This window comes from Thiothrix winogradskyi (genome assembly GCF_021650935.1).
GTDB classification, from domain to species: domain Bacteria; phylum Pseudomonadota; class Gammaproteobacteria; order Thiotrichales; family Thiotrichaceae; genus Thiothrix; species Thiothrix winogradskyi.
Window position 1 is genome coordinate 4,168,794 of the sequence record NZ_CP091244.1, and the last position, 163,707, is coordinate 4,332,500.

General features: G+C 50.1%; 125 protein-coding genes, 2 tRNA genes, 5 rRNA genes and 3 pseudogenes (2 of these 135 running past the window's edge). 72 read left to right on the forward strand and 63 right to left on the reverse strand.

Translation table 11 applies throughout. From position 1 onward, the window contains the following. The 9 genes from L2Y54_RS20695 to L2Y54_RS20735 form a co-directional block, all read left to right on the forward strand. A protein-coding gene (locus tag L2Y54_RS20695; RefSeq protein WP_236498738.1) for a polysaccharide biosynthesis protein crosses the window boundary here: on the forward strand, positions 1 to 362 show its 3' portion. It extends 1,573 nt beyond the left edge of the window; 362 of the gene's 1,935 nt are visible here — the last part of the coding sequence; its start codon lies off the left edge, out of view; its stop codon occupies positions 360 to 362. Positions 363 to 425: 63 nt separating this feature from the next. After that, the gene (locus tag L2Y54_RS20700) at positions 426 to 1,238 is read left to right on the forward strand and encodes a tyrosine-protein phosphatase (protein WP_236498740.1); all 813 of its coding nucleotides are present in this window, start codon (positions 426 to 428) and stop codon (positions 1,236 to 1,238) included. A gap of 41 nt (positions 1,239 to 1,279) precedes the next feature. After that, the gene (locus L2Y54_RS20705) at positions 1,280 to 2,017 is read left to right on the forward strand and encodes a polysaccharide biosynthesis/export family protein (protein WP_236498742.1); all 738 of its coding nucleotides are present in this window, start codon (positions 1,280 to 1,282) and stop codon (positions 2,015 to 2,017) included. Between the two features lie 19 nt (positions 2,018 to 2,036). Continuing rightward, positions 2,037 to 4,355: a GumC family protein gene (locus tag L2Y54_RS20710; RefSeq protein ID WP_236498744.1), complete on the forward strand. Its 2,319-nt coding sequence runs from the start codon at positions 2,037 to 2,039 to the stop codon at positions 4,353 to 4,355. 3 nt (positions 4,356 to 4,358) lie between these two features. After that, entirely contained in the window at positions 4,359 to 5,627 is a 1,269-nt protein-coding gene (locus L2Y54_RS20715; protein WP_236498745.1) for a hypothetical protein, read from the forward strand. Next, a complete protein-coding gene (locus L2Y54_RS20720; protein ID WP_236498747.1) occupies positions 5,614 to 6,999 on the forward strand; it encodes an O-antigen ligase family protein in 1,386 nt (461 codons plus the stop codon). Before L2Y54_RS20715 ends, L2Y54_RS20720 begins: the two co-directional genes overlap by 14 nt. 86 nt (positions 7,000 to 7,085) lie before the next feature. Continuing rightward, positions 7,086 to 7,403, forward strand: a complete 318-nt coding sequence (locus L2Y54_RS20725; RefSeq protein ID WP_236498749.1) for a hypothetical protein — start codon at positions 7,086 to 7,088, stop codon at positions 7,401 to 7,403. 523 nt (positions 7,404 to 7,926) lie between these two features. Continuing rightward, positions 7,927 to 9,579: a serine/threonine-protein kinase gene (locus tag L2Y54_RS20730; RefSeq protein ID WP_236498751.1), complete on the forward strand. Its 1,653-nt coding sequence runs from the start codon at positions 7,927 to 7,929 to the stop codon at positions 9,577 to 9,579. Between the two features lie 92 nt (positions 9,580 to 9,671). Then, entirely contained in the window at positions 9,672 to 10,520 is an 849-nt protein-coding gene (locus L2Y54_RS20735; protein WP_236498753.1) for a 2OG-Fe(II) oxygenase, read from the forward strand. A 52-nt stretch (positions 10,521 to 10,572) separates the two neighbouring features. Here L2Y54_RS20735 and L2Y54_RS20740 read toward each other — a convergent pair whose 3' ends face one another. From L2Y54_RS20740 to L2Y54_RS20785, 11 genes and pseudogenes are all read right to left on the reverse strand, one after another. Next, complete coding sequence (locus L2Y54_RS20740) at positions 10,573 to 10,911, reverse strand: hypothetical protein (RefSeq protein ID WP_236498755.1); 339 nt, start codon at positions 10,909 to 10,911, stop codon at positions 10,573 to 10,575. Positions 10,912 to 11,069: 158 nt separating this feature from the next. Further along, positions 11,070 to 12,108 (reverse strand): annotated as a pseudogene (locus L2Y54_RS20745) (IS5 family transposase). Between the two features lie 440 nt (positions 12,109 to 12,548). Then, the gene (locus L2Y54_RS20750) at positions 12,549 to 17,249 is read right to left on the reverse strand and encodes an Ig-like domain-containing protein (protein ID WP_236498756.1); all 4,701 of its coding nucleotides are present in this window, start codon (positions 17,247 to 17,249) and stop codon (positions 12,549 to 12,551) included. Between the two features lie 162 nt (positions 17,250 to 17,411). Continuing rightward, positions 17,412 to 18,941 carry a class I SAM-dependent methyltransferase gene (locus tag L2Y54_RS20755; protein WP_236498758.1) on the reverse strand — a complete coding sequence of 510 codons (1,530 nt, stop codon included), beginning with the start codon at positions 18,939 to 18,941 and terminating at the stop codon, positions 17,412 to 17,414. A 254-nt stretch (positions 18,942 to 19,195) separates the two neighbouring features. Further along, positions 19,196 to 19,685, reverse strand: a pseudogene (locus L2Y54_RS20760) (ISNCY-like element ISAtsp9 family transposase); the annotation flags it as partial. A 243-nt stretch (positions 19,686 to 19,928) separates the two neighbouring features. Beyond that, complete coding sequence (locus tag L2Y54_RS21730; protein ID WP_255697800.1) at positions 19,929 to 20,060, reverse strand: hypothetical protein; 132 nt, start codon at positions 20,058 to 20,060, stop codon at positions 19,929 to 19,931. Then, positions 20,036 to 20,347, reverse strand: a complete 312-nt coding sequence (locus L2Y54_RS20765; RefSeq protein ID WP_236498760.1) for a hypothetical protein — start codon at positions 20,345 to 20,347, stop codon at positions 20,036 to 20,038. Before L2Y54_RS20765 ends, L2Y54_RS21730 begins: the two co-directional genes overlap by 25 nt. Before the next feature lie 35 nt (positions 20,348 to 20,382). After that, positions 20,383 to 20,565 carry a hypothetical protein gene (locus L2Y54_RS20770; protein WP_236498761.1) on the reverse strand — a complete coding sequence of 61 codons (183 nt, stop codon included), beginning with the start codon at positions 20,563 to 20,565 and terminating at the stop codon, positions 20,383 to 20,385. A gap of 99 nt (positions 20,566 to 20,664) precedes the next feature. Further along, entirely contained in the window at positions 20,665 to 22,059 is a 1,395-nt protein-coding gene (locus L2Y54_RS20775; RefSeq protein ID WP_236498763.1) for an HlyD family type I secretion periplasmic adaptor subunit, read from the reverse strand. Beyond that, positions 22,056 to 23,729, reverse strand: a complete 1,674-nt coding sequence (locus L2Y54_RS20780) for a type I secretion system permease/ATPase (RefSeq protein WP_236498765.1) — start codon at positions 23,727 to 23,729, stop codon at positions 22,056 to 22,058. The genes L2Y54_RS20775 and L2Y54_RS20780 overlap by 4 nt, the downstream gene beginning before the upstream one ends. Positions 23,730 to 24,025: 296 nt before the next feature. Beyond that, on the reverse strand, positions 24,026 to 26,851 hold the full coding sequence (locus L2Y54_RS20785; protein WP_236498766.1) for a DUF4214 domain-containing protein: 2,826 nt from the start codon (positions 26,849 to 26,851) through the stop codon (positions 24,026 to 24,028). A 254-nt stretch (positions 26,852 to 27,105) separates the two neighbouring features. Here L2Y54_RS20785 and L2Y54_RS20790 point away from each other — a divergent pair, with 254 nt between their 5' ends. Further along, positions 27,106 to 27,795: a Crp/Fnr family transcriptional regulator gene (locus tag L2Y54_RS20790; RefSeq protein ID WP_236498768.1), complete on the forward strand. Its 690-nt coding sequence runs from the start codon at positions 27,106 to 27,108 to the stop codon at positions 27,793 to 27,795. Positions 27,796 to 27,801: 6 nt separating this feature from the next. Here L2Y54_RS20790 and L2Y54_RS20795 read toward each other — a convergent pair whose 3' ends face one another. The 4 genes from L2Y54_RS20795 to L2Y54_RS20810 form a co-directional block, all read right to left on the reverse strand. Then, positions 27,802 to 29,088, reverse strand: a complete 1,287-nt coding sequence (locus L2Y54_RS20795; protein WP_236498770.1) for a tetratricopeptide repeat protein — start codon at positions 29,086 to 29,088, stop codon at positions 27,802 to 27,804. A gap of 29 nt (positions 29,089 to 29,117) precedes the next feature. Next, positions 29,118 to 30,998: a CHASE2 domain-containing protein gene (locus tag L2Y54_RS20800; protein ID WP_236498772.1), complete on the reverse strand. Its 1,881-nt coding sequence runs from the start codon at positions 30,996 to 30,998 to the stop codon at positions 29,118 to 29,120. 89 nt (positions 30,999 to 31,087) lie between these two features. After that, complete coding sequence (locus L2Y54_RS20805) at positions 31,088 to 32,653, reverse strand: FecR family protein (RefSeq protein ID WP_236498774.1); 1,566 nt, start codon at positions 32,651 to 32,653, stop codon at positions 31,088 to 31,090. Positions 32,654 to 32,738: 85 nt separating this feature from the next. Then, positions 32,739 to 33,641, reverse strand: coding sequence for a decaprenyl-phosphate phosphoribosyltransferase (locus L2Y54_RS20810; RefSeq protein WP_236498776.1), 903 nt, complete (start codon positions 33,639 to 33,641; stop codon positions 32,739 to 32,741). Positions 33,642 to 33,670: 29 nt separating this feature from the next. Here L2Y54_RS20810 and L2Y54_RS20815 point away from each other — a divergent pair, with 29 nt between their 5' ends. From L2Y54_RS20815 to L2Y54_RS20825, 3 genes are read left to right on the forward strand one after another with little or no spacing between them, the layout of a single operon-like run. Then, positions 33,671 to 34,060, forward strand: coding sequence for a GtrA family protein (locus L2Y54_RS20815; protein WP_236498778.1), 390 nt, complete (start codon positions 33,671 to 33,673; stop codon positions 34,058 to 34,060). Continuing rightward, a complete protein-coding gene (locus tag L2Y54_RS20820) occupies positions 34,047 to 35,393 on the forward strand; it encodes an FAD-binding oxidoreductase (protein ID WP_236498780.1) in 1,347 nt (448 codons plus the stop codon). The genes L2Y54_RS20815 and L2Y54_RS20820 overlap by 14 nt, the downstream gene beginning before the upstream one ends. Beyond that, the gene (locus L2Y54_RS20825) at positions 35,393 to 36,130 is read left to right on the forward strand and encodes an SDR family oxidoreductase (protein WP_236498781.1); all 738 of its coding nucleotides are present in this window, start codon (positions 35,393 to 35,395) and stop codon (positions 36,128 to 36,130) included. The genes L2Y54_RS20820 and L2Y54_RS20825 overlap by 1 nt, the downstream gene beginning before the upstream one ends. Before the next feature lie 46 nt (positions 36,131 to 36,176). Here the strand turns inward: L2Y54_RS20825 and L2Y54_RS20830 are convergent, their stop codons facing one another. Genes L2Y54_RS20830 through L2Y54_RS20865 form a run of 8 tightly spaced genes read right to left on the reverse strand, consistent with a single transcriptional unit; the run spans position 36,177 to position 49,398 of the window. Then, the gene (locus L2Y54_RS20830; RefSeq protein WP_236498783.1) at positions 36,177 to 37,790 is read right to left on the reverse strand and encodes a hypothetical protein; all 1,614 of its coding nucleotides are present in this window, start codon (positions 37,788 to 37,790) and stop codon (positions 36,177 to 36,179) included. Between the two features lie 14 nt (positions 37,791 to 37,804). Further along, on the reverse strand, positions 37,805 to 42,208 hold the full coding sequence (locus L2Y54_RS20835) for a glycosyltransferase (protein ID WP_236498785.1): 4,404 nt from the start codon (positions 42,206 to 42,208) through the stop codon (positions 37,805 to 37,807). 38 nt (positions 42,209 to 42,246) lie between these two features. After that, positions 42,247 to 43,506, reverse strand: coding sequence for an FkbM family methyltransferase (locus tag L2Y54_RS20840; RefSeq protein WP_236498787.1), 1,260 nt, complete (start codon positions 43,504 to 43,506; stop codon positions 42,247 to 42,249). After that, complete coding sequence (locus L2Y54_RS20845; protein WP_236498788.1) at positions 43,503 to 44,726, reverse strand: ABC transporter ATP-binding protein; 1,224 nt, start codon at positions 44,724 to 44,726, stop codon at positions 43,503 to 43,505. Before L2Y54_RS20845 ends, L2Y54_RS20840 begins: the two co-directional genes overlap by 4 nt. Next, a complete protein-coding gene (locus L2Y54_RS20850) occupies positions 44,723 to 45,517 on the reverse strand; it encodes an ABC transporter permease (RefSeq protein WP_236498790.1) in 795 nt (264 codons plus the stop codon). The genes L2Y54_RS20845 and L2Y54_RS20850 overlap by 4 nt, the downstream gene beginning before the upstream one ends. Then, positions 45,514 to 46,365, reverse strand: a complete 852-nt coding sequence (locus tag L2Y54_RS20855) for an NAD-dependent epimerase/dehydratase family protein (RefSeq protein ID WP_236498792.1) — start codon at positions 46,363 to 46,365, stop codon at positions 45,514 to 45,516. The genes L2Y54_RS20850 and L2Y54_RS20855 overlap by 4 nt, the downstream gene beginning before the upstream one ends. 24 nt (positions 46,366 to 46,389) lie before the next feature. Beyond that, the gene (locus L2Y54_RS20860) at positions 46,390 to 47,541 is read right to left on the reverse strand and encodes a glycosyltransferase family 4 protein (protein WP_236498793.1); all 1,152 of its coding nucleotides are present in this window, start codon (positions 47,539 to 47,541) and stop codon (positions 46,390 to 46,392) included. A gap of 6 nt (positions 47,542 to 47,547) precedes the next feature. Further along, the gene (locus L2Y54_RS20865) at positions 47,548 to 49,398 is read right to left on the reverse strand and encodes a peptide-binding protein (RefSeq protein WP_236498795.1); all 1,851 of its coding nucleotides are present in this window, start codon (positions 49,396 to 49,398) and stop codon (positions 47,548 to 47,550) included. A 65-nt stretch (positions 49,399 to 49,463) separates the two neighbouring features. Here L2Y54_RS20865 and L2Y54_RS20870 point away from each other — a divergent pair, with 65 nt between their 5' ends. The 4 genes from L2Y54_RS20870 (at position 49,464) to L2Y54_RS20885 (ending at position 54,593) form a co-directional block, all read left to right on the forward strand. Next, the gene (locus L2Y54_RS20870) at positions 49,464 to 50,255 is read left to right on the forward strand and encodes an enoyl-ACP reductase FabI (protein ID WP_236498797.1); all 792 of its coding nucleotides are present in this window, start codon (positions 49,464 to 49,466) and stop codon (positions 50,253 to 50,255) included. A 91-nt stretch (positions 50,256 to 50,346) separates the two neighbouring features. Next, positions 50,347 to 51,606 carry an alpha/beta hydrolase family protein gene (locus L2Y54_RS20875; protein WP_236498799.1) on the forward strand — a complete coding sequence of 420 codons (1,260 nt, stop codon included), beginning with the start codon at positions 50,347 to 50,349 and terminating at the stop codon, positions 51,604 to 51,606. A gap of 65 nt (positions 51,607 to 51,671) precedes the next feature. Continuing rightward, positions 51,672 to 53,714: a DEAD/DEAH box helicase gene (locus L2Y54_RS20880; protein WP_236498800.1), complete on the forward strand. Its 2,043-nt coding sequence runs from the start codon at positions 51,672 to 51,674 to the stop codon at positions 53,712 to 53,714. Positions 53,715 to 53,723: 9 nt separating this feature from the next. After that, the gene (locus L2Y54_RS20885; RefSeq protein ID WP_236498802.1) at positions 53,724 to 54,593 is read left to right on the forward strand and encodes an ATP-grasp domain-containing protein; all 870 of its coding nucleotides are present in this window, start codon (positions 53,724 to 53,726) and stop codon (positions 54,591 to 54,593) included. Here the strand turns inward: L2Y54_RS20885 and L2Y54_RS20890 are convergent. The 8 genes from L2Y54_RS20890 to L2Y54_RS20925 all read right to left on the reverse strand — a co-directional run bounded on the left by L2Y54_RS20890 (position 54,590) and on the right by L2Y54_RS20925 (position 66,410). Next, positions 54,590 to 56,929: a FecR family protein gene (locus L2Y54_RS20890; RefSeq protein WP_236498804.1), complete on the reverse strand. Its 2,340-nt coding sequence runs from the start codon at positions 56,927 to 56,929 to the stop codon at positions 54,590 to 54,592. The genes L2Y54_RS20885 and L2Y54_RS20890 overlap by 4 nt on opposite strands. Before the next feature lie 148 nt (positions 56,930 to 57,077). Next, positions 57,078 to 58,298 (reverse strand): hypothetical protein, encoded by a 1,221-nt coding sequence (locus L2Y54_RS20895; protein ID WP_236498806.1) that lies wholly within the window; start codon positions 58,296 to 58,298, stop codon positions 57,078 to 57,080. Next, the gene (locus L2Y54_RS20900; RefSeq protein WP_236498808.1) at positions 58,282 to 60,249 is read right to left on the reverse strand and encodes an adenylate/guanylate cyclase domain-containing protein; all 1,968 of its coding nucleotides are present in this window, start codon (positions 60,247 to 60,249) and stop codon (positions 58,282 to 58,284) included. Before L2Y54_RS20900 ends, L2Y54_RS20895 begins: the two co-directional genes overlap by 17 nt. Continuing rightward, complete coding sequence (locus L2Y54_RS20905; RefSeq protein ID WP_236498809.1) at positions 60,239 to 62,527, reverse strand: FecR family protein; 2,289 nt, start codon at positions 62,525 to 62,527, stop codon at positions 60,239 to 60,241. The genes L2Y54_RS20900 and L2Y54_RS20905 overlap by 11 nt, the downstream gene beginning before the upstream one ends. A 124-nt stretch (positions 62,528 to 62,651) precedes the next feature. Further along, positions 62,652 to 63,455, reverse strand: coding sequence for a DUF4340 domain-containing protein (locus L2Y54_RS20910; RefSeq protein WP_236498811.1), 804 nt, complete (start codon positions 63,453 to 63,455; stop codon positions 62,652 to 62,654). Between the two features lies 1 nt (position 63,456). Continuing rightward, entirely contained in the window at positions 63,457 to 64,890 is a 1,434-nt protein-coding gene (locus L2Y54_RS20915; RefSeq protein WP_236498812.1) for a GldG family protein, read from the reverse strand. 6 nt (positions 64,891 to 64,896) lie between these two features. After that, on the reverse strand, positions 64,897 to 65,658 hold the full coding sequence (locus L2Y54_RS20920; protein ID WP_236498814.1) for an ABC transporter permease: 762 nt from the start codon (positions 65,656 to 65,658) through the stop codon (positions 64,897 to 64,899). Further along, positions 65,655 to 66,410 carry an ABC transporter ATP-binding protein gene (locus L2Y54_RS20925; RefSeq protein WP_311196211.1) on the reverse strand — a complete coding sequence of 252 codons (756 nt, stop codon included), beginning with the start codon at positions 66,408 to 66,410 and terminating at the stop codon, positions 65,655 to 65,657. The genes L2Y54_RS20920 and L2Y54_RS20925 overlap by 4 nt, the downstream gene beginning before the upstream one ends. 199 nt (positions 66,411 to 66,609) lie before the next feature. Here L2Y54_RS20925 and rfaH point away from each other — a divergent pair, with 199 nt between their 5' ends. Beyond that, positions 66,610 to 67,125, forward strand: coding sequence for a transcription/translation regulatory transformer protein RfaH (gene rfaH, locus L2Y54_RS20930; protein WP_236498816.1), 516 nt, complete (start codon positions 66,610 to 66,612; stop codon positions 67,123 to 67,125). An 8-nt stretch (positions 67,126 to 67,133) separates the two neighbouring features. On the opposite strand, the gene L2Y54_RS20935 is transcribed toward rfaH, so the two are convergent. Continuing rightward, on the reverse strand, positions 67,134 to 67,877 hold the full coding sequence (locus L2Y54_RS20935) for a pteridine reductase (RefSeq protein WP_236498817.1): 744 nt from the start codon (positions 67,875 to 67,877) through the stop codon (positions 67,134 to 67,136). 47 nt (positions 67,878 to 67,924) lie between these two features. Here L2Y54_RS20935 and L2Y54_RS20940 point away from each other — a divergent pair, with 47 nt between their 5' ends. Continuing rightward, positions 67,925 to 69,151: a class I SAM-dependent methyltransferase gene (locus tag L2Y54_RS20940; protein WP_236498819.1), complete on the forward strand. Its 1,227-nt coding sequence runs from the start codon at positions 67,925 to 67,927 to the stop codon at positions 69,149 to 69,151. Between the two features lie 21 nt (positions 69,152 to 69,172). Further along, positions 69,173 to 69,940: an undecaprenyl-diphosphate phosphatase gene (locus L2Y54_RS20945; protein ID WP_236498821.1), complete on the forward strand. Its 768-nt coding sequence runs from the start codon at positions 69,173 to 69,175 to the stop codon at positions 69,938 to 69,940. Positions 69,941 to 69,952: 12 nt separating this feature from the next. On the opposite strand, the gene L2Y54_RS20950 is transcribed toward L2Y54_RS20945, so the two are convergent. Genes L2Y54_RS20950 through L2Y54_RS20965 form a run of 4 tightly spaced genes read right to left on the reverse strand, consistent with a single transcriptional unit; the run spans position 69,953 to position 74,629 of the window. Further along, complete coding sequence (locus tag L2Y54_RS20950; protein WP_236498822.1) at positions 69,953 to 71,008, reverse strand: acyltransferase family protein; 1,056 nt, start codon at positions 71,006 to 71,008, stop codon at positions 69,953 to 69,955. Positions 71,009 to 71,010: 2 nt separating this feature from the next. Then, a complete protein-coding gene (locus L2Y54_RS20955; RefSeq protein ID WP_236502075.1) occupies positions 71,011 to 72,522 on the reverse strand; it encodes a tRNA(Met) cytidine acetyltransferase TmcA in 1,512 nt (503 codons plus the stop codon). Positions 72,523 to 72,581: 59 nt separating this feature from the next. After that, the gene (locus L2Y54_RS20960; RefSeq protein WP_236498824.1) at positions 72,582 to 72,920 is read right to left on the reverse strand and encodes a P-II family nitrogen regulator; all 339 of its coding nucleotides are present in this window, start codon (positions 72,918 to 72,920) and stop codon (positions 72,582 to 72,584) included. Positions 72,921 to 72,922: 2 nt separating this feature from the next. Beyond that, complete coding sequence (locus tag L2Y54_RS20965; protein WP_236498826.1) at positions 72,923 to 74,629, reverse strand: NAD+ synthase; 1,707 nt, start codon at positions 74,627 to 74,629, stop codon at positions 72,923 to 72,925. A gap of 62 nt (positions 74,630 to 74,691) precedes the next feature. Here L2Y54_RS20965 and L2Y54_RS21935 point away from each other — a divergent pair, with 62 nt between their 5' ends. The 6 genes from L2Y54_RS21935 to L2Y54_RS20990 all read left to right on the forward strand — a co-directional run bounded on the left by L2Y54_RS21935 (position 74,692) and on the right by L2Y54_RS20990 (position 79,382). Further along, a complete protein-coding gene (locus L2Y54_RS21935) occupies positions 74,692 to 74,934 on the forward strand; it encodes a PP0621 family protein (RefSeq protein ID WP_374048252.1) in 243 nt (80 codons plus the stop codon). Further along, on the forward strand, positions 74,892 to 76,520 hold the full coding sequence (locus L2Y54_RS20970; protein WP_236498828.1) for a two-component system sensor histidine kinase NtrB: 1,629 nt from the start codon (positions 74,892 to 74,894) through the stop codon (positions 76,518 to 76,520). Before L2Y54_RS21935 ends, L2Y54_RS20970 begins: the two co-directional genes overlap by 43 nt. Positions 76,521 to 76,539: 19 nt before the next feature. Further along, positions 76,540 to 77,973, forward strand: a complete 1,434-nt coding sequence (locus tag L2Y54_RS20975) for a sigma-54-dependent transcriptional regulator (RefSeq protein ID WP_236498829.1) — start codon at positions 76,540 to 76,542, stop codon at positions 77,971 to 77,973. Between the two features lie 171 nt (positions 77,974 to 78,144). Then, a complete protein-coding gene (locus L2Y54_RS20980; RefSeq protein WP_236498831.1) occupies positions 78,145 to 78,354 on the forward strand; it encodes an AbrB/MazE/SpoVT family DNA-binding domain-containing protein in 210 nt (69 codons plus the stop codon). Next, on the forward strand, positions 78,354 to 78,749 hold the full coding sequence (locus L2Y54_RS20985) for a type II toxin-antitoxin system VapC family toxin (protein WP_236498832.1): 396 nt from the start codon (positions 78,354 to 78,356) through the stop codon (positions 78,747 to 78,749). The genes L2Y54_RS20980 and L2Y54_RS20985 overlap by 1 nt, the downstream gene beginning before the upstream one ends. A gap of 54 nt (positions 78,750 to 78,803) precedes the next feature. Beyond that, entirely contained in the window at positions 78,804 to 79,382 is a 579-nt protein-coding gene (locus L2Y54_RS20990; RefSeq protein WP_236498834.1) for a Uma2 family endonuclease, read from the forward strand. Here the strand turns inward: L2Y54_RS20990 and L2Y54_RS20995 are convergent. Further along, positions 79,379 to 79,690, reverse strand: coding sequence for a BrnA antitoxin family protein (locus tag L2Y54_RS20995; protein WP_236498836.1), 312 nt, complete (start codon positions 79,688 to 79,690; stop codon positions 79,379 to 79,381). The two genes, L2Y54_RS20990 and L2Y54_RS20995, sit on opposite strands and share 4 nt — an antisense overlap. A gap of 342 nt (positions 79,691 to 80,032) precedes the next feature. On the opposite strand from L2Y54_RS20995, the gene L2Y54_RS21005 reads away from it, so the two are divergent. From L2Y54_RS21005 to L2Y54_RS21055, 10 genes are all read left to right on the forward strand, one after another. After that, positions 80,033 to 80,587 (forward strand): pilin, encoded by a 555-nt coding sequence (locus tag L2Y54_RS21005; protein ID WP_414718481.1) that lies wholly within the window; start codon positions 80,033 to 80,035, stop codon positions 80,585 to 80,587. A 79-nt stretch (positions 80,588 to 80,666) separates the two neighbouring features. Then, the gene (locus tag L2Y54_RS21015; protein WP_311196213.1) at positions 80,667 to 81,212 is read left to right on the forward strand and encodes a pilin; all 546 of its coding nucleotides are present in this window, start codon (positions 80,667 to 80,669) and stop codon (positions 81,210 to 81,212) included. 243 nt (positions 81,213 to 81,455) lie between these two features. Further along, positions 81,456 to 82,223 carry a TfpX/TfpZ family type IV pilin accessory protein gene (gene tfpZ / locus L2Y54_RS21020; protein WP_236498838.1) on the forward strand — a complete coding sequence of 256 codons (768 nt, stop codon included), beginning with the start codon at positions 81,456 to 81,458 and terminating at the stop codon, positions 82,221 to 82,223. Between the two features lie 302 nt (positions 82,224 to 82,525). After that, positions 82,526 to 82,903, forward strand: coding sequence for an HVO_A0114 family putative DNA-binding protein (locus L2Y54_RS21025; protein ID WP_236498840.1), 378 nt, complete (start codon positions 82,526 to 82,528; stop codon positions 82,901 to 82,903). 67 nt (positions 82,904 to 82,970) lie between these two features. Continuing rightward, on the forward strand, positions 82,971 to 83,801 hold the full coding sequence (locus tag L2Y54_RS21030) for an RpnC/YadD family protein (RefSeq protein ID WP_236498842.1): 831 nt from the start codon (positions 82,971 to 82,973) through the stop codon (positions 83,799 to 83,801). 37 nt (positions 83,802 to 83,838) lie between these two features. Next, positions 83,839 to 85,377 carry an ATP-binding protein gene (locus L2Y54_RS21035; protein ID WP_236498843.1) on the forward strand — a complete coding sequence of 513 codons (1,539 nt, stop codon included), beginning with the start codon at positions 83,839 to 83,841 and terminating at the stop codon, positions 85,375 to 85,377. Between the two features lie 49 nt (positions 85,378 to 85,426). Next, a complete protein-coding gene (locus L2Y54_RS21040; protein ID WP_236498844.1) occupies positions 85,427 to 86,983 on the forward strand; it encodes an ATP-binding protein in 1,557 nt (518 codons plus the stop codon). Positions 86,984 to 87,064: 81 nt separating this feature from the next. Beyond that, positions 87,065 to 88,786 carry a type IV-A pilus assembly ATPase PilB gene (gene pilB / locus L2Y54_RS21045; RefSeq protein ID WP_236498846.1) on the forward strand — a complete coding sequence of 574 codons (1,722 nt, stop codon included), beginning with the start codon at positions 87,065 to 87,067 and terminating at the stop codon, positions 88,784 to 88,786. Positions 88,787 to 88,878: 92 nt separating this feature from the next. Beyond that, complete coding sequence (locus L2Y54_RS21050) at positions 88,879 to 90,129, forward strand: type II secretion system F family protein (protein ID WP_236498847.1); 1,251 nt, start codon at positions 88,879 to 88,881, stop codon at positions 90,127 to 90,129. An 8-nt stretch (positions 90,130 to 90,137) separates the two neighbouring features. Further along, a complete protein-coding gene (locus L2Y54_RS21055; protein ID WP_236498848.1) occupies positions 90,138 to 91,013 on the forward strand; it encodes a prepilin peptidase in 876 nt (291 codons plus the stop codon). A 10-nt stretch (positions 91,014 to 91,023) separates the two neighbouring features. Here L2Y54_RS21055 and L2Y54_RS21060 read toward each other — a convergent pair whose 3' ends face one another. Further along, complete coding sequence (locus L2Y54_RS21060) at positions 91,024 to 91,428, reverse strand: hypothetical protein (RefSeq protein ID WP_236498850.1); 405 nt, start codon at positions 91,426 to 91,428, stop codon at positions 91,024 to 91,026. 81 nt (positions 91,429 to 91,509) lie between these two features. On the opposite strand from L2Y54_RS21060, the gene ubiE reads away from it, so the two are divergent. Beyond that, on the forward strand, positions 91,510 to 92,262 hold the full coding sequence (ubiE, locus tag L2Y54_RS21065) for a bifunctional demethylmenaquinone methyltransferase/2-methoxy-6-polyprenyl-1,4-benzoquinol methylase UbiE (protein WP_236498851.1): 753 nt from the start codon (positions 91,510 to 91,512) through the stop codon (positions 92,260 to 92,262). A 17-nt stretch (positions 92,263 to 92,279) separates the two neighbouring features. Here ubiE and opgC read toward each other — a convergent pair whose 3' ends face one another. After that, positions 92,280 to 93,455 carry an OpgC domain-containing protein gene (gene opgC, locus L2Y54_RS21070; RefSeq protein WP_236498852.1) on the reverse strand — a complete coding sequence of 392 codons (1,176 nt, stop codon included), beginning with the start codon at positions 93,453 to 93,455 and terminating at the stop codon, positions 92,280 to 92,282. 189 nt (positions 93,456 to 93,644) lie between these two features. Here opgC and L2Y54_RS21075 point away from each other — a divergent pair, with 189 nt between their 5' ends. The 5 genes from L2Y54_RS21075 to L2Y54_RS21095 all read left to right on the forward strand — a co-directional run bounded on the left by L2Y54_RS21075 (position 93,645) and on the right by L2Y54_RS21095 (position 98,396). Next, positions 93,645 to 95,171 carry an OpgD/OpgG family glucan biosynthesis protein gene (locus L2Y54_RS21075; RefSeq protein WP_236498854.1) on the forward strand — a complete coding sequence of 509 codons (1,527 nt, stop codon included), beginning with the start codon at positions 93,645 to 93,647 and terminating at the stop codon, positions 95,169 to 95,171. A gap of 66 nt (positions 95,172 to 95,237) precedes the next feature. Beyond that, positions 95,238 to 95,609 carry a hypothetical protein gene (locus tag L2Y54_RS21080; protein WP_236498855.1) on the forward strand — a complete coding sequence of 124 codons (372 nt, stop codon included), beginning with the start codon at positions 95,238 to 95,240 and terminating at the stop codon, positions 95,607 to 95,609. Further along, positions 95,606 to 97,636 (forward strand): glucans biosynthesis glucosyltransferase MdoH, encoded by a 2,031-nt coding sequence (mdoH, locus tag L2Y54_RS21085; protein ID WP_236498857.1) that lies wholly within the window; start codon positions 95,606 to 95,608, stop codon positions 97,634 to 97,636. The genes L2Y54_RS21080 and mdoH overlap by 4 nt, the downstream gene beginning before the upstream one ends. A 51-nt stretch (positions 97,637 to 97,687) precedes the next feature. Beyond that, positions 97,688 to 97,978 carry a hypothetical protein gene (locus L2Y54_RS21090; protein ID WP_236498859.1) on the forward strand — a complete coding sequence of 97 codons (291 nt, stop codon included), beginning with the start codon at positions 97,688 to 97,690 and terminating at the stop codon, positions 97,976 to 97,978. Next, on the forward strand, positions 97,956 to 98,396 hold the full coding sequence (locus tag L2Y54_RS21095; protein ID WP_236498860.1) for a type II toxin-antitoxin system VapC family toxin: 441 nt from the start codon (positions 97,956 to 97,958) through the stop codon (positions 98,394 to 98,396). The genes L2Y54_RS21090 and L2Y54_RS21095 overlap by 23 nt, the downstream gene beginning before the upstream one ends. Positions 98,397 to 98,651: 255 nt before the next feature. Here the strand turns inward: L2Y54_RS21095 and L2Y54_RS21100 are convergent, their stop codons facing one another. The 3 genes from L2Y54_RS21100 to L2Y54_RS21110 form a co-directional block, all read right to left on the reverse strand. Next, positions 98,652 to 99,806: a hypothetical protein gene (locus tag L2Y54_RS21100; protein WP_236498862.1), complete on the reverse strand. Its 1,155-nt coding sequence runs from the start codon at positions 99,804 to 99,806 to the stop codon at positions 98,652 to 98,654. 477 nt (positions 99,807 to 100,283) lie between these two features. Next, complete coding sequence (locus L2Y54_RS21105) at positions 100,284 to 102,455, reverse strand: nitric oxide reductase activation protein NorD (protein ID WP_236498863.1); 2,172 nt, start codon at positions 102,453 to 102,455, stop codon at positions 100,284 to 100,286. Between the two features lie 9 nt (positions 102,456 to 102,464). Next, positions 102,465 to 103,301 (reverse strand): CbbQ/NirQ/NorQ/GpvN family protein, encoded by an 837-nt coding sequence (locus L2Y54_RS21110; RefSeq protein WP_311196214.1) that lies wholly within the window; start codon positions 103,299 to 103,301, stop codon positions 102,465 to 102,467. 179 nt (positions 103,302 to 103,480) lie between these two features. On the opposite strand from L2Y54_RS21110, the gene L2Y54_RS21115 reads away from it, so the two are divergent. The 4 genes from L2Y54_RS21115 to L2Y54_RS21130 are packed head-to-tail and all read left to right on the forward strand — an operon-like array spanning position 103,481 to position 107,044. Beyond that, positions 103,481 to 103,999 carry a hypothetical protein gene (locus L2Y54_RS21115; RefSeq protein WP_236498865.1) on the forward strand — a complete coding sequence of 173 codons (519 nt, stop codon included), beginning with the start codon at positions 103,481 to 103,483 and terminating at the stop codon, positions 103,997 to 103,999. Between the two features lie 3 nt (positions 104,000 to 104,002). Beyond that, entirely contained in the window at positions 104,003 to 105,478 is a 1,476-nt protein-coding gene (locus L2Y54_RS21120) for an OmpA family protein (RefSeq protein ID WP_236498867.1), read from the forward strand. Between the two features lie 17 nt (positions 105,479 to 105,495). Beyond that, complete coding sequence (locus tag L2Y54_RS21125) at positions 105,496 to 105,999, forward strand: Rab family GTPase (RefSeq protein WP_236498868.1); 504 nt, start codon at positions 105,496 to 105,498, stop codon at positions 105,997 to 105,999. Beyond that, positions 105,992 to 107,044, forward strand: coding sequence for an HD-GYP domain-containing protein (locus tag L2Y54_RS21130; protein ID WP_236498870.1), 1,053 nt, complete (start codon positions 105,992 to 105,994; stop codon positions 107,042 to 107,044). Before L2Y54_RS21125 ends, L2Y54_RS21130 begins: the two co-directional genes overlap by 8 nt. Here L2Y54_RS21130 and L2Y54_RS21135 read toward each other — a convergent pair. After that, positions 107,019 to 107,645, reverse strand: coding sequence for a protein-methionine-sulfoxide reductase heme-binding subunit MsrQ (locus tag L2Y54_RS21135; RefSeq protein WP_236498872.1), 627 nt, complete (start codon positions 107,643 to 107,645; stop codon positions 107,019 to 107,021). The two genes, L2Y54_RS21130 and L2Y54_RS21135, sit on opposite strands and share 26 nt — an antisense overlap. After that, on the reverse strand, positions 107,645 to 108,559 hold the full coding sequence (msrP, locus tag L2Y54_RS21140; protein WP_236498873.1) for a protein-methionine-sulfoxide reductase catalytic subunit MsrP: 915 nt from the start codon (positions 108,557 to 108,559) through the stop codon (positions 107,645 to 107,647). Before msrP ends, L2Y54_RS21135 begins: the two co-directional genes overlap by 1 nt. Before the next feature lie 102 nt (positions 108,560 to 108,661). Between msrP and L2Y54_RS21145 the strand changes: the two genes are divergently transcribed. Next, a complete protein-coding gene (locus tag L2Y54_RS21145; protein WP_236498875.1) occupies positions 108,662 to 109,321 on the forward strand; it encodes a ubiquinone biosynthesis accessory factor UbiJ in 660 nt (219 codons plus the stop codon). Here L2Y54_RS21145 and L2Y54_RS21150 read toward each other — a convergent pair. Next, entirely contained in the window at positions 109,318 to 109,995 is a 678-nt protein-coding gene (locus L2Y54_RS21150; protein WP_236498877.1) for a cytochrome b/b6 domain-containing protein, read from the reverse strand. The two genes, L2Y54_RS21145 and L2Y54_RS21150, sit on opposite strands and share 4 nt — an antisense overlap. A gap of 212 nt (positions 109,996 to 110,207) precedes the next feature. Between L2Y54_RS21150 and L2Y54_RS21155 the strand changes: the two genes are divergently transcribed. From L2Y54_RS21155 to L2Y54_RS21165, 3 genes are all read left to right on the forward strand, one after another. Next, positions 110,208 to 110,411, forward strand: a complete 204-nt coding sequence (locus L2Y54_RS21155; protein WP_236498879.1) for a cold-shock protein — start codon at positions 110,208 to 110,210, stop codon at positions 110,409 to 110,411. A gap of 138 nt (positions 110,412 to 110,549) precedes the next feature. Beyond that, the gene (locus tag L2Y54_RS21160; RefSeq protein WP_202716129.1) at positions 110,550 to 110,813 is read left to right on the forward strand and encodes an RNA recognition motif domain-containing protein; all 264 of its coding nucleotides are present in this window, start codon (positions 110,550 to 110,552) and stop codon (positions 110,811 to 110,813) included. 51 nt (positions 110,814 to 110,864) lie between these two features. Beyond that, positions 110,865 to 111,965 (forward strand): hypothetical protein, encoded by a 1,101-nt coding sequence (locus L2Y54_RS21165; RefSeq protein ID WP_236498881.1) that lies wholly within the window; start codon positions 110,865 to 110,867, stop codon positions 111,963 to 111,965. 13 nt (positions 111,966 to 111,978) lie between these two features. Here the strand turns inward: L2Y54_RS21165 and L2Y54_RS21170 are convergent, their stop codons facing one another. After that, positions 111,979 to 113,079 carry an RNA-guided endonuclease InsQ/TnpB family protein gene (locus L2Y54_RS21170; RefSeq protein ID WP_236498883.1) on the reverse strand — a complete coding sequence of 367 codons (1,101 nt, stop codon included), beginning with the start codon at positions 113,077 to 113,079 and terminating at the stop codon, positions 111,979 to 111,981. Between the two features lie 215 nt (positions 113,080 to 113,294). Between L2Y54_RS21170 and L2Y54_RS21175 the strand changes: the two genes are divergently transcribed. The 6 genes from L2Y54_RS21175 (at position 113,295) to ubiB (ending at position 119,007) form a co-directional block, all read left to right on the forward strand. Further along, positions 113,295 to 113,525 (forward strand): DUF6364 family protein, encoded by a 231-nt coding sequence (locus L2Y54_RS21175; protein WP_236498885.1) that lies wholly within the window; start codon positions 113,295 to 113,297, stop codon positions 113,523 to 113,525. Further along, positions 113,515 to 113,958: a PIN domain-containing protein gene (locus tag L2Y54_RS21180; RefSeq protein WP_236498887.1), complete on the forward strand. Its 444-nt coding sequence runs from the start codon at positions 113,515 to 113,517 to the stop codon at positions 113,956 to 113,958. Before L2Y54_RS21175 ends, L2Y54_RS21180 begins: the two co-directional genes overlap by 11 nt. A gap of 44 nt (positions 113,959 to 114,002) precedes the next feature. Continuing rightward, positions 114,003 to 114,569 carry a DUF2058 domain-containing protein gene (locus tag L2Y54_RS21185; protein WP_236498888.1) on the forward strand — a complete coding sequence of 189 codons (567 nt, stop codon included), beginning with the start codon at positions 114,003 to 114,005 and terminating at the stop codon, positions 114,567 to 114,569. A 69-nt stretch (positions 114,570 to 114,638) separates the two neighbouring features. Continuing rightward, on the forward strand, positions 114,639 to 115,781 hold the full coding sequence (locus L2Y54_RS21190; protein ID WP_236498890.1) for an ATP-binding protein: 1,143 nt from the start codon (positions 114,639 to 114,641) through the stop codon (positions 115,779 to 115,781). Between the two features lie 37 nt (positions 115,782 to 115,818). Then, positions 115,819 to 117,426: a hypothetical protein gene (locus L2Y54_RS21195; RefSeq protein ID WP_236498891.1), complete on the forward strand. Its 1,608-nt coding sequence runs from the start codon at positions 115,819 to 115,821 to the stop codon at positions 117,424 to 117,426. Positions 117,427 to 117,435: 9 nt separating this feature from the next. After that, positions 117,436 to 119,007 carry a ubiquinone biosynthesis regulatory protein kinase UbiB gene (gene ubiB, locus L2Y54_RS21200; RefSeq protein ID WP_236498893.1) on the forward strand — a complete coding sequence of 524 codons (1,572 nt, stop codon included), beginning with the start codon at positions 117,436 to 117,438 and terminating at the stop codon, positions 119,005 to 119,007. Between the two features lie 57 nt (positions 119,008 to 119,064). Here the strand turns inward: ubiB and L2Y54_RS21205 are convergent, their stop codons facing one another. Then, positions 119,065 to 122,067, reverse strand: a complete 3,003-nt coding sequence (locus tag L2Y54_RS21205; protein ID WP_236498895.1) for an Ig-like domain-containing protein — start codon at positions 122,065 to 122,067, stop codon at positions 119,065 to 119,067. Positions 122,068 to 122,299: 232 nt separating this feature from the next. On the opposite strand from L2Y54_RS21205, the gene L2Y54_RS21210 reads away from it, so the two are divergent. From L2Y54_RS21210 to L2Y54_RS21225, 4 genes are all read left to right on the forward strand, one after another. Next, positions 122,300 to 122,710 carry a hypothetical protein gene (locus L2Y54_RS21210; RefSeq protein ID WP_236498897.1) on the forward strand — a complete coding sequence of 137 codons (411 nt, stop codon included), beginning with the start codon at positions 122,300 to 122,302 and terminating at the stop codon, positions 122,708 to 122,710. Positions 122,711 to 122,757: 47 nt separating this feature from the next. Further along, positions 122,758 to 125,304, forward strand: coding sequence for an OmpA family protein (locus L2Y54_RS21215; protein WP_236498899.1), 2,547 nt, complete (start codon positions 122,758 to 122,760; stop codon positions 125,302 to 125,304). Positions 125,305 to 125,366: 62 nt separating this feature from the next. Continuing rightward, positions 125,367 to 126,155, forward strand: coding sequence for a 16S rRNA (adenine(1518)-N(6)/adenine(1519)-N(6))-dimethyltransferase RsmA (rsmA, locus tag L2Y54_RS21220; protein WP_236498900.1), 789 nt, complete (start codon positions 125,367 to 125,369; stop codon positions 126,153 to 126,155). A gap of 124 nt (positions 126,156 to 126,279) precedes the next feature. Beyond that, entirely contained in the window at positions 126,280 to 130,671 is a 4,392-nt protein-coding gene (locus tag L2Y54_RS21225; RefSeq protein ID WP_236498901.1) for a tetratricopeptide repeat protein, read from the forward strand. 149 nt (positions 130,672 to 130,820) lie between these two features. On the opposite strand, the gene recQ is transcribed toward L2Y54_RS21225, so the two are convergent. Beyond that, positions 130,821 to 132,653, reverse strand: coding sequence for a DNA helicase RecQ (gene recQ, locus L2Y54_RS21230; RefSeq protein WP_236498902.1), 1,833 nt, complete (start codon positions 132,651 to 132,653; stop codon positions 130,821 to 130,823). A 17-nt stretch (positions 132,654 to 132,670) separates the two neighbouring features. Next, a complete protein-coding gene (gene crcB / locus L2Y54_RS21235; RefSeq protein WP_236498903.1) occupies positions 132,671 to 133,114 on the reverse strand; it encodes a fluoride efflux transporter CrcB in 444 nt (147 codons plus the stop codon). A gap of 52 nt (positions 133,115 to 133,166) precedes the next feature. Here crcB and L2Y54_RS21240 point away from each other — a divergent pair, with 52 nt between their 5' ends. The 6 genes from L2Y54_RS21240 to L2Y54_RS21265 are packed head-to-tail and all read left to right on the forward strand — an operon-like array spanning position 133,167 to position 137,886. Next, positions 133,167 to 133,730 carry a Uma2 family endonuclease gene (locus tag L2Y54_RS21240; protein ID WP_236498904.1) on the forward strand — a complete coding sequence of 188 codons (564 nt, stop codon included), beginning with the start codon at positions 133,167 to 133,169 and terminating at the stop codon, positions 133,728 to 133,730. A 3-nt stretch (positions 133,731 to 133,733) separates the two neighbouring features. Continuing rightward, a complete protein-coding gene (locus L2Y54_RS21245) occupies positions 133,734 to 134,891 on the forward strand; it encodes an RNA-binding domain-containing protein (RefSeq protein ID WP_236498906.1) in 1,158 nt (385 codons plus the stop codon). A 4-nt stretch (positions 134,892 to 134,895) separates the two neighbouring features. Beyond that, on the forward strand, positions 134,896 to 136,128 hold the full coding sequence (locus L2Y54_RS21250; RefSeq protein WP_236498908.1) for an ATP-binding protein: 1,233 nt from the start codon (positions 134,896 to 134,898) through the stop codon (positions 136,126 to 136,128). Continuing rightward, positions 136,095 to 136,538 carry a hypothetical protein gene (locus tag L2Y54_RS21255; RefSeq protein WP_236498909.1) on the forward strand — a complete coding sequence of 148 codons (444 nt, stop codon included), beginning with the start codon at positions 136,095 to 136,097 and terminating at the stop codon, positions 136,536 to 136,538. The genes L2Y54_RS21250 and L2Y54_RS21255 overlap by 34 nt, the downstream gene beginning before the upstream one ends. Further along, positions 136,535 to 137,683 (forward strand): radical SAM family heme chaperone HemW, encoded by a 1,149-nt coding sequence (gene hemW, locus L2Y54_RS21260; protein ID WP_236498911.1) that lies wholly within the window; start codon positions 136,535 to 136,537, stop codon positions 137,681 to 137,683. The genes L2Y54_RS21255 and hemW overlap by 4 nt, the downstream gene beginning before the upstream one ends. A gap of 5 nt (positions 137,684 to 137,688) precedes the next feature. After that, on the forward strand, positions 137,689 to 137,886 hold the full coding sequence (locus tag L2Y54_RS21265) for a CPXCG motif-containing cysteine-rich protein (RefSeq protein ID WP_236498913.1): 198 nt from the start codon (positions 137,689 to 137,691) through the stop codon (positions 137,884 to 137,886). Positions 137,887 to 137,891: 5 nt separating this feature from the next. On the opposite strand, the gene L2Y54_RS21270 is transcribed toward L2Y54_RS21265, so the two are convergent. From L2Y54_RS21270 to L2Y54_RS21280, 3 genes are read right to left on the reverse strand one after another with little or no spacing between them, the layout of a single operon-like run. After that, a complete protein-coding gene (locus L2Y54_RS21270) occupies positions 137,892 to 139,202 on the reverse strand; it encodes an FCSD flavin-binding domain-containing protein (protein ID WP_236498914.1) in 1,311 nt (436 codons plus the stop codon). A 12-nt stretch (positions 139,203 to 139,214) separates the two neighbouring features. Then, complete coding sequence (locus tag L2Y54_RS21275; protein ID WP_236498916.1) at positions 139,215 to 140,480, reverse strand: DUF1552 domain-containing protein; 1,266 nt, start codon at positions 140,478 to 140,480, stop codon at positions 139,215 to 139,217. Between the two features lie 12 nt (positions 140,481 to 140,492). Next, positions 140,493 to 142,907: a DUF1592 domain-containing protein gene (locus L2Y54_RS21280; RefSeq protein WP_236498918.1), complete on the reverse strand. Its 2,415-nt coding sequence runs from the start codon at positions 142,905 to 142,907 to the stop codon at positions 140,493 to 140,495. Between the two features lie 78 nt (positions 142,908 to 142,985). On the opposite strand from L2Y54_RS21280, the pseudogene L2Y54_RS21285 reads away from it, so the two are divergent. After that, a pseudogene (locus tag L2Y54_RS21285) lies at positions 142,986 to 144,130 on the forward strand (ISAs1 family transposase). A 22-nt stretch (positions 144,131 to 144,152) separates the two neighbouring features. Here the strand turns inward: L2Y54_RS21285 and L2Y54_RS21290 are convergent. From L2Y54_RS21290 to L2Y54_RS21305, 4 genes are all read right to left on the reverse strand, one after another. Continuing rightward, on the reverse strand, positions 144,153 to 146,837 hold the full coding sequence (locus L2Y54_RS21290) for a cellulose binding domain-containing protein (protein ID WP_236498920.1): 2,685 nt from the start codon (positions 146,835 to 146,837) through the stop codon (positions 144,153 to 144,155). Positions 146,838 to 146,924: 87 nt separating this feature from the next. Next, positions 146,925 to 147,614: a phosphatase PAP2 family protein gene (locus tag L2Y54_RS21295; protein ID WP_236498921.1), complete on the reverse strand. Its 690-nt coding sequence runs from the start codon at positions 147,612 to 147,614 to the stop codon at positions 146,925 to 146,927. Continuing rightward, a complete protein-coding gene (locus tag L2Y54_RS21300; RefSeq protein WP_236498923.1) occupies positions 147,611 to 149,011 on the reverse strand; it encodes an ArnT family glycosyltransferase in 1,401 nt (466 codons plus the stop codon). Before L2Y54_RS21300 ends, L2Y54_RS21295 begins: the two co-directional genes overlap by 4 nt. 19 nt (positions 149,012 to 149,030) lie before the next feature. Then, positions 149,031 to 149,969 (reverse strand): lysylphosphatidylglycerol synthase transmembrane domain-containing protein, encoded by a 939-nt coding sequence (locus L2Y54_RS21305; protein WP_236498924.1) that lies wholly within the window; start codon positions 149,967 to 149,969, stop codon positions 149,031 to 149,033. A gap of 56 nt (positions 149,970 to 150,025) precedes the next feature. Between L2Y54_RS21305 and L2Y54_RS21310 the strand changes: the two genes are divergently transcribed. From L2Y54_RS21310 to lptG, 5 genes are read left to right on the forward strand one after another with little or no spacing between them, the layout of a single operon-like run. After that, on the forward strand, positions 150,026 to 151,024 hold the full coding sequence (locus L2Y54_RS21310; protein WP_236498925.1) for a glycosyltransferase family 2 protein: 999 nt from the start codon (positions 150,026 to 150,028) through the stop codon (positions 151,022 to 151,024). Further along, on the forward strand, positions 151,024 to 152,595 hold the full coding sequence (locus L2Y54_RS21315) for an ArnT family glycosyltransferase (RefSeq protein WP_236498926.1): 1,572 nt from the start codon (positions 151,024 to 151,026) through the stop codon (positions 152,593 to 152,595). Before L2Y54_RS21310 ends, L2Y54_RS21315 begins: the two co-directional genes overlap by 1 nt. Continuing rightward, positions 152,592 to 153,353 carry a phosphatase PAP2 family protein gene (locus L2Y54_RS21790; protein ID WP_311196215.1) on the forward strand — a complete coding sequence of 254 codons (762 nt, stop codon included), beginning with the start codon at positions 152,592 to 152,594 and terminating at the stop codon, positions 153,351 to 153,353. Before L2Y54_RS21315 ends, L2Y54_RS21790 begins: the two co-directional genes overlap by 4 nt. A gap of 6 nt (positions 153,354 to 153,359) precedes the next feature. Next, complete coding sequence (gene lptF, locus L2Y54_RS21325; protein ID WP_236498928.1) at positions 153,360 to 154,430, forward strand: LPS export ABC transporter permease LptF; 1,071 nt, start codon at positions 153,360 to 153,362, stop codon at positions 154,428 to 154,430. Further along, positions 154,427 to 155,494 (forward strand): LPS export ABC transporter permease LptG, encoded by a 1,068-nt coding sequence (gene lptG / locus L2Y54_RS21330; RefSeq protein WP_236498929.1) that lies wholly within the window; start codon positions 154,427 to 154,429, stop codon positions 155,492 to 155,494. Before lptF ends, lptG begins: the two co-directional genes overlap by 4 nt. Positions 155,495 to 155,562: 68 nt before the next feature. Here lptG and rrf (L2Y54_RS21335) read toward each other — a convergent pair. The 7 genes from rrf (L2Y54_RS21335) to L2Y54_RS21365 form a co-directional block, all read right to left on the reverse strand. Then, a 5S ribosomal RNA gene (gene rrf / locus L2Y54_RS21335) occupies positions 155,563 to 155,678 on the reverse strand. 168 nt (positions 155,679 to 155,846) lie between these two features. Further along, positions 155,847 to 158,673 (reverse strand): 23S ribosomal RNA (locus tag L2Y54_RS21340). Between the two features lie 329 nt (positions 158,674 to 159,002). Further along, a tRNA-Ala gene (locus L2Y54_RS21345) sits at positions 159,003 to 159,078 on the reverse strand. A gap of 24 nt (positions 159,079 to 159,102) precedes the next feature. Beyond that, positions 159,103 to 159,179, reverse strand: a tRNA-Ile gene (locus L2Y54_RS21350). A gap of 87 nt (positions 159,180 to 159,266) precedes the next feature. Then, positions 159,267 to 160,754, reverse strand: a 16S ribosomal RNA gene (locus tag L2Y54_RS21355). A gap of 312 nt (positions 160,755 to 161,066) precedes the next feature. Continuing rightward, positions 161,067 to 161,182: ribosomal RNA gene (gene rrf, locus L2Y54_RS21360) — 5S ribosomal RNA — on the reverse strand. Positions 161,183 to 161,350: 168 nt separating this feature from the next. After that, positions 161,351 to 163,707 (reverse strand): 23S ribosomal RNA (locus L2Y54_RS21365) (it continues 470 nt past the right edge of the window). The 16S, 23S and 5S rRNA genes sit together here with 2 tRNA genes alongside, the layout of an rRNA operon.

The following is a 163,707-nucleotide window of genomic DNA, read 5'->3' on the forward strand; positions in this document are numbered from 1 at the left end:
CCAAACGCATGATCCATCTTTCTGGCTTGCGTTTACAAAATGACGCCAACCCTCACGGTGACATCCGTATTGAAGTGACTGGCTTGCGCCCCGGTGAAAAACTTTATGAAGAACTTTTAATTGACAGCGATGCCGAGAAAACCGAACACCCTCGTATTTTCAAAGCAAACGAAAACTGCCTGCCTTGGCTAGAACTCGAAGCAGTACTGGACAAGTTACGCCATGCTTGCGAACAACGTCACTTAAGCATGGTCTACCAACTTCTCAGTGAAAATGTGCAGGGATATGTTAATAAATCTGCGGCATCCATGCCCTCTTCTGCGGTTGTATTAACGTTACCGATGAAAAAAGTAGGCACATAAAAATAGTTAAATGACGTGATGAATCTCACACCCATCAGGCAATAAATACTTTATACTAAATGGATGATAGATTTACACAGCCACCTTTTACCTGCACTCTGTGACGGTTCACAAAACGTAGAAACGTCATTGGCAATGGCGCGTCTCGCAGTTGCTGATGGCACCACTCATTTGGCATGTACCCCGCATATTTATCCGGGCGTGTATCCAAATTCTACGGCTACTATCGCACCGGCTCTGCGTAATATGCAAGCGGAACTGGACGCACGTAACATTCCCCTGACATTGATCATGGGGGCTGATGTCCACATGGTTCCAGAGGTTATGGACGGTTTGAAACAGGGCAGAATTCCCACGCTGCACGATTCGCGCTATTTCTTGCTTGAACCCTCACACCATGTACCAGTACCGCACTTTATTGCGCAAATTGAAAATTTTTTAAATGCCGGTTACATCCCGGTGATTACTCACCCCGAACGGCTACGCTGGTTGGATGAACATTATCAAGAATTTATTCAGGCAGCACGTATCGGCGCTTGGTTGCAAATTACGGCTGGAGCCATCACCGGAAATTTTGGACCATCTGCCAAAAACAGGGCTGAACGTTTGTTGCGCGACGGTGTCGTACACTTGATTGCCTCAGATGCACACAGTATTGAACATCGCCCCCCGATTCTGTCGGCAGGCGTAGCCAAAGCCATTGGCATCATTGGCGATGAGAGCGAAGTAATGCGCATGGTTCAAGGTCGCCCACAAGCGATTTTGGATAATGCTGAACCTGACACATTGCCTTTACCTGCTGGGTTATTGAGGCAAACAACACAACCAATACAGCGACCAATCAAGCAAAATTGGTATAACCGTTTGTTTCGCTGATTAGATGACTGAAAATAAATCAAGTTTAAATAGGGTTTCTTATGAATGCGTCTGTACAACACACAAGATTTTCGCTGGCGGTAACGGCGCTAATCTGCTGCTTAGGGTTATCCGCCTGTAGTACAACGGGGGGTAGCGCATCAACGGCTGATAGCAATAATGATGCGGTGACAGCTCAACTTTTTTCAAATGCCAATGAATTGGATTACACCTCATCCTCTGAACAAGCCAGCATCGCCGCTGGTGATATGCTCGATATCAAAGTGTTTCAAGCCGATGAGCTATCTGGCAAAGTGCGCGTTGATACCAACGGGCAAATTTCTTTACCCCTGATCGGCGCACTCACAGTAGCAGGCTCAACCCCTATTGAAGTAGAAAAAAAACTCACTGTATTGTTAGGTAAGAAATATTTGCAGAACCCACAAGTGACTGTTTTTATGGAAAGTTTTACTAACCAGCGCGTGACCGTGGAAGGCGAGGTAAAAAAACCCGGTGTTTACCCTATCACGGGTGCTGTTACTTTATTGCAAGCTATTGCGATGAGTGAAGGTTTATCAGGGTTGGCAGACTCTTCTAAAATCGTCTTATTTCGACGCAGTGCTGATCAAACCAAAGCTTATAATCTCAACATTGATGCTATTCGTGATGGAAGAATGCGTGATCCTTATTTACGGGGCGACGATCGTGTGATTGTACACCGTTCTGATAGTCGCTACTGGTTACGCGAAACCGCTAGCCTGTTAAGCCCCTTCTCCGCGATCAACAATATTCTAAGATAACGTAATCGGGATTATTACCATGACACACCGAAATATTCATTCTGAACCCGAAGCGTTACAACCGAATCAAGGGCTAGTTCCCGTGCAACAGCGGGCGCTGGTAGCTACTCAATACGATTCCCTCAATCGTCAGGATGACAACAATGATGATGAAATTGATCTACGTGAATTATGGTCAGTCATCAAGCGGCGCAAAGGTACGATATTTTTAATATTTGTACTGGTTTCCTTGATTAGTTTACTAGTAACGCTGAGTATGACACCCATTTACCGTGCCAGTGTTACCCTAGAAATCAATACCGAAGAAAAACGAGTACTGGATTATGATGTTGAAGCGGGTGCACAACGTCCGACCGACAATAAAGACTTTTACCAAACCCAGTATGAATTATTAAAAAGTCGCAGCTTAGCAGATCGGGTTATTAATACCATGGGGCTGGAGTCTCGTTTGAAAGGGGATGAAATTGCACGCCCGTTTTATGCAGATACCCTGGATACGATCAAAAGCTGGTTCACTCCGGTAGCCGATACTGCCGCTGATGCGACAACCGACAAAAATGATTCGGATATGGCTTCTAAACGCGGGGAACGCCCACTGTCTAGTGTGTTCTTAGCAAATGTCACGGTAGCTCCTGTTAAAAACTCTAAAATCGTTACCGTCCACTACGATGACCCTGACCCTGAAATGTCTGCCTTAGTCGTCAACACGTTGGCTGATAGTTATATTAATATGAATTTGGAACGTCGCGCTGGCTCAACCGACTACGCGAAAAAGTTTCTCGAAGAACAATTGGTACAAACTAAAAGCAAACTAGAAGAGTCCGAAGGGAAATTGGTTCAATACGCAAAAGATAAATCTATTTTTAACACCGATGACAAAACCAGCTTGGTTTCCCAAAAACTACAAGGGCTTAGCACTGCACTGACGGAAGCGGAAAAGAATCGTATTACGGCAGAAAGTGACTTCAAACAAGCACAAGCTAGCAAAAGCCTCAACCGCGTGCAAGGCAGCATGGTCATTCAACAACTCAAAACCAGCAAAGCTAAACTACAAGCAGATTATCAGGAAAAACTGCAAATTTATAAACCTGACTACCCATTAATGCAACAATTGCAACAACAAATTACTGAATTGGATCAGGAAATTCGCCGTGAATCATCTCTGGAAACAAATACAGCACAAAGCGCACTTCAGTCAGAATACATGGCTGCCAAACAAAAAGAAACGCAATTAACAGCAGAAGTAGAGAAATACAAACAGGAATTATTAAACAGTCAAGATAAAAGCATTGGTTACAATACGCTGCAACGTGAAGTGGAAACCAATCGCCAGTTATACGAAGGTTTACTCCAACGGGTTAAAGAAGTTAACGTCGCAGGTTTAGCGAATACTAACAATATCGCCATTGTTGATACGGCATTAGTACCCTATCAGATTCACAAACCTAACAAACGCTTGAATTTGGCTTTAGGGGCAGTATTAGGAATCTTCATTGGTACCGTGATTGCCTTCCTGCTGGAGTTTCTGGATGACCGCATCAAAAGCACCGAAGATTTAGAAAAGGTGCTGCCTATCCCTGTACTCGGCATAGCACCAACCGGTGGTAAAGAAGTCAAGCAACATAATTATGCATTACTGACCATAGAAAAACCGACATCCGCCGTAGCGGAATCGTTCCGCTCATTGCGAACCAATCTGATGTTTGCCACCCGTGAGGGCGCACCAAAAGTAATGAACGTTACCAGTTGTGATGCCAGCGAAGGCAAAACCAGTACTACTGTTAATTTAGCAACCGCATTCGCTCAAGCAGGTAAAAGAGTATTATTGATTGATGCTGACTTGCGTAAACCCACATTGCATAAACATTTCAAGCTGGATAATTCCAAAGGTTTTTCACATTACTTAGTGGGTCAAGAACATCTGGAAAGTGTTATACAAGAGTCTTTTATTCCAGAGGTGTATGTCATGACCTCCGGTCCGCTTTCACCTAATCCAGTTGAATTACTATCCAGTGAACGTTTAAGCGAGTTAGTGGCTTTTATCGACAGTCCTGCCTGCCATTTTGATATTATCTTACTCGATTCCCCGCCCGTCCTAGGTTTAGCGGATGCCCTAGTCATTGGCAATCGCACTCACGCAACATTGCTGGTAGCTGCTTGGAATCAATCGCATAAACGTCCATTGCAAGCGGCATTCAACCGCCTGCGGCAAGCACGCAATAATGTCATTGGTGTTGTCATGACCAAAGCCAAAGGCAATACAGGCGGCGCTTATTACAATTATGACTACTATTACACCTATGGCGACAAGAAAGCGCTAGACAATAGAGCGGCTTAAGGCGTGATGGTGAATATCTTGCTCTGGCGCGGCGCATTAATACTGTTCGCACTGCTAACAGTGTACTTCAGTGTTAGCTACCGCGCAGGACACGTCGGGCCAGATGATTTTATTGATACCCGACGCTCCACTGCTGATATTGCCCCTACTGGTTGGGTACAATTGGACAGTGATGACTGGTTTCAATTAGCCGAGCAGTCACAAGCAAAAACAGGGGACTTAACCCTTGATCAGACTTACACATTAAAAGCATTGGCTGCCAATATTACCAGTGGGCGGGCGCTGGCTCGCCTAGCTGACATTTATTATGAACAGGGTAAACAGAAACAAGCCGAAGAAATAGCACGCTTGGCCTCCCGACTGGTCACAGCGCAGTCGGAAACCCACCTACCCTTATCATTTTTTTGGGGGAAAACCGGGAAAACAGAGGAAATCGTTCAAACATGGCACGTTCTATTCATTCGCGAACCACAGTTACGTAATGCGTTATTTCCGCATATGCGAGCAATGGCTCGTGATAAAACCACCGCGCATTTAGTCGACGTGTTTGCAAAAAACCCACCTGTTTGGTGGGAAGCATTTTTTAATTATTTAGCACGAAATGAACAAACCCCCATCGAGTTGTTAGCACATTTATATCAAGTGCGTTTAAACTCGACTACACCTCTCAACGATAATGAAATGAAGGTTTATATTGATCGTCTAATAAAAGATAAACGATGGTCAGACGCTCACAATGTTTGGCTAAAAAGTTTACCAACCGATGCAAGTCATTATACTGACTTGATTTATGATGGCGGTTTCGAGAGTGAATGGTACAACATGGGTTTTAGCTGGTTTTTTCAAACTCATAAGCAAGTTAAAATCACCCCTAGCATCACCTTTGGCATGGAGGGAAAGCGGGCGCTCAAAATCCATTTCAGCGGCACCAAACATATAAAATTTCAGCATCTCTGGCAGCGTTTACTATTAAACTCGGTACCCTATGAATTAACTATGCGTTTCCGTGCAGATCAATTCATCACAAGCGAAGGCTTGAAATTACGAATATACTGCACCGAAAATAATCAAATTATTGCCGAGTCTCGTGCATTAAAAGAAAGCAAACAGTGGATTACGGAAACCATGACGTTTGAAATCCCCCCCGATAACTGCGAGTCACAACTATTGCGTTTAGAAGCCGCCAGTACATACGCTCATGACCAAGTGTTTAAAGGTACTGTTTGGCTTGATTCGATTCAATTACGTGAAACCATTCATGCCGAACAATAAGCTTATGCATCAGGACTCCATACAAACACCTCATTCAACACAAGTTCAATGGATATTTGTACTGAGTGCTGCTCTATTGTGTTTCGCCCCATTAATGCGGGGTGGCAGGATGTATCCTGCATTAATGATAATAGAAACTCTCAGCATTCTCTTATTGGTAATAGTTCTGTGGTATCCCCACCATAAGAAACACGTGCCTTTGTTAGCGTGGTTATTCATAATTATTGGCACCGCCATACCATTAATTTATTTAATCCCCATGCCACTTAACGTATGGCAGCAGCTACCCGGTCGAGCACTTTATGTTGAAAGTTTAGAAATATTGCAAGCAGCAGGCGTAACGACTCATTACCTGACGTTATCAGTCATTCCTTCACGCACACTAACCAGCCTGCTGGGTCTGTTGCCTGTCATCGCTATTTTTATTGCAACCTTACAACTACCCAAGCTCTATATTATACGGCTTGTGTATATCTTTTTAGCTGTAGCAACCTTTCAAGCGTCTATTGGTTTAATTCAATACGGCAGTGGTGCTGAATGGGCATTTTGGTGGCAAATCACAGACAGCAATAATGCAGTTGGCACGTATCCCAATCGAGATCATTTCTCAGCATTAATGGAACTTGCCATACCGATTGCTCTGGGGTTAACCGCCTATAACTTTCGGAATAAAAAACACGATAAAGAGCATAGAGAACAACGTGTTAATCAAACGTTGGTATTTTTCACCATTAGTTTAGTCTTAATTTTAGCAGGTATATTTGCCCGTTCGCGTACTGGGGTTGCGTTGGTCATGCTGGCTTTACTATTGTCTTCCGTAATATTTGCTCGACATATTGGAGGCAAACGTGCTTTAGGCTTTGGTGCGGCTATTACCGTTATCGCATTGGGCATTGCCACCAATATTGGGCTGATACCTGTCTTAAACCGTTTTGCTGTCGACCCGTTAGAAGACTTGCGCTGGGAAATTTTCGCCCAAACTTGGGAAGCCACTAAGCAATTTTTTCCTTGGGGTAGTGGACCGGGCACGTTTCAATCAGTATTTATGGCATTTCAGCCGTTAGAAGTACATAATTTTGTCAATCATGCACATAATGACTACTTGGAATTGCTGTTAGAAATTGGCATTTTCGGTATCGCATTGATAATGCTATTTTTAATGTTATACCTAAAAGGCTGGATTCAATTATATAAACGACGCAATAGCAGTGAAGCATGGGGGTATTTCTACTTCATTCAAATATCTGCTGGCATTAGTTTATTACTACTCTTATTACATGGCGTCACTGACTTCAATTTTCATACGCCTGCTAATACTATCTTTTTTGCTTTTTTAGGCGGTGTTTTTTTATTTAATTCTAAAAGACAATAACTGCATTTATTTTGATTCTGCTTTTATAGAAAAAAGCCCTCTTTCGAGGGCTTTTTTCATGGGAACAAGAGCTTATCCACCGCTAATTGGCGTTGGCGTTGGCGTTGGCGTTGGCGTCGGCGTTGGCGTTGGCGTTGGCGTTGGCGTTGGCGTTGGCGTTGGCGTTGGCGTTGGCGTTGGCGTTGGCGTTGGCGTTGGCGTTGGCGTTGGCGTTGGCGTTGGCGTTGGCGTTGGCGTTGGCGTTGGCGTTGGCGTTGGCGTTGGCGTTGGCGTTGGCGTTGGCGTTGGCGTTGGCGTTGGCGTTGGCGTTGGCGTCGGCGTTGGCGTCGGGTCAGATGAACCACCGGAGCCAGCCGCAATCACAACAGCAGCCACACCCGCACCTGCTAGTGCCAGCACACTAAAAGAACCACCTGCAAGTATACCGCCGCCCGCAGCGGATACTGCTGGAATGACGGAGATAGCTGTACCAACTCCAACACCTGTAACCGTTGCAGCCTGAGCTGCCGCAATAGCCGCAGTCACACCAGCAATGTTTGCAGCCGCTGCGGCTTGTAATGTTGCGGAAGCAACAACTGAAGCCAACTGACTACCAGCCAAACCAGGGATGGATGCTGCCACACCATTTGCAGCTTGAGCGATCATTGCCGCTGCTGCTTCACCGGTCAAACCGGCTGCGGCTGCACGTTGCGCGGCAGCTTGCGCGGCACTAAAAACAGCACTTTGCGCGTTAGACAATGCTGGACCTGACAAATTTGCAAACACTGGGGTTGTTAGCCCGCCCGCCAGTGCCACGGCAACCATTGCCGACATAGACAACTTTTTAACCACATTCATTTGGAAGCCTCCTTCCATACTATTCATTAGTGAAAATATATTATTTACTATAGCATCAGACTACCGCTATAATAAATTTTAGTTATTATAGTGCAGTTCGCCCATAAATCCAAGAATTTCAGCATTAATAATGTTAGGAATCAGCTTAAAGTGTATACTCAAATTGAGTTCGCCGTAAACGTTATGATAGATCGCCACGTAGATATGCCAGCTAGTCGTCATTTTCTTATTGCCGATCGCTATGAATTGGGGGAAAAACTCTCCTCAACGGCTCTCGGTAATGTTTTTCATGCACACGACTTCATCAGTGCTGATGAAAATGAGTCATTACGTCAAGTAATCATGTTCGCAGTGGAGCCACAAATCGTGGCTTATCCACACTTCTATGATGTGATGACGAAGATAATAGAGGAGTTTAGCAGGAAAAACCCTCTGTTACAGGTCATTGGAGCATGTGAAGATCAAGGAATTTACTGGATAATAATAGACGAACATTATCAAGAACTACTAATAAATAAATTGGCAAATGTGAGGAGTGCTGACCCAACCCTAGCGATGGACAATCTACGCCCCTTATTGCTCAAAACATTGGATGCAGTAAAACAGCTTAGGTCCAAGCACGGTTTTGGATTTATCGAACCTGGGGCAATTTTATGCATGAATAATGCATTTAAGCTTGTAAATTTACCAGTCGTATTGGCGTTACGGGTTTTAATAGCTATTGACTCTGACCAAAAACCTACTCTGGCACTACACTCACGCTATTGCAGCCCTCAAGTGGCTCACGGTCTGCTACCAACTTCACAGGATGATACATTTGCGATAGGGTGTATCGCTTATCACGTACTGCATGGCGCTCCTCCTTTTGCAGAATTAACTACCTTAGAAGCTTATGCCCAACACAAAACGCCACACTCACTGACTTACTTAAATCCAGAGTCACAAAAAAGTCTGCAACGCGCTCTAGCGTTGGAACGTTATGAGCGACAACTTTCCCCTTATGAGTTAGTACATGCGTTTATTAGCGTCCCAGTCGAGAACTTAGCCGATGATTCATCGTACATTTCACACATTCACCATCCGGCAACCATTACAGTGTCACTTGCATTGGTACTGTTACTAGGCTTAGGTATTTATCAAACTTATCAACAACCTGAAATATTTCTGACTGCACCAGCGAGCATTACCACCACAAATCAACATTTATCAGTGACTTTTAAGCCAAGCGTAGAACCGCAAGTTGATGAGCACAACATTCTCACCACAGCCACTTCACCTGAATCACCACAGACTGTGTACATTCAAACGGCTGAAACCACAACATCTGCTCCAGCGATTAAAACCACGCCTAAACCAACTATTAACCAGCCAATAACAACACCAAACGCTGCCACACTGGCTGCTAATGCACGCCCCAAACCAGCAACGCAACCCGTAACAAATACCACCTCCCCAAGGATCAAAGCTCCCTCTCCAACTACTGAAAAACCAACCATAACACATACTAATTTTGAAACCATTATAAGCGCACCCAAGACTACGGTAGCACCCAGTATGACTACGCCACCACAAACGGTGAGCCGAAATCCACAACCAGCAGTAGTTGTTATTCCTGTTGCCGAAAACACTTTTATCGTGGGTCAAAAACCACTGCCAACCATAGCCCCCCAACCCACAAGGAAGGTAAAAACCTCTCCAGCAGATTCTGCAAACGAACATATTTTCATTGTAGTCTCCGATTAATAGCAATTATTTTGACATAGGCCATAGAAATCAAAAGATTATATAATTACCATAATCGACATGACTGTGGATAAATGATAAAGAGGGCTGCTATGTTAGCAATGGATCAAAAGTGGAAAGACTGGCTAGATCTTAATATCTCACGTGGTAGTGAGGTAAAAGATTTGTACAGAATCATGCGAACTAATGGGTTCGATCCTCTCAGCATTCAACGCATGATGGGGGATAGGTATCCGACAGGTATTGAAGCCCAACCAATCAGCCATGCTGCCAATGTTGACTATCAAAATCTCGCCAACTTAATGGAAGTACGCGGTATTGCATTAGGTGCTCAACGCTTGAATACTGAGTTGATTCAACTGTATGCCATTGATAATTTTCTCACTGCTTATGAGTGCGAAAAAATATTGCAGCTAACAGCGCACAACCTCTCCCCTTCTTTAGTATCACACGATAATGGCGATAATGCATTCCGCACCAGCATGACCTGTCGCTTACACTGTCATGACGATCCTTTCGTTGGCTACATAGATGAAAAAATTGCACGCACGCTAGGTGTTTGCCTCTCTTATTCAGAACCCATTCAAGCGCAGCACTATGCGGAAGGCAAAGAATTCAAAGCGCATCATGATTATTTCACCCCGGATGCCCCTGTACACAGTGAATACACTCAAGAACAAGGTCAACGCACCTGGACTTTTATGATCTACCTGAATACCACCCTCAGAGGCGGGAGTACTTACTTTCCATATTTAGACTACGCTTTCCACCCCAAACAAGGACAGGCGGTCATTTGGAACAATTTATATGCAGATGGTTTACCCAACCGTTATACCTTACACCACGGAATGCCTGTCGAAGAAGGTTACAAAACCATCATAACCAAATGGTTTCGTGACCAAGGGGAGGGGAATATGTTTTGCGAGCAAATGACTCAGTGAACCTGATGGCTACCCTAGATAAGCAAGGGTAGCCCGCTCGAATAAAATACCATTAATTGGTACAGAAATACCCGCCCCCCGTCATGGGCTTACCATCTACATTCAATGCGGCCGGATGATAACCACTCGCTTTCTCAAAACCGCCAGCTCGGCAAGCCGCATCGCCGGTCGCTTGCAAATTAGCGGGAACCGGACCAAATGCACCGGGACGATCCCAGATAACATTATCACGCTTGCCTTGATTCACACCACCAGCATTATCAGACTTTAGCAGCTTTGGGGGATTTCTATCCGGTGCATTTCCGATTGTCGCCGTGGCACAACCAGAGATCATAAGCACAATGGCACATCCAAACACCGCAATTGAAGATTTTGATAAATTCATAGACATAGATAAGGGAACCTCTAAAAACCCGGCGTATTGCAACGGTTAGCGTTGGCCTATCGGCATTTTGTTAAAAAAACACCAACCCATCTCAATTTTTAGCACACCAAGCCACAATCAGGTTGTTTTTCCGCATTTTTGCTGTTTTTTCGGGAATTTCTCCATCAAATGGGCACAACTCCGCCCTCTCTGAGCGAACAGAGCCGACGCAGGTTATACACGGTTGCTTTGATGCTGAGGCCGAATACTGCCCGTGCCAACCCAATGCTGCGGATGGCTTTGCCACCCATCGCACAGATTGACCCAAACACATGCTCAACCCGTGCGCGGGGTCTGGCGATGCGGGTGTTGCGGCGTTTCTGGCAGTCGGATTGCGGCTTGCCTTTCTTGGCTTTGTGCTGGATGTGTAACCGCCAGCTACCTTGGTTGAGGCGTTGTTCACGGGATTGGTCTTCATAACCTTTGTCCGCCCATACGTCACGGCTGGTGTTGGCTCGGTCAAGCACCGCTTCAAAATGGTTGGTGTCATGCTCTTTGGCGGTGCTGATGTGGCGTTTGCGGATGAGTTTGTATTTCCGATCGGCACTGATACTGAGTTTGTAGCCGTGGTAGCTTTTGCCGTGTTTTTTCGTCCAGCTTGCTTCCGTATCCTTTTGGCGACGTTGGGCAGGTGTCCAGCCAGCGGGTGTTGCCGCTTGTTCCAACAGCGCTTTTTCTTCTTTGTGGAAATGTTGTTTAGGGGCTTCCACCAGCGTGGCATCGACGATTTGACCACCACGGGCAATAAAACCGTGTTGTTGTAATTGCCGTTGGACGGCATCAAACAGGGCATCCGCACCACCTGCCGCACTGATCCGTTCACGGAATACCCACAAGGTATTGGCATCCGGGATCGTGCTGGAATGACAGGCCACAAAACCGTTGGAACGACAGCCGGTCAAGCAATTGGTATTCCAATGCCTCGTCCGACAGGTTGTACAGGTGTTGCAACACCAAGACCCGTACCATCAGTTCCGTTGGGTAGGGTGGACGGCCTCCTCGCTTGTCACTTGGGCGTGGGGCGATGTGGTCGATTTCTGCTGCCAAGGCGACAAAGTTGACGTGCTGGTTCAGCGTGGACAGCAGGTCGCCCTTGCGGTCGAGTTTCTGTTCACGCTCTTCGGCGGCAAACAGACTGGTTTTGATGGCACTTTTCTTGGGCATGGCTAGTAACGGGGCGGTGGCTCAGATGAGCATTTTCTCACATTTGTGTGGGTATCAGTGGGTTTTTAGAGGTTCCCATAACTCCATTTCTGATTAAAGCAGCTATAAAAAATCGCAAAAGCCCTGCGTTTTGCCGTTAATGCAAAATTATTAATCACGCAAAATGCTAGATATATTCACATTAAATAATAGTACTTAATCAGAAAATATGTAAAAAATAATAAGGAAACACCCAATAATTTCAAACTGTTGAATGTATCAAACAGGTGATATTCACCGTATTTCAACATCAACCGTTGAGATTAACGGTAACGCTTGCAAAATATTTTTTATAGCTAATTAATGACGACCTGAAGCAGAATCTCGATGAACTGTACTGCCACTTTGCATGGCAGTTGAAGGCACGCCTCTCTCAAGTGGAAAGACGTGCTGCCGCTTTGCTAAGGTGCAACCGGGCAAACCCCGCTGACTAGCGCTCGCTGACTTGTCCAAGACACATTAGGTGGTGGTGAATTAGTGTGCGTTAGCGGCGCACTGCTCAAACAGTTGCGATTAGCTGACAGTAAACTCAAACTTCCCAAACGTGGCACTGCAATGCTACTCAGGCGATTAGCATTAACAGACAACTCCGACATACCCGGCATCGGTAATGCTGTAGACGCAGCCGGTGACAGCGCAGCAATGTCCATAATGTTATTGTCATCCAACAGCAAGGTGCTAACCCCTGCCAGATGCAGCAATGGTTCAATGCTGGTAATGCTGTTATTGCGCAATACCAAATAATACATGCTACTTAACTTAGGGGCTGCTGCCGTCCCAAACAAAGCCGTCAAATCCGCATTATCCAACTGCGAATTATCGAGGAATAACATAATCAAATTGGGCAAATTAGTGCCAAGTGCGGTGAAATCAGCCGTATCAAAGGTATTGCCACTCAAATTCAAACGAATCAACGCTGGGAAATTTTGCGTGGTTAAACCGCTAATATCTGTGAGCTGATTATCATCCAGCAACAACGTCACTAACTGCGTCATTCCCGCTAAACCACTCGCATCGCTGATCTGATTACCGCTGAGAGTCAGCTTGATCAAATTCGGCAACGCTTGCGCCAATGCAGCCAAATCCGTATTGGTCAGGCTGGCATTTTCCATGGATAACTCGGTCAAATTGGGCAAATCACTTAAGTCAGCGAAATTAGCACCAACCAAATTTCCACCCGAAGTACAATTTAACGTGGAAGTCACGACTAAGGTAGCTTCAGAAGGCTCACCCCCACCGAAACAATGCTGCACGAGTAAGGCATCGGTCACACTGGGAGGTGGCTCACTGATTTGCAAGGTAATGGTCGCCAACGACGATTGCAAACCACCATTATCCGTCACTCGGAATTTGAAACTGCCCGCACTCCCCACGGTCGCACTGGCAGTAAAGCTTACTGAGCCATTGGACAGATTGCCGGTGTTTAACGTGCCGTTGGATACATTAACATCAGATAGCGCATAGATCAGGGTATCGCCGCTATCGGGGTCAACCGCATCCAAGGTAATCACTGCCGTCGTACCTTGAGTAATCACCGACGTTTTATCATACGCTACTGGGGCATTATTCTCGCCTGCGGTGGAACAACGTGATGCTAGGAATTGCCAGCTTCGTCCCACCACCTTAATGCGGCTTGGCAAGGAAACGCTGCCAAGGCAGTTATCTTCTAAAGTCAGGGCGAGATTATTGCTGCCACCCAGCGTGGTTAAGCCATTCACATCCAGCAAACGATTATGCTCCAAGCGAATCAGCGTATTAAGACCGGTGAGGGTTTTCAGGGTGTTAATAGTGGCGGTGTTGCTGGGAATTTCATTGTGTTCCAAAAATACGCTTTTCAGGCTGGTTTTACCCGACAAGGCGGTGATGTCAGTGAGTGCGTTATGTTCTAACCCTACGTGTTGCAATGCCGTCATGCTGCTCAGGCTTGGCAAGGTGCTAATCGTATTAAAGCCCAGTTCCAGTGTTTTTAGATTCGCCAAGCCGGAAATCGCCGCAACATTACTGAGCAAATTGCCGCGCAGGTACAGAGTTTGCAGACTGCTCAGCCCTGACAGACCGCTGATGTCACTTAAGTTATTGCCGTCTAACGCGAGTACTTGCAGGGTGCTCATGCCTGACAATGTGGTGATAGTGCTGAGCTGATTATGGCTTAAGCCCAGTTCCGTCAGGTTGGATGAGCTGGCTAAGGCGGTAATGGCGGTGAGCTGGTTAGCATCGAGGTACAACTTGGTGAGGGCTGATTTGTTTGCCAAAGCACTGATCGTGGTGAGGTTGTTGGCATCCAAATACAGCGCTTGCAGGTTATTCATACCCGTCAGAGCGCTAATGTCGCTGATGGCATTGAAACTGAGGTTCAGGGTTTGCAGTTGGGTCATGCCCGCTAACGCGCTGATATTATTAATGGCATTAAAGCCTAGGTTTAGGTTGGTCAATTGCGTCAGACCGGCAAGACCGCTGATATTGCTTAGCTTGGTATGGGAGAGGTCTAGGGTGCGCAAGTTAATCAATTGCGCCAACTGCGAGAGATTAGCAGTGGAAAGGTCAATACCGTCACAAGTGAACGTGGTGAGTGCCTTTAGCGTTGCTTCACTAGGAACACTCGTACCGAAACATTTCAGCAAGGCCGCGTCATTAAATGCAAAGTTTTTGACTGTTACCACGACTGTATCCGTTGCTATTCCGCCTTTGCCATCGCTAACTTCCAGCGTATACGTGTAAGACTGGTCTGCTGTTACCGTAGGTGCTGTAAAGGTATAGCTTGCTGTCGTTGCTTTGACAGTTGTACCTTGTAACCAGTTGTAGCTAAGGGTATCCCCCTGATTGGGATCTGTCCCTAAACCATTGAGCGTGACAGAAGTACCTTCTATAACCGTAATATCTGCACCTGCATTTGCAGTAGGCGGGTCATTGGGTGTTTGCGTAACCGTGATATTCACCTTCGCGGCAACAGCGGAAGTCAACTTGGCATCTTTTACCTTAAACATAATCGCATCGGTCAACACACCTGCTTTTGGGGTGTATTCAAGCGTATTCACCCCAACAGTGGTGCCAAAACCTGTGGCTAACGCTACTGTACCCTTGGCTGCTGGTGTGTTCATTAAGTACGTTAACGGATCACCATCCACATCCGTACCTGACAATGTAATAACCGTTGAGCCAAAAGGTGAAACACTGATGCTTTGTGATACGGCCAATGGTGCATCATTCACGGGCGTGATCGTCAGACTCACGATGGCTGCGGGTGAAACCAGGCTGCCATCCGTGACGGTGAAGGTAAAACGGTCAGTGCCCACGTAGTCTTTGTTGGGAATATAACTCATGGAGGTACTGCTGAGTAGCACACCCACATCGGTCGCTGTCAGCACCTTGGTGCCACTTTTCAGGATGCCATTGGCGGGCAAGCTGGCTAGGGCGTATTTCAGGCTGCTGGCACTGCTATCGGGATCCGTCGCTGTCAGCGTAATTGCTTTTGTGGTGTCTTCCACCATGCTGATCAATTGCGGTGTGCCAGTCGGCGCATCAGGGATCGAGGCGACAACAATGGAAACTGTCGCCGCCGGGGATACCTTACTCGTCGTGTCCTTCACCGTAAACGTGAATGAGGCGGTACCGTTGTAATTCAGTTTAGGCGTGTAGAGATAAGTGGCTGTTTCACCCGCAACCGCTTGTAGCGTGCCGTTCAGGCTGCTGGTGCTGCCTAGATGGTAGGTGATGTTATTACCATCCTCCGGGTCACTGCCCGACAAGGTAATCCTGACCGGTGTGTCTTCATCCGTTCTGACCGGGCTGGTGCCTGTCTGTGCAGTCGCTGTCGGTGCATCATTCACGGGCGTGATCGTCAGACTCACGATGGCGGCGGGTGAAACTAGGCTGCCATCCGTGACGGTGAAGGTAAAACGGTCGGTACCCGCGTAGTCTTTGTTGGGAATATAACTCACGGCGGTACTGCTAAGTAGCACACCCACATCGGTCGCTGTCAGCACCTTGGTGCCACTTTTCAGAATTCCATTGGCGGGCAAGCTGGCTAGGGCGTATTTCAAGCTGCTGGCACTGCTATCGGGATCCGTCGCGGTCAGCGTAATCGCTTTTGTGGTGTCTTCCACCATGCTAATCAGTTGCGGTGTGCCAGTCGGCGCATCAGGGATCGAGGCGACAACAATGGAAACTGTCGCCGCCGAGGATACCTTACCCGTCGTGTCCTTCACCGTAAACGTGAATGAGGCCGTGCCGTTGTAATTCAGTTTCGGGGTATAGAGATAAACGGCTGGTTCACCCGCAACCGCTTGTAGCGTGCCATTCAGGCTGCTGATGCTGCCCAGATGGTAGGTAATGTTATTAGCGTCCTCCGGGTCACTGCCCGACAAGGTAAGCCTGACGGGTGTGTCTTCATCCGTTCTGACCGCGCTGGTGCCTGTCTGTGCAGTCGCTGTCGGTGCATCATTCACGGGCGTGATCGTCAGACTCACGATGGCGGCGGGTGAAACCAGGCTGCCATCCGTGACGGTGAAGGTAAAACGGTCGGTACCCGCGTAGTCTTTGTTGGGAATATAACTCAAGGCGGTACTGCTGAGTAGCACACCCACATCGGTCGCCGTCAGCACCTTGGTGCCACTTTTCAGAATTCCATTGGCGGGCAAGCTGGCTAGGGCGTATTTCAGGCTGCTGGCACTGCTATCGGGATCCGTCGCGGTCAGCGTAATCGCTTTTGTGGTGTCTTCCACCATGCTAATCAGTTGCGGTGTGCCAGTCGGAGCATCAGGAATCGCGGTGATCATTACACTCACCGTCGCGGTTGCTGACACACTCACAGCATCTTTTACCGTGAAAGTAAATTTGTCACTACCAAAAAAGTTGGCTTTGGGTACATAAGTCGCTTGATTACCCACTAATGTGAGTGTCCCGTTGGCAGGTCTACCGACTAACGTATACGTTAAGGCATCCCCATCGGCATCCACACCTTCCAAGGTTAGCGTTTTGGACTCATCTTCCAGTAGTGTCGCGGCTTGCGGTAAGGCAATAGGTTTCGTGTTAGCGGCATAAACACTAGAAATCAGTGAACAGCATAACAGCAACAAAAAAACTGACAGGCGAGTAAACCCCATGACCTGTTCTCCCAAAAGCGGCAAAAGATTAGCTTATTCTATAAGCCAACCTTTTTTTGCACAGTGATAAGCATCACTATTGGATTGATAATATTATATAATATTTAATCAGTTTATGGGTAAACAGCCATTATTGACCAATAATTGTCATGTCACATGGGATTATAACAACGCCCCACCATCACGCAGAACGGGCAATGCTGAAGTACACCATACACTTTCTAGCTCGCGTAAACGCTTCATCATAGCCTCACCCGTTAATTGCTGACCATTATAATTAACATGCAAGCCGCGTGATTCTAAAGCATGAGCAACCTGTTGAATAATATGATCCGAGTCATCCGCATTGCCTGTCTCCAAAGCCACCTGGAAAAACAGCATATCCAGCACAGATAAAGCAATACTTCCACAGACTGCCGGTAACGCAATATAGCTGCTGCGCTTGGTATTAAACGTTTGACTGGCTAGTGCCTTGTTCAAAGCAGCCACGGAAGCAACACCCTGTTTCCCATGACGTAGTGCTAACAGATCCTCTTGAAGCATAAAAATCAAGCATTGCAATAAATCTGTTATCGACATGCCAGACTTTACACGCAACTCGGAAAATGTCATTGACTGCTGTTCTAATAATTCCACTAGCGGGCGATACACATCCGCTTTACCCTGCACTCTGCCGATGATGGGTAGATCAAAAGTAAACTCAGCTTTTTCTTGCTCACTCATGCGCTTACGCAATGCCCAAACCGTATTGTGCAAATAAGCTGCCTGATCTTCACTACTCATGCGCCCGGCAATACCGCGCATAAAAATATCTTTACGGAATCCCGTATTAAATAACATATCCTTGAATAATTCGCGGACATTGGTATCAGGAATTTGTGTTAATAAATTTTGTGCATCGGCTGAAATCAGCGAAGGAACGTAAGCCGATGATGCCGTTGCATCACCAATGAAATCCAATTTAGCCGCACTCATATAGCCTGCGACCTCGGTAAAATAAAATGCCCGCCAGCCCTCATGAAAATACTCATGCACCAGATAATGCTTATCTTTAGATTCCAACGTTTCCAATCGCGTTTTAATCATGTCGCGGTTAATTGCAAAGAAACGGGAATCTGCCTCATGGAGTTTTTTGAGCAAGCCCACCGCCTGTTCCATGCGTGCAATACTATTGCCTGAGTACAATTTACTGGCTTCATACACCAATTTTTGCAATGGCTCGCCCATAACCCAACCGGGTTTAGCGTTATAGCTGTTATAAACCATCCCCCCTGACTTCAGGTGACGCTCACAAATATCAATAATATGCTGGCGATTTTCATCCGAAACCCAAGTAAAGATACCATGCAGTGCAATAAAGTCACATTCAGGCAACAAATTGGGGTTTTCCGCAATCTGTGCAAAACTCTTCTCATAAAACGTAATATTCGTTAGACCGGCTGCCTCGGCTAAACGCCGCGCTTTAGCAATATGGGAAGGGTTAAAATCAATCGCATAAAAATGCCCTTGAGGATAATTCGCAGCCATAATCAAACTGGTAATCCCCTGACCACAACCTAGCTCACAATCAGCAATTCCCGCTATCCATCGGTAATCAGAGCTTCGCAGGCTTGCGAGGGCTTTGATTTTTACGGGCACAACCATACCCTCCAAGCCCTGAAAGCCTGCCCGAATACCGCCTGACTTTTGCATAACCCAACACCCTGTTGGAAAACTCCAGCGTACCCTCAAGCCTGATTTTCATCCGCTGCGAATGCCTTTGGGTGTCAGGTCGGCATGTTCGTAACCCCAAATGATGGCAGCATAGAAGGACTCCCAATCGCTAATCAGATGCTCACGGAACATCCCACGCATCTTCTCCCACAATGCGGTACGGCTCTGTAAGCGGGTGCGGGCGGCTTGGAAGTACTGGCAGCAAGCTTCCTGAATCTGGTCGATCAGGAAGGCCAACATCATCAGGGTGGCGAACACAGTGGAAAGATGTTGCTTGCCATGACCGTAATTATGTTCGAGGTTGTAACCGAGGTTTTTAAGGGTGTTAAAGGTTTCGTTCTCCACCTTCCAGCGGGAACGGCCTGCGCGTACCACATCCGCCACGTTGTCGGCGGTGAGGGGGATGTCAGTCACGCAGTCATAGATAAAGGTTGTACCGTCGGGGCGTTCCTCCCAGTAGTCGATGTAGTTGACCCGCACGTCTTGGTTGGCATGATTGAGCGGGATGTCGTTGGCATAACGGTAGCCACACCGTAACTTTTTGCTTGTCGTGCCTGCCAATTCTTGGGTGCTGCCATTGGCTAACCCGTCCAATACCGTCTTCAGTAATAGGCTGCCACTACGGGCTTTGGCGGTAATGATAAAGCTGTAACCGTTTGACTTCAGAAGACGGATGTGCGGTGCATTGCAGGAAAGGGCATCTTGCAGCAGGATCATCTCCATGCGCGGGAAGTCTTGGCGCAACTGGGGGATGAGCCGTTTAGAGGCATTGTGTTCGCAATCATTTTTCTTGCTGCCATCCTGCTTGGTGATGGCCTCTGGAAAAAGGGTAATACGGTATCTCTGTCAGGGTGAACCAGCACTGCCGCCAGCATCTGGTGGTAATACTCCTCACGTCCGTCCTTGTGTGTCTTAATGCAACAATCCGGGCAAGAGATAGCCCCAGAGCTAAAAATACCTGTTCCATCAATACTGACTAAATACTTTCCTGAGAAAACGGTAGCCTTCCAGTATGCCTTGCCGTTGCAGTTCCTGATGGATGGCGCGGAATACCGGGCGCAGACGCTGCGGTTTTACCCCGTCCAATACCGTGCGCATTTGGCTGTCACAGGAGCATCGGGGATGCCAAACAGGGTTTTCAGGTTGTGCCGTCGTGCCTTGTCCCCGCGCTGTTTGTCAAACTGCAACAGTGAGCCGTCTTTCAACGAAAATAGGGCAAGCCCTGACATCAACACGTCAACCAAGGGATAGTCGGGTTTGGTTTTGCGGTGGTCAGTGACTTCACTGAAACAGCCGCGCACACGTTCCAGCAATCCGGGGGCTGAGAGAGTCTTGCGTAGCTTCAGGCTACCGACAAGAGGCAGGGGAGGTGGTTTTGCAGGCATTTCGTTGCACAGTGACTCGTTTTACAAGACCATGATTATACAGTCATTTTAAGATCGGCGGGAATTGCTGGCTCACAATACGTAAAGCCACGCTCTAGATTCACTGGTATAACCTTCTGCATCACCGCACACAGGTTTAAGAAATCCGGCGTTTGTTCACGGTAATAGCCTGCCGTATATTCCACGTCTGATGTATAACCCTCCATCCATGCTTGCATTAATTAATCTCCTCGATGATTGCAATAATCCTTCAAACAAATTGATACCAACAGCAAATGCGCATTCGGTAATGCCGTCGGTATCATTAAATACTCTCACTATTCCTCATTGAACGCATGATTAAACATATTACTGATCGGCTTCAGTAAATAATCGAGGAAAGTGCGCTCGCCGGTTTTGATTGACGCTTCAGCGGGCATCCCCTGCATGAGTTGCAACCCGTTCTTTTCTAACTGCACAACCCCTTCTGGCGTAATGGCTATCCGTGCTTTATAAGCCATTTCCCCGGTTTGCTCATCTTGTACGGTGTCGGCTGACACCAACTTCACTTCACCCGGTGTTACTTTCAAGAACGAAGACGAAGCGAATGCAGGAAAACGGATGTCAACTGCCTGACCAGCTTGTACTTGGTCAATATCACTAGGCCCGACATTGGCTTCAATCTGGAAGCTATCAATACGCGGCACAATTTCCAAAATCGGCGAACCCTGTTGCACCACGCCACCAACGGTGTGATAGTTCATGTTCACCACCGTACCGCTTTCCGGGGCGACCACTTCAGTACGCTGCAAACGGTCTTCCGCCGCCCCCAAACGGTTACGCACATCCGTCAGGCGTAAACGTGTATCGCTCAATTGTGCTGCAATCGCTTTATTTTGCTCATTCTGCTGTAACAACAATTGCTCTTCGACTTGGCTGGCTTGCACTTTCAGCTCAGTGGCTTTAGAAGAAAGTTCTGCCACCCGTGCAGAGGTCGCCAGGCGTTTCCGGTCAGTTTCATTTAACTGCAAATTGCTGATCAATTGTTTTTCAAACAAGCTACGCAACTCTTTCGCCTCTTTCGCGTAAGACGCTTCTAAGGCTTTTTCGGCGACAATCTGCTGATTGACTCCCTGAATCTGCTCGCGGGTTTGCGCCAAACGCTGTTTGAGAATGGTTTGCTCAGACACCGATGCCGATTGACGTACCTTAAATTGCTGGGTTTCGTCTTTGATAATCTCTGCTGCACGCTCAGGGTTACTGGTATTGGCGGTGATTTCGGCGGGGAAGCTCAGCTTAATGCCCTCTAATTCGGCATTTAAGCGTGCTTCCAAGCCGACATAGCCCAGTAACTGATCGTATAACGTACCTTGATCGGCTTGTGCTTCGGCGGCACTTAACACCATTAAAGTCTGACCTTTATGAACCAGATCGCCATCATCCACCAAAATCTGTTGGATAACGCCGCCCTCACGGTGTTGCACCACCTGTTTTTTGACATCCACCACAATGCGCCCTGAAGCCACCACTGCGCTGTTGAGCGGAGCAAACGCCGCCCATATCATGAATACACCCAGCACACCAATCAAGACGGTTAAGCCCATCAGTTGATAACGGCGGTCCTCAATATCCAATTTAGCCGTACTATCGTTGGCAGCAGGCTGAGCAGCAGGTGCGGCAACCAGAGTGGACGGCACTTTCGCCGTGGGTAGTTTTGCAAGTGTCTGTGTCATTTTGTGTTTGCCTCCCGTGTTGGCAACTGCGTGGTTTTTTGCGCCATTTTGGCCAGGACTTGTTGGCGATCACCAAACATAGCCACCGTGCCGCCTACCATCACTAGAATACGATCAACCAGTTTCAGAATGCCGGGGCGATGCGAAATGATTAATACCGTGGTATTACGCTCTTTAAGGATTTCGAGTGCGCGGTAGAGCGCGGCTTCACCCAAATCGTCGAGGTTGGAATTTGGCTCATCCAACACCACTAGCGTGGGGCTGTCGTACAACGCTCTGGCTAAGCCGATGCGCTGGCGCTGCCCACCCGACAATGCGCCACCGGAAGGGCCAATCAAGGTTTCGTAGGCATTCGGTAATTGCAGAATCAATTCGTGTACTCCTGCCAAATCAGCGGCTTCCAGCACTTTTTGCGCATCCACTTCCCCAAAGCGGGCAATGTTTTCTGCCACTGTGCCATCGAACAATTCCACATCTTGTGGCAGATAACCGATGTGTTTGGAGAGTTGGGCGCGATCCCAATGGCGCATATCCGCATTATCGAGACGCACCTCACCGCTGGCTTGCGGCCATAAACCAAGCACCGCACGCACCAAGGAGGATTTGCCTGAGCCGCTAGGGCCAATAATCGCCAACGATTCACCCGGGCGCAGGGCAAACGTAATATTATGTAACACCGGTGCGCGGCTGCCGGGTGGCACTACCGTCAGGTGCGACACATCCAGCTTGCCTTGCGGAGCGGGTAGCGCCATGCGGGCTGGCTGGTCGGGGAACGCTGCCAATAACTGATTCAGACGATCCCATGATTGCCGCGCTGATGAGAAACCTTTCCATGCGCCGACCAAGGAGTCTAACGGTGCTAATGCCCGTCCTAAGAGAATCGAACCGGCGATCATCATCCCACCGGACATTTCCATCTGAATAACCAAATACGCGCCCACCCCAAGAATCAAGGATTGCAAGAACATGCGCAGACTTTTGGACATATTCGACAATAATCCGGCTTTATCGCTGGCTTGTGCCTGCCAGTGTAATGACTCGTTGTGATTGGTTTGCCAGCGGCGGAAGATACCGTCTTTCACGCCTAACGCGGTAGCGACTTCGGCATTGCGCAAGCTACGCTCTAACAGCAAGCGGGATTGCATCCCTTTGCCGTGTGATGCCTGAAGCAGCGGCTTGGTGGAATGGTCGACCAAGATACCCAGTATCAAAATGATCACGCCACTGATTAAACCAAACCAGCCAAACCAGGGGTGGAACATAAACATAATGGCGATGTAGATGGGAAACCAGGGTGCGTCAAAAAACGCAAACGTGCCGTTACTGGATACAAAGTTACGCACGCTGTTTAAGTCGTTGAGCGGTTCAATCGAGGCATTGCGGGGGTTGTGCAGGGCGTGGCGGAACATCACATCCACGACCCGTGATTGCATTTCCACATCCATGCGGGTGCTGATCCTCGCTAGAATACGGCTACGCACGAATTCCAATATCGCCATTACCGCAAACAATACCGCGACGATCACGGTCAGCATCACCAGTGTGCTTTCACTGCGGCTGGCAACGACCCGGTCGTAGACTTGCAACATGTAGATTGACGGGGTGAGGAACAGCATATTGATAAAAAAGCTGAAGACCCCGACGTAAATAAATGAGCGCCGTGACTGCATGAGCAAGCTCTTTAGCTCGGAATTCGGAGATTGACTAGAAGCCATGTGAGCGAAACCCTGAATGAAGATAAAAATATGGTTATCGTGGCGGTTAGACCCTGTACCACCGTTTAGGTAAATTTATCATCGGCATAAAATAAACGCTGTGATTACGGTCACGTCGCCACCCGATTACACATTGTTTTTCATAGAATTTATTTATTATAGTTTCGCTCAAACAAAAAAAGAGCCGAGTCTTGCGACCCGGCTCCCACCTATGTCAGCTTCAAAGAAGCTTAATCAGGCTGTTTTAGCACTTACGCTGCTGGAGCTTCAACGCCATCGAAGGCTAAGTTTTTCACATCCAGATCATCAGTAACACCATCCAGCTTAACCACGAAGTCAATAGTTAATGACTTCTCAACAGTACCGGTACCTTTATCAAGGTTTGCCAATACATCTACAGCAACATAGCTCTTACCACCATAAGTGAACTGTGCAACCAACGCTTTAGACGCATCAGTAGCACCAATGCCTGAATCCTCATACGCTTCTTCCAAGGCAGCCATAGCAGCGGCAGACAAGCTCGCTTCGCTAGCAAACAGGGCTTCATAGTTGAAGATGTTACCGGTCGCATCAGCAGCCTGAGCAGCAGCAAGGTTGGTACTATTAGTGACCAGCGTAAAGTTGAGGATGTCTGCGTCAGTAACGGTAGCAGTATCGCCCACCTTGAAGTCTGTGATGATGTCAACACCGGTCAAGGTAGCTAGAGTATCACCAGTTTCAAAGTAGAAGTTATCACCATCGGCACCACCGGTCATGATGTCTTGACCTTTACCACCAGTGATTTCATCCACGCCTTTGCCACCGTTGATGGTGTCATTGCCTTCGCCACCGTTCAGTGTGTCTACAGCATCGCCACCGATGATGGTGTCATGACCTTTACCACCGTCGATTTCCATCTTGAAAGTTTTGCTGCCAGTGATGAAATCATCGCCGTCAGAACCAACGATCAATGGACCATCACCGTTTGGACCTTCACCATCCTTGATACCGCTGAAGTCGTAAGAACCAGCTTCATCCAGAATGACAGTACCCCAGATTTCTGACAATGGTGTAGAGCTAACACCTGCACCGTTTTGAGCAGCGATAGGACCAAACATTGTACCCAAATCAAACAAGAATTCTTGCGTTGGAGCAGCAGAATCACCCAAACCAGTGATGTCACGCAGCTTAGTATCAGTCAGATCTAACGGCGGAATAGGAGCACCCACTGGTAGTGCCGGGGCAACGTTACCATTCAGCAAGTAAGTCTCTGTTGAACCATCACCAGCGATATTGTTGACATCAGTCAGAACTTCGTCAGTCAGGGTTGCATTCTCAATTTCATTGAGAATCAGTTCTTCAACTGCAACAAGAACCAAATCAGTCAGGTCTACATCTTCAGGAGTTCCCGCAACTGTAGCTTCAATAGTCAGTGAATCAAACAGACCTTCAGAACCAATGATCTCGGTTCCAGCAGCAGCTAATGCTTCAGCTTGAGCCACTGTCAGCTTCAGATCAACAGCATCACCGTACACGATTGCTTTAGGTGCAGCAGTGAAACCGGACAAACCAAGATCAGTTGCGTCGATTGCACGACCAGACAGTTGGAGCGTTACGTTAGAGAAGTCACCAACAAAATCCAAAGTATCGACTAAAGACTGGTTAACAATGATAGTTGCTTTAATTTCATTACCGGCTGCATCAACAGGCGCTAACAACTGAGCAATTTCGGTAAACTTAGGCACTTGCAGGTCAAACACATCATCATCTTTACCAACTAAGGCTAGCTTTGTATCAGTCTTGCCAATTACCTGTTTAACGGTTGCAAAAGTATCAGCACCGATTGTGATAGTACCACCATCAGTAGTTACCTTAACAATTTCAAAACCAACCAGCTCAACACCAGTCAAATCAAGGTTGTTACCTGTTGACAGAATAGTGTCGTCCAACTCTTTGTTACTGCGATCTTTCGCAGGGGTAGAGTTTGCCATGATCTTTTTGAACTTGGTCAAACCTTCACCTGGTGCTTCAGTACCCGCTACAGTGATAGTCGCAGCAGCTGGTTTGCCATTATCGCCTTTAGCGTAACCTACATCTAACACTTCAATGCTAGTGATCATACTAGTGTTAGTCAGATTGATAGCGGAGTCCAGAACACGCAGGATGTCAACACCAGTACCACCGTTGATAGTGGAAGCCAATACGTTAGCCATATCTGCTGCAACGATGATGTCATCACCGATACCAGCATTAACAACGTCCTCGCCACCTTCCAGTCTGATGATGTTGTTGTTACGATCGCCAGTCAGTACGTCGTCATTCGCAGTACCAACTACGTTTTCGACCCACTGCACTGCCATTTTAGGAGTAGCTGCGGCAATACCCGATGTCGCTGTAGTATTTTCAACTGCTGTACCGGCTGCCAGGTTGACAGTGACACCAACATCTTTGTAGTACTGTGAGAAGTCGAGCGTATCGCTGCCTTCTTTACCATCAACGGAGCTTTTATCTTTGAAGATTTCAACAATGAAGTTGTCGTCTTTAGCAGTACCGACTTCGGTGTATACTTTGTCATCAACGAATACAACAGTTTTGCCAGTTTCTTCAACTGGTTTCACTGGAGTGCCAGTCATGATCAAGTGCTTAGCATTTTCAACAGAACCGCTTTCAGCAGTAACGCTTTCTAACGCTTTGAAGTAGTCAGGTGAGCTAGCGTTGTTGTTTTCAGCCCAGTACAGACCAACATCAGCCAAGTTTTCCAGACGAACACCATCAGTACCTTGAGCTGCTTTAACGATTTCAACAATCGCGGTATCACGTGTTACACCACCGCTGTTCAGGGCGTTTACCCAGAAGGTCAAACCACCTGCTTCAGCAGGGCGACCCAAAACGTTCATGTAGATAGTGTTGATGAATGTTGCTGCATCCTGACCCGCTGGGTATTTAGCAGTAACTTCTGGATAGTTGCCAGACAACCACTCAGTTGCGAGTGCTTCGGCGCTCATTCCAGAATTCGTCCAAAACTCCAGACCACCTTTGTCCGGTGCACGGTTGAAAAATGCGATATAAAGTTTTGCGACTTCTTGTGTAGTTGCCATGAGATTTCTCCTTAAAAGAAATTAGTGTGTTGACTTGGTTGAGAACAATTTTTGGTCATCAGTTATTTGTATGCTGACCATGAAGCGTAATTTATCAGCCTGAGACGGGGTTTTCTGTGACTCCAATCACAAAATTTTATTATTTCGCGACTATGGATAAAATTTATCACTAAAATCTCAGCTTTGTGTCAGTGGCCTATGCTAATCTTATGCACAGAAACCTTGATGAACCCTGCATAACACGACCACCAATCATGAAAAACGCATCGTTAAAGCTATTAACCCAAGTTCCCTTACTGGTTGACCTACCGGAATCTGCTATCGAGTGGCTGGCGAAAGTGGCGCGATCAGAGCAAGCCAGCCGGGGTGAGTACATTATTGAACGCAATGACACCTCACAGCGCTTGTTCTTTTTGCTGAGTGGGCAAGTGAGAATGTTAGACATGAACCGTCAGGGGCAAGAGATAGCACTGGCGATTATTGATGCCCCTACTCACTTCGGCGAATTAGCCGTCATTGACGGCTACCCGCGTTCCGCCGCCGTGCAAGCCACCACCCGCTGTGAAGTTGCCTCCATCAGCGTGAAAGAAGCGGAAACCCTGATTTATACCATTCCGCAAGTCTCACAACGGGTCATGAAAAACCTAGCAGCGGTGATCCGCAAAAACAATTTGCATCGCATGGTGCTGCAACAACAAAACATCGTGAACCGCTTAGCCTCTTATTTATTAGGGCAGCTCCCCCCGAATCTGGAACCGGAGCATAAAGTCTTTATTAGAAACTTACCCACTCAATACGACTTAGGGATTTTGCTGGGCACTACCCGTGAAAGCATTTCCAGAGCGCTCAGCCAGTTAGCGGAGGAGGGTTTGGTGCGTAAAGATGGCAAAAATCTGGTGCTAGAAGACGTGGCAGGCTTGCGTAGCCTGATTGATGAGCCGTAATGAGCTTTAATCCAATTGCCAGCGAATCCCCGTGGTGAGGTCAACCGCCTTACTTTCAAACAGGGGAATATCTGAATCTTGCTGGCGAGCTTGCAACCGAGCCTCCCACGTTAAATCAGGCGTTACCTGCCATGACCACCCCAGATTCACCACCTGTTGGGTAGGGTCGCGCCGCTTATCAGGGAAAGCGACTTCATTATAGACCTCACGATCACGCTGTTGTGAAACACGGTAACTGGCGGTTAGCCCATATTTGCGCTCTGGCGGTTGATAATTAGCCCGAAAACGCACGGAGGTTTCTGAGTAGTCTGCTAAACGTTCCGCACTGCTTGGCCATTGATGGCTCATATCCACATTCAAATGCAATGGCTTTGCAGGGCTTGGCAATGGAACCCCCACACTCACACGGTGAGAAACACTATTATTATCAACCACTTTGGGCGTTGTATAATGGCTGTCGGTTAACTGGTAACTCAGCGCAATTTTTCTATCCAACAACGGGTTAGGAACCTGAACTTGAGCAGCAACGGCAGCATCTTGTCGATAAGACTCATTATCTAAGCGTACCGCGCCGCCTGATACGACGAAGCGTGGCTCTACGTCACTCATCCACTCACCGGGTTTCATTTCAACCATGCCGCGCACTACGGCAAGATCCAAATGGTCGTTTTGATGATTATCTCGCCATGTAACGGTCAATTGTGCCTGTGTTTCCAACTTATCCACTACCGGCAGGGTTTTATTTACCGCGACTTCTACATCATGCCAACTGCCAGAATGGGCTTTGGCGTTTTCACCCAACGACAACATCAGGGGTTCATCCCCTCCCCCAATCGCTAAACGGTCAAAACCCAAGCCATTATTGACATTATCACTTACACCCAAACCCGCTGACACTTGTAAGCGCGGCAATTTACCCAACGTTGCGGTAGTGGATACCGATGTTTTCTCATCAATAACGAGAAGAAAGCCTTCACATTGCTGGCGTATACCTTCAGCGATACCCGGAGTCGTCAGAATCTCTTGGAATAAACGACGGGCAAGCGCGTACTGCTCCAACCGAAAATGAGTCACCGCGATGTCTAGTTTTGCGCCAATACAGAACGGCTCTTGTGCATAAACATGTTCAAACAACGGTAGGGCTTCAGCATAAGCACCGCTATCAAATAAAGTAATTGCTTGTTGATAAGTTTGTGCTGTAGCAGCGTCTTGCCCACAAGCAAGCGCTCTATTCCCCCCCAAGACCCAAAACATGAACACAAAACCTGACAAAGCATGTTGCTTGAGAAACATCCATTATCCTTGCTGGTAAAGTCGCCGCGCTAGTGCAGCTTAGCGCTACCTACCGCAAAGACTCGAATTTTATAAGGGAGCTTTTTACTGCCGATTAAACCCAGATCAATAGTTGCACTCTGAGGCAGTTGTGCAGCCGTATTTTCGCCAACCAGTATAGCATAACCTTGTTCACGGGTAAGCTGCTGAATAGCAGATGCTTTATTGACCTCAGACCCCATAACGGTATAGGTATGGCGTTGTGATGAGCCTAAATTACCCACTACCATAATCCCGGTGTTGATCCCAATACCCAATTGAATATGCAGATTTTTTGCGTTAAAAATCTTGGTGTTCATGTTTTCAATCGCCGCTTGCATGGCATGTGCAGCATCAACAGCGTGTTCTGCATGGGTTTGATCTGGCAGCGGTGCGCCCCAAAATGCCATCACAGCATCCCCCATGTATTTATCGACCGTGCCACCGTGAGCGTGAATCACGCCCGTTAACCCGGAAAATAATTCCCACGTAATCGCCGCGACTGCTTCTGGCTCCATTGAATCGGCTAATGTGGTAAACCCTTGTATGTCCGCAAACATCACCGTCATTTCGCGACGTTCGGCTTTTAACCAATCGTGATTGCGTTGTTCACTGGCGAGGCGCTGTGCCACCGGTTCGGGCAGGTAATAACTGAATAAACGCCGCACATGCTGATGACGCGCTTGAATATCCAGCAAATCACTGATTAACAAATAACTTAGCACCATGACAATCAATAAAACGGGGGGCAATATAGCCAGAGCAATGTGCCATTGTGACCATAAAGCAACATTTCCCCCCAACCATGCCACTAACAGCAATGGTCCAACCACTAACACCAGCCATGCACTACGCTGCCTTGCCCATAGCAACAGACTAGCAATCAGGGTTATCAGTAGCGTTTGCAATAGCGGGGCATGATAGGGTTCTACTTTGAAATGCGCATCTGGATTCAGCATCGCTGCCAACATAGAGGCGTGTACTTCGACACCCGGTAATGCCGGATTCAATGGGCTGGCGACAATATCCATTTGTGCTGTCGCCGATGAGCCAATCAGTACAAATTTTCCCCACAGATCAATATCAGGGTCTTGTTGCAAAATTTTGTACGCCGAAATGCGTGCGTAAGGCGAATAATCCTTATATTGCGTATACGGAATTAATACCTCGCCAGCACGGTTAACCGGAATACTGAGCTGTGTATCGGACGCTTGCACCCGCAGCCGCTGCGAATCAAACCAATGGGCAAGATCCTGTTCCCATGCCAGTGTTTTGGTTTGGAAACGCTGACGTACTATCGCCAATGCCAAGGTATCGTAATAGGCGTTTTCCCATTGATAAATGGGTTTGAGGCGGCGCACTTTGCCATCCACATCGCGCTGCGGTGAGATATGCCCGGTATACACATCGGGGGTGAGAAACTGCGCGAGGTTGGCGACGTAACCCGTTGCTTGCCCCCACCAGGGTTCGACATTCGCAATACCTTCCAAGGCCACGCCTGCGCCTAACTGCCCATCACGCAACAGTGTTTCGGTCAATTGGCTTTGGAAGGATACAGCCATGACGGGCAAATTGGCTTGTAATGCTTGTTGGAGTGCAATATTGTCGGTCTCACCTTGGCAGGTTTCATCCGCAAATAAGACATCAAGCCCAATGCCATCGACTTGGTAATCCTGACGCAAACGCTGCACTAGCGTCGCAAAGGTATCCCTAGGCCAAGGCCAACGCCCTATCTTGTCTAAACTGGGGTTATCAATATCAATGACCACGACTTGGGAATTTAGCGCAACAGGCGTATCGCCATGCGTGATGTACGCGGTTAATGCCATCCGTGAATCGTAGGCAAATAGCTCCAAATGCGTCAAAACGGCGGGATGCCACTTGGAGGGCATCCAAACATACCCCCCAACGAGACAACCCAGCAGCGCAATAATGATAACGCGTTTCAACAATGGCTATACCCGCCCGCTAACACAGGCGCTTATTGCGCTAACCATGTGGTCGCACCGGAAATACCGACATCATTTTTCTCGTAAATGTAACCTGCTTGTGTAGCAGAGCTGTCTATTGCCCCAGACACTGACATGTTAGACGTGCCTGATTCACTGCGTAGCAACCCCGTTTCGCCCAGCGTGCCTTGAGCTGACAAATATTCTGTTCCCCGATCCAAACCAGCCGAGGTCACGTCCAGCCGTGTACCAAAGCGATTGGTGTCAAAGTCAATTTGCAACGTGGGGTTACTGATTGTCGCGGGAATGATTCTATCACCACGACGCACCACGGCTTCCCCTGCATCCAATCTAAAATCAACAACACCTGCTCTATTTTCAGGTATGGGCAAGCTACCTGCGACTTTTTCGGCGCTACCAATCAAGTGTACGCTGTTAGCTGCGAATACCTGACGGTTACGGGTTGGGTCACGCACAATGTCTTGAGCCGTGTTCTCGACATAGCTTGACCAACGCCCATAATGGAAAACTTGGGGTTTTGCTGGCACTTCTACTATTGGCGGCACAGGAACGCGAGGAGCGCTAGAATCAGTTGCACTCACTAAACCCAATTGATTGCTTACCGTATCGCTGATGACCTTGCTACTGTCACCGGCACGCTCTTGCACAATAATATTGCTAGCCAATTCAGACGTGACGGATTCCTTGGGGCCAATCTCAGTACTCACTGGCGATAACGAGGCAACAGACGCAGTGGCGCTGCTAGACAAGCGCTCTGTACCCGTTGTATTGGCAGCAGTCGCGGGTGTGGTATTGCTGGCTTTATCAGATGTCTGTGTCTGTTTTTCAGACTCAACCGCAGGATTGGCTGAAACAGTGTTTTGGGAAGTCGGCATTTCACGAGACTCTTGGACATGCTTATCTTCAACTGGGTGGGCAGGCTTAATAGCATCGGGAACCCGCGTGGCACTTTCTTTAGGAACCAAACTAGCCTGTGTTACATTAACTTCTGCGACGACTTGTTGATCATAAGCAGACAACATAACTGCCTGACTACCACCACAAGCCCCCAACGTTTGGCGGCTACAAACCGAACTAAAGGGTGCAACCACGACACCACCTTGACGCACACTCACACTGGAGGACATCGCGTCGGTGAAGACGGTAAAATCGGTTCCACGAATACCAATCGCGGCGACGGGTGTATTCATACGGAAACCGGGGCGATTGGCTTCACCTGCCTTACCCGTTACCGAACGCACCGCACCGCGCTGAACATCCAGACGAATTTGGTTAGCGGCAGGGTTCTGTGCATCCACATTGTATTGAACAATGCTGACAACAGAATCGGAACGCAAACTTAGGAAAGCACCGTCTATCGTGCGGATGTGTAAATGCCCAATGGCGTTGGTTGCTAAGGTGTAGCCGACAAAAATAGGCATTCCCACCTGCAAATCAATTGAAGGCTTCTGCCCCTGATGAACCTGTGCGGAACCTGTCACAAACACAACCTCACCGACCAACTGACCGTTGCTAGCCATTGCTGTCGAACCGAATACAACCATACTCCACAGCACGAGTACTTGAATGATCCGCATGGAATACCTCCGTCGCGCTTATTAACGCATCATTTCACCCAAAACTTATTATAAAGAAATTCTTTCAAAAGAAATGTGACGATTATCACATTAGGTCAGGAACCACTGCTTTATTCACTGCCAATAACCAAGCACACAGCACCACCCACACCAGTAGCGTCAGTTGCAATTGCCGATCACTGAACAGTGCATCGGTAGGAGATTCCCCACCCTCCAGCATATCCACCACATACCAGTAGCGGAAAAAACCAAACAAGACAACAGGAATGGTCATAATCATGTCTGGTTTTTCCGACATAATGAATAAGCTGTAGAAAATTAACGCCACAGTTGCCGACATTTCAGCATAACGCTCCACCAGTGCCACTGAATATTTTTCCAACACCTTACGCCCTTCATTGCCACTTTGTAATAACTCCTGACGACGCTTAACAGAGGCTAAGTAAAGTGCTAAGCACAAGGTTGTGACAAACATCCAGCCAGATACAGGTGCATCTAACGCCATTGCACCAGCGTACACCCGTAACACAAAACCACTGGCAATGGTAAAAATATCCAACACGGGTTCGTGCTTCATCCAAAACGTATAGCCCAGATTCATAACAATATAGCCCAATAACACTGCGCCAACGTTAGGCATCGACAAGCTACCCAGCAATACGATTAGCCCCAAGAAAGCCAATAAAATCATTGCGTCACGCGGCGAAACTGTACCCGCAGCCAGTGGTCGACTCTTAGACTTCAGCGGATGCTGTCGATCACGTTCTACATCATGCATATCATTAACAATGTAAACCGCAGAAGATGTCAGGCAAAATAATAACGTTGCCCACAACGCTTTAATCACCTCTACACCATCCAAAAATAGTCCTGAAAACAATAACGGTGCTAAAACAAATGCATTTTTCACCCACTGACGTGGACGCATCAAGCGGATTAAGGGAGCGAGTTTTGATAGCAAAGCATGAGGTGGCACTATATTATTCACAACCAGTTCTACCTTTTGGATAAGCATTCATGACGTTAGCCCTTACCTACGCACTGTTCGCGTTGGTTGCCATCATAGCAAATATTGGCACACAAGCAGTCATCATGTATCTTTATAGCGGGAGCTTTCAGCTTGAGTTTTCCGTATTAGGTGGCACAGCCATTGGCTTGATTATAAAATACATACTCGACAAACAGTACATCTTTCATTTTAAAACCAAAAACTTAGCACACAATAACAAAACATTTTTACTTTATACCTTCACGGGTATTTTCACGACGCTGATTTTCTGGGGATTTGAATTCGGCTTTCACTACCTGTTTCAGAATGATTTGCTACGGTATGTGGGCGGTATTATTGGCTTACTTATTGGTTATATCATCAAATATAGGCTAGACAAAAAACATGTCTTTATCTAAGCAAACGAGACAGTCAACCGCAATGTTAACTAGGTTATCCGGTTGGGGGCGTTATCCACAGTATCAAAGTAATATTTTCACACCTATTTCCCTCACAACGTGCCAATCACACCTCGCCACGCACACCATGCCACTAATTGCTCACGGCATGGGGCGTAGTTATGGGGATAGCGCGTTAGCCGAATACGTCATCAACACCCAAGAACTCGACTGCCTGCTAGACTTTGACACACATAGCGGTCAGCTAACCTGCCATGCGGGCGTGAGCCTAGCAGCATTGCTGGCGGTGTTTGTTCCCAAAGGCTGGTTCTTACCCGTAACGCCGGGTACACAATTCGTCAGTATCGGCGGTGCAATTGCCAGTGATGTTCACGGTAAAAATCATCATCAACATGGCTGTTTTAGTGAATACATCGTAAGCCTTGAATTATTGTTGGGTGATGGCAGTCGCCTACGCTGCTCGCGCAGCGAACATCCCGAATTGTTTCATGCCACGTGTGGTGGCATGGGATTAACTGGGCTAATTATAAACGCAACGTTGCAATTAACGGCGATTCACAGCGCCTATATTAACCAAATCACCTATAAAGCTGCCAATCTTGAAGAAGTGCTAGCACTTTTTGCCGAACATCACGCAGCAACTTACTCGGTTGCTTGGATTGATTGCCTCGCCAATAATGAGGCGTTAGGTCGCTCGCTGTTAATGCTAGGAGAACATGCACCGGAAGGAGAACTGCATACCAGACACCGCAGCAAGCTTAGTATTCCTATGGAGATGCCCAAGCAATTGCTTAATCACTATTCAATTCGAGCGTTTAATACATTTTACTACCAACGTATTCGCCAACAACAAAGCACACAATGTATTCATTATGAACCTTTCTTTTATCCATTAGATGGTATTCTTCACTGGAATCGGTTGTATGGGCGCAATGGCTTCATCCAATACCAGTTTGTCATTCCCCAAGCGGCGGGCATGGAAGGCTTACGCACTATCCTAAAACGTATTGCCCGTTCAGGTCGTGGCTCTTTCCTTGCTGTACTCAAAGCATTTGGAAAAGCCAATGCCAATTTGCTCTCGTTTCCTATCGAAGGATACACCTTGGCATTGGATTTTAAATTAGCCCCCGGTTTACTGGAACTATTGCATGAATTGGATGCAATGGTATTGGATTTTGGCGGACGGCTCTATTTAGCGAAGGATGCTCGTATGCATGAAACCACCTTCAAACGCAGTTACCCCCAGTGGGAAAGGTTTCAAGCAGTGCGTGAACAATATGGCGCTATCGGACATTTCGCATCCCTGCAATCACAACGTCTAGGACTAAACTAATGCAAAAAATCCTTATTATTGGGGCAACATCTGCCATTGCCAAAGCGACTGCACGTTGCTTTGCTGAGCGTGGCGACCAGCTCTATTTGTTAGCACGGGATCAAGAACGATTGAGTGATTTAGCTAACGATCTGCGCATACGGGGCGCAAATACAGTCGCTTATGCCAAGTTTGATACAGCGGCGATTGAGCAATACCCAAGCCTATTGGATAAAGCCATTGCTGAACTCGATGGTTTGGATGTGGTATTAATTGCACACGGCACACTCAGTGATCAAACTGCTTGCGAACGTAGTATTGAGCTAACACTGCAAGAATTAAATACTAATGCTATCAGTGTTATTGGCTTACTCACGCTACTAGCCAATTATTTTGAGCAACGCAAGCAAGGTTGTATTGCGGTGATCAGTTCAGTGGCGGGTGACAGGGGGCGTCAATCCAATTACATTTACGGAACTGCCAAAGGTGCAATTACCATTTTTATGCAAGGTTTACGTAACCGCCTAGCTAAAAGTAATATACAAGTACTGACAATCAAACCCGGTTTCGTGAATACACCGATGACCGCTGCTTTTAAGAAGGGAGCGTTATGGGCGGAACCTGAAGCAATTGCGACAGGTATTGTGACAGCTATTAGCAAACAGAAAGACATTGTTTATCTGCCTTTTTGGTGGCGCTATATAATGCTGATTATTCGCACTATTCCCGAACATATTTTTAAACGTTTATCGCTATGAAGCATAACCCACCTAATTTGGCTCTCCAAATCTGACAGTTAGAGAATTAGCGCGAATCCCATCCCGGCAAATGTTTCGCTATGTTTTCAGCAAACACGTACATTCTGTAATCGCCGAATGCAAGCTCACGAGTAGGCTTCACAGCATACGACGCTAGATGTCCCCAATCAATTGCGGTAGCTTCTTGCTGTGAGAGGAGCAGAAAGGTTTCACCTTGCCAAGCACTAGGGCGAAACCAACGCTTAGACGACAAAAGATGCATTGGCTTAGGAATACCCTCATCAATAAGAATTTGTCTGACTAGCACATTTTCATTACTTAAAACGCTAATCACCCCCGCATTCCAGTATGTACCGTAGCCATACTTTAAATTCTGCTCTGCCAGAAACTCGATCAATGCAGTGTGTTGACTAGTGTATTGTTTAGATGTATTCCAATTAGTATTTGAATATGGATCTGATGCAACATATGTCGGATAGGCACTAGTCGCAAATATCACCGATATAAAGGCAACAGAAACAGTAAACAAGTCTGGTTTTTTTAAGTTAAACGGTTGTACGAGTACAATAACCATCACTAAAACAAGAGAAGGCACAAGATAGCGCGAACTCTGAATGCTATCATTCATATCCGGCACGGTAGTTGTCACTTGAAAGAAAAAAGCCCCCAAAAATGCAATTAGGGTAAATAGTCCTAAAAAAGCCAACCCGTTTTTTTGCTGCAATGCTCGAAAAATCGCAATCGGTATTAACCCCAACAAAACCAACGCAGCGATTAGGCGAATCGCCTCATAAAAACCTGTAGCGCTAACCACGGGAGTACCAGCCATTGGTAATCCACCAAATATGGCAAAATACCCCCGTAAAGCCAATGCGAAATTTCTAAGCATCAAATCATAGGAGAGCCAATGCGCATTTCCTGCTCCCGACACATTATTGACACCAGATAGTGTCTGTAAATGTATCAACGTGCCAATGACAATGCCTGTAAAAACAATACTCATTAGAAGCCTAACACCAGATTGCTGGTAATCTGTATTTGAATCACGCCCCCTGAGCCAAAATATCAAAGCCGCCACCAGCAGTGGAATGCCATACGAAACCAATCCACGCTGCGGATTTGACCAAAAAGCAAGCGAGATAACCACAAACAGCGCCACACCCCATAGCCATTTTCTGCCTTGAGGTGCTTCGATAAATCGCCAAGAAAAGTACACACAATAACAAGAAAAATACACGATCGTGCCGTAAGCAACTTGACCAAATAAGTTTTCTGCCATAAGCCCAGAAATGCCTGCCGTGACTATTGCAACGACTAACAATCGATGCGCCATGCTGAGAGCCATTATGCTCGTCAACAACCATATACCGGACAGAATCAACATCGACGACACTAATCCAGATAGAGCATGTGCCGTATACCCTGCTGGCAGAAAGGTCAACAAGGGAATAACAAAAGTGTGACCAAATAAAACAAACAGGTCTTTATTGACGTAATTCCAATCGCTCGGAAAATAATCCCCCACCAAAATAATTTCCCTAGCGAGAAGCACCTTGATAGCACTATCAGAATGAAAGTATGCCTGATAACCTACAAATAAATACCAGCAAAGAAAGCCAATATTAATCAGCAGCAGCACCAGCGCAGCAGATGTTAGCATTTTCCTATGCATGACTACACATTTCCGACTACAAACGCCTTTAACTGCGCGGCACTTTCAGCCCACGTCAACCACGAAATACCCGCAGATTGTGGGGCAGAATCGGCTTGCCACAAGGTTAACCATTGCTGGATTGCATCCGCTAACGCCTGCGGCTCTTTACCCTGAAAATAAAAGGCATGTTCACCCGCAATTTCACGAAATACCGGTAAGTCCCGCGCAATAATCGGTAAACCATGCTGTGCCGCTTCAATCAAGGGCAAGCCAAACCCTTCCCCTTCCGCTGCTGCCAGTAATACTGTGCAATGTTCATAGAGTTTCAGTAGCATTTCATCACTGATACCCGCAAACCAGAACAAACGTTTACCTAATTCGGGATGAGATTTGATTTTTGCCTGTAATGCCCCTGTTTTCCAACCTGCTTGACCCACAATCACTAGCGTTATCTCAACATCTTTACGCCATAATTGCTCAAAAGCTGACAATGTTTGCTGATAGCCCTTTCGAGATTCCACCGTACTCACCATTAATACTGCTCTGGTATTCTTCAGTATATTGAGAATCTCCACATAATTAGCGGGCAAACCAACTGAAGGAAGGCTGTGGTTTATATCTGCACCCATATGGAAATGCCCAATATGCACTTTATCAGAACGGTTCAGTACCTGACCATCACACCAGGTTTTTAATTCATCTGCCACAGTAGCTGAAATGCATAACAAACCATTGGCAATCTTGGTGACACTTCTCAACCAATTATTATAATGAAACACCACATCATTATTAAAATGTTCTGGCATCGATACTGGCAGCATGTCATACACCACCCAATAAATCTTTACTCCACGCACTCGCTGTAAAGATAACACCGGCTCCATTAATGGTAAGTTATGTAACACAAGATCCAAGCCTAAAAAAACATCGCCCGATTTAAACGCAACAGCTTCATCCATTAATGGGATATTTTTTAATCCGAGAAGATGCCCAGTTAGATTTCGCGCATAAGAATACGCTTTACCCTGCGCATAAACAGGCTCAACACGATAACCCGATGGCGGGTTAAGTAAAAGTTCTCTAAGAATTGCTTTGGTCACTCGATGTACACCAGAACCAAAATCTTTCCACTGCAAGGATGAGACATCTACCAACAGACTCTTTTGATCGTCTGAAAATTGCCGATTAAGAATAAATTCTGTCGCTGCTGCCATATCTTGATCATTTAGTGGCGCAACAGCAGGTACAGTCTCAACTGCCTCGATGACTGGATCACCACAGGAATCTACCACCTGAGTAGATTCCAATAATGATTGACGCTGCTCCTCATTCAGCAACACCAATAAACGCTTCATCAATACAGAGCCAGTATCTTGCCCTGAATTAGAAACATCTACCCCAGAAATACCCAGCAAATCGTCGGCGAGTGGTCTAATACTGTTAAGCCACTGCTGGTATTGGGACACCATTTCACTATCAAAACATTCAGGCAATGCCTCATATACTACCCAATATAATTTTATTCCACGGACGCGTTGAAGCTGTAAAACATCTGTCATCTGCGGCATCGAATGGAGAGCAGAATCTAATCCCAGAAAAATATCGCCTCGTTTGAATTCTACCGCTTCATCGGGTAATGACAGATCGTCAAATCCTAATAACTGACAAGTAAACCTTCGTGCGTAACGGTATTGCCCCACATCCGCGTAAATAGGTTCGACACGATAACCAGCAGGTGGATTCAACAGCATCTCAGATAGAATCGCTTGTGTTGATGGGTTTACGTGCGTTTTAGAATCACGTTTCACCCCATTCGACACATCCACAAACCATGTTTTCTGCCCTTGGGTAAATTGACGATTGGCAACGATACTGTTCGCTAGCTGAATGAAATCCTGATCAGAGAGTGATGGATTCAAACAAATATTTTGAATATCCTGCACCAAATGGTCTTCCTGAAGGCGCGGATCAGTCAGATAAAAACGCTCAAGGGCATCACGATACATAACACCCACGCTAGTAGGCGCGTGATGCTGCTGCAAATAAGCTCGACCTGCTTCAGCAAACGTTCGCCGTACTGTCTCATCCCCAAACATCAACTCCAGCGCTGCCCCCAACTCATCGTCAGCGAAGTCGGCGGTTAATTTTATTGCCAATCCATCGGGGATTTCCGTCGCCGAACCGTAGGCATTGAAAATGGTGGGTAAACCACTTGCCAAGCAATCCAAAATAGCCGCAGAGGTTTCTCCGCGTGTATCAGTACGCAATTGTACCGCCACATCCGCTGCTGCCAGCCAGTTGTCGTAATCTTCCTGCGCGGCAAAGCCGGTAATCTGAATCCGCTCTTTGGCATGAGCTGAACGAATAATTTGCTGAATCGCCGGGGCATATTCCTTGCCACCCAACTCACCAACAAACACCAGTTTACAGCGAGAATCATGAGATAACGGGCTTGCCAACCATGCATTCAGCAGCCGTTGGTTCTGCTTACTAGGGGCTAACATCCCAAACGAACAGATAATCATGTCATCAGCACTGACACCCAGTTGACGACGAGCTTCCGCACGACTGTTATGCCGTTTAGGGGCACGCACCAGCGGGATCACCTGCCAGTGCTCCGGGTAATCTTCCCCATACCATTGCTGCGCTAATTGTTTGGGAAAATGCGAGTGAACCACGACTCCACGTGCACTCTCCAAAACCCGTAGGTTGGCTGGATAAGTATTCATCACGCAATCATAATCAGCATTCACCAACAGGTGCAGTGCAGCGTAACCGTGTGACGCATACAATGCCCGCATCAAGGTACCTGCCTTGTACCCCGTCACATCCATGTGACCTTTGACATTGACCAGATAAAAATCATGCAGGGTAATCACCCCTGGAAATGCCTGTAACAACTCAAACATGTGCTGGTGAAATGCACTATTGCCCACCTGATACAAACACCGCTCATATCGCCGATGATTTTCCTTAAACCACGCCACCGAACGTACCGGAAAATTCGCCTGAATCCACGCATCTTCGATCACCGGCTGATCCGTGACCACTTCAATCTCGTAATAACGCGCTAACTCTGGCAACAACATGGCACTATACGCTGCAATCCCCGTCTTTTCCGGTGGCAGCGGGGAGATGAATGCCAAACGCGGGCGTTTAGCCGCAACAGCCACAGGGACAAGCACCCTGGCTGCGGCTTGTTGCTGCGCATGGTGCGCCTCAAACGCATCCAATGCTGTGCGAGCAGACTTATCCCACGAAAACTTTTGCGCTTGCGCCAAACCGTGTTCACGCAAAGCATTGTAAAAGCCCTGATCCTGCAACGCTTGCGCCATCTTAGCGGTAATGGATGCCGTATTGTGCGGGTCAAACAAAGCATCAGCGCACCCCATAATCTCTGGAATGCTGGAACAGTTAGACCCAATGGCAGGCAAACCGCACGCCATCGCTTCCAATACAGGTAATCCGAAACCTTCACGTTTGGAGGGGAACACAAACAGCTTCGCCATATTGTACAGCGCAATCAGATCTTCATCCGGCACAAACCCGGTAAACACCACATCAGCACCTTGCAACCCGTGCTGCTGCGCCAATACCTGAAATTGTTGCCGATCTCGCTCATTGACTTTACAAACCACCACCAATTGATACTGCTGACGCAATGCCAATGGTAACTTAGCAAAAGCTTCCACCAACCCTTCAATATTTTTGCGGTGATCAATTCCCCCCGTATACATAACGAAGGGTTTGCTTAAACCGTAACGCTGGCTGATCGCTTGACGCTGTTCTGGCTTTAAATCCAACACCTGAAAATCAGCCGTCATCGCCCCCGACAAGTTGATCACCTTATATTCTTCGATCCCCAGAAACTCAAACGCTTCCTGCCGGGAATGCTCAGAAATGGAGAGCAACAACGCCGCATTGCGCAGCGATTGCAGCTTACGGTAATACCAATGCTGCGTTGCTTCGTTAGCCAAATAAATATTGGCATACGCCAGTGGGATCAAATCATACAGCGTCACCGCCGAACGACTGGCAATTTCCCCACTATGCACCGATGCCACTGCATCATCCCCAAGCCCCTCGAACAAGCTGGAAACGTGAATAATGTCGGGGCGCAGGCTGGCTAAAAAATCTTCTCGCACTCGTTCTGCTGCCCGAATGCGCCAAGCATTTTCAGGCAGACATTCCGCGAGTCTACTTGGCACACTAAACACATGAATATGTTCTGCTGGGATATAAGCCGAAAATTCCGCTTTGACATCCGCCAAGGTATTGGCGAAATTCGCATTCAGAGCGAGATGGATCTCATGTGTCCCCGTCTGTTTCACCATCGCCTGCGCCAAGGCAAACGAATAGCGTCCAATCCCACGCTCACGACTTCCTGTTGATTGACAAGCCTGTAAATCTAAAATAATCCGCATAATATTCCGCCGCTATCTAACCTTAGCCATTGCAGGCTTTAGGTGTTGCTTTTCATCTTGGTATAGAGGGTATTCGCCGCACTCCCGATTTGGGAAGGGCTTAACGTTTGCCTATCCGGCACATGGTGGGAGCGCAACAGCATCCGTGCCAATCGCTTGTGTATGCTTGGAAAACGCTGAATCAGTTTTTTAACAAAGTGTGCAAATAGGGGATTGGTATCAGCAAAATATTTTGTTTTGCGCACCAGTTTTTTCAATAGACGTACAGCTAATCCTTTCAACTGATAGGTGGTACGACGCAGACGGCTTTCCGGTTTCAGACTAATCCAAGCACTGCCGCCCTTAACAACTTTACGCAACAATGGCTTGCCATGATCGGCCAGCAAACGTAAAGGCTTGGTGATACGCCATGCAGTTCCAGCATACACGCCCATCAGCTCTTGCTGTATCGACGTTTTCTCACGTACAAGCGCAATATGTTGTTGCTGCATCTGCTCATGCTGCTGGTGCAAGTGCTGATACGCTAGTGCTTGTTGCTGTGTTTCTTGCTGTGCTTGTTGTACATCATGAGCCAACCGTTCCTGCAAATGCGCAATCATGTCACGGAGAATGACTTCACGGTATGGCATGAAATCATCCAGTACATTGGGAGGTGCGATGAACACCTCGCGCAAATGTCCGACTTCCTGCGCTACATAAAAGCGATTCAGCCCATCAAAATACACAAAATCATAACGTTTGCCAGTAATCAGCATCTCCCACTCCGCATAACGGACTTCAGTGGAATTCGGCAACGTGGCTTCGACCAGAATGATTTGCGGGCGGTAACGCTCAAGATCGATGCTTCTAATAACTGCTGTCTCCACGCCTTCCACATCAATTTTCAGGAAATGGATAGTATTAGGCGCGTATTGCTTGCATACAGCATCCAACGTAACAGCCGGAACACTACATTCCGACAGTTTGAATCCCTCCTGCCGATGACGTTCTGCAATCTCAGGATCAGCCGTCGCCAGACCAGTATCTGGCACGTCATACAGAATCAGCGAATCAGCCGTATCGGAAATAGCAACATTCAAGTTGATGTCAGCTACCCTAGATTCAGCCAACATAGCGAACCACTGCGCCACAGGCTCGATATTGATACCACGCCAGCCACGTTCGTAAAATAAGTAAGTGACCGAATCCGCTACCGGCGCATTCGCTCCCACATCAATAAAAAAGCCCTTATCCACAGCATGGAAAGCACGCCATAACATCACATCTTCATAATTCTGGGCATACGACACAAATTTCATGCGCGTTGAATCTCCAATCCTGGCAACATCCAGTTACACCCCTCAAAATAAGCATGGTTCATATTCGCCACCTCGAATACCAGCGCCAAATCACGCCATTCGTAATTGTTAACTAGGTGGGTATCGGTACTCACCAAAGCAGTGGAAATCGAATAGCTCCCATTCCCCAAATTCGCCGAGAAGCGAAAGGAATAAGTGATCAATTCCCCAACCTCTACGTTATCCAACGGGCATTGCAACGCATCGGTATTTATCCCAAAAATAGGGCATCCGAGCCGATCTCTAATCATATAACCCAATATCAAACGAGGAATGGGTGCATGAACCTGCACCACAATCCGCAACTCAACCGCTGCACCAACGGACACGATCTCAAGCGGCTTACCGGCTGAATCGGTTAGCGTGATCTCAACCACTCTCGCTTCGCCTGTTCCCGACACTGTACGAGTTTTTCCCATATCGGTCTGTTCTTGGCGAATCGTTCCTTGCCCCTCTTTCTCACCGATCATGGCGTTATAAAAATCCACCACATCGTTCGGTTCACCTTGCTTCAGTAACCTACCCTTTTCCAGCAAGACAGCGCGGTCACATACCGAACGCACCAAGTTATGGTCATGTGTCACCAACAATAACGTCGTGCCTTGTTGCTGAAATTCACGGATACGGTTGAAACTCTTATGCTGAAAATACGCATCGCCCACCGACAATGCCTCATCCACGATCAAAATATCGGGGCGAAACGCTGTTGCCACCGCAAACGCCACACGCATCTGCATCCCGCTCGAATAAGTGCGCACAGGTTCATTGAAATACGCACCGATTTCCGCAAATGCCTCGATCTCCGCCATCTGCGCCAGTACCATTTCATGGGAAAAGCCCATCAGCCCCGCTGTGTGCAAAACATTGTCCCGCCCGCTTAACTCTGGGCTAAACCCCATCCCCAATTCCAAAATCGCCGAGACTCGCCCATTCACCCAGACATTGCCAGTAGTTGGAAACTGTGTGCCCGTGATCAACTTGAGCAGAGTACTTTTACCCGCGCCATTCTGCCCGACAATCCCCACAGCTTCACCTTGACGAACACTGAAACTGACATCTTGCAGCACCCACTGTTCTGACGACGGTGGGATGTGACCACCAAACCAGTTAAACACCCGCTGCCATTCCGAAGCGTAATGCCGATAAGCCTTACCGACCTGCTGCACATCTAACACGTTCATAGCATGTCCACCATTTCCGGGCTGGCCTTGCGGAACAGGATTATCGCCATCAATGACAACAACACTGCCAACACCCCGATCACGATAACTCCCCCCAGAGCGGGAGGCTGATTAAATACCAACACTTGATGGTAAGCCTCGACCACCGAATACATAGGATTCAGCACCAACCATTGGCGGTAGTTTTCCGGGATAATGCTCGACATATACACAATTGGGGTAAACCAAAACAAAAATTGCAACACAATTGGCACTACCTGCCCAATGTCACGCATAAACACATTCAGCACACCGAGAATCAGCCCTAAGCCTAACCCAAACCCCAATGTCACCAATATCAACAGCGGCAACCACAAAATTTGCACACCGGGGACATGCCCTAACAGCAAAAAAATAAAAAGAATAGCCAATAATAACAAAATGTTATTTAACAATGCCCCCCCTGCTACGATGATCGGCAAACTAATTCGTGGAAAAGAAATCTTTTTCAGTAAGTTACCATGATCAATAAACAACGTAAGGGAACGCTGTATCACCTCAGCAAATAGATTCCAAGCCAACGTACCTGCCAGCAGGTAAATCGCATACGCATACGGATTGTCGATCCCCGGCAGTTTGCTAGCCAACACATGCGAGAGAATAAAAGCAAAAATCGCCACCTGCATCAACGGCTGAAGAATGCCCCACAAACCGCCCAAGCTGCTACGGATAAAACGCACCCGAAACTCATTGAGGATGGACGAAATAATAAAATGCTGGAAACCCCACGCTGCCAGCAACATACCTTTCATATCGACTCTCCGCTCAACATCCAATCCAACGTGGACTCGAACGGATACGGCTTAATGCCCACCCACGCATCCAACTTGGCGTGATTACCGACCTGTAACAGGCATTCTTTACGGATCAAATCAACCTTCTGATTAAGCTGAATCTCATGCCCAGTTTTTTGCTGCAAATAATCCAAAATGTAGCGAATCGTCACCGCCCGACCGGAACACAGATTCACAACGCCTTCGTATTCACTGTCTAACAACGCACGATAGACTTGAGCCACCCAACGCACGTCAGAAAAATCTCGCGCCACATCAATATTCCCCAGCTCAATGGCTGGCAAACGCTGTTTAAAATGGCTGACTAACTTTGGCACGAGGAAACGCCCCGCCTGACCATAGCCGGTGTAATTAAACGGACGGGTAATAATGATCGACAAATCATCTCGATAGTTTTCAGCAACACACTCCATCGCGTACTTGCTAACGGCGTAGTGACTGCGCGGTGCGACTGGAAAGTCTTCATCCAGCGGCTCACCATTGCCAAAACCGTACACATGCGAGGTACTCACTAAAATCACTTTCTGCAAATTCTCACGAATCTCCATGCAGGCTTTCAGCAAGTTTTCACTGCCAATCAAATGGACTTGATAAATGTTGATGTCTTTGCCATCCAACGTAAAGCTTATACCCGCCAGATGCACCACATGAGTAGGATTGACACTTGTGACTTCAGCCGTCAGCGCATCCAAATCGCGGATATCTGCTTGTAATCCGTAGACCTCATGCCCCAGTTGCCGCAGCAGTTCAACCAAATAATGCCCAGTAAAACCTTGCGCACCAGTGACCAACACCCGTTTTATCATTTAACAATACCTAGCGGTTATATTTTAGCGGATTGTTTCGCAGCAATCCAAAAAGTGACTGGCAGATACCTGCCAACTAAATTGATTTGCTCGTGCCACACCTAATGCCTTCAAAGCAAGCCGTAGGTCATCATCAAGCAGTAAAGTGCGCAAGCTATCAGCAATATCATCAACACTCAAGGGGTTAACTAATATCGCAGCCCCCCCCGCCACCTCTGGCAGTGAACTGCTATTCGAAGTCAACACTGGCACGCCGTTTGTCATTGCTTCCAACACCGGCATCCCGAAACCTTCAAACAAGGATACATAAGCAAACACACCAGCGGCTTGATACAGCCCTGTCATGTCGGCATCCGGCACATAACCTATCCAACGCACATGACTTTCCTGTGCTAAGGTCGCTGCCAAGGTTTGCGTTAGCCAGCCTGAATCTCCCACTAATAACAGTGGCCATGCTGCTTGTAGTGCAGGCTCTAATTGTTTATATGCCTCAAGCAAACGGGCGACATTCTTGCGTGGCTCTAACGTACCCACGGAAAGAATAAATTGAGGCGGCAATGCATACCTTTCACGTACACCTTCTCGCACGACGCTATCAGCGGCAGCAGGTGAGACCACGAAAACAGGCGGTAGTTTTACTGTTTTACCCAATGTGGCGTATAAATCCTCACGGGTTGCTTCGGATATCACCGCTACCGCGCTGGCACGCACCATCACACCGGGCAGATGTGCTTTTAAAAACTTGACCCGATCGGCTGGATGAAACTCAGGGTAATGCAGATGGGAAAAATCATAGACAGTGACGATACTTTTTAAACCGTGCAATCGTGGCAAGGTGTAATTCCCGCCCCAGAATACATAATCGTGGTAACGCGCCCATTCCAGCTTGAGGCGTAGGGCTTGGACTGCACCACGGATTTGGCGCAAGTAAGGGATGTGGCGTAGCAAAAAAACCCCTCCTAACCTCCCCTTATCAGGGGAGGGACAAGAGGTGGCGTTGGAAAACAGCAAACTCATTAGCTCGTCACGCTGATAAAAACGCCAGCCACTGACGCCGACAACATCCTCTACTCGCGCATCATTCAACAATTCCCGCAACAAGTAAAAAATGTAATTCCCTACCCCCGTTCGGCGGCGCAGCAACGGCTGTATATCCACCAGCAATTTGATTCCCATACCGTCCTACTGCGTATACTTCTGCATCGCCGCAGGCACGTAATTTTCCAACGGCAAACTGCCCCGATTCAGCCCCAGCTTGGTCATTTGCAGGTTCTGAATGCGCTTATCCACAAACGATAATGACTGTCGCCGCATTAAAAACGTGTACGGCTGATCGTCCACCATAATCCGCTCGGCTTGTTGCCACAACGGCATCCGCTCCGCCTCATTGACGGTTGCGCGTGCTTGATCAATCAGCTTATCCAGCTCAGGATTTTTATAGCTAATGCTGTTATCGCCATCGGTTTTCGCTTGGGTACTGTGGAACATCTGAAAAATGTCGGTTTCAATCCCACTCGTCCAGCCCAAGGTGATCGCGTCGAAATCTTTTTTGTTCAACGCTTCCAACATCACCGGCCATTCTTGTGGGAATGGCTCTAATTTCACCCCTGCTCGCGCATACAAATCCTTCAGCAACAACACCATGCGCTTGGTGTCTTCATTCGCTTCAAAGTAAGTCAGCTTGAATTCAAACGGCTTACCCGCCTGATCCTCCAGCAAACCATCGCCATTGCGGTCTTCATAACCCACTTCCTTCAGCAGTGCCTGCGCTTTTTCCAGATTGAATTCCCACGGCTGCAAGCTGGTGTTGTGCTGCTTACTGGTATTGCTGAACGGGCTAACCGCTGGCTCGGCGTAACCGAGGAAAATATCCTGAATCACCCGCGACACATCGGTCAAATGCGACATGGCTTGGCGCACCCGTTTATCCGCAAAGCGCGTGGGCTTACCGCCGCGCTCCTGATTCCAGCCAATGTAGCTGTATCCTGCCACTGGCGGCATGTATTCAAAGTTATGGCTCTTATCCATAATTTGCGCGTCATTTTTCAAACTGGCGTATTCATTCGGGCGAGCGCTATACGCATCAATTTGCCCATTGCGGTAGGTAGTCAAACGCGCACTGTCATTCTGAATGATTTTCCATAACACACGGTTAAACGGCGGCTGCACATCGCCCCAATAACGTTCGTTACGCACCAACTCCACACTCCCCGCATCCGGTCGCCAGCCCTTCGGGTCGCTCATGCGATAAGGGCCACTGCCCAGTAATAAACCTTTGGATTCATTGAACTCTTGCGGCTTTTGCAAATACGGCTCGTAAAAATGCTTCGGCAAAATGCTCAAGCCGCCCGCCAAATCAAACGCCTCGAAGTATGGCTCTTTGTAAACAAACACCACTTCGTATTTGCCATTCGTTTTGACTTCTTTGATTTTATCGAGGTAAGCGCGTTGACGCGGCGCTTGAATCGCCTCGGTCATAATAAATTGGAAGCTGAACACCAGATCGTCCGCCGTCAGCGGCACACCATCGGAAAATGTCACGTCATCGCGCATCTGAAAGGTAATCGTTAAACCGTCGGGGCTAACTTGCCAGCTTTTTGCGATCAAACCCTCCCATGCCAGTGTATCGGGATTGCGCGTCACCAAACTTTCCAGCACGTAACCTTGCACTTCCGACGCATACGCATCGCCGGAAACCAGCGGTGTCAACGTTTTAAGGTTAGTGCCAAACGCCTCCACCGACCAATCGCCTTGCGCATAATCCGGCTGTTGTGTCATGGCGTGAGCGCGTTGGAAAGCGGGGGAAATGCCGGATGCCTCACCCGCTGCGGCACTTTGTTGACGCACCGCGCCACTGGCTAAAGCTGCCCGCAATTCACGAATGTCTTTCGCTTGTTCCGTCATGGTGGCTTGCACGTCGCCCAATTTTAGCCATTGCCGATCAATCTGGTACATGGTCAACAGCATCAACACGATGACCAGGGTGATCAGCACATACAACAAGCCGTTGGTGGCACTCGATCGTTTTTGCATACGCTTGTTCATTTACTGCATAATTCAGGGGATTACAGCATAACATTAACGCAACAGGAGTTCACATGGGTTTTCTGACCGGCAAACGCGCATTGATTACCGGGGTCGCCAGCGACCGTTCCATCGCCTATGGCATTGCACAAGCCATGCACCGCGAAGGCGCGGAACTGGCGTTCACTTACCAAAACGATAAATTGAAAGGTCGCGTGGAAAAATTCGCGGCGCAATTCGGTTCCAGCATCGTGATTCCCTGCGAAGTGGCGGAAGATGCCAGCATTGAAGCCGCCTTCCAACAATTGGCTACCCATTGGGATGGCTTGGATATTGTGGTGCATTCCATCGCATTCGCTCCAAAAGAGCAGTTATCGGGCAGTATCGTGGATAACACTACCCGCGAAGGTTCAACCATTGCTCACGACATTAGTGCTTACAGCTTTTTAGCACTGGCACGTTACGCGAAGCCGATGATGGCGGGGCGCAATGGATCAATGTTAGCACTCAGCTATCTGGGTGCTGTCGCCGCTATCCCCAACTACAACGTGATGGGCATGGCGAAAGCGAGTCTGGAAGCGGGTGTGCGTTTCATGGCAGCCGATTTGGGGCCGCAAGGGATTCGCGTGAATGCGATTTCCGCAGGGCCTATCCGCACACTGGCAGCATCTGGTATCGCCGGTTTCCGCAAGATGTTGGATCATTTCGAGAAATACGCACCACTGCGCCGTAATGTGACCATTGAGGAAGTGGGCAATGCGGCGGCATTCCTGTGTTCTGATCTAGCGTCAGGGATTACGGGTGAAATCACCTATGTGGATGGCGGTTGGAATATCCTCGGCATGTCAGGGTTAGGCGAGGAATAATGACGGCGGGAAACACTTGAACCAAATGCTTTACTTATTCGACAGATAATCTATATTTTTGTCTACTATTGGTAAATTTGGAGTGTTCCCCATGCGTTTAACACCCTATCGCGGCTTATTGCGACATATTTATGTGTTATTGATAAGCAGCTTACTCATCAGCGCGTGTGGTGGTGGGAGTAATTCCACCACAGCGGGACAAGCTAACCTCTCTGATAATGCGAGTGACCAAACCCCAATAATTACGCCCGTTCCCGCCCCCATCCCCCCACGCATTACCAACGCACGCGGTGCGTTGCTAAACGATGGTGAGTTACGTAAAACCAACAGCATTACCGACAGCACACAAGCCATCCGTGAAGCAGCGGATAGAACGCCTGACGTCATCCCGCTGTACGCTGTCAAACAATACCGCCTGACTTACCTGACACCGGATAAAGCAGGCAATCTCATTACCGCATCAGGCATTGTTGCCGTCCCCCAAAAACCAGCGGGCGTAAAAAGCCCGTTGCTCAGTTTTCAACACGGTACAATTTTTTACGACCGTGATGCACCCAGTAATGACACGGATGCGAAATCCCCCGTGAATATTTTAGCGTCACTGGGTTATGTCGTGGTCGCGGCGGATTACGTCGGCTATGGCGCATCCTTAGGCAAGCCGCACCCGTATTTGCAACGTGAACCGTCAGCGAATGCCGTCATCGACTTTATTACGGCATCTCGGCAATGGCTGGCAGAACAACGACTCCCCCTGAATGACCAACTGTTTCTCACCGGGTATTCCGAAGGCGGTTACGTCACCCTCGCTACACAACAAGCACTGGAAGCAGCGGGTGTGCCGATTACTGCCAGTGTTGCTGGCGCTGGCCCGTATGACTTGCGCTATACACTCGACACGTTGCTGAATACCAGAGCCGTGTTAGCGGCACTTGGTGACGTATTGGGTGATAAATTAGGCTTAAGCCGCCCGGCACTGGCGGCACGTACCGAAAGCCGGATCGATGAATTGCGCGTCGACACCTTGATGTACTTCCTGATCCCACGCGATAGCGAAGCGAAATTCGACAAACAATTCCTACTCGAATGGATGGCAGATGATTATGCCGCACTCGCCCGCAACAGCGTTCATGACTGGCAAATTAAAACACCCACCCGTCTCACTCACGGGCGTGAGGATGAAGCTGTGCCCTTTGGTAATTCGCCACGTGCGCTGGATACCACGCGGGTACGCGGCACTCAAGACATCGACCTACTCGAATGCCTTGCCTCACCTTCCAATCACAGCGGCTGCATCAAACCGTATGCGTTGGAGATGACAAACTACTTCCGTACCTTTGCACGGGACTTGTAGAAAGGCATTTATCTTAGGAGGGAACTAGCGCATAATGCCCGGTTTCCTCCTCACTCTGAAGCCCCATGTCCCCAGAAACAAATACACTTCCCACGTTCGCCGAATTCGGTCTTGCTGCCCCCGTGCTACAAGCCGTCCTAGACCTCGGCTATGAAACCCCGTCAGCCATTCAAGCTGAAACCATCCCTTACCTGCTGGAAGGCCGCGATGTCCTCGGACAAGCGCAAACCGGCACCGGTAAAACTGCTGCATTCGCCCTACCCCTGCTCTCACGATTGGACATGAGCAAGACCGGGCCACAAATTCTCGTCCTCGCGCCGACCCGCGAACTGGCGATTCAAGTTGCCGAAGCGTTTCAGAAATACGCGGGTAAACTCCCCGGTTTCCACGTCATGCCGATTTACGGCGGACAAGATTACCGCACGCAATTCCGCCAACTCGAACGCGGCGTACAAGTCGTGGTCGGCACACCGGGTCGCGTCATGGATCACCTGCGCCGTGGTTCACTCAAACTTGACGGCTTACAAGCACTGGTGTTGGATGAAGCCGACGAAATGTTGCGCATGGGCTTCGTCGATGACATCGAATGGATCATGGAACAAACCCCGCCAACGCGCCAAATTGCGCTGTTCTCCGCGACCATGCCACCGGCGATTCACCGCATTGCGCAAAGCTATTTGACTGACCCCGCCGAAGTCAAAATCAAGGTAAAAACCACCACCGCCGACACCATCCGTCAGCGTTATTGGTTGGTCAGCGGCTTACACAAGCTCGACGCACTGACCCGCATCCTTGAAGCAGAACCGTTTGAGGCTGTTATCCTGTTCGTGCGCACCAAAAACGAAACCGTGGAATTGGCGGACAAACTGCAAGCACGCGGTTACAACGCCATCGCCCTCAACGGTGACATTGCGCAAAACGTGCGTGAACGCACCATCGACCAGTTGAAGAAAGGCAAAATCGACATCCTCGTCGCTACCGACGTTGCCGCACGCGGCTTGGATGTGGAACGCATCAGCCACGTTATCAACTACGACATTCCGACCGACACCGAATCCTACGTCCACCGCATCGGTCGTACCGGTCGTGCGGGTCGTAGCGGCGAAGCGATTTTGTTCGTATCCCCGCGTGAACGTCATTTGCTGCGTAACATCGAACGCGCCACCCGCAAACCGATTGACCTGATGGAATTACCCTCCACTGATGTCATCAACAATATGCGGATCGCCCAGTTCAGCCAACGCATCACCGACACGCTGGCAGAAGAAGGTTTGGATTTCTTCTCGCAATTGCTGGAAGGTTACGAGCGCGAACACAATGTACCTGCGATCGAAATTGCTGCGGCTCTTGCTAAAATGCTGCAAGGCGATTCGCCCTTGCTGCTGGAAGAACGTAAAAACCACCCTGCGTTCAACCCGAATGCCGAGCGTGAACGTGATCAAGACCGTCGCCCCGGCAAGCGCAAATCCAATGCTGCCAACTCCGCCTTCAGCAGCGACGACGACACCATTCCGATGGAACGTTTCCGCATTGCAGTGGGGCGTTCGCACGGGGTCAAACCGGGCAATATCGTCGGCGCGATTGCCAATGAAGCAGGCTTAGACAGCCGCTACATCGGTTACATCGAAATCCAAGACGATTGCAGCTTGGTCGATTTGCCCGCCGGAATGCCGAAAGACATTCTGCACGAATTGCGTACTGCACGGGTTGCCGGACAAATGTTGAATATCGAGCCAGCGGGTGAAGCGGCTGCGGATTATTCCCCCAACAAACCCAGTGGTGGCGGGCAACGCCGTGACCGTGGCGGTGATGATCGTCGCCCGCCGCAACGTCGTGATGGCCCACCACCACGCCGTGACGGTGGTGCAGGTCGTGGCGGTGATCGCCCTGATCGTCGCCCCCGCAGCGAAAAAGAACGCGCCCCGTTTGCGGGTGGTGACAAGCCGCGCTTTGCCGATGAAAAACCCAAGTTCGGGGCGGATAAACCCCGTTTTGCTGATGAAAAACCTAAATTCGGCGGTGACAAACCACCCGCACGCAAACCTGCTGTCAAAAAAGCTGCGCCTAATAAAGACAAAGGTAAACCCAAGCGTCCGCCTGCGCCTTAAACCCGTGCCATGAAACGTTGCGCTTTCCTCAGCATGGCAAGTTTGGAGAAGTTCGTCTGCTACGACGAGCTTCTCTACGCTCCCCTGCAACGCTACGGCTGGCACGCTGAAACGGTGGATTGGCGTGATAACAGCATCGACTGGAACCAGTTTGATGCTGTTATTATCCGCTCTTGTTGGGATTATCAGAGTGATCCCGCACAATTTCTCACTGTCCTCGCCACCATTGAACGCTCCACTGCCAAACTCGACAATTCGCTGGAGGTGGTACGCTGGAATCTCAGCAAAACTTACCTACGCGACCTAGAAGCCAAAGGCATTCCGATTGTGCCGACCGCATGGTTTCATGGTTTGGATATAGCACCATTACTTTCCCTCTTCACTCACTGGCAAACGCCGGAAATCATTCTCAAACCTGTCATCAGCGCCTGTGCCGATGACACTTTTCGCTTAACACCAACCACCCTCACCCAACAATCTGCCACACTGATACGTCTGTTTCAGGAACGTGATTGCATGGTGCAACCGTTCATCCCCACCATCGTCACCGAGGGCGAGTATTCGCTGTTCTTTTTTGGGGATGAATACAGCCACACGATTTTGAAAACACCCAAATCGGGCGATTTTCGCGTACAAGAAGAACACGGTGGGCAATTGCAACGTGTCGAGCCAGAAGCACAGTTACTGGAACTGAGCCGCGCCGCACTTGCCGCGATCCCCGAACCGACGCTTTACGCGCGTGTTGACTGGGTACGTACCGGCAATGGCTTCGCGCTAATGGAATTGGAACTGATCGAACCGTCGCTGTATTTCAATATGGATGCCACATCCGCCGAGCGGTTTGCGCGGGTATTTGCTACCCCCCCTAACGCACCTTAAGGATTCACCGTCGGGGGCATTAGTGTCAGCGGAGCCGGAACTAAAATTTCAGTAGGCAACGACGGCGCTAATACCGTAACAGGCGCAGCAGGTAATGACGGCGCAACTACTGCAACAGGCGCAACCGGTAATGACGGCGCAACTACTGTAACAGGCGCAACCGGCAGTGATGGCGCTGCTACCGTCACAGGCGCAACCGGTAACGACGGCGCTGCTACCGTCACAGGCGCAACCGGCAATGATGGTGCTGCTACCGTCACAGGCGCAACCGGCAATGATGGCGCTGCTACCGTCACAGGCGCAACCGGTAACGACGGCGCGACTACTGTCACAGGTGCAACCGGCAATGACGGCGCTGCTGTCACTGACTCAGCAGGCAATGATGGTGCTGTTACTGTTACCGTCACAGGCGCAGCAGGCTGAGGTGCGGCACTAGGACTGGCAACGGCAACAGGAGCAGCGGCGACGGCATCATCAACCTTGGAAACAACAACATCAGGTTTATCAGGTTCTGGGAGTGATACGCTTGGGGTCTGTTGAGGCACAGGAACAGCCGGGGTTGCACTAACTGGCTGGAGCAACTGTGTATAACTGTTACTCACTTGATCGCTGAAAGAAGTTTTGCCATCGACGGAAGCGGCTGGATCATACTTACCCCAGTTAACAATGGGAGCGGGTGGTTCCGACACAACAACTGGCGGAGTCACTATAGGTTTTGCAGGATCAGCTACCGGTGGCGCAACAGGCGGCAAGGCGGTGCTAACCGGAACCGGTTCTGCTACCAGCGGCGCAACGGGCGGCAAGGCGGTGCTAACCGCAACAGGTTCTACTACCGGCGGCGCAACGGGCGGCAACGCAGTGCTAACCGTTACCTCTTTGGGGTTTACCGGAACCGGTTCTGCTACCGTTTCTACTTTAGATTTTTCTTCAGCAGACGGTTTAACTACAGGTGTCACAGTTACTACCGGTGTCACCGCAGGTTTTGCGGGCACGGCGGTAACGGCGGGGGTTGTTATCACTGCGGGCGTTACTGACACCTTCACCTTATCCGGGGCTGACGGCACAACGGAATTATTGCTGGACTGCACCAAACTTTGCGTAGGTTTGGTATTACTGGATGCTGACGTTGCTGGTGGTGGCATAGAACTCACCGTACTTACCGTCAAAGCAGAAGCCTTTGATTCAAGTGCAACGCTTGGCAACGCTTGGGTACGCTCCGGCGCAGTCACGGCAACAGACTCAATTTTGATCGGTGCTTGCGCCGTAGTAACGGTTTTCGCTGATGGATTAGGCTCAGCCTTAACCACGACGGTCGCAGGTGGCTTTTCAGTCACAGGTGCAGAAGAGGTATTGGCAACTGGCTGGTTGGCTTTTTCAACGGCTTTAGGTGCAGACACTTTTTCAACTACTGGCGACGTGGCAGCAGTGGCTGAAGACTCGGAAGCGGGAACCGATGTCGCTGCCACGCTGCTGCTATTGTCTTGCGGCTTAGTATTGTCTTGCGGCTTAGTATTGTCTTGCTGAGCCGTTGAGACAGCAGCAGTGGTCGCTTGCGAACTGTTGGGAGGTTCAGGCTCAGCGGGCTTTTCTGTTGATGCAGCTTGTTGAGATTTCTCCGGCTCGTTTGCAGCCTCTTTCGCTGACTCTTTTTCAGCTTCTTTTGCGGAAGCTTGAGGCGTTTCCGCTGGTTTTTCCGCCGGTGTTTCGCTGACAGGAATAGCCGTGACTGGCATCAAAATCGGTTTAGGTTCATTAGCCCGCACCACAAACGCTAGACCTCGCTGCCCTTCTGACAGGCGCTCACCTCCCGCACAAGCCCCCAAACCAGAACGCTGGCAACTACCGCCAAGTTTGGCAATGGAAATTTCGCCGGAAAGCACCGTGACCCACGTTTCGCCCTTGCTGACCTTGACACTATATTCGGTACCCAACACCGCAATCGCTGCCAGTGGTGAATTCATCCGGTAGCGCTCTTTAGCATCTTCACCACCGCGCCCTGTCGTGCTGGTTACTTCGCCATCCAGTAGCGTTTTACGAATTTCGGTTGCCTCTGCATCATCAGGGTCGTAACTGTATTTATTAAAGACAAAAACGGTATTAGCACCTAACTTTTCGACGCCGCCATCCACCATCAATAGGCTTACCCTGCTGCGCTCTTTGACCGTAATACGGCTACCGTCAGGAATTTCCATCTGCCTAGACAGTGGCAACACAGTACCATCAGCCGTCGTCATTTCGGCTTGACCCAACAAATAAGTGACTTTCCCAATCATACCCGCCGCTAATGTTGGCGACGTATCGGCTAAACTGACTTCAGCCGCCAGCAACGCCAACACACATATCAGGGACCATAGATTTCTTATACTGGTTTTCATCCATGCCTCTAAATAATGAAGACTCCGACCCTGAGTATTATTTATATTTCGGCATAGTGAAAATTGTATTTATTTATTGGCTATTTTTTAATAAGCATAGTTAGTGCCATTAAAAACTTATCTCGAAGCTAATCCCCAGTGCACTGCCTGCTGGTTGGTCAAACAAGGCGACTTCCTTATCTTCGGTTTTACCGTATTGATAACTCACTTGTAATTTTTTATTGTTATCAATTTTTTTAATGACACCCAAATCAACACCCGTGCGTAATTGCGTGCGGGTACTGTCACCATACAATTTAGGGTCAAAGGGCTTGCTGTCTCGTTTATACGCGACTTTCACCCCCGCACTGGGCTGCCACCCGGCTAACGGCGGCTTACCTTTCCAAGCAACCGCAACCTCCACCTCCTTCCGATCACCACCGGGGCGTTCCTCCAGCGCACGGTCAAGCTCCAGCTTCCCCCTCAGTGAAACCTCACCACCTTTTGGCAAGGCTTTACGGCGATCCAATGCCACATGAGACACAGTGGATTTATACAATTTCTGCGCTGGATAAGTGACGTATTCTAAACCGGCTACCAAACCGGTTTTTTCCTGATCGGTCGCCACTAAGGGGTGGTAATACGCCCCCCCGACACGCCGTTCCATATTACCGTTGTCGTCACGAATAATATTGAGGTAAGCACTCGCTTCTTTGCCACCCGCGAAGGTTTGCTGGCGACTGAGTGCAACGCCCGTCGTGCTGAAATCCGGTTCATCAAGGTATTCTTGTCGCGCTACGGTGGCAGCAGTAATGGTACCGTTCGCCGTATCTGCCACCCGGTACGTTCCCTGCGCACTCACAAAACCCGATGACAACGGCAAATTGCGTTCATCCAAACGCCCTTCCACCAACAAACCGTTGAACGGGTTAATAATGGCAATGCGTTCATGGCGACTGCCTTGATTCACATTATCCAGATACCCCGTGGTAACTTGCAGGTGCGTGGTGCGCGTCGTTGGCGACACCAAGGGTTCTGCTGCCGGTGGTTTAGAACGCTTGGTTAACGCCGGTTGTGCCTGCCCAGGTTGGCACACACCCGCTTCAAACAAACTCAGCAATTGATTCAGGAAAGCCGCCTGCCCCCGCAGCGCGGGTTGTTGTGCCATCTGCCGAATATCCCGGCTCAACGCTGCCAGACGCAAAGCATCCCCCTGCAAACAAGCGGTTTCAGCTTGCTGAAGCAAAGCTTCGAGATTAATTGCCGCCGGTGATTCCGCCGCAGCCATACCCGACACCACCGTCAGACCAACTGCCAGCCCCCACGAACCTTGCTTACTGTTCAGCACCATCGTCATTCCTACCGTTATCTTGGTTGTGGCTCAGAGTATACACCCCCACGGTTTCTTGTCGTCCTTTCAATGCAATATTGCCCCGACTCACCAACGGCCAAGTTTGCGTTAATAATTCGACTGTCTGTTTACTGACCACCAAGTATTCATGCAGTTCCCGCGCAAGGGTTTGCAAACGAGCCGTCACATTGACGGCATCGCCAATCGCGGTGTACGCATGGCGGAAGCGTGTGCCTAAATCGCCAACGACGACTTCGCCGGTATGCACACCGATACGCACCGCAATCGGCTCGCCTTCCAACAAGGCGCTGCCTTCGGCGTTAAATTGCTCAATCGCTGCCATCATATCCATCGCCGCCGCCACGCCCCGGTCGGCGTGATCGTCTTGCGGGAAGGGTGCATTCCAGAACACCATTACCGCATCCCCCATGTATTTATCCACCGTGCCGCCGTGCTGGTGTGCGACTGCGGTCAGGCGTTCCAAAATTTGCTGGGTCAATTCTGACAACACTTCCGGCGTAACCCGCTCGGCACGCTGGGTAAAGTTGGCAATGTCCGCAAACAGCAAGGTCAAACAGCGCTTGCTGGGCAACAATAAATCCTGACGGTTATCATTGACGATATGCCCGACCAATTGCGCAGGCAAATAATCCTGAAACAGATTGCGCAAACGCCCGGTGGTGCGCTGCGCAAACCACCACTCCAACGGCACTTGAATCGCCAGAAACGCCAGAAACAACATCGCAGGGTGCATCGGCACAAACCACTGCTTTTCCAGCCATACCCAGAACCCGAAGCCGAACCAAGCAAACGCCAACGACAGTGGCACTAATACCACCGTGCCAGCACCGACACCGTACACCAATAACAGATACAGCCCTGCTAAACCACAGAAGCCAATCACCCACGACCACACATCCAGCGAAACAGGCGGGATACTCGTTTTTTCTGACAATAACCATTCCAGCATTTGCAGATGCACGGTCATACCGGCAGCATTCGCCTCCAACGGCGTTGGGTGCTGATCACCCAACATCGGCGCACTCCCGCCCACCACCACCATACTATTCGGCAAATACTGGGCAATCTCCGGGAGGACTTTACGCTGCAACACATCGCTGGCTAAGATTGCACTCACATTTTCACGCTTCACACGATAAGGAACCCGCCACAAGCCCGTTTTATCGAGCAAGAGTTGGACATCTCCCCCCTCGCCCACCAAATCGTGAAAAGTTAACGTCTGCCCATTGGCACTCGGCGTCACCGCCACCGTGTAGTTACCATCCATTTGGCAACGCAACATCTCCAGCGCCAAGATGGGGTAAATTCGCCCTGCATAACGAATCAGCGGCGGCACTTGCGTCACCATACCCGACACTGGATCTTTGATCGGCGTCACATGCCCAATGCACTTGGTGTTAACTAACTGATTATTCAGCCCCGCATACCCGTTCGCTTCAGGCAACACGGCGTTTGCCATTGCCTCAGCGGGCACAATGCCGGGGGAAATTTTACCTGTCACCAACGCATTTTTCGGTGGCGAGAGATCGAAAGCTTGTGGGAATACCAAAGGGTATTGCTGTGACAAGGCTAATAAAGCCTCATTGCCCTCGGTATCGCGGGTATACGGCATGGCAATATCCACCCCGACGACACCAACTTGATAGTCTTCAAACAGAATTTTTAATAAATCGGCATAACGTTGGCGAGACCAAGGCCACCCTTCACCGTATTGCTCCTCAACAAATTTAATGCTTTTATTGTCGATCTGCACCACGAACACCAGTGGTTGTGTCGGCTTAGCAACATCAACTCCCCAGCGTTGGTAAGCATTCCATACACGGGCTTGCCAACTGCTGTATGCCTGCAAGGGGTCATAGTGTTGCATCAACAATAAAATGGCTGCTATGCCAAACAGCACCAGCAGCCGTCCACCGAATTTAATCCCCAATGGCTGTACCCGTCCAATTCAATGCGCCATCCGCGCTTAAGATAGTATCAATCTGATGCGTGAAAGTATAAGCGGCTCCTGTGACATCGCTCAGCACACCCACTCCACCGTTAATGGTAGTTTGCGGGTTCGCACCATCGTCTTTCAAGATACCATCAATTGCCGAATATGTCCCTGTAGCTCTTACCGCACCCGTATAAACTGGGGAATTCAGGGTAAAATCGGTGTCAAACGTATTGCGTACTGAACTGACATTCAACGTCGCATCCGTGAGCGTTGCTGCTGTTGCTACACCTGTGGTGGCATTACGCACATTTGCTTCGTAGCTGCCCAAGGCAAAAGCAACATCGCGCTGCTCTGGCAACGTAGCACTTGCTCCCTTCAGCCGCTCAATGCTGTAAGAATCCTCAGTGGCAGCAGCAATGATTTGCTCGTACTGGCTGCTGACTTGATCGCCCAGCGTCATCCCATCCACCACTGTAGCAGGGTCATATTTGCCCCAGCGTACCGGTGCTAACGCAGGTGTTGGTGCAGGAGTCACTGGTGTTTCTACCACAGGCGGCGGAGTCACGGCAGCAATCACCTCGCCTTCATCGGTTGTGACCGTACTTTCTGTTTTGACCGCAGACTCAACCAAACCGGTAGTAGTACTTCCCAATGGTGTACCCAGCGGCGTTGTGATTAAACCGCCGCTCAAAGCACTACCAGCGGACGATTCCAGTAACGCACTGCCGGTGGACGATTCCAACACACCACCGAGGCTCACCCCAGTTGACCCGGACAATAAGCCAGTACCACTACTGCCACTGGAACCCGATGACACCAAAAGCATCGAGTTCGTGGCAGAAGACGTGGTAGACGGCGCGATGGATGGCGGCGTTGCAGCAACAGGCGCTTGTCCCGAAGGTGTAACCAAACTACTTGGAGTGGTGCTTTCTAAATTACCCACCGCTTTAGGTGCTTCAGCCACCACAACAGGGGCTACTGTCACCGCAGGCGCGGGAGTCTCAACCACAACCGCTGGGGTTTTAGGTTGCACCGCCACTACAGCAGGTGCGACCAGGCTAGCCTCTGCCTTTATTTCCGCAAGAGGATCGCGCTCATCAATCTTCTTTGCGACCTCAACCACTTTTTTATCAGTGGTGTTTTCTGCCAGCGGCGCAACGGTTTCTTTCACCGTGGTTTTGTCGTTACCTTTATCGCTGGATTTCTCATCGGACTGGGTAACAGACGTGCTGGCAGTAGCCGGAGCCTCTGCTTGCTTGTCGGCTTTTTTAGCCTCAGCTACTTCGGCAGCTTTTTCTTTGGCAGCCGCTGCTTCTTCCGCTGCTTTTTTATCAGCCACTACCTTCGCCTCTTTTTCTTTAGCAGCCGCTGCTTCCTCTGCCGCTTTTTTATCAGCCGCTACCTTCGCTTCTTTTTCTTTAGCAGCCGCTGCTTCTTCTGCCGCTTTTTTGCTAGCCGCTACCTTCGCCTCTTTTTCCTTAGCGGCGGCTTCTTCCTCTGCTTTTTTATTAGCTGCGTCTTCCTTAGCTTGCTCTTCCTTAGACGATACCGCTTGGGTGGTATTCTTCGTTGCGGGTGGTGTAGAGGCTGGAATCAGCACAGGACGCAGCTGATCTCTACGTACCACCAAGGCAAGACCACGCTGATTTGCCCCAAGCTGTTCGCCATCCGCACAAGCACCGAAAGCAAAGCGTTGGCAACTACCCTCTAATTTAGCCATCGAGATTCTGCCGTCCAGTACTACCACGCGCGTTTCACCTGCACTCACACTGACCGTGTATTCGGTACCCAAGACTGCAATCGCTGCCAGTGGTGAATTCAAACGGTAACGTTCTTTCGCTTCCGTACCCCCAACACCGGTTTTGCTGGTAACTTCACCTTCGGTCAGCTCTTTGCGGATTTCACTGGCTTTAGGGTCAGCCGGATCGTAATAGTAGCGGGCAAACTCCAAGGTACTGTTGGCGGGTAACTTTTCGATGGCACCATCGACCATCAGCAAATTCAATTTACTGCGGTCTTTTACCGAAACTTTACTTCCCTCAAGAATTTTTGTTTGTTTTGTGATAGCGGTCACAGACCCATCCGGCAAAATCATATCCGCCTGACCCAGTATGTACGACACCTTGCCGATAACGCGGGGTTCGGCAGTGGTTTCAGCGGATGATTCGCCGGAAGTTACTGTTTTAACGTCATTTGCGAAAGCATTATGCGCTGGCAACGTCAATGTGACGACCAACGCCAGAACGCTAAAAAGTGATGCTGTGTATTTCATAGTGCTTGCCCGTGAGTTTGCCCGAATGCGCCACGATCATTATTGATCAATTCTAATCCCAATGTCATTATACATCCTTATTGGCAATTTCACACCAGTCTATTTCGATAAATTTCACAGCAGACTATTTTGGGGGTAACAAAATCTTGCGCTGTGTCTCGGCACATACGTAACGTATACCTGAGACAATATTAGCCAAAATAAGTTCGCCATCATCTGACAATAAATCCAGCGTCAGCACGTTGCCATCATCCAAGGTCAACTTAACCTTACCCTTACTCGCTTCTCCGGCATACGCCTCTACCCGCAGCGCATCGGCGGATTGCCATTTTTGCAGCAACCCTGCCACACTGGCATCGAAACCGTCTGGTAAAGACACCGCTTTCACCGTGCGTCCTTCCGGCACGAGTTTATTCGTCACCAAGGTCATCGCCTCACCCGTCAGCAAACCAAATACTGCCTCTGACACCAATTTGATCTTGCCCTCATGCAACAGGTAACGCTTGCGGGAGATAGGGTTTTCCACCCCAAACACCAGCATTTCATCATTAAACGCAAGGCTAGCAATGCCCGGCTCAAGACCGTATGGTTTGAGGTCTTTACCGGTCGCGTCGTAACTGGCGATCACGGTCTCATCCAATAACGTAAATAACTGGCTGATACGGGTAGCATTGGCTGCAAGCTGTTGCGGCTCAAGCATTCGCCAACGCTCCCCTTCACGTTCCAGCCGAATCACCTCTGGCGTAGCACTCCCCAATTCGCGGGTAATCGTCACGCGGGTAATATCTGCCCGCGTCAGGTTCAATACAGTATCGGGTTGAGCAAGTGGTTGTTGCATTTGCCACCAAACCAACGTCCCCAAGCCCCCCACCAGCACCAACAACGCAAGGTTCAACACCCAGCGCCGCGTTTGTGTCACATTACTCATCTCAACGTCTCCGTCTGCGCCACCAAATCCACAAACCTGCCGCCAATAAGCCCAGCGGCAAAACAAACAGGAAGAACGTACCCAACACCGCACCAGCCGTTTCACTCAATTCCAATTGCGTATCGGGGGCGCGAATCACCGGCACTTTCAGCAAACTGTCATCAGCACTCAACCAGTTGAAAATATTGCTGGCAAGATCCAAATTCGCCCCCTGCCCAATGAAGCTATTCAGCATGAAATCGCTATCGCCCATGACGACAACCCGCTGTTCGCTTCGGCTTCGCTCAGCGACCGTCTCCTGCGCCTCTTGCTGGCTGAGCGAAGTCGAAGCCAACTGCCGTACCAAACTAACCCCAATTGGCACGGGGCCTGGCTGATCGTCGCTGCCCTCGTCAAATTTCACCGCCCCTTCCAATACCCCGCTACTTTCCAACCAACTCGCGGGCAAGGTGTACAGAAACTCCTCCGCTTGCCAGATAAGAGCGCCATCTTTCGTACCGGCTTGCGGGTCACGCGCCACCAGCGTTGCAAACGGAAACACAGTTTGCTTGCCTGCCAGTTTGCTCACCAGCTCCGCTTTCCCATAATCCACCACCGGCACAACGGCTGGGTGATTAATCCCCAACATCGCCTGCAAATCTTCATTGGCATCGATCACCGTTCCTGTATGGATTTGCAAACCCAGCAATTCCTCCAACGCTTGCAGCCCACGCAAACCACCGGGATCTTGCAACCACAGCAAATTACCGCCTTGTTCCACATAAGTTTTCAATACCGCGACTTCACCGGGCAGGAAATCCTGTTGCGGCGCGGCAATCACCGCGAAACTGGCATTCTGTGGAATCGACTGGGTGCGTACCAGATTATGCGGTTGCACCAAAAACCCGCTGCGTTGCAACTGCGCCACCAATTGCGACATGCCGGTGGATTCTGATGACAAGGGTTGGCGTTCCCCATGCCCCTCCAGAAACACCACCAAACGCTCACCGCCCCGACTCATGCGCTGAATCGCATTGCCGATGGTTTGCTCACTGGCAGAATCCATCACCTCGCTGCGCTCCCCCAAATGAATCGCCAACTGCCCGGAATGCTCAATACCATCTTGCTGCGCCCGTGCGGGGTCAAGATCAGGGTTCACAAATTCCAAGGTCGTATCCGGCTTCACCCGCTGATATTTCGCCACCAAATCCTTCACTTGCGTCTGCAAGGTCGGGTTATCGGGAATGTAGGCAATAAACGCCAGCGGTTGATCCAGATTTTTCAATAAGGTTTGCGTCGGCGCAGACAGGCTATTGCGACCACTTTGACTCCAGTCCGCCACAAACGTGAATTCGCGGCTCAAAAAACCCAACAGCCCAATAACCAACACCACTAACAGATAAAAAATAGCATTGTGCAACCCAAGCCAACGGTGGGACGTTTTAGTCATTTTCATTGTTGCTTACCCCTGTAACCGATCATTATCGAGTTTGCGGATGGTCAAAATCAGAAATCCCGCAATAAACAGCCCGTAATACACCAGATCACTGCTATTAAACATACCGCTGGCAAACGACAAAAAATGCCCGAATGCCGACAAATACACAAACAATTCACTCGCTGAGCCTTGCGCATTCCCCGACTGATACAACACATCCAACAGCAACAAAAATCCAAACGTCGTGACAGCAGCAATCACCGGCTGCCGCGCTAACGACGACAAAAACAAACCCGCTGCCGCAAACGCTGCCAATAACAACAGCAACCCTAAGCTGGCGGCGGCTAATTGCCCCCAATCCAACGGTGTCGCCAGCGCCAACGACAGCGGCATCAATGCCACTAACGCCACGAACAGCACTACAAAACCCAGTACGCTCAAATACTTACCCAACACAATTTGCGTATTGGAAACCGGCGAAGAGGTCAATAAAATCAAGGTTTGATTCATGCGCTCTTCCGCAAACAAGCGCATCGTAATCAACGGCGTGACCACCAACATAATCGACGCGGCGGTCGAAAACAAAAACGGAATCAGTGCTTCGCTAATCCCTGCCATATCCTCTGCCCCCACAGCATTTGCTTGCGTTTGCAAGGTGTATTCATTCACCCCCAGCAAAAACATCCACGCCAAAATAAATTGCACCACCGCCAGAATGCTCCAAGCCAATGGCGACACAAACATGCGGCGAAACTCGGTACTGGCGATTACCCAAATAGCCCTCATGCTGCCACCTCCTGCTGCGCATCACTCAGCGCTTCTTCACGGAAAATCAGGTCGAAAAATACTTTTTCCAAGGATTCCACCCCATCCAACGTACCGTTAAACACCGTTTTGCCCCGATTAAGAATTTGCACCCGATCACACACTGCCTGCACTTCCGGCAAAATGTGGGTCGACAAAATAATCCCGTGATCCTTACCCAATTCGCGGATCAAGCTACGGATTTCGCGAATTTGAATTGGGTCTAAGCCCACCGTCGGCTCATCCAAAATCACCACCGCTGGGTTATGCAAAATGGCCTGTGCAATCCCCACACGTTGCCGAAATCCCTTGGAAAGGTTGCCAATCAGCCGCTGGCTAACTGCCTGCAAACCACAACGCTCACTGGCGTAATCCACTGCCTTGCGGCACTGCGCTGCGGGAACGTTACGCAAACGGGCGCAATAATGCAGGTATTCGCTGACCGTCAAATCCCGGTACACCGGCGGCTGTTCCGGCAAATAGCCCAGTTGCTGCTTGGCTTTGCGTGGTTCATCCAATAAGTCGATGCCGTTGATCTTAATTTCACCCATGCTAGGGGCAAGATTGCCGGTCAACATTTGCATAGTGGTCGACTTTCCCGCACCATTTGGCCCCAGCAAACCCAACACTTCGCCTTTGTCCAATACAACTTCCAAATTATTTACGGCGCAGTGCTCGCTGTAATAGCGTGATAATCCTACTGCACTAATCAGCCTATCTTGATGATTTATCATGTAACTTGCCCTTGTCCATTCAGTGCTCATTAATAATTATGCGAGATTGATAGAAATTTTCTATTAAAATAAGGATTGAACTTAGCAGTATATCGAATAGACTGAAAACAGGGTAACGCGAATATGCTTCTCAGGTTTGGGGATTTGGCAAGTGTGGCGTTGACGAAAGGTTTAGTTGGGCTTACTAAAGGTATCAAACATGAGTGTCGAAATGGCTAGAAACTGGTTCTTGCTGACCAGTAAACCGCACAAAGATGACGTTGCAGAATTCCAACTGCGTAATCAAGGTTACGACGTTTACCGTCCAATTGCCAAACGCCTCCGCACCCAGCGTGGCAAAGTCATCACCAAAACCGAATCGTTATTCCCACGTTACATGTTCATTCATCTGGATAAAGGTGTGAATGACAATTGGGCACCGATTCGCTCCACCACCGGCATCAGCAGCTTTGTCCGCTTTGGGCTAGAACCAGCGCGTGTACCTGACGAGCTTATTGCCTCCCTGAAAGCGCAGGAAGCCCTGTTCGGCGAACGCTCCATCGACCTTGATCGTTACCACACCGGCGATAAAGTTATCATTACCGAAGGCCCTTTCCGTGGCTTGGAAGCGATTTTCCAAAAGTATGATGGCGAGGAACGGGTTATTGTATTGCTGGAAATCCTCCACAAATCCACCAAGCTGGGGCTGAATCCGGGGCATTTGTACGCGGCTTAAGCAGCGAGCTAATGATTGAGCAAGCGTCCCCCGTCAACAGGGATAACTTGCCCGGTAATATAATCCGCGTCGCGCACCAGAAATAGCACGGTTTTGGCAATATCGATGGGACTACCTTCACGTTTCAGGGCAGTTTTCGTCAGGATTTCAGCGTGCATGGCGTGATTGGCAGGCATTTCCGGCCACAAGATTGCACCGGGAGCAATCCCGTTCACCCGCACATCTGGCCCTAATTCTCGCGCTAATACTTGTGTCAACATCAACAAACCGGCTTTAGCAGTGCAATAGGCGGCGTAACCTTGCAGGGGGCGCATTCCGTGAATATCGACCATATTGATTATGCAGCCCTGATTGGCTTGTAAATGCGGCGCGGCGGCTTGTGCCATGAAGAGCGGCGCTTTCAGATTCGTGCCGATCAGGTCATCAAACTGCTGTTCGGTCACGGTGGCTAAGGGCGTGGGGTAAAACGATGAAGCGTTGTTGAGCAAAATATCGAGTCGACCCGCTTGCTCAATGGTTTGCGTGATTAAGTTGGGAATGCTGGCGATGTCAAGTAAATCACCGCGCACCAAAAAGCAGGAGTTTTCACGTTGCGCATTCAATTCGGCTTGCAGTTGTTCGGCATCCATTGCGGAATTGCGGTAGTGAATGACGACGGTTGCGCCTGCCGTATGGAGAGTGCGGGCGATTTCTGCGCCGATGCGGCGGGCTGCGCCAGTGAGTAGTGCTACTTTACCTTGTAATGTCGCCATGCCATACCTTCTGTTAAGCTTTGTGTTTTCTACCATCATAACCTGACATGCGCTTTACCGACACATTACCCACACCTTCCGCCGAGGCATTAGCCCACAGCGAACAACTCGCCCAACGCATCCGTGCAGCAATTGAACGCAACGGTGGCAGCATTTCCTTCCACGACTTCATGCAAATGGCGCTCTACGAACCGGGCTTAGGCTATTACGTGGCAGGTTTGCGCAAAATCGGGCAGGCGGGCGACTTCATCACCGCACCGGAAATTTCCCCGCTCTTCTCACAATGCCTTGCCAACCAATGTGCGCAAGTGCTGGCCGAACTTGGCGGCGGCGATATTGTGGAATTGGGTGCGGGCAGCGGCATTATGGCAGCCGATATACTGGCACATTTGGAAAACATTGGCTGCTTGCCCGACCATTACCTGATTTTGGATCTCAGCCCCGAATTACGCGACCGCCAACGCCAAACCTTGCAAAAACACGTGCCGCACCTGCTAGAACGGGTGGTATGGTTAGAGCGTTTGCCTGCAAACCCACTGCGCGGTGTGATCATCGGCAACGAGGTGTTGGATGCGATGCCAGTGGAATTGTTTACCGTCACAAATGGAGTGCCGTTTCCTGTTGATGTAACCATCGCAGATCAAGGCTTCGCCTTTACCCCTCACCCCAACCCCTCTCCCTCAAGGGGAGAGGGGCTAAGAGAAAAATTACCTAGTGCGGTGCAAAAACTCTTACTCCCCTCGCCCCTTGAGGGAGAGGGGCTGGGGGTGAGGGGTTCTTCCTACACCTCCGAATTCAACCCCGCCCTGCCCGCGTGGATGCGCAGCATGGCAGACACCCTCGCCGCTGGCATCTTGCTGCTAATCGACTACGGTTACGAACACGCCGATTATTACCGCCCGGAACGCACCGAAGGCACCTTGCTGTGCCATTACCAACACCGCGTACACGCCAACCCACTGATTTACCCCGGTTTGCAAGACATTACCGCGAGCGTTGATTTCACCGCAGTGGCAAATGCGGGGCTGGATGCGGGCTTGGAATTGGCAGGCTACACCACCCAAGCGATGTTTCTCGCCAACAGCGGTTTGGAAGCTGTATTCATGCAAGCGCTGGAAGCCAACCCCGCTAAGCAATACCACCTCGCCCAACAAGTACGCACCTTAAGCCTGCCCGCCGAGATGGGGGAACGTTTCAAAGCAATCGCATTCAGCAAGGGATTTACCCCAACGCTGGATGGCTTTAGACTTGCCAACCGTCAACACTACTTATAAAACCATTAGGAATACCTGTTCATGGATATTTTTCATGCCATTATTTTAGGCATTGTCGAAGGCATTACCGAGTTTCTACCCGTTTCCTCCACCGGACACATGATTGTGGTATCGGACTGGCTAGGCATGGATCGGAATGCCCAACACACTGCCTTTGAAATCATTATTCAATTTGCCGCTATTTTTGCGGTCATCGCCAATTACACGGAAAAATTTCACCCTCGCTATTTCGCCTTATGGATGAAAGTGTTAATCGCGTTTCTGCCGATTGCCATCATTGGCTTTTTATTCAGTGACTTAATCGAAAGCCTGTTTAACGTTGAGATCGTGGCGTGGATGTTTATTATCGGCGGGATTATTTTCCTGATCGTCGAACATTTTTACCGCGAAGATGCGCATCGAGTCAAAAAGATGGAAGACATCAGCTATACCCAAGCAGCATGGGTAGGCCTTGCTCAAATATTCGCGGTGATACCGGGTACAAGCCGTGCTGGGGCAACCATTATTGGTGGCATGTTGGCGGGTTTAGATCGCAAATCCAGCACGGAATTTTCCTTTCTGCTGGCGTTGCCGGTATTAGGTGCGAGTTCCGGCTATTCCCTGTTAAAACACTACGATGAATTCGCCACCACCAGCTTTGTGCCGCTCATTGTCGGGTTTGTCGTCGCCTTTTTGGTCGCGTACCTCACCATGAAAGTGTTTATCGGATTTTTGGAACGCTTTACCTTCCGCACCTTTGGCGTTTACCGCATTCTGTTTGGGCTATTACTGCTGTGGTGGATAGCGTAATACCACTTCATGTTAAGCAGCTTGCGGCGGGGGTTTGGAAATCAATCCTTCCAGCCCCCGCCGCAAACGCTTACCCACAGGAATTTCCAAATAACGGTGGGTAAAATGCGAATACACCAGCACTGTCACCAACGTTAAGCCCAAAATCAGTGGTTTATCCCAACCGTATTGCAAAGCGAAGTGCCGGAAAATCATGAGGACGACCAAATGATTCAGGTAAACCGAATAGGAAATCTCTCCCAGATACGCCAGTCTACGCAAACCAACAGATAACCATCCCCGTTCAAACGCGAAAATTGCCACCATCAACAACGCCACATACGGCACAAAAACATCCATCCCCGCTGAACCCCCGGTGCGACTCCAGAGCATACCCACGACTGCCAATACACAAGCAGCTTCCAACCAAGCCGCGTACCGCGTCACCCGCCAATCATCCCGGTAAAACAGGTACACGCGATAAGCTAAAATACCCAATAAAAACGATGCCATCCCCCGTAACAAGCCCGCATTGAGAATACTGAAGTACATTTCCGTCTGAGCATTCAAATTACCATGCAAGCGCACCAAGCTCACCAGACCAAACGTACTCAACAAAAACAGCCAACCACTGGACGTTTTACGGGTAATCAGAAAAATAAACAGAATATTGACCCAAAACTCCACCGATACCGACCAACTGGGGTAATTCCATGTCAGCCCCTGTGGATTCAAGCCAATGTTATGCGTCAAGGTCAGATTCTGAACGAAGGTAAACAAGGCACCATCAGGAAAGCTCGGCATCGTCCAATACATCAACCAATGCACCAACACAAACACCAGCAACGTGTAGAGATGCAACGGGTACAAACGCGCCACCCGATGGCTAATAAACACCGCTGCACTGGTCGGTTTGTCACTGTATAAATAACGATGCGCGAGGATAAAACCGCTCAACACCAAAAAGAAATCCACCGCCAGATAACCCAAGCCACCGTAGACATGAAAATACACCACCCACAATGCGGCCAAACCGCGCAGCGCATCGAGGGCAAGAAACCGCTGCCCACTCACTAAAACCTTTTCCACGCTCATAACCCTTTGAACAATAACGCCGCCGCCGCACTCAAGGCTTTCACTTGCACCACTGAACGGCTACCGCTGGCGGTATCTTTGCGAAACCCGACCCGTGCCATTACAAACCCGGCACGTTCCCAAAAGCGCAGCAATGCTGGGGTCATGGCGTAACTCACTCCCACGTAATCTGCCCCGCTGCGGGTGGCGAATCCTAACAGATGTTCCAGCAAGTGCGCACCTAGACCGTGATTTTGCCAATCGGGATGCACGGCTATACGCATCACCCGTTCGCAAATGAGTTCCGCTGCTCTAGGGATTTTCGCGTGAAAAGTGAGGGTTTGCGGCACGGGGTGTCCGTGGGGGCGGCGCGTTCCGGCGTGAATCGCAGCGGTCAGTTGCGCATCCAAACCGCCTTCGCGGGACAGCAGGGCGACTGCCACAATCACGCCGTGCTGTTCAAGGATGTGGATGGAAATGTCGGGTGCGTCCAACATCTGGCGCAAATCGGAGGGGCGGGTTTGGTAGTGGGCGGTGATCAGCAAGCCGAAGAGTTGGCGGAGTAAGGGTTCGTTGGCGGCGAGTTCGTCACGGTTTAATTGACGGTAAATTTGTTGGGTTTGATGTAGGGGCAATTCATGAATTGCCCCTACGGGGAACTCGACATCGACATCCAATAGCAATGCCCGATTGATGAAATGTTCCAATGGATCCTTTTCAGCCCAACGAATCGGCGTGTGCAAACGCACTGCCTGCCAACTCGGAACACGCACATCCAGTTCTTTTTGAAACCGTAAGGCAAACCCACGCCCGCTCCCCTCATACCCGTGCAAAGTGGTGGAAAACACGCAACGCGGATAATATTCCAGCATTTTCAACAACAGCGGCACAGGAATCGCTGCCGCCTCATCCACCAACAACACATCGCCTTGCGGCAAGGTTTGCAGCAAATCATCGGGAGCAAAAAACGACGGCGGCAATGCCGCGTGTTTGAATACCGTTGCCACCGTCGCCCGTGACGGCGCAGTTAACAGCACCCGCTTTCGCGCTGCTTGCAATTGACTTGCCGCCATGCCTAATGCTGCCGATTTACCGCGCCCGCGATCAGCAGTTAATACCACTGGGGCATTGGCTTGGAGAATAGTTGCAACCGCCACTGCCTGTAGGTCGGACTTCAGTCCGACTGTCGGGCTAAAGCCCGACCTACCATGCCAACCCGTTTTCAACATCCTCACCAAGCGCTGCAAAAACCGCCCACGCACGTCTTCCGGTTGATAAGGATAAGGAATAAACCGCCGATAATCGGGATCAGGAAAATCTGCCCACGCATCCAACGGTGGTATCAACAAAAACAGCGTACCGCCGCCACGCAACGTACCACTGACTGCCGCAAACGCATTCACATCAAAGCCGCTATGCGCATCAAACACCAGTGCATCACACTCTTGCCCCAACAGAGTATGCGCTTTTTTGATCGCACTCCCCGTCAGCCAAAACACCTCGCCTTCCGCAGGCAGCAGGCATTGCACCCGCTGCAAGCATTGCGTCTGGGAACCCTCGATCAGTTCCAGACGACGCGGCAGGTTATTTATACGGCATCCCGCCCGCTTTCGCCGGTACGGATACGGATAGCCTGTTCCACTGGCAGCACGAAAATCTTGCCGTCGCCAATCTTGCCGGTGTGTGCCGCTTTTTGAATCGCCTCAATCGCCCTGTCCACGTCCTCTTCCTTGACCACGATTTCCAGCTTCACTTTGGGCAGAAAATCCACCACGTATTCCGCACCACGGTACAACTCGGTGTGACCTTTTTGCCGCCCAAAACCTTTCACTTCACTGGCCGTCATCCCAGTGACACCAACTTCGGTTAGGGCTTCGCGCACATCGTCCAGTTTGAACGGTTTAATAATCGCCTGAATCAGCTTCATGCTCACTCCTTTGGGGGGTTAAAAGGTAAATTTTTACGCCAAGCAGAGGTAATGGGGTAACGCCAATCCTTACCAAAACCGCGCCCGCTAATGCGCACGCCCGGTGCTGCTTGCCGCCGTTTGTATTCGCTCAATAGTACCAGATTCACCACGCGGCGCACGGTTGCCGCATCGAATCCACTGGCAATAATATCCTCAAGCACTTCATCACCCTCGATGAAACGCCGCAAAATTGCATCCAGCACCTCATACGGTGGCAACGAATCCTGATCCACTTGCCCCGGTGCAAGCTCAGCAGAAGGTGGGCGCTCAATCACCCGCTGCGGAATCGCCTGCCCCAAGGTATTCCGGTATTCCGCCAATGCATACACCTGCATTTTGTACACATCTTTCAGCGGTGAAAACGCCCCCGCCATATCGCCATACAAGGTGGCATAACCGACCGCGCTCTCGCTCTTATTGCTGGTAGACAGCAACAAACTGCCCAACTTATTCGATAGCGACATTAGCAATACCCCGCGAATCCGCGCCTGCAAATTCTGCTCAGTCACATCCACCGGGCGATCACCAAATTCCGGCGCTAACGAAGCCGTGAAACTGTCGTAAATCGACGCAATCGGTATATTGCGGTAACGCACTCCCAGCCAGGCCGCTTGCTGTTGCGCATCCTCCAAACTCATGCCAGAGGTATAATGGAACGGCATCATCACCGCCTCAACATTTTCCGCCCCCAATGCATCCACCGCTAACGCCAACACCAAGGCGGAATCAATCCCACCCGACAAGCCCAGCAATACGCTGGAAAAACCGTTTTTGTGGACGTAATCGCGGATACCTGTCGTCAGTGCTTTGTAGATAAGCGGGGGAAACCCCTCCCCAACCCTCCCCTTATCAGGGAAGGGAGCAAGAGATGGTAAGTCATCTTCCTCCTCCCCTGACAAGGGGAGGCTGGGAGGGGTTTCTTTCTTCAAATCCCAATCCCGAACAAACACCCCTGCCGCAAACGCCTCTGCCCGAAACACGATATTCCCCGCCGCATCCAGCAGCATCGAATCGCCATCGAACACCAGCTCATCTTGCCCACCGACCAGATTCACATACGCCAGCGGACATTGATTATTAGCCGCCTGCCGTTGCAGCAATGCCGCCCGTTGCGCCTGCTTGTCGTAACTAAACGGCGACGCATTCAATACACACAGCACCTCCGCACCGGCTGCCACCGCCGCTTGAGCAGGCGCATCCTCCCAAATATCCTCGCAAATCAGGATACCGACCTTAACGCCCGCCACGTCCACCACTAAGGATTGCGCACCCGGCGTAAAATAGCGTTTTTCATCAAACACGCGGTAATTGGGCAAACATTGCTTGCTGTATTCCGCCACCATCTGCCCATCGCGCAACACGCACGCCATATTGTGCAATGCTGTACCACGACGTAACGGCACACCCACAATCACAGTGATGCCAGCCGTTTCTGCCGCCAAGGTTTCCACGCCTGCCTGCATTTGCGTCAAAAAGTCGGGGCGAAACAGCAAATCTTCCGGCGGATACCCCGCCAAGACCAGTTCTGGAAAGACAATCAAGTCAGCCTGCTGCTCCCGCGCTTGACGGATAGCGGCTTGTACTTGACCGAGATTATTTTGCACATCCCCCACACACACATTCAATTGGGCTAAAGCGATGCGTAATGTCTGATTTTTCTTTTGCACAGTGTCATAAAACGTTAAGGTAGTTAAGTCAAAGACTATACCTGAAAAGGCTGTAACACATCATGTCCCGCATTATTTTTATCCTTGTTTTGCTGGTAGTCGGTTTCCTTCTGTTAAAATCTTGGCAACGTAGGCAAAGCCTGAAACAAAAACACCAACAATCGTCCGGGAAAATCACAACAAACACCCGCATGGTACGCTGCGAACATTGCGGCCTGCATGTCCCGGCACCTGAAGCGATTTCCCAGGGGGGGAAACACTTTTGCAGTCTGGAACACGCGCAACAACACTTGACGAAAAGCTAATCCCGGTCTTTTTACACGAAGACCCGTGGAATTTATTACGCCTCTACCATGTCTACCGCTTCACGCTGGCGGGCGCATTACTGGTATCGTTGGTGTTGGACTACAGCAATGTCAAACTGGGGAATCACGACCCCAACCTATTTGTCTGGCTCACGGGGGCATACCTATTAGTAGCGGTTGTTAGCAATCTCGCCTCGTATTTCCAATGGCCGGATTTGCCCGTGCAAACCGTGTCGTTTGTTATCCTCGACATTGCCATCCTGCTAGGCTTGCTGTATTCCAGCGGTGGGATTAGCGCGGGTTTCGGTATCTTATTGCTGATCCCAGTCTTAATTCCTCACCTCGGCAACCCCGGTCATGTCTCGCTGCTATTGGCAACAGTGACGGGGATATTGTTGGTAGCCATGCAAATTTGGCTGCAAAGCAAAGGGGAATCCGACAGCGGCGGTGTGATGCACAGCGGCTTGATTGCCTTGTTCATTCTGTTGATCAGCCTCGCCAGCAATCGCTGGATTCGCAAAGCCAGCGCGGTTGCCTCCTTAGCCCAACGGCGCGGCGTTGATCTTGCCAACCTCTCACAACTCAACCAGTCGATTCTCGACAAACTCGAATCCGGCATTGTGGTGGTGGAAGGTTCCGGCGCAATCCGCCACATGAATGAATCCGCGTGGGACATGCTAGGGCAACCCGGCAACTGGCGCAGCAAACCCTTGCAACAATTCGCCCCCGAACTCGATCATCACTTGCAACATTGGCTGCACACGATTTGCCCGCGTATTGCCAGCTTTGACGTGCGCCACCAAAACACCACCGAAATGCGGGCGCGTTTTTCCCAGTTAGGGAATCAATCGCGCCGCGCCACCATGATCAATCTGGAAGACACCACCGAACAACGCGAAAAATTGCAAAGTGCCAAACTCGCCTCCCTCGGTCAGCTCACTGCCAGCATTGCCCACGAAATCCGCAACCCCTTAGGCGCGATCAGCCACGCCGCCCAACTCATGGGCGAATCCCAAAATTTTGACAAAGCCGACCTGCGCCTGCTGCAAATCATCCAATCCAATGCCCGCCGCATGAATCTGACCATCGAAAGCGTGCTTAACCTTTCCCGCAAAAAAACGCCCAACCGTGAACGCTTGGCGCTCAAATTGTGGTTACACGAATTCCGCAAAGATTTCCTACTGCAAAACAAATTGCGTGACGATCAAATGAATCTGTTCATTGAACCGGCGGACACGGTGATTGAGTTCGACCCGGCGCATTTGCACCAAATCATCTGGAACTTGTGCAGCAACGCCTACAAATACGCCCACGACAACCCCAAGTATTTACAACTCGACATTCACGGCGGCAACCCGACCCATACCCGCGACATTATGCTCAATGTGATGGATAACGGGCGCGGCATGACCGAAGCGCAACGCCAACGCCTGTTTGAACCGTTTTTCACCACCAGCACCCAAGGCACAGGCTTGGGTTTATTCATGTCACGCGAACTGTGCTTGACCAATGGCGCAACCTTAGACTATGTTGCATTAGCGTCAGGTGGAAGCTGTTTCCGCTTGGTGTTTGCGCATCATCGCTAAAACCATAAGATAATTATAAATGACTGAACAAACCGTACTCATCATTGATGATGAACCTGACATTCGTGAACTGTTGGAAATCACCCTGTTACGCATGGGGCTGGATACCATCACCGCTGGCGACGTGGAGAGCGCTCTCAGCCAGATCGAAAAATACCGCCCGCACCTGTGCCTGACCGATATGAAACTACCCGACGGTAGCGGCATCGACATTGTGCGTTACCTGCAAAAAAATCACCCGCACATTCCTGTCGCGGTGATTACGGCGTTTGGCAGCATGGATACAGCAGTGGAAGCGCTCAAAGCGGGTGCTTACGATTTCGTGTCCAAACCCGTGGATTTGCCAAAACTGCGCGAGTTGATTCAAACCGCCCTGAAGCTTTCCGCTGGTAAAGGCAAACAGCCCGCGCAAACGGATGATGATAGCGACACCCACAGCAACAGTATTTTGGGCAATTCCCCGGCGATGCAGCAACTCAAAGCCACCATCCACAAACTGGCACGTAGCCAAGCGCCGGTTTACATCCACGGTGAATCGGGCAGCGGTAAGGAATTGGTGGCGCACCAGATTCACCAGCAAGGTTCGCGGGTCAAAGCGCCGTTTGTGCCGGTCAACTGCGGGGCGATTCCTGAAAATCTGATGGAAAGCGAATTCTTTGGGCACAAAAAAGGCAGCTTTACCGGCGCAATGGCGGATAAGCAGGGGCTGTTTCAAGCGGCGCACAAAGGCACGTTGTTTTTGGATGAGGTGGCTGATTTGCCGTTGACTATGCAGGTCAAATTGTTGCGGGCGATTCAGGAAGGCGCGGTTAAACCCGTGGGAGGCTTGGAAGAAATCCCGGTGGATGTGCGGATTCTGAGCGCGACCCACAAGAGTTTAGAACACGAGGTCGCGGCGGGGCATTTCCGGCAAGATTTGTATTACCGTTTGAATGTGATCAAGTTGAAAGTGCCACCGCTGCGCGAACGGCAGGAGGATATTTTGCTGTTGGCGGACTTTTTCTTGCAGAAAATTGCCGAGCGTTGGCAGATGCCACCGATTCGGTTGTCGCCTGCGGCGCGGCAAGAGTTGGGGGCGTATGGGTTTCCGGGGAATGTGCGCGAGCTGGAAAACGTGCTGGAGCGGGCGAGTACGTTGTGTGATAACAATACGATTCAGCCGGATGATTTGCAGTTGCCGGTGGCAGTTGTTACCCCTCACCCCAACCCCGCACCCAGCCGCTTTGGCGGCGTCCCTCTAAGTGGCGAGGGGCTTGAAGAGAAGAAGGTGATGAAGGGAGAAGCGGACATGTTACCAGCATGGAATCCCGTGGATGAGGAGGCGGAACGTGATTTGATTTTGCGGGCGTTGGAACAGACGCGCTGGAATCGGACGAAGGCAGCAGAAGTATTGGGGATGTCGTTCCGGCAGTTGCGTTACCGGATTCAGAAGTATGGGTTGGATGAGGGTTAATACCGTTTTTCACGTTAAAAATGGAAGTATGATGCCGTTTTTAACGCGAAAATCGTATTAAGGATAACTTTCTACCGTTTGTGTTGGCGAGTTGAAGTGCTGTTGGTATTGCGTTTGCCCGCCGCAGACACTATTCTTACGCTATAGCACATAGATCAAGGAAACGTAAAAATGTACACCGCGACACTTTCAAGTAAATACCAACTGTCGATACCCAAAGGCATTCGTGAGTTGCTCAACTTACAAGCGGGTCAACAATTTACTGTGCTGGCGAAAGGCAAAGTGATTGAATTGGTGCAAGTACGCTCGATCAAGGAAATGCGGGGGTTTCTCAAGGGCGTAAATACTGAGAACGTCCGTGATCGGCAGGATCGTTTTTAATGGCTTGCCTAGTCGATACCTGTGGTTGGATTGAGTGGCTGACCGAAGGGGCGTTAGTCGCCGAATTTGAGCCGTGGCTTGAGAATATTGAACAAGTTTATGTGCCAACGGTTATCCAGTTTGAGCTTTACAAATGGGTCAAGCGTGAGCGCGGCGAAAATCGGGCGTTAGAAGTTGCGGCGCTTACAGAGCAAGGGATTGTAGTGCCGCTACACACTGCCATTAGCTTACTGGCGGCAGATTTGGCGTTGGAGCATAAGCTGTCGTTTGCGGATGCTGTTATTTATGCCACCGCACGCTATGCGGATGTTGTGTTGGTCACTGCGGACGATCATTTTAAAGATTTGCCGCACGTCATCTACTTTGACAAGACCCAGAAGTTTGTACGTTCATGACGCTGCGTGTTCAGATACGCTATTATCAATGGCATCGGCACAGGAGATTCGCACATGGGTTATGCACTACGGCAAGACAATTACCTCACGCTTGAGGAATATTTGGAAGGTGAGCAATTTGCCATCGAGAAATCAGAATACGTTCGCGGCGAAGTTTACGCGATGGCGGGGGCTTCTGACCGGCATGTTAAAGTGACGTTGAATGCGGCTTTGCTGATTAAGCAACAACTGCGCGGCTCTGGGTGCAGCACGTACATTGCGGATATGAAGGTGCGTATTGCGGCAGATGATACCTTTTTCTACCCGGATGTGATGGTAACGTGCGAGCCTTCCGATCAGTTGGTGGAGCGGGATTATGCCAAACATCACCCCAAGCTGATTGTCGAGGTGCTTTCTCCTTCCACCGAGGATAAAGATCGGGGCAGTAAATTCATCAGCTACCGTAAACTGGACAGTTTGGAGGAATATTTGCTGATTGACCCCCGCACGTATTATGTGGAACTGTTCCGCCGCCAGAATGAGGATGAATGGGTACTAATGACGCGTAGCGGTGCAGAAGCAAGCTTGACCTTGAATAGCATTGGGTTGACGTGTTGTTTGGCGGATTTTTATGATGACGTGCGGTTTGATTAAGCTGCCTGCTGCATCGCCTCGCGGAGCAGTTGATTTAGCCGCGTTTGGTAGCCTGCGCCGCTGGATTGCAGCCATGCCAGAATGTCAGCATCAATGCGCACCGTGACTTGCTTCTTGATCGGACGGTAAAATTTACCAACCACGGCATTTTTCCAAGCATCATCACCCGCTTCGGGAATATCGCTGAAGTCGATTTCTTCATCTGGCATCGCTGCTAATATCCTCAACTCCTCTTCCTGCTTAGCGGTCAAAGCGGGTAAGTTGAAGGCATCTAATGAGAATTTAACAGTTTTGGTTTGCTTGTCCATAACGTTTCCTTTCTTTAGGTTCTGCCCTTCTCGCTGAAGTGCTTACGGATGTTTTTAGCCTCATCCCACTCAAAATCCATAAATATCTCACTTACAGAAAAGTAACTACGTTATAGCGCATCCCTTCCATGCTGTCACATTCCTCCTACCTGCCTGTCACATTTTGACAACCACCTCCGCAAAACCACCGATCATCCCAGAAAACCTACCGCTAACACCCAAATGGCAGTTGGCACGTCTCATGCATTACTCCTTGCGTCTGAGGACATTAACAAATCTCCCAACTAATCCTAACAATAAGGAATGATGAAAATGAGTATGAAAACAAAAATGAAAATGAGCATGAGAACAGCGCAATATAAAGCACAAGCTGGTTTCACGCTGATCGAATTAATGATCGTAGTCGCCATCATCGGCATTTTGGCTGCGATTGCACTGCCCGCTTACCAAGATTACACCATCCGCGCTCGTGTAACGGAAGGTATTGGCATGGTATCCCCTCTGAAGTTAGCTATGGCGACGGAAGTATCTTCTACCGCAGATCTAGTTATCACAGCAGATGATTGGAATAGCCAAGATAACTACAACGGTACTGCACCTACCAGTAAATACGTCGATGAAATTGCAGTTAACAACGCAACAGGTGTTGTTACCGTAACATTTAACCCTGCTTCTGTCGGCGTTGCAGCAACAGAAAATGAAATCACCATGACTCCTTCAGTTCGTACTCCAGGCGGTATCCAAACCTTAGAAGATGCCTTAGCTGCGGGTGCTTCCGGTCCATTAGATTGGGCATGTGCATCTGCAACCAACACCGCTGCTTCAGCACGTTCTCTCTCTGTTACTGCCCCAACCAATGGTTTGCTGGCCAAATATGCACCAGCAGAATGCCGTTAATAATCAGTTAGGCTATTAATAGTAAAAGGCAGCTTGATTAACAAGCTGCCTTTTTCAATAAAGGCTTGGGATTTGCATTATGAGAAACAGCCATCACAAAGGATTTAGCTTAATTGAACTAATGATTGTAGTCGCGATTATAGGGATTTTGGCAGCAGTTGCATTACCTGCTTATCAAGACTACACCATACGTTCACGAATCATGGAAGGGATTAGATTAGCAAATCCAGCCAAGGCGGCTGTCGCCAACCACGCCGCAAGTGTTGCGGATATAGCTGTCGCAGCCACCGATTGGAATAATCAAGAAAATAATAATGGTACAGTAGCAACTAGTAAATATGTTGAAAAGATACACATTGACAATCCCACTGGCACAATAACTATCACCTTCAACAGCAGCACAGTAGGTATAAATATCAATGAAAATGAATTAGTATTTGTACCCTCTGTACACTCAGATATTGGCATCCTTGATTTAGAAACTGCCATGATAAATGGCAAAAGTGGCTCATTTGACTGGGGTTGCTCATCAGCTACGAATACAACTGCAACATCACGTAATTTAAATATATCCACCCCTCTTAAGCCAATACAAGCTAAATATGTTCCGGCTGAATGTCGCTAACTTGAAAATTAGGCTCTTCGGGAATTCCCGTGGTGAGAATGGATCTCAAAGAGAAAATATTGTAAAATTCTATGTATAATCATCATGTTATCAGATTTTGGTGTTTATCGGTGATCGCCAAGTCTGACAGGCAATATTAAATAACATAATGATTTGAAAGAGATTTCATGAAAACGGTTTTTATGAGAGCCATTCTCACCACGGGAATTCCCGAAGAGCCGAAAATTACTGAGGTTTACTAAAATGATAAAAGAAAAATTGGCAGCCACATCAATCCACTTTACTATCAGTGCCTTTATATTATTCTCTTTTTTACTGATAGCTTTTTATATTTGGTATCCTACTCCATATGCAGAAATTAGCGGGTTAAATCATTTACTTTTAGTATTAATTGGCGTTGATTTAGTTCTTGGTCCTTTGCTGACCTTTATTATTTTTAAGAAAAACAAGCCAAGTTTAAAATTTGACTTAACATTTATTGCAACCATACAGTTAATAGCATTTATTTATGGTGCTCATGCTATTTATCAAGGACATCCTGTTTACATCTCTTATGCGGTAGATCGTTTTGAACTTATTCCCGCGAAGGATGCACTTCCTGAGAAAGCCCAACACGAAGAATTCAAAGTCTCGAAATTAGGTTTTCCTAAACTCGCCTATGCGAAACTACCAGAAGATCGTGAGGCTAGAAATGCGCTATTGTTTGAAGCAATATCGGGTCTGCCCGATTTAGAAAGACGACCAGAATACTATGAACCATTTGGAAACTTTGTAACTGCTGTGCTACAAAAAGGTTTAACACCACAACAACTCAGCAGTACACCGGAAAGCAATCAAAAACTGGAAGTATTTATCGCCAAACACGGTAAGACCGCCAACGATTACGCTTATCTACCACTGGTTGGTAAAGAGAAAGACGTGCTATGGGTATGGGATAAAGCCACCGAACAACCTGTTGGCACATTAGACATCGACCCGTGGCGTTTATCGAATGTCGCCACTAATGGCTAAAAAGCCAACCGCTCAGCGGGACAAGGCTAGAATGCCTATGTCCTGCTGCTAAAATCGCCCTATGCAAATCAAAGACATCACTAGCAAGCAACTCCTCAAACGCATGGCGACCTCGCCAATCTGCTGCTCAAGCACTAAAAATTGCGATCTGTACGCTTATACTGTTATCATCCAATCATAACCCAAGGACGACTCGCCATGCCCACACAGCAACACAATGAGGATAAAGGTTTAGAAACCTTACTCTTGCTGAATGGTGAGATATTTCCAATGAACAACGGCTAGATGAGTGAGGCATAAACATGACAAACAAAATTCTCAATATCGGCATTATGTCACGACTGGATTACACCCAACGTACTATCGCCATCGCCAAAGGTGACTATCAACCGCTACCCGATGAACCTAAAATATGGTTTGAATCTGTAAAATCCATGGCGCAAGTATTGAGCGATGAAAACCAAGCATTGCTGGATTTAATCATACGCCATCAACCCCAGTCCCTAAGCGAACTGGAACAGCTTTCACACCGCAAAAAACCCAACCTATCACGCACATTGAAAACCCTAGAACGTTACGGCGTGGTCGAGTTGCACAAGCAAGCCGGAAAGCTTGCCCCAACCGTCAAGGCAACCGATTTTCGTGTCCAGTTTGGTTTGCATCACGGTAACGCAGCTTAGTCACATTAACCCAACCGCTCAGCAGGACAAAGCTAGAATGCCCATGTCCTGCTGCTAAACTCAAGCGATGCAAACCAAAGACATCACCAGCAAGCAACTCCTCAAACGCATGGCAGCCGATCTCGCCAACCTGCTGCTCAAGCTCGACATTGACCCCGACAGCGTGGAACTGCTCGAAACCCAACACCAGCGTGTCGAAGAACGCCGCGCTGATCTCGTCGTCCGCGCCCAACGGCGAGGCGAAACCGAATCCGGCATCCTCCACATCGAAATTCAAAACAGCAACGATGCTGATATGCCCCTGCGAATGTTGCGCTATTACACTGACATCCGTTTCCAACACCGCAGCGGGGAGCTGCACCAATACCTCATCTACATCGGCAAACAAGATTTGCGCACCGCCGACGAATGGCTAGACAACAACCTCAGTTACCGCTACCACATTCTGGATATGCGCACCGTCGATTGCAGCCTGCTGCTGGCACAAGACACCCCGGATGCACTGGTCATGGCAATCCTCTGCGATTTCAAACAACGCCCCGTACAAGACGTGGTAAACTACATTGCTGGTCGCTTAAAATTCCTGTTAAATGAAGACGAACGCGGTTTCGGTGAATACTTCGCCATGCTCGAACGACTGGCGGAAAACCGTAATCTCCTCCCCAATATCAAAGAGGCAAAAGACATGCTGACACAAGTAGACGTTACCAAATTCGCCTCCTACCAATGGGGGCGCGAAGACGGCCTGAAAGAAGGCATTGAAAAAGGCAAGGAACAAGGCATTCTGATGGAACGTGTACGCCTAGCCCGCCAACTCATCGGCTTGCTGGATGACAAAACCATCGCCGAAAAAACCGGCTTGCCCGAAGAAGAAGTCAGTAAACTCAAGCTACACTGATCGTATGTCCCCATACATTCTGTAGAGCGAATTTCCTATGTTGCAAAAACTCCCCGTCGGCATCCAAACCTTTGAAGAAATCATCGGCAAAGACTATTTGTACATCGACAAAACCGAAGCCATCCACCGCCTGATTGCCAGCGGCAAATACTACTTCCTCTCACGTCCGCGCCGTTTCGGAAAATCGCTGACACTCTCCACCCTCAATGCCATTTTCAGCGGAAAACGTGACCTGTTCAAAGGCTTGTGGATTGAAAACCGATGGGATTGGGGAAAAACACATCCAGTCATCCACTTGCAACTCAGTAAGCTAGACTATCAAGGGGTTGGCTTGGAAATGGCGCTACAACAAGGTCTGCACGTTGTTGCCAGTCACTACCAACTGACCCTGCACAATACCACTGCTAAAAGCCTGTTTGCCGAGCTGCTTGAAAGTATAGCGAAGCAATACGGTACAGCCGTATTATTGATCGACGAATACGACAAGCCGTTGATTGACTACCTCGATGACATTCCACAAGTCAAAGCTAACCAACAGGTGATGAAAAGCTTTTACTCAGTGATCAAAGACAGCGACCCTTATCTGGAATTCCTGCTGATCACGGGTGTTTCTAAATTCAGTAAAGTGTCGATATTTTCCGACCTAAACAACCTTTATGACTTAACCCTAGACCACAAAGCTGTCACCCTCACAGGGTATACTCAAGCCGAGCTGGAACACTATTTCGTCCCCTATTTCCCAGCCGCCGAACAACGCCTAAAACTCAGCCGCGCAGAATTGCTGGCAATGCTACGCCGCTGGTACAACGGCTACTCGTGGGATACCGAAAACTTCGTCTACAACCCGTATTCCATCCTCAGTTTTTTCAGCGCCAATGCGTTTCGCAACTTCTGGTTTGAATCCGGTACGCCCACGTTCTTGCCCAAACTGATGCGCCGCGATGGGGTATACCAAGTCAATGAAATGGAAGTCGATGAACTCGCACTCGGCAACTACGACCTTGAACGCCTGCAACTCGCTCCCGTGCTATTCCAAACAGGGTATCTGACCCTAAAAAGCCGTGACGAATACGGTCTATACCACCTCGACTACCCCAATCGCGAAGTACAAGCCTCCATGTCCATGTACCTACTCGCAGAATGGGCGCACGAAGAACCAGCCAACACTACTCCACTGGTAGTAAAATTACACAAAAGCTTCCTGAACAATGACCTACCCACGGTCATTGACATCATTAAAAGCATCTTCAAGAAAATCCCCTCGCAAATTTTCATCAAAGAAGCCGAAGCCTATTACCACAGCCTGATTTACTTGGTATTTTTCTATCTGGGGCAATACACCGAAGCCGAAGTCAGCGACAATACCGGGCGCATTGATTGCGTCGTCAAAACCCCGACGCACATCTACATTATCGAATTCAAGCTCAATAAAAGTGCTAAAGCCGCACTCAAACAAATAAAAGACAAGGACTATGCAGGCGCATACCGCACCGATCCACGCCCAAAAATCCTGCTAGGCGTCAACTTCAGCAGCAAAGCCAAAACGGTCGATGACTGGATCACTGAAAATGCCTAATTCCAACTATGCTATCCTGTCCCCATGCACTCTGTAGAGCGGATTTCCTATGTTGCAAAAACTCCCCATCGGCATCCAAACCTTTGAAGAAATCATCGGCAAGGACTATTTATACATCGACAAAACCGAAGCCATCCACCGCCTGATTGCCAGCGGCAAATACTACTTCCTCTCACGTCCGCGCCGCTTCGGAAAATCACTGACACTCTCCACCCTCAACGCCATTTTCAGCGGAAAACGCGACCTGTTCAAAGGTTTGTGGATTGAAAACCAATGGGATTGGGATAACAAGCATCCGGTGGTACACCTGTCTTTTAGCAGTATTGGTTATCGAGAAATTGGCTTAGAACAAGCTATCCGCCAAGAACTGAACAAGATCGGGACAACAGGGGGCATAACATTTCCACAGCAAGCCAGCATCGCGTTGATGTTTCGCCAACTGTTGGAGCAGCTAGCACGACAACACGGCAAAAAAGTTGTCCTGCTCATCGACGAATACGACAAGCCGCTGATTGACTACCTCGATGACATCCCACAAGCCCGAACAAATCAACAGGTGATGAAAACCTTTTACTCGGTCATCAAAGACAGCGACCCCTATTTGGAATTTCTGCTCATCACCGGCGTATCCAAATTCAGCAAAGTCTCCGTCTTTTCCGACCTAAATAACCTCTATGACCTGACCTTAGACCACAAAGCCGCCACCTTGGTCGGCTACACCCAAACCGAATTAGAGCATTATTTCGCCCCCTACTTCCCCGCTGCCGAACAACGCCTGAAACTCAGCCGTGAAGAACTGCTGGAAAAACTACGCCGCTGGTACAACGGCTACTCATGGGATAACGAACACTTCGTCTACAACCCGTATTCCATCCTCAGTTTTTTCAGCGCCAATGCGTTTCGCAACTTCTGGTTTGAATCCGGCACACCGACATTCCTGATCAAGTTAATGCGACGCGACTGGCTCTATCAATTCGACAACCTCGAACTGAGCGAACGCGCCTTTTCCAGTTACGACATTGAATACCTAGAAACTTTGCCAATTCTGTTCCAAACCGGCTACCTGACGATCAAAGGCATCGACGAACACAACCTGTACCGCCTCGACTACCCTAACGCTGAAGTCAAAGAAGCCCTACTGGAATACATGATCAGCAACCTGCGGCATGAGCAAACCGCACTCGGCACACCCTTGGTTGTGCATTTGCACAAGGCATTCCAAGCCAATGACATTGAGCAAGTAATCGAGATCATCAACAGCATCTTCAAGAAAATCCCCTCGCAAATTTTCATCAAAGAAGCCGAAGCCTATTACCACAGCCTGATTTACTTGGTATTTTTCTATCTGGGGCAATACACCGAAGCCGAAGTCAGCGACAATACCGGGCGCATTGATTGTGTCGTCAAAACCCCGACGCACATCTACGTTATCGAATTCAAGCTCAATAAAAGCGCCAAGGCTGCACTCAAACAAATAAAAGACAAGGACTATGCAGGCGCGTACCAGACAGATCCACGTCCTAAAGTGCTGTTAGGCATAAACTTCAGCAGCAAAGCCAAAACGGTGGACGATTGGGTCATAGAAGTAGCAAACAGCAGCACCTAAAGAAATTCATGTTATAGACACTTTCAACGCGCTATCATCCCCAGTTATTAATGCTAATAACGATACAATAGCCACCCTATTATGACACCGCTGACTTCTTCCATCCCTTTACCGGGGTTAGCCAGACAATTAGTTGTGCAAGACTTGCTCGACAAAGAGTCGGCGACGCAAGCCGTGCAGAAAGCGCGTGCGGAAAAAGTCTCACTGGTGGACTGGATGGTTCGCTCCCGGATCGTATCCACCAAAGATGTCGCCTATGCCGCCAGCCTCGAATACGGCTTAAGCATGGTCGACCTCGATCAAATCAGCATTCCACCGCTGATTGCGGCACTGCTCAGCCCAGAGCAGATGCGCAAACTCAACCTGATTCCCCTGTATCAACGCGGCAAAAATCTCATGGTGGGCTTGGCTGACCCCACTTACTTGACCAATCTGGATGATGTCAAATTTGCCACCGGCTTAATCCCCGAACCCGTGTTTGTCGAGTTCGACAAACTGCAACGCTATATCAGCAGCGACGATGGTATAAGCGGACACGCTGCCCCAACCCACGGTGGTAAAGCTTCTCCCTCTGCCGCGCCAGTAGCCGCTGCCAAAGAAATTGCCTTAGATGTCCGCGACCTCAAAACCAAGGACGACGAAGACCCCGCCGTCATTGAATTCGTCGACAAGCTGTTAGCCCACGGCATTAAATCCAAAGCGTCGGATATTCACATTGAGATTTTTGAAAAAAATATGCGGATCCGCTACCGGATAGACGGCATTTTGCAAGTGGTTGCCAACCCGCCCAACGATTCCGCCCAACAATTGATTTCGCGCATCAAAGTCTTGGCACGCATGAATATTTCCGAACGCCGCGTCCCTCAAGACGGGCGTATCCGTTTTACGGTCAATGACAAACAAAAAATCGACTTCCGGGTGAATACCCTGCCCACCCTGTTCGGTGAGAAAGTGGTTATGCGGATACTCGACTCTTCCAACGCCGCATTGGGGGTAGAAAAGCTCGGTTTTGAACCCAAGCAACAACACGATTTCATGAAAGCGCTGGACAAACCCGATGGCATGATTCTGGTCACAGGCCCCACCGGTAGCGGTAAAACCGTCACGCTGTACACCGGTTTAGGCATCCTCAACACCCCAGAAAAAAACATTTCCACCGCCGAAGACCCCGCTGAAATCAATATGCCCGGCGTGAACCAAGTCAACGTCAATGCCAAAGTCGGGCTGACCTTTGCCGAAGCCTTGCGCTCTTTCTTGCGTCAAGACCCGGACATCATCATGGTGGGGGAAATCCGCGACCTTGAAACCGCTGAAATTGCCATCAAAGCGGCACAAACGGGACACTTAGTGTTATCCACCCTGCACACCAATAGCGCCCCGGAAACCCTGACCCGTTTAATGAACATGGGAGTACCGACATTTAATATCGCCTCTTCCATTCACTTAATTATTGCCCAACGTTTGGCGCGACGTTTATGTGAAAAGTGCAAGCAACCGTCCAGTGTTCCCCGGGAAGTGCTGCTGCAAATGGGCTTCCAACCTGACGAACTCAGTTCACTCAAACTCTATGAACCGGTCGGATGTTCGGAATGTTCACGCGGCTATAAAGGTCGAGTAGGTATTTACCAAGTCATGCCGATTTCTGCTGAAATGGGGCGCATGATCATGAATGGCAGCAACTCGCTGGAAATCGCCGAACAAGCCCTCAAAGAAGGCATTGCGGATTTGCGCCGTTCTGCGCTCAACAAAGTGCGGCAGGGCATCACCTCATTGGCAGAGCTGGAACGTGTCACCTCAGACTAAACCCGTAACGACCGGTTATCCCATGGGATACGATTTCAGCAGCAACGCGTGTTAGACTAGTAACACTATAAAAATAACGCAGAGCCACGGATATGCAAAGCAACACCTTGAAAAAGCCGGTAGCAGGCAAAAAACCCGCCCCCAGCGCACCACAAGCCATTTACAAGTGGGAAGGCGTTAACCGCAATGGCGTAAAAATGCGTGGTGAAACCGAAGCCGTGAATCCCAACTGGTTACGTGCTGAACTGCGGCGCAAAGGTATTAATCCGGGGCGCATCTACCGCAAACCCAAACCGCTGTTCAAACCCGCGATCAAACCGGGCGATATTGCCCAATTTGCCCGCCAATTAACCACCATGATGCGGTCTGGTGTGCCAATGGTGCAATCTTTGGAATTAATGGCATCCGGGGGCGATAATGCCTCAGTACGCGAACTGGTCAATAAATTACGCGCCGACATCGAAGGCGGTGCCAGCTTAGGCAATGCCTTAGCCAAACACCCCAAATATTTCGACAAATTGTTTGTCAACTTGGTAAAAGCGGGCGAACAAGCCGGTACGCTGGAAACCATGCTGGAAAAAGTAGCCACCTACAAAGAAAAAAGTGAAGCGCTCAAAGCCAAAGTCAAAAGTGCGATGATGTACCCGATTATCGTCGTGGTTGCTGCCGTGGTGGTATCGGCAATCTTGCTGATCTGGGTTATCCCGCAGTTTAAGGAAGTCTTTAGCAGCTTTGGGGCTGATTTGCCCGCTTTCACCTTGTTGGTTATTTCGTTTTCGGATTGGTTAGTTGCCAACTGGTGGCAACCAATACTGCTATTTGTTGCTATCGGGGTTAGTTTTACCCAAGCTCGGCAACGCTCCAAAGCCTTTGACCGCTTCGTGGATAAAGCGTCGTTAAAGATCCCGATCATGGGGAATATATTGAACTTGTCGGCGGTGGCACGATTTGCGCGTACTCTAGCCACCATGTTTGCGGCGGGTGTGCCGTTGGTTGAAGCCATGGATTCGGTGGCGGGTGCGACCGGCAATGCCTTGTATGAAGAAGCTTCGCGGCGAATTCAAGACGATACCGCTCGCGGGGTACAATTGAATACGGCCATGCAAACCACGCAATTATTCCCCAATATGATGGTACAAATGACCCGTATCGGTGAAGAATCCGGGCGCTTGGAAGAAATGCTGGCAAAAGTAGCCGATTATTACGAAGCACAGGTTGACGCTTTGGTCGATACCTTGGCAAAACAAATTGAACCGCTGATCATGGCGGTACTGGGCGGGATTGTGGGCAGTTTAGTCATTGCCATGTACCTGCCCATCTTTAAACTTGGGGCTGTTGTTTAGGAATTCTCATGGAACTGATTTTTTTACTCAAAACCAGCCCAGTCTGGCTAATAAGTGTCGTGGGGCTATTTTCGCTATTGGTGGGCAGTTTTCTGAATGTGGTCATTTACCGCCTGCCGATTATGTTAGAACGCCAATGGAAACACGACTGTAACGAATGGCTGGATCAACACCCTGACAAGCAAGATACCGGCGATTTCAATCTGGTCGTGCCACGCTCACAATGCCCGACCTGTGGGCATAAAATCACCGCATTGGAAAACATTCCGGTCATTAGCTACCTATTGCTGCGCGGCAAATGTGCGGGCTGCAAAACCCCGATTTCCAGCCAATACCCATTGGTGGAACTGGCGACAGCACTGTTTTCCATGCTGGTGGCTTGGCGCGTCGGTTATGGCGTTGAATTAGTGGCATTGCTCGGCTTTACTTGGGTACTGGTCGCGCTGTTTATGATTGATGCGCAAACCATGCTGCTGCCAGACATTCTCACGTATCCGCTGCTGTGGGCGGGTTTGCTGCTCAATATTAGCGGCACGTTTGTCAGTTTGCCAGATGCGGTATTGGGTGCAGCATTTGGCTATTTGGCGCTCTGGTCAGTGTTTCACCTGTTCCGGCTGTTGACGGGCAAGGAAGGCATGGGGCACGGCGATTTCAAATTGCTGGCGGCACTCGGTGCGTGGGGTGGCTGGCAGATTCTGCCGTTCGTGATTTTCGCATCATCGGCGTTTGGTGCGATATTTGGGATTCTATGGATGCTGGCAAAGGGCAAACGCGAAAGCCTGCCCATGCCATTTGGCCCCTGGCTGGCAATGGCAGGCTTTGTGGCAATCGTATGGCGCGAGGAAATCCTGAACTGGATGAGCAAGATTTTCATGCCATTCTAAAGCGCCGACACTAGCTAATATAGCGGCACATCGGCGGCGCTTGCCCCACAATACGGTGAATACGCGGTGGGTGTTTCGCCGTCTGATGGCGTTGCGGCACATAATAGGCGTACATTTGTACCGGGCGTACCGGCACACGGGCGGTCTGATGCGGGCGCTGCATACGTTGCGGTGTTACCCGCGCTGAACGCTGCCAACCGGTTGCCTGATGAGCTGGCTGTTGCACTCTGCCATGACGTACTTGGCATTGCTCACACGACAAGGTGGCGGTTTGATATTGCTTGACGACCCGCACGATAGGGTGGCTTTGATTGGCTCGCATAGTGCGCATATCTTCCACACTACCTGTCCACGCTTGCGCAGAAGGCACGGCCAATACCGTCAACCCTAAACCTGCTATTAACTTTTTCATCATCAGACTCCATGTAGAAATGGCGTTTGCCTGTTACAATGCCCCAATAATTGAGTCACCTTGAACCACACGGAAACATGTCGCATGGCAGAACAGGAACAAACCACCCATTTCGGTTTTCAACAAGTACCCGTTACTGAGAAAGCTAGTCGGGTTGCTGGCGTATTTCATTCAGTAGCCGACAAGTACGACGTAATGAACGACGTAATGTCATTTGGCGTGCATCGGCTGTGGAAACGCTTCACGATTGATGCAGCAGGCGCAAAACGCGGCAACCGCGTATTGGATCTGGCAGGCGGCACGGGTGACTTGGCGTCGAAGTTTGCGCGGATCGTGGGGGATGATGGCGAAGTGATCCTTTCCGACATCAATGCGTCGATGCTGGAAAACGGGCGGGAACGTCTAACCGATAGGGGGATTGGCGGCAATGTGCGTTACGTGCAGGCGAATGCGGAATGCTTGCCGTTTGCTGACAACCATTTCGACATTATCACCATTGCCTTCGGGCTGCGGAATGTGACGGATAAGGATAAGGCATTGCGCTCCATGTACCGCGTGTTGAAACCGGGCGGGCGCTTGTTGGTGCTGGAATTTTCTAAACCCGCCGTACCCGGTTTAGCACCGATTTACGACCAGTATTCGTTCAAATTCCTGCCGCTGATGGGCAAATTGATTGCGAATGATGCGGAAAGCTACCGTTATTTGGCGGAATCCATCCGTATGCACCCGGATCAAGCAACCCTCAAAGCCATGCTGGAAACCGCCGGATTTGAGCGCGTCACCTACACCAATATGACCGGCGGCATTGTAGCCTTGCACAAAGGCTACAAGTTCTAACCCCTGTAGGTCGGGCTTCAGCCCGACATGGGTGTCAAAGCGACAGAGGCTGTCGGACTAAAGTCCGACCTACGGTTCTGTTGTTTCTTGCGCTGTAAATAGGCTTTGTGCCACAGCGCAGGTAGCGTTAAGCTCGCCAGAAACACCACCAGCACCAACCATTTCTGATTATCTGTAAACGCCCAATCCCCCCAGCGGAACGGAATGTAGCAATACAGCACCACCAGATGGAAAGCAAAAACCTGCAAGGAATGCTGTCCCAAAAAGCCCAACCACCGCGCTGGCCAAGCCAGCAACTTCAACACGTTATAGCGCCGGTGCAACACAATAATTCCGGCAATCACGTACACAAACGCCAAGAAATTCGTCAAGCGCAGCCAGGACAGATTGTCCCGCCCAATGTGACGGTATTCCTGAAACCACGCAGCAATCGGCGATAAATCACGCGATACATAACCATGCCGTTGCAAATACAGCGCCACAATCACCAGCAAACTGACCGACCACAACCAGCCATTCACACGTGGTAACGCACCCTTGCTATTAAAACGCAGGAAACCCAACACCATGCCCAGCACAAAAATGAATTGCCAAGCCATGAAATTAAATGCACCACCCCGCAACAACAACCCCTGCGGCAACAATGCCAATACATCACGCCCCCAGCCATACTGCGCTGCCAGCCATAAACCGCCACTGCCCAACAATACCATTGCCACCCCAATGGTTTGGTATTGCAACATCAAACGCAGCCCAAACGGTGCTGCCAACATCAACACCACATACAAGGGCAACACATCCAACATCGGCGGCTGATAGACCAATAACAGTCCTGATAGCAAAGCGCGGGCGGGTTCCACCTGCATCTCATTGGCAAAACTGGTCCAATACGCCCCCGACCATTGTGTTGCCACCGTGAATACAAACACCGCCAGCAATACCATCAAATGGTAAAGGTAAATCACCCCGGCACGCTGCCACACACGCTGCTCCAGTACTTGCCCACCGGCAGTGTGATAACGGCTGTACACCAACGCCACCAACATGCCAGACAGAAAGACAAAGCCTTCCGCCGCACTGACATACCCAGCAAATTCATACAAATGCTGGAAGATCGGCTCACCAAAATGGTCAGCAGCCATAATGATCAACATCAAACCTCTGAGTATATCCAGCGAAATGTCACGGTTCATCGACAACAAATTCCTTGCCTTGCGGCGTTATTAGGGCTACGGGGCGCAACTATACGACCAAGTGCTTATTCTGCCAATCATATACCGCTAGACGTCACTCAAATTCTGCTCTACTATTTCTTCCCCAAGTCCCTTGGTCAATCTTGGCAACCTACTGAGCAACATAGCCCTCTTCGGTATCCCACCATTATGAAATCTAACCTGCCTATTTGGCTCTTATCATTTGTATTACTCACCTTTAGCGACGTTAACGCTTACGCAGATGACGGCTGTTTTACACACGTCAAACAGGTGGCGGAGCAACTCTCCAGCCAACCGTTCAGCAAAACGCCCATGATGAAAGTGGATACAGGGCGAATTACTTACGACCATTACCAGCGCATCAAGTTCAAAGGCAACCAAACCTTTTGGCGCGATGAAATGCTCCCGTTCCAACTCGAATTTATGCATCCGGGGATGCATTACATTCACCCTATCGAACTGTTTGCTTGGGAAAACGGCGCGGCAACCCCCATCAAATTTTCGCGCAAGTATTATGACTACACCGAAGTCAAAGACTTAAACCTCGAAAATGACGAACCGAATATGGGCTTTACCGGCTTTCGCATCCTCGCCAAACTCGGCGGCAAACACTCCAGTTACACCGAAGCACTCGTCTTCCAAGGTGCCAGCTACTTCCGTGCGCTGGGGCTGGATCAAAAATACGGCTTGTCGGCACGCGGGCTTGCCATTAACACCTCGCTGGAAGGCAAAGAAGAATTCCCCGATTACACCAAGTTCTGGCTGGAAAAACCGGCTAAGGATGCCGAAACACTGGTGTTTTGCGCCCTGCTCGACTCACCTTCAACCACCGGTGCCACCCGTTTTGTGCTGACACCCGGTAAAAGCACTGAAATGGAAGTCGAAACCCAGCTTTACCCGCGCCAAGACATGACTGAAATCGGCATTGCGCCCCTGACCAGCATGTTCTTCCACGGTGAAAACTCCCAGCAACATTACGGTGACTATCGCCCCGAAGTACATGATTCTGATGGCTTGCTGATTCAGCGCGGCAAAGACTGGACATGGCAGCCGCTGTGGGAAGTTCCTTACTTCAACTTCCAATCAACGCCTGTGGAGACACTCTCCGGGTTCGGCTTGCTGCAACGTGACCGTGATTTCAACAACTATCAGGACCTAGAAGCGTGGTATCACGCCCGCCCCAGTGTTTGGATAGAGCCTTTAGGCGATTGGGGCAAAGGCAGTGTGCAATTGCTGCGCTTACATACGGAGTCTGACATTTTAGATAACATCGTGGCATACTGGAAAAGTGATGCTGGCAACGCTTTCAGCCACTTGCATTACCGCATGTCATGGCGTTCGGATGAGCCACCTGCCCATACATTAGGTAAAGTTGTGGCGACCCGTGCGACGAATAAGGCGGTGGATGGTTTACCCGGTCATAAGGGACGTATACGTTTTATTGTCGATTTCAATGATGTACCGAAACTAGCCAAAATGCCGCAGGCAGAGTTAACATTCAACGGTGCAGGTAAAACCAATCCGGTAGTGGTACAGGAAAACCCCTATGTGAAAGGCTGGCGCGTCATTGCTGCGGTATTCCCGGAAACCTGTGACAAACCCATGACTGCAACCATTCGTCTGACAGACGGTGTAAACCCTTTGAGCGAAACGTGGTCTTACCCTATTCCTGAGTCACTGTGCAATGCACCCTGACCCGCAGTCTCAATAACAACAACAATGGTATTACTGTTAACAACCCTTGCGTGGATTGACAAACAAATGACTGAACAACTAGCACAAACAAACGTGGAAACACCTGATACCAACGCGCCCAGCAATGCGTGGTTGATCGCCCAAAAACGTGCCAATGATTACCTGAAACTGCACCGCTTACTGGATTGGGAACGTGAACGCCTGTTAGCGCAAATCACCCAGAAGCTGGCGCGGGCAGGACTTTTTTCCGAGCAAGAACTGATTCAACTGTTCATCAGCACCGCTCAGGAAGAGCTGGCACTGCTGCAAGCCAAAAACAGCGACAACCGCACCCCCACCGGGCCGTTGTTTGAGCGCAGCAGTATTCGGATAGCGCCCTTGCAAGCGATTACATTATTGCCATCGTCACGCCCACGCTCACGTTTACTGCTTAAATGAGCCAAGCACACGACGAACAAATACCTTGGCAAGCGACCGCCAGACGGCGGCGTGTGGTATTTTTTGCGACAATTGCCTTCCTGACCGGACTCGCAACTTTCTGGCTAGGTGCTAACCTGCCCGCCGAGTTACCCATTGTGTGGCAAGCCTTAGTGCTGATTCCGTTTGCGGTACTGTTTTTGTGGTTAGCCTTAGGCTTTATGACCGCTGTGGTCGGGTTGTGGGTGCTGAATTTCGGCGGGCAAAACCGCGTTGCGAGTGCGCCCACTTCGCCCTTGCCGCAATTGCAAACCCGCGATACCACCGCGATTTTGCTGCCCATTTATAACGAAGACATCGCCTATGTTTACGCCGGGCTGCAAAGCATTTACCAATCGCTAGAACAAACCGGGCAGTTACACCAGTTCGAGTTCTACATCCTCTCGGATTCCGACGATGCCAGCAATTGGTTACGCGAAGAAGCCGCATGGTCAGCATTGTGCCGCACTGTGGGTTCATCCGAACGCATCCATTACCGCCGCCGCAAACACCGCACCAAAAAGAAAAGCGGCAATGTGATGGATTTCTGCCGCCGCTGGGGTAAACGTCACCCCTACATGGTAGTACTGGACGCTGACAGCCTCATGACCGGCGATGCCTTAATCCGTCTGGTCGATGCGATGGAACGCAATGAACGGGTTGGTCTAATCCAAACCCCGCTCTACACGATCGGCTTGGATACGCTGTACGCTCGCGGGCAGCAATTCGTGAATCGCTTATACGGGCCGATATTTTTTGCGGGTTTGCATTGGTGGTGGCTGGGTGAAAGCCAATACTGGGGGCACAATGTCATCATTCGTACCCAAGCCTTTATGGGGCATTGCCACTTGCCCAAACTGAAAGAAGGCAGCACTTTAGGCGGCGAAATCCTCAGCCACGACTTTGTAGAAGCGGCGTTACTCAACCGTGCAGGCTGGGAAACTTGGCTGGCTTACGACATGGAAGGCAGCTTCGAGCGCCCCCCACCAACCATGACCGATGCTCTCAAACGCGACCGCCGCTGGTGTCAGGGCAACCTGCAACACTGGCTGATTATTTGGGCGCATGGCATTCCGCACCTCCACCGCTTCCTGTTGTTGGGCGGCATTATGTCTTACGTCAGCTCCTTGATTTGGTTGGGCTGGCTGGGCGTATTAACCGCGATTGCGGTATTTTACCCCAAACTCACCTTAATTCCGTTAACCGCAGGCAATAGCGCGTTATTGGTGCTGACTCTCATTTTGCTGTTTTTCTACAAAACTTTCGGCTTAGCAGAAACAGCACGCAAGGGCACGGCGCATTTGTTTGGCGGTGTCAGCGGGCTAAGCGCCAGTGTCGCCACAGAAACCCTGCTTTCTATGCTTACTGCCCCCGTGCGCATGATGTATTACAGCAAATTCGTGGTGCAAATCTTACAAGGCAAACGTGCCGTGTGGGGAACGCAGCAACGTACTGGCGGCGGCTTGACCTGGGCAGATGCTTGGCAGGAATACGGCTGGGTCAGCCAAATTGGCGTGGCGTGGGCAATTTTGCTGTTGATATTCAACCCCATGACCTTTTTGTGGATGTCGCCGGTTATCGCAGGCTTAGTGCTTTCAGTGCCATTGGCCATGTTGACCAGCGCCCAAACCAGCTTGCAAACCAACCTATTCCGCACCCCAGACGAGGTTGCGCCCGACTATATCTTGCAAGCCTTTGAGAAAAATTACGCTGAAATGTTGGCGAACCCCTGCATCTCTACCCGCGATTTGTTTATCCGCGTGGTGGTTGATCCGCTCGCTTTCCGGCAACACATGACCTACATCCCGCACCGCCAGCACGTCCCCGAAGGCACACGCCAGCAACGTGAAGAACAGGTCAAACGCTTGCTAGAACAAGGTCCCGGCGCGATTTCCAACAGCGAACGCCTGATCATTCTGGAAGATGACGACATGCTCACGCAATTGCATACGCAAGTGTGGCAATTGCCGGAAGCACGATTCCACGAACACTGGATGTCGAAGCTATGAGACATTCGTCAATGCGTAATTGACACGGCTTTACATTCATTGCATAGTTGTATGACACAATGTAAGACGGAGAAAATCAACATGCGCGTCAATGCCAGACTAGATGAACAAAGTGAAAGTGACTTGAAGTTTCTGCAACAAGTCACTCATAGCACAAGCACCGACATCATTAAGATGGCACTGCGCTTTTATGCTGCACACATTCATCAAGAAGCGCGGCAGCAGAAAGAAGCGCTGTTGAAAAGTGGTTTTATCGGCTGCTTTGCAGGTTCTAGCGACTTATCCAGTCATTACAAGGTGTATGTACGTGAGGCACTGGATGCTAAATACCCTGCACAATAGTTCTACTTTGGTGGACACTGGCTTTTGGGTTGCCCTTGGCAATAAGAACGACAAACACCATGCGAGGGCGCTCCAAGCCTTTACCGATAATACCGATGTATTGATTACTACCAGTGCAGTGATTACAGAAACCACCTATTTGTTATACCGCGATGCGGGCTTTGATAAGCAACAAGCCTTCTTGCACGGGTTGGAAATGGGCATAACGCGCATCTTCGACTTACAACAGCAACATTTTGGGCGTGTTCAAGCACTTATGCGCCAATATGCCAACTTACCAATGGACTTGGCGGATGCTTCCTTGGTTATTCTTGCAGAGGAATTAGGTCATGGGCGTATTTTCTCCACAGACCAGCGCGATTTTGGGACTTACCGCTGGAAACAGCACAAGCCATTCCACAACCTGTTATTACCATGATTCACGCCTGATTACTGGTGAGGAAAAATCGCCCCCATGCTACCGATTGTTGTATCTGAACTAGAATTTTCAGGATGAAAGGATCGGCAGAAACAGTCCTGCCCGCTCTTGGTAATCTTTTCATCCTGAGAATCTTAGTTCAAGATTGGTGTGGTCGACTCCTGACGTTTATGACAAATCAATCGAGTTTGGCTTTTCATTGTCACAGTCGAGACAATTAGCGAAAGCGAAACCTGCTTCGTTTGAAGCAACTTGTTAAGTTACTTTCGGACTATTTATCACTTTAGATGGTTTCTGAGAACCATGATAAAGCTGTCGACCAAGTGCAGAGAACATTCGCCGAGGAATCCATACAACAGCACCAAAAATCACGAAAAAATATAAAAGCCACGTTGGCACCATGAGTAAAAGCTTTACTAGCAAATCAAAAAAATCGCCTTTATAGGCTATTTTAGTTCCACGGCTCGCGAATTTAGTAAATTTTAATGCACCAACATCATCAAGTAATTTTAAACCACCTTGACCAAAGGTTGTGGCTAACTTAATTGTTTCATTACCTAATTTATCTGATCGTTGCGCAACATCAACAGCCACACTACCACCAATATGATAAATTGTTGCGCTATGAGATCCAAAGGCATCGGCAAATTTTGCCATACGTCGGAGATCAGCAGCATTTTCTGCATTCCCTATTAATTTAAATCCGCCACGTGTATTAGCAAGTGAATTTACATCACCAATAAAACCAGTTAATTCTTCAAGACTTTTTGATTGCTTTGCAGTTTTCGCTGTTTTAACAATTGTTTTCCCTAACCAAGGAGGTAATTTTCCAAGCTTTTTAGCTGTTTTAAGTGCGATAAGTCCGCTTTTAACAACAGTGCTTCCGACTACTGAGGGCGCTGCAACACCGCCAGTGGCTACCGTCCCAGCTCCACTGGCTACTTGCGCAGTGCTGGCAACAACTCCAAGCGTTGCTAAGGCAACAAGAATTTCATCGACTTCTTCGCCTTGTGCAAGATTAACTCCTTGCTCTGCTAAGTCACGGATGTCGCCAATAACAAAAAAATCAGTCGCCACTCCCGCCACTTTACCGATTGTTTCATCACTTGTGCCAGATAGTAGCCCTTCTCCCAGTTTATCTAGCTGATAACTCCAACTTTCACGTTTACTTGAAATCTCTTGATATAATGACTGTGCTTCTGAATTTTGACTAACATACTCATAATTCATAAAAAAGCTCAAATAATCCGCAGCCTCGGCATATCGTTCTTCTGCCAGCATGGCACGAGCATCTGGAAGCGGATCAATACGCGTCAGTGCTAAAACCAAAAGTTGTGTTTGTTGCCAGAGGATACCAGCAGAAACAACAGCCAGCATTAACAAAGCAAGTTTAAAGGGAAGTTTAAACATCTTGAATTCCTCTAACGTTAAAGCGTTTTATTAATTTTATTCAAAGAATCTTATATAGAAAATAATCTAAAAAATACTCAAAGCCATCACTGATCACAATCGCCCCAATACCACAAATTTTAACAAAAACCACACAAATAAAAAGTGATCACTATCACAAAAAAAGTATTAATACAAAAAAACATGCCCATTTATCTTACACAAGCCCCACAAAATAGACATCAAAGAATGTCAGATTCGATTGATTTTAAAAAGTAAACCAATGCATTTCAACCCTTATCCGCTGCTCCCACATACTATCATTGCGCGTTACCCCGTTTCAGTCAGCCGCAGTATTTCATTGTGCGCGGCAATAACCGCAGCGAAATATTCCTTGCTGAAGCAGATCGTCAATTTTATATGGAAAAATTAGCGTAAAAATCATTAACTGTAATAATTCTTACCGCTATGATTCTTACGCTATGGGCAAATTCAAAATCAAGAAGTCAGCCGCCGGTAAATATCCGCCACCTTCAACGGCAACTTTTTCACATCATCAATCTCCACCCAATTGGCGTGACCGTACATGTGCGGCAAGTAATCCTTGCCGCGCTGATCAATCGTAATACAAAACGGATGAATCCCCGTGCGCCGTGCTTCAAACAAGGCTTGGCGCGTATCCTCAATCCCATACTGCGTATTGTAGATGTCGAAATAATCTTCCGGCTTGCCATCAGAGAGCGTAATCAGCAAGCGGGTTTTCGCCTCCACCGTATTCAGCTTTTCGGTCAAATGGCGAATCGCCACCCCCAAACGGGTGTAATCTTTCGGCACAATTCCTGCAATCCGCGCTTTGGTGGCGCTGTTATACAAATCGTCAAACGCCTTAATGCGGTAAATTTCGCAACGCTTGCGCCCAATCCCCGAAAAGCCGTAAATCGCATAACTGTCACCCAGCTTTTCCAACACTTCGCACAACATCACCAAGGCTTCGCGTTCGGCATCATTGATCCAACCCTTAGTGCTGCCGCTCATATCGACCATGAACATCACCGCCATGCTGCGATCTGCTCGGTGCATGTGTTGAAACAGCTTGTCGCTCATTTCGCTGCCGTCACGACTATCCGCGAGTGCTTCCACCAGCGCATCAATATCCACGTCATCGCCTTGCGATTGGCGTTTCAGCAAACGGTTTTCATCGCGCATCGCCTCGAAGGTACGCCGCAAATGCTTGATCATGCCCTGATACTTATCCAGCACCTTGTCCACATACGCCGGATCACCGGGGGGCAATTCCAATTCACGCAATACGCACCAGTTTTTGCGGTAATGCTGGCGGGCAAAATCCCACTCGCGGTACAAAAACGCCCCCTCTTCGTGGTAAATGCCTTTCCACACATCCTCAATGTCTTTTTCTTCTTTTTGGTACAAGGACGGATCGTATTCTCCATCCCCCGCAGGCACCAAAAATTCCGGCGGCACATCCCCCCAATCCAACATAATCGAGGTTAGCAACTGCTTCACGTCTTCCGGCGGTGCAATCGGCTTATCATCCAGCACCAACTCCATGCCCTGCCCCTCTTGCACCTCACGCATCTCAAACTCCGGCGGCGCAACCTCCTTCTTCTCTTGTACCTCCCCTGACAAGGGGAGGTCGGGAGGGGTTTCTTCCTTGTGTTCCTTAACCAACTCCGCGAGTTTCACCCGCAATAAAATCTTCTCCCGCTCCATCCGCGCCAACATACAAGCCGTCACAGCCTCAGGATTCAACCTAGTCTGATACACCGGCTGCGGAATCGGCAACCCCAACACCTGCGGCACTAACGCCAACACATCCTCAACCGTCGCAGAGGGTGTATGCAATACCCCCCGACACGTTTCCCAAGCCGCCTGTAGGGGCGTACCCCCGTGTACGCCCTCTTCCCGCATTTCATCCAAGCGCAAACGCTCAATCCGCTGCATATCACGCCACAACCCCGGCAACTCACGTTCCATGTACGCTTCCAGCCGCAAGGTATCCAACGCATGAAACGCCGCCAACGCCTGTTCCCGATCAGGGTAATCCGCAAATGCCGTCGCAAAATCCACCCGAAAACTGCCAAAGCGCGTCTGCGCCCACATAAACGCCACCTGCGCCTTGCACAACAGGAAATTATCCTTGGATTTGACCAATTTCGCGGTAATGTTTGGTAAATACAGCGTTTCACTGTCGGTGTACACAGACTCGCCTTGCGCCAATTTCAGCCACCGCCCCGACAAACCACACACAAAAGTCGACAAAATCGACTCCACTTCATCAAAAGCAACCCCTTCCGCGTGGGCATGAGCGCTTTCCAAAAAACTATCGACCTGTTGAATGACCGCCAACGCCGGGCGCAACCCCTGCTGGTCAAAAGTATCAGCCGCATGAACTGCCCACGCTTCGATCACGCGCCGTTCCAACCGATCCAACGCCTCCACCACCCGAATAATAAATTCGTGACTAATGTAAACATTGGTGGTTAGCAAACGCTCTGCCCAACCGAGGATGAAATCTTGCGTATTCCGATCCAAATTGACCAAGCCTTGCACAAGCTGCTCGACTTTCAGCCAAGTAAACTCGACCTCATACAGTTCCTCAAGCCGCTCCAGCAAAGTGGCGTAAGCATAGGGTTGCTCCGTTGCTTTCAAACCCGTCTCCTAGAATAGTGCGCCAATCAGTTCGTTAATCGCCGCAATCATGTCGCGGTCATCCGTCAATGCCAGCGCAATCGCCCCCTGACACGCCGCACGCGGCTCTACGCCTTTGGAAATCAGCTTGCCCGCGTGTACCAACAAACGGGTGGATGCACCTTCTTCCAAACCGTTGTCTTTCAAATTGCGGGTCATTTCGGCGAGTTTCAGCAATTTATCGGTCACGGCGGGAGCTAACCCGGTTTCGTGCATAATGATTTCGCGTTCTAACGCCGGTTTCGGGTAATCGAATTCGATGGCAACGAAACGCTGGCGGGTGGATTGCTTCAATTCCTTCAACACACTCTGGTAGCCGGGGTTGTAAGAAATCGCCAGACAAAAACTGTCCGGTGCTTCCAACAATTGCCCCAGTTTTTCAATCGGCATAATGCGCCGATCATCCGCCAGTGGATGAATCACCACCATCGTATCCTTCCGCGCCTCGACAATTTCATCGAGGTAACAAATACCGCCGGAACGCACCGCTCGCGTTAACGGGCCATCGACCCACACCGTTTCGCCGTTTTTCACCAAATAACGCCCCACCAAATCGGAAGTCGTCAAATCATCGTGGCACGACACCGTAATCATCGGGCGGCGCAACCGCCAGGCCATGTATTCCATGAAACGGGTTTTGCCGCAGCCCGTCGGACCTTTCAACAGCAAGGGCAAATGGTTGTCATAAGCGGCTTCAAACAGCGTGATCTCATTGTTTACGGGGACGTAATACGGCTCTTTTTCAATGAGATAGGTTGACGGATCGTGAATGAGGGCATGATTATGGGCATTAGCGGTATTCTCCACTATGGACTCCTGTGGTTGCTTGACATCGAGATCGCACGATAATAACAGCACCTAGCGTTGTACGGTTATTCTGTGACAGATACTAAGGGAGTTAACCAAATATCAGGAAAACTGGCGACCGCATCGCGCTAATGCTAAGGTCGTGGGCATTCCCAATAATAAAAACAAGGGCTACCCTAATGACTACAACAGAAGCAGATCTCGACTTTGCACCGCCCGTTCAAGACAAAAATCTCGACATGGTGCGTAACATCCTGTTTGGCGAACAAGCGCGTGAAAACGAAAAGCGCTTAGCCAATCTCGAACGTTTCGTCAAAGTGTGGACGAATTCCGTGCGCGACGAAATGCGCAAAAACATGGATAGCGTCAACCACGAAATCCACATGCTGCAAGACTTGCTGGATCAGGAAGCCAAAGCCCGCATGGCAGACACCGCGACTGCCCGCAAACATTTCGAGCACAGCAGCAAAGGCATAGAAAGCCTGCAACGCCAACTGCACAGCAGCGAAACCACACTGAATGAGCGCATTAGCGAAGAATCCAAACTGCTCAGCCAAATCATGGAAGAACAGCGAGAAGACTTGCTGACGCAAATAAAGCAAGCGGCAGAACAATTGCGCCAAGACAAAGCCGACCGCAAAATGCTCGCCTCCTTACTCGACAACCTCAGCCATCAACTGGCAGGTGACAAGGCATAAGCCATGCAAGGCACGCCCGATATTTCACAACTACGCCAGTTACTGTTCGGCAAGGACTACGATGCCCTGCTGGCATTAAAAGCGCAATTTGAAAACTCGGAACGCTACAGTGCCAGTGTTGCCAGCATCATTGCCGAAGCGCTGCAACACCGCGAAGCACACGATGGCGGCGTATCCACAGCGTTAGCTCCAACGGTTGAGCGTGCAATGAGCCACGCCATCAGCAGCGACCCCAAGCGCTTTGCTGATGTGCTTTACCCCGTCATGGGGCCTGCCATCCGCAAATCCATCCAACAAGCCCTGAATGAAGCGCTGGAAGATTTCAACCGCCTGCTCGAACAAAGCCTCTCGGTACGTTCATGGCGCTGGCGCTTGGATGCATGGCGTACCGGGCAGTCGTATGCGCAAATTGCCATGCTGCGCACCTTGGTTTATCAGGTGGAACAAGTCTTCCTGATACACCATGACACCGGCTTGCTGTTACAGCATGTGGTTTCCGAAAATGTCACCAGCAAAGACCCGGAAATCATCTCCGGCATGTTGACCGCCATTCAGGACTTCATCAAAGACTCCTTCGCCGTCGCTGGCGAAGACACGCTCGACACCCTGCGTCTGGGTGAACTCACTGTCTTGATCGAACACAGTCCACACGCGGTACTAGCCGTCGTCATACGCGGCACAGTACCCGCTGAATTACGCACACTGCTCGCCGAAACTGTGGAAACCATTCACCAACAATACCGTCAGCCCCTACAAGATTATCAAGGCGATGCCAGCGCGTTTACCGGCACAGAGCCATTGCTGCATCATTGCCTCATCAAAAAGCAAAAACAGCAGGAAAAACGCCCGCCTTGGTTAGCATACCTGTTACTTGCCACCATCGCGGGTGCACTCGGCTGGTGGGTTTACCAATACCAACAAGCCCAAGTAGCACTGGCACAGCAACAAGCGCTGGAAGAACAAGCGCAACAAGCCACGTTGCAAACATTACGCGAACAGTTAGCACAGCAGCAAACCCAATACGCCACCGTGCAAACGTCCCTGCAAACCCTGCTTGAGCAACAAACCCAGCAACAGCAGCGCAGCGCACAACAAATCGCCGCCGATACCGCGACATTGAGCACGCTCACCCGGCAGATAGAAACCGCCAGCTACCCGTTTGAAAAAGCCACAGCGGAAGTTACCCCCCAACACCCCGCCCTTATTGCACTCGGCAAACACCTCGGCGAACTGCTGCAAACAGCGCAACGCATGGGCAAAACCCCGCAAGTCATGATTGTCGGCAACGTGGATGGCAGCGGCAATGACACGCTCAATCGTCAATTGGCGCAACAACGTGCTGACAACTTACGCACCGCCCTGATAACCTCAGGTGTTCCTGCCTTCATACTCGTCGCTTATGGCGCACAGCATCCGGGGTTGCCCAGCGACTTGCAGAAAAACGAACGCAGCGCCCATTACCGCGTCAGCCTTTACTAACACCAGAGAGGGAAACCATGATCCAGCAAAAAATATGCCTGTTAGGCTCCTTCTCAGTTGGCAAGACCAGCCTGATCCGCCGCTACGTTGACAGCTTATTCAGTGACAAATACCTCACCACCGTTGGCGTCAAAATCGACAAAAAGCAGCTTGAATTTAACGGCAACACTTATTCCCTCATGCTGTGGGATATTGCCGGGGAAGACGACTTCACCAGCATCCGCACCGCGTATTTGCGCGGCATGTCCGGCTACATTATCGTGATTGACCCCACTCGCCCGCATTCGTATGAAACCGCACTCGCCATCCATAACATGGTAAAAACCACGGTTGGTGACTTGCCAGCGGTATTTGCACTCAACAAAGCCGACCTGAAACCCACCTGGCAGCTCGAAGCCCCCCAACACCAGCACCTGCATCAATTAGGACACCCTATCGTCGAAACCAGCGCCAAACAGAATGTAGGCGTTGACAGCATGTTCCTGAAACTGCTCGAACAATCAGGAGATCAACATGGATAAGCTCCTCGCCAGTATCTGTACCTCACTGAATATTGCGGTATTCTGCCAGCGCAACCGCGAATCTTTTCAGCTTATCACCCACATGCCTGACTGGCTGGTGTTTTTCTTGGGGCAATCCGCTGCGGCTGAATGCTCGCTGACCGACGCCTTCCCCTACCTGACTTGTTTTATCGACGATGCCGAACGACATTGGCAAGCGCGGAACACCACCCCGCTATCCTCCGGTGTTTGGGTAGAAATCGACGAACTCGGCAATGAACTCGCCCTAGAAGCCAACGCCTTATGGATGAACGGGCAAGCGGTATTGCTGCTCAACAACCTAGGTGAAAAATACCGCAAAGAAGTCAGCCACCTGCAACAACTCCGCGAAGGCTTGCTCACCCAAGAAAAACTCGAAAACGAAGTCCAAAAACGCACCCTCAAAATCAAACAGCGCGAAGAAGAAATCGCCATCAAACTGGTTAGCCTCACCAGTTACCGCGACGAAGAAACCGGCGCACACGTCAAACGCATTGGCTTATACGCCGCCGCGATGGGCAAAGCCTTGGGCTGGGAAACCCAACAGATTGACGACATTCGCATTGCTGCCCCCATGCATGACATTGGCAAAATCGGCATTCCCGACCGTATCTTGCTGAAAAAAGGCAAACTCACCGACACCGAATTCGCCATTATGAAACGCCACACCGAAATTGGCGCAAAAATGCTGCATGACTCCCACATCCCGGTACTCGACATGGCCGCCGATATTGCACTGTGCCACCACGAAAAATGGGACGGTTCCGGCTACCCTCGCGGGCTGATGGGCGAAGAAATCCCCGTTTCGGCGCGAATCACTGCCATCGTCGATATTTACGATGCCTTGGTACACGAGCGGGTTTACAAAAAAGCGCTCAGTGAAGCCGAAGCGCTGGAACTCATGGGCAGCATGACCGGCTCACATTTGGATGCCAAACTGTTTGAGGTATTTTTAGGCTTATTGCCGGTAATGCGCCGAATTCGTCAGGAAGTGAACGAAATTAATGAGTTACTGGTATCTTACTAAATCGTGGAACAGACCAGCGCCACAAGCGTTCGCCCAGCAATACTGCCAGCAGTACCGTATAAATCAGCGGCATATCCGTGCGTGCTTTGCTGTCTGCCAACCACCAAAAGTGCAACACGCCCAACGCGGTTAAGGGGTAAATCAGTGTGTGCAGCCCTTGCCAGTTGCGCCCTAGCTTGCGGATTGCGGCTTTAAACGACGTTAACGCCAAGGGCGTCATCAACACAAACGCCAACATCCCCACCGTAATGAAGGGGCGCTCCACAATGTCATACCAAATTTCCGCCCAATCAAAAAACTGGTCAAGCCACAAGTAACTCAGTAAATGCAACACGCCGTAAAAAAAGGCAAACAGACCAAGCATACGCCGCAAGCGTATCCCTTGAACCCAGCCTGTTGCCCGCCGCAGTGTCGAGAGCAATAACGTTAGCAACAAAAATCGCAATGTCCACTCCCCCAAACTGCGCGTAATCGTTTCAATCGGGTTTGCCCCCAGCGTGTCTTGCCACACGCCCCAACCTAACAGGGCTAACGGCAGCAATGCCAGTACAAACACAACCGGCTTGAAGACCTTGCTGAAATACGGCTCACGAATCTGCATCAGAAATTTTCCCGCAAATCCATGCTGCTATACAGGCTGGCGACCTGATCAGCGTAACCATTAAACATCAATGTATCGCGTTTACGGAATTCACCAATACGGCGTTCTTTACGCTGACTCCAACGCGGATGGCTAACTTCTGGGTTGACGTTGGCGTAGAAACCGTACTCATCCGGCACGGTTGCCATCCACAACGAGGTTGGCATTTGCTCGACAAAACTAATACGCACAATGGATTTGGCACTTTTGAAACCGTATTTCCACGGCACGACCAAACGCAACGGTGCACCGTTTTGCCCCGGCAGGTTTTTACCGTACAAACCGGTTGCCATCAGGGTCAACGGGTGCATGGCTTCGTCAATACGTAAACCTTCCACATACGGCCAATCGTAGCTGCGGTCTTTTTGCCCCGGCATTTGTTCAGGGTCATACAAGGTTTCAAAGCGTACAAATTTGGCTTTGGACGTCGGTTCAAACCGTTTCAGTAAATCCGCCAACGGAAAACCCAACCAAGGAATCACCATCGACCAGCCTTCCACACAACGCAGGCTGTAAATGCGCTCTTCGGTCGGATTCTGCTTGAGGATGTCTTCCAGCGACAGTTTGCCGGGTTTGGCGCATTCGCCATCCACCGCCACCGACCAAGGGCTGGTACGCAGCTTATCGGCACGTTTTGCTGGAGCGGTCTTACCCTGAGCTAATTCAATAAAATTGTTGTACGAAATAATGTCTTCGTAAGGGGTTGGCTCATCAGTGATCGAAAACGGCGATTTCGCCTGTGCCAGTAAGGGCAAACCGCCTGCCCCCAGCAAAGCCATTCCCCCCAATGTTTTCAAAAAATCCCGCCGCCGCTGGTAAAGCGCGTAGTCGGTCACGTCGTTGTCTGTCAGATCGAATGGGCGTTTGATTAACATGCTGATCCCTCCTTGTTTCTGCTATTACGCACCAAAGCGGAGTTTAGATGCAAATAACCACGCGGATACGTTATGCTAACCGCTCACTGAGAGGAGTTTGCCATGCTATTTGCCGCCCTGACTGCCACACTCGAAACCGCCTTCAATGCTTGGTTGAAACTGGATAAAGCCAGCCAGGGCAATGCGTTGGCACGGTTGCAAACCTTGCAAGGCAAGCTGATTTGCTTACACATCAGCAACCCTGACCTCCAACTGTATTTTCTGCCCACGGATGACACTGTACGTGTGACCACGGAGTATGCAGCCGAACCCGATGTCACCATTCACGGCTCGGCACTGGCATTGATGCGCTTATCCGCTGCGGAAGATACCGGCAAAGCCATGTTAGCCAACGGCATTAAAATCGACGGCGACATGGGCTTGGGCAACCGCTTCAGCCAAATCTTGCGCGAAATTGACGTGGATTGGGAAGAACTGCTGTCACGCGCAGTCGGCGATGTGATTGCACACCAAATGGGGCAATTGGCACGCGATACCAAAGGTTGGCTGGACGATTCCGCCCACGCGATGCGTTTGAATACCCAAGAATATTTGCAGGAAGAAGCGCGATTATTGCCCGCTGAAGCCGAAATCCGCAGGTATCTGGATGAAGTCGATACGCTGCGGATGGATGCTGATCGCTTAGAAGCGCGGCTCAAACGGCTGGAAAGCCCCCCATCCCCAGCCCTTCCCCCGCAAGGGGTGAAGGGAGCAAGAATTTAAGGTTTAGGCGGCTTCTGAATGCTCGCAATGGAAACATGCGTGATGGAAGCTTTGCCTGAAGGCGGCGGCTTCACAGCAGCGACGGGTGTTTCCACATGAAAATAACGGTAGCCATTGATAATTCCAGAGATACTCGCACCCTTACCTTTCAAGTCATGCAATACCACTGCCACCACATGCGCCAGGGTAAACCACAGAATCAGGCTCGCCAAACCGCCGTGCAGCCCAAACATCGACATTCCCAAGAATTGATACGGCGCGTTATAAAATAAGCCCGTCACCGCACACACCAGCAACACCAACCAAAACAGCGGGTAGATCACCCGCCAAAACGGGTTATGCCCATACCAATTGGGCAAGGGAAACCGCGCAAAGCTCAGATAAAACAACGCCATTTGCCTCATGGCTGCCCATTGCGCCTTATCCGGCAGAAACGCACGCCAATTCGCAGTGCCGGGCAACAAAAACAGTAAAATAACCCGCCCCACCACCGCAACCAGCACCAATTGCCCCACAATCATGTGCCAATCACGCCAGAATTCAGGATCCACCACGCCCTGTTGCAATGCACATGCACTTGCCAATAAAAACAGCACTCCAGCAGCAATCAGCGCGTGAGCTAGGCGCACCCACCCCGACCACACCAACACATAACGTATCGTTTCTTGTTGCATTTCAGCCTCACTGGCAGCTTAAGCTTAAATGCCCAGTCTAACAGGAATCCAAAATAATAGTGGCATTCGGCGGGCGATTAGCCTACCCTCGCAACAGCTACAGCGATTACCCTGGCAGTTTCAACAGTTCCTCCCGGTTACTTCACGAATATCTCCCCTGTTACCTGTAAGCACAACACTCTCATACACCTGTTTTTTAAAGGAAATTCATCATGGCTACAGGCAAAGTAAAATGGTTTAACGACACGAAAGGTTTCGGCTTTATTTCTCAAGACGACGGCGGCCCAGACGTATTTGTTCACGTCAGCGCGATCCAAAGCTCAGGCTTCAAAACCTTGGCAGAAGGTCAACCCGTCAGCTTCAACGTAGAAAAAGGCAACAAAGGCCCGCAAGCGAGCAACGTCGTTCCCAAGTAAGCTTTCAAGCCTAGCGCTCATTCAGCAACCGGGCTGATTTCCCTACCGCACGGCGGCATCTGGACATCAGCCCGTTTTTCCATTGAGTATTAGCCTTACTCAACCCGCCCATTCACCCCAGCATTCGGGAACATCACTATGAAAACACTCTTCATTGGCAATATTGCGCCACAGGCGACAGAAAAAGAACTGCGCGAACTCCTCGCCGAATACGGCACGATCCGCAAACTGGAAATGCCCCGCGATATTTTCAGCGGCAAATGCAAAGGTTTCGCCCTGATCGACATGGAAGGTCACGAAGCGCGTGCCGTCATGGCAGGCTTGAATGGCAAAACCTTCCTCGATAACCCGCTCAAAGTCACCGATGACAAGCCTAAAGCCAAAGGGCGCGGTCGCCGCTAAGCAAAGTTTCACCGATTCGGGGGTCTCACCCCGATTTTTAGAGCATTCTCTATGGAACTAACACATCTAGCTGCCACCTTCCTGAAAGAGCTGGATAGTTTCGCCCACACCCTTTCCAGCACCGATCGGGTATGGAATATCCTGTTTCCTGAGGGTCAGGAAACATGGCACCACCTACACATCAACCAATATCGGCAAACCTACTACATCACCCATATCAGCGGCGACAGTGGTGGACTGGAAATCGAACTGGGCAAGGATGTAAAACAGACAACGCGCCAGCCAGGAAAGACAACATGGGAAACCCTGCTCACCGCAGCCCGTCAATGGTTACGAGTTGTCCGCAAAGACTGGATAAAAGCTAACAAAAGAATCCAGCTTGAATATCCATTGCGCTATCGCTACGGCATCGTACCCAATGCCCTGATCCGTGCCTCACTTCCAACGATTTACCAACTCGATAAGGAACTGGGTGAAACGAACACCATGACTGTTGTCAGGCTGGTCGAAGAAGGCTTTTTCCATCAGCAGCAAAACACTCAACTAACAACCATGACTGCTGCTGACTATTTTCACTATTGCAAAATTGCCTATCTCGCCGCTAAATGTCAGGACGAAAACATCGACGAATCTTTATCAGGGCGAGAAATGTATGCCCGCTACGCAGATGGACGCCACGAAGGGTTGCTGGACATCGCCCCGGATTCACCACAAGCCTTTGCCGACTGGATCGACGGCAAGCACCCGCTGAAAAAAGTCGGTGGTCATCCGTGGGAAATCAAGCGCGGCGGCAATACCACCCACATAAACCTATCGGTCACACGCCCGCCTTACCAACAAACAGGTTTCAAGGTTGAATTACGCGGTGAAGCCATCAGTCGCATGGTGGAAACGCTGCAAATGTTGCTCGCGATTCACGCAGCCAACTTGCCGATAACCATTGCCAATCCAGAAGGTGTGCGTAAACGCCTGCTGGCACAAGACAATATCGGCCTTGTCCCCGCTTACGCATCGCTACATCGTGCCAACCAACACTTCGGCAAAGAGCAGGACGTGTTTGATGTCCTGCATTATGACGATCTCGGCAGGTTCAAACGGCGGATCACGCCATTCATTACGTGGGAACCGTTGCCTATTCTGAAACCCCGTTGACATCCTCCCCTCCCTAAAGGAAGGGGATTCCTCCTGCGAGACGGCTATGCCCAGCCGCGAGAATGTTACGGGCTGCATTGACATCTCTGTCATGCAGCGTGCCACAGTCGGCACAACGCCATTCCCTTATTCCAAGACCCGCCCTACCTTTCGGACTGTTGGCGGAAATGCTTCCACAACACGAACACGTCTGGGTACTGTACGCTTCGTTGACTTCTGCAAACACCACTGACCGCGCTATCGCTTTGTATTTCAGTTGTGTCTTCAATATGAACCAGCCTGCATCCAGGACGCTTTTCGCCATCGTGGTTTTTGCCAAGCCAGCACTATTGACGTTGCCGACGAATATTGCACCGTGCTGCTGCACCAGTGCGGTAGTGAATTTATGGGTATCGTCCTTGCGTTGGTGTTTGATTTTGGCGTGAAGCGCTTTCACCCGCCGTTTTTGCTTGGCGCGTTGGGCTTTGCCGAGTTTCACTTCAAGGTTGCGGTAACGCTGCTGGCGTTCCAGTACGGTGCCGTCACTACAGGTGGCAGTGGTTTTTAACCCAAGATCAATGCCAATCGCACTCCTGCTGTCGTGAGGTGCAACTTCAACTTGTACCACAACATTGAAATACCACCGACCCCGTGCATCTTCGGAAAACGAGCCAGAACGGAAGGCGTATTGTGACAAGCCGTAGCTATCCCACACCTTGAAAAAGTGTTTGTTGTAGCGGACTTGCCCATCTTTCCACACCGCTGCCCCGGATTTGAAGGGAATCCAACCCAGTGAACGTTTGGATCCACCGGAAATCCGCCAGCGTAATTTGTCTTTTGTGAATTGTTTTCGTGCTTTCGCGTGGGCTTCGGTGACTTCTTGTACCGTTTGCGAATGCAGCGTGAAGCCGCGTTCTTTTTTGTATGCTGCCTGTTGTTTGGCTAAATCGAAAGCGGTGATATTGCTGCGTATCCAACCCACGCCGGGAATGGGGATATTGCTGTATTCTGCGCTGTAGGCATTGGCGGAATTCCACACTTGATTGCACTCAAACGCCCATTGGCGCAATACCGGCGCGTGTTTGTCGCGGATGCGAACTTTGAGCGTTTTCAAGGTGGTGGTGATGGGTTTCATGGGGTAGAGTGTAGCGGCATTACGACAAAAAACCACTGAATGGATGACTCTTCATCAGAGGTAGCCGAAGACGCTTATATCCCCGCCCTGAAGGACGAGGTTTTACGCGATTACGGATAAAATTGTCATAACGCCTCTCCACTTTTTTCACAAGACAAGCTCTCAACAAATTTGCCATAATAAACACTAAATTCGTGTAGCACGGAGTTTGTGTGATGAAAAACGTTACTGTAACCCTTGATGATGAAGTCGCCCAATGGGTGCGTGTTTGGGCAGCCAAACAAAATACCAGTATTTCCCAATTGCTGGGTAATCTGCTGCGCCGACGTATGCACGAAGAAAACGGCTATCAAGCAGCCATGCAGCAATTCCTTGCCCGCACACCCAGCGCATTAAAACCCAAAGGCGAACGCTACCCTAGTAGGGAGTCCCTTTATGAGCGTTAAGGCGTTTGTCGATACCAATATTCTGGTCTATTCGCGGGACAAATCTGAAGAGGACAAGCAAGCTATCGCCTTGCAATGGCTTGCTGTGCTATGGCAACAACGCTCCGGCAGAATTAGCTTTCAAACCTTGAATGAATTTTATGTCACGGTAACACAACGGCTCAAACCAGGTTTATCCAGACCCGAAGCACAAGCCGACATCCGCAATCTATTGCTGTGGAATCCCCTCCCTGTGGACAGTACAGTGATAGAAAATGCTTGGCTAATACAGGAGCGCCACCGTTTCTCATGGTGGGATTCGTTGATCTTATCCGCTGCCCAGATTCAGGATTGCACCTACGTCTTGAGTGAAGACATGCAGCATGAACAACAAATCGGTAATATGACCATCATTAACCCGTTTCTCAGTGACTTGTCGCTGCTAACACCGTAGCAGATACCTTACCTAATAACCGTTCACCCGATGGATATTTACACATGGCATCACTCAAAGACCAACTCCTCAATGCTGGCTTGATCGACAAAACCAAAGCCGCGAAAATCGAACAAGAACAGCGCAAGCAAGCCCACCAAAAAACTGCCAAAGCCCAAAAACAAGCAAAAAAAACCGGCGAAGTCGTGGTGGATGAAGCCAAGCTGTTAGCCGAAAAAGTCTTGCAGGAAAAAGCCGAGCGTTCCAAAGAACTCAACCGCCAACAGCGCGAACAGGCTGAGAAAAAAGCCATTCAAGCGCAAATTAAGCAACTGATCGACATCAACCGTATCGACCGTCAGCGCGGCGACCTTGCCTACCAATTCGCCGATGGCAGCAAAATCAAAAAGATTTACCTGACTAAAACCCTGCAAGACCAACTCGCCTACGGCATTATCGTGCTGGTGAAATTAGGCGACGGCTACGAACTCGTGCCACGCCAAATTGCTGAGAAAATTGCGCAACGCGATGCCACCTGTATTTTGGTGCAAAATGCGGGCAGCACTGAGACCGCCGTAGTGGAAGACGACCCTTACGCCGATTTCAAAATCCCCGACGATTTGATGTGGTAAGCACTTTTTTCTTGAATCGTAATTCAGAAATATCATACTATTCATGAATTACGATTCAAGAAGTACCAGATGATCAACAGGCAACTCCTCGCGGAAATACAAAGCAAGCTGTTCAAAGGCAAAGCCATCTTGCTCATGGGGTCACGACAAGTCGGCAAAACTACGCTAGTACAAACGTTGCTGGAAAATCTCGCCATACCTGTCATGAAGTTCAATGGTGATGAGCCTGATATGCGAGAAATACTTGCGAACACCACCTCTACACGCCTAGCCGCCTTGGTCGGCAATCACAAAATTGTTTTTATTGACGAAGCACAGCGCATCGAAAATATCGGGCTAACCCTAAAATTATTCACCGATCAATTACCCCATATTCAAGTGATTGCAACGGGTTCATCAGCGTTTGAGCTTGCTAGCAAAATTAATGAGCCGCTCACGGGGCGTAAATTTGAATACGAACTGTACCCGCTATCGTTTGTCGAAATGGTTGAACATCATGGCTGGTTTGCTGAAAAACGCCTCCTGCCACACCGCCTGATTTACGGTTATTACCCCGATGTTATCAATGCACTCAGTGAAGGTAATAGCGCACAAGTATTGAAATCACTCACGAGTAGCTACCTCTACAAAGACTTGCTCAGTTTAGAAGGTGTGCGCAAACCCCAACTGCTGGATAAATTGGTCAAAGCCGTTGCCCTACAAGTCGGCTCAGAAGTGTCTTTCAACGAACTGGCACAGCTCACCGATACCAATATTCATACAGTTGAGAAATATATCGACCTGTTAGAAAAAGCCTATGTGCTGTTTCGCCTGCCCGCTTACAGTGGTAATCACCGCAATGAAATTAAAAAGGGGCGCAAAATCTACTTTTTCGACAATGGCATTCGCAATGCGCTGATCAATAACTTCAACCCACTGGAATCACGTACTGACGTAGGTGCACTCTGGGAAAATTTCCTGATTAGTGAACGTATGAAATACCTGTCCTACCAACAAAATCTTTTTTTCACGCGGCGTTACTTTTGGCGCACCACCCAACAGCAAGAGATCGACTACCTCGAAGACAGCGGCGGCAAACTCCACGCATGGGAATTCAAGTGGAATCCTAAAGCCAAAGCAAAGTTCCCTGTCACATTCACGAATGCTTACCCCGACTGTGTAACCATGCGTGTCGATCCCGACAATTTTGAAGCATTTATTGGCTTGGCATGACTTCCACACTTCACCATTCACAGGGCTAACAACTATTATGCAATTCAACCGCTATATTTGGGATTTGTACCGTAATTCACCAGAAGGTCGGGCTGCCATCAAACGTGACATCACGGAACATTGGAAGGTACTTGATAATACGGGTGACATACGCCAAGAGTTGGAATTTACCGCTGAAGTTTTCGGGTTTGAAAATATTGAGGATGGAGAATCAGACATTCTCTCAGTCAATCTGAATAACTTACTTCATGAATTCACAGAAGATATTCTTATCAATGACAGCAAAGAAGCCGATGAACTATTTATCGAAATGGTAGATGATGGCTGGGAAATACCTGTCAATGTTGGGGAGGAAAATCAATGGTTCGTTTTAATAGGCGGTGGGCTTGAAGACAATACAGTTTATCGACAAGTTTTTACTACTATTACAGGGCTATCAGCGGGCTTACATACCGCTCATTCTGATTACTTCATCCCCTATTTTTTTATCAAACGTTTTGATCATCTCACAAAAATCTGTCATTTTTTTGGCATTACTCTACCCGATGAACCTACCAAGCAACAAAAGCGTGAACGTGCTCTGTACTATCTTGAAATTAATCGAGTATTTCAAGCATTTCGCCATGAACATGGTCTTTCCCCTGAGGAATTGAACGCTTTTTTATATGACTTCGCACCAAAAAATGTCAAGTTAGCAAATACCAATTCATTACCCGAAGCATCCCGTGTTTGGTTTTCCATTGGCAACAGCGTTGACTTTGAATACTTAGATGAAGCCAATGAAAAATCCATCAGTTTTTGGCAAGGCAACTTAGAAGCGCGGCGTGGTGACATCGTATTAATGTGGTGTTCTTCACCACGTAGCTACCTTCACTCTATTTGGCGTGTCGTGGATGATGGCTTTAACGATCCTTTTTTCTATTACTACAATAGCATCAGAGTCGGGCATCCTCTCAAAATACCCCCCATCACGTTTAAAACATTCGCTCAAGACCCGTTGCTCGGTGCTTCTCCTGCTGTAAAAGCCCATTTTCAAGGGCGTAGCGGTAGCGCACTAAGCCTAGAAGAATACCAAGCCATTTGCGGACTCATTAAACAAACAGGTTTTGATACAACCCTACTTCCCATCGCCCCCAGCGAACTCACTTTCGGCGATTTGACATTGAACAATGAACGGGATGTCGAAACCCAATTACTTGAACCGTTGTTGTTAAAATTAGGTTTCACAGTAACCGATTGGGTTAGACAACTCCCTGTTAGAATGGGACGCGGACAACGCAACTACCCCGACTACGTACTCGGTTGTGATCTCAAATCGGGCGAGGAAAGCGCTATTTCGGTACTCGAATGCAAATTCCGCATTAGCTCACCCAAAGAATTGAAAGATGCTTTTCTGCAAGCAAAATCCTATGCCCTACGCCTACAAGCTCAATCATTAACATTAGCAGATGCTCGTGGAATTTGGATATTCCAGCAACGCAGTGATGGATTTGTATTTGATGCCTTTACGTTCAAGGTATGGAAAGAACTTACCCACCCCGACATACTGCATGAAATTTCTCTCATTTTCGGTAAGAAAGTGATTGATGATGCGATACAGTCACGCTTGCGCACTATGAAAGCGCCTAGCAAGCAAAAAGGTTAAACGTCGAGCATGAAACCCTTCACCCGCATCCTCCGCCTGTGGACGATCAACCGTGTCTTTATCCGCCACGGCTTGGACGAACTCGTGTTCCGCATTCCCTTCATGCGCCCAGTCGCGTTTATCTATCACATTCTGCCCTGGAATTGGGGCAAGCAAGAAACCCGCCCACGCGGCGAACGTATCCGCCGGGCGCTCGAAGACTTGGGGCCGATTTTCATCAAATTCGGGCAAATGCTCTCCACACGACGTGACTTACTACCAGACGACATCGCCGCCGAATTGACCCGTTTGCAAGACCGCGTGCCGCCGTTTTCCAGCCTCGAAGCGCGGAAAATGATCGAAAAGGCTTACGGCAAATCCGTTACCGAAGTCTTCAAACGCTTTGAAACTGACCCAATGGCATCCGCTTCCATCGCCCAAGTCCACGCCGCACAATTGTGGGATGGCAAAGAAGTCGTCGTAAAAGTATTGCGCCCCGGCATTGAAAAAACCATCAGCCAAGACGTGGAACTGATGTACATGATGGCGGGTTTGCTGCAACGCTATTGGAAAGAAGCCCGCCGCCTACGCCCGGTGGAAGTGGTCGCTGAATACGAAAAGACCATTTTCGACGAACTCGATTTGATGCGCGAAGCCGCCAACGCCAGCCAAATCCGCCGCAATTTCGAGGGCAGCACCACCCTGTACGTGCCGGAAATTTACTGGGATTACACCCACCCCAATGTGATGGTGATGGAACGAATTTACGGCATCCCCGTCGGCGACATCGACCAGCTCAAAGCACACAATATCAACTTCAAGCGGCTCGGCGAATTGGGCGTGGAAGTGTTTTTCACCCAAGTCTTCCGCCACAACTTTTTCCACGCCGACATGCACCCCGGCAATATTTTCGTCAATGCGTCCAACCCTAACGAACCGCAATACATCGCGGTGGATTTCGGCATCGTCGGCACGCTCTCCCCCGCTGACAAACGTTATCTCGCGGAAAACTTCTACGCCTTTTTCCAGCGCGATTACAAACGGGTCGCGGAATTGCATGTGGAATCCGGTTGGGTTCCACCCACCACGCGGGTCGACGAATTTGAATCAGCCATCCGTTCGGTGTGCGAACCGATTTTCAATTTGCCGATTAAAGACATCTCTTTTGGGCAATTTTTGCTGCGCCTGTTCCAGACAGCACGGCGTTTTAATATGGAAGTGCAGCCGCAATTGGTTTTGCTGCAAAAAACCTTGCTGAATATCGAAGGCTTAGGTCGCCAGCTTTACCCCGATCTCGATTTGTGGTCGACCGCCAAACCCTTTATTGAACGCTGGATGGATGAACAAGTCGGTGTCCGCGCCTTGTTCAACGGCGTGAAAGTCAATCTGCCCAAGCTCCTCGAAAACTTGCCGTACATGCCGAATATGTTGCACGACATTATGCAGCAAACTACCCAACAAAAGCTCAAAATGCAGTGGGAATCGCAGCAACTCGAAGCCTTGCGCCAAGAAATGCGCCGTTCGCAACGTATCAATCAAACCCTGATCATCACCGGTATCCTCGTTTTTGTGGCAGTGCAAATCTTCAACGCTTACCGCTAACGCAAAAAAGCCGCCCTGTTTCCAGAGCGGCTTGCTTAACGCATGGGTTTAATGAACTTACGCCGGTGGTGCGTTCGGGTCTTTGACGTTGGCTGGAGCCACATCAACAACCACGGTTGCCTGCGCCTGATTACCGTACTTGTCTTTGACAATGTAAGTAAACTCATGGTCAGCGCAATAACCACCACGCAAGGTGTAACGAATCGACTTGCCATCCGGGCTAACCACTGCCGTACCATAGCGCGGGGTGCTGACAGAAATAATCGTCATCTCCTCGCCAGTATCATTCGCCAGTACCGGTAAGGTTCTGGTGACAGTATCGTTGAGATCAATCAATAGGTAATCATTTTTCGGTGCCAGATTACCGGGGTTAGTCGTGCTGCTCACGGTAATATTCACATCCGTTTCAGTCGTGTAACCACGGCTATCGGTCAGACGGTAAGTGAGTTTATCCGCCCCGGTATACCCAGCGGCAGGCGTGTAGACGACCCGATCATCAGAAACACCAGCCGCACCATGACTTGGCCCGGCAATAATGGTAATCGTAACACTACCACCGGCAGGCACATCGTCATTGCTTAACACGTCAAACGAGTTAGCCGTGCTATTCATGTCCACGGTATACAAATCCGCTTGGGCATTCAGATTGCCACCCGGCGCATTCACACGCACAAAAACGTTGCCAGTTGCGGTATTGCCGTCAGTATCCCGAATCGTGTAGGTAAACTGATCATCACCAGTAAAACCAGCATTCGGCGTATAAATCACGCTGTTACCACTTTGCGCGACAGTTCCATTGGTTGCAGCACCCGTACCCGTTACCGTCAAGGCATTGCCATTCGGATCCGTGTCATTGCCCAACACCGCAATAGTCACTGGGGTTTCCTGTACTGTTTCCACCTGATCAGCATTGGCAACCGGTGCATTCGGATTGGTTGCGCCTGCCGTTACGGTAATTGTCACCGTAGCGTTAGTACGATTACCGTCTGGGTCAGTGGCAATATAAGTAAAGGTGTCGGTTCCAACAAATCCCGGATTCGGTATATACGTCAAAATATTACCGTTTTGCGTGACTTCACCGTTTGCAGGGGCAGTGTAACCGCCAATCGTCAGCGTAGCATTTGTCGGAGAAAGGTCATTGTCCAATACATCAATATCGACGGATTCGCCAGTAGTGGTGGAAGCAGTATCATCCTTAACCACAGGCGCATTCGGATTTGCCGCACCAACTGTTACCGTGACCGTTGCCGTGCTTTGGTTGCTTGCCGGATCCCGAATCACGTAGGTAAAGGTATCAGTACCCGTAAAGCCATCCACAGGTGTATACACCAAGTCAGTACCCACTTGAACCACTGAGCCATTCGCACCTTGATTAAAGCTCAAAATGCTCAATACATCACCGTTCGGGTCAGTATCATTTGTCAATACTGGAATGCTAACTGGCGTACCACTGGTAGTCGTAGCGCTGTCATTGACAGCAACAGGCGCGTTCGGTGTAACAGCGCCGCCAGTGCCTGCCGTGGTTTTGTAGGTATCCACGGTTTGTTTATGATCAGCAGTGTTTCGCAATGCCTGACGTACCCACAGTGGTGGTTCAGGAATCAGCTCCTTACGCCACACGACTTTCGGGTCGGTCATGCTAGTGCCACCCTGCTCAATCACCTCATCTTTGTATTCGTTCTGGTAAGTGACGTATTCAATATCAACGCGGCGGTTTTTATGACCTTCCGCATCGGTATTCGGGTATTTAGGCTGGGATTCACCCAAACCCTGCGCCAGCAACTCATTACCACTGAAACCGTTTTTGATCATGAAATCACGCACGGCATTCGCACGACGCTCAGACAAACTCTGATTGTGCGCGTCTGAACCTTTGTCGCAGGTATTGCCGGTAATGCGGATATTGCCATCATAACCCGATGCACGAATCTGACCGATAACCGCTTTCATGCGTTCTTGCGCTTCCGGGGTCAACTTAGCACTGTCGAGCTTGAAGAAGGTATCAGACTCCAGTTCCATCGTGTTCTTAACGAGTTTGCGCTCAATTTTCGGCGGCTGCTTGACTTGTTCGCCCGGAATTTCCGTGCGAATCCGGCGATAGCGCTGTTCGGGTTGCCAAACACCTGCTTCACTGCCGATGTCATAACGGTAGGAAACGCCACCGCGTGCTTCCGCGTCTTCGGAAGCCATTGCACCACCGGCTTTTTTATAGACTTCCACTTCCGCGCCCACGCTATGTGGGGTATCGGGGAAAAACTTTTCGACACCACCTGTCAGGGTCGTTTGCGTCGGGCGTTTTTCGCTATCGGCAAAATCTTTAGCCCACTCATAGTCCACACCGCCTTGCACACGCATCCCCTGCCCTGGCAGGAAAGTGCCCACACGTCCGCCGACACCAAGGTCGTAGGCTTTTTCAGTGACGCCGGGGGTAGTAGTCGCACGACCATCGGACAAGCCCTTGCTCACATGCCCCGACCAGAACAACGTGCTGTTTTCCTGACCGTAACCCAAGGTGGCTTTTTTATCTTTGTGCTCATTTTGGTCATAAGCACCAAACACTTTATTAACGTGCGAAGGATTATTCGCATCACCCGACACCCAGTGATGGCTGAGCTTCGCACCTGCCCCCGTCAGGGTTTCCTCGCCAGCAGCGTCATCAGCATCGGGGTTAAAACCCACATAGCCTTGACCGATGGTCGCGCTGCTCTCGGTGTTACCGAAAACTTGGCTGGCTTCCACTTTGCCTTTGAGTTCAGTGTCAACACCAATGCCAATGCGGGTGTTACCGCCTACATAGCCGGTATTGACGCTGGAGGTTTCCGTGGAATCTTCTAAAAATCCGTCACTTTGCTGACCTAAATCCTGAGCTTGGCTCATCGCATCCGGTAATGCATTATTCTCTGGAATTGCATCACTTTCCAAGGTTAACGGGGCAGATGGCGGCGGTGGAATTTGACCATACGACCCGTCATGCCCGCCGTCTCCTGCGAGAACAGTGGCAGAACAAAATAGTAATGGCAAAATAGCCCATGTAGGGGAAAGCGTTTTTTTGTTATTCATCGTTATGTCTCTCTGTCTGCGTGCCTTTATTATTGGTATTGGGTCACATGATCGCAGTCACTATATTCCGTGTGGCAAACACACCACAACATATTCCGACGAACGTATGGTCATGCTATATCCCTAGCCAACAGACTGAAACTGCATTGATTTTGTGTTTTATGCCTGACGCTGGAAAGCCCTTCGTCTATACTCCTCACACTAAGTATGGAGATGGAGTCTCAATGATCTTATGTTAAAAATAATACAAATCGTTCCATTTTTCGGCATCGTACTGCTCATCTACTGGCTGGCAGTCAAAACCAGCTTATTCCCTGAGGGTTTGAACCACGTTTTGTTTCACTTGCGCTTACCATCCGGTGCGCTATGGAAACCCACTTGGGGAGACATGATGGTGTTACTTGGCGTGCTTTGCCTGTACGTTGAATTATTCAAATCTACCCGCACCTCAGAAACCACCATCGTCGATCACTTGCTATCGACATTTGTACTGATTTTTTACCTGACTGCTTGGTTGATTTACCCCTGGGCAGGCAATTCCGTCTTTCTGATTTTGACGGGCATGGCATTCTTAGATGTTATTGCCGGTTTCACCATCACCATTTCAGCCGCACGTCGTGATCTAGCGATTGGTGGAAGGTAATTATTTAAGCCATAATACGCCAAGTATTTTTTGAGAGAGAATCGTTCATGCACACACTTATTGCCCGCTTGACTGTGCTTTCCACCCTGTCAGTCAGTGCTTATGCCGAGGTTCCACAATTTCCCGATCCCAATATACTGCCACCTGACACCAGTGTGACTTCGGGTAGTGTCACGACAACCCAACCCCCAACCGACAGCTACACTCAACCTGTGGCAGGCAACACCACTAGCACAACGACAACCCATCTCGGCACCACTGGCACTTACGTTTACCCATCCACCAATACGACGAGCACCACTACCGGCAATAGTGCAGCGGGCATTTACGTTTATCCACAAACGGATACCAGCAGCACCGGCAATACGACTGCAACCAGTACGGCAGTCAGCCCAACCACCACGACTACTTATGGCTACACCTACCCACAAACCCAAGCGGTCAGTGGCTGGGGCAACAGTTATAACTATACCCAACCGTATTACTACAACCCGGCGCAATATTTCTTGCCTAGCCCGATGTTAACGCCACCTGCGCCACCGCCAATGATGATGCCGCCTATCCCCAGCTTTAGATGGCCTAGCATGGGCTATGGCTATAACAGCAACACAACCCCTTATAGCTATTGGACAGGCAACGCAGCCAATACCCAAACCACGGCGCAAACCAGCGCAACCCAAACCGCCAATACCCAACAAATTGATTCGCTAAACCAAAGCCTCAGCAGCCTGCGCCAGCAACAAACCGATCTGGAAAGTAAAACGCAAGAAACCCTGTCAGCTCAAGAACAAACCATTGCCGATTTGCGCAAACAACTCGAAGAAGCCAGCCAAGGTAAAGGCACCCTCGAAAGCCAACTGACCACCTTGAGGGGCGAACTCGCAGAAAGCGTCAAGAAAGCGGAGCTGGAAAGCTGCAAAGCCGAAAAAGACGAATTAGCGGGCAAAGTTACTGACATGGATCAAAAAGTGTCAGCGATTGCCGAAGTCTCACAACAGTTCGCCCAGTTGCGCCAAAACTTTGCCACGCTTGAAACCGAAAAGCAGCAATTAGTGAGTGCTCTGGAAAGCGAAACCAAAGACACTGATGCTGATGGTATTCCCGACAAACTCGATAAATGCCCGGATAGCGCCCTAGGTGTTAAAGTCGATGCCAGCGGCTGTGAACCACCTAAAGACACGGATAATGATGGTGTTATTGATGAGAAAGACCGCTGCCCCACCACGGCTGCGGGCGTTAAAGTTGATGAAAATGGCTGTGACTTACCGCCGCCGGATGCCGACAAAGATGGCGTGCCTGACGATGCTGACAAATGCCCTGACACCAAAGTGGGCGTGAAAATCGACGCACTTGGCTGTGACTTACCACCACCGGATGCCGACAAAGACGGCGTGCCTGACGATGCTGACAAATGCCCTGACACCAAAGCGGGCGTGAAAATCGACGCAATTGGCTGTGACTTACCTCCACCGGATGCCGACAAAGACGGTGTTCCTGACGATGCCGACAAATGCCCTGACACCAAAGCGGGCGTGAAAATCGACGCACTTGGCTGTGACTTACCTCCACCGGATGCCGACAAAGATGGCGTTCCTGACGATGCCGACAAATGCCTCGACACCAAGGAAGGCGTGAAAGTCGACGACAAAGGCTGCGACCTGCCACCGCCGGATGGCGACAAAGACGGTGTGCCTGACAATGCCGATCAGTGCCTAGACACCAAGGAGGGCGTGAAAGTCGACGACAAAGGCTGCGACTTACCACCACCAGATGGCGACAAAGACGGCGTGCCGGACGACGCAGATAAGTGCCTCGACACCAAAGAGGGCGTGAAGGTCGACGACAAAGGTTGCGACCTGCCTCCACCGGACGGCGACAAAGACGGCGTGCCGGACGATACCGATAAGTGCATCGACACCAAAGAGGGCGTGAAGGTCGACGACAAAGGTTGCGATCTGCCTCCACCGGACGGCGACAAAGACGGCGTGCCGGATGATGCGGACAAGTGCCTCGATACCAAAGAGGGCGTGAAAATCGACGCACTCGGCTGCGACCTACCCCCACCGGACGGCGACAAAGACGGTGTACCAGATGATGCCGATAAGTGCCTCGATACCAAAGAAAGTGTGAAGGTCGACGACAAAGGTTGCGACGCGGTTCCTGACGCTGACAAAGACGGTATTGCCGACGCGGATGACCTCTGCCCGGATACTGCCGCCAACACGGAAGTCAATCAGGTCGGCTGTTCCAAAACCGAAAACATCAACCTGAAAGGCGTCAACTTTGAAACCGGCTCCGCCATTCTGACCGCAGCCTCATCCCCGATTCTGGACGAAGCCGCCAGTACCCTGAAAAAATACCCCGACCTGAAAATCGAGGTAGGCGGTCACACTGACAGCAGCGGCGACAAGGTAGCCAACGAAAAGCTTTCCCAGTCTCGTGCCGAAGCTGTGATGAAATATTTGGTGGAAAAAGGTGCTAAAGCCGAACTTCTGAGTGCCAAAGGTTACGGCCCCAGCACGCCAATTGCAGATAACGCCACGCCAGACGGCAAAGCGCAAAACCGTCGGGTTGAGCTGAAAATACTGCCGTAAGAAGAAACCCCTCCCTAACCCTCCCCTTGTCAGGGGAGGGAACTTTACCTCATCGGATTTACATGTCTCAGTACCAACAACACGCCAAAAAACGTTTCGGTCAGCATTTCCTGCACGACCGCAACGTGATCGACAACATGCTCCGCGCTGTTAACCTGCAACCCACGGATCACGTCGTCGAGATCGGCCCCGGCCCCGGCGCACTCACCTTTCCGCTGCTGGAATTACTGCCGCGTCTGGATGTGGTCGAAATCGACCGCGACGTGATTGCATGGTGGCAACAACAGCCACAAGCCGAAGGTAAATTGCATATCCACGCCCAAGACGCGCTCAAGCTGGACATTCCGGCATTGCGCGGCGACGGCGACCCCCTGCGGATTATCGGCAACTTGCCGTACAACATTTCCACACCGCTGATTTTCCACTTTCTGGAACATCGGGCGCACATCCGCGACATGCTGTTCATGCTGCAAAAGGAAGTGGTGGATCGTTTGACTGCCGAGCCGGACAGTTCAGATTACGGGCGGCTGTCGGTAATGGTGCAATACTATTGCGAACCGCATTATTTGCTGAAAATTGGCCCCGGTGCATTTACCCCGCCACCCAAGGTTGATTCGGCGGTGGTGTATTTGAAACCGTGGGCAACACAGCCTTTTATTGCCAACGATACGGAACAGTTTGAAAAGCTAGTGAAACAAGCCTTTGCACAACGGCGCAAAACTTTGCGCAATACGCTGAAAGGCTTGCTGACGGTGGAACAGATTGAAAGCGTGGGGATAGATCCGGTGCGGCGGGCGGAAACGTTGGCGGTGGAGGATTTTGTTAATTTGGCGAATTTGCTAACGGGGTGATGTAATCCCGCATGAAGAGGGCGTATGCAATACGCCCCTACGGGATTCTGGTAGGGGCGTATTGCATACGCCCTCTTCCTCTTCTGATATATTGCTGTAAACCTCAACAAGCAGGGCTTGCAGCATGTCAGAGCAACACCAACACATCTTCATTTCCCACGCGACCGCTGACGATGCCTTCGTCAAGCAATTGCGTGAAAAGCTGGAACTTCATCACCTTAACGTGTGGGTCGATTCGCGTAATCTGCGCGGCGGCGACAAACTTTGGCCTGACGTTGCCGAAGCCATCCGCACAGCCCGCCATGTTTTGGTTGTCATCAGCCCGCAGACTATCAATTCCGACTGGGTATTCGACGAAATTGAACTGGCGGAACAGGTCGAAAAGGAACGTGCCGATTACCGCGTGATTCCGCTGATGCTGCCCGGCATTACGCCCAAAGCCCTGAAACGCTATTTCGCGGAAGAACCCGCTGGCGAAAAGATCGAGCTGGAAGTTGGCAAGTTGCAGGAAGCCCTACCGCGTATTCTCGCCGCCCTCGGCGAACGCTTGCCCGACGACTTGCCCACTGAACAAATCATCGAAAACAAACCCCTTGCCGAATTGCTGCTTAAATTGACTAAACCAAAACTAGAAAAACAGGAAAATGGTAGCCAGAAACTAAGTGCAGAGGCTGAACTGATATTCAGCCCGGCTGATCGGGCTACTGAGCGAGAGGTGAAAAGCCGCCCATTCCGCTTCGTTGCCCCCATTGGACAAATCGAACAGGACGAACTGCGTTGGTATTTGGAGGAATATCATAAATGGCCAATAGGAGTACATCGCACGCGGGCAAAGCAGTTAGAAAAGCAACTGCCATTGTGGGGGGAAAGACTATTCACTGAAGCATTAGATAAATCAGCCTGCCAAGAGGCCAAACGTGCTTGGCAAAATATCCGCGCAGAAGTCGAGCGTCGTTTTTCCGTACTGGTGGAAACTGCCCTTCTAGATGACGCAAGTGAGGATGAAAAGAATAATGCTAATGAAGCGGCCAGCCGCTTGCAAAGCCTACCTTGGGAGTTGTTACATGATGGACGTTCTTATCTCTGTGAAGGTGCTAATCCAGCCAGAATCCGTCGTCGTTTACCTAATTACTTCCATCAATTACCAGTATCCATACGTCCCCCTATTCGAATTCTGATCGTGAGTCCACGGCCTGAGCAGAATGATATTGATTATTCCGATCACCGCATAAGTGCCAAGTCCCTGTTAGCAGTAGCGGAAAATTTAGGTGATGTTATAGAGCTTACGATTCTAGAGCCTCCGACACTACAGGCATTGAAAAAACAATTACATTGCGCTCATGAACAAGGCAAACCTTTTCATATTCTACATTTTGACGGAAATGGAGTTTACGATTTAGATTGCGGCCTAGGTGTTTTATGCTTCGAAAATCAGCATGATATAAGTAAAATCACAAACCGACGCATGGAGTTGGTAGATGCTAATAAAATAGTTTCAATATTGCGTGACTACCGAGTTTTATTGGTTTTTTTGGAAGCTCGCCAAAGCATCCCTAGTAATACCAAGCCTCATTCTTCTGTAGCACGAAGAATGCTTGAGGAAGGGGTTGTATCAGTGGTTACTATGAGTCATTGCGTGATGGAGGAAACAGCAAGGCACTTTGTTACGTGTTTTTATCAAACCTTAGCTCAAGGGCGGCGAATTGGCATGGCAATGCTGAATGGACAAACTGCTCTCTATCAGAATGCCTCTCGCTTAGCCATTTCCGAAGAGGATCCCTTTCACCTGCAAGACTGGTTTGTGCCAATTTTATATCAAGAAGAATATGATCCGAATCTATTTAATACTTTTCCCTCGAAAATAGCACAACAAATTATCATAAAACAGAAGCAACTTCTCCTAGGAAATCTGCCTCATCTACCAGATCATGGTTTTATAGAACGTAGCTACGAAGCATTAAAAATAGAAAGATTATTAAACCAATATTCTTATGCAGTTATCCGTGGACAGGGAGGAATAGGTAAAACCACATTAACGATTGAATTAGCTCACTGGTTGGTACGTAGCCTCCGTTTTAAGCGTTGCGCCTTCATTGACATAGAAAAATTTACCAACTCCGAATATGTGCTGAAACAACTGCTCCAACAACTGGTAAACCCGAATCACAATTTTGCTGCGGAATACGCCAGCGACACCGATAAAGCCTTGCTGGCAATCCGGCGGGTGCTGGAAAACGAGCGCGTGTTGATTGTGGTGGATAATGTGGAGGCGTTGTTGGCGGATGAGGGGAATGTGGGGGCGGTGTTGCAGCTTCTGGCGAAGCTGTTAGCCCCCCCATCCCCAACCCTTCCCCCGCAAGGGGGGCAGGGGGCAAGAGTGCTGTTTACCACCCGCGAACCCCTTCCCGCACCGTTCCACCACAAAGCCCGCGAGATTGTGCTGGGAGCATTGAGCGTGACGGATGCCAAGGCGTTGGTGATGCAGGTGATGAACAACGAAGGTTTGCACCTGCGCCATGATGATCTAGGCAATACGCCTCAGGAAGTGGACGATCTGCTGGGTTCGGTCGGTTGCCATGCGCGGGCGTTGGTGCTGCTGGCGCGGGAACTGGTGCAGCGCGGGGTGACGGCGACCACCGCGAATGTGCGGACGATCATGCAAGAGCTGGAACAACGCCATCCGGGGCAGCGCGAACTGTCGCTGTTCGCCAGCGTGGAACTCTCCCTACGGCGGCTGTCGCCGGACGTGCGCAAGCAAATTGCGGGGCTGGCGGTGTTTCAGGATGGCGGTAGTAAGTACTCAATGCAGTATGTATTGGATGTCGATTCCGAGCGCAATACCGAAATCGTCCAATCACTAATCGAAGTCGGTTTGGCACAACCTATCGGCGACTATGACTACATTCGCATTGATCCCGCCTTGCCTGCGTATCTCGATCTGGGACTGATGGCGGAACAGCGCGATGACTATCGGCAACGCTGGCTGGGAAGGATAGAACAACTGCTGGATTATCTTTTCAAAAAGCAATTTCAAGATGTTGCTCTATCGGAACAACTCACAGAATTAGAGCTGCCTAATCTGATGACTTATTTACAAATACACGTTATAAAACTACAGAATGAACCCATTAATACTGGGGAGGTAGTTAATAAGATTCGGATGGTAGAACAACTAATAACAAACTTATACCACCCACAATCAATGGCTCGATTGAGCGAGTGGCGCAAGCTAATAGCGGAATTGGGAGATACGTGGAATCATGCCCGCTTTGAAAATGAACGCATGAATATTGAACTCCTGTTGCAGCAGGGTGATCTGCAAACCGCTTTTCAGGCAGCACAATCCTTGTTGCAGCAGTGCCAGCAGGCAGGGGAACAAGCGTATGCCGATGCCGATGCCGATGCCGATGCCGATTACGATTTGGCGATGGCGCACATCCTGTTGGGGCGGGTCTTGAAAACAAGCGGTGCAGCCACTCAAGCCTTGCCCTATTTGCAGGAAGCGCAACGGCATTTTGAAGCCTTGGGGGAAAGCGGGGTAAGGATGGCTTCCGTAGCCTTGACGGAACAGGGCAATTGCCTGCTAGCCTTGGGGCAACTGGATGCTGCGGCAGCGGCTTATGAGGAAGGCATTAAACGCAGTGAAAAACTGGAAGATATACGCGGTGTTGCGGTAGGCAAAGGGCGGCTTGCTACGATACGTATGTTGCAAAAACGCTATGCCGATGCCCTGCAAGGCAATCAGCAAGCACTGGCACTGTTCCAGCAACTGGATGAACCGGGTGCAGTGGCAACGGTTTGGCATCAGATTGGGATAACGCATAAAAATACAGGCGACTTTGCACAGGCTGAGCAGGCGTATCGGCAGTCCCTGTCGATTGAAAGCCAGCAAGGCAATAAGGCGGGTGAAGCGAGTAGCTTGGGTGAACTGGGCAATCTTTATAATGACTGGAATCGCCCGGAACAGGCAGTGAGTTTTTTCCGGCAGGCAGTGGGCATCTATGTGGCTTTGGGGGATTTACGGTATGAAGGTGTTGTGCGTAGCAACCTCGCCAATGTCTTGATCAAACTCCAACGCTATGACGAAACCCGCCCAGAACTGCTACGGGCGATTGAGTGCAAACAGGCATTTGGTCATGCGGCTGAACCGTGGACAACATGGCAAATCCTGCACAATCTGGAACAAGCCAGCGGCAATCCACCAGCCGCCCGCGAAGCACGGCAACAGGCACTGGCGGCGTTTCTGGCGTATCGGCGGGATGGTGGGGAGAATCATTCTGGTGCTGGGCGTTTGGCTTTGGCTGTGGGGCAGGCGATACAGCAGGGGGATACGGCGGAGGTTGAGCAGGTGATCGGGCAGTATCTTGAGGGTGATCTGTCAGACAGCGACAAAAACTTCCTGCACAAGCTGCAAGCGATTATCGCCGGGGAGCGGGATTTGGCTTTGGCGGAGGATGAGGGGTTGAAGTATGACTTGGCGGTGGAGTTGGTTTTGTTGTTGGAGGGGTTGGAGTAAGAACCCCTCACCCCAACCCCGCACCCAGCCGCTTCGCGTCGTCCCTCAAGGGGCGAGGGGCTAAGAAAAGATCTTTCTTGCTCCCCCTCGCCCCTTGAGGGAGAGGGGGCTGGGGGGTGAGGGGTAACGGCGCAGCCGCAGCATTCCCCTCACGCCCCCAAAACCACATCCAAAAACCCCTGCCCATACTGCGCCAACTTACGCTCACCTATCCCCGCGATACCCCGCATCGCCTCCAGCGTTTGCGGGCGTTCATCCGCCATTTGCAGCAAGGTGGAATCGTGGAAAATGACATACGGCGGCACACCCTGTTCCTGTGCCAAGCGCAGTCGCAGCGCACGCAAGGCTTCCCACAATGCCTCCACCTCAATGGGCATGGTATCGCGGTTAAACCGGGGTTTGGCGACAGGATCACCCCGCACACGATCACGCCGCACCCGTTCGCGCTTCTGCTCCTTGCGCAAATGCAACTCGATTTCCCCACGCAATAACGGGCGAGCGTTATCGGTCAAACGCAAACCGCCATGCCCGTCCACATCCACCGTCAAATACCCCAGCGCAATCAATTGGCGGAAAATATTGCGCCATTCCGCTTCCGAATGTTCCTTACCAATCCCAAAAGTGGAAAGCTGCTCGTGGCGAAACTGGCGAATGCGCTCATCATCCTTGCCCAGCAACACCTCGATAATGTAATTCACCCCAAAACGCTGCCCGGTGCGGTACACGCACGACAAGGCTTTTTGCGCCGCAACCGCAGCCTCCCACACTTCCGGCGGATTCCGGCAATTATCGCAATTGCCACACGGTTGCGGGGTAGGTTCACCAAAGTAGCTCAACAACGCTTGGCGGCGGCAGGTCGTCATTTCGCACAAGCCCAACATGGCTTGCAGCTTGTGGTGTTCGATGCGCTTTTGCTGCTCGCTGGCGGTGGATTCCAACATCATCTGGCGCAAAGTGATGACATCTTGCAGGCCATACGCCATCCACGCATTCGCGGGCAAACCGTCACGCCCCGCCCGCCCGGTTTCCTGATAATAGGCTTCGATGCTTTTTGGCAGGCTCAAATGCGCCACAAAACGCACATCCGGTTTATCAATCCCCATGCCGAACGCGATGGTGGCAACGATAATCACGCCCTCTTCGCGCAGGAAACGTTGCTGGTGGTTACGGCGCGTATCCGCATCCATCCCCGCGTGATACGGCAAGGCGGTGCGCCCCTGTTGCGCCAACCATGCTGCGGTATCTTCGACTTTTTTGCGCGACAGGCAGTAAACAATCCCCGCATCCTGCGAATGATGCGCGTCGATAAACTGCCACAATTGTTGCCGCGCCTGCTGCCCCTGCTGGATGGTGTAGTGGATATTGGGGCGGTCAAAACTGTTGACGTAAATATCGGCGCGTTGCAGGCGCAACTGCTCAATGATTTCCTGACGAGTACGCTGATCCGCCGTCGCCGTCAGCGCAATGCGCGGCACACCGGGGAAACGTTCCGCCAGCATCGACAATTGCTGATACTCCGGGCGGAAATCATGCCCCCATTGCGACACACAATGTGCTTCGTCGATGGCAAACAGGCTGATACCGATGGTGGTGTGCAAACGCTCCAGCAAGGGCAGCATTTTTTCGCTGAGCAAACGTTCGGGTGCGACGTAGAGCAAGTCGATTTCACCTGCCAGTAATTCGCGCTCCACCCGTTGCACCGCGCCGTAGTTGAGCGTCGAATTGAGGTACGCCGCTCGAATGCCGAGTTGCAGCAGCGCATCAACCTGATCCTGCATCAAGGCAATCAGCGGCGAGACGATAATGCCCACGCCATCGCGCACCAAGGCCGGAATCTGGTAGCACAGCGATTTGCCGCCGCCCGTAGGCATCAGCGCGAGGACATCATGAGCTTGCAGCAATGAGCCGATAATATCGCGCTGGTTCAGGCGAAAATCGGCGTAGCCGTAGGTGTTGTTGAGAATGTGGTAGGCACGTTGCATAACGCTATTGTTTCACCTTAAGGGGTTCGTAACCACTGCCATGTTGCCATACCTGTCAGCGTCATGAGCAACGAACCGACCACATGTACGCTAATAACCCCTGCCGCCCATGCCATACGCCCATTCTGAAACAACAACATCACTTCCGCTGAAAAGGTCGAAAACGTCGTCAAACTGCCGCAAAAGCCGGTAATGATCAGCAACTTCCATTCGGGCGACAGGTTAGTGCTGGAGAAAAATGCAATCGCAAAACCAATGATATACGCGCCTAACAAGTTCGCCGTGAGCGTACCGACTGCCAGATGCGGCAACAGGGTATTGAGTTTCAAGCCCAACAGCCAGCGTAACCATGCGCCGAGTGCTGCACCGAGCGCGATGGCGAGAAGGGTTTTCCACATACGGCTGCCTTTTCGTGATAAATCTTGGCGGTAGATTTTGCGGGGTTCGAGGTAACGTGTCAAAGCAGACAGTATCCGCTACAATCCAAACACACCACTACGGCGAGTTGATACCATGTCTACCGCGACACTGCTGGAACTTGAACACAACCTCATTACTGCGGACGAACTTTACGCGATGGGCGACAAACCCGGCGTGGAATTAGTAAAAGGAAAATTACGCGATATGTCCCCCACTGGCTATGAACACGGCGAAACCGAAAGCGATATTGCCTTCCACCTCAAAAACTTTTTACGCCAGCACAAACTGGGTAAAGTCATGACGGGCGAGGTCGGTATATTCATCCGCCGTAACCCTGACAGCATCCGTGCGGCTGATGTGCTATTCATTTCACACGAACGTTTACTGCAAGTGCAGTCCAAATCGTATCTGGATGTTGCGCCGGAATTAGTGGTAGAAGTCTTGTCACCGCGTGATTCGTGGGTCGATATGGCGGAAAAGCTGGAGGAGTATTTTTCTATCGGTGTCTTGCAAGTGTGGTTCGCCAACCCGCGCAATAAGACCTTGCAGGTGTTTACCTCTGTGACCGATTCGGTGTTGTTGCGGGGTGAGGAGCGCTTGCCAGATATTGCATTTTTGCCCGGTTTTAGCCTGAAGGTCAGTGAGATTTATAGTTAAACTATGGACACACAACAACTTGAAATCATCCTAGCCCAAGGCGAAGACAGCCAGCACCAGTTCAAGCGCAACATCACTAACGTCGATGCCTTCGCCGCTGAACTCGTGGCATTCGCCAATACCGGCGGTGGGCATCTCATCATTGGCGTAGAAGACAGCGGCAACATCACCGGATTAAGCCGCGAAGACATTGCCCGCCTGAATCAATTGTTATCCAACGCTGCCTCCCAACATGTGCGCCCACCGCTGCACCCCACCACGCAAAACATGACGCTCGAACAAGGCATGATCATGGTAGTCAGCGTGCCAGAAGGCTTGAACAAACCCTACATGGATAACCAAGCACGAATTTGGGTAAAGGCAGGTGCAGACAAACGCCACGTCACCGCCCGCGAAGAAATCCAGCGCATGTTTCAAGCAACAGGTCTGATTTACGCTGAAGAATCCCTGATACCCAGTACCACCCTACAAGACATTCAACGGGTACGCCTCGCCGAATACTTTGAAAACCGCTACCAGCAAACCTTGGAAGAGTCTGGTTTACCCCTAGCGCAAATCATCAAAAGCCTACACATTGGCAACGGGCAACAACTCAACCTAGCGGGTTTACTCCTGTTCGGCAAAAATCCGCAGCAATTCCGCCCCGCCTTCATGGTCAAAGCGGTCTACATCGACGGCATCAATATTGCGTCACAACACTACCGCGACAGTGAAGACATCGAAGGCTCACTTATTGCGCAATACGAAAAATCCCTAGCTTTCATCACTCGTAACCTGCACCGCTTACAAGCAGGGCAAGGGGTAAACAGCCTCGGCAAACTCGAAATCCCTGAAATCGCCTTGCAGGAAGTGCTGGTCAACGCGCTGATTCACCGTGATTACTTCATTTCCGCGCCTATCCGCATCCTGATGTTTACCGACCGCGTGGAAATCATCAGCCCCGGTCATTTGCCCAATCATTTGACCATTGAGCAAATCCGTTTCGGCTTGTCGAATATGCGTAATCCGATCATTGCATCGCACGCTACCCGCCAAATGCCTTATCGCGGCTTGGGTAGCGGTATTCCTCGCGCCTTAGAAAGCTATGCCTTTATCCAATTCATTGACGACCGCGCAGGCAATCAATTCAAAGTGATAATGCAACGCCCGCAAACAGGTTAAACCCATGCCCCAACACCAACTTACCCTGTTTGAAGAATTCTCCTACTTTGAAGGCGCGGATGTAGAATACAAAAGTGCAAAAGGTGGTTTGCCCAGCACCTTGTGGGAAACTTACAGCGGTTTCGCCAACACCGGCGGCGGCACGCTTTACCTAGGCATTACCCAAACCGATGCAGACAGCTTGGATATTCACGGTCTGCCGATTGCCGCTGCGGAAAAGCTACGTACCGATTTTTGGAACACCCTCAATAACCGTGGCAAAGTCAGCATCAACCTATTAAACAACGGGGATGTCTCCCTAATCCCCTTACCCGACGCAAGCAAAGTCGTTATTCGCATTCACGTGCCACCTGCCAGCCGCACCCAAAAGCCTGTTTACATTGGTCAAAATCCCTTATTCGGCACATACCGCCGCTACCATGAGGGTGATTACCGTTGCAGCGAAGACGAAGTGCGGCGCATGTTTGCCGACCAATCCAGCGAACCCGCCGACAGCCGTATCCTGCAACACTTTGGCTGGGATGATCTGGATAAGGACTCGATCCGACAATTCCGCAACCGCTTTGCGTCACGTGACCCATACCATGCGTGGCAAGAGGAAGACGACCTTGGATTACTGAAAAAACTCGGTGGCTGGCGGCACGACCGCACCAGTGGGCAAGAAGGGCTAACACTGGCGGGGCTACTGATGTTTGGCAAACACGAAGCCATTACCGATCCGGCTGCGATCCCCGGCTTTCATGTCGATTACCGCGAACGGGTATTGGATGACCCCGCCATGCGCTGGTCAGACCGTGTATACCCAGATGGCAAATGGGAAGCCAATTTATTTCAATTTTACCAGCGGATTATTCTAAAACTCAGCACCAACCCCAACCTGAAAAATCCTTTTCGGCGCGACAAAGAAGGCTATCGGCAAGCCGGTACAGAAGTCCACGAAGCCCTGCAAGAAGCCTTGGTCAATGCCATCATTCATGCCGACTACGCAGGCATGGGGGGTATTGTGGTGGAGTGTTACCCCGACCGTTTTGAATTTGCGAATCCCGGTAGCTTACTCGTATCACGCGAACAATTACTTTTGAGTGGAACAAGCGAATGCCGCAACAAAGCCTTACAAAAAATGTTTCAAATGCTCGGAGCGGGCGACAAAGCCGGTTCTGGTCTCGACAAAATCCGCCGTGGCTGGGGGTTGATATTACCCAGATGTTACGTGGACTGGTGCAAAAAGGCATGTTGATCGTATCAGGCACAGGGCGCGGAACACGTTATCGTTTGCCGCCAAATGAACAAATATCAAACGACAATGATACAAGCTCTCCTGCCAATGAGACCACCCCGGTGATTAATGAGACCACCCCAGTGCTCAATGAGACCACGCTACCGACCATATTGTCGGCTATTGCTGAACCCGCTCGGCAAAACAAACGGCTATCAGCATCTGACATGCGCAACATCATTTTGCAACTTTGCGCGTATAGCTTTTTACCCATGCACCAATTAGCCGATTTACTCAAGCGGGATGCCCGCAATCTGCGAAACCGCTACGTTAGCCAAATGGTCAGTGAGGGATTACTGGAATTACGCCACCCAGAAAATCTTAACCATCACGACCAAGCCTACCGCCGTAAATCAATGGACGCGCTATGACCCACATCCCCCTATCCCTCTACATCCATATCCCGTGGTGCATCCGCAAATGCCCCTACTGCGACTTCAATTCCCACGCTGCCCCCAGCGGCTTGCCCGAAAAAGCCTACGTGCAAGCCCTGCTCGCTAACCTTGCCCACGAACTCCCGCACATCTGGGGACGCAAGCTCGAATCCATCTTCATCGGCGGCGGCACACCCAGCCTGTTTTCAGCGGCAAGTATCGACGAATTACTGTGCGGCATCCGCGCCCTGCTCCCGTTCCGCCCCAATATTGAAGTCACTCTGGAAGCCAACCCCGGCACATTTGAACAAGATAAATTCCGTGGGTTTCGCGAAGCAGGCATTAATCGCTTATCGGTCGGCATTCAAAGTTTCAACGCCCAACACTTACAAGCCCTAGGGCGCGTCCACAACCGTGACGAAGCCTTACGCGCTGCCGACATTGCACGTACCGCTGGATTCGACAATTTCAATCTGGATTTAATGTTCGGCTTGCCTCAACAAACCGTAGCAGAAGCACTCGACGACTTACAACAAGCCATTGCCCTGCAACCCACGCATTTGTCGTGGTATCAACTGACGCTCGAACCCAACACCCTATTTTACCAACAACCGCCGCCCTTGCCGGACGATGATTTGATCGCGGAAATTCAGGAGACGGGGCAACAATTCATCAAATCGTCATGGTATACTCAGTATGAAGTTTCCGCCTACGCCAGACCGGGCTTTGAATGTCGGCATAACAGAAACTATTGGGAATTCGGTGATTACGTAGCAATCGGTGCAGGCGCACACGGGAAAATAACCCACCCCGCGCACGGCACGATTACCCGCTACCACAACCACCGCCACCCCGCCGACTACATGCAGCAAGCCATGCAGGGCAAATCACGCAGTGGTGAGCAAACACTTACCCCAGCGGACTTAAGCTTTGAATTCATGCTGAATGCATTGCGGTTGCGGGAAGGGTTTCCCCTAAGCCTGTTTACCGAGCGCACGGATCTGGCAACTGAACACCTCAAGGCGGGGCTGGAGCAGGCATTGCAGCGCGGTTTGCTGGAATTTAACGGCGACCACATCCGCCCGACAGCGACCGGCTGGCAATTCCTGAATGCGGTTATGCAATTGTTTTTGGAGGATTAATTACCATGTCGCAGGTTCTAACCCATACCGACATCACCTGCCCTTACTGCCATTCGGATTTTGGTATCGAAATCGACCATACCGCAGGCAGTCAGGATTATTACGAAGATTGCCAAGTGTGCTGCAACCCGATTCAATTATTCATCCACCTCGATGCGGATGGTGAAATTACCCGCATCGACGTGCAGCCGGGGAACAGCTAACGATCTTAGCGAAACACATCTTGCGTAAAATTGTTGTACCAACTATACGCATAACTGGCATCAAACAGGCGGTCTTGGGCAGTTGTTGTGGTAGAGGAAACACCACCGCTGCCCGGAATGTTTTCTACCAGTTTGCCATCCTCTGACAGGCGATATACACCGACCACGGAAATGGCATAATCCTTCCCCACCAGACTGTAACAGCCGTTGGAAAATGACGGGCTTTCGAGTTCCAGCCCATTCAGTAGCGCGTGGATGGCAGAGGCGCATACCTTGGCTTCGGAATTCGCCGCAAAACCGGATTTGGGCAAGGAATCCGCCATGCAGGCATCACCGATCACATGCACTTTAGGGTGGCGAGTCGATTCAAAGGTCAGCTTGTTGACCGGACACCAGCCAGTGCTATCCACCAGATCAGCATCAAACGCCAGTTTGCCCGCCTTTTGCGGTGGAATCACATTCAGCACAGCCCCCTGCACTCGGTCGCCGAACTGGGTAATAGCCGTTTTGGAAGCCACATCCACTTCCACCACCCCGGCGGCTTTAGTATCGCCTGACCACCATTCAATCAGGGCATTGCTGCTCTTGTAGCCGTACAACTCCGTCCATGCCTGTTCAAACAGGGCTTGCTTAGTAAAACTGGGTTTGGGGTCAAGGATAATCACTTTAGAATTGGGCTTATGCTTTTTCAGGTAATAAGCAATCTGGCTGGCACGTTCATACGGCGCAGGCGGGCAACGGTAAGGGTTGGGCGGGGCGGCAAGCACTACCGTGCCGCCATTCGGCATGGCATGTAATTGGTCACGTAACACCAGCGTTTGCGCCCCGGCTTTCCAAGCATGAGGGACAGTTTGAATCGCCGCTTCACTGTAACCAGCAATCTGCTCGTAACGGAAATCAATCCCCGGTGACATTACGCAGCGATCATACGGGTAGCTAGTGCCACCTTTGGTTAACACCAATTGCCCGGCGTAATCAATTCCAGTGACTTCATCAATAACGATTTTCACCCCGTGCGCTTTCAAGCCATCGTAATTGAATTGCAACGATTCCAAGGTACGGTCGCCACTCAAGACTTCGTTGCTCATGTAGCAAGTGGTGTAAATCGCATTTTTTTCGATCAGGGTAACATCCAACGTGTTATCAAGGCGGCGTAAGTATTTAGCAACGGTTGCCCCGCCGGTTCCTCCACCAATCACCACGACGCGCTGACCGGCTGCCCCGACAATCGCGGGGAAACCAAAAGCACTGACGGCTGCTCCGGCTGCCAGCGTTTTCAGGAATGTTCTGCGCTGGCTATTATGCGTTGCCATCATGGTCTGCCCCTCCTAACCGATCAAACCGGGCAATGCGCCCGGATTGCTGTCTTGATTGCCGAAACGGTTGATGTCCTGCCCCATAAATTGGGCAATGGACACCAGTATTTTATTGTGCGGGGTGGCGGTGAAACGCAAGCTACGCCCGCCATTGATGCCCGCACTCTTACCACCGGCAATAATGAACGGCATATCGGCATGGTTATGCCAGCCCCCATGTGCCAGATCGCTGCCCACAAAAATGAGAGTGTTGTCCAGCAACGTACCGTTACCTTCGGGCACACTGGCGAGTTGCTCAATCAAGCGGGCGAGTTGTTCGGTATACCAAGCCTTGATTTTAATGAAATCCTCACCGCCGGAATGCGATGCCCCGTGGCAAGTCATGCCACTGCCGGATTCGGGAATTTCTGACTCATTCACCGAATGCCCCCACGTAAGGGTGACAACGCGGGTCAGATCACAGGCGAGTGCGTGAACCGCCACATCCATTTGTAAGCTGCTGACCACTCCCATGTAATGCTTATCGCGGTATTCCGGGTTATTCCAAAAACCCGTGCGGGTAACTTTGAAACCGGTCGGGTTAAAATTCCATGCGGGGCAACCGCCCGTATTGCCCGCGAGCTTGCGTTCCAGTTCCCGCAAGGATTCGACGTGCGTATCCAGCTTGGCTTTTTCCACCGCGCCGAGTTTATTACGCAAGGCATTAATTTCACTAAGCGACTGACTGATAACACTTAAGCGGCGTTGTGCCAGAAGATTACTATTGGCATTCGTGCCGAACAACGACTCAAACGCTGACAGTGGATTGGCTTCAGGGGCAAGCCGTAATCCGTTAAAATCAAACGTAACGCCTGCGCTATCCCATACGGGCACGATATTGAGGTTTAAGTGGGGCTTAATGGTTTGCGTCTTGAAGGTTTGCCCTAAATAATAATCCAGACTGACGGCTTTATCATTGCTGCGACCGTCTGCTCCCGTGAGCAGTTTTAAGATGCCGCCTTCATGGGTTGAACCTGCCCCAAACATATCCACGCCGCTAAGGAACACGCAATGCTGACGCACCCGCTCCAGCGGTGCGGTCATGCGTGGCAGGATAAAGTTCGTACCTGTGCCTTGCGCGTGCCAATTTTCGGGGCGCATCCCGTCAGGGAAATACACAAAAATAGCGCGACGTGGCGCAGTGTTAGCATAAGCCATGCTTGCAAACGGCAATGCCGCTGCACCTATTCCCGCCACTGCCCATTTCAGGAAAGCACGACGTTCGTTGATAGTACTCATAGCCATTCCCCCTTATTGCGCCCGACGCAGTGTAAAGTTAGGCGCATTGACAATGCCCAACAGCATGGTTTGCAGGTTGTAGCCATTATCCTTGTAAGTCTTGATGTAGCTATCCAATGCGCAACTGTCGGCACTGGTTTCCCTGCGCCCGGTGGTGTAACGGTAATACTGCTTCGCCAGACATTGCGCGGCAGTCGGGCTATCGGCAACCAACTGACTCAGGTGCGCCAAGTCATTCACATTGAGTTGCTCGGTCGGCGTGTAGGTTTCCATGCCACGCAAAATACCAAAAGCGTTGACCAAACTGCCGTTTTCAAGCTGACGGAACTGCCCCGCACCGTCGTATTTCTCAAAGTTGAATCCGGGGCCATCCAGATATTGATGGCAACTGAAACAACTCGCTCCAGAATTGCTATGGAAGGCAAAACGTTCACGGGTGGTCATATTCGGGTCAGGGTCAGGGGCTTCCACTACCCCCATATTGGCAGGTTCAGGCAGGTCATGGCACAGTACACGTTCAAAGAAGAAGCGTCCACGCTTGAAGGGATGCGATTCATTGCTGTTGGCGTAACGCGCCAGTACCGCACCGAGGGTAAGAATGCCGTGACGTGAGCCGTCTGTTACCGGCACTCTGCTGAAACTGTTACCGGTTACGCCACTCAGGTGGTAGAAAGCTGCCAGTGTTTCATTGGCAGTGACATAATCCGCCTCATACAACTCACGGAAAGTTTGGGTGGAATCAAATGCCACGTAGTTGAAGAAATGAATCAACTCTTGCGACATTGCCAGCTTTACCTGATCAGTGTATGCCGGGTACACGCTACCGTCTTTCGGTGGTAACGCATACGGGTTGGTTTTCAACAACCATTGCCCGACGAAATTGCCCACTTGTTGACGGCTACGCGGGTCAGCCAGTAAGCGTGAGGCTTGGCTAATGCGCTGTTGCGGGGTTTCCAGCGCATTCTGATCAGCCGCTTGCATCAATGCCGCATCCGGCATACTCCCCCAGAACAGGTAAGACAAGCTGCTTGCCACCTCATGCGAGGTCAGTTTGTAGGTACCATCCGCCTGCACTTCGCCCAATTCGGAGCGATACAGGAAATTCGGTGACATCAACATGCCCATTACGGTTTTTTCCACCGCATCGCGGAACGCCATCCCGCTGAAATTGACAGCGAAAGCATCCGCTTCAGCCGTAGCCAATGGGCGACGGAAGGCACGTTTACCAAAAGCCTGGATGAACTGCCGCCCACAAACCGCATCCTGCTGGGTGCAAGGCAACAGCTTATTCCAGCTTTGCAGTACGGCTTGGGCTGCCAGTTGTTCCGCCTGACCGAGGAAGGCTTCCATCCGCAAACTGGTAATCTGGTTCTGAGCGGCGTTGTTGTCGAAACCATCCACGCGGTTTTCTTCTGGCAATTTATGCAGCAGATCAAGCTGCAAACCGAGTAAGTCATTGACGGTATTTTGGTATTCTTGGCGCGTCAACAAGCGCAGGCTGCGCACACCCGATGGCGGTGAACCCACACAGGCTTGCTCACCGCCGCCGCCACCATTCGCATTGGGTGTCAGCACTTCGGTAATGTAGCTGGCAATCGCCGAGGCGCATCCATTTTGACACGCACCCGGATTACCCGGTGGCATAGTGTCGTGAATAATGCGAGTCAGTGCCGTCATCTGGCTACTGGTATATTTGGTCATGGGCAAATTGGTAAAACCACCTTTGCCATCCACACCGTGGCAACTGGCGCAGCCCTGACGCTGGTATTCAGCCTGACCGTATTGCAACACCGTTTGCAAAACAGCACTGACCACACCACTGGCAGCACTGCCCTTGTTGTTGAAAGCTGACACTCGGTATTCGTAAGCCGCACCCATGACTACCGTGCTATCGGCGTAGGCTTGGGCATTGCTAGCCAACTCTGCAATTGTTACCCAAGCGCTATCACCGGCATCACGACGTGCGACACGGAAGCCGGTTTCATTACCGCTATTGTCTTTCCAGCCTAGGTTGATTTTGCTGTTATCCACTGGCGTGGCAGTCAATTGCGAAGGCGCAAGCGGCAACACCGTGGGATCACTGCCGCCATCACCGCCGGAATCCCCCCCGGTTTTATCCGATGCGTAGTACTGCGCCAGTGCCAGCAATACATCATCACCGAACAATGGCTTAAGATTTTTCATCTGATTCGCCATTTCCACTGGCACATTTTTATTACGTCCGGCGTAATAATCTTCCAGCGTGGCGTGCAAATAAGTAGACCACTGCCCATCCAACAAGGTCTTGGTAAATGCAGCATTATTGCCCGTATCGGCATGGCAGAACTGGCAGTTGCTTTCATGCACTGCCTTGCCGCGTGCCACCAGTGCAGCATCCGTCGTCTGCTTATTGGCTTTGTAAGGCAGTTTGGCAAGATAATCCGCCATGCGATTAGGGTAATCGCATTAAAATGGTCTTGACAAAAGTCCCTTAAGCTTGTTTCCTTTCATGCTTTTGGTTGCCTGATGAAACTCCGCCCGACAGCCTCGATACTCGAACACTTTGCTTCAATCCCTGACCCACGCTTAGATCGCCGTAAGCGACACAAACTGAGCGACATTTTCTTTATCACGCTGTGCGCGGTGATTTGCGGCGCGGATGACTGGGCATCCATCGAACAGTTTGGCAGAGCCAAAGAAAAGTGGTTCACCAGCGTACTGGATTTGAAGCATGGTATCCCGTCACACGATACCTTTGGGCGCGTTTTTGGGTTGATCGACACCCAGCAGTTCAGTGAGTGTTTTAGTCGCTGGGTGGCAGACTTGGGCGACCTTAGTGACGGTGAAATCATTGCCATTGATGGTAAATGCCTGCGCCGTAGCCTTGATAGCGCATCAGATAAGTTGGCCATTTACATGGTCAGTGCTTGGGCAACTCAAAACCAGTTGGTGCTAGGTCAGCAGCGGGTGGATGACAAGTCCAATGAAATCACTGCCATCCCTAAACTATTGATGCAACTGGATATTGCAGGAGCAGTGGTGACGCTGGATGCGATGGGATGCCAAACCGCCATTGCCCTACAAATCGTAGACAAAGGTGCAGATTACCTGCTCAGCTTAAAGGGTAATCAAGGCACACTTCACCAAGACGTAAAGCTGTTCTTTGAATCGGCTAACACCTGCCCACCGTGGGACATGTCAGCTATGACGGTGGACATGGACGGATTGAGACCCGTAGTGTACGCGCCACATCAGCTATCGACTGGTTAAAGAAAGACCATGTTCATTGGCCTAAGCTCACTAGCATCATTGCTGTGACGGCTACCCGCGAATGCAAGGACAAAACCACGGAAGAAACCCGTTACTTCATCACCAGTATGGAAGCCTCAAACCCTGAACGTTTAGGGCAAATCGTGCGTGCGCATTGGGGCATCGAGAACAATTTGCATTGGGTATTGGACTACGCTTTCCGCGAAGATGACCAACGAATGCGTTCCGGTAACAGCGATGCGAATATGGCGGTTGTTCGGCATATTGCCCTCAATTTGGTCAAAACCGAAAAAACCGTCAAGCTCGGCGTGAAAAACAAACGTCTTAACGCAGGCTGGGATGAGGATTACCTACTAAAAATCGTTACAGGCAGACCAGGGGCTACCAAGCCTAAAACTTAGGGCTTTGTAAAACAAGATATATTTAATGCGATTGCCCTACCATGCGATCGATTTGCGTATCGGTGTAGCCCTTGGCAATGCGGCTCATCACACTGGAAGCACGATCACCCGTGCGGTAAGCCTTCATGGTGCGTATCAGGTAATCCTTGTTCATACCCGCGATGGACGGTATGCCGGGGCCGGAACTATAGCCATCCGTGCCGTGACAAGCCGCACAGTTGTTAACCAACATGGCGGCACGGATGTCGTTATTATCCCGACGCTTGACACTAACTGTATTGCTGTAAACCGATGCACCAGCAATATTGACGGCTTTCACCCGGTATTCGTAAGCCACCCCCACTAGTAAATTGCTATCCTGATACGTCACCGTATTGGCTGGCAAGGTCGCCAATACTGACCAGTTACCCGCATTTTCACGGCGTTCCAACACCATATTGGCCTCATCAGTACTGTTGTCTTGCCAACTGAATTCAGCATTATTGGCAACTAAAGTGCCTTGTAGTGTGCTAGGGGCTTTGGGTGGTAATACCACGGTGTCCGATTGACCACCACAACGTGTACCATTCACCGCGACATCAATCGGCGCTGGATTGATACCCGTATGCGACGCATTGAAACCAAACGAGACACTGCGTCCCTGACGCACCACTTTGTTACTCGCTTCATGCGTTACAGTGACTTTATCACTCGCTTGGGAAAACTGACCGCTCCACCACTGCGTTAAGACTTGTCCGTTGGTCATCGTCCAAGTGGTTGTCCAACCATTCCAAGGCGTACCGGTATTTTTAATATCGAGAGTCCCCGTAAAACCGGTATCCCACTGATTCTGAACACGGTATGTCACCTCACACGAAGGCGGTGGAGGAGGTGACGGCTCAACTTGCCCACTGCATTTCACCCCATTAAGAGAAATATTACCAGGTGTGCGGTTAAGAGCCTGATGCGAACCGTTAAAACCGAATTGCAGCGAAGCATCTTTATTAATGGTGCGATTCCAATCATTCGGGCTGACATCCACATGCTGCGCCGTCTGTGTGTAATTGCCGTTCCACAATTGGATAATTTGCTGAGCATCCGGCATATCCCACGCGACTCTCCAGTCGCTAACTGTGCTACCAGTATTTTTAACTTCAATATCGGCGGTATAGCCCGTGTCCCACTCCGCTACCAAGGTGTATTTTACCTCACAGCTCCCCACGGGCGGCTGCGGTGGCTCAGCGTTACCAGAACACAGCACGCCGTTCACTGCGACATTCGTTGGAATAGCGTTAATACCTGTGTGTGAACCGTTGAAACCAAACTGAGTAGAAGCGCCTTTAGCAACGCTACCATTCCAAGTGGCATTGGTTACGTTAACAGCACCCCCGGTTTGCGTGTAACTGCCATTCCATAAACCAATGATCTTTTGACCATTTAACATATCCCAAGTCACTGTCCAGTTTTGCCAAGCATCACCTCGGTTGCTAATAACTACCTCTGCACCGAAACCGTTATTCCACTGACTGGTAATTTTATAACTGACGTGACAAGTAGCACTAGGTGGCGGAGAGTCAGCCAATACTTCAATGGTAAATGCAGGTAGCCCTACTTGTTGAATACCATCGGAAACCTGTATCAGAATATTGCTTGTCTTACCGACATCGCTTGCGGTGGGCGTACCTGAGAGTTCTCCCGTTTTATTATTAAAATCTGCCCACGTCGGTTTATTCTGGATACTGAACGTCAATGCATCATTGTCTGCATCCGCTGCAATCGGAACAAAACGGTAAAGGCTATCGACTTTCACTTGTGTGCGCGGTGTCCCCTGCAAGGTTGGTGCTTTATTTTCAGCCACCACCGCAAGATTGAATGCGGGTAGTGCAACTTTGCTTGTGCCATCTGAAACTTGAATGACGATATTCTTAGAAACAGCGATTTGTTTGGCTGTCGGTGTACCGCTCAACACACCGGTTTTCATATCAAACTTAGCCCAACTAGGCTTACCCGTAATAGAAAAAGTTAAACTGTCGCCGTTAGGATCATTTGCAGTTGGTAAAAAATGATACGGTTTACCGACTAACGCCAGTGTGTTAGGTGTCCCGGTAATAGTGGGTAATGGATTAGTAACAGTAATATCAAAATCGGGTAAACTAATTTTATGCTTACCGTCTGATACTTGAATCCGCACAGCTTTGTAAACACCGGCTTGCTTGCTCGTCGGCACACCACTCAACACACCGGTTTTCGTATCAAACTTAGCCCACTTAGGTTTACCGGCAACTGAAAAAGTTAACTTGTCACCATTAGCATCTGAAGCACTCGGTGCAAAATGATAAGATGCCCCAACCGTTAAAGCAGTCTGCGGCACGCCACTAATCGTAGGAGGAGAATTGTTTACTGTGATGGAAAATGTTGGTAGTACAGCCTTTTCCTTACCATCGGATACTTGAATGATAATATTTTTGTATAGTTTGGCTTGTTTGCTGTTAGGAGTACCACTCAGCACACCGGTTTTCGTATCAAACGCTGCCCATACTGGCTTACCTTTGATACTGAATGTTAATTTATCGCCATCTGGATCACTCGCAGAGGGGGCAAACTGGTAAACTTGCCCTGCATTTACCGTTGCTTGCGGACTGCCACCGATAAGTGGTGCGCCTGCCCAAACTGATGTACAACTCCATAGCAATACCCACGCGACTACCCTAATATGCCATCTTGCCATGACGTTCCCCCAGCAAATACCTAAGGGGGAGAGTTTAAATCATACGCAATTTAAATTAAACAATAGAATTTTATAATAACAAGGTCATCACTTCATATGCCGATATTCACGCTCCGCCATGCGCATGAGCGGGTAGTACAACAACCACGCAGCAAACAGCACCACCCACGCCGACCACATCACGTCGGAAAGGAAATGCCCCCCTGCTGCCATGCGCGTCACCCCGATAACAGCACCCAGCGTCACGCTGAATACCAATGCCATTCGCGCCCACTGCGGTTTGCGCTGACGCCACAGAAACCAAAACGCCACAAACGCAAACCCAATGGAACTGTGTCCACTGGGGAACGAACGCCCTTCACCATTCGTGACAAAATAACCCGGTGGCACATAACGTTCCTGCCCACCTAACTCCGCCACCTGTATGGGGCGCGGTCTACCCCATTGATCTTTAAATACCGTATTGACCAATAACCCCGGTCCCACCAAAAATACTAGCAACACGTACAGTGCAGACAAGCGCAACTGGTAATGCCGCTGCAAACTGCCGATCAAAATGGCCAATAAACCACCAAAAAACACAACGATTACGATGAGCGTTACACCATCATAAAATACGGCTTTCCACAGTGGAAAATCGTCCAACAACCAATGATCAGCCAGCCGAAATAATTGTGCGATCTGCAAATCCCAATCGGATAACCAAAACACCACAGTTGAAGCCAGTACAATATTAAACCATCGCCAAGTTCGCGGATAACGCTGCCAAACGTTCACGGTGTACTTAAACCTCTGAAATTTTTCAATAAGTACACATTATAATGGAGTTTCCATGACAAATGGATGACAGCTTGCAACTGACCAACGGGCTGCACGCTCTCGAAATACGGTTTCATGCTTGTTGGTGGAGTATTCGCCGTCACCAGCAAAAAATCTTGCCCTTGCTTGTCATCCAAACGTGTCACCAAATCATAATGATGGTGCATCTGGTGTTGCGGATTCCAACTGACCCCGCGCAAGCCTTCCGGTTTGGCATAGTAAGCCAGACTGCTCAACACATCGCGGCCTTCGGCTAATAACAGCGCATCAGGGTAATCTTGCTGAATCTCACGGTATTGCGACCCGATCACCTCCCAACCTTTCAGACGTTTGTGTAAATCGGTATTGAGCAACTGATTAAGCGGCGCAGGGTGATAAACCAGCAAACCTAGCACCAGATTCAACACCAAGACCACTGTCACGGTTTTCCACTTAGCGTACAACCATGCCGCCATTAACACGGTTGCCGCCACGTAAGTCGGTGCTGCCCAATTCGCATTGGCTCGCCCGAATAACGCTTGCGCCATAATAATCAGCAAAAATGGCAAGGTAAAACTCAGCAATAAGGTCTTATGTGCCACTTGCCCCCGCCCAATAACCCATAACAACAGCGGAAACAACAATACGCCAAACACCCCGAATTGCCCGCCGAAAAATTCCGCGAACTCATCCCAATGCAACGCGCCTTGCGTGCTGCCTGCGGCAATATCTGCCGTGTGTTGGAAAGTGGGAAACCCGTGCTGCCAATTCCACCACATATTCGGCGCAAAGATTAGCAACATCACCATCACCGCCAACCAAGCACGGGGATTACGTAATAAATCAAAGCGCCGTGCTACCACCAGGTACACCAACGCCGACACCAGAAAAATACCCATCGTGTATTTACTCAACATGCCCAAGCCAAGGGCAACACCGAGCAATATCCAGTCATCCCACGCATCGCTATCCAACGCAAACACGAACGCATACAGCGCCAATGTCCAAAAAAAGAACAGCGCCACATCGGTTGAAATCAACGTAGAAGACAAGCTTACCGCAGGCAATGTGATAAACAGTGCTGCCGCCAGCAATGCTACTTGGGCATTAAACAGCTTACGTGTCAGCAAAAACAACAACCACGCACTCAAGGGGTACAGCAGCAAACTCCCCGAACGCACACAGAATTCACTGTCACCACACACGCCAGTGGTTGCCGCAATCAGCGCCGCAATCACCGGCGGTTTGGAATAGTAGCCCCAGTCCAATTGTTGCGCCCAATACCAATATTGAGCCTCATCCACGTACAGATTTAGTCCATTGATCGCTACCACCCACGTTCGATACGCCGTTACCCCCAAGAGAAGCAACAGCAACGTAAACCCGCTATGACGCTCAAACATTGGGCTTGGTTTTCAACGGAATCAACCAACCGATTAACGCCCCAATTAATGCAGCGCCCAACACAAACAAGTGCAAATTCACCGCCGCCGTCAGTGCCACTTTGGCATCAACCATGCGTGATAACGGCGCGATAACCCCCGCCTCATACGTGCCAAAACCGCCGGGCGCATGAATCGGCAACACACTGGTCAATTCCCCCGTGACCACACTGGTCAACAATAAATTCCAATTCACATCCGGCACAAACTGGCTCAATAACCACGCCAAGGTCAGCAATTTCACCACCCAGTTTGCCCAAGTCATCGCCCAACTGCGCCAAAACGCCCACCAACTGTTCGGCAAACCGTGTACGGCTTTCTGCATAAAAACACTGAAGCTGCCATCCTTGCCTGCCAAGCGCACGCCTAACTGATTACGCAACAAATACGCCCAAATCGGCAACGACATCCAGATAAACAACAACGGCCACGCCAACACCCGCAAGCGCGTCGAAATCATCAGCGGGAATACCGCAAATGCCAAAATCGTATGCAAATCCAACGCCCGAAACCACAGCAATGACGATACCGAATGCGCGTAGCCCACCCCAAAATAACGGCGCATTAACACCGGAAAACTCAGTTCACCCATTCGTGCTGGCAACACATTATTCATCGCGTTATGGATTAACATCAGCCGCCAGGTTTGCAACCACTGCCCACTCAAAAATTGTGGGAAATAATCGTACATGCGCCATGCCCGCAACGCATAACTCAAGATCAGCAGCGCCAAGGCAATCACCCCTTGCGTCCAACTAAAACCTTCCCAAGGGGTTAATACGCTTTGCCAACCAATCCAGTACTGTACGCCTACCACGAACAGCACCAACACCAGCCAAGATGCCACCAAATGCCAACGTTGACCGGATGTATTGCTTTGTTCTGTCATCATGCACTCGCTTTCAAGTATAATTCAGCTCAATTGTAGTCGAAGCAGATCGTAGTTTAATGACAAATTCTAACGACAGTATCAGTATCATCGTGCCGTTCTATAATGAAGAAGGTAACGTCATGCCCTTGGTGGAACACGTCAGCAAGGCACTGGATAACTTTGAACACCCGTGGGAATTGGTGTTAGTCGACGACGGGAGTTCTGACCAAACCCTCAGACGCTTACGCGAAGCCGCTGAAACGTTTGGTAATCATATCCACGTTGTCGAATTGCAACGCAACTTTGGGCAAACCGCTGCCATGCAAGCCGGTATCGACCAAGCACGCGGTACAATCCTCGTCACGCTGGATGGCGACTTGCAAAATGACCCTGCCGACATTCCCGGCATGATCGAAGAATTGCAGGAACGTGACCTCGACCTGTTGGTTGGTTGGCGCAAAAATCGCAAAGATACGCTAGTGATGCGCAAAATTCCCTCGCGCATTGCCAACCGGTTAATCCGCAAAGTGACGGGGGTTTACCTGCACGATTACGGATGCAGCCTCAAGGTATACCGCGCATCGGTCATGGAAAAAGTGCGTCTCTACGGGGAAATGCACCGCTTCATTCCCGCGTGGGTTGCCACCGCTGTGCCATCTTCGCGGATTGGTGAGCGTGTCGTTAACCACAAAGAGCGCTTGAGTGGCGAATCCAAATACGGCATTTCCCGCACGTTCCGCGTCATTATCGACTTGCTGTTTATGTGGTTTTTTATGCGTTTCCGGGCGCGTCCTGGGCATTTATTTGGCACGATTGGGCTGGTATTTGGCTTGCTGGGGACATTGATCCTCACTTGGCTGGGTATCGACAAATTCATTATGGGCAATGACATTGGGGGTCGCCCGTTGTTAATGGCGGGTGTGATGTTGGTTATTACCTCTATTCAATTCATGACCACGGGCATTATTGCGGAATTGCTGGCACGGATTTATTTTGAATCGTCCAGCCGCAATGCCTACGTCATTCGTCCACCGCGTAAAGCTGAGCCGGAATACGGCTGGCGCAAACCTACCTGATGCGCGTCGCGGCAAGCCTGCGGCATTGGCTGCTGCACAGCGGGGATGGCTTCCTGCTACCGTTGGTTATTCTGGCGTTTTTCTGGCAATTGGGCACACCCGCGCTGTTTGATCTTGATGAAGGTGCATTCAGCGCCGCAACGTGGGAAATGCTTCAGCGTGGTGATTTCATTACCACCTTTTTGAATGGTGAGCCGCGTTTTGACAAGCCTATTCTGATTTATTGGCTGCAAGCACTGAGTGTTTCCGCATTCGGCTTGCACGAATGGACATTGCGTTTGCCTTCCGCGTTAGCCGCCAGTGCGTGGGTCATCGCAACTTATTATTTCGCTAAACCGCGAATGCCGCGCCAGCAAGCCATACTCGCGGCGGTGATGATCGCGACTTCCGCCATGATCGTGATTATTGGGCGAGCGGCGACTGCGGATGCGGTACTCAATTTATTAATCACGCTGGCACTCTTCGACATCTGGCGCTATTGGGAACAGCCAACGCGAATGCGGCACTTTCGGGTGTTTTTCTGGCTAGGCTTGGGCTTTCTGTGTAAAGGGCCGATTGCGGTAGCGATTCCTTTTCTGGTGAGTGCATTTTTGTATCTCAGCAATGGGCAATGGCAGCGCTGGTTGCAAACGGTGTTCCATCCTTATGGGTTAAGCGTATTTCTGGCGGTCGCTGCACCTTGGTATATCCTCGAATACTTGGCGCAAGGGCAAGCATTCATTGATGGGTTCTTTCTGAAACACAATGTCAGCCGCTTTGCAGAGACGATGGAAGGACACGGCGGATACCTGTGGTATTACCTCGTGGCATTGCCGTTCATTATTATGCCGTTCGGTGGTTTGCTGGTGCAGTTGCTGGGGAAGAAATGGGCATTATTTCCTGCGGGTGATCAGCTTTCACGTTTTCTGGGTGTGTGGTTTGTGTTGGTATTGGTGCTGTTCTCATTTTCCAGCACGCAATTGCCGCATTATCTGTTATACGGTATTACGCCGTTATTACTATTGCTGGCACAACACACGGGGGCAAATCCGCAGCGTTGGTTGGCGGTGTTACCCGCTACGTTAATCGCGGCGGTGTTGCTATTTTTGCCGGAATTGCTGGCAAATGCGGTGGCTGATAACCCGTCACCGTATTGGCAAGGTTTGTTAGCGCAATCGCAAAAAGTAACCGGTACAACCTACCGCACCGCTGCGGGGATTTACTTGTGCGCCTTACTTGCTTTGCTGTTCTGGCCTAGGGTGCAAAATTATTGGCGCTTGATTGGCGTAGCAGTGCTACAAACGTTATTTCTGGTCAGTGTGTTGATTCCTGTGGTGGCGTATACCCAACAAGGGGCGGTTAAAGATGCAGCACGTTTTGCCCGTCACCATATCACTGGCTCTACCTTGGTGATGGATGGGGTCAATATGCCGAGTTTTACCGTTTATCGTGAAGCCATTACCCCAAAACGTGCGCCACAACCGGGGGAATACGTGTTTTCTAAGGACGGGTATCTGCAACCCGCTGAAGAATACGCGGTGGTGTTCAAACAAGGCGGCTTGGTGCTAGCTAAACGGATAGTTAAACCATGAGAGATGAGGCGGAAACCGTTGCCGTTCCTATACTCATCATGGGGCTATTGGCAGCAACGATTGCGATGTTTGACCTCAATTTAATGCTATTTGATGGCTTGAATCAGGTGTTTCGATTATTGCCTGATAGCTTTTGGGCGAACGTAACGATTTTGGGTGATGCGCTGGTTTCGTTGGCATTATTAAGTTTGTTAGCACTGCGTTACCCACAACTATTGGCGGCAGGTTTGCTCGCTGGGCTGCTTGCGGCTGGTTTTACACGTACCCTGAAGACCTTAACGACAATGGATCGTCCTCTGATGGTATTGGGGGATCAAATGCATTTCATCGGCAGTCTCGAACTGCACAATTCTAGCTTTCCTTCCGGGCATACTATGGCAGCATTTGTGCTGGCTGGCGTAGTGACACTGGTGATACGGAATAATCGCTTAAGCGCTGGTCTGTTTTGTTTGGCGTTGCTAGTCGGCGTTAGCCGCATTGCGGTTGGTGCGCATTGGCCGATGGATGTTGCAGCAGGTGCAGCATTGGGCTGGTTTTCTGCGTGGGCGGGCTGGAAACTGGCAGCCCATTGGCACGGGGCTACCACTATCACAGGGCAACGCTTATTAGCCGGTTTATTTTTATTGTTTGCTCTCATGCTATTTTGGCTGGATACGGATTATCCGCAGGCATTGGGGTTACAGATACTCATCGCCATCAGTGCTACGCTAGCCATATTGACATACAGTTGGCAAGTTTGGCGCAAATCTGGTGTATGAGTATCCATGAGTATCATCAATCGTTATCTATTTAAAGAAATCGCCCTCAGTTTTGCTGCTACCTTATTGGTATTAACGCTGATTATTGTTGGCAATACGTTCGTGCGCTTGCTGGCGGATGCGAGTACCGGTAACTTGCCTACCGATTTAGTCGGGAGCTTATTGGGGTACGGCTCACTGAAACAACTGATTCGCCTGATTCCCGTTGCCTTGCTGATTGGCATGATGTTGGCTTTCAGTCGTTTGTATCGTGATTCGGAAATGTCAGCATTGCGGGCGGCAGGTGTTACCCCGCGTCACTTTTACCGTGCGATTTTCAGCTTTGTCTTACCCCTCACCTTGATACTAGCGTTACTGGTTATCTTTGTTTCACCTTGGCTGGAGAGTAATACCAATAAATTACGCAACGAAATTACTGAACGCCCGGAAGCGGCAGGCATTCCCCCCGGTGAATTCGTTAGCTCCGGTTCCGCCGAACGTAATTACACCGCGCTTGCCGAAAGCATTGACCCTAGTCGCACGGTGATGGAACGCTTCTTCATTCGCGTACAAAGCGGCAGCAGCGAAGTGCTTATTTGGGCAAAATCAGCGATACTGTTCATTGATTCTGGGAGCGGTGAACGGGTATTGCAAATCAGCGATGGCTACCGCTACGAATCCAATCCCGAACAGGGGGGCATGACTGTTATCCGGTTCGGGGAACACAGCATTCGCATTCCGCTGAAAAATCGCAGTGCAACCGACAGTTTGGCAGCCACGCCCACACTGGAATTGTGGCAACAAACCGACAATGAATCTCAAGCAGAATTGCAATGGCGTATTGCCATTATTCTCTCCGCACCCTTGTTGGCATTACTGGCTTTCCCCTTGAGTTACACCGCTCCTCGTCAGGGACGCTACAGCAAAATTGCGGTGGCGATCTTGATTTATGCTGTTTATGCCAGTGTGCTTGGCACGGTGCGCGGCATGATAGCGCGTGGTGATTTCCCGCCACTGTTCGGTATGTGGTGGGTACATCTACTGGTGTTGGGGTTAGCCATGTGGCTCCTGCGCAAATATTACGGAAAACCCTCATGAATCTGTTAGAACGCTACCTGTGGAAAAGTGTCTTGTCGAGCATCCTCATTACGTGGTTGTCGCTGGCATTACTTGACCGATTTTTCGCACTACTGGGTGAATTCAGCGATGTAAACCCTGAAACCCAATACGGTAATCTGCAAGCGCTTTACTACATTCTACTCGGCACACCGCGAGTCTTGTACGACTACTTCCCTACCGCGACCTTGATTGGAAGTTTGTTGGGCTTAGGCAATCTTGCCGCTAATAGCGAACTCACAGCCATGCGGGCAGCGGGTATTTCCATCAAACAAATAATCATGATGACATTGAAACTGGGGCTAGTCTTGGTGGTATTGGTCTTTACCTTAGGGGAATGGGTAGCACCGCATACGGAACTTAGCGCCAATAGCTTTAAATTGCGGATGCAGCAAAAGCAACTCGCCATCGGTAATCAAGGCATTTGGGTAAAAGACGGCAACCGTATTCTCAATATTGCCAAACTGTGGTCAGAAAAAAAGCTGGAAGGCGTTGCTATCTACGAGGTAAATCCTGAAGCGGGACGCATCGACAGGATTACCCATGCGGCCAGTGCGGAACGCGACAATGACGGTTGGATGCTCTATGAAATCAAACGCAAACACATTCAAACCGATGGCGTTACACAGGAAAGCTTGGCACAAGAGCATGTCAGCAGATTGCTTCCAGAGCAAGTGCTCACGATTGCTGCCGTTAAACCCAATCAGTTAGCAGCTAGTGAATTGGCGGACTTTATTCGTCATCAACGTGAAAACGACCTAAGCAGTGAACGTTTTGAACAGGCTTTTTGGCAGCATTTCACCACACCGCTATCGACACTGGTCATGTTGATTATTGCCGCACCATTTGTATTTAGTTTTCAACGCAATGCGGGGGCCGGACAACGGGTATTTATCGGGATTCTGATTGGTATTACGTTTTTCCTGTTCAACCGTATGTTTGCAAGCGTAGGGATCGTGTATGGCATTCCACCATTACTAGCAGCCACATTGCCTTTGTTGGTATTTCTGGCGGGTGGACTGTGGATGTTACGTGGCTTACGCTAAAGTCTGGCAAATCACAGGCATAAAAAAAGCCCCGCAACGGAAACCGTTAACGGGGCTTTAGGATTGATGCTTGGCGTTGACCTACTCTCACATGGGGAGACCCCACACTACCATCGGCGATGCTGCGTTTCACTTCTGAGTTCGGGATGGGATCAGGTGGTTCCACAGCTCTATGGACACCAAGCAAACTGGCAAGGTTGGGAAGGTTTGTTGGTCAGTGAGGGCGGGTATGCTCTCTTCTGCCGTAGTCTTCTCGACCTAATCTGGAAAAATATCAGGGATACTTAATAACTGAGGTCTGACAGTTGCCTGTCTTCGATTCATACATCTCTAGTAGACCGTTTGGGGTTATAGGATCAAGCCTCACGGGCAATTAGTACTGGTTAGCTGCATACATTACTGCACTTCCACCCCCAGCCTATCAACGTCGTAGTCTCCAACGGCCCTTTAGGACCCTCAAGGGGTCAGGGAGATCTCATCTTGGGAGGGGCTTCCCGCTTAGATGCTTTCAGCGGTTATCCCGTCCGAACATAGCTACCCTGCAATGCCACTGGCGTGACAACAGGAACACCAGAGGTTCGTCCAACCCGGTCCTCTCGTACTAAGGTCAGCTTCCCTCAAATCTCCAACGCCCACGGCAGATAGGGACCGAACTGTCTCACGACGTTCTGAACCCAGCTCGCGTACCACTTTAAATGGCGAACAGCCATACCCTTGGGACCTGCTTCAGCCCCAGGATGTGATGAGCCGACATCGAGGTGCCAAACTCCCCCGTCGATATGGACTCTTGGGAGGAATCAGCCTGTTATCCCCGGAGTACCTTTTATCCGTTGAGCGATGGCCCTTCCATGCAGAGCCACCGGATCACTAAGACCTACTTTCGTACCTGCTCGACTTGTCTGTCTCGCAGTCAAGCGTGCTTATGCCTTTACACAAACCTCACGATTTCCGACCGTGATTAGCACACCTTCGCGCTCCTCCGTTACTCTTTAGGAGGAGACCGCCCCAGTCAAACTACCCACCATGTATTGTCCCCGATATTGTGATATCTGGGTTAGAACTCCGAACATACCAGGGTGGTATTTCAAGGACGACTCCACCTGAACTGGCGTTCCGGTTTCATAGTCTCCCACCTATCCTACACAAGTAGGTTCAAAGTTCAATACAAAGCTATAGTAAAGGTTCACGGGGTCTTTCCGTCTAGCCGCGGGTACACTGCATCTTCACAGCGATTTCAATTTCACTGAGTCTCGGATGGAGACAGTGCCGCCATCGTTACGCCATTCGTGCAGGTCGGAACTTACCCGACAAGGAATTTCGCTACCTTAGGACCGTTATAGTTACGGCCGCCGTTTACCGGGGCTTCGATCAAGAGCTTCGCTTGCGCTAACCCCATCAATTAACCTTCCGGCACCGGGCAGGCGTCACACCCTATACGTCCTCTTTCGAGTTTGCAGAGTGCTGTGTTTTTGATAAACAGTCGCAGCGGCCTGGTCTCTGCGGCCCACTTGCGTGGGCGTACCTTCTCCCGAAGTTACGGTACCATTTTGCCTAGTTCCTTCATCCGAGTTCTCTCAAGCGCCTTGGAATTCTCATCCAGCCCACCTGTGTCGGTTTGGGGTACGGTCAGCACTAACCTGAAGCTTAGGGACTTTTCTTGGAAGCAGGGCATCAAACACTTCAGTACCGTAGTACCTCGTCATCACGCCTCAGTGTTAATAGATTCCCGGATTTGCCTAAGAATCCCACCTAAACGCTTAAACAACCATCCAATAGGTTGCTGTCCTAGCCTTCTCCGTCCTCCCATCGCAGTTAGTGCCGGTACAGGAATATTGACCTGTTTCCCATCGACTACGCATTTCTGCCTCGCCTTAGCGGCAACTAACCTGCGCCGATTAACGTTGCGCAGGAAACCTTGGGCTTTCGGCGGACGGGTTTTTCACCCGTCTTGTCGTTACTTATGTCAGCATTCGCACTTCTGATACCTCCAGCAAACTTTCCAGTTCACCTTCACAGGCGTACAGAACGCTCCTCTACCACTTGCATAAAATGCAAGTCCGCAGCTTCGGTGTGTGGCTTAAGCCCCGTTGAATCTTCCGCGCAGGCCAACTCGACCAGTGAGCTATTACGCTTTCTTTAAAGGATGGCTGCTTCTAAGCCAACCTCCTGGCTGTCTGTGCCTTCCCACATCGTTTCCCACTGAGCCACAACTTGGGAACCTCGGCTGGCGGTCTGGGTTGTTTCCCTTTTGACAACGGACGTTAGCACCCGCTGTCTGTCTCCCGTGCTCGCACTTCCTAGTATTCGGAGTTTGCAATGGGTTGGTAAGCCGGTCAGCCGCCAGCCATAACAGTGCTCTACCCCTAGGAGTGATACACGAGGCGCTACCTAAATAGCTTTCGAGGAGAACCAGCTATCTCCGAGCTTGATTAGCCTTTCACTCCTATCCACGGCTCATCCCTACCTTTTCAACGGGAGTGGGTTCGGTCCTCCAGTACCTGTTACGGCACCTTCAACCTGGCCATGGATAGATCGCTCGGTTTCGGGTCTACTCCCAGCGACTGAACGCCCTGTTCAGACTCGCTTTCGCTACGCCTCCCCTATCGGTTAAGCTTGCCACTGAAAGTAAGTCGCTGACCCATTATACAAAAGGTACGCAGTCACCCCAAAGGGCTCCCACTGCTTGTACGTACACGGTTTCAGGTTCTATTTCACTCCCTTCACCAGGGTTCTTTTCGCCTTTCCCTCACGGTACTGGTTCACTATCGGTCAGTCAGGAGTATTTAGCCTTGGAGGATGGTCCCCCCATCTTCAGACAGGATTTCTCGTGTCCCGCCCTACTTAATATGTCCTTGAAGCATTTTCGTGTACGGGGCTATCACCCGGTATCGCTGGCCTTTCCATACCATTCCACTAACACTAAAAGATTCGGCTGTTCCCCGTTCGCTCGCCGCTACTGGGGGAATCTCGGTTGATTTCTTTTCCTACAGGTACTTAGATGTTTCAGTTCCCTGCGTTCGCCTTCCTTTCGGAATACCACAAAAGTGGTGGGTTTCCCCATTCGGAAATCTACGGGTCAATGCCTATTTGCAGGCTAACCGTAGCTTATCGCATGCTATAACGTCCTTCATCGCCTCTGACTGCCAAGGCATCCACCGTGTACGCTTAGTCACTTGATCCTGTAACCCGAAACAGTCTACTTCCTTTTGTGCTGGTAGACTCGGGTTACAGAGTGTCTATAATCTCGTAACGATCAATCTTGAGATATATAATCTTCTCAGTTATACATTTCGCCTTGATATTTTTCCATGTTGTTAAAGAACGACCTATCGACTTAGGTTGAACCGACAAAAGCCAGTGCAAAATAAACTGTGTCCTTTGGGGAAGCCAGTTCGCTTTGCGGTGACTTTTGGAGTTACTCGTGGTGTGTGCATTTATTGCAATGCCTTTTTGGTGTTATGTGCTTAGTGTCATTATGACTAATGTTACTGTGACATTGACCAGAAAGTGGTGGAGCCAGACGGGATCGAACCGACGACCTCCTGCGTGCAAGGCAGGCGCTCTCCCAGCTGAGCTATGGCCCCTGAAAACCTTTTGCGATGCAAGAGTGGTGGGTCTAGGTGGACTCGAACCACCGGCCTCACCCTTATCAGGGGTGCGCTCTAACCAACTGAGCTATAGACCCGTGTTCGGTACTAGAGCGCTTGCAATAAATGCGGTCTGCCAGACTACTTGTGTGGGAACTTGTGATCGTGTGAGCGACGTTTCTCGTAAAGGAGGTGATCCAGCCGCAGGTTCCCCTACGGCTACCTTGTTACGACTTCACCCCAGTCATCGGCCACACCGTGGCAAGCGCCCTCCTTGCGGTTAGACTACCTGCTTCTGGTGCAACAAACTCCCATGGTGTGACGGGCGGTGTGTACAAGGCCCGGGAACGTATTCACCGCGACATGCTGATTCGCGATTACTAGCGATTCCGACTTCACGGAGTCGAGTTGCAGACTCCGATCCGGACTACGGATGGCTTTCTGGGATTTGCTCCACCTCGCGGTCTTGCTTCCCTCTGTACCACCCATTGTAGCACGTGTGTAGCCCTGGTCATAAGGGCCATGATGACTTGACGTCATCCCCACCTTCCTCCGGTTTGTCACCGGCAGTCTCCTTAGAGTTCCCACCATTACGTGCTGGCAACTAGGGATAGGGGTTGCGCTCGTTGCGGGACTTAACCCAACATCTCACGACACGAGCTGACGACAGCCGTGCAGCACCTGTGTTAGTGTTCCCGAAGGCACCAAAACATTTCTGCTAAGTTCACTACATGTCAAGACCAGGTAAGGTTCTTCGCGTTGCATCGAATTAAACCACATGCTCCACCGCTTGTGCGGGCCCCCGTCAATTCCTTTGAGTTTTACTCTTGCGAGCGTACTCCCCAGGCGGTCAACTTAATACGTTAGCTCCACCACCAAACTCTAAAGCGAGCCTGACGGCTAGTTGACATCGTTTACGGCGTGGACTACCAGGGTATCTAATCCTGTTTGCTACCCACGCTTTCGTGCCTCAGCGTCAGTGTTGGTCCAGAGAGTCGCCTTCGCCACTGATGTTCCTTCCGATCTCTATGCATTTCACCGCTACACCGGAAATTCCACTCTCCTCTCCCACACTCTAGTCTTCCAGTATCAGATGCAGTTCCCAGGTTGAGCCCGGGGATTTCACATCTGACTTAAAAAACCGCCTACGCACGCTTTACGCCCAGTAATTCCGATTAACGCTTGCACCCTCCGTATTACCGCGGCTGCTGGCACGGAGTTAGCCGGTGCTTCTTCTGTTGGTAACGTCATTATCTTCCCAACTGAAAGTGCTTTACAACCCGCAGGCCTTCTTCACACGCGCGGTATTGCTGGATCAGGCTTGCGCCCATTGTCCAATATTCCCGACTGCTTGCCTCCCGTAGGAGTCCGGCCGTGTCTCAGTCCCGATGTGGCTGGCCATCCTCTCAGACCAGCTAAAGATCGTCGCCTTGGTAAGCCTTTACCTTACCAACTAGCTAATCTTACGCGGAGCCGTTAAATAGCGGCTTGCGCCTTTCCCCCGTAGGGCGTATGCGGTATTAATCCGGCTTTCGCCGGGCTGTCCCCACTACTCAGTAGATTCCCACGTGTTACTCACCCGTCCGCCACTGAATCCGAAGATTCCGTTCGACTTGCATGTCTTAAGCATACCGCCAGCGTTCAATCTGAGCCAGGATCAAACTCTTCAGTTCAATCTTTATCTTTTGAAATTGAAGAGCAAATCCATCGAAATTACGTATATATTACATTAACGTGAACTCAATGGTTGCTTGCTTCTGTGCCTCTCGACACAATCACAAGCCCCCACACAAGTTTTCTGGCTTCTTTTGTTAATCTGCGCTCTACTCCGTAAGCAGAGAGGGGCGAATCTTAAATGAATCAGGACTAGCTGTCAAGACATTTAAGTTTCAGTTTTTATTTGCTCGAAACACTAAGAAAACCTAATGCTGCGAGGAAATAAAAGCCCTGTAATTAGTGAACTAATACAGGGCTTTTGGAATAGTGCTTGGCGTTGACCTACTCTCACATGGGGAGACCCCACACTACCATCGGCGATGCTGCGTTTCACTTCTGAGTTCGGGATGGGATCAGGTGGTTCCACAGCTCTATGGACACCAAGCAAACTGGCAAGGTTGGGAAGGTTTGTTGGTCAGTGAGGGCGGGTATGCTCTCTTCTGCCGTAGTCTTCTCGACCTAATCTGGAAAAATATCAGGGATACTTAATAACTGAGGTCTGACAGTTGCCTGTCTTCGATTCATACATCTCTAGTAGACCGTTTGGGGTTATAGGATCAAGCCTCACGGGCAATTAGTACTGGTTAGCTGCATACATTACTGCACTTCCACACCCAGCCTATCAACGTCGTAGTCTCCAACGGCCCTTTAGGACCCTCAAGGGGTCAGGGAGATCTCATCTTGGGAGGGGCTTCCCGCTTAGATGCTTTCAGCGGTTATCCCGTCCGAACATAGCTACCCTGCAATGCCACTGGCGTGACAACAGGAACACCAGAGGTTCGTCCAACCCGGTCCTCTCGTACTAAGGTCAGCTTCCCTCAAATCTCCAACGCCCACGGCAGATAGGGACCGAACTGTCTCACGACGTTCTGAACCCAGCTCGCGTACCACTTTAAATGGCGAACAGCCATACCCTTGGGACCTGCTTCAGCCCCAGGATGTGATGAGCCGACATCGAGGTGCCAAACTCCCCCGTCGATATGGACTCTTGGGAGGAATCAGCCTGTTATCCCCGGAGTACCTTTTATCCGTTGAGCGATGGCCCTTCCATGCAGAGCCACCGGATCACTAAGACCTACTTTCGTACCTGCTCGACTTGTCTGTCTCGCAGTCAAGCGTGCTTATGCCTTTACACAAACCTCACGATTTCCGACCGTGATTAGCACACCTTCGCGCTCCTCCGTTACTCTTTAGGAGGAGACCGCCCCAGTCAAACTACCCACCATGTATTGTCCCCGATATTGTGATATCTGGGTTAGAACTCCGAACATACCAGGGTGGTATTTCAAGGACGACTCCACCTGAACTGGCGTTCCGGTTTCATAGTCTCCCACCTATCCTACACAAGTAGGTTCAAAGTTCAATACAAAGCTATAGTAAAGGTTCACGGGGTCTTTCCGTCTAGCCGCGGGTACACTGCATCTTCACAGCGATTTCAATTTCACTGAGTCTCGGATGGAGACAGTGCCGCCATCGTTACGCCATTCGTGCAGGTCGGAACTTACCCGACAAGGAATTTCGCTACCTTAGGACCGTTATAGTTACGGCCGCCGTTTACCGGGGCTTCGATCAAGAGCTTCGCTTGCGCTAACCCCATCAATTAACCTTCCGGCACCGGGCAGGCGTCACACCCTATACGTCCTCTTTCGAGTTTGCAGAGTGCTGTGTTTTTGATAAACAGTCGCAGCGGCCTGGTCTCTGCGGCCCACTTGCGTGGGCGTACCTTCTCCCGAAGTTACGGTACCATTTTGCCTAGTTCCTTCATCCGAGTTCTCTCAAGCGCCTTGGAATTCTCATCCAGCCCACCTGTGTCGGTTTGGGGTACGGTCAGCACTAACCTGAAGCTTAGGGACTTTTCTTGGAAGCAGGGCATCAAACACTTCAGTACCGTAGTACCTCGTCATCACGCCTCAGTGTTAATAGATTCCCGGATTTGCCTAAGAATCCCACCTAAACGCTTAAACAACCATCCAATAGGTTGCTGTCCTAGCCTTCTCCGTCCTCCCATCGCAGTTAGTGCCGGTACAGGAATATTGACCTGTTTCCCATCGACTACGCATTTCTGCCTCGCCTTAGCGGCAACTAACCTGCGCCGATTAACGTTGCGCAGGAAACCTTGGGCTTTCGGCGGACGGGTTTTTCACCCGTCTTGTCGTTACTTATGTCAGCATTCGCACTTCTGATACCTCCAGCAAACTTTCCAGTTCACCTTCACAGGCGTACAGAACGCTCCTCTACCACTTGCATAAAATGCAAGTCCGCAGCTTCGGTGTGTGGCTTAAGCCCCGTTGAATCTTCCGCGCAGGCCAACTCGACCAGTGAGCTATTACGCTTTCTTTAAAGGATGGCTGCTTCTAAGCCAACCTCCTGGCTGTCTGTGCCTTCCCACATCGTTTCCCACTGAGCCACAACTTGGGAACCTCGGCTGGCGGTCTGGGTTGTTTCCCTTTTGACAACGGACGTTAGCACCCGCTGTCTGTCTCCCGTGCTCGCACTTCCTAGTATTCGGAGTTTGCAATGGGTTGGTAAGCCGGTCAGCCGCCAGCCATAACAGTGCTCTACCCCTAGGAGTGATACACGAGGCGCTACCTAAATAGCTTTCGAGGAGAACCAGCTATCTCCGAGCTTGATTAGCCTTTCACTCCTATCCACGGCTCATCCCTACCTTTTCAACGGGAGTGGGTTCGGTCCTCCAGTACCTGTTACGGCACCTTCAACCTGGCCATGGATAGATCGCTCGGTTTCGGGTCTACTCCCAGCGACTGAACGCCCTGTTCAGACTCGCTTTCGCTACGCCTCCCCTATCGGTTAAGCTTGCCACTGAAAGTAAGTCGCTGACCCATTATACAAAAGGTACGCAGTCACCCCAAAGGGCTCCCACTGCTTGTACGTACACGGTTTCAGGTTCTA

What these genes read in the sequence shown, in the direction of transcription:
- L2Y54_RS20700 (WP_236498740.1), top strand. Translation starts at nt 426, where the DNA reads ATGATAGATTTACACAGCCACCTTTTACCTGCACTCTGTGACGGTTCA.
- L2Y54_RS20705 (WP_236498742.1), top strand. Translation starts at nt 1,280, where the DNA reads ATGAATGCGTCTGTACAACACACAAGATTTTCGCTGGCGGTAACGGCG.
- L2Y54_RS20710 (WP_236498744.1), top strand. Translation starts at nt 2,037, where the DNA reads ATGACACACCGAAATATTCATTCTGAACCCGAAGCGTTACAACCGAAT.
- L2Y54_RS20720 (WP_236498747.1), top strand. Translation starts at nt 5,614, where the DNA reads ATGCCGAACAATAAGCTTATGCATCAGGACTCCATACAAACACCTCAT.
- L2Y54_RS20735 (WP_236498753.1), top strand. Translation starts at nt 9,672, where the DNA reads ATGTTAGCAATGGATCAAAAGTGGAAAGACTGGCTAGATCTTAATATC.
- L2Y54_RS20740 (WP_236498755.1), bottom strand. Translation starts at nt 10,911, where the DNA reads ATGTCTATGAATTTATCAAAATCTTCAATTGCGGTGTTTGGATGTGCC.
- L2Y54_RS20750 (WP_236498756.1), bottom strand. Translation starts at nt 17,249, where the DNA reads ATGGGGTTTACTCGCCTGTCAGTTTTTTTGTTGCTGTTATGCTGTTCA.
- L2Y54_RS20755 (WP_236498758.1), bottom strand. Translation starts at nt 18,941, where the DNA reads ATGCAAAAGTCAGGCGGTATTCGGGCAGGCTTTCAGGGCTTGGAGGGT.
- L2Y54_RS21730 (WP_255697800.1), bottom strand. Translation starts at nt 20,060, where the DNA reads ATGCGCACGGTATTGGACGGGGTAAAACCGCAGCGTCTGCGCCCGGTA.
- L2Y54_RS20765 (WP_236498760.1), bottom strand. Translation starts at nt 20,347, where the DNA reads ATGCCTGCAAAACCACCTCCCCTGCCTCTTGTCGGTAGCCTGAAGCTA.
- L2Y54_RS20770 (WP_236498761.1), bottom strand. Translation starts at nt 20,565, where the DNA reads ATGCAAGCATGGATGGAGGGTTATACATCAGACGTGGAATATACGGCA.
- L2Y54_RS20775 (WP_236498763.1), bottom strand. Translation starts at nt 22,059, where the DNA reads ATGACACAGACACTTGCAAAACTACCCACGGCGAAAGTGCCGTCCACT.
- L2Y54_RS20780 (WP_236498765.1), bottom strand. Translation starts at nt 23,729, where the DNA reads ATGCAGTCACGGCGCTCATTTATTTACGTCGGGGTCTTCAGCTTTTTT.
- L2Y54_RS20785 (WP_236498766.1), bottom strand. Translation starts at nt 26,851, where the DNA reads ATGGCAACTACACAAGAAGTCGCAAAACTTTATATCGCATTTTTCAAC.
- L2Y54_RS20790 (WP_236498768.1), top strand. Translation starts at nt 27,106, where the DNA reads ATGAAAAACGCATCGTTAAAGCTATTAACCCAAGTTCCCTTACTGGTT.
- L2Y54_RS20795 (WP_236498770.1), bottom strand. Translation starts at nt 29,088, where the DNA reads ATGTTTCTCAAGCAACATGCTTTGTCAGGTTTTGTGTTCATGTTTTGG.
- L2Y54_RS20800 (WP_236498772.1), bottom strand. Translation starts at nt 30,998, where the DNA reads ATGCCCTCCAAGTGGCATCCCGCCGTTTTGACGCATTTGGAGCTATTT.
- L2Y54_RS20805 (WP_236498774.1), bottom strand. Translation starts at nt 32,653, where the DNA reads ATGCGGATCATTCAAGTACTCGTGCTGTGGAGTATGGTTGTATTCGGT.
- L2Y54_RS20815 (WP_236498778.1), top strand. Translation starts at nt 33,671, where the DNA reads ATGACGTTAGCCCTTACCTACGCACTGTTCGCGTTGGTTGCCATCATA.
- L2Y54_RS20820 (WP_236498780.1), top strand. Translation starts at nt 34,047, where the DNA reads ATGTCTTTATCTAAGCAAACGAGACAGTCAACCGCAATGTTAACTAGG.
- L2Y54_RS20825 (WP_236498781.1), top strand. Translation starts at nt 35,393, where the DNA reads ATGCAAAAAATCCTTATTATTGGGGCAACATCTGCCATTGCCAAAGCG.
- L2Y54_RS20830 (WP_236498783.1), bottom strand. Translation starts at nt 37,790, where the DNA reads ATGCTAACATCTGCTGCGCTGGTGCTGCTGCTGATTAATATTGGCTTT.
- L2Y54_RS20835 (WP_236498785.1), bottom strand. Translation starts at nt 42,208, where the DNA reads ATGCGGATTATTTTAGATTTACAGGCTTGTCAATCAACAGGAAGTCGT.
- L2Y54_RS20840 (WP_236498787.1), bottom strand. Translation starts at nt 43,506, where the DNA reads ATGAAATTTGTGTCGTATGCCCAGAATTATGAAGATGTGATGTTATGG.
- L2Y54_RS20845 (WP_236498788.1), bottom strand. Translation starts at nt 44,726, where the DNA reads ATGAACGTGTTAGATGTGCAGCAGGTCGGTAAGGCTTATCGGCATTAC.
- L2Y54_RS20850 (WP_236498790.1), bottom strand. Translation starts at nt 45,517, where the DNA reads ATGAAAGGTATGTTGCTGGCAGCGTGGGGTTTCCAGCATTTTATTATT.
- L2Y54_RS20855 (WP_236498792.1), bottom strand. Translation starts at nt 46,365, where the DNA reads ATGATAAAACGGGTGTTGGTCACTGGTGCGCAAGGTTTTACTGGGCAT.
- L2Y54_RS20860 (WP_236498793.1), bottom strand. Translation starts at nt 47,541, where the DNA reads ATGGGAATCAAATTGCTGGTGGATATACAGCCGTTGCTGCGCCGCCGA.
- L2Y54_RS20865 (WP_236498795.1), bottom strand. Translation starts at nt 49,398, where the DNA reads ATGCAAAAACGATCGAGTGCCACCAACGGCTTGTTGTATGTGCTGATC.
- L2Y54_RS20870 (WP_236498797.1), top strand. Translation starts at nt 49,464, where the DNA reads ATGGGTTTTCTGACCGGCAAACGCGCATTGATTACCGGGGTCGCCAGC.
- L2Y54_RS20875 (WP_236498799.1), top strand. Translation starts at nt 50,347, where the DNA reads ATGCGTTTAACACCCTATCGCGGCTTATTGCGACATATTTATGTGTTA.
- L2Y54_RS20880 (WP_236498800.1), top strand. Translation starts at nt 51,672, where the DNA reads ATGTCCCCAGAAACAAATACACTTCCCACGTTCGCCGAATTCGGTCTT.
- L2Y54_RS20885 (WP_236498802.1), top strand. Translation starts at nt 53,724, where the DNA reads ATGAAACGTTGCGCTTTCCTCAGCATGGCAAGTTTGGAGAAGTTCGTC.
- L2Y54_RS20895 (WP_236498806.1), bottom strand. Translation starts at nt 58,298, where the DNA reads ATGGTGCTGAACAGTAAGCAAGGTTCGTGGGGGCTGGCAGTTGGTCTG.
- L2Y54_RS20905 (WP_236498809.1), bottom strand. Translation starts at nt 62,527, where the DNA reads ATGAAATACACAGCATCACTTTTTAGCGTTCTGGCGTTGGTCGTCACA.
- L2Y54_RS20910 (WP_236498811.1), bottom strand. Translation starts at nt 63,455, where the DNA reads ATGAGTAATGTGACACAAACGCGGCGCTGGGTGTTGAACCTTGCGTTG.
- L2Y54_RS20915 (WP_236498812.1), bottom strand. Translation starts at nt 64,890, where the DNA reads ATGAAAATGACTAAAACGTCCCACCGTTGGCTTGGGTTGCACAATGCT.
- L2Y54_RS20920 (WP_236498814.1), bottom strand. Translation starts at nt 65,658, where the DNA reads ATGAGGGCTATTTGGGTAATCGCCAGTACCGAGTTTCGCCGCATGTTT.
- L2Y54_RS20925 (WP_311196211.1), bottom strand. Translation starts at nt 66,410, where the DNA reads ATGATAAATCATCAAGATAGGCTGATTAGTGCAGTAGGATTATCACGC.
- rfaH (WP_236498816.1), top strand. Translation starts at nt 66,610, where the DNA reads ATGAGTGTCGAAATGGCTAGAAACTGGTTCTTGCTGACCAGTAAACCG.
- L2Y54_RS20935 (WP_236498817.1), bottom strand. Translation starts at nt 67,877, where the DNA reads ATGGCGACATTACAAGGTAAAGTAGCACTACTCACTGGCGCAGCCCGC.
- L2Y54_RS20940 (WP_236498819.1), top strand. Translation starts at nt 67,925, where the DNA reads ATGCGCTTTACCGACACATTACCCACACCTTCCGCCGAGGCATTAGCC.
- L2Y54_RS20945 (WP_236498821.1), top strand. Translation starts at nt 69,173, where the DNA reads ATGGATATTTTTCATGCCATTATTTTAGGCATTGTCGAAGGCATTACC.
- L2Y54_RS20960 (WP_236498824.1), bottom strand. Translation starts at nt 72,920, where the DNA reads ATGAAGCTGATTCAGGCGATTATTAAACCGTTCAAACTGGACGATGTG.
- L2Y54_RS21935 (WP_374048252.1), top strand. Translation starts at nt 74,692, where the DNA reads ATGTCCCGCATTATTTTTATCCTTGTTTTGCTGGTAGTCGGTTTCCTT.
- L2Y54_RS20975 (WP_236498829.1), top strand. Translation starts at nt 76,540, where the DNA reads ATGACTGAACAAACCGTACTCATCATTGATGATGAACCTGACATTCGT.
- L2Y54_RS20980 (WP_236498831.1), top strand. Translation starts at nt 78,145, where the DNA reads ATGTACACCGCGACACTTTCAAGTAAATACCAACTGTCGATACCCAAA.
- L2Y54_RS20985 (WP_236498832.1), top strand. Translation starts at nt 78,354, where the DNA reads ATGGCTTGCCTAGTCGATACCTGTGGTTGGATTGAGTGGCTGACCGAA.
- L2Y54_RS20990 (WP_236498834.1), top strand. Translation starts at nt 78,804, where the DNA reads ATGGGTTATGCACTACGGCAAGACAATTACCTCACGCTTGAGGAATAT.
- L2Y54_RS20995 (WP_236498836.1), bottom strand. Translation starts at nt 79,690, where the DNA reads ATGGACAAGCAAACCAAAACTGTTAAATTCTCATTAGATGCCTTCAAC.
- L2Y54_RS21005 (WP_414718481.1), top strand. Translation starts at nt 80,033, where the DNA reads ATGAGAACAGCGCAATATAAAGCACAAGCTGGTTTCACGCTGATCGAA.
- L2Y54_RS21015 (WP_311196213.1), top strand. Translation starts at nt 80,667, where the DNA reads ATGAGAAACAGCCATCACAAAGGATTTAGCTTAATTGAACTAATGATT.
- tfpZ (WP_236498838.1), top strand. Translation starts at nt 81,456, where the DNA reads ATGATAAAAGAAAAATTGGCAGCCACATCAATCCACTTTACTATCAGT.
- L2Y54_RS21025 (WP_236498840.1), top strand. Translation starts at nt 82,526, where the DNA reads ATGACAAACAAAATTCTCAATATCGGCATTATGTCACGACTGGATTAC.
- L2Y54_RS21030 (WP_236498842.1), top strand. Translation starts at nt 82,971, where the DNA reads ATGCAAACCAAAGACATCACCAGCAAGCAACTCCTCAAACGCATGGCA.
- L2Y54_RS21035 (WP_236498843.1), top strand. Translation starts at nt 83,839, where the DNA reads ATGTTGCAAAAACTCCCCGTCGGCATCCAAACCTTTGAAGAAATCATC.
- L2Y54_RS21040 (WP_236498844.1), top strand. Translation starts at nt 85,427, where the DNA reads ATGTTGCAAAAACTCCCCATCGGCATCCAAACCTTTGAAGAAATCATC.
- pilB (WP_236498846.1), top strand. Translation starts at nt 87,065, where the DNA reads ATGACACCGCTGACTTCTTCCATCCCTTTACCGGGGTTAGCCAGACAA.
- L2Y54_RS21050 (WP_236498847.1), top strand. Translation starts at nt 88,879, where the DNA reads ATGCAAAGCAACACCTTGAAAAAGCCGGTAGCAGGCAAAAAACCCGCC.
- L2Y54_RS21055 (WP_236498848.1), top strand. Translation starts at nt 90,138, where the DNA reads ATGGAACTGATTTTTTTACTCAAAACCAGCCCAGTCTGGCTAATAAGT.
- L2Y54_RS21060 (WP_236498850.1), bottom strand. Translation starts at nt 91,428, where the DNA reads ATGATGAAAAAGTTAATAGCAGGTTTAGGGTTGACGGTATTGGCCGTG.
- ubiE (WP_236498851.1), top strand. Translation starts at nt 91,510, where the DNA reads ATGGCAGAACAGGAACAAACCACCCATTTCGGTTTTCAACAAGTACCC.
- opgC (WP_236498852.1), bottom strand. Translation starts at nt 93,455, where the DNA reads ATGAACCGTGACATTTCGCTGGATATACTCAGAGGTTTGATGTTGATC.
- L2Y54_RS21075 (WP_236498854.1), top strand. Translation starts at nt 93,645, where the DNA reads ATGAAATCTAACCTGCCTATTTGGCTCTTATCATTTGTATTACTCACC.
- L2Y54_RS21080 (WP_236498855.1), top strand. Translation starts at nt 95,238, where the DNA reads ATGACTGAACAACTAGCACAAACAAACGTGGAAACACCTGATACCAAC.
- mdoH (WP_236498857.1), top strand. Translation starts at nt 95,606, where the DNA reads ATGAGCCAAGCACACGACGAACAAATACCTTGGCAAGCGACCGCCAGA.
- L2Y54_RS21090 (WP_236498859.1), top strand. Translation starts at nt 97,688, where the DNA reads ATGACACAATGTAAGACGGAGAAAATCAACATGCGCGTCAATGCCAGA.
- L2Y54_RS21095 (WP_236498860.1), top strand. Translation starts at nt 97,956, where the DNA reads ATGCTAAATACCCTGCACAATAGTTCTACTTTGGTGGACACTGGCTTT.
- L2Y54_RS21100 (WP_236498862.1), bottom strand. Translation starts at nt 99,806, where the DNA reads ATGTTTAAACTTCCCTTTAAACTTGCTTTGTTAATGCTGGCTGTTGTT.
- L2Y54_RS21115 (WP_236498865.1), top strand. Translation starts at nt 103,481, where the DNA reads ATGACTACAACAGAAGCAGATCTCGACTTTGCACCGCCCGTTCAAGAC.
- L2Y54_RS21120 (WP_236498867.1), top strand. Translation starts at nt 104,003, where the DNA reads ATGCAAGGCACGCCCGATATTTCACAACTACGCCAGTTACTGTTCGGC.
- L2Y54_RS21125 (WP_236498868.1), top strand. Translation starts at nt 105,496, where the DNA reads ATGATCCAGCAAAAAATATGCCTGTTAGGCTCCTTCTCAGTTGGCAAG.
- L2Y54_RS21130 (WP_236498870.1), top strand. Translation starts at nt 105,992, where the DNA reads ATGGATAAGCTCCTCGCCAGTATCTGTACCTCACTGAATATTGCGGTA.
- L2Y54_RS21135 (WP_236498872.1), bottom strand. Translation starts at nt 107,645, where the DNA reads ATGCAGATTCGTGAGCCGTATTTCAGCAAGGTCTTCAAGCCGGTTGTG.
- msrP (WP_236498873.1), bottom strand. Translation starts at nt 108,559, where the DNA reads ATGTTAATCAAACGCCCATTCGATCTGACAGACAACGACGTGACCGAC.
- L2Y54_RS21145 (WP_236498875.1), top strand. Translation starts at nt 108,662, where the DNA reads ATGCTATTTGCCGCCCTGACTGCCACACTCGAAACCGCCTTCAATGCT.
- L2Y54_RS21150 (WP_236498877.1), bottom strand. Translation starts at nt 109,995, where the DNA reads ATGCAACAAGAAACGATACGTTATGTGTTGGTGTGGTCGGGGTGGGTG.
- L2Y54_RS21155 (WP_236498879.1), top strand. Translation starts at nt 110,208, where the DNA reads ATGGCTACAGGCAAAGTAAAATGGTTTAACGACACGAAAGGTTTCGGC.
- L2Y54_RS21160 (WP_202716129.1), top strand. Translation starts at nt 110,550, where the DNA reads ATGAAAACACTCTTCATTGGCAATATTGCGCCACAGGCGACAGAAAAA.
- L2Y54_RS21165 (WP_236498881.1), top strand. Translation starts at nt 110,865, where the DNA reads ATGGAACTAACACATCTAGCTGCCACCTTCCTGAAAGAGCTGGATAGT.
- L2Y54_RS21170 (WP_236498883.1), bottom strand. Translation starts at nt 113,079, where the DNA reads ATGAAACCCATCACCACCACCTTGAAAACGCTCAAAGTTCGCATCCGC.
- L2Y54_RS21175 (WP_236498885.1), top strand. Translation starts at nt 113,295, where the DNA reads ATGAAAAACGTTACTGTAACCCTTGATGATGAAGTCGCCCAATGGGTG.
- L2Y54_RS21180 (WP_236498887.1), top strand. Translation starts at nt 113,515, where the DNA reads ATGAGCGTTAAGGCGTTTGTCGATACCAATATTCTGGTCTATTCGCGG.
- L2Y54_RS21185 (WP_236498888.1), top strand. Translation starts at nt 114,003, where the DNA reads ATGGCATCACTCAAAGACCAACTCCTCAATGCTGGCTTGATCGACAAA.
- L2Y54_RS21190 (WP_236498890.1), top strand. Translation starts at nt 114,639, where the DNA reads ATGATCAACAGGCAACTCCTCGCGGAAATACAAAGCAAGCTGTTCAAA.
- L2Y54_RS21195 (WP_236498891.1), top strand. Translation starts at nt 115,819, where the DNA reads ATGCAATTCAACCGCTATATTTGGGATTTGTACCGTAATTCACCAGAA.
- ubiB (WP_236498893.1), top strand. Translation starts at nt 117,436, where the DNA reads ATGAAACCCTTCACCCGCATCCTCCGCCTGTGGACGATCAACCGTGTC.
- L2Y54_RS21205 (WP_236498895.1), bottom strand. Translation starts at nt 122,067, where the DNA reads ATGAATAACAAAAAAACGCTTTCCCCTACATGGGCTATTTTGCCATTA.
- L2Y54_RS21210 (WP_236498897.1), top strand. Translation starts at nt 122,300, where the DNA reads ATGTTAAAAATAATACAAATCGTTCCATTTTTCGGCATCGTACTGCTC.
- L2Y54_RS21215 (WP_236498899.1), top strand. Translation starts at nt 122,758, where the DNA reads ATGCACACACTTATTGCCCGCTTGACTGTGCTTTCCACCCTGTCAGTC.
- rsmA (WP_236498900.1), top strand. Translation starts at nt 125,367, where the DNA reads ATGTCTCAGTACCAACAACACGCCAAAAAACGTTTCGGTCAGCATTTC.
- L2Y54_RS21225 (WP_236498901.1), top strand. Translation starts at nt 126,280, where the DNA reads ATGTCAGAGCAACACCAACACATCTTCATTTCCCACGCGACCGCTGAC.
- recQ (WP_236498902.1), bottom strand. Translation starts at nt 132,653, where the DNA reads ATGCAACGTGCCTACCACATTCTCAACAACACCTACGGCTACGCCGAT.
- L2Y54_RS21240 (WP_236498904.1), top strand. Translation starts at nt 133,167, where the DNA reads ATGTCTACCGCGACACTGCTGGAACTTGAACACAACCTCATTACTGCG.
- L2Y54_RS21245 (WP_236498906.1), top strand. Translation starts at nt 133,734, where the DNA reads ATGGACACACAACAACTTGAAATCATCCTAGCCCAAGGCGAAGACAGC.
- L2Y54_RS21250 (WP_236498908.1), top strand. Translation starts at nt 134,896, where the DNA reads ATGCCCCAACACCAACTTACCCTGTTTGAAGAATTCTCCTACTTTGAA.
- L2Y54_RS21255 (WP_236498909.1), top strand. Translation starts at nt 136,095, where the DNA reads ATGTTACGTGGACTGGTGCAAAAAGGCATGTTGATCGTATCAGGCACA.
- hemW (WP_236498911.1), top strand. Translation starts at nt 136,535, where the DNA reads ATGACCCACATCCCCCTATCCCTCTACATCCATATCCCGTGGTGCATC.
- L2Y54_RS21265 (WP_236498913.1), top strand. Translation starts at nt 137,689, where the DNA reads ATGTCGCAGGTTCTAACCCATACCGACATCACCTGCCCTTACTGCCAT.
- L2Y54_RS21270 (WP_236498914.1), bottom strand. Translation starts at nt 139,202, where the DNA reads ATGATGGCAACGCATAATAGCCAGCGCAGAACATTCCTGAAAACGCTG.
- L2Y54_RS21275 (WP_236498916.1), bottom strand. Translation starts at nt 140,480, where the DNA reads ATGAGTACTATCAACGAACGTCGTGCTTTCCTGAAATGGGCAGTGGCG.
- L2Y54_RS21280 (WP_236498918.1), bottom strand. Translation starts at nt 142,907, where the DNA reads ATGGCGGATTATCTTGCCAAACTGCCTTACAAAGCCAATAAGCAGACG.
- L2Y54_RS21290 (WP_236498920.1), bottom strand. Translation starts at nt 146,837, where the DNA reads ATGGCAAGATGGCATATTAGGGTAGTCGCGTGGGTATTGCTATGGAGT.
- L2Y54_RS21305 (WP_236498924.1), bottom strand. Translation starts at nt 149,969, where the DNA reads ATGATGACAGAACAAAGCAATACATCCGGTCAACGTTGGCATTTGGTG.
- L2Y54_RS21310 (WP_236498925.1), top strand. Translation starts at nt 150,026, where the DNA reads ATGACAAATTCTAACGACAGTATCAGTATCATCGTGCCGTTCTATAAT.
- L2Y54_RS21315 (WP_236498926.1), top strand. Translation starts at nt 151,024, where the DNA reads ATGCGCGTCGCGGCAAGCCTGCGGCATTGGCTGCTGCACAGCGGGGAT.
- L2Y54_RS21790 (WP_311196215.1), top strand. Translation starts at nt 152,592, where the DNA reads ATGAGAGATGAGGCGGAAACCGTTGCCGTTCCTATACTCATCATGGGG.
- lptF (WP_236498928.1), top strand. Translation starts at nt 153,360, where the DNA reads ATGAGTATCATCAATCGTTATCTATTTAAAGAAATCGCCCTCAGTTTT.
- lptG (WP_236498929.1), top strand. Translation starts at nt 154,427, where the DNA reads ATGAATCTGTTAGAACGCTACCTGTGGAAAAGTGTCTTGTCGAGCATC.